Origin of the sequence: Janthinobacterium sp. PSRC1-1 (genome assembly GCF_049897525.1) — a bacterium.
Lineage (GTDB): Bacteria > Pseudomonadota > Gammaproteobacteria > Burkholderiales > Burkholderiaceae_D > Janthinobacterium > Janthinobacterium tructae.
In genome coordinates this window covers 629,399-804,220 of sequence record NZ_JAFCWK010000001.1, presented here as the reverse complement: position 1 = coordinate 804,220, position 174,822 = coordinate 629,399, and the positions used below count along the sequence as shown (strand labels likewise).

At 62.3% G+C, this 174,822-nt stretch carries 151 protein-coding genes, 2 tRNA genes and 2 pseudogenes (1 of these 155 running past the window's edge); 81 read left to right on the top strand and 74 right to left on the bottom strand.

Translation table 11 applies throughout. The annotated features are described in order from the left end of the window. Window positions 1–296: IS110 family transposase (locus ACP7DW_RS03625; protein WP_426053369.1), on the bottom strand; the 296-nt coding region annotated here is incomplete at its 3' end. Window positions 297–700: 404 nt separating this feature from the next. Then, window positions 701–1,120 (bottom strand): hypothetical protein, encoded by a 420-nt coding sequence (locus tag ACP7DW_RS03620; protein ID WP_282406657.1) that lies wholly within the window; start codon window positions 1,118–1,120, stop codon window positions 701–703. Between the two features lie 333 nt (window positions 1,121–1,453). On the opposite strand from ACP7DW_RS03620, the gene ACP7DW_RS03615 reads away from it, so the two are divergent. After that, window positions 1,454–2,524: a hypothetical protein gene (locus tag ACP7DW_RS03615; RefSeq protein ID WP_426053370.1), complete on the top strand. Its 1,071-nt coding sequence runs from the start codon at window positions 1,454–1,456 to the stop codon at window positions 2,522–2,524. Here the strand turns inward: ACP7DW_RS03615 and ACP7DW_RS03610 are convergent. Next, on the bottom strand, window positions 2,517–3,476 hold the full coding sequence (locus ACP7DW_RS03610) for a LysR family transcriptional regulator (RefSeq protein ID WP_426053371.1): 960 nt from the start codon (window positions 3,474–3,476) through the stop codon (window positions 2,517–2,519). The two genes, ACP7DW_RS03615 and ACP7DW_RS03610, sit on opposite strands and share 8 nt — an antisense overlap. 110 nt (window positions 3,477–3,586) lie before the next feature. Between ACP7DW_RS03610 and ACP7DW_RS03605 the strand changes: the two genes are divergently transcribed. The 13 genes from ACP7DW_RS03605 to ACP7DW_RS03545 all read left to right on the top strand — a co-directional run bounded on the left by ACP7DW_RS03605 (window position 3,587) and on the right by ACP7DW_RS03545 (window position 21,001). Beyond that, a complete protein-coding gene (locus ACP7DW_RS03605; RefSeq protein ID WP_426053372.1) occupies window positions 3,587–4,426 on the top strand; it encodes a phytanoyl-CoA dioxygenase family protein in 840 nt (279 codons plus the stop codon). Further along, complete coding sequence (locus ACP7DW_RS03600) at window positions 4,426–5,244, top strand: sugar phosphate isomerase/epimerase family protein (RefSeq protein ID WP_426053373.1); 819 nt, start codon at window positions 4,426–4,428, stop codon at window positions 5,242–5,244. The genes ACP7DW_RS03605 and ACP7DW_RS03600 overlap by 1 nt, the downstream gene beginning before the upstream one ends. A gap of 78 nt (window positions 5,245–5,322) precedes the next feature. Continuing rightward, on the top strand, window positions 5,323–5,784 hold the full coding sequence (locus ACP7DW_RS03595; RefSeq protein WP_426053374.1) for a MarR family winged helix-turn-helix transcriptional regulator: 462 nt from the start codon (window positions 5,323–5,325) through the stop codon (window positions 5,782–5,784). Window positions 5,785–5,949: 165 nt separating this feature from the next. After that, window positions 5,950–8,319, top strand: coding sequence for a M1 family metallopeptidase (locus tag ACP7DW_RS03590; RefSeq protein WP_426053375.1), 2,370 nt, complete (start codon window positions 5,950–5,952; stop codon window positions 8,317–8,319). Further along, window positions 8,316–8,822, top strand: a complete 507-nt coding sequence (locus ACP7DW_RS03585) for a DUF6702 family protein (RefSeq protein ID WP_426053376.1) — start codon at window positions 8,316–8,318, stop codon at window positions 8,820–8,822. The genes ACP7DW_RS03590 and ACP7DW_RS03585 overlap by 4 nt, the downstream gene beginning before the upstream one ends. Continuing rightward, window positions 8,819–10,843: a TonB-dependent receptor gene (locus tag ACP7DW_RS03580; RefSeq protein WP_426053377.1), complete on the top strand. Its 2,025-nt coding sequence runs from the start codon at window positions 8,819–8,821 to the stop codon at window positions 10,841–10,843. The genes ACP7DW_RS03585 and ACP7DW_RS03580 overlap by 4 nt, the downstream gene beginning before the upstream one ends. A 105-nt stretch (window positions 10,844–10,948) precedes the next feature. Continuing rightward, window positions 10,949–11,683: a 2OG-Fe dioxygenase family protein gene (locus tag ACP7DW_RS03575; RefSeq protein WP_426053378.1), complete on the top strand. Its 735-nt coding sequence runs from the start codon at window positions 10,949–10,951 to the stop codon at window positions 11,681–11,683. A 142-nt stretch (window positions 11,684–11,825) separates the two neighbouring features. Next, window positions 11,826–13,187, top strand: coding sequence for a hybrid sensor histidine kinase/response regulator (locus ACP7DW_RS03570; protein WP_426053379.1), 1,362 nt, complete (start codon window positions 11,826–11,828; stop codon window positions 13,185–13,187). A 261-nt stretch (window positions 13,188–13,448) separates the two neighbouring features. Beyond that, window positions 13,449–14,177, top strand: a complete 729-nt coding sequence (locus ACP7DW_RS03565) for a CerR family C-terminal domain-containing protein (protein WP_426053380.1) — start codon at window positions 13,449–13,451, stop codon at window positions 14,175–14,177. After that, window positions 14,174–15,589 (top strand): efflux transporter outer membrane subunit, encoded by a 1,416-nt coding sequence (locus ACP7DW_RS03560; protein ID WP_426053381.1) that lies wholly within the window; start codon window positions 14,174–14,176, stop codon window positions 15,587–15,589. Before ACP7DW_RS03565 ends, ACP7DW_RS03560 begins: the two co-directional genes overlap by 4 nt. Before the next feature lie 13 nt (window positions 15,590–15,602). Further along, complete coding sequence (locus ACP7DW_RS03555) at window positions 15,603–16,766, top strand: efflux RND transporter periplasmic adaptor subunit (RefSeq protein WP_426053382.1); 1,164 nt, start codon at window positions 15,603–15,605, stop codon at window positions 16,764–16,766. A 9-nt stretch (window positions 16,767–16,775) separates the two neighbouring features. Further along, complete coding sequence (locus ACP7DW_RS03550) at window positions 16,776–19,892, top strand: efflux RND transporter permease subunit (RefSeq protein ID WP_426053383.1); 3,117 nt, start codon at window positions 16,776–16,778, stop codon at window positions 19,890–19,892. A gap of 131 nt (window positions 19,893–20,023) precedes the next feature. Then, the gene (locus ACP7DW_RS03545) at window positions 20,024–21,001 is read left to right on the top strand and encodes a hypothetical protein (protein ID WP_426053384.1); all 978 of its coding nucleotides are present in this window, start codon (window positions 20,024–20,026) and stop codon (window positions 20,999–21,001) included. A 19-nt stretch (window positions 21,002–21,020) separates the two neighbouring features. On the opposite strand, the gene ACP7DW_RS03540 is transcribed toward ACP7DW_RS03545, so the two are convergent. From ACP7DW_RS03540 to ACP7DW_RS03515, 6 genes are all read right to left on the bottom strand, one after another. Next, the gene (locus ACP7DW_RS03540) at window positions 21,021–21,761 is read right to left on the bottom strand and encodes a tetratricopeptide repeat protein (protein ID WP_426053385.1); all 741 of its coding nucleotides are present in this window, start codon (window positions 21,759–21,761) and stop codon (window positions 21,021–21,023) included. A 91-nt stretch (window positions 21,762–21,852) separates the two neighbouring features. Then, a complete protein-coding gene (locus ACP7DW_RS03535) occupies window positions 21,853–23,250 on the bottom strand; it encodes an efflux transporter outer membrane subunit (RefSeq protein ID WP_426053386.1) in 1,398 nt (465 codons plus the stop codon). Further along, window positions 23,247–24,416, bottom strand: coding sequence for an HlyD family secretion protein (locus ACP7DW_RS03530; RefSeq protein ID WP_426053387.1), 1,170 nt, complete (start codon window positions 24,414–24,416; stop codon window positions 23,247–23,249). Before ACP7DW_RS03530 ends, ACP7DW_RS03535 begins: the two co-directional genes overlap by 4 nt. Then, window positions 24,403–26,097, bottom strand: coding sequence for an MFS transporter (locus ACP7DW_RS03525; RefSeq protein ID WP_426053388.1), 1,695 nt, complete (start codon window positions 26,095–26,097; stop codon window positions 24,403–24,405). Before ACP7DW_RS03525 ends, ACP7DW_RS03530 begins: the two co-directional genes overlap by 14 nt. A 204-nt stretch (window positions 26,098–26,301) precedes the next feature. Continuing rightward, on the bottom strand, window positions 26,302–28,713 hold the full coding sequence (locus ACP7DW_RS03520; RefSeq protein WP_426053389.1) for a catalase: 2,412 nt from the start codon (window positions 28,711–28,713) through the stop codon (window positions 26,302–26,304). 236 nt (window positions 28,714–28,949) lie between these two features. After that, on the bottom strand, window positions 28,950–29,303 hold the full coding sequence (locus ACP7DW_RS03515; RefSeq protein WP_426053390.1) for a DUF883 family protein: 354 nt from the start codon (window positions 29,301–29,303) through the stop codon (window positions 28,950–28,952). A gap of 329 nt (window positions 29,304–29,632) precedes the next feature. Between ACP7DW_RS03515 and ACP7DW_RS03510 the strand changes: the two genes are divergently transcribed. Beyond that, the gene (locus ACP7DW_RS03510; protein ID WP_426053391.1) at window positions 29,633–31,033 is read left to right on the top strand and encodes a PLP-dependent aminotransferase family protein; all 1,401 of its coding nucleotides are present in this window, start codon (window positions 29,633–29,635) and stop codon (window positions 31,031–31,033) included. A 98-nt stretch (window positions 31,034–31,131) separates the two neighbouring features. On the opposite strand, the gene ACP7DW_RS03505 is transcribed toward ACP7DW_RS03510, so the two are convergent. The 3 genes from ACP7DW_RS03505 to pepN form a co-directional block, all read right to left on the bottom strand. Beyond that, window positions 31,132–31,207, bottom strand: a tRNA-Thr gene (locus tag ACP7DW_RS03505). Between the two features lie 106 nt (window positions 31,208–31,313). Next, window positions 31,314–32,315 (bottom strand): class 1 fructose-bisphosphatase, encoded by a 1,002-nt coding sequence (locus ACP7DW_RS03500; protein WP_426053392.1) that lies wholly within the window; start codon window positions 32,313–32,315, stop codon window positions 31,314–31,316. A gap of 143 nt (window positions 32,316–32,458) precedes the next feature. After that, window positions 32,459–35,113 carry an aminopeptidase N gene (pepN, locus tag ACP7DW_RS03495; RefSeq protein ID WP_426053393.1) on the bottom strand — a complete coding sequence of 885 codons (2,655 nt, stop codon included), beginning with the start codon at window positions 35,111–35,113 and terminating at the stop codon, window positions 32,459–32,461. Between the two features lie 197 nt (window positions 35,114–35,310). On the opposite strand from pepN, the gene ACP7DW_RS03490 reads away from it, so the two are divergent. After that, the gene (locus tag ACP7DW_RS03490) at window positions 35,311–35,940 is read left to right on the top strand and encodes a DUF4136 domain-containing protein (protein ID WP_426053394.1); all 630 of its coding nucleotides are present in this window, start codon (window positions 35,311–35,313) and stop codon (window positions 35,938–35,940) included. Between the two features lie 189 nt (window positions 35,941–36,129). Here ACP7DW_RS03490 and ACP7DW_RS03485 read toward each other — a convergent pair whose 3' ends face one another. From ACP7DW_RS03485 to ACP7DW_RS03470, 4 genes are all read right to left on the bottom strand, one after another. Beyond that, on the bottom strand, window positions 36,130–37,119 hold the full coding sequence (locus ACP7DW_RS03485) for a quinone oxidoreductase family protein (RefSeq protein WP_426053395.1): 990 nt from the start codon (window positions 37,117–37,119) through the stop codon (window positions 36,130–36,132). Between the two features lie 23 nt (window positions 37,120–37,142). Then, entirely contained in the window at window positions 37,143–37,532 is a 390-nt protein-coding gene (locus tag ACP7DW_RS03480; protein WP_426053396.1) for a methylglyoxal synthase, read from the bottom strand. Between the two features lie 29 nt (window positions 37,533–37,561). Next, window positions 37,562–38,482 (bottom strand): DMT family transporter, encoded by a 921-nt coding sequence (locus ACP7DW_RS03475; protein ID WP_426053397.1) that lies wholly within the window; start codon window positions 38,480–38,482, stop codon window positions 37,562–37,564. A 72-nt stretch (window positions 38,483–38,554) separates the two neighbouring features. After that, complete coding sequence (locus ACP7DW_RS03470) at window positions 38,555–41,026, bottom strand: alkaline phosphatase D family protein (protein WP_426053398.1); 2,472 nt, start codon at window positions 41,024–41,026, stop codon at window positions 38,555–38,557. Between the two features lie 155 nt (window positions 41,027–41,181). Here ACP7DW_RS03470 and ACP7DW_RS03465 point away from each other — a divergent pair, with 155 nt between their 5' ends. From ACP7DW_RS03465 to ACP7DW_RS03415, 11 genes are all read left to right on the top strand, one after another. Then, entirely contained in the window at window positions 41,182–41,907 is a 726-nt protein-coding gene (locus tag ACP7DW_RS03465) for a YebC/PmpR family DNA-binding transcriptional regulator (protein WP_010401062.1), read from the top strand. Between the two features lie 73 nt (window positions 41,908–41,980). Further along, window positions 41,981–43,249 (top strand): phosphoribosylamine--glycine ligase, encoded by a 1,269-nt coding sequence (gene purD, locus ACP7DW_RS03460; protein ID WP_298406819.1) that lies wholly within the window; start codon window positions 41,981–41,983, stop codon window positions 43,247–43,249. A gap of 140 nt (window positions 43,250–43,389) precedes the next feature. Continuing rightward, complete coding sequence (locus tag ACP7DW_RS03455) at window positions 43,390–44,184, top strand: hypothetical protein (protein ID WP_426053399.1); 795 nt, start codon at window positions 43,390–43,392, stop codon at window positions 44,182–44,184. Between the two features lie 103 nt (window positions 44,185–44,287). Further along, on the top strand, window positions 44,288–45,202 hold the full coding sequence (gene hemF / locus ACP7DW_RS03450) for an oxygen-dependent coproporphyrinogen oxidase (protein ID WP_298406813.1): 915 nt from the start codon (window positions 44,288–44,290) through the stop codon (window positions 45,200–45,202). Further along, window positions 45,199–45,870: a nicotinate (nicotinamide) nucleotide adenylyltransferase gene (gene nadD / locus ACP7DW_RS03445; protein ID WP_277922121.1), complete on the top strand. Its 672-nt coding sequence runs from the start codon at window positions 45,199–45,201 to the stop codon at window positions 45,868–45,870. The genes hemF and nadD overlap by 4 nt, the downstream gene beginning before the upstream one ends. After that, the gene (rsfS, locus tag ACP7DW_RS03440; protein WP_141170571.1) at window positions 45,871–46,557 is read left to right on the top strand and encodes a ribosome silencing factor; all 687 of its coding nucleotides are present in this window, start codon (window positions 45,871–45,873) and stop codon (window positions 46,555–46,557) included. 6 nt (window positions 46,558–46,563) lie between these two features. Continuing rightward, on the top strand, window positions 46,564–47,034 hold the full coding sequence (gene rlmH / locus ACP7DW_RS03435; protein ID WP_034747108.1) for a 23S rRNA (pseudouridine(1915)-N(3))-methyltransferase RlmH: 471 nt from the start codon (window positions 46,564–46,566) through the stop codon (window positions 47,032–47,034). 9 nt (window positions 47,035–47,043) lie between these two features. Next, complete coding sequence (locus ACP7DW_RS03430; protein WP_426053401.1) at window positions 47,044–47,664, top strand: Maf family protein; 621 nt, start codon at window positions 47,044–47,046, stop codon at window positions 47,662–47,664. Window positions 47,665–47,705: 41 nt separating this feature from the next. Beyond that, on the top strand, window positions 47,706–49,169 hold the full coding sequence (gene rng / locus ACP7DW_RS03425) for a ribonuclease G (RefSeq protein WP_034747098.1): 1,464 nt from the start codon (window positions 47,706–47,708) through the stop codon (window positions 49,167–49,169). A 2-nt stretch (window positions 49,170–49,171) separates the two neighbouring features. Then, the gene (locus ACP7DW_RS03420) at window positions 49,172–49,951 is read left to right on the top strand and encodes an AraC family transcriptional regulator (protein WP_426053402.1); all 780 of its coding nucleotides are present in this window, start codon (window positions 49,172–49,174) and stop codon (window positions 49,949–49,951) included. Between the two features lie 82 nt (window positions 49,952–50,033). After that, complete coding sequence (locus ACP7DW_RS03415; RefSeq protein WP_426053403.1) at window positions 50,034–50,660, top strand: LysE family translocator; 627 nt, start codon at window positions 50,034–50,036, stop codon at window positions 50,658–50,660. On the opposite strand, the gene ACP7DW_RS03410 is transcribed toward ACP7DW_RS03415, so the two are convergent. Both ACP7DW_RS03410 and ACP7DW_RS03405 read right to left on the bottom strand, forming a co-directional pair. Further along, window positions 50,636–51,175, bottom strand: coding sequence for a hypothetical protein (locus ACP7DW_RS03410; protein WP_426053404.1), 540 nt, complete (start codon window positions 51,173–51,175; stop codon window positions 50,636–50,638). The two genes, ACP7DW_RS03415 and ACP7DW_RS03410, sit on opposite strands and share 25 nt — an antisense overlap. Before the next feature lie 508 nt (window positions 51,176–51,683). Then, the gene (locus tag ACP7DW_RS03405) at window positions 51,684–52,709 is read right to left on the bottom strand and encodes a LacI family DNA-binding transcriptional regulator (protein WP_426053405.1); all 1,026 of its coding nucleotides are present in this window, start codon (window positions 52,707–52,709) and stop codon (window positions 51,684–51,686) included. 206 nt (window positions 52,710–52,915) lie between these two features. Here ACP7DW_RS03405 and ACP7DW_RS03400 point away from each other — a divergent pair. The 4 genes and pseudogenes from ACP7DW_RS03400 to ACP7DW_RS03385 form a co-directional block, all read left to right on the top strand. Further along, window positions 52,916–54,154: pseudogene (locus tag ACP7DW_RS03400) on the top strand (malic enzyme-like NAD(P)-binding protein); the annotation flags it as partial. Window positions 54,155–54,405: 251 nt separating this feature from the next. Further along, window positions 54,406–55,617, top strand: a complete 1,212-nt coding sequence (locus ACP7DW_RS03395; protein WP_426053406.1) for an O-antigen ligase family protein — start codon at window positions 54,406–54,408, stop codon at window positions 55,615–55,617. A gap of 51 nt (window positions 55,618–55,668) precedes the next feature. Further along, a complete protein-coding gene (msbA, locus tag ACP7DW_RS03390) occupies window positions 55,669–57,402 on the top strand; it encodes a lipid A export permease/ATP-binding protein MsbA (protein WP_426053407.1) in 1,734 nt (577 codons plus the stop codon). A 35-nt stretch (window positions 57,403–57,437) separates the two neighbouring features. After that, complete coding sequence (locus ACP7DW_RS03385; RefSeq protein WP_426053408.1) at window positions 57,438–58,538, top strand: glycosyltransferase family 9 protein; 1,101 nt, start codon at window positions 57,438–57,440, stop codon at window positions 58,536–58,538. A gap of 15 nt (window positions 58,539–58,553) precedes the next feature. On the opposite strand, the gene ACP7DW_RS03380 is transcribed toward ACP7DW_RS03385, so the two are convergent. The 4 genes from ACP7DW_RS03380 to ACP7DW_RS03365 all read right to left on the bottom strand — a co-directional run bounded on the left by ACP7DW_RS03380 (window position 58,554) and on the right by ACP7DW_RS03365 (window position 62,931). Then, window positions 58,554–59,162 carry a response regulator transcription factor gene (locus tag ACP7DW_RS03380; RefSeq protein ID WP_426053409.1) on the bottom strand — a complete coding sequence of 203 codons (609 nt, stop codon included), beginning with the start codon at window positions 59,160–59,162 and terminating at the stop codon, window positions 58,554–58,556. Continuing rightward, entirely contained in the window at window positions 59,152–60,747 is a 1,596-nt protein-coding gene (locus tag ACP7DW_RS03375) for an ATP-binding protein (protein ID WP_426053410.1), read from the bottom strand. The genes ACP7DW_RS03380 and ACP7DW_RS03375 overlap by 11 nt, the downstream gene beginning before the upstream one ends. Before the next feature lie 112 nt (window positions 60,748–60,859). After that, window positions 60,860–62,248: a sensor histidine kinase gene (locus ACP7DW_RS03370; RefSeq protein ID WP_426053411.1), complete on the bottom strand. Its 1,389-nt coding sequence runs from the start codon at window positions 62,246–62,248 to the stop codon at window positions 60,860–60,862. Then, window positions 62,245–62,931 (bottom strand): response regulator, encoded by a 687-nt coding sequence (locus ACP7DW_RS03365; RefSeq protein ID WP_426053412.1) that lies wholly within the window; start codon window positions 62,929–62,931, stop codon window positions 62,245–62,247. Before ACP7DW_RS03365 ends, ACP7DW_RS03370 begins: the two co-directional genes overlap by 4 nt. A 157-nt stretch (window positions 62,932–63,088) precedes the next feature. Here ACP7DW_RS03365 and ACP7DW_RS03360 point away from each other — a divergent pair, with 157 nt between their 5' ends. The 4 genes from ACP7DW_RS03360 to ACP7DW_RS03345 all read left to right on the top strand — a co-directional run bounded on the left by ACP7DW_RS03360 (window position 63,089) and on the right by ACP7DW_RS03345 (window position 65,932). Then, complete coding sequence (locus ACP7DW_RS03360; protein ID WP_426053413.1) at window positions 63,089–63,910, top strand: MipA/OmpV family protein; 822 nt, start codon at window positions 63,089–63,091, stop codon at window positions 63,908–63,910. 60 nt (window positions 63,911–63,970) lie between these two features. After that, window positions 63,971–64,552, top strand: a complete 582-nt coding sequence (locus tag ACP7DW_RS03355; RefSeq protein ID WP_426053414.1) for a universal stress protein — start codon at window positions 63,971–63,973, stop codon at window positions 64,550–64,552. A 43-nt stretch (window positions 64,553–64,595) separates the two neighbouring features. Continuing rightward, a complete protein-coding gene (locus ACP7DW_RS03350; protein ID WP_426053415.1) occupies window positions 64,596–65,588 on the top strand; it encodes a VirK/YbjX family protein in 993 nt (330 codons plus the stop codon). 113 nt (window positions 65,589–65,701) lie between these two features. Continuing rightward, window positions 65,702–65,932: a DUF6139 family protein gene (locus ACP7DW_RS03345; RefSeq protein WP_426053416.1), complete on the top strand. Its 231-nt coding sequence runs from the start codon at window positions 65,702–65,704 to the stop codon at window positions 65,930–65,932. A 63-nt stretch (window positions 65,933–65,995) separates the two neighbouring features. Here ACP7DW_RS03345 and dnaE read toward each other — a convergent pair whose 3' ends face one another. Next, the gene (gene dnaE / locus ACP7DW_RS03340) at window positions 65,996–69,535 is read right to left on the bottom strand and encodes a DNA polymerase III subunit alpha (protein ID WP_426053417.1); all 3,540 of its coding nucleotides are present in this window, start codon (window positions 69,533–69,535) and stop codon (window positions 65,996–65,998) included. A gap of 137 nt (window positions 69,536–69,672) precedes the next feature. Here dnaE and ACP7DW_RS03335 point away from each other — a divergent pair, with 137 nt between their 5' ends. From ACP7DW_RS03335 to ACP7DW_RS03255, 17 genes are all read left to right on the top strand, one after another. Beyond that, on the top strand, window positions 69,673–70,572 hold the full coding sequence (locus ACP7DW_RS03335; protein WP_426053418.1) for a sulfurtransferase: 900 nt from the start codon (window positions 69,673–69,675) through the stop codon (window positions 70,570–70,572). Between the two features lie 969 nt (window positions 70,573–71,541). After that, window positions 71,542–72,312: a glucose-1-phosphate cytidylyltransferase gene (rfbF, locus tag ACP7DW_RS03330; RefSeq protein ID WP_426053419.1), complete on the top strand. Its 771-nt coding sequence runs from the start codon at window positions 71,542–71,544 to the stop codon at window positions 72,310–72,312. Beyond that, entirely contained in the window at window positions 72,312–73,379 is a 1,068-nt protein-coding gene (gene rfbG, locus ACP7DW_RS03325; protein ID WP_426053420.1) for a CDP-glucose 4,6-dehydratase, read from the top strand. The genes rfbF and rfbG overlap by 1 nt, the downstream gene beginning before the upstream one ends. An 18-nt stretch (window positions 73,380–73,397) precedes the next feature. Beyond that, window positions 73,398–74,723 (top strand): lipopolysaccharide biosynthesis protein RfbH, encoded by a 1,326-nt coding sequence (rfbH, locus tag ACP7DW_RS03320; RefSeq protein ID WP_426053421.1) that lies wholly within the window; start codon window positions 73,398–73,400, stop codon window positions 74,721–74,723. 8 nt (window positions 74,724–74,731) lie between these two features. Further along, window positions 74,732–75,265: a dTDP-4-dehydrorhamnose 3,5-epimerase family protein gene (locus tag ACP7DW_RS03315; protein ID WP_426053422.1), complete on the top strand. Its 534-nt coding sequence runs from the start codon at window positions 74,732–74,734 to the stop codon at window positions 75,263–75,265. A gap of 13 nt (window positions 75,266–75,278) precedes the next feature. Next, complete coding sequence (locus tag ACP7DW_RS03310) at window positions 75,279–76,196, top strand: NAD-dependent epimerase/dehydratase family protein (protein WP_426053423.1); 918 nt, start codon at window positions 75,279–75,281, stop codon at window positions 76,194–76,196. After that, window positions 76,193–77,569, top strand: coding sequence for an O-unit flippase-like protein (wzx, locus tag ACP7DW_RS03305; RefSeq protein ID WP_426053424.1), 1,377 nt, complete (start codon window positions 76,193–76,195; stop codon window positions 77,567–77,569). Before ACP7DW_RS03310 ends, wzx begins: the two co-directional genes overlap by 4 nt. A 3-nt stretch (window positions 77,570–77,572) precedes the next feature. Continuing rightward, entirely contained in the window at window positions 77,573–78,601 is a 1,029-nt protein-coding gene (locus ACP7DW_RS03300) for a glycosyltransferase family 2 protein (RefSeq protein ID WP_426053425.1), read from the top strand. Window positions 78,602–78,657: 56 nt separating this feature from the next. Next, the gene (locus ACP7DW_RS03295) at window positions 78,658–79,920 is read left to right on the top strand and encodes a glycosyltransferase family 4 protein (protein ID WP_426053426.1); all 1,263 of its coding nucleotides are present in this window, start codon (window positions 78,658–78,660) and stop codon (window positions 79,918–79,920) included. Beyond that, entirely contained in the window at window positions 79,913–80,605 is a 693-nt protein-coding gene (locus ACP7DW_RS03290) for an acyltransferase (protein WP_426053427.1), read from the top strand. Before ACP7DW_RS03295 ends, ACP7DW_RS03290 begins: the two co-directional genes overlap by 8 nt. Further along, entirely contained in the window at window positions 80,602–81,741 is a 1,140-nt protein-coding gene (locus tag ACP7DW_RS03285; RefSeq protein WP_426053428.1) for a glycosyltransferase family 4 protein, read from the top strand. The genes ACP7DW_RS03290 and ACP7DW_RS03285 overlap by 4 nt, the downstream gene beginning before the upstream one ends. 57 nt (window positions 81,742–81,798) lie before the next feature. Next, entirely contained in the window at window positions 81,799–83,010 is a 1,212-nt protein-coding gene (locus ACP7DW_RS03280) for an O-antigen ligase family protein (RefSeq protein WP_426053429.1), read from the top strand. A gap of 1 nt (window position 83,011) precedes the next feature. Then, window positions 83,012–84,085, top strand: a complete 1,074-nt coding sequence (locus ACP7DW_RS03275) for a DUF1972 domain-containing protein (protein WP_426053430.1) — start codon at window positions 83,012–83,014, stop codon at window positions 84,083–84,085. Beyond that, the gene (locus ACP7DW_RS03270; protein ID WP_426053431.1) at window positions 84,069–85,046 is read left to right on the top strand and encodes a UDP-glucose 4-epimerase family protein; all 978 of its coding nucleotides are present in this window, start codon (window positions 84,069–84,071) and stop codon (window positions 85,044–85,046) included. Before ACP7DW_RS03275 ends, ACP7DW_RS03270 begins: the two co-directional genes overlap by 17 nt. Before the next feature lie 10 nt (window positions 85,047–85,056). After that, entirely contained in the window at window positions 85,057–85,617 is a 561-nt protein-coding gene (locus ACP7DW_RS03265) for a sugar transferase (RefSeq protein ID WP_426053432.1), read from the top strand. Window positions 85,618–85,717: 100 nt separating this feature from the next. Further along, window positions 85,718–87,658 carry a polysaccharide biosynthesis protein gene (locus ACP7DW_RS03260; RefSeq protein ID WP_426053433.1) on the top strand — a complete coding sequence of 647 codons (1,941 nt, stop codon included), beginning with the start codon at window positions 85,718–85,720 and terminating at the stop codon, window positions 87,656–87,658. Between the two features lie 380 nt (window positions 87,659–88,038). Further along, window positions 88,039–89,277, top strand: a complete 1,239-nt coding sequence (locus ACP7DW_RS03255; protein WP_426053434.1) for a lipopolysaccharide biosynthesis protein — start codon at window positions 88,039–88,041, stop codon at window positions 89,275–89,277. A gap of 255 nt (window positions 89,278–89,532) precedes the next feature. On the opposite strand, the pseudogene ACP7DW_RS03250 reads toward ACP7DW_RS03255, so the two are convergent. Then, window positions 89,533–90,442 (bottom strand): annotated as a pseudogene (locus ACP7DW_RS03250) (IS110 family transposase). 154 nt (window positions 90,443–90,596) lie between these two features. Continuing rightward, window positions 90,597–92,147 (bottom strand): DEAD/DEAH box helicase, encoded by a 1,551-nt coding sequence (locus ACP7DW_RS03245; RefSeq protein ID WP_426053435.1) that lies wholly within the window; start codon window positions 92,145–92,147, stop codon window positions 90,597–90,599. A gap of 321 nt (window positions 92,148–92,468) precedes the next feature. Here ACP7DW_RS03245 and ACP7DW_RS03240 point away from each other — a divergent pair, with 321 nt between their 5' ends. The 5 genes from ACP7DW_RS03240 (at window position 92,469) to ACP7DW_RS03220 (ending at window position 95,890) form a co-directional block, all read left to right on the top strand. Further along, the gene (locus tag ACP7DW_RS03240; RefSeq protein WP_426053436.1) at window positions 92,469–92,717 is read left to right on the top strand and encodes an oxidoreductase-like domain-containing protein; all 249 of its coding nucleotides are present in this window, start codon (window positions 92,469–92,471) and stop codon (window positions 92,715–92,717) included. A 467-nt stretch (window positions 92,718–93,184) separates the two neighbouring features. Beyond that, the gene (locus ACP7DW_RS03235) at window positions 93,185–93,904 is read left to right on the top strand and encodes a Crp/Fnr family transcriptional regulator (RefSeq protein ID WP_426053909.1); all 720 of its coding nucleotides are present in this window, start codon (window positions 93,185–93,187) and stop codon (window positions 93,902–93,904) included. A gap of 614 nt (window positions 93,905–94,518) precedes the next feature. Beyond that, entirely contained in the window at window positions 94,519–95,010 is a 492-nt protein-coding gene (locus ACP7DW_RS03230) for a DUF4265 domain-containing protein (RefSeq protein WP_426053437.1), read from the top strand. Between the two features lie 120 nt (window positions 95,011–95,130). After that, the gene (locus ACP7DW_RS03225) at window positions 95,131–95,427 is read left to right on the top strand and encodes a BPSL0067 family protein (protein ID WP_426053438.1); all 297 of its coding nucleotides are present in this window, start codon (window positions 95,131–95,133) and stop codon (window positions 95,425–95,427) included. 61 nt (window positions 95,428–95,488) lie between these two features. Next, the gene (locus ACP7DW_RS03220; RefSeq protein WP_426053439.1) at window positions 95,489–95,890 is read left to right on the top strand and encodes an STY0301 family protein; all 402 of its coding nucleotides are present in this window, start codon (window positions 95,489–95,491) and stop codon (window positions 95,888–95,890) included. Between the two features lie 120 nt (window positions 95,891–96,010). Here the strand turns inward: ACP7DW_RS03220 and ACP7DW_RS03215 are convergent, their stop codons facing one another. Next, window positions 96,011–96,841, bottom strand: a complete 831-nt coding sequence (locus ACP7DW_RS03215; protein ID WP_426053440.1) for a pyridoxine 5'-phosphate synthase — start codon at window positions 96,839–96,841, stop codon at window positions 96,011–96,013. Between the two features lie 19 nt (window positions 96,842–96,860). Between ACP7DW_RS03215 and ACP7DW_RS03210 the strand changes: the two genes are divergently transcribed. Both ACP7DW_RS03210 and ACP7DW_RS03205 read left to right on the top strand, forming a co-directional pair. After that, window positions 96,861–97,574 (top strand): YjjG family noncanonical pyrimidine nucleotidase, encoded by a 714-nt coding sequence (locus tag ACP7DW_RS03210; RefSeq protein WP_426053441.1) that lies wholly within the window; start codon window positions 96,861–96,863, stop codon window positions 97,572–97,574. A 96-nt stretch (window positions 97,575–97,670) separates the two neighbouring features. Then, a complete protein-coding gene (locus ACP7DW_RS03205) occupies window positions 97,671–98,147 on the top strand; it encodes a DUF2726 domain-containing protein (protein WP_426053442.1) in 477 nt (158 codons plus the stop codon). A gap of 16 nt (window positions 98,148–98,163) precedes the next feature. On the opposite strand, the gene ACP7DW_RS03200 is transcribed toward ACP7DW_RS03205, so the two are convergent. Then, entirely contained in the window at window positions 98,164–98,499 is a 336-nt protein-coding gene (locus ACP7DW_RS03200) for an FKBP-type peptidyl-prolyl cis-trans isomerase (RefSeq protein ID WP_426053443.1), read from the bottom strand. 129 nt (window positions 98,500–98,628) lie between these two features. Between ACP7DW_RS03200 and ACP7DW_RS03195 the strand changes: the two genes are divergently transcribed. Beyond that, a complete protein-coding gene (locus ACP7DW_RS03195; RefSeq protein ID WP_426053444.1) occupies window positions 98,629–99,282 on the top strand; it encodes a DUF6680 family protein in 654 nt (217 codons plus the stop codon). A gap of 217 nt (window positions 99,283–99,499) precedes the next feature. Here the strand turns inward: ACP7DW_RS03195 and ACP7DW_RS03190 are convergent, their stop codons facing one another. The 9 genes from ACP7DW_RS03190 to ybiB form a co-directional block, all read right to left on the bottom strand. Beyond that, window positions 99,500–100,285, bottom strand: coding sequence for an HIRAN domain-containing protein (locus ACP7DW_RS03190; protein WP_426053445.1), 786 nt, complete (start codon window positions 100,283–100,285; stop codon window positions 99,500–99,502). A gap of 8 nt (window positions 100,286–100,293) precedes the next feature. Then, complete coding sequence (locus tag ACP7DW_RS03185; protein ID WP_426053446.1) at window positions 100,294–101,208, bottom strand: hypothetical protein; 915 nt, start codon at window positions 101,206–101,208, stop codon at window positions 100,294–100,296. Between the two features lie 116 nt (window positions 101,209–101,324). After that, window positions 101,325–101,403, bottom strand: a tRNA-Ile gene (locus ACP7DW_RS03180). 111 nt (window positions 101,404–101,514) lie between these two features. Beyond that, entirely contained in the window at window positions 101,515–103,755 is a 2,241-nt protein-coding gene (rpoD, locus tag ACP7DW_RS03175) for an RNA polymerase sigma factor RpoD (protein ID WP_426053447.1), read from the bottom strand. A 464-nt stretch (window positions 103,756–104,219) separates the two neighbouring features. Further along, window positions 104,220–106,016, bottom strand: a complete 1,797-nt coding sequence (gene dnaG, locus ACP7DW_RS03170; RefSeq protein WP_096237713.1) for a DNA primase — start codon at window positions 106,014–106,016, stop codon at window positions 104,220–104,222. Between the two features lie 130 nt (window positions 106,017–106,146). Beyond that, window positions 106,147–106,599, bottom strand: coding sequence for a GatB/YqeY domain-containing protein (locus ACP7DW_RS03165; RefSeq protein ID WP_058049818.1), 453 nt, complete (start codon window positions 106,597–106,599; stop codon window positions 106,147–106,149). A gap of 194 nt (window positions 106,600–106,793) precedes the next feature. Further along, window positions 106,794–107,006: a 30S ribosomal protein S21 gene (gene rpsU / locus ACP7DW_RS03160; protein ID WP_008451879.1), complete on the bottom strand. Its 213-nt coding sequence runs from the start codon at window positions 107,004–107,006 to the stop codon at window positions 106,794–106,796. A 183-nt stretch (window positions 107,007–107,189) separates the two neighbouring features. Beyond that, window positions 107,190–108,404 carry an NAD(P)/FAD-dependent oxidoreductase gene (locus ACP7DW_RS03155; RefSeq protein WP_426053448.1) on the bottom strand — a complete coding sequence of 405 codons (1,215 nt, stop codon included), beginning with the start codon at window positions 108,402–108,404 and terminating at the stop codon, window positions 107,190–107,192. Window positions 108,405–108,460: 56 nt separating this feature from the next. Beyond that, window positions 108,461–109,453, bottom strand: a complete 993-nt coding sequence (ybiB, locus tag ACP7DW_RS03150) for a DNA-binding protein YbiB (protein WP_426053449.1) — start codon at window positions 109,451–109,453, stop codon at window positions 108,461–108,463. Between the two features lie 197 nt (window positions 109,454–109,650). Here ybiB and ACP7DW_RS03145 point away from each other — a divergent pair, with 197 nt between their 5' ends. Beyond that, entirely contained in the window at window positions 109,651–110,712 is a 1,062-nt protein-coding gene (locus ACP7DW_RS03145) for a 3-deoxy-7-phosphoheptulonate synthase (protein WP_071075628.1), read from the top strand. 121 nt (window positions 110,713–110,833) lie between these two features. Here ACP7DW_RS03145 and ACP7DW_RS03140 read toward each other — a convergent pair whose 3' ends face one another. After that, window positions 110,834–111,241 carry a nitrite reductase (NAD(P)H) small subunit gene (locus ACP7DW_RS03140; protein ID WP_426053450.1) on the bottom strand — a complete coding sequence of 136 codons (408 nt, stop codon included), beginning with the start codon at window positions 111,239–111,241 and terminating at the stop codon, window positions 110,834–110,836. Window positions 111,242–111,450: 209 nt separating this feature from the next. Here ACP7DW_RS03140 and tsaD point away from each other — a divergent pair, with 209 nt between their 5' ends. Further along, a complete protein-coding gene (gene tsaD, locus ACP7DW_RS03135) occupies window positions 111,451–112,491 on the top strand; it encodes a tRNA (adenosine(37)-N6)-threonylcarbamoyltransferase complex transferase subunit TsaD (RefSeq protein ID WP_426053451.1) in 1,041 nt (346 codons plus the stop codon). Here the strand turns inward: tsaD and eutC are convergent, their stop codons facing one another. Further along, window positions 112,492–113,280: an ethanolamine ammonia-lyase subunit EutC gene (eutC, locus tag ACP7DW_RS03130; protein WP_426053452.1), complete on the bottom strand. Its 789-nt coding sequence runs from the start codon at window positions 113,278–113,280 to the stop codon at window positions 112,492–112,494. Window positions 113,281–113,363: 83 nt separating this feature from the next. Here eutC and ACP7DW_RS03125 point away from each other — a divergent pair, with 83 nt between their 5' ends. After that, window positions 113,364–114,299, top strand: coding sequence for a hypothetical protein (locus ACP7DW_RS03125; RefSeq protein WP_426053453.1), 936 nt, complete (start codon window positions 113,364–113,366; stop codon window positions 114,297–114,299). Here ACP7DW_RS03125 and ACP7DW_RS03120 read toward each other — a convergent pair whose 3' ends face one another. From ACP7DW_RS03120 to ybaK, 22 genes are all read right to left on the bottom strand, one after another. After that, the gene (locus ACP7DW_RS03120; protein ID WP_426053454.1) at window positions 114,300–115,532 is read right to left on the bottom strand and encodes an ATP-grasp domain-containing protein; all 1,233 of its coding nucleotides are present in this window, start codon (window positions 115,530–115,532) and stop codon (window positions 114,300–114,302) included. Between the two features lie 11 nt (window positions 115,533–115,543). Further along, window positions 115,544–116,986 (bottom strand): pyridoxal phosphate-dependent decarboxylase family protein, encoded by a 1,443-nt coding sequence (locus ACP7DW_RS03115; RefSeq protein WP_426053455.1) that lies wholly within the window; start codon window positions 116,984–116,986, stop codon window positions 115,544–115,546. A 62-nt stretch (window positions 116,987–117,048) separates the two neighbouring features. Then, window positions 117,049–118,443: an ethanolamine ammonia-lyase subunit EutB gene (locus ACP7DW_RS03110; protein ID WP_426053456.1), complete on the bottom strand. Its 1,395-nt coding sequence runs from the start codon at window positions 118,441–118,443 to the stop codon at window positions 117,049–117,051. Between the two features lie 34 nt (window positions 118,444–118,477). Next, window positions 118,478–119,938 (bottom strand): TIGR01777 family oxidoreductase, encoded by a 1,461-nt coding sequence (locus ACP7DW_RS03105; RefSeq protein WP_426053457.1) that lies wholly within the window; start codon window positions 119,936–119,938, stop codon window positions 118,478–118,480. Further along, on the bottom strand, window positions 119,935–120,579 hold the full coding sequence (locus tag ACP7DW_RS03100; RefSeq protein ID WP_426053458.1) for a DUF4166 domain-containing protein: 645 nt from the start codon (window positions 120,577–120,579) through the stop codon (window positions 119,935–119,937). Before ACP7DW_RS03100 ends, ACP7DW_RS03105 begins: the two co-directional genes overlap by 4 nt. Continuing rightward, window positions 120,576–121,142 carry a GbsR/MarR family transcriptional regulator gene (locus tag ACP7DW_RS03095; protein WP_426053459.1) on the bottom strand — a complete coding sequence of 189 codons (567 nt, stop codon included), beginning with the start codon at window positions 121,140–121,142 and terminating at the stop codon, window positions 120,576–120,578. The genes ACP7DW_RS03100 and ACP7DW_RS03095 overlap by 4 nt, the downstream gene beginning before the upstream one ends. Before the next feature lie 73 nt (window positions 121,143–121,215). Then, window positions 121,216–122,325, bottom strand: a complete 1,110-nt coding sequence (locus ACP7DW_RS03090; RefSeq protein ID WP_426053460.1) for a fatty acid desaturase family protein — start codon at window positions 122,323–122,325, stop codon at window positions 121,216–121,218. Continuing rightward, entirely contained in the window at window positions 122,322–123,437 is a 1,116-nt protein-coding gene (locus ACP7DW_RS03085; protein WP_426053461.1) for a sterol desaturase family protein, read from the bottom strand. The genes ACP7DW_RS03090 and ACP7DW_RS03085 overlap by 4 nt, the downstream gene beginning before the upstream one ends. Then, window positions 123,434–124,072 (bottom strand): phosphatase PAP2 family protein, encoded by a 639-nt coding sequence (locus ACP7DW_RS03080; protein ID WP_426053462.1) that lies wholly within the window; start codon window positions 124,070–124,072, stop codon window positions 123,434–123,436. Before ACP7DW_RS03080 ends, ACP7DW_RS03085 begins: the two co-directional genes overlap by 4 nt. Next, window positions 124,069–125,376, bottom strand: a complete 1,308-nt coding sequence (locus ACP7DW_RS03075; RefSeq protein WP_426053463.1) for a F390 synthetase-related protein — start codon at window positions 125,374–125,376, stop codon at window positions 124,069–124,071. Before ACP7DW_RS03075 ends, ACP7DW_RS03080 begins: the two co-directional genes overlap by 4 nt. Beyond that, on the bottom strand, window positions 125,373–126,203 hold the full coding sequence (locus ACP7DW_RS03070; protein ID WP_426053464.1) for an MBL fold metallo-hydrolase: 831 nt from the start codon (window positions 126,201–126,203) through the stop codon (window positions 125,373–125,375). Before ACP7DW_RS03070 ends, ACP7DW_RS03075 begins: the two co-directional genes overlap by 4 nt. After that, complete coding sequence (locus ACP7DW_RS03065) at window positions 126,196–127,233, bottom strand: NAD-dependent epimerase/dehydratase family protein (protein WP_426053465.1); 1,038 nt, start codon at window positions 127,231–127,233, stop codon at window positions 126,196–126,198. Before ACP7DW_RS03065 ends, ACP7DW_RS03070 begins: the two co-directional genes overlap by 8 nt. 10 nt (window positions 127,234–127,243) lie before the next feature. Then, window positions 127,244–128,224 carry a 3-oxoacyl-[acyl-carrier-protein] synthase III C-terminal domain-containing protein gene (locus tag ACP7DW_RS03060; protein WP_298412969.1) on the bottom strand — a complete coding sequence of 327 codons (981 nt, stop codon included), beginning with the start codon at window positions 128,222–128,224 and terminating at the stop codon, window positions 127,244–127,246. Between the two features lie 51 nt (window positions 128,225–128,275). Continuing rightward, on the bottom strand, window positions 128,276–129,184 hold the full coding sequence (locus ACP7DW_RS03055; RefSeq protein WP_426053466.1) for an ion transporter: 909 nt from the start codon (window positions 129,182–129,184) through the stop codon (window positions 128,276–128,278). An 81-nt stretch (window positions 129,185–129,265) separates the two neighbouring features. After that, entirely contained in the window at window positions 129,266–131,017 is a 1,752-nt protein-coding gene (locus ACP7DW_RS03050; protein ID WP_298412962.1) for a cation:proton antiporter, read from the bottom strand. A gap of 111 nt (window positions 131,018–131,128) precedes the next feature. Beyond that, the gene (locus ACP7DW_RS03045) at window positions 131,129–132,361 is read right to left on the bottom strand and encodes a metal-dependent hydrolase (RefSeq protein WP_426053467.1); all 1,233 of its coding nucleotides are present in this window, start codon (window positions 132,359–132,361) and stop codon (window positions 131,129–131,131) included. A gap of 53 nt (window positions 132,362–132,414) precedes the next feature. Then, complete coding sequence (locus ACP7DW_RS03040; RefSeq protein WP_426053468.1) at window positions 132,415–134,076, bottom strand: GDYXXLXY domain-containing protein; 1,662 nt, start codon at window positions 134,074–134,076, stop codon at window positions 132,415–132,417. After that, window positions 134,073–135,035 carry a DUF2157 domain-containing protein gene (locus ACP7DW_RS03035; protein WP_426053469.1) on the bottom strand — a complete coding sequence of 321 codons (963 nt, stop codon included), beginning with the start codon at window positions 135,033–135,035 and terminating at the stop codon, window positions 134,073–134,075. The genes ACP7DW_RS03040 and ACP7DW_RS03035 overlap by 4 nt, the downstream gene beginning before the upstream one ends. A 37-nt stretch (window positions 135,036–135,072) precedes the next feature. Further along, a complete protein-coding gene (locus ACP7DW_RS03030) occupies window positions 135,073–135,363 on the bottom strand; it encodes a DUF427 domain-containing protein (RefSeq protein WP_426053470.1) in 291 nt (96 codons plus the stop codon). Between the two features lie 70 nt (window positions 135,364–135,433). Beyond that, a complete protein-coding gene (locus ACP7DW_RS03025; RefSeq protein ID WP_426053471.1) occupies window positions 135,434–136,099 on the bottom strand; it encodes a DsbA family oxidoreductase in 666 nt (221 codons plus the stop codon). 90 nt (window positions 136,100–136,189) lie between these two features. Then, entirely contained in the window at window positions 136,190–136,834 is a 645-nt protein-coding gene (gene plsY, locus ACP7DW_RS03020; RefSeq protein ID WP_426053472.1) for a glycerol-3-phosphate 1-O-acyltransferase PlsY, read from the bottom strand. A 97-nt stretch (window positions 136,835–136,931) separates the two neighbouring features. After that, window positions 136,932–137,423 carry a Cys-tRNA(Pro) deacylase gene (gene ybaK, locus ACP7DW_RS03015; protein ID WP_426053473.1) on the bottom strand — a complete coding sequence of 164 codons (492 nt, stop codon included), beginning with the start codon at window positions 137,421–137,423 and terminating at the stop codon, window positions 136,932–136,934. 37 nt (window positions 137,424–137,460) lie between these two features. Between ybaK and ACP7DW_RS03010 the strand changes: the two genes are divergently transcribed. Then, on the top strand, window positions 137,461–138,423 hold the full coding sequence (locus ACP7DW_RS03010) for an endonuclease/exonuclease/phosphatase family protein (protein ID WP_426053474.1): 963 nt from the start codon (window positions 137,461–137,463) through the stop codon (window positions 138,421–138,423). 8 nt (window positions 138,424–138,431) lie between these two features. Here the strand turns inward: ACP7DW_RS03010 and ACP7DW_RS03005 are convergent, their stop codons facing one another. Beyond that, complete coding sequence (locus ACP7DW_RS03005) at window positions 138,432–140,960, bottom strand: sensor domain-containing protein (protein WP_426053475.1); 2,529 nt, start codon at window positions 140,958–140,960, stop codon at window positions 138,432–138,434. Between the two features lie 395 nt (window positions 140,961–141,355). Here ACP7DW_RS03005 and ACP7DW_RS03000 point away from each other — a divergent pair, with 395 nt between their 5' ends. From ACP7DW_RS03000 to ACP7DW_RS02985, 4 genes are all read left to right on the top strand, one after another. Next, window positions 141,356–142,597 carry an efflux RND transporter periplasmic adaptor subunit gene (locus ACP7DW_RS03000; RefSeq protein WP_426053476.1) on the top strand — a complete coding sequence of 414 codons (1,242 nt, stop codon included), beginning with the start codon at window positions 141,356–141,358 and terminating at the stop codon, window positions 142,595–142,597. Between the two features lie 3 nt (window positions 142,598–142,600). Next, a complete protein-coding gene (locus ACP7DW_RS02995) occupies window positions 142,601–145,714 on the top strand; it encodes an efflux RND transporter permease subunit (protein WP_426053477.1) in 3,114 nt (1,037 codons plus the stop codon). Between the two features lie 367 nt (window positions 145,715–146,081). Then, complete coding sequence (locus ACP7DW_RS02990) at window positions 146,082–146,801, top strand: MgtC/SapB family protein (RefSeq protein WP_207781108.1); 720 nt, start codon at window positions 146,082–146,084, stop codon at window positions 146,799–146,801. After that, window positions 146,801–147,112: a hypothetical protein gene (locus tag ACP7DW_RS02985; protein ID WP_426053478.1), complete on the top strand. Its 312-nt coding sequence runs from the start codon at window positions 146,801–146,803 to the stop codon at window positions 147,110–147,112. Before ACP7DW_RS02990 ends, ACP7DW_RS02985 begins: the two co-directional genes overlap by 1 nt. Here ACP7DW_RS02985 and ACP7DW_RS02980 read toward each other — a convergent pair. Then, a complete protein-coding gene (locus ACP7DW_RS02980) occupies window positions 147,104–148,501 on the bottom strand; it encodes a sensor histidine kinase (RefSeq protein ID WP_426053479.1) in 1,398 nt (465 codons plus the stop codon). The genes ACP7DW_RS02985 and ACP7DW_RS02980 overlap by 9 nt on opposite strands. After that, complete coding sequence (locus ACP7DW_RS02975; RefSeq protein WP_426053480.1) at window positions 148,494–149,174, bottom strand: response regulator transcription factor; 681 nt, start codon at window positions 149,172–149,174, stop codon at window positions 148,494–148,496. Before ACP7DW_RS02975 ends, ACP7DW_RS02980 begins: the two co-directional genes overlap by 8 nt. 228 nt (window positions 149,175–149,402) lie before the next feature. Between ACP7DW_RS02975 and ACP7DW_RS02970 the strand changes: the two genes are divergently transcribed. The 3 genes from ACP7DW_RS02970 to ACP7DW_RS02960 are packed head-to-tail and all read left to right on the top strand — an operon-like array spanning window position 149,403 to window position 154,888. After that, complete coding sequence (locus tag ACP7DW_RS02970; protein WP_426053481.1) at window positions 149,403–150,527, top strand: efflux RND transporter periplasmic adaptor subunit; 1,125 nt, start codon at window positions 149,403–149,405, stop codon at window positions 150,525–150,527. Next, on the top strand, window positions 150,520–153,624 hold the full coding sequence (locus ACP7DW_RS02965; RefSeq protein ID WP_426053482.1) for an efflux RND transporter permease subunit: 3,105 nt from the start codon (window positions 150,520–150,522) through the stop codon (window positions 153,622–153,624). The genes ACP7DW_RS02970 and ACP7DW_RS02965 overlap by 8 nt, the downstream gene beginning before the upstream one ends. Further along, window positions 153,611–154,888: a TolC family protein gene (locus ACP7DW_RS02960; RefSeq protein ID WP_426053483.1), complete on the top strand. Its 1,278-nt coding sequence runs from the start codon at window positions 153,611–153,613 to the stop codon at window positions 154,886–154,888. Before ACP7DW_RS02965 ends, ACP7DW_RS02960 begins: the two co-directional genes overlap by 14 nt. 69 nt (window positions 154,889–154,957) lie before the next feature. Here ACP7DW_RS02960 and ACP7DW_RS02955 read toward each other — a convergent pair whose 3' ends face one another. The 6 genes from ACP7DW_RS02955 to ACP7DW_RS02930 all read right to left on the bottom strand — a co-directional run bounded on the left by ACP7DW_RS02955 (window position 154,958) and on the right by ACP7DW_RS02930 (window position 160,054). After that, window positions 154,958–155,164 carry a hypothetical protein gene (locus ACP7DW_RS02955; RefSeq protein ID WP_289945869.1) on the bottom strand — a complete coding sequence of 69 codons (207 nt, stop codon included), beginning with the start codon at window positions 155,162–155,164 and terminating at the stop codon, window positions 154,958–154,960. 80 nt (window positions 155,165–155,244) lie between these two features. Next, complete coding sequence (gene xerD, locus ACP7DW_RS02950; protein WP_205704494.1) at window positions 155,245–156,162, bottom strand: site-specific tyrosine recombinase XerD; 918 nt, start codon at window positions 156,160–156,162, stop codon at window positions 155,245–155,247. Then, a complete protein-coding gene (locus ACP7DW_RS02945) occupies window positions 156,159–156,671 on the bottom strand; it encodes a methylated-DNA--[protein]-cysteine S-methyltransferase (protein ID WP_426053484.1) in 513 nt (170 codons plus the stop codon). Before ACP7DW_RS02945 ends, xerD begins: the two co-directional genes overlap by 4 nt. A 425-nt stretch (window positions 156,672–157,096) precedes the next feature. Continuing rightward, the gene (locus tag ACP7DW_RS02940) at window positions 157,097–158,377 is read right to left on the bottom strand and encodes a TRAP transporter large permease (protein ID WP_034746868.1); all 1,281 of its coding nucleotides are present in this window, start codon (window positions 158,375–158,377) and stop codon (window positions 157,097–157,099) included. Beyond that, window positions 158,374–158,946 carry a TRAP transporter small permease gene (locus tag ACP7DW_RS02935; RefSeq protein WP_116745491.1) on the bottom strand — a complete coding sequence of 191 codons (573 nt, stop codon included), beginning with the start codon at window positions 158,944–158,946 and terminating at the stop codon, window positions 158,374–158,376. The genes ACP7DW_RS02940 and ACP7DW_RS02935 overlap by 4 nt, the downstream gene beginning before the upstream one ends. 115 nt (window positions 158,947–159,061) lie before the next feature. Continuing rightward, entirely contained in the window at window positions 159,062–160,054 is a 993-nt protein-coding gene (locus ACP7DW_RS02930; RefSeq protein ID WP_426053910.1) for a TRAP transporter substrate-binding protein, read from the bottom strand. A gap of 137 nt (window positions 160,055–160,191) precedes the next feature. On the opposite strand from ACP7DW_RS02930, the gene ACP7DW_RS02925 reads away from it, so the two are divergent. Then, on the top strand, window positions 160,192–162,225 hold the full coding sequence (locus ACP7DW_RS02925) for a sensor histidine kinase (protein WP_426053485.1): 2,034 nt from the start codon (window positions 160,192–160,194) through the stop codon (window positions 162,223–162,225). 18 nt (window positions 162,226–162,243) lie between these two features. Continuing rightward, window positions 162,244–162,828 (top strand): response regulator transcription factor, encoded by a 585-nt coding sequence (locus tag ACP7DW_RS02920; RefSeq protein WP_298401216.1) that lies wholly within the window; start codon window positions 162,244–162,246, stop codon window positions 162,826–162,828. 208 nt (window positions 162,829–163,036) lie between these two features. Here the strand turns inward: ACP7DW_RS02920 and ACP7DW_RS02915 are convergent, their stop codons facing one another. Together ACP7DW_RS02915 and ACP7DW_RS02910 are read right to left on the bottom strand one after the other, a co-directional pair. After that, window positions 163,037–163,864, bottom strand: coding sequence for a siderophore-interacting protein (locus tag ACP7DW_RS02915; RefSeq protein WP_426053486.1), 828 nt, complete (start codon window positions 163,862–163,864; stop codon window positions 163,037–163,039). A gap of 22 nt (window positions 163,865–163,886) precedes the next feature. Beyond that, on the bottom strand, window positions 163,887–164,447 hold the full coding sequence (locus ACP7DW_RS02910) for a PadR family transcriptional regulator (RefSeq protein ID WP_426053487.1): 561 nt from the start codon (window positions 164,445–164,447) through the stop codon (window positions 163,887–163,889). Between the two features lie 224 nt (window positions 164,448–164,671). Between ACP7DW_RS02910 and ACP7DW_RS02905 the strand changes: the two genes are divergently transcribed. Then, a complete protein-coding gene (locus ACP7DW_RS02905; RefSeq protein WP_426053488.1) occupies window positions 164,672–165,049 on the top strand; it encodes a DUF3052 family protein in 378 nt (125 codons plus the stop codon). Between the two features lie 7 nt (window positions 165,050–165,056). Here the strand turns inward: ACP7DW_RS02905 and queG are convergent, their stop codons facing one another. Continuing rightward, the gene (gene queG, locus ACP7DW_RS02900; RefSeq protein ID WP_426053489.1) at window positions 165,057–166,148 is read right to left on the bottom strand and encodes a tRNA epoxyqueuosine(34) reductase QueG; all 1,092 of its coding nucleotides are present in this window, start codon (window positions 166,146–166,148) and stop codon (window positions 165,057–165,059) included. 78 nt (window positions 166,149–166,226) lie between these two features. Between queG and tsaE the strand changes: the two genes are divergently transcribed. Genes tsaE through ACP7DW_RS02885 form a run of 3 tightly spaced genes read left to right on the top strand, consistent with a single transcriptional unit; the run spans window position 166,227 to window position 168,926 of the window. Next, window positions 166,227–166,715: a tRNA (adenosine(37)-N6)-threonylcarbamoyltransferase complex ATPase subunit type 1 TsaE gene (gene tsaE / locus ACP7DW_RS02895; RefSeq protein ID WP_426053490.1), complete on the top strand. Its 489-nt coding sequence runs from the start codon at window positions 166,227–166,229 to the stop codon at window positions 166,713–166,715. Beyond that, window positions 166,679–168,076, top strand: coding sequence for an N-acetylmuramoyl-L-alanine amidase (locus ACP7DW_RS02890; RefSeq protein WP_426053491.1), 1,398 nt, complete (start codon window positions 166,679–166,681; stop codon window positions 168,074–168,076). The genes tsaE and ACP7DW_RS02890 overlap by 37 nt, the downstream gene beginning before the upstream one ends. 13 nt (window positions 168,077–168,089) lie before the next feature. After that, entirely contained in the window at window positions 168,090–168,926 is an 837-nt protein-coding gene (locus ACP7DW_RS02885; RefSeq protein ID WP_426053492.1) for a D-hexose-6-phosphate mutarotase, read from the top strand. Here the strand turns inward: ACP7DW_RS02885 and ACP7DW_RS02880 are convergent. Further along, window positions 168,923–169,834, bottom strand: coding sequence for a carbonic anhydrase (locus ACP7DW_RS02880; RefSeq protein WP_426053493.1), 912 nt, complete (start codon window positions 169,832–169,834; stop codon window positions 168,923–168,925). The genes ACP7DW_RS02885 and ACP7DW_RS02880 overlap by 4 nt on opposite strands. Between ACP7DW_RS02880 and ACP7DW_RS02875 the strand changes: the two genes are divergently transcribed. Continuing rightward, a complete protein-coding gene (locus tag ACP7DW_RS02875) occupies window positions 169,833–170,024 on the top strand; it encodes a hypothetical protein (RefSeq protein WP_426053494.1) in 192 nt (63 codons plus the stop codon). The two genes, ACP7DW_RS02880 and ACP7DW_RS02875, sit on opposite strands and share 2 nt — an antisense overlap. 97 nt (window positions 170,025–170,121) lie before the next feature. Here the strand turns inward: ACP7DW_RS02875 and ACP7DW_RS02870 are convergent, their stop codons facing one another. Next, window positions 170,122–170,772: a VTT domain-containing protein gene (locus tag ACP7DW_RS02870; protein ID WP_071075583.1), complete on the bottom strand. Its 651-nt coding sequence runs from the start codon at window positions 170,770–170,772 to the stop codon at window positions 170,122–170,124. 248 nt (window positions 170,773–171,020) lie between these two features. Here ACP7DW_RS02870 and ACP7DW_RS02865 point away from each other — a divergent pair, with 248 nt between their 5' ends. From ACP7DW_RS02865 to miaA, 3 genes are all read left to right on the top strand, one after another. Beyond that, window positions 171,021–171,959, top strand: coding sequence for a peptidylprolyl isomerase (locus tag ACP7DW_RS02865; RefSeq protein ID WP_426053495.1), 939 nt, complete (start codon window positions 171,021–171,023; stop codon window positions 171,957–171,959). 69 nt (window positions 171,960–172,028) lie between these two features. Beyond that, window positions 172,029–173,936 carry a DNA mismatch repair endonuclease MutL gene (mutL, locus tag ACP7DW_RS02860; RefSeq protein ID WP_426053496.1) on the top strand — a complete coding sequence of 636 codons (1,908 nt, stop codon included), beginning with the start codon at window positions 172,029–172,031 and terminating at the stop codon, window positions 173,934–173,936. A 98-nt stretch (window positions 173,937–174,034) separates the two neighbouring features. After that, on the top strand, window positions 174,035–174,822 hold the 5' portion of the coding sequence (gene miaA, locus ACP7DW_RS02855; RefSeq protein ID WP_426053497.1) for a tRNA (adenosine(37)-N6)-dimethylallyltransferase MiaA. Its footprint extends 172 nt past the window's final position; 788 of the gene's 960 nt are visible here — the first part of the coding sequence; its start codon is at window positions 174,035–174,037; the stop codon falls past the right edge of the window.

Genomic DNA, 174,822 nt, shown 5'->3' with positions numbered 1-174,822 from the left:
TTGTCCGTTTTGGTGCGCACCAGGCGCGAAGCGCCGAAGGCCTTGATCTGCGCCGGATTGATGACACTGACCAGCATGCCCCGTCCCGCCAGATATTCAGCCACTCTTTCCCAGTAGGTACCGGTCGCTTCCATACACACGCGCGGGCTGCCGGCATCCTGCTTGAGCAGCCATTCGCTGAGTGCAACGAATCCTTTGTCATTGTTTTCTACCACTTTGTTACGGTGTTTTCCATTCGGCAGGCGCAGCGCGCAGTCGAGCTTCGCCTTGGCAACGTCGATTCCTAAATTAAACATGCTGTGGTCCTCTTGCGATCTACCTTGTGAATGCGGGCTAACCGGCATGCCGGTGCCAAAGATACTGTCCGATCTTGACATGGAGGATGGGTAACTGGTGCGAGATCTACGAAACTGGCTCGGAGCCTAAGGGCGGATACGGCATCCAGTTACCCGGTCTTGATATGCCTACCAAGATTTTGACAGCGGTCGATACCGTCCGCAATATCGCGAACGGCATGAAGGGAATAATACAAGGTCGGATTAGCGGGGCAAAGCCGCGCGTAATCCGACAACATCGTTGGCTCCCGTATGCACACCAGGAGCTGCTGAGAAAATGCTCAGGGCCAAGCGCCGCCTCGAAGACAGTACGTCAGTACGGCGAGAGGCAGGCAACAACGCCATGGGCGTTTTATCAGCCGCTCTTACACCTTGACAGCGTCAATCTTGGCGATCACCGTGCGCGGAATGATATCGGTTGCCGGGCACGTCTCCATCGCGTCCGAATACGCGAGCCAGCGCTGCAAGCTTTCCATGCGGCGGATGGTGATGCCCTTGCCATTGATATAGCCGATCTGCTCGAAATTGACGGGGCTGGTGGTCAGCTTCGACACCGTGGGCGCATTCTCGACCAGGCGGTCGTAGGCCTTGCGCGCCTTGTGCTCCCACTTGGCCAGCACGGGATCGTCAAAGCGGTTGCTTTCAAAATACACGGTGATCGTGCGGTCGTGATTGGCAAAGCCGACGATCGCCGCCCCCTTGCGTATGGTCAGCAAGACATCTTCCTTGACGCCCGTGACGGGAACGAATACGGCAGCGCGCCCATCCGTATCTGGCCGCTCCATGGGAATATCTTGTCCGATTATGCTCATCACATCACACTCTTCATCATCGCCTGTTGGCTTGTTGTCCCTGCATCACTGAAAGCGTGTCACCGTGCGCATGCGCGGCTTTGCCGCTGCGCCGATGCGCTTCCAGGCTCGCTGCCATACCCATTCATACCCATTCATATACCATCTATCAAATAATACATTGCCATAAAGCACTACACAAGATAATCAGGGCGCGGCAGCCACAGGTCCTGCGCCGGATGGGGAATGGTGTGCCCTGCCGCAATCACCTCAAGCAGCAATCATCTTATAATGCTGCGATTCCTTCACGCCAGACACCTCCGCACCATGACGCTTCCCGAGAATGACACCAGCCGGCTCGACGCCATCAGCGCCGCCGCCACCGAAGTGGCCGCGCAAAACGTGGCCGACCTGCTGGCCATGGCCATCTGCCACCGCCCGGACGAACCGGCCCTGATCGTCTGCGACAAGCGCAGCTGGCTCAATGTCGTGCTGACGGAAGCGTATCGCCAGGCCTTGCCGGACGCGAGCTTCATCGATTTCGACGAGGTCACGCCCGACGCCGTGCTGGCCGCGTTTGCCGAACTGCCGGCCGGCAGCCTTGTCGTGCTGATCCAGTCGACCAGCTTCCGCCTGGAAGCGTTCCGCATCCGCATCGAGCTGTTCAAGCGGGGCCTGAAAGTGATCGAACACGTGCACCTGTCGCGCATGCCCGGCGTGCAGGGGCTGCACTACATCGCTTCGCTGGCCTACGACCCCGCCTACTACCGCGGCGTGGGCCATGCACTGAAAGCGCGCATCGACGGCGCCCGCCACGGCATGGTCGACAGCGGCGGCGAGCAGCTGGTGTTCGCCTCGCCGTTCGAATCGGCCAAACTCAATATCGGCGATTACGCGGGGATGAACAATATCGGCGGCCAGTTCCCCCTGGGCGAAGTGTTTACGGAAGCGCAGGACCTGGAAGCGGTGAACGGGCGCGTGCGCATCTTTGTTTTCGGCGACACGCAGTTCATGGTCAACCGCCCCGACACGCCGATCACCCTGATCATCGACAAGGGCAGAGTCACGGGCACGGAGCACGCTACGCCGGAATTTACCGCCATGCTGGAGATCATCCGCGCGCATGAGGGCGACGTGTGGGTGCGCGAACTGGGCTTCGGCATGAACCGCGCCTTTTCGCGCGAGCAGCTGGTCAACGACATCGGCACGTATGAACGCATGTGCGGCATCCATTTGTCGCTGGGCGCCAAGCACGGCGTCTACACCAAGCCGCAGTTCAAGCGCAAGGATGCGCGCTACCACGTCGATATCTTCGCCGTCACCGAAGCCGTTTACCTCGATGACGAGCGCGTGTACGCGGACGGAGCATGGACGCTGGAACCCGTCACCTTCAACTAAAAAATCCGGCCGCTGCCAGCTCGCGGTCCCACGGCGGCACGGGCTGGTATTCGGCCACCAGGAAATCGATCAGCGCGCGCACCTTCGGCGACATTTGCCGGCTGGCCGGATACAGCGCGCTCAAATGATTCAGCGGCAGCGCCCAGCCGGACAGCACGGGCAGCAGGCTGCCATCGAGCAGATTGCGCCAGGCGAGGAAGGTGGTGCTGTAGACGATGCCGAGCCCCCGCTGCGCCGCCTGCTGTAGCACCAGGCCATTATTCGCCGTAAAACCCGCCTGCACGCGCACGCCCACTTCCTCGCGCTGTTCCCCCTCTCCCCGCTGGAAATGCCAGTGTGTGCCATCGGTCAGGTGGCTGAAATGCAGGCACTGATGCTGCAACAAGTCTTGCGGCACCTGCGGCACGCCCCATTGCGCCAGATAGGCAGGGCTGGCGCACAGCACGGCGCGGCACGGCGCCAGCGGGCGCATGGCCAGCGCGCTGCTGTCCGGGATGCCGCCCACGCGGATGGTCAAATCAAAACCGTGGCGTATCGGGTCGAGCAGCGCATCGTCGACAAACAACTCGGCCCGCACCTGCGGGTGCAGCAGGCAGAAACGGGCGACGGCATCGGCCAGCCACGCGCTGCCGAAACTCGATGGCGCCTGGATGCGCAGCGGCCCGGCCAGCTCCGCCCCCGCTCCCGTCTGCGCCACGTGCGCCACCATGCGCGCCGCTTCCTGCGCCTGGCTGACGGTCGCCATGCACGGCGCCAGGTAGGCTCGACCGGCGTCCGTCAGGCTCACTTCGCGCGTGGAACGGTGCAGCAGGCGCGCATGCAGCCGTTCTTCCAGCTGCATGATGGTCTTGCTGACCATGGCGCGCGTCAGGCCCAGGCGCTGCCCGGCCACGGTGAAGCTGCGCTGGCGCGCCACTTCGACAAAGATTTCCATCGCTTTTAGTTGATCCATGTCAAAGATTGTCTGCGTTTTGGCGACAATCTGTCAACCGCTGGGCGATTGTTTGCCGCCCTCGCCCATCCTACAATGGCGTTTTCCATAGACCTTCCGGAGCCGCCGCCATGCTGACAATCTCACAACAAGAACAATACCAACGCGACGGCTACCTCATCCTGCCCGATTTCAAGGGAGCGGACGACATCGCCGCCTTGCGCGCGCGCGCCGAGCAGATTGTCAACGAATTCGACCCCAGCGTCAGCCAGTCCATCTTCACCACGCGCGATCAGGCGAAGAACACCAACGATTATTTTCTCGCCTCCGACAACACCATCCGCTGCTTCTTCGAGGAAGAGGCGTTCGGCCCGGACGGTCAATTAAAGCAGGCGAAGTCCCTGTCGATCAACAAGATCGGCCACGCCATGCATGACCTGGACCCCGTCTTCCGCGCCTTTTCGGCCGACCCGAAACTGGCCGAGGTGGCGCGCGACCTGGGCCTGGCGGACGCGCAGGTCTGGCAATCGATGTACATTTTTAAACAGCCCGGCATCGGCGGCGAAGTGCGCTGGCACCAGGACGCCACCTATTTCGAAACCACGCCGATCAGCGTGACCACGTTCTGGTTCGCGCTGGAAGACGCGACCCTGGACAACGGCTGCCTGTGGGCCGAACCGGGTGGCCACCGCGGCCCCCTGCGCGAACGCTTCATCCGCAACGGCGACGCCGTGCGCGTGGAAAAGCTCGATGCGACGCCGTGGCCCGACGACAGCACGGCCGTGCCGCTGGAAGTGAAGGCCGGCGCCCTCGTCTGCTTCCACGGCTTGCTGCCCCATTACAGCGCGCCGAACCGCTCGCCCGTCTCGCGCCACGCCTACACCCTGCACGCCACCGACGGCCAGACCGAGTACGCGGCGCACAACTGGATCCAGCGCGACGCGGCGTTCCCCGTGCGGGGCTTCGTCTGATGCGCATCGACGTCTTCGCCGCCCACTGGGGCAATAACGAGCTGGCGCCCGAGGTCTTCATCGACAAGGTTCTGGCGGCCGGCTTTGACGGCATCGAGATGTCGCTGCCGCTGGACACGGCCCTGCGCGAGGAATGGACGGACCGCATCACCAGGGCGGGACTGCAACTGATCGCCGCGCAGTGGGAAACCGTGTTCCACAGCGACTTCGGTCTGCACCGCGCCGCCCTGGCGGAACTGCTGGAAAACGCCTGCCTGGCGCGCCCCGTGCTGGTCAATACGCACACGGGCAAGGATTACTACAGCCAGGCGCAAAACGCGCAGTTGCTCGACCTGGCCGCCGCGATCTCGGAAAAGCACGGCGTGCCCATCGTGCACGAAATCCATCGCAGCCGCTTTTCCGGCCACCCGATGCTGCTGCTGCCGTATCTGCAGCAGTACACGGATTTGCCCTTGACGGCCGACCTGTCGCACTGGTGCTGCGCCTGCGAATCGCTGCTGGAAGACCAGCCACAGACCCTGGCGCAAGTGCTGCCGCTGGTGCGCCACGTGCACGCGCGCGTCGGTCATGCGCAAGGCCCGCAGGTGGCCGACTTCCGCGCGCCGGAAGCCAAGCCGGCGCTCGACGCCCACCTGGCGTGGTGGGACGCCATCGTCGCCCTGCGCCGCGCGGCCGGCGCCGAGCGCATGACGTTCACGCCGGAATTCGGCCCCGCGCCCTACACGCAAACGCTGCCATACACGCAGCAGCCCGTGAGCGACGCCTGGGACCAGAACGTCGCGATGCTGCAGTTGCTGCGCGCGCGCTACGCCGGATAAACATCCGCGTCCGGCGCCGGATCGCCAGGTCCGGCGCCGCGCATTGCAATTAAATAGCGCACTATATATACTGTGTCCATGGATACCACCCCCGCCCCCAAGCCCTTGCACCAGGTGCCGCGCCTGGACAGCCAGCTGTGCTTTGCGCTGTACTCGACCTCACTCGCCATGAACAAGCTGTACCGCAAGCTGCTGCGTAAACTCGGTCTCACCTATTCGCAATACCTGGTGATGATGGTGCTGTGGGAGCGCGACGGCTTGACGGTGTCGGAAGTGGGCGAGCGCCTGTTCCTCGACTCGGCCACCCTGACGCCCCTGCTCAAGCGCATGGAACAGTCGGGCCTGTTGACGCGCACGCGCGCCGCCAGCGACGAGCGCCAGGTCATCATTTCCCTGACCGCACAGGGCGACCAGTTGCGCCATGAAGCGGCCCTGCTGCCCGAAGCCATCCTGACGGCCAGCCACTGCAGCGTGGAGCAGGTTGTGGACATGAAACAACAACTGAACCAGTTGCGCGACAGCCTGATGAAAAGTGAATAAAAGCGCCGCTTTTCCGAGCAAAATCAGGCAAAGCATCGCCCTGACAGCGCCAGGCAAAAGCTGGCGCACAATCCGCCTTTCTTTATTACAAATCGATACATGGCTGGCCCCACCCTGCGTATAGAATAGTTGCCACTATTTCCTTACAACAACATCAGGGTGACCATGCGCATACCTTTCGGCTCCGTAGCCTCGTTGGCTTTGTGTTTTACCGTGTCAGCTTTCGCTGCCGAACCATTCGACGACAAGTTCCGCCAGCTTGAAGAAGTGCTGCCCACCCCGAACACCTACCGCACCGCCTCCGGCGCGCCAGGCCACGCCTACTGGCAGCAGCGCGCCGACTACACCATCCGCGCCACCCTGGACGAAGCCAAACGCGAAATCGCCGGCAGCGGCAGCATCACCTACCACAACCAGTCGCCCGACACCCTCGGCTACCTGTGGCTGCAGCTGGACCAGAATATCTACCAGCCCGATTCCGACGCGCGCCGCATGACCACGGCACCGTCGCGCCAGGCGTGGGCCAAAACGGCGGGCGACGATGCGATGAAATTCGAAGGCTTGCGCGGCATCCTCGCGCGCGGCGACTTCCAGGGCGGCTTCCATATCCGTGCCTTGAAGGGCGCCGATGGCCAGCCTTTGAAATATGTTGTGAACCGCACGATGATGCGCATCGACCTGCCGCAGCCCCTGAAACCGGGCCAGGATTTCGTCTTCCAGATCGACTGGGATTACCGCATCAATGAACAGAAGGTGCTGGGCGGGCGCGCCGGCTATGAAGTCTTCGACGACAAGAATGCCCTGTTCGAAGTGGCGCAGTGGTTCCCGCGCATGGCGGCCTATTACGACGCGGCCGGCTGGCAGCACAAGCAGTTCCTCGGCTCGGGCGAATTCACGCTGGAGTTCGGCGACTACGACGTGCAGCTGACGGTGCCCGCCGACCATATCGTCGCCGCCACGGGCGAACTGCAAAATCCGCAGGAGGTGCTGTCGTCCGCGCAGCGCGAGCGCCTGGAACAGGCCCGCGGCAGCGACAAGCCCGTCGTCATCGTCACGCAAAAAGAGGCGGAGGCGGCCGAAAAATCCATCAGCCGCGCGCAAAAGACCTGGCACTTCAAGGCGGCCAACGTGCGCGACTTCGCCTGGGCCTCGAGCCGCAAGTTCATCTGGGATGCGCAGGGCTACAAGAAGGGCGGCAGCGACGTGATGGCCATGTCCTACTACCCGAAAGAGGGCAATCCGCTGTGGGAAAAGTACAGCACGCAAGCCATCGTGCACACGATCGAACAGTACAACAAGTACAGCATCGACTACCCGTACCCGACGGCCATCTCCGTCAACGGCCCTGTGGGCGGCATGGAGTATCCGATGATCTCGTTCAACGGCCCCCGTCCCGTGAAAGACAAAAAGACGGGCGAGCTGACCTACTCCAAGCGCACCAAGTATGGCCTGATCGGCGTGATCATCCACGAGGTGGGCCACAACTACTACCCGATGATCATCAACTCGGACGAGCGCCAATGGACCTGGATGGACGAGGGCCTGAACACCTTCGTGCAGTACCTGGCGCAGCAGGCGTGGGAAGAGAACTACCCGGCCTCGCGCGGCGAGCCACGCGAAATCGTCGACTACATGCGTAGCCGCGACCAGGTGCCCATCATGACCAATTCAGAGTCCTTGCTGCAGTTCGGTAACAACGCCTACGCCAAGCCGGCGGCCGGCCTGAACATCCTGCGCGAAACCATCCTCGGACGCGAACTGTTCGACTACGCGTTCAAGGAATATGCGCAGCGCTGGAAGTTCAAGCGCCCCACGCCCGCCGACTTTTTCCGCACCATGGAAGACGCCTCCGGCACCGACCTGGACTGGTTCTGGCGCGGCTGGTTTTACACCACCGACCCGGTCGACATCAGCATCGACGGCATCAGCGAATACGGCGTGAGCTCCAAAAATCCGGAAACGGAAAAAGCCTGGAAAAAGGCGCAGAAGGACGCCCAGCCGGAATCGGTCACGAGCCGCGCCAACAAGGGCATGCCGCGCCGCGTCGACGCGCACCCGGAGCTGAAGGATTTCTACAACCAGCACGACGATTTCACGGTGACCAACAAGGACCGCAACGCCTACGCCGAAGCGCTGGCCGCTCTGGAACCGTGGGAAAAGGACTTGCTGAAACAGGGCAAGCACCTGTACCTGGTCGACCTGTCGAACTTGGGCGGCATGGTCATGCCGCTGATCCTCGAGATCGAACTGAAAAGCGGCAAAAAATACGTCGAGCGCGTGCCGGCCGAAGTGTGGCGCTACTCGCCGAAGAAAATCACCAAGGTCGTCATCACCGATGAACCAATGGTGGGCCTGGTGCAGGATCCGTACTGGGAAACGGCCGACATTGACACCAGCAACAATAGCTGGCCGAGAAAAATCACGCCATCGCGCCTGGAACTGTTCAAGAGCGAAAAATCCCCCAAGGATAACCTGATGCGCGACTTTCAGACGCCGTTGAAAGGCAGCGGCTCGGCCAAGGGCGACGAGGCGTGAAGCGCTGGCGCCTGCTCGCTTGCGCCATGCTGGCCTGCGCCAGCATGGCGGCCGGCGCCCACAATTTCCACATGGGCATCGCCGACATCAGCTATAACCCGGCCAGCGGCAGCACGGAAGTGGTACACACCTACACGGGCCATGACGTCGAGGCGCTGCTGACAAATCTGTACCAGCGCCGCTTCGACCTGGGCCAGGAAGACAGCGAGGCGGCGCTGCGCCGCTATGTCGACAAACAGTTTTATCTCGTGGCGCCGGACGGCAAGCGATTGCGCCTGAACTGGGTCGGCATGAAGGTCAATGCCGACAATGTGGTGATCTTCCAGGAGATCGAGCACACGCGCCTGGCCCCCGCCACGCGCATCCACAACCAGTTGCTGATCGATTTCCTGCCCAGCCAGCGCAATACCCTCAATGTGCAGGACAGCGGCAGCATCCAGACGCTGATGTTCGACCGCCAGAACACGGAACTGCCGATCCGCCAAGCCCCACTATACCCATGACGCCACGCTCTCTGCCCCTGCTCCTCGCCACCCTGTTTGCAACCACCGCCGCCCACGCCGACGACATCTTCCAGCGCGTGCTGGTCGACGGTTCGCGCCTGAACCAGCTCGGCGTGGCCGATTCGGCCAACGTGGGCAGCGTCACGCAACAGCAGCTCGACGCGCGCACCAGCTACCGGCCCGGCGAATTGCTCGAAGCCGTGCCGGGGCTGATCGTCAGCCAGCATAGCGGCGAAGGCAAGGCCAACCAGTTCTACCTGCGCGGCTTCAACCTCGATCACGGCACGGACTTGCGCACCAGCGTCGACGAGATGCCCGTCAACCAGCGCAGCCATGGCCACGGCCAGGGCTGGACGGATCTGAACTTCCTGATCCCCGAACTGGCCATGCGCCTCGATTACAAAAAGGGGCCGTATGCGGCGGCGCAAGGCGATTTTTCCTCGGCCGGCGCGGCGTCCATCGTCTACGCGAACCGCCTGACGCAGGGAATCGCCAGCGCGGGGATCGGGCAAAACGGCTTTCGCCGCGCCCTGCTGGCCGATTCGTTTGACGCGGGCGACGGCAGCCTGCTGTACGCGCTCGAAGCGCAGCATAACGATGGCCCGTTCACGCAGCCGGACCGCTACCGCAAATTCAATGGCGTGCTGCGCTACAGCGAAGGCTATGCCAACAACGGTGTCAACGTCACGGCCATGGCGTACGACGCCAGCTGGAACGCCACCGACCAGATTCCGCTGCGCGCCGTGCGGGACGGCACCTTGGGCCGCTTCGACGCCATCGATGCCAGCGACGGCGGCAAGGCGCAGCGCTACAGCCTGTCGGGCGCCTGGCGCCAGACCACGGACGACGTGTCGTCCAAGGTCAGCGCGTATGTGATCGCCAACCGCCTGGCCCTGTTCTCGAATTTTACGTATGCGATGGACGACCCGGTCAACGGCGACCAGTTCGCCCAGCCCGATCGGCGCGTGACGGCCGGCCTCGACGCCAGCCACACCTGGCACCGCCACACGGACCGGGGCAGCAGCGACACCACCATCGGCGTGCAGCTGCAGAACGACAATATCCACAATGGCCTGTACCACACGCGCCAGCGCCAGATCGTGTCGACCACGCGGCAAGACCATATCGTCGAATCGAGCATCGGCGTATATGGCGAAAACAGCACGCGCTGGTCGCGGTCGCTGCGCACCGTGGCCGGCCTGCGCGCCGACGCCTACCGTTTCGACGTGCGCAGCGACCGCGCCGCCAATTCGGGCACGGCCAGCGACCATTTGTTCAGCCCCAGCCTGAGCGTGATCGCCGGGCCGTGGCGCGAGACGGAAGCGTATGTCAACATCGGCAATGGCTTTCACAGCAACGACGCGCGCGGCACGACGATCACGCTCGACCCGAAGACGGGCGAAGCGGCCCCCCTGGTGCGCTCGCGCGCACTGGAACTGGGCTTGCGCAGCGCCGCCATCGCCGGCCTGCAAACCTCGCTGTCGCTGTACCGCCTGGACTTCGATTCCGAGCTGCTGTTCATCGGCGACGCCGGCGCCACCGAGGCGGGCCGCCCCAGCCGCCGCTATGGCATCGAGTTTTCCAGCTACTACAAGGCGGCCAGCTGGCTGTCGCTGGACCTGGACCTGGCGTATGCGCGGGCGCGCTCGCGCGGCAGCGCCCCGGCCGGCGACTTCATCCCCGGCGCCATCGAAGGCGTGGCCCAGCTGGCCATGACGCTGACGCCGGCGGGGCCGTGGTCGGGCTCCCTGCGCCTGCGCTACTTCGGTCCGCGCCCGCTGATCGAAGACAACAGCGTGCGCTCGGCGGCCAGCGTAGGCTTGAACGGGCGCCTCGCCTATCAGATCAACAAGACCTTGCGCGTGGAAGTCGAGGGCTACAACCTGGCCAACCGGCGCGACTCGGCCATCGATTACTACTATGCCTCGCGCCTGCCCGGCGAGGCGCAGCCGGTCGACGATATCCACTTCCATCCGGTGGAATCGCGCTCGCTGCGCCTGACCCTGGTAAAGAATTTTTAACGCAACAAGCATAATTCCTGGCGGACGTAACACAAGAGTCGCCGCGAAGTCGTAGAATGCCAGGCTGGATAAACTGAGACAGGCCGCGTTCCGGCCCGCACCGCCATGAGCACTTCCGCACCGATCTTTACCGACCCGTCCCACGTCAAGGACGCCTTGCGCGATGACGGCTATGCCGTCCTGCGCCCGCTGGACGTGGCCGCGCTGGCCGGCTGCCCGCTGGCCGCGCTGCGCGCGCTGGAAGGCAGCTGGAATACGCTGGCGCTGGACAATTACCTGAAGGATGGCGGCCGCTATCGCCGCCGGCGCCACTCGTGCTTCGTGCAGGATGGCGCGCGCCTGACGCAGACGGCGCACCGCCCGCACTGGCAACCGGTCGAATACAACGCCCTGCATGGCGGCATGCACCGCCTGTTCGAGCCGGTCGAGCCGGCCATCGTCGCGCAGCCAGCCTGGCAACAGCTGATCCGTGCGCTGGGCGACGCCTGCTCGCAGGTCAAGGGCAGCCAGCCGTGGTTCATCGAGGCGCACCAGTTCCGCATCGATACGACCGATGGCATCGGCCGCCCTACGCCGGAAGGCGCGCACCGCGACGGCGTCGATTTCGTCGCCGTGCTGCTGATCGGACGCGAACAGGTCAAGGGCGGCGAGACGCGCATCTTCGAAGCCCATGGTCCCAACGGCAAGCGCTTTACCCTGACCGAGCCTTGGTCGCTGCTGCTGCTCGACGATGCGGCGGTGATCCACGAATCGACACCGATCCAGCCCATCGGCGAGCATGGCCACCGCGATACGCTGGTGCTGACGTATCGCGCAGGCCAGTTCCAGGGCGAAAACTGACAGGCGGCCACAGCATTCCCTGTGGCCAAAATAGTTACCTGGAAGTTACTTTTGCAGACCTAAATCCGATATAGTCATACGATGTCGATATTGCGCGCTCACCGCGCCCAGCATCACCACACTGAAATTCTAGGAGAGGTCTGTGGACTCCAACAACCAAATCAAGCCTGACGAAATCGAGATCCTGATCGTCGAGGACAGCCCGACCCAGGCGGAGCGATTGCGCCGCCTGATCCAGTCGCTGCACTACAACGCGCGCGTGGCGTCGAATGGCCAGCTGGCCCTGGCCGCCATCCGCGAGCGCAAGCCGCACCTGGTGCTGTCCGATATCGTCATGCCTGAAATGAATGGCTACGACCTGTGCCGCGCCATCAAGTCAGATCCGACCCTGCGCGATATTCCCGTGATCCTCGTCACCTCGCTCAACGACCCGAAGGACATCATCCGCGGCATCGAATGCGGCGCCGACAATTTCATCCGCAAGCCGTATGCGGAAGACTACCTGCTCAACCGCATCAGCCACATGCTGATGAACCAGAAGCTGCGCAAGAACCAGAATGTGGAAATCGGCATCGCCCTGTACCTGGGCGACCAGAAGCACTTCATCAATGCGGAGCGCCAGCAAATCCTCGATTTGCTCATTTCCACGTATGAACAGGCGGTGCAGGTCAACGGCGAACTGCAGGCGCGTGAACGCCAGGTGATTGAATTGAACATGCGCCTGGCGCACCATGCGGCCGAACTGGAAACCATCAACCGCGAAATCGCCCTGAAGAACCTGGAACTGGCCGAGGCGAGCCGCATGAAGTCCGCCTTCATCGCCAATATGTCGCATGAACTGCGCACGCCGCTGAACGCCATCATCGGGTTTACCGGCGCATTGCTGATGAAACTGCCCGGCCCCCTGACGTCCGACCAGGACAAACAACTCAATACCATCCGCGCCAGCGCGCGCCATCTGCTCTCCCTGATCAACGACATCCTCGACGTGGCCAAGATCGAAGCGGGCAAGCTGACCCTGTCGATCGAGCCCGTGCACTGCCAGGAGCTGATGGCCGAAGTGGCCGACACCTTGCGCCCCCTGGCCCAGCAAAAGGGCCTGGCGCTGGAAATGGCACTGGGCGAAGCGGGCCAGCCGCCCGTCATCATCGACACGGACCGCCGCGCGCTGACACAAATCCTCATCAACCTGCTCAACAACGCCATCAAGTTCACGGAACAGGGCACGGTGCGCATCAGCCTGTCCCAGCGCGAAGAAGACGGCGGGCTGGTGACGGAAATGAGCATCGCCGACAGTGGCGCCGGCATCAAGGAAGAAGACCAGGCCAAGCTGTTCCAGGCCTTCTCGCAGCTCGATTCCACCTCCACGCGCCACGTGGAAGGCGCGGGACTGGGCCTGTACCTGTGCCAGAACCTGGCCAACGCCATCGGCGGGGCCCTGTTCTTCAATAGCGACTACGGCTCCGGCAGCACGTTTACGCTGGCCCTGCGCAGCAAGCCCTGATTCGGGTGCGCCGCAGCATAAATCTGGATTTCTTGCCATCTGAAGCAGATCGATACAGTAGTTCTACGGTATTGCACCGCACCATTTTCAGCGCTATAGTGGAACTGTCTCCTCCAATTCGTTCCCTGAACATTGGATTGCGCCCGCGCTAGTACGCGGGCTTTTTTTTGCCTGCGTTTTCCACGCCTCTTCATCTTTCCTTAACTAAATCAAACGATTTAGTTATATCAATCGTTTGAGATATGTGATTAAATCTCCGGCATGATTGAAAAAAACGCCATCCCCACTCCCCACGCCGACGACGGACGCAAGCCGCGTTCCGATGGAGAACAGTCGCGCGAGCGGCTGCTGCATAGCGCCATCCGCCTGTTTGCCGAGCAAGGCTACGCCAAGACGTCCACGCGCGAACTGGCGCAGGCGGCCGGCACCAACGCGGCGGCCATCCGCTACTATTTTGGCGACAAGGCGGGCCTGTACCGCGCCGCCTTCTCCCATCAACTATCGAATCCACAAGACAATATCGCCCTGTACGAGCAACCGCATTTCACCCTGCGCCAAAGTCTGGAAGGCTTTTATGCGCAATTGCTCGCTCCCATGCAGCAGGGCGAGATCGCACGCGACTGCATGCGCCTGTGGTGCCGCGAGATGCTCGAACCGACGGGCCTGTGGGCGCGCGAGGTTGACCAGAACATCCGTGCCGAGCACGAGGCGCTGACGCGCGTACTGGCGCGCCACCTGGGCGCGCCCGACAACAGCGACGACATGCACCGCCTGGCGTTTTCCATCGCCTCGCTGGCCCTGCAGCACATGGTCGGCGCCGAGGTGCTGCAAACCTTGCGTCCGCAATTGCTGGAAACACCGCACGCCATCGATACCTGGCTGGCGCGCATGACCGACTACGCGCTGGCCATGGCCGACGTGGAGCGCCGGCGCCTGGCCACGCCTCCCTCTCCCCCCACCACTCAACGACAAGCAGAAGGACCAGCATGACGACTATTCGATGCACCGTTCAACGCGCCCTGGCCGCCAGCATCGTGCTGGCGCTGGGCGGCTGCGCCCTGCAGGGGCCGCCCGCGGCGGTGGCCGCCAGCGCGCCCGCGCAATGGCAGGCGCCGCTGCCGCATAACGGCAAGCTGACGGACCTGGCCAGCTGGTGGCAGGGCCAGGGCGATCGCCTGCTGGTGGAATTGATCACCGATGCGCAGCAGGTCAGCCCCACCGTCGCCGCCGCCGGCACGCGCATCGTGCAGGCGCGCGCGGACAGCATCGCCAGCGGCGCCGCGCTGGCGCCCAGGCTCGATGCGACCGGCAGCGTGGTGCGCACCAGCCAGCAATCGGCGCAGCCCGGCGGCACCACCTCGCAGGCCGCCTTGCAAGCGTCGTGGGAGATCGACGTCTTCGGCGCCAACCGCGCCACGCGCGATGCGGCACAGGAGCGCTACGACAGCGCCCGGGCGGGTTGGCATGAGGCCCGCGTCTCGGTCGCCGCCGAAGTGGCGAACCAGTACTACGCCTTGCGCACCTGCCAGCAACTGCAGGCCGTGGCCGAGCAGGACGCCATCTCACGCCGCGACTCGGCACGCCTGACGGAACTGAGCGCCGGCGCCGGCTTCCAGCCGCCCGCCAACGCCGCCCTGGCCCGCGCCAGCGCCGCCGAAGGCGCCAGCCGCGCCATCGAACAACGCGCCGCCTGCGATGTGAATGTCAAGGCGCTGGTGGCCCTGTCGGCGGTGCCGGAAGAGACGCTGCGCCAGAAGCTGGCGGCCAGCCCGGCGGTCCTGCCCTCGCCCGTGGCGATTGCGCAACTGCCGGCGCAAACCCTGGGCCAGCGTCCCGACATCTACAGCGCCGAACGCGAAGTGGCGGCCGCCAGCTTCGAAGTGCGCGGCGCCCAGGCGCAGCGCTACCCGCGGCTGAGCCTGGCCGGCTCCATCGGCAAAGGCAATATCCGCGCTGGCGGCAGCAGCATCACGGCCAGCACCTGGAGCATCGGGCCGCTGGCCGTCAGCCTGCCCATCTTCGATGGCGGCACCCGCCGTGCCCAGGTCGATGCGGCAACGGCGCGCTACGACGAAGCGGTAGTGAAATACCGCGCCGGCGTGCGCCAGGCCGTGCGCGAAGTGGAAGAAGCGCTGGTCAACCTGGCCAGCACGGACGAACGCAGCGGCCATGCGAAAACGGCCATGGAAGGCTATCGCGTGTCGTTCGTCGCCACCGAAGACCGTTACAAGAATGGCCTGGCCAGCCTGATCGAACTGGAAGACGCGCGCCGCACGCGCCTGGCCGCCGAAAACACCGTGGTCAACCTGGCGCGCGAACGCAGCGCCGCCTGGGTAGCGCTGTACCGCGCCGCCGGCGGCGGCTGGAACAGCAGCAACGCCATCGCCAACAATGCCCCCTGACGGATACGACAACATGAAAAAAATGACCTTGAAACCGATGGCGCTCGCCCTTGCCGCCCTTTGCGTGATGCTGGGCGCCGGCGTGGCCCTGTACTCCCCATCCTCCACGGCGGCCGACGATGCCAAAGACAAGAACGCGGCGCAAAAGCCTGCGCTGACCGTCACCACGGCCAAGCCGCAAACGGCCAGCCTGCCCATCAAGCTGAAGGCCAACGGCAACGTGGCCGCCTGGCAGGAAGCCGTCATCGGCAGCGAATCGAACGGCTTGCGCCTCACCGACGTGCGCGTGAATGTCGGCGACGTGGTGCGCGCCGGCCAGGTGCTGGCCGTGTTCTCGAACGACACGGTGAACGCCGACGTGGCGCAGGCCAAGGCCGCCGTGCTGGAAGCGGAAGCGAATGCGGCCGAGGCCGCAGCCAACGCCCAGCGCGCCCGCTCGCTGCAAAGCACGGGCGCCATCAGCGCGCAGCAGATCAGCCAGTACCTGACGGCCGAACAGACGGCCAACGCGCGCATTGCATCTGCCAAGGCGCAGCTGGCGTCGCAGCAGCTGCGCCTGAAATACACGCAGGTGGTGGCGCCCGACAGCGGCATCATCTCCTCGCGCTCGGCCACCGTCGGGTCGGTGGTGGGCACCGGCACGGAGCTGTTCCGCATGATCCGCCAGGGCCGCCTCGAATGGCGCGCCGAAGTGACGGCCACCGAGCTGCTGAACCTGAAACCGGGCACGCTGGCGCAAGTCAAGGCGGCCAATGGCAGCGTCTTGACGGGCAAGGTGCGCATGATCGCCCCTACCGTCGATCCGCAGACGCGTTCCGCCCTCGTCTACGTGGACCTGCCGGCCAGCACGGGCAACAATGCGCCGTTCAAGGCCGGCATGTACGCCAGCGGCGAATTTGAACTGGGGACCTCGGGCGCGCTGACGGTGCCGCAGCAGGCCATTGCCGTGCGCGATGGCTTCAGCTATGTCTTCCGCCTGAATCCCGACCAGCGCGTCAGCCAGATCAAGGTGCAGGCCGGACGGCGCCTGAGCGACCGCATCGAGATTGTAAGCGGCATCACGGCCGACACGACGATCGTCGTCAGCGGCGCCGGCTTCCTCAATGACGGAGATTTGGTCCGTAATGTGAAAACCCCGGCTCAGACGCCGGTAGCTGCACCGGCAGCGAAAAAGTAAGGAGAGGCCATGAACTTTTCCTCCCTATCGATCAAGAATCCGATCCCGGCCATCATGCTGTTCGCACTGCTGACCCTGGCCGGTCTGCTGGCCTACAAGGCCAATCCGGTGCAGGATTTCCCGGACATCGAACTGCCCATCGTCACCGTCAGCGCGGTGTTGCCTGGCGCCGCGCCGGCCCAGCTGGAAACGGAAGTGGCGCGCAAGATCGAAGACTCCGTCGCCACCTTGCAAGGCGTGAAGAACATCTACACCAAGGTGCTCGATGGCGTCGTCACGGTGACCGTCGAATTCATCCTGGAAAAGCAGATCGCCGAAGCCGTCAACGATGTGCGCGACGCCGTCGCCCGCGTGAAGGCGGACATGCCGGCCGAGCTGCGCGACCCCACCGTCACCAAGGCGTCCACCGCCGGGCGCGTGGTGCTGACCTTTATCGCCACGGCGAAACCCGGTGTCGACAATCCGCTCGACTCTCCCGACCTGTCCTGGTTCGTCGACAACACGGTGGCCAAGCGCCTCTTGACGGTGCCCGGCGTGGGCGCCGTCACCCGCGTGGGCGGCGTCTACCGCGAGATCCAGGTGGAACTCGACGAGGCGCGCATGGCCGCATTGAAAGTGTCGGCCCTCGACGTCTCGCGCCAGCTGCGCCTGGTGCAGCGCGAAGCTCCTGGCGGGCGGGGCGACGTCAGCGGCGCCGAGCAGTCGGTGCGCACCATCGCCACCGTGAAGACGGCCGATGAACTGTCGCGCGTGGAAGTGCCGCTGCCGGACGGCCGCCATGTGCGCCTGGACCAGGTGGCCACGGTGCGCGACACCATCGCCGAACCGCGCGCGCTGGCCGAGCAGGATGGCAAGACGGTCGTCGCTTTCGAGGTGTTCCGCACCAAGGGCGCCAGCGAAGTGGCCGTCGCCAAGGGCGCACGCGACGCCATCGCCGACCTGCAGAAGGAAAACCCCAACGTGGTGCTGCAGCAGTCGATCGACAATGCCTTCCCCGTCGAGGAAAACTTCGAAGGCTCGATGGAGCTGCTGTACGAAGGCGCGCTGCTGGCCGTGCTGGTGGTGTGGTGGTTCCTGCGCGACTGGCGCGCTACCCTGGTGGCCGCGGCCGCCCTGCCCCTGTCCGTGATGCCGGCGTTCCTCGGCATCTACTGGTTCGGCTACACGCTCAATACCGTCACCCTGCTGTCGCTGGCCCTGGTCGTCGGCGTGCTGGTAGACGACGCCATCGTGGAAATCGAAAACATCGAGCGCCATCTGCGCATGGGCAAGTCGCCCATGCAAGCGGCCATGGAAGCGGCCGACGAAATCGGCATGGCGGTGATCGCCACCACTTTCGCGCTGGTGGCCGTATTCCTGCCGACGGCATTCATGAGCGGCATTCCCGGCCTGTTCTTCAAGCAGTTCGGCTGGACGGCCGTGCTGGCCGTGCTGGCCTCGCTGGTGGTGGCGCGCCTGCTCACGCCGATGATGGCGGCCTACATATTGAAACCGCTGCCGCACAAGGAAGAACAGGATGGCTGGCTGATGACGCGCTACCTGCACGTGATGCGCTGGTGCCTGAACCACCGCGGCGTCACGGCCATCGCCGCGGCCCTGTTCTTTGTCGGCGCGATCCTGCTGGTGCCGCTGCTGCCGACGGGCTTCGTGCCGGCCGCCGACCGCGCGCAGACGCAGATCAACCTGGAACTGCCGCCCGGCTCCACCCTGGCCGAAACGCAGGCCGTGGCAGCCATGGCGCGCGACGCGGCCATGCAGACGCCTGGCATCAAGGGCGTCTTCAGTTCGATAGGCGGCGGCTCCAGCGGCGATGCCTTCGCCCCCGGCGCGGCGGCCGAGGCGCGCCGCGCCGTGCTGACCCTGACCACCGTGCACCGCACCGAGCGCAAGGAATCGATGGCGGGCCTGGAAACGCAGCTGCGCCACAAGCTCGATACGATCCCCGGCGCCCGCTTCACGGTGGGGCCGCCCGACACTGGCGTCAAGATGCAGCTGGTGCTGCGTTCGGAAGACCCGGTGGCGTTGATGGCGGCGGCGCAAAAGGTCGAGCGCGAGCTGCGCGGCCTGAAAGGCATCGGCAACGTCAATTCCAGCGCCTCGCTGGTGCGCCCGGAAATCATCGTGCGTCCCGATTTTGCCAAGGCGGCTGACCTGGGCGTGACGGCGGCAGCCATCGGCGAGACGGTGCGCGTGGCCACGGCCGGCGACTACGATACGGACCTGACGAAAATGAACCTGCCCGAACGGCAGGTGCCGATCCGCGTCAAGCTGCCCAACAGCGTGCGCGCCGACCTGGCCGCCATCGAGCGCCTGAGCGTACCCGGCAAGAATGGTCCCGTGCGCCTGGCGAACGTGGCCAGCGTGACGATGGAAAGCGGCCCGGCACAGATCGACCGTTTGAACCGCAGCCGCAACGTGACGCTCGACGTGGAACTCGGTTCGCGCACCCTCGGCGAATTGAATGAAGAAGCGCGCGCACTGCCGTCGATGAAGAATTTGCCGCCGTCCGTGAAGATCGCCGAACTGGGCGACGCGCAGGAAATGGCTTCGCTGTTTGCCAGCTTCGGCCTGGCCATGCTGATCGGCGTGCTGTGCATCTACTGCGTGCTGGTGCTGCTGTTCAAGGACTTCATGCAGCCGGTGACCATCCTGGCGGCGCTGCCCTTGTCGATCGGCGGCGCCTTCGTGGCGCTGCTGATCACGGGCAGCGCCCTGTCGATGCCGTCGATGATCGGCCTGATCATGCTGATGGGGATCGTCACGAAAAACTCGATCCTGTTGGTCGACTATGCGATCCTGGCGCGCCAGGCCGGCATGAACCGCTTCGACGCGCTGGTCGACGCCTGCCACAAGCGCAGCCGGCCCATCCTGATGACGACGATTGCCATGGGCGCCGGCATGATGCCGCTGGCGCTGGGCTGGGGCGCCGATCCGAGCTTCCGTTCGCCGATGGCGATCACCGTCATCGGCGGCCTGATCACCTCGACTTTATTGAGCCTGCTGGTGGTGCCGGCCGTGTTCACCTATATCGACGACCTCGAGCACCTGCTCAAGCGCGGCATGGCGAAACTGCGCCGCCAGAAGGCACCGCTGCGGCGCGATGACAGGGCGGCGCTGGAAAAATAAGCGCCGCCATTGTTTGCAAAATCGCCCCCTGCGGGCAAGGAAGCGAAGGACCGGCCGCCAGGCCGCGCTCCCTCGCTTCCATCTATCTGGCATACTGCGCCCATTCTCCATGAACGCAATCTGCCCTGCCTATGAATTACCGCACCCCGCTCGTCCTGCTAATGGTATCCGCACTGCTCGGCGCCTGTTCGGACAAGACCACCGCCGCCAGCACCGACGCGGCAGCTGACGTGGTAGCTGCTGTCCCCGCCGCCGCTGACGCAGCCGACACCGCATCGGCCGAACATGTGCCGCCGCCGGCCGCCACCGCGCCCAAGACGGAAGAGATGAACACGCCGCAGGCGCGCGAGCGCGAGGCGGGCATGATGCGCGCCGTCTTTGGCAAGGACTACCGCGGCGACAGCGACGATGCGCTGGCCGACCTGCCCGATCCGGACAACCATGTCGACAAACTCAGTTATGTCGTCAGTGCCGTCAGCCACAGGCTGCTGCCCGATGGCCGCGCCATCCTGGTGGCGAATGCGGAAACGGCCAACACGGAAGGCACGGCGGAATCGGCGCACGCCTCGCCGGGACTGTTGAACGTGTTTTTCCTGGCACCCAAGGGCCAGCCGGAAGACGGCCAGTGGCAAGTCGTGAAACGCCTGGAAAACATCGCCGCCCTGGGTTCGTCGGGACAACTCGGTGAGGTCCACTGGATCATGCTGGGTGCGAACAAGCCGGGACTGGCGATCCGCCACGGCTATACGGGCCAGGGTTACACCATCACGCAACTGGCCCTGTTTGAAATCGGCGACGGCAAAGTGACCGCGCTCGATGGCGGCATGGACCTGTACTCGGACAATATGGGCGCCTGCACGCCGGACATGGATGAATGCTGGATGGTCGACGGCAAGTGGCGCTTCGCTCCCGCGCGCAACGGCGGCGCCTACGACGACTTGCTGATCGATTTCAAGGGAGCGTCCGAAAAGATCAAGCCCGGCGTCACGGTCAAACCGGACCAGGACCCGCCGCGCATCGCCACGCCCTTGAATGGCCACGCGCGTTATGGCTTCGATGGCAAGGGATATAAACTGATTGAGGGCAAAAATACGGTGCCTGGCGTCTGAGCCAGGCACCGGCAACAAATCAGCGGCGTGCCGCCTCCAGGCGCGCCAGCAGCGGCGCATACATGGTCCGCGTATGGCTGCTCCAGCGGTCCATGGCGCTGTCGATGTCGAGCAGCAGGCGTTCCGACAACACCTTGTCGCCCTGCTGCAGCGCCCAGATCGCGTATTCGGCGCGGCACTCGAAGCTGTTGTAGCGCGTCAGCGCGTCGTCGAATTCCGCCTTCGCTTCCACCTGGCGCCCGCTTTGCGCCAGCGCGCGCGCCGTCAGCAGCGACACCATCTCGGGACGGAAATGGATGTCGCTGCGGCGGATGATTTCCAGGTGTGTCAAGGCCTCGGCGCCGCGCGCGCATTCCAGGTAGGCGCGCGCCGCGCCCAGGCGAATTTCCAGGTCCGATGAAAATGCTCCCTGCAGGCAGGCTTCATACGTCGATGCCGCTTCCTGCGCATCGCCCGCTTCGAGCAGCGCGCTGGCCAGGCGCATCTGGTTTTGCGCCGTCGGCGTGTACTCGAAGGCGGCCCTCGCCTCGCGCAGTTCCCGATTCGGATCGAGCACCTGCACGGCCACCGAAGCGACCTTGCGCGCGCCTTGCGGCAGGCGCGAATTGGGCAGGTAGATGGCGAAGAAATACACCACGCTGCCCAGCAGCGGGAACATGAATAAAATGAGCAGCCAGTACAGCTGCTGCCCGTTGCGCACCACGTGAATCGCAAAAAATACTGCGATCAGGATGTGGATGCCTATGCCAAAAATCGTCATATTACAACCTCGTTCGTGACGGGAGCCGCTGGCACCATGCCGCAGCTTTCCCTGGTCAGAATATTACACTGGCAGCGCCGTGCACACGCGCCTATTGCGTCTTGGCCGACCAGCCGCCGCCCATGGCCCGGTACAGGTCCACCGAGGCGACGAGGATGCGCGTCTTCAGCTGCAGCAAGCCCACTTCGGCGCTGTACAGGGTGCGCTGGGCATCGAGTTCTTCCAGGTAGGAGGCGTAGCCATTGCGGTAGCGGTTGTGCGCGATGCGCAAGGTGTCCGCCGCTGTGGCGCGGCGCGCGTCGTTTTCCACGGCTTGCTGCTGCAGCCGATAGATGGCGCCCAGGCTGTTCTCCGTTTCGGCGAAGGCGTTGCGCACCACGTTTTCATACGTGTACACGAGTTGGTCGCGCTGTGCGCCGGCCGCATCGGTCTGCGCCTGCACGCGCCCGCCATCGAACAGGGGGCCGGCCGCCAGGGCCGTCAGGCGCCACAGGGCCGTCGGCGCATGCAGGAAATCGGTGAGCGTCGTGGCTTGCCCGCCGCCCGCCACCGTCAGCTTGAACGAGGGCAGCAGCTGGTCGCGCGTGGCGGCCAGGCTGGCGTTGGCGGCCGCCAGGTTGTGTTCCGCGCGCGCGATGTCGGGCCGCCTGCGCAACAGTTCGGACGGCAGACCGGCAGGCACGCCCGGCGGCGCCAGCTCGGCCAGCGGCAAGCCGCGCGCAATGGCGCCAGGATTGCCGCCGACGAGGATGGCCAGCGCGTTTTCCTGCTCAAAAATCTGCCGCTGCAGCTGCGGCACCTGCTCGGCCGCCGCATGGTATTCCGATTGCGCCTGCAGCCATTCCAGGCGCGAACTGTAGCCCACCTCGAACTGCTTGCGCGCCAGCTCGCGCGACTGTTCGCGCAGCTGCAAGGTCGATTGCGTCAGCGCCAGCTGCGCGTCGAGTCCACGCAGATTCAGGTAACTCGTCGCCACGCTGGCGGCGATCGACAGGGCCGCCGCATCGAGGCTGGCCTGCTCGGCGCGGTAGCTTTCGCCGGCCGCGTCGCTCAGATTGCCCAGCCGGCCCCACACGTCGATTTCATAGCTGGCCTGCAGTTCGGCCTGGAAGACATTCGTCACATACGGCTTGCCGCTCGACGCCAGGGTGCGCGCGCGCGTGGGCGAACCGTCAAAGGCCAGGTTCGGCGCGCGGTTCGCGTCGGCCTGCGCCAGGCGCGCGCGGTATTCCTGCACGCGGGCGCGCGCCACGCGCAAGTCGCCATTGCGCGCCAGCGCCTCGCCCACCAGATCACTTAGCACGGGATCGCCGAAGGCCTGCCACCACAGCTGTTCCACCTGCGTGCCATGCGCGGACACTGCGCCGCCCTCGGCTGGCGCGCGCCAGCCGGACGGCAATTGCAGGGCCGATGCGGGTTGCGGTGGCGCGTTGGCGGCGCAGCCGGCCAGCGCCAGCACGCCGGCCATCAGCCATGCGCGGCGCTTCATGGCTTGGCTTTCTTTGGCGCAGGCGGAGGCGCCGGATTGTCCGCCGAGTCATTCAGCACGGCGGACGTGTCGACGCTGACCACCACCGACATGCCCGGCACGAGCCGGCGCGCATTCGCCTGCCCTGGATCGATGCGGATGCGCACGGGAATGCGCTGGGCAATTTTGAGGTAGTTGCCCGTCGCGTTATCGGCCGGCAGCACGGAAAATTCGGAACCGGTGGCCGGCGAGATGCGCTCCACCTGGCCCGTCAGCACGGCGCCATCGAGCGCGTCGACGTGGAAGGTGGCGCTCTGCCCCTCCTGCACGCCGTTCATCTGCGTTTCCTTGAAATTGGCGATCACCCACATCTGGCGCGGCACCAGCGCCATCAGCTGCGCGCCGGAGTTCACGTACGCGCCCTGGCGCACCGTCACCTGGCCCAATTGTCCATCGGATGGCGCCACGATGCGCGTGTTATCGAGGTCGATCTTCGCCGCCTTGACGGCCGCCTGCGCGTTCGCCACAGCCGCTTCCAGGGCCTGCTTGTTGACCAGCACCGATTGCACGCTTTGCTGGGCGATATCGAGATTGGCGCGCGCCTGCGCCAGCGCGGCCGCCATCTGCGCCTGCGTGGCGCGCGACTGGTCGTGTTCGCGCTGCGACAGCGAACCGTCAGCCACCAGCTGCTCCACGCGATTCAGATCGGCGCTGGCCTTGCGCGCCTGCGCTTCCGCGTTGGCCAACGCCGCCTCGCTGACGGAAATGCCCGCCTGCGCGCTGGCCTTCTGCTGCGTCCAGTTCGACAGCGCCGCCTGCTGCGCCGCCAGTTGCGCCTGCGCCTGCTCGTAGCGCTGCTGGTAGATGCGGTCGTCGATGCGCACCAGCAGCTGCCCTTCCTTCACATCCATGAAATCCTGCACCGTCACTTCCACCACATAGCCGGACAGCTGCGTGCCGATGATGGTCACCTGCCCGCGCACGGTGGCGTTTTCCGTCGTCACGATGGGGCTGGTGAACGGCGGTAAACGCCACGCGTACAGCACGATCAGCACGCCCACCAGGGCCACGGCGGCAAAGGCCAGCGCGGACAGCCACTGGTGGCGCCGGTCCGGCTGCGCCATGGAAGGGGCGGCGGGTGCGGGTGCGGTGGGAGCTGCTGGCGGCGTGCTGTTATTTTCTGTCATTGCTCGGTTCCGAATTGGTAATGGGGACGATGGCCATGGCCGTCTGCGCATCGCGCACGGGGCCGACCAGGCGGCGCGCGCCGGTAGTGATGCGGCTCCAGGACTGGCTGACCAGCATCCACAGCAAGGTGGTGATGGCGACGCCGGCGATCATCAGAAAGACGTCATTGTAGGCGAGGACATTGGCTTCGCGCGTGGCGACGGCGCCCAGGCGCGCCACGCCCTGGGCGCTGCGCAATGCCGGATCAGCCAAGACGCCGCCGTAGCTGGCGGCGCCCGACTGCACGCGCGCGGCCACCTGCGGGTCAAGCATGGTCAGGTGCTCGACCAGATAGCTGGAATGGTATTTTTCGCGCGCCGTCTGGATGGTGCCGACGATGGCCGAACCAAGCAAGCCACCGAGGTTCTGCGTCATGGTAAACATCACGGAAAAACTCACCAGGTTGCGCGGTTCGGCAATCACGGCGCCCATGCCGGCCACCATGGTGGGGCCGAGGAAATACGTGCCGCCAAACGCCAGCAGGAACTGGCTGACATACATATTGACGGGGCGCGTCTGGCTGGTGGCGTGCGCGTCGATCAGGGCGCCGGCGGCGATCAGCAGCAGCGCGAACATCAGCGAGCGGTGCAGCGTCTTCGGATTGATCGTCAGCGCGCTGACCACCAGCCCCGCCACGCTGCCCAGCAGGACCACGATGAACAGGTGCTGCATCTGGTCCGTGTTCAGGCCCAGCGCCTGCAGGAAGCCCACCGCCCCCGTCGATTCGGACAGCACGATGCGAAACAGCAGCACCGATAAAAACAGCTTGGCGATCTTGCCCGTGGTGAGCCAGCGCGTATTGAGCAGCGGGCGCGCGCGATTATGCTCGATGGCCAGCGAGGCGGCGATCAGCACGATGGAGCACGCCAGGCACACGCCCACCCACTCGGACTCCATCCACCACGCAGTGCGCCCCTGCGCCAGCACGGCGCACAACAGGGCCACGCCGGGCGCGAACAGGATGAAGGTGAGGAAGTCGAGCGGCTCGAACGTCTGCACGCGGTCGCCGGGCGGCAGTTTCAGGGCCAGCACGCAGCCCAGCGCCAGCAGGGCCAGTCCCAGTTCGAACAGGTACAGGCCATGCCATTCGCCGATCTGCAGCAGTTCGGAAGTGAAGATGCGCGCCAGGGGCAGCGCCAGCTGGGCAAAGCCCAGGCCCAGCACCACGCCTTTCAGGCGGTGCCGCGCGGGAAACGCCTGCAAGGTGTAGTACAGGCCCAGCACGCCCAGCGCGCCGCCCACCATGCCATGCGCGGCGCGCACGGCGATCGCCGACGGCAAGGTATTCGCATACAGGTGGGCGAAGGTGACGAGCGCGTACAGCACCAGGAACGCTTCCGTAAACAGGCGCAGACCGAACTGCTGGCGGAATTTCACCAGCAGCAGGTTCATGGAAACGATGGTCATCACGTAGGCGGCCGGCAGCCATTGCATCTGGTAGGCATAGGCGGCCAGCGAACCTTGCAGGTTCAGCAGATTGGCCGTCACCAGGCCGTTGCCCAGCCCTCCCGTCAGCGCGACGATCAGGCCGACGATGAAATACGCGACACGCTTGGGCGTCGAATGTTCGGGCATCGATGGCGACCCGGGCAAGGTCGGGCGTTCGCCCGGCCCCCAGGTGCGAGGTGTGTACTTGTCCATGCGGTAATCGCGATCCGGTTTGCTGAAGCCGTTCCTTGCTGCTATCGAAATAGTTGCAAATGAACAGTTCTAGTCAGCAGCATATCACCGCAGGACGTTTTTATTGTTTACATTGTTGCATGGCGTTGCGCATGCGGCGATAACAGGGTAGGCAACGGGACCGGCAGGGGCCGGCCGATCCCGCCCCTGCGCTGGTGCAGTCACCTACACCCTCGGCGGGTCCGTTTCGCGCGCGAACGCCCGGTGCGCCGCCAGCGCCTTTTTAAAAGCCGCCACGGCTTTCACCACGTCGCCGGACGCTGCGACGATGACGGCGGGATCCGGCTTTCCATCGGGCAGCGCCGCCGGCACGCCAGCCTTGTCCAGCAAGCCCTTGCCCGCGCCGATGGCCAGCAGCGGCTTGCAGTGGCGGTATTGCAGGCGCAGGAAGTCGAGCGCGTTGGCGTCGTCACCCAGTTGCTGCACGGCGCCCTGGCCGTCGGGCACGACGACGGCGTCGAACAGCACGGACGGTCCCGCTTCGAGCGAGATTTCCACGTCGAGCGGCGCACCGCCGCTGGTATCGACCCGGCCAAGCTGGCTGCCCACCAAGCGCGGCACGGCGCCATCGGACAGCAACGCGGCATAGATATTGCGCACCTGCGCGCCGTCGCTGCCCGGCCCCACCAGGATGGCCACGCGCAGGGTATGGATGCCAGTCTTGCCGGGGCGGAAAAAGAGCGACAGCGCTGGCGACGGCGCATACGCGGGCAGCGGCTGCAGGGAGGCGCGCGGCATGGCCGGCGGCAGCGCCAGGCCCAAGGCATCGGCCAGCTCCTGCGCCAGGGTTTCGTCGACATTGCGCAGCATGGCGACGATGCGCTGGCGGATCACCACCGTCTGCACCTTGCTCAGTTCAAAGCGGAACGCGTGCACAATGTGGTCTTGTTCGATAGGCGTCTGGCTGATCCAGAACAAACGCGCCTGACCATAATGCTCGGCGAATTTCTCGGGCTTGCCGCGCACCTTGTCGCCTTCGGCGGGCGCGGGAAAACTGTTGAAACCCTTGGCGCCCGCCTGAAACGGGCAGCCGCCCGCCAGCGAATTGGGCTCGTACGCGACCCGGCCACGGTTGATGGCCTGGCGGTGGATGCCGTCGCGCTGGTTGTTGTGCAGGGGCGCCAGCGGGGAGTTGATGGGGATTTCATGGAAGTTGGCGCCGCCCAGGCGCGTGATCTGCGTGTCCACATACGAGTGGATGCGGCCCTGCAGCAGCGGGTCGTTGGAAAAATCGATGCCGGGTACGATGTGCGCCGTGCAAAAGGCCACCTGCTCCGTCTCGGCGAAAAAATTGTCGGGATTGCGGTTCAAGACCATCTTGCCGACGGGGACCAGCGGCACCAGTTCTTCGGGAATCAGCTTGGTGGGATCGAGCACGTCGAACGGAAACGCTTCGGCCTGCGCTTCCGTGAACACCTGCAAGGCCAGTTCGTATTCGGGATACTCGCCGCACTCGATGGCTTCCCACAGGTCGCGCCGGTGGAAATCGGAATCGGCGCCGCTGATCTTGACGGCTTCGTCCCACACGAGGGAATGCGTGCCGGCCATCGGCGACCAGTGGAATTTGCAGAACACGGACTGGCCCTTGGCATTGACCAGACGGAAGGTATGCACGCCGAAGCCCTGCATCATCCGATAACTGCGCGGGATGGCGCGGTCGGACATGGCCCACATCAGCATGTGCGTGATTTCCGGCGACAGCGAGGCGAAATCCCAGAAGGTGTCGTGCGCGCTGGCCGCCTGCGGCATGCCATTGTGCGGCTCGGGCTTGACGGCGTGGATCAGGTCGGGGAATTTCATCGCATCCTGGATGAAGAAGACGGGGATGTTGTTGCCCACCAGATCCCAGTTGCCTTCATCCGTATAAAACTTCACGGCGAAGCCGCGCACGTCGCGCGCCGTGTCGGTGGAACCGCGTTCGCCGGCCACGGTGGAAAAGCGTACGAAGACGGGCGTGCGCTTGCCCGCCTTGGCGAACAGCGCCGCGCGCGTCAGCTTGCCTTGCTCCTTGTAGCATTCGAAGTAGCCATGGGCGGCCGAACCGCGCGCATGCACGACGCGCTCGGGGATGCGCTCATGGTCGAAATGCGTGAGCTTTTCACGCAAAATAAAATCTTCCATCAGGGTGGGACCGCGCAAGCCCGCTTTCAGGGAATTCTGGTTGTCGCCCACGGGCACGCCCTGGTTGGTCGTCAGCACGCAGCCGCTGTCGTCGGACCTGGCGCGGTCCAGCGAGGCATTCGCGGCACTCTCACCCAGCGCGGGCTGGCCAGCGCCCGTCTTCGCAGAAGCTATCGTTTCGCCCGCGGTGCTGGCCGTGGCCAGCGCTTCGCCGGTTGCCACATGCACACCCTGGAGCGGCGTGCGCGCGGCCTCGCCGTACTGGCCGTCCTCCTTGGGATTGACGGCCATGGCGGCAGCCAGCTGCTGGCTGGCTGCCGTTTTTTGCAGCAGCGCGCGGGTCACGTCATTGTCCGCGCCCACGCTGTGCGGCGCATTGCTGTCGGATGGGCCGGACATGCTGCTCAAGACGGAACCCGCACCGTCCGTGGACGGCGTTTTCTTGGTGGTAGCCATTACATCTCCTGTGAGTAGTTTGCCCCGGGAGAACGCTACAACTCCCTCATTCAGCGCACGAACAGGGCAATCAAAATAATGATGGGAATAGGTATGCCGATCAACCACAACAAAATGGAGCGCATCATCACTCTCCTTTACTGCTTGCTACTGTGCGCGTGGGCACTGGCCCGCCCCGCCATGACGGCGAAGGGAACAGCGCCCACGACAAACTACCTGGCCGGACTGCGTAAAACTTATTTACGCGAACCCAACAGTTTCGACAGGCCATAACCGGCCGCCGCCGCAATCAGCAGCGACATGGCCGGGCGCTCGCGTACATAGCCGCGCCCCGTTTCGCCGGCGCGCTGGCAGGCGGCGCTCAATTGCTTGCCGCGCGCCATCAGGGTTTCGGAGGCCTTGCTGACGCTGTCGCTGACCTGGTCGATACGGTCGCCCACCTGGTCCACGCCTTCGTGGGCGCGCGTGGCGACCTTGTCGGCCAGGGGCTGGGCCTGGCTTGCCACCTTGTCGATGGTGCGGTGCAAGTCCTGGCGGGTATCCTGGGTGGTGCCGTTCATCTCGGCGCTGGTTTTTTCAATCGCATTCATGGTGGTTTCCTTTAACAGTGAATAATTTCAACCATGCTCGATGCCGTGACCGAATCATGATTCTCCTCGCTTCGGGGAAAAAGAAGCGGCTAAACGCTGCCGGGCTGAGCCATATCAAATACGGGATCAGCAGCAAGCTGTTGGCACTACCTTAACCGCGCCCGCCGTGCGCCACCGTGCGCTGCCACACCTTGAAGCCAGACTTAAATGCCTGATGGAAATAACAATCACCGCCAGCCTGGCGGGGCGAGCGGGCAAGCCAAATATGTATGGATTTTTAACCACGCTTTCCGCATAATTGCGAGAGGCAATATCCATACATATAGAAAATGTCCAAATCAAAAGCCATACAAGAAGATAGCCGGGCCAGTGCGTGGATCACGCCGTTCGTGCAGCACGGCGGTCCGCGCTACCTGCAGATCGCCGACATGCTCGAGCGCGCGCTGTCCGACGGCAGCCTGCGCCCCGGCGACCGCTTGCCGCCGCAGCGCCGCCTGGCCGCGCTGTTCCAGATCGACCTGACGACGGTGACGCGCGCCTATGACGAAGCCAAGCGCCGCAATCTGCTGGAGGGGCACGGCGCGCGCGGCACCTATGTGGCCGCGCCAAAAGTGGAATTGACGCAGATGATGGACCTGAGCATGAACATCCCGCCGCCGCCCGCAGGCGTGGATTTCGACGACCTGCTGAAACAGGGCGTGGCGCAGGTGCTGATGCGCACGGACAGCGATCTGTTGATGAGTTATCACCTGGGCGGCGGCGGCAAGGCCGACCGCGCGGCGGGCGCCGTCTGGCTCGCGCCCATGTTCGGCCACGTCGAGGCGGAGCAGGTGGTGGCCTGCCCCGGCGCGCAGGCGGCGCTGGCGGCACTGATACTGGCTTTGAGCCGGCCCGGCGACAGCATATTGACGGAGCCAGCCGTGTATCCGGGCTTGCGCTCGGCAGCGGGGCAGCTCAATCGCAAGACCGTCGTCGTGGAAACGGACGCCGACGGCATGCTGCCCGAGGCGCTGGAAAAAGCCGGCCGCAAGCACCGTGCGCGCCTGGTCTACCTGAATCCCACGCTGCAAAACCCCACCGCACACACCATGCCGGCCGCGCGCCGCCTGGCCATCACGCAGGTGGCCATACGCTGCGGCATGCATATCATCGAGGACGACCCGTACTGGCTGCTGGCCTCCGACGCGCCGCCGCCGCTGGCCCATTACGCGCCGGGCAACGTGTCGTATATCGCCACACTGTCGAAATGCCTGGCGCCGGGCTTGCGCATGGCCTACGCGCTGGTGCCCGACGCGCAGCTGCGCGAACGCTTCGTGCAAGCCCTGCGCTCGTTTTCCCTGATGGCCACGCCGCTGACGACGGCGCTGGCGACGCAATGGATACACGACGGCTCCGCGCACGCACTGCTGGCCGGCGTGCGCAGCGAGGCCGATGCACGCCAGGATGTCATCCGCACGATTCTGACGGGCATCAGCCACCCGCGCAGCGAAGGCATCCATGTCTGGTTTTCACTACCCAGCTACTGGAGCTCGCGCGAACTGGCCGCCACCGCCCGCGCCCAGGGCGTGGCCGTGACGGCCTCGGACGCCTTCCACGCCAGCAAACCACCAAACGCCATCCGCATCTCCCTGGGCAGCATCCGCGACCGCGCGCGCCTGGCCAGCGCCTTGAAAAAACTGTCGCTGCTGCTGGCGCACAAGCCGGTGCTGCACCAGGAGTTCGTCATTTAGGCGGTAGATGCGCGCGTCGGCGCAGGCTGGCGGGGAACCAAGCTTCAGACGAAAAAAAACCACCGTTTGTGCGGTGGTTTTTTTCTACTGCGAATACTTGGTGCCGTTGGCCGGAATCGAACTGGCGACCTTCACATTACGAATGTGCTGCTCTACCAACTGAGCTACAACGGCGAAGACCCACATTCTACAAACAATGCACAAAATTTGCTAGTGTCAACGCGAACTTTTTTGCATTTTTTTCGCGGCCCGGCTGCGGGCCGCGGAAAATCGCGGCTTTTTACTCCGCGTGGTAGGCCGTGACGCGGGCCACTTCGTCTTTCGAGCCGAGGAACACGGGCACGCGCTGGTGCAGCTTGTGCGGGGCGATGTCCATGATGCGCTGCTGGCCGTCGGTGGCGGCGCCGCCGGCCTGTTCGACGATGAAGGCCATCGGGTTCGCTTCGTACATCAGGCGCAGCTTGCCCGGCATCGAGGTGTCGCGCAGGTCGGCCGGGTACATGAAGATGCCGCCGCGGTTCAGGATGCGGTGCACGTCGGCCACCATCGAAGCGATCCAGCGCATGTTGAAATTGGTGCCGCGCGGGCCCGTGTCGCCGGCCAGCAGTTCGTCGACATAGCGTTTCACGGGCGGATGCCAGTGGCGCGCGTTCGACATGTTGATGGCGAACTCCTTCGTCGTTGGCGGAATCTGCATATTGCTTTGCGTGAGGACCCATGACCCCATTTCCCGGTCCAGGGTAAAGCAGTTCACGCCGTTGCCGAAGGTCAGCACCAGCATGGTTTGCGGGCCATACACGGCGTAGCCGGCGGCGACCTGCTTGGTACCGGCCTGCATGAAGTCCTGCTCGGTCGGCTGCCCCATGCCTTCCGGCGCCTTGAGTACCGAGAAAATGGTACCGATCGAGACGTTGACGTCGATGTTCGACGAGCCATCGAGTGGGTCGAACAGCAGCATGTATTCGCCCTTCGGATAGCGGTTCGGGATCGGGTGGATCGACTCCATCTCTTCCGACGCCATGGCCGCCAGATGGCCGCCCCATTCGTTCGCTTCGAGCAGGATCTCGTTGGAGATGATGTCGAGCTTTTTCTGCACTTCGCCCTGCACGTTTTCCGTCTCGGCCGTGCCCAGCACTTCACCGAGGGCGCCCTTGCCGACGGCGTGGCTGATGGTCTTGCAGGCACGCGCGACGACTTCGATCAGCAGGCGCAGTTCGGCCGGGATGCTGTTGTTCGAGCGCTGCTCTTCAACCAGGTATTGCGTAAGACTGATGCGTTTCATGAATTCCCTTTGTTGGTTATGTCGTTATTTTAAGTGTCGCGTGCGGTGATTGTCGGCTTACGCGCCGTTGGCGCTAAGCCGACCTACGAAATCATGACGCCGCGTAGGTCGGATTAGCCCGCAGGGCGTAATCCGACCTGCCATCAATTCGCCAGCGCCTTGCTGACGACTTCCATCACGTCATTCGACAGGCTGGCCTGGCCGGCGACTTGTTCCAGCGCGTCGCGCATGTGGCTTTGCAGTGCGGGCACGTAACGGCGCCAGCGGTCCATCGAGCGCGCCAGACGGGCGGCCACCTGCGGGTTCAGGGCGTCGAGCGCGATGACTTGCTCGGCCCAGAAAGCGTAGCCGCTGCCATCCGCCGCATGAAACTGCGATGGATTGCCGTTGGTGAAATTGAAGATCAGGCTGCGCGCGCGGTTCGGATTTTTCAGGGTGAAGGCCGGGTGCGTCATCAACTGGCGCACGGCTTGCACGTCGGTCGTTGGCGCGGCAGCCTGCATGGCGAACCACTTGTCGACCACCAGCGCTTCGTTCTCGAAATCGGTATAGAAGCTGGTCAGCGCCGCCTGCGCATGCGGCTGCGAGCCGGAATGAATCAGCGCCGCCAGCGCCGCGGCGCGGTCGGTCATGTTGCCGGCATTGTCGAACTGCAGCCGCGCCAGGTCCAGCTCCGCCGCCCCGGGCGCGATCAACAGATACGACAGGGCCAGGTTTTTCAACGCACGCTTGCCGGCCGACAGGGCGTCAGGGCTGTACTCGCCCGGCGTCTGGTTGGCGTGGTATTGCGCCAGCAATTCGGGCTTCAAGGCTGCCGCGATGGTCGTGCGCATGAACTGGCGCGCCGCGTGGATCGCCTGCGGATCGACTTGCGCCATGCGCTCGGCGATGATGGTTTCCGACGGCAGGATCAGGGCCAGCTCGCGGAAGGCGGGATCGAGCGTGTCGTCGGCCAGCAAGGCGCGCTGCGCGGCGATGAAGGTCTCGTCCAGCGCCAGCGTGTCGCCGGCGGCGACGGCGCCCGTGAGTTTCAGCAGGCGTTCCATGGCCAGGCGCTGGCCCGCTTCCCAGCGGTTGACGGGATCGCTGTCGTGACGGAACAGGTGCAGCAGCTGCGCATCGGTATAGTCGTACTCCAGCACCACGGGCGCGGAGAAGTCGCGCAGCAGCGAAGGCACGGGTGCTTCCGTCACATTCGTGAAGCGGAAGGTTTGCGACGCCTCGGTCAATTCCAGCACGACGCTGGTGGCGCCATGCGATGCCACGCCGTCCACGTGCAGCGGCAGGTCGCGGCCATCGGCAGCCAGCAAGCCGACGGTGACGGGAATGTGGAATGGCAGTTTTTTCGGCTGGCCCGGCGTGGCGGGGCAGCTTTGCGCCAGCGTCAGTTCAAACGTCTGGCTGGCAGCGTCGTAGCGCGTGGATGCTTTCACGATGGGGGTACCGGCCTGGCTGTACCAGCGCTCGAACTGGGTGAAATCGCGGCCATTCGCGTCCGCCATGGCGGCGCGGAAGTCGTCGCACTGCACGGCCTGGCCATCGTGACGTTCAAAATACAGGTCCATGCCCTTGCGGAAACCGTCGCGGCCCACCAGGGTCTGATACATGCGCACCACTTCGGCGCCTTTTTCGTAGATGGTGACCGTATAAAAGTTATTGATCTCGACGAAGGAATCGGGACGCACGGGATGCGCCATCGGGCCCGCGTCTTCAGGGAACTGCGCCTGGCGCAGGGTGCGCACCTGGTCGATGCGCGTGACGGCGCGGCCCGTGTCGGTACCGATCATGTCAGCCGAGAATTCCTGGTCGCGAAATACCGTCAAGCCTTCCTTCAGCGACAGCTGGAACCAGTCGCGGCACGTCACGCGGTTGCCCGTCCAGTTATGGAAGTACTCGTGGCCCACCACCGCCTCGATGCCGGCGTAATCGACGTCGGTCGCCACGCGCGAATTGGCCAGCACATACTTGGTATTGAAGATGTTCAGGCCCTTGTTTTCCATGGCGCCCATGTTGAAATCGCCCACGGCGACGATCATGAAGCGGTCCAGGTCCAGCTCCAGGCCGAAGCGCTCCTCGTCCCAGCGGATCGAGTTTTTCAGCGACTGCATGGCGTAGTCGGTTTTATCGAGGTTGCCCTCTTCCACCCATACCTGCAGCAGCACTTCGCGGCCGGACTTCAAGGTGTAGCGCTCTTCCTGGCAGACCAGGCGCGCGGCGACCAGGGCGAACAGATAGGATGGCTTCTTGAACGGATCTTCCCACTTGGCGTAGTGGCGGCCATCACCGAGGTCGCCCTCTTCGATCAGGTTGCCGTTCGATAGCAGCACCGGATACTTGTCCTTGTCGGCGCGCAGCATGACCGTGTACCTGGCCATCACGTCCGGGCGGTCCGGGAAGAAGGTGATGCGGCGGAAACCCTCTGCTTCGCACTGCGTGAAGAAGTTATGGTTCGACACATACAGGCCGGACAGCGAGGTATTGTCCTGTGGCGCCAGCACGGTCTCGATCTCGAGCAGCACGTCATCCGGCGCCCTGGGAATGGTCAGCATGCCGGCCGTCAGCTTGTACTGCGACGGTTTCAGCACCTTGCCATTGAGGCGCACCAGCACCAGTTCGATGTGTTCGCCGTGCAATTCGATGCTGCGACTGGTACTGGCGGGGTTGTGGCGCATGTGGATCCGGCTCGCCACCACTGTGCGGGCGGGATCAAGATCGAAACCAAGTTCGACGCTGTCGACCAGGAAGCTGGGCGGCGTGTAATCTTTGCGGTAAATCGTCTGAGGGCTGTCTGTGCGCATAGGGAATGGGTGGGAGCGGAGGCAAAAGCCTATTTTACCAACACCAGCCCCCCGATAGTCGCGATTCAGCTCAGGAATGTTGGATTCCCTTACACGCCGACATGCCAGGTAACATTCTGTAATAATGCATGGAAACAAATAGAACTATTCTTATAATACCAAGTGATGAATTGCGTCTACTAACAGGAGATCATGCAATGAAACGATATCTCACCATCATGATGGCCGCATTGACCGTGTTGCTGACCGGATGCGCCACCACCATACGCAGCGATGTGACCGTCTTCCATGAGTGGCCTGCGCAATTGCAGGACAAATCGTATGTCTTTGAAGCGCCAGCGGCGGAAAACGATACGCTGGAATACCGCAGCTACCAGAACCTGGTGCGCGCGGAACTGGCCAAGCACGGCTTCGGCGAAGCTTCCGGCCCTGCCGCAGCCAATTTGCGCGTGGCGATGCAGTTTTCCACCGTCGACTATCCTGAGCGCGTGCTGCAAGCCACCGATCCATTCTGGTATGGCCCCGGCTACTGGCCTGGCCGCTACGGCTATCGCTACGGCGCATGGCCAGGCTATGGCCGCTTTGGCTACAACCCCTACTGGTATGGTCCGATGGATATCGAAGAAAGCGTGCGCCATAAATACGAGCGCGAATTGCGCGTGACGATCAATGACCGCAGCGGCAAGAAACTGTATGACGTGACCGTGCAATCGACCAGCACCAAGCGCGCCACGTCGCAAGTGATGCCGGCCATGGTAGCGAGCGCCTTTGCGGACTTCCCGGGACAAAGTGGAGTTCCCCGCAAGGTCGAAGTCAAAATAGAGTAATGGCGTGACTATGCAAAAAAACCGGCTGGTGCAGCAATGCGCCAGCCGGTTTTTTTATGTCTGCGTTTTATGCCTATGAGTAATACGCCTCGGCGGCAAAGGTGAGCGCGCCGATCAGCGCCACGGCCAACACCAGTACGATCAGCAGGCGGCCGAATTTCGGCGTGCCGTCGTTTCCGCTGCCGCCGCTCATGGCACGATGATGGTCGAGCCGGTGGTCTTGCGCCCTTCCAGGTCCGTGTGCGCCTGGGCGATATGGGCCAGATTGTAGCGCTGGTTGATCTCGATTTTGACTTCGCCGCTGCTGACGACGCCGAACAGCGAGGCAGCCATTTCTTCCAGGTTCGCGCGGTTCGAGGCATAGCTGAACAAGGCGGGGCGCGTGATGAAGAGCGAACCGCGCGAGGCCAGCTCGGACAGAGTGAACGCCGGCACGGGGCCGGAAGCGTTGCCGAAGCTGACCATCATGCCCAGCGGCGCCAGGCAGTCGAGCGAGCCCGTAAACGTATTCTTGCCGATGGAATCGTAGACCACGGAGACGCCCTTGCCTCCCGTGATCTCGCGCACGCGCTCGACGAAGTTTTCCGTGTTGTAGTTGATGACGTGGGCCGCGCCGTGCGCCTTGGCCAGCGCCGCCTTTTCATCGGAACCGGCGGTGCCGATCAGATTCACGCCCAGCACCTTGGCCCACTGGCAGGCGATCAGGCCGACGCCGCCCGCCGCCGCGTGAAACAGGATGGTATCGCCCGCCTTCAGCGCCACCGTGCGGTGGAACAGGTATTGCACCGTCAAGCCTTGCAGCATCATGGCGGCGGCCGTATCGAAGCCGATGCGCTCGGGCAGCGCCAGCAGCAGGGCGGCCGGCAAGTTGCGCTGCTGCGCATACGCGCCATTGATGCGCGCCGCATACGCCACCCTGTCGCCGATTTTCACTTCCGTGACGCCCTCGCCCACCGCCTCGACGATACCCGCGCCCTCGACACCGAGGCCATTGGGCAGCGGCTGCGGATACAGGCCCGTGCGGAAATACACGTCGATGAAATTGAGGCCGATGGCCTCGTGTTTCACGCGCGCTTCGCCGGGGCCGGGCGGCGGCAGTTCCACATCCACGTATTCCATCACTTCCGGGCCGCCCACGCGCTGTACGCGGATGGCCTTGGTGGTAATCGTTGCGCTCATGCTCATCTCCTTGTCTGGGTGAATCAGGCGGCAGCAACGGCCCGCGCCTGCAGCTGCGACAGTACCAGGTGCGCCGACGACAGATTCGTCGCGCATGCCACGTTGTGCACGTCGCAGGCGCGCACCAGGGCATTGATGTCGGGCTCGTGCGGCTGCGGCGTCATCGGGTCGCGCAGGAAGATCACGCAATCGATCATGCCTTCCACCAGCAGCGAGCCGATCTGCAAGTCGCCGCCGAACGGGCCGGAATGCTTGCGCTCCACTTGCAAGCCCAGCTCGTTGATCAGTCGGCCACCCGTGGTGCCCGTGGCCGACAGGTCGCAACCCTTCAAAAAGTCCAGGTATTCGCCCGCCAGGGTAATCATGTCATCTTTTTTCTTGTCGTGGGCAATCAGGGCGATGCGTGTTTTCATGGTGAGAGCATTTTCAGTGGGTGGGAGAATTATTTCTTTTTCGACAGCAAGTAAATACCGGCCAATACCAGGCTGGTGCCAGCCAGCTGCCAGTTGGTGATCGGTTCATCGAGGATCAAGGCGCCCAGGAACAGGGTCGACACGGGACCGATCATGCCCGCCTGCGAGGCGACGGGCGCGCCGATGCGTTCGACGGCGATCATCGTCATGAAGACGGGCATCACCGTGCAAAAGATGCCGTTCAGCAAAGACAGGCCATATACGGGCATGGGCTGGATCAGCAGCTCGACGGGGCGCAGGATGAAAAACTGGGCGATGCAGGCAAAGCTGGCCACGCACATCGCGTAGCTGACCAGGCGCATGGAGCCGATGCGTTTCACCAGCTCACCGGAACCGAGCAGATACACGGCATACGAACAGGCCGAGCCCAGCACCAGGGTCGAGCCCAGCGCCACATTGCTGGCGCCGCCCTGCAAGTCGTGCACGAACACCAGCACGATGCCGCAATACGAGGTCAATAGGGCCAGCCACTGCAGGCGGCTGATGCTCTGCTTGAAGTACACGGTGGTAATCAAGAGCACGAAGGTGGGCGTGAGAAACAGGATCAGCCGCTCCAGCCCCACGGAAATATATTGCAGGCCCAGGAAATCCAGATAGCTGGACAGATAGTAGCCGACGAGGCCCAGCCCGACCAGGCGCCAGCGGTCGCTGGTCGACAATGGCGGCGCCGTGCGCATCTTCCACCAGGCGATGACGGCGAACACGGGCAGAGAGAAAATCATCCTGAAGGCGATCAGGGTGACGGCGTCGATCTGGTAGCGGTACAGCAGCTTGGCGACGATGGCCTTGGTGGAAAACAGCACCGCCCCGCCCACGGCGATGGCCAGGCCACCGAGGTAGACGGAACGGGGAATATATGGAGGGCTTGCTTGCGGGGAACTGGAGCTCATGCCCAGATTGTAAGGCAAAAGCCAAAGGCGGCTGAGTACCGGGGTCAGACCCGACGGGTCTGACCCCAGCAGTTACGCCACCGCCACCGCCACCGTCCCAGCATTGACCGTCGCCGTCGTCACGCGCGCAATCACGTTCGACGGCGCCGCCGTGCCGATCAGCTTATTCACCTGCTTGAACTGCGCCACCAGCTTGCCAGGCGTCAAGGTGACCACCGTGTAACCCTGCGCATCCGTATTCAGATGCTTGATCCACGGATTGTTGCCCAGGCCGGACAATTGCTGCGCCAGGCCCAGCAGGGTCGTGCTGAAGTCAGTGTTTGCTTTCAAGCCCGCCTGCACGGCCGCCACCGTCGCGTCGAGCTGCGCTTCCGGCACGCCCTTGGCGGCCAGCGCGCCGCGCAGCTGCACGCGCAGTTGCTCCAGCAGACTGTCGACGGTCGGGGCCGCCTTGCCCATGGTGTAGTCGAGCAGGTTGACGTCGAGATTGACCGTGCCCAGGCCCGTGACGGGAATGGCCAGCGGATAGCTGACGAGGGTGCCGATATCGCCCATGGCGCCGGCGGCCGACTTCAGGTAGCTGAAGAAGGAATCGGAACTCACGCCGGCCGACACCAGGTCCACCATCACGGGCGTGCCGCCGCCAGCGGCGTCGAAATCATCGCTGACGGTGCCGGCAAAAAACGAGTGGATATCGCCGGTCAGCGCCACCACGTTGCCGATGGCATTATTTTTCAGGTGTGCCATCAGATTCTTGCGCTCGCTGTTGTAGCCATCCCACTGGTCGCAATTGAGCAGGAAGCGCGTGAAGAATGGCGCCAGCGCGGCCTGCTGGCCGGAAGCGGCGACAAAGCTGGACGCGGCGCCCTTGGCCTGCACGTCGGGCTTGATCCAGCCGAAGGCGATCACTTGCGCGGCGGCGGCCGGCGAAGCGCTGTTGTAGGCGGCCACCGTGATGCCGGCCTGGGCCGCGCTCAGGCCGGCGCCCACGGCGGCGGCGCCCTGCGCGCCGGCATTCGCGGTGGCAGCGGCAATCGCCATGGCGGCCGCCTGCGCCACAGTTGTCGATGCACCCGCCGTCGAAGCGGCCACGATGGCGCAGGCCAGCGGCACGCTGCCGCCCACCAGTGGCAGCGTGCTGGCGATGGCCTTGCCCACGTTCGCCATGGCGCCCAGCGCCAGCAAGGTGGCGATCGCATCGGTGCCGTTCAAGCCCATGCGCAGCAAGGACACTTCATTGCCCCACAGCTTCCAGGTCGACGTCGCCGCCTTCATCTTGCCCTTCCACCAGTCGCGCTGGGTCGTGCCCAGCATGCCGACGGCCGCCAGCGGATCGGCGCCGGCTTTCGTGGCGGCCGCCATCTTCTGCCCTTCCACGCTGTCGAACAGCGCTTGCGGCACCAGGTAGCGGCTGCCGATGCTGCCCAGCGGCTTGCCCGTGGCCGGGTTGATGGTCGATTCGGCGATCGCATGGTCGGCGCGGTACAGGCGCTCGTCCGTCATCACCAGCTGCATCAGTTTGCCGAACTGGAAATCGCGGTAAATCTGGATGTTCTGAAACGTCGTCGCGGCGGCGTCAAACGTGACGTCGGCCGGCATGTATTCGAACCAGGCCTGGTTGGCGCTGCGCCGGCGCGCCGGCTGGTGCAAATCGCTGCCGTCGGCGGCCACGAGGCCCTCGTAGGTGGACGCGTCCTGCCAGGCGTCGTCCGTGAATTCATGGTCGTCCCAGACGGCGATGAAGGCGAAGCGCTCGTGCACGGCCTGCAAGCGCGTATCGGTGCGGTATTTCTTGTAAAGGTAGCGGTAGTCGGCCACCGTGGTGGCGTATTTCGCGCCCGCGCTGCCGCTCTTGTACGTGCCATCGGGCAATTTCAGCTGGTCGTGGCGGCTTTCCACGGCGCCGCTCTGGAAGGCTTCGCCCACCGTTTCATAGATGTAATCGCCCAGGTGGACGATGAAGTCCAGGCTTTCGTTGGCGGCGATGTGCGACAGCGCGCCCCAGTGGTTGATGCTCCAGTCCTGGCACGTCAGGTAGGCGAACTGCAGCTGCGCTACGTCGCTAGTCGCGGCAGGCGCCGTCTTGAAGCGGCCCACGTTCGAGCGCACGTCGCCGGCGATGAACTGGTAAAAATACACCTGGCCCGGCTGCAAGCCCGTCACCTTGTGGCGCAGGGTATTGTCGAAATCGGCTTTCAGCGGCAGCTTGGCGTCGACGATGGGCGTGCCGGCCAGGGCCGTGTTGCCGCCCAGGGCGGCCGTATTGTCGCTGGCGCTGACGATCAGGCGCACGGCGACGTCGGACTTGCCGGCCACGGCGGACGCGACGGCGTCGAAACTGGCGGGCACGACGCGCGTCCACAGCATGGCGCTGTCGGCGCGCGGATCACCCGAGGCCACGCTTTGCGGGAATTTCCAGTCGCTGCCCGAGGCCAGCGGCACGCCAGGATCGCTGTAATCGGTGCTGCCGCAGGCGGCGAGGCCGACAGTGGCCACCGACACGGTAATGAAGCCGCCCAATTTCAGAAATTGCCGTCTGTCCATTTGACTTGCCATGATGTCGCGCCCTCGATATGGTGAAAGCGCGTCACTTTAGCAACAGATTGTGTCATCCTGATGACGGGGCCATGCCGCTTGGCCGGGGGCCGATATGCTAAAATGTCGGCCACAATTGAACCCCCGTCTAAGGAAGATTCGACATGGCAGGACATAGCAAATGGGCCAATATCAAGCATAAAAAGGCTGCCACCGATGCCAAGCGCGGCAAAATCTGGACGCGCCTGATCAAGGAAATCACGGTCGCGGCCCGCATGGGCGGCGCCGACGCCATCACCAATCCGCGCCTGCGCCTGGCGGTCGACAAGGCGGCTGACGCCAATATGCCGAAAGACAACGTCCAGCGCGCGATCAACCGCGGCAGCGGCGGCGTCGATGGCGCCAACTACGAAGAAGTGCGCTACGAAGGCTACGGCGTGGGCGGCGCGGCCGTCATCGTCGAATGCATGACCGACAACAAGGTGCGCACGGTGGCCGAAGTGCGTAACGCCTTCAACAAGAATGGCGGCAACATGGGCAACGAAGGCTCCGTCGCCTTCATGTTCCAGCATTGCGGCCAATTGCTGTTCGCGCCGGGCACCGATGAAGACAAGCTGATGGAAGCGGCCCTGGAAGCGGGCGCCGACGACGTCATCGCCGATGAAGAAGGCGGCTTCGAAGTGCTCACTCCCGTGCACGATTTCGCCACCGTCAAGGAAGCGCTGGAAGCGGCCGGCTTCAAGGCCGAAGTGGCCGAAGTCATCATGAAACCGGCGACGGAAACCGTGTACGCGGGCGACGACGCCATCAAGATGCAAAAGCTGATCGATGCGCTGGAGCTGCTGGACGATGTCCAGGAAGTCTTCACCAACGCGTTAATAGAGAATTAATCCAGACAATTAGTCACTCTGCACTCAAGGGCGGCACCGCCGCCCTGCAACCCACCTTGAACGAACGGTCCCTATGAAAATTCTGGTAGTCGGCTCTGGCGGCCGCGAACACGCCCTGGCCTGGAAACTGGCCCAGTCCGAACGCATACAGATGGTGTATGTCGCGCCGGGCAACGGCGGCACCGCGCGCGATGCGCGCCTGGTCAATCTCGACATCAGCGACCCGCAATTGCTGGCCGACTTCGTTCAGCAGGAACACATCAGCCTCACGGTCGTCGGCCCGGAAGTGCCGCTGGCGGCAGGCATCGTCAACCTGTTCCGCTCGCGCGGCCTGAAAATCTTCGGCCCGACGAAAGAAGCGGCGCAGCTGGAATCGTCGAAAGACTTCGCCAAGGCCTTCATGCAGCGCCATGGCATCCCGACGGCCGCCTACCAGACGTTCTCCGACGTCGCGCCCGCGCATGCCTACATCGACGCCATGGGCGCGCCCATCGTCATCAAGGCCGACGGCCTGGCCGCCGGCAAGGGCGTGGTCGTTGCCATGACCCTGGAAGAAGCGCACCAGGCGGTCGACATGATGCTGTCCGATAACCAGTTCGGCGACGCCGGCGCGCGCATCGTCATCGAGGAATTCCTCGCCGGCGAAGAAGCGAGCTTCATCGTCATGTGCGACGGCAAGAACATCCTGCCGCTGGCCACCAGCCAGGATCATAAACGCCTGAAGGACCACGACCAGGGCCCGAACACGGGCGGCATGGGTGCGTACTCGCCGGCGCCGATCGTCACGCCGGCCATGCATGCGCGCGTCATGCGCGAGATCATCGTACCGACCATCCAGGGCATGGCCAAGGATGGCATCACGTTTACGGGCTTCCTGTACGCGGGCCTGATGATCGACGACAAGGGCACGCCGAAGACGCTGGAATTCAACTGCCGCATGGGCGACCCGGAAACGCAGCCGATCATGGCGCGCCTGAAGACCGACCTGGTCGCCGTCATGGAACACGCCGTCAACGGCACCCTCGACGCGGTGGAACTGGAATGGGACCGCCGCACGGCTGTCGGCGTCGTCATGGCCGCCGCCGGCTACCCGGACGATCCCGTCAAGGGTACGCCGATTGGCGACATCCCGGCCGAAACCGTCGACTCCGTCACCTTCCATGCGGGCACCCGCATCGAGGGCGAACGCCTGGTCACCAACGGCGGGCGCGTGCTGTGCGTGGTCGGTCTGGGCGACAGCATCAAGATGGCGCAGAAGCAGGCGTATGAAACCGTGGAAAAAATCCATTTCGACGGCGCGCAGTACCGCCGCGACATCGGCTGGCGCGGCCTGAAGCACTAAGCACCAGGCACTAAGCCCGCCCCTTGGCGGCAAACGGCGGGGCCGGCGCGGGATGCATCCGCCCCGGCCCCGTTTGCATGGGCGCGCCAGGAAAACGGGCCTTGCGCCAAGATGTCACCTTCCTGACAAGATTGCAACCCATGACCAGCCACCCCCATCCTGCACTCGCCGAACTGCGCCAACTCCTCCTGATCACGGACAATGAACTCGACGACGCCATCGCCGAACTGGCAATCCTCGCCCTGGACGAGGACGAGGACGTCGACATGCCACGGCTGGCTACCGGCGCGCGTGCCGCCGAAGCGCTGGCGTGGCTGCTGCGCACCGACCTGCTGCCGCAGGACGACTTCCTGCGGCGCGTGCAGGAGCTGCCGCGCCGGCATGATGGCGCGGCCCTGCTCGAGCGCCAGCAACTGGCCGCCGATGCGCTCAAGCTGCTCAACGGCCAGGCCATCGACACACTGTACGAGGAAGATCTGATCAGCCAGTGGCAGCGCGATGCCGCCCACGCCAGCCTGCCCGGGGACCGTCTGCTTGCCTCGCCCATCGCCGCCCTGCGCGACATGCTGCGGCAAGGCACCTTGACGGCGCAGCAATTCGAGTTACTGCGCACGCGCCAGCACGGCTCGGAACTGGGCCGCATCATCGTCGACGGCGCCGCGCGCCAGGCCCGCCGCGAGCGCCCCGCCTATGCGCGCCCGGCAACCTGGGTGATGGCCGCGCTGCTGGTGCTGGCAATGGCCTTTGCGGTGTGCGCCATCGTGGCCAGGCCAGCGCCCTCCCCCGCCGCCATCCCTGCCACTGGACAGGGCGTCGAACGGCCTGACCTGCGGCAGCGCGCCGCGCAGGCAGTCGAGAGTGCGCGCGTGCCCGGCGCCGGGACGGACCTGTCCATCACGGTAGTGCAGGACGGCGCCACGCCGCCGGCGCGCTGAACCACAACACAAACGCACAGGGCCAGCGCCGCGCTATCACAAAAACGCGTAACAGGGTACAATCCGTCCTTACTTTTTTATTTCGGCCTCGTCGGCCCACGCGATGTCGTCAACTCCCTCTCCTTCGGCCGTCAAAGCCTATTTGCTCGATTTGCAAAGCCGTATCGTGCAGGCGCTCGAAGCGCAGGACGGCAAGCCGTTCCTGACCGATGCCTGGCAGCGCCCCGAGGGCGGCGGCGGCATTTCGCGGCTGATCGAGGAAGGCAATGTGTTCGAGCGTGGCGGCGTGAATTTTTCGCACGTCACCGGCGCCGCACTGCCGCCATCGGCGGCGGCCGCGCGCCCTGAACTCGGTGGCAAGGCGTGGGAAGCGATGGGCGTGTCGCTGGTGCTCCATCCGCGCAATCCCTACGCGCCGACGGTGCACATGAACGTGCGTTTTTTCAGCACCGTGAATGCCGATGGCGCCCCCGTATGGTGGTTCGGCGGCGGCATGGACCTGACGCCGTATTATGGCGACGCGGGCGACGTGAAGCACTTCCACCAGGTGTGCCATGATGCGCTGGCGCCGTTTGGCGAGGAACTGCATCCGAAGTTCAAGCAGTGGTGCGATGATTATTTCTACCTGAAGCACCGGCGCGAAGCGCGCGGCGCCGGCGGCATCTTCTTCGACGACTTCAATGCCCTGGGCTTTGAAGACAGTTTCGCGATGATGCGCAGCGCCGGCGACGCCTTCATCGACGCCTACGTGCCGATCCTGGCGCGCCGCAAGGACACGCCCTACGGCGAACGCGAACGCGATTTCCAGTGCTACCGGCGCGGGCGCTATGTCGAGTTCAACCTGGTGTTTGACCGCGGCACCCTGTTCGGCCTGCAGTCGGGCGGACGCACCGAGGCGATCCTGATGTCGATGCCGCCCGTGGTCAAGTGGCGCTACGACTGGCACCCGGAAGCTGGCAGTCCCGAAGCGGCGTTGTATACTGACTTCCTCGTGCATCGCGACTGGCTGCAGGCGTGACCGAAGGTAGTACGGCATGCGTGACGCTGTTAGGCGGCAGCTACGATCCGGTGCACATGGGCCATGTCGCGCTGGGCACGCATTTTTCCAGCCTGCTGCACGCCGATGAGCTGCGCGTGATTCCGGCGGGCGCGCCCTGGCAAAAGAGCAAGCTGGGCGCCACCGGCCAGCAGCGCGCCGAGATGGCCGGCCTGGCGTTTGCCGGCCTGCCCCTGCCCGTGGTGATCGACCGCCAGGAAATCGAGCGCAGCGAACATGGCCAGGCCAGCTACACCATCGATACCTTGCGCCAGGTACGCGCCGAGCTGGGAGCGCGCGCTTCCATCGTTTTCCTGATGGGCGCCGACCAGCTGCAGCGGCTCGCGACATGGCGCGAATGGCAGCAATTATTTGAATACGCGCATATCTGCGTCGCGGCCCGCCCCGGCTTCGCGCTGAATGACACAGCAGTACCGCAAGTGGTCGCCGACGAGTTTTCGCGCCGCCTGGGGTCGCTTGACAGCATCCGCAACACGCCGCACGGTCTGACTTATCTGGCACAGGACTTCGCGGTGGATATCTCCGCCACCGAAATACGTGCGGCATTACAACGGGGGAATCGGGCAAACTCGCTTGTTTCCCCGCTAGTGCTAGACTATATTGAACAACATAATTTATACAAAAGCTAAATGGACATCAAAAAACTGCAAACCCTCGTCGTTGACGCCCTTGAAGACGTCAAAGGCCAAGACATCGCCGTCTTCGAAACGAGTCACCTGACCAGCCTGTTCGACCGCATCGCGATCGTCTCCGGTACCTCGAACCGTCAAACCAAGGCGCTGGCCGCCTCGGTGCGCGACAAGGTCAAGGACGCCGGCGGCCAAATCATCGGCATGGAAGGCGAGGAAACGGGTGAATGGGTGCTGGTCGATCTGGGCGACATGATCGTCCACATCATGCAAGCGCCTATCCGCGCCTACTACCGCCTGGAAGAAATCTGGGGCGACACCCCGATCAAGCTCGGTGCCGCCAAGCGCGCGCCGAAAAAAGCCGGCGACGACGAGCCGAAGAAAATCAGCGGCCATCTGGCAGCGAGCAAGGCCAAGGTCGAAGTTTCGCCCGTGATCGAAAAGAAAGCACCAGCGAAGAAAGCCACGGCAGCCACCGCCGCCAAGAAAGCCCCGGCGAAAAAAGCCGCCTCGAAAGCTGTCGGCAAGACCGTGAAAATCGCACCGACCAAGACCGAAGCGGCTGCCGTGAAAGCCTTGAAAGCGCTGCCAGAGAAAAAAGTGCGCACCCCGCGCGCGGCCAAACCGGCAGCCGATGCTGCACCGGCAAAAACCGTGATCAAGCGTATCAAAAAAGTCGAAGCGTAAGCCTCGATGCAGCTCATCATCGCTGCGGTCGGCCATAAAATGCCGGCCTGGATAGAGACGGGCTTCGCGGAATACGCGAAGCGCATGCCGCCGGAACTGCGCATCGTGCTGAAAGAAATCAAGCCGGTGGAGCGTTCCGGCAGCAAAACCGCCGCTACGGCGATGGCGCTGGAACGCGAACGTATCGAAGCCGTCCTGCCCAAGGGCGTGCGCATCATCGCCCTCGACGAACGCGGCAAGGACCTGACCAGCGTCGGCCTGTCGCAGCAGTTGATGGCGTGGCAGCAGGATGGCCGCGACACCGCGTTTTTGATCGGCGGTGCCGATGGCCTCGATCCGCAGCTCAAGGCGCGTGCCGAAGGCATGCTGCGCATTTCCAGCATGACCCTGCCGCACGGCGTGGTGCGCGTGATCCTCGCCGAGCAGCTGTATCGTGCCTGGTCGATCACGCAAAACCACCCCTATCACCGCGTCTGAACTCCCCCCATGAAAACGGCTGATCACAAGATCTACCTCGCTTCCAAAAGTCCGCGCCGGCGCGAACTGCTGCGCCAGATCGGCATCGATTTCGAATTGCTGCTGCTGCGCAGCGACGGCCCGCGCGGCGCCGACGTCACCGAGGAAGTCCTTCCCGGCGAGTCGGCGCTCGACTATGTGGCGCGCGTGGCGAATGAAAAAGCCGCCTTCGCCTGGGACCTGGTGCGCCGCCGCCACCTGACAGCGCGCCCCGTGCTGGCGGCCGACACCACCGTCACCATCGACGGCGTCATCCTCGGCAAGCCGGCCGACCGCGCCGAAGCGGTTGCCATGCTGCAGCAGCTGTCGGGCCGCACGCATCAGGTACTCACCTCGATCGCCGTGCACTACAAGGACTTCGCCGAGCAGCGCACGCAGGTGTCGCAAGTGCGCTTCGGCGTGCTCTCGCCCGCGTCCATCGCCGCGTATTGCGCCACGCCGGAACCGTACGACAAGGCCGGCGGCTACGGCATCCAGGGCAGCGCCGCGCTGTTCGTCGAGCATATCGAAGGCAGCCATTCCGGCATCATGGGCCTGCCCCTGTACGAAACTGCACAGTTGCTAAGACTGGCAGGTTTGCCCCTGCCCTGATCGGGTATGATGTCATTCGTTGCCTCCACTTCCCCGCCTCCATGAACGAAGACATCCTGATCAATATCACGCCGCAAGAAACCCGCGTCGCCCTCATCCTGCAGGGCGCCGTGCAGGAATTGCACATCGAGCGCACGCTCACGCGCGGCCTGGCCGGCAATGTGTATTCCGGCAAAGTGGTGCGGGTGTTGCCGGGCATGCAATCGGCCTTCATCGACATCGGCCTGGAGCGCGCCGCGTTTTTGCACGTGGCCGACATCTGGGAAGCGCGCGGCCACGACGGCCAGAACGCCACGCCCGCTCCCATTGAAAAAATCCTCTTTGACGGCCAGGTGCTGACGGTGCAGGTGATCAAGGACCCGATCGGCACCAAGGGTGCGCGCCTGTCGACGCAGATTTCCATCGCCGGGCGCATGCTGGTGTACCTGCCGCAAGACAAGCACATCGGCATCTCGCAGAAAATCGAGAAGGAAGCGGAACGCGAGCAATTGCGCGTGCGCCTGCAAAGCCTGCTGCCGCCCGATGAAAAGGGCGGCTACATCGTGCGCACCATGGCCGAGGACGCGTCCGACGCGGACCTGAAGGCGGACGTCGACTACCTGCGCAAGACCTGGAGCACCATCACGCACGGCGCGCGCACGCGTCCCGCCACCAGCCTGCTGCACCAGGACTTGAGCCTGGCGCAGCGCGTGCTGCGCGACTTCGTCGGCGATGAAACGGCCACCATCCAGGTCGACTCGCGTGAAAATTATGTGAAATTGCGCGAATTCGCGGAAATCTACACGCCCAGCGAGCTGACGCGCCTGCAGCACTACACGGGCGAGCGCCCGCTGTTCGATTTATATGGCGTGGAAGAAGAAATTTTGCGCGCGCTGGGGCGCCGCGTCGACCTGAAATCGGGCGGCTACCTGATCGTCGACCAGACGGAAGCGATGACCACCATCGACGTCAACACGGGCGGTTTTGTGGGCGGGCGCAATTTCGCCGATACGATTTTCAAGACCAACCTGGAAGCGGCGCACGCCATCGCGCGCCAGCTGCGCCTGCGTAACCTGGGCGGCATCATCATCCTCGACTTCATCGACATGGACAATGCCGAGCACCGCAACGCAGTGCTGGCCGAGCTGAAACGCACCCTGTCGCGCGACCGCACCAAGGTGTCGGTGAGCAATTTCTCGCCGCTGGGCCTGGTGGAAATGACGCGCAAGCGCACGCGCGAATCGCTCGCCCACATCCTGTGCGAACCGTGCCCCGCCTGTGCCGGCAAAGGGCAAGTCAAGACCTCGCGCACCATCTGCTATGAAATCCTGCGCGAACTGCTGCGCGAAGCGAAACAATTCAACCCGCGCGAGTTCCGCATCCTCGCCTCGCAGGAAGTCGTGGATTTGTTTTTAGAGGAAGAATCGCAGCACCTGGCCATGCTCGGTGATTTCATCGGCAAGAAAATCTCGCTGCAGGTGGAAAATGCCTACCACCAGGAGCAGTACGACGTCATTCTGATGTAGCCATGCGTGGCACCGCCTCCTTCTGGCGCGACCCGGCGCTGCCCCACGTGGAGAGCCGTCGTGCCTGCCACAGCCGGGCGTGCTACAAGCCGCACAGCCATCCCACGTTTTCGATTGGCGCCGTCGACGCTGGCGGCAGCATGTTTACGGGCAGCGGCGACGCGGCAGTCAGGCTGGCGCCGGGCAGTCTGGTGCTGGTGCCTGCCGGTTGCGTCCATGCCTGCAATCCCCTGCCTGACGCCTTCTGGAGCTACCAGATGCTGCATCTCGATGCGCGGTGGGTACAAACGCAGGCGCCGGCGCTCGATGGCGAGACGGCGCGGGTGCTGAATTGCCCGGAGCTGTATGCGCAGTTCTGCGCGATGCATGCGCTGCTGTTCTCAAAGGCCGGCGCAGCAGAGAAGGGTGCGGCGCTGCTGGCGTTTCTCGATGCTTGCGCCAGTGCCACTACAGATATCCTCCCTTCGGTGCGCAAGCAGATACCTCTGCAGCTGGCGCCCGTGCTCGATGCGCTGCAAGCACAGCCGCTCGCTTCCCTGCAGCAACTGGCACAATCAGCAGGCATGAGCCGTTATCAACTGATCCGCGCCTTTCGCGCCGCCACCGGCATGACACCGCATGCGTATCAGCTCAATGCCAATATCAACCGCGCGCGCAGCAGTCTGCAGGCAGGGACGGCGCTGGCGCAGGTGGCGCATGAGCTGGGCTTTGCCGATCAAAGCCATTTCCAGCGCGTGTTCAAGGCCCATGCGGGGATTACGCCGGGACGCTACCGCAGCTAGGCGCACTGCGCAATTTTTTTCAATACGCGCCGCTGGCGCATCCGCATACTCGCCTCCTTACCATTGATGGAGCCGCGTAGTCATGCAGGATTTTCTATGGATCGCCGGCGCCCATTTCCTGGCGCTGCTGTCGCCGGGGCCCGATTTCTTTCTTGTTGCGCGCAGTTCGCTGGCGCATGGCTGGCGCGGCGCCACCGGCGCGTGCATCGGCATTGCGCTGGCCAATGGCGTGTTTATCGCGGCGGCGTTTGGCGGACTATCGGTGCTCAAGGCGGGCAGTACGCCATTCATGCTGGTGCGGCTGGCGGGCTGCGCCTATCTGTTCTACCTGGGCTGGCTGTTCCTGCGCCATGCGGGCAAGAGCAGCCTGGATGCAAAGCCTGCCAGCGGCACGGCGCACTGGCGCGACGGCTTGCTGATGGGCTTTATGTCGGCCATCCTGAACCCGAAAAATGCGCTGTTCTATGTCAGCCTGGCGGCCGTGCTGGCCAGCCGGCACACCAGCGCAGGGGCGATGGTGGCGTATGGCGCGTGGATGGTGTTGGCCGTACTGGCGTGGGATATGGCGGTGGCGCTGGCGATCGGCAGCGCTACCCTGCGCCAGCGCTTTGCGCAGGCGCTGCCGCTGCTGGAGCGGCTGTCGGGCGTGATGCTGATCGTGCTGGCGGTGGTGCTGTTGGCGGATCAGGCCGGCAACGGATCCAGGTAAAACACGGCGTACACTTTCAGTGGCGACGTTTCCGTGGCTTTTTCCGAACGCACGACGGAGCAGTCGTCGGCGGCCAGGCTGCGCCAGTTCTGGATGCCCGCCTTGGCGAACATCGCGTGCGCAGGGGCGTTGGCGGCCAGGTCCAGCACCAGGCAGGCGTTGCGCGGGCCGGCGCCGTAGTTGACGGCGCGGATCTCGATGCCGAAGGTCGTCATCCACGGTTCCCACAGGCCTTTTTCCTTGCCGGCGGCCATGCGCTCCAGCATTTCGCCAAACGTCAGGCCTTTCTTGACGGTATCGCGCAGGGCTTGCAACGACGGCGCCAGGCGGGGATCGGGCTGCTTGTTGCCGGCGCGAATTTCGGCGATCGCCTTCAATTCCTTGATGATGGCCGCATCGCGCTCCGTGTAATCGCGCATGCGTGCGTAAAACTCGGCGTCGAGGAAGGGATTGACGGTCAGCTTGGCGACGCCCTCTTCGCGGCGTTTCGGGGAAGGCGTGGTGGTTTTGGTCATGGCGATGGAGGGCAAGGGAAACAATGAGGGCCGCCAGTTTAACACCATGCGGCAGCAGCGGCATACCTTGCGGCCGCTTTCATGGCATGCCGGGCGGGAGCCGGACGGTGCGACGCCTTTGTTGCGCGTGCCAGGCGACAGGAGAAAGCGGCATGCTCCGACGCCCGCATACAGCCGCGCCAGCGGAAAGCGTACTGGATTCAGTACTGGCTGGCGCCGATGGCTCAGTTTCTAAAGATCGGCCAAGTGCAGCCTGACAGCATCAGCAAGTTGGCGACGCTGAACACGAGGAGCGCCATGCGAATCTTACGGGGAGAAGGTGTTTTCAATGTATTTCCTTGGTCAAGTGAGATTGAGCACGGATGACCATCGTTGAACCGGCCAATACGAGCGGCAATGCCAGCCCAACGATAGCGTCTGGCATTTCACTATAGCAGATGGGGCGGGACGATCCCGCATGTCAGCATGTGTTCGCCAGTGGAATGGCAAACCGGGGAACAGATGAAGTTCAAGCGCGCGGCGGCGCCGTCGATTCGCGCACCACCAGTTCCGGTTTCAGGCGCACGTCGAGCACCGCGGAATCGGGCGAGGCGATGGTTTGCAGGATCAGCCGCGCCGCTTCCGTGCCGATGCCGTGGTGGCGGATGCGGATGGTGGTGAGCGGCGGACGGATCATGTCCATGTACGGCATGTCGTTGTGGCCCACCACGGAAATATCGTCCGGGCAGCTCAAGCCCAGTTCGCGGATGGCGTCGTAGCAGCCGAGGGCCACCAGGTCGCTGCCCGTCACCACGGCAGTCGTCCGCGGCGACTGGCGCAACAGCGCCAGCAGGGCCGCCTTGCCGCATTCGCGCGAATAGCCGCTGCTTTCAAACACGAACGCGTGCGAGGGATCGAGTTCGCTGGCCTGGATGGCGGCCAGGAAGCCGAGGCGGCGCACATGCCCCGTGGACAGGTTTTCCGGGCCGGCAATGTGCGCAATATGGCGGTGGCCCAGCGCCAGCAAGTGCTCGACGGCGAGGCGCATGCCGACCACGTCGTCGCTGACGACGCAGGACGCGACACCCGTCTCGTCGCTGCGGTTGACGGTGACGACAGGTACATTCTGGTCGATGCACATCTTGATGACGGGATCGTGGCGCCGTGCGGTAGCCAAAATCAGGCCGTCGACCTGCTGCCCCAGCAGACGGTTGATGACGAACAGCTGCTCTTGCTCATCGGCACCCACGTTGGCGACGATGGCCAGGTAGCCATGCTTGCGCAAGCCTTCCTCGATGCCCAGCAGAATCGGCGGGAACACAGCGTTGGTTATGTCGGGCAAGACCACGCCGATGATGCGCGACTTGCGCGTGACCAGGGTGGAGGCGGCGCGGTTGGGCCGATAACCGAGCCGGCCCGCTTCGGCCAGCACGCGCGTGGCCACCTCGGCGCTGACCATTTGCCGCGTTGCCGGGTTCATCACGCGCGAGACGGTGGAAAAGTGCACGCCGCTGGCCCGCGCGACGTCGCTTAAGGTGGGGTTCTTGTTTGTCATGGGCTTCCCGGATCGCAATACGCTGATTTTATCGCAAAAAATGCCCCTGCCGTCAAAAACCGAGCAAACGCTTGCATTGAAATAATGCCGTTACCCAAAGCGGTTTTGAGACTCTTAAGTACAATCCAGCCTTGACAGCGTGCAAACGCTTGCATAACATGGCCCGGATTGACCACTCGGGCCTGGTTGCCCTTCCCAGAATTCTTATGTCTACTTCCCACAGCAAGCACGCCGAACAGAACGGCGAAACCTTCAACCTGAAAGAAGCCGCCCTCGCCTATCATGCGCAACCCCGCGCAGGCAAGATTTCCGTGACGCCAACCAAACCGCTGGGCGACGCCCGCGCCCTGACCCTGGCGTACTCGCCAGGCGTGGCCTTCGCCTGCGAAGCCATCGTGGAAGATCCGCGCACGGCCGGCATCTACACTTCGCGCAGCAACCTGGTGGCCGTGATCACGAATGGCACGGCGGTGCTGGGCCTGGGCGATATCGGCCCGCTGGCCAGCAAACCAGTCATGGAAGGCAAGGCTTGCCTGTTCAAGCAATTTGCCGACGTCGATGTGTTCGACATCGAACTGGCCGAGAACGATCCCGACCTGTTCATCGACACCGTGGTGCGCATGGAGCCGACCTTCGGCGGCATCAACCTGGAAGACATCAAGGCGCCCGATTGCTTCTATATCGAGCAGCAATTGCGCAAGCGCATGAACATTCCCGTCTTCCACGACGACCAGCATGGCACGGCCATCATCGTCGCGGCCGGCATCCTGAACGGCCTGGAACTGGTGGGCAAGGATATCGGCAATGTGAAAGTGGCCGTCTCGGGCGCGGGCGCGGCCTCGATCGCCTGCCTCGACCTGCTCGTCTCGCTGGGCCTGAACAAGTCGCTGCTGAAAGTGTGCGACAGCCAGGGCGTGATCTACCCGGGCCGCGATGCCAATATGGAAGAGAACAAGGCGCGCTACGCGAACGACACGAGCGACCGCGACCTGGCCGATGCCATGCTCGGCGCCGACATCTTCATCGGCGTCTCGAAGGGCGGGGTGGTGAGCGCACAGATGGTCGAATCGATGGCCGCCAAGCCGTTGATCTTCGCCCTGGCCAATCCGCATCCGGAAATCGCCCCGGAAAAGGTGCATGCCGTGCGCGACGACGCCATCGTGGCCACGGGCCGCTCGGATTACCCGAACCAGATCAACAACGTGCTGTGCTTCCCGTACATCTTCCGCGGTGCGCTCGACGTGGGCGCCACCACCATCAATGAAGAGATGAAGCTGGCCTGCGTGCGCGCCATCGCCGCGCTGGCCAAAGAACCGTTGCCGGGCCACGAAACCAGCGCCTTGAGCCCGCTGCAACTGATACCGTCGCCGTTCGACGAGCGCCTGCGCAGCTGGGTCGCGCCTGCCGTGTCGCAAGCGGCCATCGCCACCGGCGTGGCCACGCGCGTGCCGGCCAGCGCCTGAAACGCATGACCGGCCTGCCGGGCTTGGCAAAATAACAGCAAGTTACCATTGCTTACAAAAAAACCATGGCTGAAAACCATGGTTTTTTCATTTTCCCCTGGAGACCACCCAGATAGTTGTCGAAGAGTAAATTCCCGCTGAGCGTTTTTGCTGCCACCTTCGATTACAATGACGTCTACTTTATGTTGCTACAGTTGCCAGAATGGCGATGATGTGCGTTACCAAGGATATTCATGCTCGGCCTGACCTCTGTTTGTGTTTTTCTCTTTTCGGCATTGGCGCTGGCTGTCACCAGCGGATATTCCCTTGGTGCACTGGCGCTGCTGCTGGCCAGCAGCTGGCTGCTGTGGAAACGTCCCCGCCTGCATCTGCAGCGCCGCGATTATCTGATGCTCGGTACGCTGTTGCTTTACTTCTTCATTTTTACGGCCAACATGCTGTATCACGCCGATCCGGCGCGCGAACTCGACATACCACTGAGGGCGCTGCTGGCCGCGCCAGTGCTGCTGCTGCTGCTTGCTTATCCGCCGCGGCCGGAAGCCTGGTGGAGCGGTTTGGCAATCGGCGCTATCGCGGGCGCCGCCTTAGCGGCCTCACAATATATTCCAAGTAGCCACTTCCGGCCAAAGGCTGCCACCAGCAATGCTATTCATTATGGCAATGTCAGCATGCTGTTTGGCATGTTATCGTTATGTGGGCTCGAATGGGCCATCAAACAGCGCCACCGAATCGCCTGGAGCGTATTACTGCTAGCCGGCGGCCTCATCGGAATTTTCGGCTCCGTTATCAGCGGCAGCCGCAGCGGCTGGCTGGCGCTGCCCGTCTGCGGATGCATATTTGTCGTCTATTGTGCGGGAACACGCGGCAAGCACTACATGACTGGCCTGCTGATGGCGCTATTGGCCGTGGCGGTACTCTCCTACGCACTACCTAATTCACCTGTACGTGAACGCGTGACAGATGCCGTAAAAGATTTGAAAAAATTTGAAGACAGCGACAACGTCAGCACGTCCGTCGGCCAAAGGCTGGAAATGTGGCGCACAGCCTTAACTCTATCAGATGACCATATATGGCTCGGCATGGGACGCAACGGCTATTTAGATGCAAAGAAAGAGCTGTCGGCAGAAGGAAAAATGAGCGAAATCGTGTTGCATTACACCAATGCGCATAACGATTACATCGACTCCCTGGTCAAGCGCGGCATCTTCGGCTTTCTGGCCCTACTGCTGCTATTTCTGCTGCCGTTGACCCTGTTTGCACAAGCCCTGCTGCGCAGCACCGCTGCAGCGCACCCATTTGCGCTGGCGGGTGTGATGCTGTGCACGTGCTACATGATTTTTGGCCTGACAACGAGCTCGCTCACCCTGAATATCGGCATCATCATGCTGGTTTTCCCGATGGTGATATTGTGGTCCCTGCTGCGCCAGCAAGAACGCACTTCCTGAGCTCGTTTTCCGCCTGACCGTTTTTGCTGTCCCCTGCAAGGAACCATACCGATGCTCACGCCCGACCTGAAGCGCCTCACCGCGCTGCACGCGCCCTATAAGAAACATCTGGCCCTGGCCTTGCTGGCGATGGTCGTCACGGCGGCCACGGAACCGCTGTTGCCGTATGCGCTCAAGTTACTGCTCGACAATGGCTTTGGCGGCAAGGTCAATTTTTCCTTCTGGCTGGTGCCGCTGATCGTCATCGGTATCTTTGCCATGCGCGGCGCATCGACGTTTGCCAGCAGCTATCTGATGAGCTATGTTTCCACGCGCATTCTCAACGAGTTGCGGCGCAGGATGTTTGCCAGCATGCTGAACTTGCCCATCGACTTCTACAACACGCACACGGTGGGCAAAGTCATCAACTCCATCATGTTTGAAGTGCAGCAGATCATCGAAATGGTGACCAAGGTGTTTACGTCGATCGTGCGCTCCTCGCTGACCGTGCTGGGCCTGCTGGCGTGGCTGCTGTACCTGAACTGGGTGCTGACCCTGGTCACCCTGGTGCTGCTGCCTCTGCTGACCATCGTCGTGCGCACCACGGGCAAGCGCCTGAAAAAACTCAACCGCGACTCGCTGGCCGTCAATGCCGAGCTGACCCAGGTCATCGAGGAAACCACGCGCGCCCAGCAAGTGATCAAGATCTTCGGCGGCCAGGATTACGAAAAGTCGCGCTTCGAAGAACGTGCCGAACAATTGCGCCGCTACAGCATGCGCATGACGACGACCTTTTCCGCCACCGTGCCCATCACGCAGGTGATCACGGCCGCCGCCGTGGCCCTGGTCATCGTGATGGCCCTGTCCCAGTCGGAACAGGGGCAAATCACGGTCGGCGGCTTCGTCTCCTTCATCACGGCCATGCTGATGCTGCTGACACCCTTGAAGCAACTGGCAGAAGTCAACGGCCCCCTGCAGCGCGGCATGGCCGCCGCCGAGGAAGTGTTCCAGCTGATCGACAAGACGCCGGAACGCACGGGCGGCAAGCCGCTCACTGGCCGCAGCAGCGGCCGCATCGAGTTCAAGGACGTGAGCTTTGCCTACCCCGGACATCAGGAGCCGGCCCTGCGGCACATCGATCTGAGCATCGCGCCGGGACAAACGATCGCCTTTGTCGGCATGTCCGGCGGCGGCAAATCGACCCTGGTCAGCCTGCTGCCGGGCTTTTACTCGGCCAGCAGTGGCGAGATCTTGCTCGATGGACAGAATATCGATACCATCGCCCTGACCAGCCTGCGCAGCCAGATCGCCATGGTGAGCCAGCAGGTGGTGCTGTTCGACGACACCCTGGCCGCGAATATCGCGTATGGCGATGCGGCGCCTGACCGGCAGCGCGTCGAAGCGGCGGCGGCCGCCGCCTTCCTGTCGGACGTCATCGACGGCTTGCCCGATGGCCTGGAAACGCGCTTGGGCGACAACGGCTCGCGCCTGTCCGGCGGCCAGCGCCAGCGCGTGGCCATCGCCCGCGCCATTTACAAGGATGCACCCATCCTGATTCTCGATGAAGCCACCTCGGCACTGGATACGGAGGCGGAACGGGCCGTGCAAGCGGCGCTGGAGCACCTGATGCAAGGCAAAACCACCTTAGTTATTGCTCATCGGCTATCAACAATTGAACGGGCGGACCGTATCGTGGTATTGTCACATGGGAAAATAATGGAAACCGGCAATCATCAGCAATTATTGGATGCCAACGGCGCGTATGCCAATCTGCATCGCCTGCAATTTTCCCAGCAAGTGGTTTGATACCATCGACCCAATACCTGAAATCGTACTGATACATGACGCCTTTGATTCCCGCCGAACTTATACAAAAGTCGGACAAAATTCTGTTCATCGCCCATCTGGCGCTGGGAGACTTTACCTACCTGCAAAACGGCTTCCGTGCCTTCGCCGCGGCCTACCCGCATATTCAGATTCACCTGTGGGTCGACGAAGTCCGCCGCACATCCGACGCCAGGCAATGGGAAGGCTTGCGCACCTATTCGCTGTATGACTGGGTAGAACAGTCGGGCCTGTTCTCCAAGGTGTACCGCAAGACCTACAGCCCCGCGCTCTACGAAGAATCCTTGCGCGAAGCACAAGCGGAGCACTATCCTGTCGTCGTGTCGCTGGCCCACGTACGGCCGCAGCAGTACGCGGATCTTGCGCGCGCGATCAGCCCGCGTGGGCTGGTGATCGGCACGCGCAAACCGTTCAGCCCGCTACGCCCCTGGCATTACCTGGCCTACCGCAAGATCGATGCCGTGCTGGCCTCGTATGCGGGCCAGGATGCTGGCGAGCACCATATCAGCAGCGTGTATGCGGACTGGTTCCATCAATTGACGGGACTCGACATTCCCGTGGCAGAACGCTATCCCTTCGTGCACATTCCCGAACGCGCGTTGCAACAGGCGCAGGAACAGTTGAACGCCTGGGGCTTCGCCCCGCGCCAGGGTCCGCTCGTACTCCTGAACCCGTTTGCCAAGTCGCACAAGCGCGGCTGGCCGCTGGAGCGCATTGCCGAGCTGATCGCGCGCATGCAGGCGATGCCGAAGTGGGCAAATGCCTGCTTCCTGATCAATGCCATGCCGCAGGAACTGGCCAAGGTGAATGCCGTGGTGCAAGCGCATGGCTTGCCGCGCACGCAAGCCTTCAGCGCCGTCGACAACTTTTTCCAGCTGCCGGCCATGCTGGCGCAATGCGACCTGATTATTTCGGTGGAAACGTCGATCATGCATCTGGCGAACGCCGTGCATGTGCCCGTGGTGGCGCTGATGCGCAAGAAGAATCCCGAATGGGCCCCGTTCGACAGCGCCAACAGCACCGTCATCACGGTGGCGCGACGCAGCGACTGGGTCAAGGCGATCTCGGTCGATCAGGTATTGCAGACCATCGCCTAGCCAACGCCGCAGCGGCTAGCCGGTGCCCAGCATGCTGATGCGCACCAGATCGGCCACATTATCGACACCGAGCTTGTCCATCAGGCGCGCCTTGTGCACTTCCACCGTACGCACGGAAATGCCGAGCGCCGGGGCGATATCGCGGTTGTGCTGACCCGTCACCACCAACTGCATCACCTCGCGCTCGCGCGGCGTCAAGGCGCGCAGCAAGGCTTGCCCCTCCACCTGACGCTGCAACTGGCCGCGTGTGTGCGCCTCGCGCGAAAACGCCTCGTCGATGGCGGCCAGCAGCTTGTCGTGGTCAAATGGTTTTTCCAGGAAATCGCTGGCCTGCGCCTTGAATGCCTGACGTGCCAGCGCCACGTCGCCGTGCCCCGTGATGATAATGATGGGCAACATGCAGTGGAGCTCCAGCAGGCGGCGCTGCAGACTCAGGCCATCCATACCCGACATGCGGATATCGATCAGCAGGCAACCGGCCCACTCGGGCCGCCAGCTGTGCAGGAAATCCTCGCCACAGGAAAACAGGGCCGTGCGGTAGCCGCGTATACCCAACAGCAAACCCAGCGCATCGCGCACGGCGGGATCGTCGTCCACGATAAATACCGTCAAATTACTTGTCACCACACTCTCCCGTAGCGGCTGCACTGGCGTGCGCCAGGGGCAGGATAAAACGAAAAATCCCATGCTTGCCCACTTCGGCCCATAACTGGCCGCCATGCGCTTCGACGATGCTGCGGCTGAGCACCAGCCCCAGACCCAGACCGCTGGCCTTGGTCGAGACAAACGGTTCGAACAGGCGTGCGGCCAGGCTGTTGGAAATGCCGGGCCCGCTATCTTCCACGGACAGGCACAGCCGGCCGCCATCGAGCGGCTCGGCCGAGACCGTGATGCGGCGCTGGCCGCGCGGCTGGCCCATCACCGCATCCTGCGCATTGGCCAGCAAGTTACGCAGTACCAGCTCGATTTGCAGGCGGTCCGCATTGACGGCCAGCGGCGATGGCGGCGCCAGCAGCAGCTCGATGCCATGTTCATGGAACAGCGGCGTGAACTGGCGCGCCAAGCCTTCGATCAAGGCGCTTGCCTCCACCGCCTCGAGCTGCATCGCGCCGGTACGGAAAAAGTCGCGCAGGCGGCGCACCACGTCCGCGGCGCGTCCCGATTCAACGATCATGTGCCCGATGGCGCTCTGCAGCAAGGCGCCGTTCTCGCCCCGTTCCAGCAGGTATTCACACGCCTTGCCGTAAGTGGACAAGGCCGTCAACGGCTGGTTCAGCTCATGCGCGATCGCGGCTGCCATCTCGCCGGCAGCCGCCAGCCGCATCGTGTGTTTCAGTTCGTCAGCCACCTGGCGCATTTCATCGACGACGATGCCGATAAAAAATCCCACCAGGGCCAGCACAGCATCGAGCAGTTGCAATTCATAAAACTGAATATCGACCGCATGCGACCATTTCACCAGAGTGATGATGCATAGTTGCAATACAAACACGGCCAGCACGGCGCCATGCAGGCCCTGGCGCGAGGCGGCCCAGATCACGGGAAGAAACAGGAAATAGAAATGCTTGTATTCGGAACGCACGATGGAACCGAAGACACTCCACAGCACAAAGCTGGCCAGGGCCAGATACGCCAGGGTTTCCCAGCGCCAGACGGCGGCATGCAGGCGCTCCCGCCCGCGCTCACTGAACAGTACCCAGATCAGCGGCATCGACACCAGCATGCCGACCGTGTCGCCGATGCCGAAACGCCATACGGCCGTGCCCCACTCGCCGGCCGGTATGCGTCCCGTCAGCGACAGCAAGGAAATGTAGCCGAGCGCGTTGAGCACGGTGCCAAGCAACACGATGGCGACCCAGGCGCTCAGGCGGCGCCGGTTGTCAAAGATGTCGCCGCTGCTGAAACTGCGGCGCAGGACCGCGCCGATACCGCCATAGCCGAGCACCAGCCACGCCGAACAAAGCAAGGTCAGGGGCAGACCTGCCGGCATGCCGCGTACCAGCACCTCGCCAGCCAGCAAGGCGATAAACCACGGCAGCGCCGCCTTGCGGCCGTGAATCAGCCAAAACACCAGGCCCAGCGCGGGATCGGGATTCCAGGGGGTGATGTTCAGCCCGTACATCGGGTCGATATAGGTCGCCCAGTCAAACAGCAGATACAGACCGACAAAGGAGGGATATTGCAGGTAGCGGGACAGGAATGGACGCATAACGGTGTTTTTTGACTGTTCCCCATTATGCATCGCAGGCGCGCGCCACGCCATGCCATCTTGCGTTATAAGCTCACATCTTCATGCCATATCACAAAGCTCCCCAGCGCCCTCAGGCATCGGCCAAGGGCAACCTGACCTCCACCAGCAAGCCCATACCGCCATTACCGCTATGTAACTGAATCGTGCCGCCGTGCTGGCGCACGACAGAAGCGACGATGGACAAGCCCAGGCCGCTGCCCGGCTGCGCCTGCTGCGGCGCGCGGAAAAAGCGGTCGAACACGCGCGCATACAGCGCCGGCGCGATGCCCGGCCCCTGATCGGCCACATGCAACACAGCCTGGCCCCGCTCCGCATGCAGCGACACCGTCACGCTGCTGCCGCGCGGACTGTACTTGATGGCGTTTTCCACCAGATTGTCGATCAGCGAAACGAGGCTCTCGCGCTGTCCGGGCACGCTGAGCGAAACGCTGGCCTGCAACTCGAGCTCGATCTCCCCCGCCTGGGCCAGGCCGGACAGGGCCGCCAGCCGATCTTGCAGCAAGGTATCGAGCGCCTGCCGCCGCGGCAGCTCGCCGGCACCCGCCTGCACTTCGCTGCGCGTCAGCTGCAGCAGCTGCCCCACCAGGCGCGCGGCACGGTTACCACTGTTCAAGATGCCGTCCAGCAGCTCTTGCTGGCGGGCGTCATGTGCCTGGCCCTGCAAGGCCTCGACATTCACGCGCATGGCCGCCAGCGGCGTGCGCAGCTCATGCGTGGCGTCGGCGATGAAGCTGCGTTCACGCGCGGCACTGGCATCGACCCGTTGCAGCAGCGCGTTGATATTGTCGACCAATGCCGCCAGTTCGCCATGCGGTGGCTTGAAGGCCAGCGGGCGCAAATCCTGCGGCCCCCGCGCCGCCACCTCTTGCGCCACGCGGCGCCAGGGCCGCATGGCCAGGCGGATCGACAGCCAGGCCGGCAGCAACAGGAAAGGCAAACTGATCAGCAGCGGCAGCAGGTAATAGCCGTGTGAATTGATCGTGATGAAAAACTGCCATGGGCCGCCCAGCTCGAGCACCGTCACGCGCGTGCCCCCCTCAGTCAGGCTGCGGCTGCGCCAGGCCTGTCCCTTGATGTAGATCACTTCCATCTGATCAGGACCGGCGCTGCGAATACCGCTGGGCGCTGCGGGGGACTTGTAGAGCAGCTTGCCTTCGCGCCAGACCAGGATGCGCGGCGCCAGCTCAGGCACCTGGCCCATTTCAAACTCTTCGCGCAAGGCTTCGTCGATGGCGCGCAAGCTTTGCTCCTGTCGCTGCGGCTGCTCGGCCAGGTTATCGGCCACGCTGATAATGGCGTGCAAGACGCCACGGCCCACATTGCTTGCTTCGCCAGCTCCCTCGACCAGCACATACGCCACGGCAAGGCTCCACAGCACGGTCAGCATCAGCATTTGCGCCAGCATCAACCGGCGCAGCAGCGTAGGCCGGCGCAGCATGGCCCAGACACGCCCCATCATGCGCCGGCACCCGGCGGGGAGGATGTCTCGCCTTGCTGGTCGATGACATAGCCAACGCCGCGCACGGTACGGATATACCCTTCGCCTATCTTGCGGCGCAGGTTGCCCATATGCACGTCGAGGGTATTGCTGGCATTGGCCAGGCCGCCGGGCAGGATATGTTCCTCCAGCACGCGGCGCGTGATGACGCGGTTGGCGCGCATCAGCAAGGTCTTCAGCAGTGCATATTCACTGGCGGTGAGCTCCACGGGCCGGCCCTGCACGCTGACACGCCGCGTGGGCACTTGCAGCAGCAGGCCGCGCAATTCGATGGTGTCGCCATCGAAGCCATAGCTGCGGCGTGCGAGGGCGCGCACGCGCGACAGCAACTCGGCCAGCACGAACGGCTTGACCAGGTAATCGTCGGCGCCACCATCGAGGCCGCGCAAGCGCTGTTCCAGCGTATCGCGGGCGCTGAGGATCAGCACCGGCAGGCGCGCCGCGCGCAGCCGGGCCAGCAAATCGAGGCCATCGCCGTCCGGCAAGCCCAGGTCCAGCAGCACCAGTTCGCAGCTGTCGTGCTCGATGCTGCGCGCCGCGTCTTCCAGGCTGCGCACCCACACCACTTGCATGCCCTGGTCACGCAAGGCGATGCGCACGCCATTGCCCAGGTCCATGTCGTCTTCTATCAGCAGTATCTTCATGGGGAGTATTAAACCACCGCAAGCTGAAGAATGGGTAAAGAAGCATTCTTCATGCGATCTTAATAAAGGGCTCATTTTTCCTTCATGGCACAGGCCGATACTAGCCGCAGTCAATCGAGCCACTCCGGACTCGGTTCTCCACCTGACGGAAAACTCCATGCACGCACCCACAACCCTGTTGACCTCGCTGGCACTGGCCTGCGGTCTGAGCCTGAACCCCCTGGCCGCCGCGGCGGCCGAACCGGCCGCGGAAAATGTCTTCACCATCGGCGGCGGCGTCGCTGCCGTGTCCAGCTATTCCGGCGCCGACAAACTGTCGGCTTCGCCGCTGATCATCCTCGACTATGCCATGGCCAATGGCCTGTTCATCAGCACTTCGCGCGGCATCGGCTATGGCGGCCAGGCAGGGTCATTCAGTTATAGCGCCGCGCTGGGCTACCGCGGCAAGCGAGAAGACCACAAGCGCACGGGCGTCAACGGCTGGGGTGGCAGCGATTATCTGAAGGGCATGGGAGAGGTCAAGGGCAACGCCAGCGCCCTCCTCAGCGCAGGCTATTCGCCATTGCCGGGCCTGTCGCTGAGCGTGTCGAGCGACATTCCCCTGTCGAATCGCGAAAATGGGGCGAACGTGCATTTCGGCGCAACAGGCCAGGTCTACGGACGGACCGATGCCAAGGGTGTGCAGCAGGACAGCGTGACCATCGGTGGCCAGCTGGGCTGGGGCGAGCGCAAGTACGTGCAGACCATGTATGGCGTCACGGCCACCCAGGCCGCGAACACCTCGTTCAAGCAATACACGCCCAAGGGCGGTTTCTATGAAGCACAGGCCACCGTCAACTGGGAGCACCGCTTCGACGCGCGCTGGAGCCTCAATACCCTGGTCGGCGTCGAGCACCGCATGGGCGACGCGGCCAAGAGCCCCATCGTGCAGCGCAAGACCTCCCCGGTCGGCGCCGTATATGCCACCTACCGCTATTAAAACCGGGGCGACATAAGGGAAACCCGTACGCTGTTTCGCCAATTTACAGCAGGGGGTGGCATGGATAAGATGACATGCTTTTCCGACTATGGCCATCCATCCATGCATGCATCGCGCCTTGCCCCGCAACGTCACCGCGCCCCGGACAGCACCGCGGGCGCGGGCGGCAAGACGGGCCAGGATACCTTGCTGCTGCTCTTGCCCGTCAAGCGCGCCAGCGACATCATCTACGGCGCGCGCTACGCCAGGCGCTTGCAGGAATGGGGCATCCCGGTCAGCGTCAGCCTGCTGCACGTGACAGCGGCGCCACGGCACCAGGCCGATGGCATGCCCCGGCACAGCGCTGGCGCATGCCATGCGCTGGACCTGGCCACACAGCAGATGATGCACGAGGCGGGACTGTATCTGAGCCGTTCGCAGCTCGCCTTCAGCACGCATATTGTCGCCGGCGAGCTGCTGTTTACGATCCTCGATACGGCTGAATTGCTCGGTTGCCACGAAATCGTCCTGCCGGCCCTGCGGCACGGTCCCTGGCAACGCCGCTTTGCCGGCGCGCTGGCACGCAAGCTGGCGCGCGCCACGCGCAGCGCCACGGTCTTGATGGCCGATACCGACGGCATGAGCGGGCCGCCGCCTGCCTGAAGCGCAGCCGGCGCCCGCCATACACACACATGGAAACTCTTTGATGACACAAACTATTACCCTGCATGCCGGCCTGAGCAATATGAAGCCGGGCATGTCCCGCGTGCGCGAGCTGCTCAAGCTGCAATTGCGGGCACATTTGCAGCATAGGCAGACGCGCATCTGGCTGCAGCTGCTCAACTCCCATCCCGTGTTCCAGGACTTGCTGCAAGCCTATCCGCGCATGATGCACAAGGTGTACCGCCATTACCTGAGCACGAACCTGTCATGCCGCCAGCGCGTCGCCTTGCTGGTCGAACACTATCATTTCATCCTGCAACAAGGCTGGGGCAAGCTGATGACGCAGGCGGCGCGCGCCCCCGTGCGCCTGGGTACCGTACCGGGAAAATCGGGCGCGCCCTACCACCTGCAGCTGTGTTCGCTACAACCGATGGACCGCGAAGGCGAGATGGTGCTGCAACTGGCGCGTGGCGATGATGTGATCTACTCGGTCGCGTTTACCTTTTTCGGTTCCCGCGCGCGCGCCAGCATGGGCGTGGGCATCGGTTGCCTCCAGGGTCCGCGCGGCGCGGAAGGCTTGCGCCGGGTGCGCGAAGCCACGCGCGACCTGCATGGCATGCGCCCCAAGGCCCTGATGGTGCGCCTGGTGCGCCAGCTGGGACATGAACATGGCTGCCGCAATATGGTACTGGTAGGCAACGCCAACCGGGCCGTCCACCATTCCGCCAAAAAGGGCCGGCTGTTCGCCGACTACAATGCCCTTTGGCAAGAACTCGGCGCCCAGGTACGCAAGGATGGCGATTTTGAGCTGCCATGCGAAAACCTGCCCCTGCCTGCCCTGGAAGACATTCCGTCAAAAAAACGCTCGGAAGCACGCAAACGCCACGAACTGATGCTGGCCATGATCGGCAGCCTGCGTAGCGGCCTGGACGCCCATCGCAGCCCGCTGCAGGTCGCCACGGCAGGCACTGCGGCAGCCGCCAACGAGGCACGGCAAGCGGCCGACCTGGAAGACGAAGACTACGCTGCCGCCTGAGCCCCCCCTGCGGCACACGCTTCAACCCATGCGCGGCACAATCCTGTTACGCTAGCGCTATCGGTATGCACATGTGGTGCGCCGGTTCCCCCAACGCTTACTAGGAGGCATTCATGCGCGTAGACATCTACCGCCGGGCCGAGCACGACGGCATTTTTTCCTACCTCGCCGTGCCGGAAGGAAAGATCATTCCCGAAGAGGTGACCAATACCGACTGGCAACTCGAAGCGCGCGCCAGCGAAGTGGCCGACGATGCCGAGATCTTGCCCGACTACCATATCGAACAGCCGCACCAGCAGATCGCCGCCAAGGGTTACGCGATCACGGGCCTGAAAGACATGTAAACGAACAAAGCCAAACCAGCATGCCTGCGGTTTGGCTTTATTGTCTGCGCCGGGCGGTGCCGGTCAGTATTCGACCGCCACCTCTTGCGCGCCCAGCATCTGCTCGAGCGCCATCTGCAATTCATCCGATGGCGCCACTTTCCACTCATCCCCGAACTGCAGCACGCAACTGACACCTTGCGGGCTGACCCGCGCAGCGATCGGCAAGCCCGTCTCGGCCCGGTGCGGCAGGATCACGTCACGGATGCGCTTGGCGTCCAGCGTGGCCGGCAAGGTCAGGCCCAGCTGGCGGCCATACTGCACGCGCGCGGCGATGATGTCGAAGGCGCTCTCGGCCGTGATGCGCAAGCCGCCCGAGAAACGGTCTTCCGACACCTTGCCCACGACGGCGAGGAATTCATCTTCCTTGAAGATTTTCCGGTTGGCATCGAACAATTCGCCATACACGGTCACTTCCACCGTGCCGCTCTTGTCGTCCAGGGTGACGATGAGAATCTTGCCGCGCTGCGTCATCTGCGTGCGCAAGCCCGTGATGACGCCGGCCATCATGCGCGGTTCGCGCGACGGTGACAATTCAGACAGTTTCGTGCGCGCAAAACGGCGCGCCTCGGGCGCATACGAGTCGAACAGATGGCCGGACAGATAAAAGCCCAGGGCGATCTTTTCTTCGGTCAGGCGCTGCTTGTCGCTCCACACGGGCACTTTGACGTACTCGGGCGGCGCCACCATGTCGCTGTCGTCGCCGCCGAACAGGCTCACCTGATTCGCCGCCTTGGCGGCCTGATCGGCGCACTCCATGGCGAACGCCACGGATGCGAGCAGGATGGCGCGGTCGATCTTCAGGCAGTCGAAGGCGCCGCTGCGTATCAGGGACTCGATGGTGCGGCGGTTGATCTGCTTTTTATCCACGCGCTTGCAGAAATCGAACAGGCTGGTGAAGGGTCCGCCCGCCTCGCGCGCGGCGATGATGGCTTCGATGGCGTTCTGGCCGGAACCCTTCACGGCACCGAGGCCATAGCGGATCTGCGTGACTTTCTTGCCGCTCACCGACGGCGCGGCGCCGCTCGGCGTGAAGCGGTAGTCCGATTCGTTGATATCCGGCGGCAACAAGGTCAGCTTGCAGATTTCCAGCGAGTCTTCCACCAGGATCTTGATCTTGTCCGTGTCGTCCATGGCCAGCGACAAGTTGGCGGCCATGAAGGCGGCCGTGTGGTGCGCCTTCAAATACGCCGTGTGGTACGACAGCAAGGCGTAGGCGGCGGCGTGCGATTTGTTGAAACCATAGCCGGCGAACTTTTCCATCAAGTCGAAGATCTCGTCGGCCTTGGCGGCCGTCAAGCCATCCTTGGCCGCACCGGCTCGGAAGATCTCGCGGTGCTCGGCCATCTCTTCGGCCTTCTTCTTGCCCATGGCGCGGCGCAGCATGTCGGCGCCGCCCAGCGAGTAGCCGCCGACGATCTGCGCCATCTGCATCACCTGCTCCTGATACACCATGATGCCGTAGGTTTCGGACAGAATCGCTTCCGTGCGCGGATCGGGATAATCGAAGCGTTCGCCGTGCTTGCGCTTGCAAAAGTCGGGAATCAGGTCCATCGGACCCGGACGGTACAGCGCCACGAGCGCGATAATGTCTTCGAAACGGTCGGGACGCGCGTCTTTCAGCATGCCCTGCATGCCGCGCGACTCGAGCTGGAACACGGCCACGGTCTTGGCCTTGGTCAGCAAGTCATACGACGGCTTGTCGTTCAGCGGCAAGGTGGCCAGGTCGAAATCGGCTTGCGCGGGATCGAGCTGCTTGATGTAGCGTACGGCGCGGTCGAGGATGGTGAGCGTGGTCAGACCCAAAAAGTCGAACTTCACCAGGCCGACGGCCTCCACGTCATCCTTGTCGTACTGCGACACGACGCCCGAGTCGCCACCCTGCGTGTACAGCGGGCAGAAATCCGTCAGCTTGCCCGGGGCAATCAGCACGCCCCCCGCGTGCATGCCGATATTGCGCGTGATGCCTTCGACTTGCTGCGCCAGCTCCAGCAACTGCTTGACCTCTTCCTCGTTTTCCAGCCGCTCCTTGAGCAGCGGCTCTTCCTCGATGGCGTCGGCGATCGACACGGGTTTGCCCGGCTTGAACGGGATCAGCTTGGAGATGCCGTCGCAGAAGTTGTAACCGAAGTCCATCACGCGGCCCACGTCGCGGATCGCGCCCTTGGCGGCCATGGTACCGAAGGTGGCGATCTGCGAGACGGCCTCCTTGCCATACAAATCCTTGACGTGCTGGATGACGCGGTCGCGCCCTTCCTGGCAAAAGTCGATATCGAAGTCGGGCATCGAGACGCGTTCGGGATTGAGAAAACGCTCGAACAGCAGGTTGTACTGCAATGGGTCCAGGTCGGTAATGAGCAGCGAATACGCCACCAGCGAACCGGCACCCGAACCACGGCCCGGGCCGACGGGCACGCCGTTTTCCTTGGCCCACTGGATAAACTCGGCCACGATGAGGAAGTAGCCGGGGAATTTCATGTTGCAAATCGTGTCCGTCTCGAATTTCAAGCGCGACTCGTAGCGCGGACGCTCCTTTTCACGGCGCTCGGGATCGGGATACAGCTGGATCAGGCGCTTTTCCAGGCCCGCCTGTGATTCGGCAACGAGGAACTCGTCGATCGTCATGCCGGGCGGCGTGGGGAAGTTCGGCAGTTGCGGCTTGCCCAGGGTCAAGGTCAAATTGCAGCGCTTGGCGATTTCCACGGAATTGGCCAACGCGGCCGGCAAGTCGGCGAACAATTCCGCCATGTCGGCCTGCGACAGGAAGCGCTGGCTGTCGTTGAAGCGCTTCACGCGCTTGGCGTTGGCCAGCATTTCGCCTTCGGCGATACAGGTGCGGGCTTCGTGGGCAATAAATTCCTCTGGAGAAATAAATTGCACGGGATGCGTGGCGACCACGGGTAAACCGAGCTTGGCCGCCAGCGCCACCGCATGGCGCACCTGCGCTTCCTGGTTGGCCTGACCGCCGCGCTGGATTTCGACATAGAAGTGGCCGGGGAAAATCTCGGCCCAGCGCTGGGCGTTGCGTTCGGCCAGGGCCAGGTTGCCATTCTCGATAGCAATGCCAACATCGCCGAAATGCGCGCCGGACAGGGCGATCAAGCCATTCGCCGCGCTTTCGCCCGGGTACAGGTCGTAGGTATTCGTCGCCAGCGCCTGCAGCCACTCGATGCGCAGCTCGGCACGTCCCTTGTACTGGTTGGTCAGCCAGGCCATCGACAGCAGTTCGCACAGTTGCAGATAGCCCATGCGATTCTTCGCCAGCAACAGCAACCGCGACGGTTTTTCGCGGTTGTCGTCATTCGTGATCCACACGTCGACGCCGACGATGGGCTTGATGCCCTTGCCGCGCGCTTCCTTGTAGAACTTGACCATGCCAAACAGGTTCGACAGGTCGGTGACGGCCAGCGCCACCTGCTTGTCCTTCGCCGCCGCCTTGACCACGTCGTCGATGCGCACCAGGCCATCGACGATCGAGTACTCCGAGTGCACGCGCAAGTGGACGAAGGCGGGACCGGGCTGCACCGCTTGCTGTGAACCTGCCGGAGCGCCGGCCTCTTGCATTACCATTTCCATCCTGTGTACCGTTTCGTGCAAAATTCAATGGGGTCTATTCTACCGCGTCGCGCGTGCGGACCGGGTATCCGGCCTGGCCCGTCGGGCTTATAATATCGGCTGTTCAGTCTAAGCCGATCGCCATCATGCAAGCCATCACTCCAGCAACACCCGCCGTTTCCGCCGCCGTCAGCCCACCCGCCGTCACGTTTGTCAATATCGCCGCGTATAAATTCATTACGCTAGCCGATACGGAAGCCATGCGTCCCTTGTATCAGGAGCAATGCCTGGCGCTGGAACTGAAGGGCACGATCCTGCTGACACCGGAAGGCATCAATATGTTCCTCTCGGGTACGCGCGAGCATATCGACAGCTTCCTCGCCTGGGTGCGCAGCGACGCGCGTCTGGCCGATCTGGAATGGAAGGAAAGCTTGTCAATCGAGCAATCACACAAGCGCATGCTGGTCAAGCTGAAAAAAGAAATCATCACCATGCGCATGCCGCTGATCAAGCCGGAACTGGGCCGTGCCCCGTCCGTCGACGCGCACACGCTCAAGCGCTGGCTCGACGCCGGCGTCGACGATGCGGGCAAACCCGTGGTCATGATGGAAACGCGCAACGCCTTTGAAGTGGACGTGGGCACGTTCAACAACACGCTCGATTACCGTATCGACAAGTTTACGGAATTCCCGGCCGTTGCCGCCGCGCACAAGGAAGAACTGGAAGGCAAGACGGTCGTCACCTTCTGCACGGGCGGCATCCGCTGCGAAAAGGCCGCCATCCACATGAAGGAAATCGGCTACGACAGCGTGTACCAGCTCGACGGCGGCATCCTGAAGTATTTCGAGGAAGTGGGCGGCGAGCACTACACGGGCGACTGTTTCGTGTTCGATTACCGCACGGCCCTGAACCCGAAACTGGAACCGACGGAAACCGTGCAATGTTTCGTCTGCCGCGCCGTCGTCACGCCGCGCCAGCAGCTGGCGCCTGAATACGTGTATGAGGTGTCTTGTCCGCATTGCTACGGCAAGAAAATCACCCAATAACGTCGGACAAAAATGATGAGAAAGAATGTGTGGCTTGGTGGCCACACATGGCGGTACGCGTTTGCCCTGGCGCTCCAAGGCATTGTAGTGAGCGACCTGAAATGGCCACCACGCAATGACTAAATAGTGAATCTTTCAACATCGTTGGATATTCCACCAGGCACTCGTCCTGCTCCCTCTAAAACGCAAGCAAATGTAACAGCATTGGATTTATTTTTGACTTTAATAAACACTGCTTGTCTCCACAATAGTAATTGCCGTTTCGATATTTTTAATATCAGGCATTATTACGTGCTTTATTTCATATTCTTTCCAATCTGCCTGTCACCGGGCGGCGTCTGTTGAAGCGATGCATACATGGCAATTCCATGTATTCTGAATTATAATCGAGAGTTGATTGTATCTTTTCCCATAGGAAATTTTAGATGATTTTGGTAACAAGTGAGCCGGAGTTTATTATTTTGTAATTTCACTCATGCTGACTCGGCTTACACAGAACGATGAACCTGTAATTGATGTGATAAGCACGCTTGCGCGGAAAGTTTGCACAACAGACATTCAGTCAACCTGGCTATATGCCAACCGGTTTTCTATTCATGATGCTCCGAACTATTGAAATTTAAATAACAATAACAAAACTACTCAGGCAGGCTGTAGTTCGGAGAGCTAAATGGTACATAGCCGGGCACTGGAACAGCACTCAGGCAGGCGCAGACAAGCGCCTGCCATCGCGACACCCTCAGGGGCGCCACGCTTACACAAATTGCAGGATGATGGCAAGCACGGAGATATCAACTTGAGCGATGCGGAAAGACAGGGACAAGAGCGGACATAGTGGCATGTTGCCTGACATGCACACCGAATTTATACTTTGCCGCCAGGCACTGCACTGGCCGGTCAGTTGTTCGGGCACCAGCCTGCAAACCGATGAAACAGGCAAATTTACTTCGTTCAATAGGAATAATAAAAATGAAAGCAGTCATTCTTGCGGGTGGCCTCGGCACCCGGATCTCAGAAGAGACCCACACCAAACCCAAGCCGATGATTGAAATTGGTGGTAAGCCAATTTTGTGGCATATCATGAAAAGTTATTCAAGCCACGGCATCAACGATTTTGTGATTTGCTGCGGCTACAAAGGCTATGTCATCAAGGAATATTTCGCGAATTATTTCCTGCATACGTCGGACGTGACGTTCGACATGCAGAATAATCAGATGGAAGTGCACGCGCGTAATGCCGAACCGTGGAAAGTCACGCTGGTCGACACGGGCGACGAGACCATGACCGGCGGGCGCCTGAAGCGCGTCAAGCAGTACCTGGAAGGCGAAGAAGCGTTCTGTTTCACCTATGGCGATGGCGTCAGTGATGTCAATATCACTGAATCGATCGCCTTCCACAAAGCGCACGGCAAAATGGCTACCCTGACCGCGACCCAGCCTCCGGGCCGTTTCGGCGCACTGATCTTGGACGGCCAGAAAATCAATAGTTTCCAGGAAAAACCGCAAGGCGATGGCGCCTGGATCAACGGCGGCTATTTTGTATTGTCGCCAAAGGTCATCGATTACGTCGCGAACGACAGCACGACCTGGGAAAAGCAGCCGCTGGAACGCCTGGCCGCCGAAGGTCAGCTGGACGCTTTTTTTCACCGCGGTTTCTGGCAACCGATGGACACCCTGCGCGACAAGGTGCACCTGGAAGAGCTGTGGCAATCGGGTAAAGCTCCCTGGAAGGTGCGCTGATGGACGCAGCATTCTGGCAAGGCAAGCGTGTTTTCCTGACCGGTCATACCGGCTTCAAGGGCGGTTGGCTGAGCTTGTGGCTGCAGCAATTGGGCGCCGAAGTGACCGGTTATGCGCTGGAAGCGCCCACCACCCCTAGCCTGTTTGAAGTGGCGAGCGTGGCGCGCGGCATGGTTTCGATTATCGGCGACGTGCGCGATGGTGAAGCGCTGAAGCGCGCCATGGCACAAGCGCGGCCTGAAATCGTGATCCACATGGCTGCCCAGCCGCTGGTGCGTTATTCGTACGTCAATCCGGTGGAAACCTACGCGACCAATGTGATGGGCGTGGTCAACCTGCTCGAGGCCGTGCGCGCCACCCCGGGCGTGCGTTCGGTGGTTAATGTTACCAGCGACAAGTGTTATGAAAATCGCGAATGGCCATGGGGCTACCGCGAAAACGAAGCGATGGGCGGTTACGACCCCTATAGCAACAGCAAGGGCTGCGCCGAACTGGTGACGGCCGGCTACCGCAGTTCATTTTTTAATGCCGAGAAGTATGCGGAACATGGCACTGCACTAGGCAGCGGCCGCGCCGGCAATGTCATCGGCGGTGGCGACTGGGCGCTGGATCGCCTGATCCCCGACATGCTGCGCGCCATCGGCGCTGGGCAGCCGGTGATGATACGCAATCCCCATTCGATCCGGCCGTGGCAGCATGTGCTCGAACCGCTGAGCGGCTATCTGACCCTGGCGGAAAAACTGTACACGGAAGGTCCCGTGCATGCCGAGGGCTGGAACTTCGGTCCGCACGACACCGATGCCAAACCGGTCGAGTGGATTATCGAACGCATGACGCAGGAATGGGGCGCGGGCGCGTCCTGGTCGCTCGATGGTCAGGATCATCCACACGAAGCGACCTATCTGAAGCTCGATTGCTCCAAGGCCCGTGGCCAACTGGGCTGGCATCCGCGTTGGGACATCGGTCAGACGATCGCCAAAATTGTCGAATGGCATAAAGCCTGCGACCAGGGCGCAGACATGCGTGCAATGACGCTGGCGCAAATCACTACTTATCAAAATACCTAACAAATTGAAGGCTGTACCATGAACGAACAACTGACCCAACAACAAATCCGCGAACAGATCGCTGCCCTGGTGGCGCAATATGGCGCACTGGCCAGCGTACCGAAACCATTCGAACCGGGCGTGACGGTGATTCCACCTGCCGGTAAAGTCGTTGGTGCCCCTGAGATGGGCCTGATGGTCGAAGCCTCGCTGGACGCCTGGCTGACGACGGGTCGTTTCAATGACGAATTTGAAAAACGCCTGGCCAAGTTCATCGGTGTCGAATTCCTGATTACGGTCAACTCCGGTTCGTCGGCCAACCTGGTCGCCTTCTCGGCGCTGACCTCACCGAAATTGGGCGCACGCGCGATTCAGCCCGGTGACGAAGTCATCGGTGTGGCGGCGGGCTTCCCGACCACCGTCAATCCTATTTTGCAGTTTGGCGCCGTGCCCGTGTTCGTCGACGTGGAACTGGGCACCTACAATATCGATGCCTCCAAGATCGAGGCGGCCATTACCGACAAGACCAAGGCCATCATGCTGGCCCACACCTTGGGCAACCCGTTCAATCTGGAAGTCATCGTCGCACTGTGCAAAAAATACAATCTGTGGCTGGTGGAAGATTGCTGTGACGCCCTGGGCGCCACCTATAACGGCCAGATGTGCGGTACCTTCGGCGATATCGGCACCATGAGCTTTTATCCGGCGCACCACATCACCATGGGTGAGGGCGGCGCAGTGTTTACCAACAATCCGGAACTGAAAGCGATTGCCGAATCGTTCCGCGACTGGGGCCGCGACTGCTACTGCGCACCGGGCAAGGACAATACTTGCGGCCAGCGTTTCTGCTGCAAGCTGGGCACGCTGCCGGATGGCTATGACCACAAGTACACCTACAGCCACCTGGGCTACAACCTGAAGATCACCGACATGCAAGCGGCATGTGGCCTGGCGCAGATGGACCGCGCGGCCGGTTTCGTGCAGGCGCGCAAGGACAATTTCAACTACATGAAAAACGGCCTGCAAAGCTGTGCGGAGTTCCTGATCCTGCCGGAAGCGACGCCAAACTCGGACCCATCGTGGTTCGGCTTCCCGATCACGTTGCGCCCGGAAGCCAATGTGGACCGGGTCAACCTGCTGACGTTCCTCGATCAAAACAAGATTGGTACCCGCCTGCTGTTCGCCGGCAACCTGACACGCCAGCCGTACATGATCGGGCGTAACTACCGCGTCTCGGGCGAGCTGACGAATACTGACCGCATCATGCACGACACGCTGTGGATTGGCGTGTTCCCTGGTTTGACCAAGGAGATGATGGACTTCTCGATCAGCAAGATTGAAGAATTCTTTGGTGTGAATTTCTAAATTACATTATGAAACTACTAAAAGAACTCCTTCCCGCCTGTTTTTTGCTTGAGCCTAGCCGCTTTGAAGATGCGCGTGGCACCTTTGTTAAAACCTATCATGAAGGTATCTGTAAAAGCTTAGGTGCCAATCTGGATATCCAAGAGGAGTTCTATTCTATTTCACGCCAGGACGTCATTCGCGGCATGCACTTTCAGCTGCCACCGCACGATCATGACAAGTTGGTTTACTGTACCCGCGGCGCCGTCCGCGATGTGCTGCTAGACCTGCGAAAAGGACCAAGTTACGGCAAAGTAGCTTCCGTCGACCTGTCTGGAGAAAACGGCCTGATGGTCTTTATTCCCAAAGGAATCGCCCATGGTTTTGTGGCGCTCACAGAGGAAGCGTTGATGCTGTACAAGACCAGTACGGTGCACACCCCGTCTGCCGACTGCGGCATCCACTGGGACAGCTTCGGATTCGATTGGCAAGTGACGCGACCGCTCCTGTCGGCGCGCGATGAGCAGCACGGCGTCTTTGCCGATTTCATTTCTCCGTTTTAATAGGAAATGTTCCGTGAAAGTATTTCTTACTGGCGCTACCGGTTTTATAGGCAGTCAGCTGGTCAAACGTCTGCTTGGCGATAATCACGAGGTTGCAATCCTGGTACGTCAGCACTCTGATCTCAGCGTATTGCATGACGCTTTACCAAAGATTAGCGTGCATATCCATGATGGCAGCTATCTCTCCTTATATGCGGCACTGGCGCAAACTCAGCCAGACGTCGTGTGTCACGTTGCCTCCTTGTTCCTGGCACAGCATAAACCGGAAGATGTGAGCCGCCTGATCGAGTCAAATCTCGGCATGCCGACACAGTTGCTTGAGGCCATGCAACAGCTGGGCCTGCGTCGCCTGATTAATACCGGCACCTCCTGGCAGCACTTTGAGGACGCTGCATACAACCCCGTTAACCTGTATGCGGCGACCAAACAAGCATTTGAGGATTTGTTGGCTTATTATGTATCGGCGCATGGTTTTCAGGCCATCACATTGAAGCTGTTCGACACTTACGGCCCCGGCGATACCCGTGCAAAATTGTTCAGCCTGTTGCGCAAGACGGCCCGCAACGGCGTCAACCTGCGCATGTCGCCGGGAGAGCAACTGCTCGACCTCGTGTACATCGATGACGTCCTCGATGCCTACCTTTTGGCCATGCACCGCCTCCCCTCGATTGGCGCAGCGGAATGCTATGCCGTCAGCAACCCCGAACGTCTGACATTGAAAGATCTGGTGCAGGTGTACGGCGCCGTCGTAGGCAAAGACCTGCAGATCGAATGGGGTGGCCTTCCCTACCGTCCACGTGAAACCATGCAACCGTGTACACATCAGCCACGCCTGCCAGGTTGGCAGCCACATATTACGTTGCAGCAAGGGATCGCACGCATGGAAGCCGCCCCCCTCATCGACGGCTTGCTGATCGGGCCGAGTAAATGAAAAAAGACATGCTCTGGGGCTATCTGTCTCAGTTTTTGCAGTACGGAGCAGCTTTGCTGATTCTGCCATTATTACTGAGAAAACTGAGTAGTGCCGAGCTAGGCATCTGGTATGTCTTCATGACGATATCGGCTCTGGTGACGATGCTCGACCTCGGATTCACGCCCACGCTTGCGCGCAATGTCAGTTATGTCCTGGGCGGCGCGAAACGCCTGCTCAAAGATGGTTTCGAGGTGCTGAGCACACCTTCCCCTGTCGACTATAGCCTGTTCAACGCCATCATTCACGCAGCACGGCACATCTTCATGGTATTGGCCGGCTGCGCCTTCGTCTTGCTGGCCACCCTGGGTAGCTGGTACATCGTGCATGTATCGCAAGGGCAGATCGCCGCGCAAGAAGTATTGCTTGCCTGGGGTGTGTTTGTTGTCGCTACAGTAATCAATCTGTATTACAAATACTATACGCCCTTGCTGCAAGGACGCGGCCTGTATTCCGCCTTCTACAAATCGAGTGCTCTGTCCAATCTCGGCTTCGTGATTGTCACGGCCATACTTTTGCAATGCGGACTGACCTTACTGGCGGTGGCTTTGGGATACCTTGTTTCGGCGCTCATCGGACGCTGGCTCAGCTGGTATTATTTTCACGACCAGTCTTTCCAGGCAGCCCTGCATCAGGCACCGGCCTCCAGCATCTCCACGCGTGATCTTTTCGGCATTCTCTGGCATAACGCCTGGCGCATGGGCCTTGGGGTTATCGGCGCCTTCCTGATACTAAGAGCCAATACCCTGCTATCGTCAGCCTATCTGGGCTTGGCCACCACCGCCGCGTATGCATTGACGCTGCAGGTCTATTCCGTCTTGCAAAATATGTCGATGGTTTTGTTCAATATCCAGCAACCTAAACTTGCGCAATACCGTGTTGCCAATGAACCCGAGGGCCTGCGTCATACAATTCAGCTAGGCATCGGCTATGCACTCGGGATCTTTCTCTGTGGCGCGGTCATCCTGGTGTGTTTTGGCCCGGCCATGATTAAATGGATCGGCGGTCAAACCGGACTGTTAGCATTCCCGCTACTGATATGGGTTGGGATCATGGTCCTGCTGGAATTGAACCATTCATTGGCCGCCAGCGTCATTGTCACCGGTAACCGTGTGCCATTTGTCAAACCAGCACTCATTTCTGGGGTGGCTATTGTTACGCTCTCGTGGCTAGGCCTGCGTTTTGGAGGAATGGGTCTGACGTGGCTTATTGCGAGTCAATTTACAGTACAACTCATCTATAACAATTGGAAATGGCCATACATGGTCTGGCTCGAACTGTATCGCAATAAAGCGTCGCCTGCGCCCTCCTCGCACCATCAAATGAAAGTGTAACGTTTGAACATACTTGATATTGAAGACCAGTTTGCCATTTGTGCAGATCGTCCTTCGTCACTCATCATTGATGGTGGCAAGCACATCATGCCAACACTGTCCATCATGATCCCGACCTATCGCCGACCAGGCATGCTGGCACAGGCGATTCGTTCGGTACTGGCCCAGACAAGCGATATCGACTTCGAAATCGTCGTGGTGGACAACGATCACTCGATGAGCGAGCAAATCGACGAACTGGTTCGTCAATTTGGCGATGCTCGTCTACGCCTGTTCCGCAACAGTGAGAACCTGGGCATGTTTGGCAATTGGAACCGCTGTATTGAACTGGCGCGCGGTGAATGGATTTCCATCCTCAACGACGACGATTTATTACATACGAACTTTGTCGACGAAATGTTTTCAGTGCTGGAGAAAAAACCTGCAATTAGCATGCTCTATTGTCGTTCCATTTTCATGGATGATCGCGGAAACTTTGCCAGAAAGCTCAAAAGCACGGTAAAACAGGGGCTGAAAAATATCAAGAATACCTGGCTGATGCCACGCCTGAGCACGATCCCCATTTCACACGTGTATATGGATGCGCCATCAAGCGCTCTCGGCCTCATTTTCAAGCGCAGCAATGCTATGGAGATCGGTGGCTATAAAGCGTCGGCCTTTCCCAGTTCGGACTACGTATTTTTCACGATGTATTTCCTGCGCTTTGGCGCTAGCAGGCTAAACAAGACCCTGGCTTATTACCGCATTCATGAAAATGAAACCGCCAACCCGAGTACCGGAGAAGGTTTTATCGCAAAAAATCTGCAATTACGCAGGAGCCTTGAACAGCATGTCAAGGCGCCACCTTCGCTGTTGCGCATTTATGCACAACTCTATGCGTTGACCACGATAAAACAATATAAAAGCTTCTGGAATATCGAGCTTGACCGGGACCGCCTGCGCCGTGAACACGGCCTGACGGAATTGCCAATCTTTCCGTTTTACCATTTTAGCAGGCTGGCATTGCGTCTGTGGCTGCTCGTTTCCCGGTAACCGGATCGCAGCCACATTGAAGTACGTTCAGCAATACCTTTATAAAAAATAAAATCATGACTTCCAAAATTTCGCAGAAGAAAAAGATACTGATTGCTGCCTACGCTATTTCTCCTTATTCAGGCTCGGAATTCGGCGTGGGGTGGAATTTTGTTTCCAAGTTAAGCGAATTCTATGACATTACCGTCATGTACGGCACCTCGGGAGTCTGCATGGGCAATCGCGATGCCATGCTCGCCTATCTGCAATCCCAGCCTGCGGATGGTGTCAAGTATGTCTACGTCGAGCCGAATGCACTGGTGCGCCTCTTCGACTGGATGAACCGTTCGGTGACGCCGCTGTTTTTCTCCTTTTCTTACATGTTATGGCAACGCCAAGTACTGGCAACTGCAAAAAAGTTGAAGAAAAATGAAGACTACAGCCTGGTACATCAGTTGAACACCATAGGTTTCCGTCATCCGGGTTTTTTGTGGAAACTCGACCTGCCATATGTATGGGGCCCGGTGGGCGGGAGTTCGGATTTAAACGATATCTTTTTCCCCATCCTCAGCAAAGGAAATTACCTGCGAAATAAGCTGCGTAACTGGACAAACCGGTATTTTCTGCGGCATTCCGCACGCGTCAGGAATGCCGCAACAGCTGCCAAGGCGGTTTTTTGCGCCACCTCGGCGGACCGCGACAATTTCAGGCGGTTTCTCAATGTGGATTGCCAGGTCATCCGCGAAAATTCGGTGCTGAACATAAAGGAAGCGATCAAGCCTACAGGTGCCCAGGTGCAGTTCGTCTGGGCCGGCAGCATCGACGAGCGCAAGGCATTGAATCTGCTGCTCAGTGCCCTCGATCAATTGCCGTCCCGTTCAGACTGGTGCTTGCACGTGATCGGTGACGGACCGATCAAATCCATGCTGCAGGCCAGGGCCGTGGCATCCGAGCTGGACAAGCAGATAGTCTGGCATGGCCAGGTCCAGCGCGAGGACGTGCTGCGCATCATGCGCGAAGCAGATGTGCACATCATGCCCTCGATCATGGACAGCAATCCGACTGTCTTGCTGGAAGCGTTTGAAATGGGCTTGCCAAGTATTGCTCTGGACCAATTTGGCGCGCACGACCTGATAACGGCAGAAACAGGCTTCAAAGTGCGCGTCAATACGCTGGAAGAAATCGTCGAACAATTGGCACAACATATAACCTTCTGTCTCGATAACCACGCCACCGTCGACCTCATGAAGACCAATGTCCTGCTCCGCCAAAAGGAATTACATTGGGATATCAGCCTTCGCCAGGTGCGCGACCTCTACGAAAAGGTATCACATGAGTGATTTTTTCTCGGCACTGGCCTCACGGGCGAGGAAGGAAAAATTCGCCATCGATCCGGACGTGCCTCGCTCCTACCTGCTGCGTTTTTTCTCGGCTAAGGTCATTGACCTCCTGCGGGGCGTGCTCGTCTTCCGGCGAATGAATGCGCGTATTTTTATCGGCAAGCAAGCCGAGATTTTGTGTTCATCGAAAATCAGTACGGGTCGCTTCATTAAATTCGCTTCCGGATGCTATGTAGATGCCCTGTCGCGCGATGGCATCAGGCTGGGTAACAATTTCTCCCTGGGGCGGGGGGCCTCCATTGAATGTACGGGTTCGCTGGCCACCTTAGGCATAGGTTTTTCTGCGGGCAATAATGTCGGCATTGGTTCCTTCAGTTTCCTGGGTTGTGCGGGTGGCATCAGCATTGGCGATGATACGATACTGGGAAATTTTGTCAGCATGCATTCCGAAAACCATAATTTCGAACGCCTTGATATCCCTATACGCCTGCAAGGCGTTACCCAGCAAGGCATACACATCGGGAAAAACTGCTGGATCGGCGCCAAAGCCACCATACTTGACGGCGCACGTATCGGCGACCACACCGTGATCGCCGCTGGTGCGGTCGTCACGGCGGGAGAATATGAAGGCAATGCCGTATATGGCGGTATTCCTGCGCGTAAACTGAAATCACTCATCGCATGACACAAGCTATTCCCATCCCTGGCGCGGACCACGCCAAAGTCGACCTGATTTTTTGTCATTTGTTAAATGATGCGTCGGGCAGTCCACGCGTCCTGCGCGGAACGATCAAGGCATTGGTGGACGATCCTGCGCGCGCCATGCTGTTTGTCGGCTCCCAGGGCCGCGGCGTGCTGGAAAAGTGCGGTATTCCCATCCGCCGCTATTGGTACCACCGCTCACAGTTTCGTATCATTACCCTGTGCAATCTGATACTCAGCCAGCTATTTCTGCTGTTTTCCTTGCTATGCGAGCGACAGATTGCCAAGGATGCCGTTATCTATGTGAATACCCTGCTTCCATTCGGCGGCGCACTGTATGGCAAGCTCACCGGACGTAAGGTCATCTATCACGTGCATGAGATTTCGATAGAACCGAAGCCGTTGCGCGTATTTTTATGCACTATCGCGCACATCAGCTCTGCCTATAACATTTATGTTTCAAAGTCGCATGCGGAGGCCTTGCCCATCGCTGGCGTGCCGTCCGTACAAATCTACAATGCGCTTGATGACGACTTCACGGCAATCGCTGCACAAGCCGTCTATCAGGCGCGCCACGACGGCATATTTACGGTGCTGATGCTGGCTTCGCTGCGCGACTATAAGGGCGTACCAGAAATGGTGGCGCTTGCCGCTGCGCTTGCCGACCGTGCGGATGTGCAATTTGAACTGGTTGTCAATGATGACCAGGCAGCCATCGATCAATATTTCGCCAATAAACCCGTCACGGCTAACCTGCGAGTTTATCCTCGCACGGACAATCCGGCCATGTTTTACCAACGCGCCGGCGTCCTGTTCAATCTCTCGCGCATCGACAGCTGGATTGAAACATTCGGCCTCACGGTGCTGGAAGGAATGGCATTTGGCATACCGGTACTGGTACCGCCAGTGGGCGGACCTGCAGAACTGGTTCACGATATGCAAGAAGGTTTTCTAGTCGATTCACGTGACTTCGCCATGTTAAAGCAAAGAACGCTCACCCTGGCAGACGATACGGCCCTGTGCGAATCCATGTCGGAAGCCGCACGTCGCAGAGCGGACAATTTTTCAAAAGAAAAATTTTCGCAGGCGCTCAGAAGCGTCATGCAAAAATTACAATAAAGCGCAACGCACTGGCCCAATCATAAGACGTGCCCTTCCAATATAACGGGAAATAGTTTGTTAATCAGTAAAATAATCCATACGCCACGTCGGATCGGTGAGCCGCCGCAATTCCTATTCTGGGGACTCCTGCTGTCTGTGCTTGGTCTCTTTTTCAGTTCTAACTATCTCAAGCTGGGCAGCCTGTTCCTGATGGGACTCTATATTTTTCTGCCCGTAAAAAAGATCCGGCGCTATCGTGGGGAAAAGCTCGAATTTTATTTGCTTTTACCATGCGTCATTGGTATTCTTTTTGCGTGGAAAAACCATCTCGCCGATGCGGTGCGGGATATTTTATTCTTTCTCATTCCATACATTTATTTTTTGGCAGGTAAAAGGTTTTTCAAGCAAGGCGGAAATATTCGGGCGTTGATTTTTGGCTACTCAAAAATATACTGCGTTATTTTCCTATTGCTTCTATGTTTCTTCTGGTATGAAATGGGATTCATAGGAGTATTGGAGATACGTGATTTTGTCAGCCCTGGCAGCTTCTTGCTGGTTTACTGTATCGTGCTGCTGTATGAAAAACGAAAATCCTGGCGGAATCTCTTGCATAACCCCTGGTTTATTGCCGTACACGCCGTCTTCCTCGCACAATTTTCACGCACTTATGTAATTATTCTGGCGGCATTTTTTTTTCTATCCGGAAAGAAAATATTGGACACCAAAATAATGTGGCGCGCCATCGCCTTTTTTGTCATCGCCGCACTCATCGCGGGAGCTTTTGGCTTGTATGATTTAATTGGCGAGACTCTGCATAAAGCCATATCTGAATTGCATTTCAATGACGATTGGACTCAGGAAGACATGGGCACCAGTTATCGTGCCTACGAGATTTTTGCCGCATTTAATGAATTTAAAAATTATAATTTTATCAATAAAGTATTTGGTGGTGGGTTTGGCGCCTTGGTGCATTTGGATTTTTCAGTCGTGCTGGGTGGTGGAGAGTATTCGGAAATTCCCTGGATGCACAATGGTTATCTTTACATTTTGATCAAGAGTGGATTGATCGGCATGCTGTGTTATCTCACTTTCCTGGTAAAAATATTCAAGCGTGCCAAGCACTGTGTCGATCCCCGTGGCAGAGTCATGATACTTGGCAGCATCGCAGGACTATTACTGTCCAATATGGTCATCTGCGGTATTTTCAGCAATGAATCCGTATTCTGTTACATCGTGTTAGGCTATTTCTCAAGTTTTCTTGCAACAAAAAAAACAGGTTTACATTAATATGAAAAAAATCGCTATCGTAGGTTCCGTCGGATTGCCAGCAAAATATGGAGGATGGGAAACACTTGTCGACCACCTGACGTCGCGCTTGTCCTCCTCCTTCGATTTCACCGTGTATTGCTGCGCCGAAAAATACCCGGAGAAACTGGCAACCTATAATGGCGCCAAGCTGGTCTACATCAACCTCGATGCCAACGGCATGCAAAGCATCATCTATGACCTGTGGTCGATACTGAAAGCTATCCGTTATGCCGATACGATCGTGGTCTTGGGGGTGTCCGGCTGCGTCTTTATGCCTGTGCTGAAACTCATATCGCGCAAAAAATTTGTCATCAATATTGATGGCCTGGAGTGGCGCCGCGCCAAATGGAGCGGTTTTGCCAAATGGTTCCTGAAACTATCGGAATCGGCCGCCGTACGCTATGCCGACCAGGTCGTGACCGACAACAAAGCGATTCAAGATTATGTCAAAACGCAATATGGACGCGATAGTGCATTGATCGCCTACGGTGGTGACCATGCCGTACGTCCACAGCGGGATGATGCCATTTTGGCAGCGTACGGACTCGATCGCTTGAAATACGCATTTAAAGTATGCCGTATCGAACCTGAAAACAATATCGACATGATTATCGAGGCATTCGCCAGCGCGCCCACGATGGATCTTGTCATTGTGGGAAACTGGGACAATAGCGAATATGGCACGCAATTACGGCAAAAATATGCCGGCATTACTCATTTACATTTACTCGACCCAATCTACGATCACACTATCCTCAATCAGCTACGCGCTGCCTGCCAAGTGTATGTCCACGGCCACAGCGCCGGCGGCACCAATCCATCCTTGGTCGAAGCGATGAGCCTTGGCTTGCCAGTGCTTGCCTATGGTTGCATCTTCAACCGCGAAACAACCAATCAGCAGGCTTGCTTTTTTGATACGTCAGCAGAATTAACTGAACTGCTGAACAACCTGGATGAGGCCAAACTGATGCTCTTGGGGCAGCAGATGAAACAATTGGCGGATCAATTGTATACATGGGACAGAATTTCGAGCGGCTATGCAAACATCTTTTAATCCCCGCAGTTTTCTCGTGACGGGTGCATCGGGCTTTGTCGGCAGGGCACTGACACAACACCTTGGCGCACAGGCCGGAACGCGTGTGGTGTGTGCGGCACGCAGCCACATCCCATGCGCGACGCCAAACATGTTGTTCTTCCAGTGCGGCGACGCGCTTGAAACACAGGACTGGCGCGCGGCGCTCAGCGGTGTGGAGGTCGTCATTCATCTTGCTGCCAGAGTCCATGTCATGCAAGAAACGGCAGCGTCTCCTGCGGACGAATTTCGTCGTACTAACGTACAAGGCAGCATCAATGTGGCCCGCCAGGCGGCAGATGCCGGCATCCGCAGATTCATCTTCATCAGTTCGTTAAAGGTGAATGGCGAGCAGACACTTCCTGGACGCCCTTTCCGGGCCAGTGATACTGCGAATCCACAAGACCCCTACGGCACGTCAAAACACGAAGCCGAACAAGCCCTGCTGGCCATTGGGCGCGAAACAGGCATGGAAATCGTGATTCTGCGTCCACCGCTAATCTATGGGCCTGGCGTGCGCGCTAATTTCGAACGTTTGATGCGTTTGGTACAGCGCGGTGTACCATTACCGTTTGGCGCCGTACACAATGCCCGCAGTATGGTTGCACTGGAGAATTTTGTTGATTTGATTGCGCTCAGCACATGGCATGCACAGGCAGCGGGCAAAATATTCCTTGTGTCTGATGACCACGATGTCAGCATTGCACAGTTACTGCGCATGTTGGCAAGCGGCATGAAAAAACATATTTGGCTGATCCCCATTCCTCCCAGCCTGATTGCGGCACTGGCGCGCCTGGCAGGAAAATCGATGGATGCGAGTCGGTTGCTTGACTCCTTGCAGGTTGATGTGAGCGATACCAAACGCACGTTGAACTGGCAGCCACCCTATACGATGCAGGACGCCATCAATAATACGGTGACTTCTTTTACTTCAAAACAATAAAAATACGCCAATGAAAAGACTATTTGATTTCGCCCTTTCGGCCGTGTTGCTGCTGGCCTTTGCCGTCCCTATTCTCATCGTCGCCATGCTCGTCAAGCTGACCTCCCCGGGACAAGCCATTTACTGGTCGGACCGGGTTGGGGTGCGCAACAAGATCTTCCGCATGCCAAAGTTCCGTACGATGCGTATAGACACACCTGCCGTAGCAACGCACTTGCTAAGTAATCCCGGGCAATTCCTCACGCCGATAGGCTCCTTCCTGCGAAAGTCCAGCCTTGACGAGTTACCGCAATTGTGGAGCATTCTGCGCGGCGACATGAGCTTTGTCGGCCCCCGTCCCGCCCTGTTCAACCAACAGGATTTGATCGCGTTACGGACAGAATACGGCATCGACCGCATACTGCCCGGCCTGACCGGCTGGGCACAGATCAATGGCCGCGACGAATTGCCGATCCCAGAAAAGGTCAAACTAGATCTGGCCTATATGCAGCAGCAGTCCTTTTTATTCGACTTGAAAATTATCGTCCTGACGGCACTCAAGGTAGTACGCCGTGATGGCGTCACGCATTGATGAGTTTTGCGTTGAAAACAGTATTATTTTTACAACATTACAACGGTATGCAGCAAAACTACCGCGGCCCTTATTCTTTCTAAAGTAATTATTCGTCAAAATGAAATTAATTATTGATTTGTCACGCTTTAAAAAACAGCTGATTGCTGTTACAGCTGATTTGATATTCCTGCCACTGACCTTTTGTCTGGCAATTATTTTTCGCTACGATGTCGTTAACCTGAACTTGTTCCTCAGCTATTTCTGGATCATCGTTGCGGCACCCATCGTCGCCATCCCCATCTTTATCAAAACTGGCCTGTACCGCGCCGTCATACGCTTCATCGATCAGAAAATCGTGTATGTAGTCGTTTTTGGTGTCACGCTGTCGGTCGCCGTTTTACTGGCATTGGCTGGGCTATTGACGCATATGGCAGGCATCTCGCGCGGCGTATTTGGCATTTACTGGGTGAGTGCATTGACCTACGTCGTGGCCAGCCGCTTTCTTGCACGGGGTGTGCTGCTGCACCAAATGGGACGTCGCCATACTCGCGTGGCCATCTATGGCGCAGGCAAAGCGGGTGTGCAATTGGCCAGCGCCTTGCGTGCTGGCCGCGAGTATCTGCCAGTGGCGTTCATCGATGATATGAAAGAAATGCGGGATGCAACTATTTCTGGCATCAAAGTACATCCCTCCGATGCGCTTGCCGACGTGATCGAAAAATATGGTGTGAACGAGATACTGCTGGCCATGCCTGCCTTGAATAAAGGCGAGCAGAAAAAAATCCTCAATAGCCTTGAACACTTAAAAGTGAAGATCAAGGTCACCCCGCCCGTTGAAAGCTTGGTCAGCGGCGAGTTGCGTGTGCAAGATGTCCGCGACATCGAGATTGAAGATTTACTGGGCCGTGACCAAGTATCGCCCGATCTGTCGCTGATATCCAGTTGCATTATCGGAAAATCCATCATGGTAACGGGCGCAGGTGGCTCCATCGGCTCCGAACTGTGTCGCCAGATCATCCGATTGAAACCTGCGCGCCTCGTCTTGCTGGACATGTCCGAATTTGCTCTTTATTCCATCAAGCAGGAGTTAAAAAGCATCAATGAGGGATATGAGTTGGGTGTCGACATACTCCCCTTCCTCGGCAGCGTGCTCGATACCGAAAAATGTCAGCGCATCTTGCAGTCCTTCTCGGTGGAGACGCTGTATCATGCGGCGGCCTACAAACATGTGCCGTTGGTAGAACATAACCCCATTGAGGGAGTACGTAACAATGTTTTCGGCACGCTCAGTATTGCCAAGGCGGCGATGGCGGCTCATGTCAAATATTTTGTCCTGATTTCCACGGACAAAGCAGTACGCCCAACCAATGTGATGGGCACGACCAAGCGCCTCGCAGAACTCATTTTGCAGGCCTTTACACGCGAACAGAACTCCACGCGCTTTTGCATGGTGCGTTTTGGCAATGTCCTGGGCTCGTCGGGTTCCGTCGTTCCATTGTTCCGCCGGCAGATTGAGGCCGGTGGTCCCATCACGCTGACGCATCCGGAAATCACACGCTATTTCATGACCATTCCAGAGGCCGCCCAACTTGTCCTGCAGGCCGGCGCAATGGGCACCGGCGGCGATGTGTTCGTTCTTGACATGGGCGAACCGGTGAAGATCATGGATCTGGCTGAACGCATGATCCATTTGAGTGGCCTGGAAGTGAAGAGCAAGTCGGCCCCAGACGGCATCGAAATACAGCATGTAGGTCTGCGGCCCGGAGAAAAGCTCTATGAAGAGTTATTGATTGGGGGCAATGTAGAAGGCACTGAGCATCCCCTCATTATGCGGGCAGAAGAGTCCGAAGTACCTTGGCAAGATTTGAAAAAGATCTTGGAAGAAATGGATCTTGCATGTATTAACTTCAATTTCGAGGCGCTACGCAATCTGCTGCTGCTGGCTGTTCACGAATATGTACCGCAATGTGGTATCGAAGACCTGATCTGGACGAAACAGCAACAGGCTACGCCACAAGATAAGTCGCCATCGCTCAGCGATACCAATTTTTTATCATGAACCGAGCGACTAACTGAAGACTGGATTGAATAAAAAGGGAAAGGGGAATGTATAGGTAGCGGAACAAGGAAGCTAACAAATTGTAACAAATACCTATTTTCACGTTCCCCATTATTGCCTATAATATTTTGTGAAAAAATCTGCTCTTTGAGAAAACGAACCTCGAAACAGAAAAATCAACATCATTGATCACCCTTGAAACCAAATGTTTTCACTCAATAGCAATCAACTTGCTCGTCAAGAATAGCAGTACCGAATACATGTCGTTCAGGAGACGGAATTTTCAGGTAGATCAAGCGATATGACACGCTAGCCCTTTGAAACGTCCTTATCCTTTTTATCTTAAAAGTGGCAAGCTAGAAAATTAAAAAAGAGAAATTATGGAAAAACATGACGAATTGAATGAAGCAGAATTTTACGTTGAAGATGATGACTTCAATTTGACAAATTTTCTGACTACCTTATGGAAATCACGTGCGGTTATCATGCCGATAACTGCTTTGGTAACGGTGCTCGGCACTTCCAGTGCCTTATTTTTTGGAAGATATCAAAGTGAGGGTTTTTTACAATTTGGCGGCGCCATTCCTGAAAAAAAAATAGAGAAAGACGGCAAAGAAATAAAAGAACAAGCGACCGGCATCGCTTTGGCTGACTACAAGCGTTATTCCTCAGCATTAAATACCAGCGAACGTTTTGCCGAATTTTCCAGGCAAAACAATATCGAAAATGATCCCGCCGTTATCTCTTTGAGTCAGACATTTTCCTCGCGCGGGGGAATTTCCAAGGTAATCGAACCGATCTTTCCATTCACCAAGCTTGATGCAAAAGAATTAATGAGCAGCACCAAGGATACCGACAACAATGTCATCGCCGTTTCCATCAACTACGCGGCCAAGACACCGGAAAGCGCACAACAAGCGGTGAGTTTGCTCGGACGATATACAGTCGACACTATTGTCTACATGATTTATACGGATATTTTACGCTTTAAAAATTCCGAAATTTCCGCTGCCATTACCAAGTTGGATAATAAGATCATTGAAAACAAGGAAAAGATCGACTCGTATCAGCGCAAAGGCATCAAGCTGAAGCAGATCGTTACACGCTATCCAGACGCTGCGAACCAGGCTTCCCGCCAACTTGTTTCAATCACCGAAGATACGGCGCGCTACCTTTCGCCGCTTAGCCAACTGATGACTAGCGAAGTCGAGATTACTGAAGCGAATGAAGCCATCTACAAGGCAAAGCGGGAACAGAAGCAATATATGATTCTTGCAGAGTATTACGATCGCGCAAAAGCATTGGCTGAGAGCACAAAATCTGGCGAAGCCATTCTGCGAGGACTGGAACCAATCAAGAAAACCGTTTTTAGCAACAAGGATATGGAAGACGAAACGATCAAAGAAGTATATAACCAAATCAGTGTCGATAATAGTTCAGCAATTAGTCTCTATCTGGAAAAAACACGGTTTATTGCTGGCCCTAGTCTGCCCAAAAATCGGACAACACGTACGTCAGTAGCCCTGTTAGGTAGCCTACTGGCAGGCTTGGGTATCTCTATGTTTTTCGTGCTCGGACGTCGTTGGTGGCAGAATAACCGTCAACTGCTGCAAGGCTGATTACGATAGCACACCCGGCGCCGGCAACGACTGGTTTGACAAGTAGGCTTGCTTAAATCTATCCGGCGTCTGATTGGAGAAAGTTCTCCGCGCCACGATGGGAGTCGCGCCTGTCGGTCCTGACAACCCGCTCGGCTTTCACAGCCGATTTTTTAGCCAGGGTATCCGGCAGGCCGGTGTGCCGTTCACGTCATCCAATGTCAGCAGTCGCAAAACCAGGTCGGTGTGCTGTAAAACGGTGAGTCTGGGAGGCCCTCATGTTGTCATGGGGGCCTCTTTTATTTCAAATTCGGTATGCTGGGCCGCGATGGCCCATGCCATGCGCGCCAGTTTGTTGGCCAGGGCGCACGCCACCACATTCGAGTGGCGACGCGTGGGCATGGAGCGGACCCATTGCGCCAGCTGTCCGCGTTGGCGCTCCAGTCTCTGCATGTAGGCCCGCGCGCACTGCACCAGCAGGCGCCGCAGATTCTTGTCGCCGCGCTTGCTGATGCCCAGCAACTTGTTTTTACCGCCGGTACTGTACTGGCGTGTCACCCGCCCGACGGCGGCGGCGAAGTCACGCCCGCAGCGGTAGTGCTTGCCGTCACCGACTTCGACGGTCAGCACGCTGGCGGTGATCGGTCCGATCAGCACTTGTACCAGCCGTGCTGGCAGGCGCTGTTCTGCCAGCACGGAAGGCAAGCGTTTGATCGCCGCGTGGCCGACGGGCAAGCTGATACCGCACTCCAGCAGAAAGCCGTGGAATTTGGTTGCTCGCCCTGACACGCTCGCGTACCAGCGATTCGCGCACGCGGTGCAGCGCCGAAAGCGTCTGTTGAGCCTCGTTCCTGGGCGTGACAAAACGCATGGAAGGACGGCTGGCCGCCTCGCAGATGGCTTCGGCATCGAGGAAGTCGTTCTTATTGCTCTTGACGAAGGGGCGCACGAACTGCGGCGAGATCAGCTTGACCTCATGGCCAAAGCCAGCCAGTTGCCGGGCGATGAAGCGCGCTCCTGCGCAGGCCTCCATGACGATGGTGCAGGGATGAAAAGTGGCGAGAAACGCGATCAGTTGTGGGCGGCTGAACCTCTTGCGCAGCAGTGTCTTACCTTGGCGATCCTGTCCGTGGACATGAAAGCTGTGTTTGCCGAGATCGATGCCGATGAGCATGACGCTTTCCATGATGGTCTCCTTCAGAAATGAAAACACCCTATAAGTTTAGTAACTTATAGGGTGGAGGATGACCATCTCATTACCCAAAAATCCGCAGTGAACTTGTTGGATTTCATTAATAATCAGGGACTGCTGCTACCCCAGTCAATCGCGAAAAAAAGCATCAACTCTTCAGCAAGCCACCCAACAACGCCGCCACCTTCTGCTTCGGCTTGGCAGCGACTGGCGCCATGCTGGCAGCAGCGGGAGCGGCGGCCTTGGCTGGTTCATACGGCTTCAGGAACCAGGGATCGGCTTTTTCGCGGCGGGCGCCGGGGCCAAAGGCGGGACGCGCACCACGCTCGGCGGAGCGGCTGTCGCGGCTGCTGTCGCCAGCATGGCGGCTCTCGGGTGCGCGCACGGGACGCGCCTCGCCACCTTCGGTGCGGCGCGGTGGACGGCGTTCGCTGTCGCTGCTGCGGGCGGGAGCCGGATTGAAGCCCGTCAATTCGCCACGCTTGATGCTTTGCTTGATGAGTTTCTCGATATCGACCAGCAAGCGCTCGTCTTTATCCGAATAGATCGAAATGGCGTCGCCCGAGGCGCCGGCGCGGCCCGTACGGCCGATACGGTGCACATAGTCTTCCGCGTTGTACGGCAAGTCGAAATTGATTACGCAAGGCAAGTCGGAAATATCCAGGCCGCGCGCCGCCACGTCGGTGGCGACCAGCACGTCGATCTCGCCCTTCTTGAACGCTTCCAGCGCCGCCATGCGCTCTTGCTGGCTCTTGTCGCCATGAATCGCCGTGGCGCTCATGCCTTCCTGCTCCAGCACGCGGGCCAGGCGCGAGGCGCCGATCTTGGTGTTCGAGAAGACGATGACCTGTTTCAGGTCGCGCTGGCGCAGCAGATGGGCGACCAGGGCATGCTTCTGGTCTTCCGTCACCTTGTACACCACCTGCGTGACCTTGTCGGCCGTCTGATTGCTGCGCGCCACTTCGATCGTCAGCGGATCGTTGAGGAAGGTGGCGGCCAACTTCTTGATTTCTGGCGAGAACGTGGCCGAGAACATCAGGTTCTGGCGCTGCTTCGGCAGCAAGTTGATGATGCGCTGCAAGTCCGGCAGGAAGCCCATGTCCAGCATGCGGTCGGCTTCATCCATGACCAGCATCTGCACCTGGCTCAGACTGATATTCTTTTGCTCGATATGGTCGAGCAAACGGCCTGGCGTGGCGATGACAATTTCCACGCCGCCGCGCAAGATGACCGTTTGCGGCTTCATGTCCATGCCGCCGAAAACGACCGTCGAACGCAGCGGCGTGTGCTTGGCGTAGGCCTTGACGTTTTCCGCCACCTGCACCGCCAGCTCACGCGTCGGCGTGAGGATCAGCGCGCGCACCGGATGGCGCGCCGGCGACATGCTGCTGCTGGCATGCGCCATCAGCAACTGGATGATCGGCAAGGAAAAACCGGCGGTCTTGCCGGTGCCCGTCTGCGCGGCGCCCATCACATCGCGCCCTTGCAGCACCACGGGAATGGCTTGCTCCTGGATCGGTGTCGGACGGGTGTAGCCCTGATCGGTCAATGCGCGCTGGATTTCAGGCGCAAGGCCAAAGTCGGCGAAAGTCAGGGTGGGGGCAGCGGATACTGCAGGTGCAGGTGCAGGTGCAGCGGCGGGCGCCGCTTCAGGGGCAATCGCCGGGCTGGGCGTAGGAGTCGATTCGGTTTCAGACATAAATTTTCTGGTGTGCCTCCGCACTGCGGAAGCCATGCTTTCTCAATAAACAACATTTCTGGGCACAGGCAGCTCCGTCTTGCAAGCCATGGATCATCGTTCTTGCGGCACCTCCGTGCTCCGGGACATGCTGTATGGCGTATGCGGGAGCGTCGAAGAGATGTGCTGCGATGGCGGCGGAGATCGCGCCGGCGGAACATCGCGCGCAGAAGATACAATATCAGTGCTGTAAACGATACCCTAATTCACCGCAACTGTACACGGAAACCGTGATTTTTGAGCAAAAAGCGTTCCAGCAACGGCACGCCGGAATGCCGTATCATGCCAGCTCCTATGCCAGCGCCACCGTCGCCTGCCTTCATCATGCCCACCGCGCCTTTGCCCCACGATCCGCAACCGCAAGCGCCCAGCAAGCCGGGCAATGACGAGTGTTGCCACAGCGGTTGCACCTTTTGCGTGCTGGAAATGTACCAGGAAGACCTGGCCGCCTACGAAGAGGCCCTGAGGGCGTGGCAGCAGCGCCAGCAAGCCGCCGCCCCAGGCATCAAGAAGCCGCGCAAACGCGCTTAATTTCTTACTTAAAAGCTTTTCCACTCATCCGCTGGCGCCACGGCAGCAGGCGTCTTGACGCGCGCGCGGCTCCCCCCATGGCGGTGCTGGCAACGTCAAGCACGCGCGTTTCATTCAGCGCCATGTCGGCATCCTGCACGGCCGGCATGGGCGCCGGTTCCCGGCGGCGGAAATCGCCGGGTTGCTTCCACGAGGAAAAGTACAGGAGCAAGCGTAGGAGTTGGATGACACGAGGCAATGTTCCTAGCCTACATAAGCGCGTCGGCTCATCCGATGCCCGTCCGCGCCCCCTGGCCCTATAGTGGATACAAGATTCAGCACAACGCTAGCAAGCCAGAAAAGCAGCGCCATCCAACAAAATCAGAAGACGAGGCCCTACCATGTACAAAGCTTATAGCAACCTGACCCCAGCAACGCATACCCACGCCGCAGCCCAGCACAACTGGCAAGCCGCGCCGGCAACACCCATGATCAGCATCACGGGCGCACAACAGAACGAATTGCTGCGCGCCTTGTCGCGCGCCGATCTGGAGCGCCTGTTTTGCCAGTTGGAACTGGTCGCTCTGCCTGCCGGCAAGCATCTGTTCGATTGCGGCGGCAAGATTGAATACACGTATTTCCCCACCAACGCCATCGTTTCCCTGTTGTATGTGATGGAAGACGGCGCCACCACCGAGATCGCCGTCATCGGCCGTGAAGGCGTCGCCGGCGTGGTGCTGTACGAAGCCGAGCGCGCCACCTGCACCGCCATCGTGCAGACGGCTGGCTACGGCTACCGCCTGAAAACGGCCTTCCTGCGCGAAGTATTCAATGAAGGCGGCGCGCTGGCGCAATTACTGATGCGCTACACCAGCGCCATGTTTGCGCAAATGGCACAGAATGTGGTGGGCGGCCGTCATTGCAGCATCGAACAAAAACTGTGCCGCTGGCTGCTGGACCGCCTCGACCGTTCGTTGTCGAACGAGCTGAAGGTGACGCAAGACACCATGGCCAACATGCTCGGCGTGCGCCGTGAAAGCGTCACAGTCACGGCGCGCAAGCTGCAGGACGAAGGCTTGATCCGGTACCGCCGCGGCACGGTCGAAGTGCTCGACCGCGAAGGCCTGGAAGCGGCAGCAGGCAATTGCTACAAGGCAGCGCGCGCCGGTTTCGAACAATTCCGTAACGGCATCAGCGCACATAACTAAGAGCCTATCCCAGTAGGGAGCGTCTTCTGCTGGCAGCGGATCAGGAGCGCGGACAAGGCGTGAGGAGGACGCGTGGCGAGCCACGCAACGACGATCAACGCAGTCCCCGCTTCTGAGGGGCGCCAGCAGGGGATGTATTCATCTACTGGGAGAGGCTCTAAGTAATCAGCGGCAATTCTTCAGCGCGAGCACGCTTCGGCGTGCTTTTTTCATTCCGGGGCGTTAACTCTGCTGCAAACCAGATGCCCCTCATCAGCAGCGGCAGTGGCGACCAGCCACCAGTGCGGCGTGCGATCTTCAAACGAGTGGTATTCGGGCGCAAACGCGGCCTGGCCTGGATCATCAAAACTGCCCACCAGCAAGGCACCGTCGGCGCGCCCGTGTGCTGCTGGCAATTTCGGCAGGAACAGCTATGCGGATTGCTGCCCTCGCCTGTCACCTCAAAGCGCACGGCGCCACAGAAGCAAGCGCCTGCCCGCATCACACTCTCCATTACGTCTCTTCGTTTGTATCGTTGCGTACCCTGCCAGCTGGCACGATCCCGGTACAATATTGCCATCAACCCCTACCAGGCGCACCTCGCATCGCAGCGCGCCGGCACTCTGAAAGAATCAATGGAAGACATCAATTGCGAAGGCTTGCCGCACATCCGCGTACTGGCAGGCGAAAACACCGACGGCCCCGTGTATGAAACCCTGCCGGCGCGTCAAATCGACGAGCACGTCTACGAACTGCTGGCCTCGCCAGGCCTGACCCTGAACCTGGCGCGCGGCGACATCGTCAGCATCGCCAACCCGCTCGCCCCCGCCGAAGTCTTAAAGCGCGGCGGCAACTTCTGCATCCAGATCTACGCCGACGACGTGCCGCAAGCAGCAGTGGACCAGCTCGAACGCGACGTGCAAAGCCAGCTGGGCGGCACACTGGACGGCCAGTACAAGGGCAACCTCACCTTCAGCGTGCCGGGACACCACGGCATCTACAACGTCAACGGTCCCTTCGACGCCTTCCGCACGGCGACAGGCGTGGAATGGTACTTCTCCAATATCTACGTCAACCTCGATGACGACGATGATGAAACCTTGCTCAACTGGTGGGTAGATATGTAAGCATGCCCGTGCGCCAGGCAGGGCCATGACACATGTCAATGCGCCGCTCTGGCACATATCAAGCTGCTGGCCCACGCCTTGCGTACGCTCTCTCTATCGTCAACCACAGAGAGAAACGCTATGCCTTACATCGCGCGTGCCGATTATGCGAAGCAAAAAGAAATGGTGGGAAATGGCGAGTGCGTTACCCTGGTCAGACACCTCGCTGGCGCCCGCGCCTCATCGCTTTGGCGCGAAGGAGACAAAGTGCCGGACCTGCTGGAAAAAGGCGGCATTGCGAAAGGCACGGTGATTGCCACCTTCGTCAACGGCCGCTATCAGAATCTGCGACAGGGCAACCATGCGGCGCTGTTCATCCGCCAGGTGCCTGGCGGCATTGAAATTTTCGACCAGTGGCGTAACCACACGCCCGCGTGATTCACTTTGGCCGTTCGGCGGCCGGGGCATCGAATCGCCCAGAACTCTATTCGGTGGTGGAATGAAGCCGCTCGCACTGCTGGCATTGCTCATCGCTGCCGCGGCGATACGGCCAGCTGCCGCAGCCCCCGTTGCGTCCGTTTCTTGCCCGCAAGCAGCTCCATCGACCTGGAACCTGCCAGCCGCCAGGCTCGACAGCGTGCGCGTGCTGTCCTATCCGGCGGATCAGCCGCAGACAGACGGTGAAGCCTTGCCTATCCTGGCTCCAGTCAGGGAATGGACACGCGCCGGCACCTTGTATCAACGCTGGGATATCAATTTTGATGCGCCCCAATATCTGTTTCAGGTGGACTGCCTGTATGCCGGTACCGAGCGCTACCTGCGCATGGCTTTGCCAGGCGTCAAACAGTGCGTCGCAGCCATTACACAGCGAACGAAAACAGTCAGCTTCCAGTGCAAATAGTGCGCTCGGTATCACTCATCAAGCCACTCCCCGCAGTTGCGTCAAACAGGCAAAAATCCATTCAGAAATGACTGGCAAGCAAGATCAGCAAGCGGCAAGCGCGTTCGATGTGCGGCTGCCCTACGATTGACATATCTCAAGGTAGCGGCCCAGCACCTTGTCCATGCCCAGCTCAAGACATTCGACCACCAGCGCATGGCCGATCGACACTTCCAGGATGCCGGGAATGTCCAGGAAACGCGCCAGGTTGTGCAAATCGAGGTCATGCCCGGCATTCACGCCCAGGCCCAGCGCCTGCGCCCGCCGCGCCGCCTGCAGATACGTTTCAAACACTGCATCGGCCTGCGTGCCGCCATAGCTCTCGGCAAACCGCTCCGTGTATAGCTCGACCCGCGCCGCCCCCACTTCGCGCGCCCATTCCAGCGCCGGATAATCGGCATCGACAAACAGGCTGACGCGGATGCCCAGCTCATTCAATTGCGCAATGGCGGGACGCAGCAGCGCGGCGTGCTGTTCGATGTCCCAGCCGTGGTCGGACGTCAGCTGCCCCGGCATATCGGGCACCAAGGTGCATTGCGCGGGGCGGGCGCTTTTCACCACCTCCAAAAATTCCGCCGCCGGATAGCCCTCCACATTCAGCTCGCATCCGCGCTCCGCGCACAGGCGCTGCAACGGGGCAACATCATCGTAGCGCGCATGGCGCTGGTCCGGACGCGGATGCAAGGTGATGCCGGCGGCGCCCAGATCGAGAAAGCGCGCGGAAAACGCCAGCAGGTCCGGGAAGTTGCGGCCGCGCGAGTTGCGCAGCAAGGCGATTTTATTGACGTTGACGGAGAGCTGGGTCTTGGAAGGAATGGAGTGAAAGTGACGGTTCTGGCAGCGATTGTAGCGGATCGCCCGCGCAAGGCACAGCCAACCGAACTCGGCACTACGTGCTACGATGCAAGACAAGTTCCTTTCAATACATACCATGACCTACCAGCTATTCCTGTTTGACCTGGATGATACCCTGCTCGATTTCAGGGCGTCCGAAAAACGCTCGTTCCTGCACACCATGCACGAACTGGGCTTGCGCGACAGCATCGACGCGCTGTTCACCCAGTACCAGGCGATCAACGTCGACCTGTGGAAACGTTTCGAAATGGGCACCGTGAGCAAGGACTTCCTGAAGGTGGAGCGTTTCCGCAAGACATTTGCGCTGAACGGCATCGCCATCGAGCCGGAACTGGCCAGCCGTTTGTATCTGGAATCGCTGCCGGACACGGTCGTGCTCATCGATGGCGCCAGGCAAGTGTGTGAAACGCTGTCGCGCATCGGCGAAGTGGGCATCATCACCAACGGCGTCGAGTCCATCCAGAACCGCCGCATCGCCGCCTCCGGCCTGAGCGACTACATTTCCTTCGTCGCCACCTCCGAAGCATGCGGCCACGCCAAGCCGGACGTGCGCTTCTTCGAATACGCCGCCAACATGGCGCGCGCATTCCGCAAAGATACAAGCATCATCATCGGCGACCGCCTGGACGCCGACATCCTCGGCGCCAACCGCTACGGCATCGACAGTTGCTGGTTCAACCCGGACAACATGGCCAATACCTCGGCCGCCATCCCCACTTGTGAAGTGGCCAGCCTGCATGACATCGTGCCGGCGCTGGACCTGATGCAAGTCAAGCTGAAGCAGGCTTGATCTTCCACAAGCGCAGCGCCTGAAATACGCCGGCAGCGGCACGAAACACGCCGCTGTTCGCGTACCATCAGGACTCGTCCATCCTGATGCCAGCCCATGCCCTCCTACACCGTCCTGATCGCCATTGCGGCCTTGATCCTGTTCTTGGCCATGCTGGCCGTGCGCGTAAACGCGAAGTCCCGTGCACCGCTGCGACTGCACAGAAAACCCGTCATGACGGCGCGCGAGCGGCAAATGTACCACCTGCTGCAAACGGCCTTGCCGGAATGCACGGTGCTGGCGCAAGTGGCGTTTTCCGCACTGGTGACGGCGAAAGGATGGGCCAACAGAAACCGTTTCGACCGCAAGGTGGCCGATTTTGTGCTGTGCAGCCAGCAGCTGAATGTCCTCGCCGTCATCGAACTCGACGACAGCAGCCACGCCGGACGCGAACGCGAAGACAAGGAGCGCGACGACATGCTCAGGCTGGCAGGTTATGTCACCCTACGCTATGCAAACTTCCCCACCCAGCAGGCGCTGCGCGCCGATGTCGAGCAACTGCTGCTGAAAAAAGCCGGCGTCGTATCTGCCTGATGACACGATCCATACATCAATCGCGCGTCAGCACTTCCAGCAACTCAATCTCGAAGATCAAATTGGAATGCGGCGGTATCAAACCCACCTGCCGCTCGCCATACGCCAGATGCGCCGGCACCCACAGCTTGCGCGTGCCACCGACCTGCATGCCGTGCAAACCCAGAATCCAGCCCTGGATGACCTTGTTATTGCTCAACACACAGCGAAAAGGCTCGCTCCGCTTGTGGGACGAGTCGAATTCCGTGCCATCCTCCAGCCAGCCCCGGTAATGCGCCGTGATCAGCGCGCCACGCGCCGCCGCCTTGCCGTCACCCACCACGATATCGTCAATCTTCACTTCAGCCGTCATCTCGTTTCATCCTTCATCTGTCGCCAAGCGGCACATTACGTCAAGTTTTCAGGTTACAAGATACGTCAATAATATGTATTTCATGATAACGTTGGGTTTAAGGAATACATCAATAAAAGGGAAGCGAAGATGCCATATGAACTGAAAATTAAAATAACAACCCCGCTCATGACCGGAGTGCTTCTAACTGTAGCATTGGCAGCTGTGGCCGTTGGAGTCTATTACGACAAGGTAAAGATGACTGATTTTGCCATTCTCATGGCCACCTTGGTCGGTCCTATTATCGCCGTTCAGATTCAAGCTGGGCGCGAGGAGCAGCGTTCTAATCAACAACAAGGCGAGAAAAAAGAGAGTGAAGTGCGGGAGCGTCAGCTTCTGATTTTCCGCCACATGATAACATTTCGATCTACCCCTCTAAATCAGTATTTCATACAGGCGTGGAGTTTGGTTCCGCTTGATTTTCATGGTGTGTCGCCTGTAATTTCTGCGTGGAAGCACTATTTTTCCTGCGTAAACAAAACGCCCCCAGAGGTTGTATCGATTGAGGCCACCAGTGATGCTCGGGTTGAACTTCTACGTGTGATGGGAGAGCATCTCGGTTACCATTTTTCCGCTCAAGAATTAAAGTATGAAGCTTATCTAGCCCAGGCGCATGTCGACGAAATGACTCAGCGTGCTGAGATTTTTTCAGAAGTTCACAAAATTCTTACCGATAAAAAAGCGCTTCCAGTATTAAATATTTACCCAAATAATCACATTCCAAATTCCAATCTACCGCCATGAACATAATAACTACCCCGCACATCGATATGCGCCATTACTAAAACCTCGCCCGTATTGGCAATACATAGACCCGGTCCGGCCGACAAAGACCGTCGCCGAGCAGCACGACAAAATTATCGGCAAGTATGGACAGCGAGAGAATCTTAACGCGCGTGCTTAAACCTATGCCGTTTCAGACGCTAACATTTCGAGTATTGTCATACCCTAAGCATATTTACTAACTCAGGAGCACCTCATCGAGCGATGTTGTTAGCTGTACCCATTCCGCCGGGATGCCCTGTACAGGAAGAAAATCCCTCTCCTTACTCAGCGGAGTAAATACACTCGGAACATTTGCTGTCACAGTGCATAGTAAGCGCATGTTAGAAGGCGCATCGAGATTCACACATTTTACCTTTACCGTCAAATCACACTCGGGATTAGCGAGCAACGTGCCTAGGTCTTGAGCATAATATTTAGGGCAATACCCCAAGAATGAGGAGGGTGTAGCCGTTCGCATTGCAACAGCCCGAGGGTCAAAGTCGTTCTGCGGATCTAACATAAGATAGAGACGCTCGCCCTTCTGTAACTCTCCGATGCGATTAATTGCAGCCAGTGGGAGATGTGACAAACTCCTAGCAAAAAACTCAAACTTGTACTCACCCCGCTCACTTACTGCTGGTGGCTGAAAGAGCTCAATCGAGTCTGTTCCTCTGATTCCTCCGGTTAAGGCAAGAATCGCCATTGGATCATCGTCCATGTCCGACAATCCTAACCAGCGTAAATAATCTTTAAATTCAGGACGCGACTTACTGATTAACCTATTCGCGAACAAAGGAAAAAGACGAGGCGATTCGTAAACCACGTCTACCTTTTGCATACCGCTAAACTGACGAAATTCTTTTGCTCTAAAAATACCTTGAGTATATGAGAAAGAGTACGTGCCATCGCTAAACTCCAGTTTTGCGACAGGAATCCATTCTCTAGAATCTGGCTGTTGCCAGGCGACAAAAAGTGTGCTCATGATTAAACCTACCCAATTAATCTATCCATATTTGCTCTCAACAACTTTGCTGTGAACTCTCGTGCAACGTCGGACATCAGATGACCAAGCACTTCTTTTATAACAGCCGCTATCGCAGGGTCGCTTATGTCAGCTAGTCTTGATATCCATGCTCTCCCCGCTATAGGGTCTGCCTTATACGCCATCTGGAACAGATCATACGTTAGGTGAGCTTTCACTTTGGCATTTCCCGCTGCATGGGGGTAGAACGCAGATCTTGCTTTTGCAACATAGGCTGCCATCGAGGCACCCTTATCCTTAGTTGTCAAAATAGACTTTCGACGGATGTCCGTTTCGTTCCTACCAAGGCTCGAACCATGATCATAAGACGAAGACAAGTATAATCTCCCCGCGCTACTCACCACTCCCCAATTCTGAGAATGGCGGTCCTGATTTGCTATCCATGCGTCAAACAGCAAATAGCCGATGAATACGCCTAGAGCTGAGTGTACGCCCTCAATTGGCTCATAAGTTGGTGGAGGCAAAATAAGGTCAGCGTTCACCTCAAAAAACTGAAATGCTCGGCTAGCAATATGGCTTCGCTGTTCATAGTACCTTACTTTTTCATCATTGCTCGCGACGGTAACCTTGCTTTCAATCAATTCATTACCGTGAATCAAACGGTCCCCTTTGGCAACCAAAGAGGGCGAGATAACCCCTAGCATCCCCTTCCACTCAGCCAAGTCGTAATGTGCATGAGGGATACCAAGCAACCCAGCAAGTTCGGCAGCAAGCTTTTCGGCCCAATTCTCCCCAGTACCTGGACGACCCTCCTTAAAAAGCGTGCGTCGACGCTGGTCATCTAGGTACCAGAATTTGAATTTTGTGCCCATCTGCTCGGATAATTCAGCAGCGTCAGGAGGAACAATCACGATTGGAAACATCAGCCAGCCCCAACATAAGGAGGGAGGGAATCTTCACAAAATCTACATGGTACCTACATGAAGATTACGTATAAAGAAAAAGGACTCAGGCTATCAGCCTAAGTCCTTGTTTTTATTGGTGGGCCTCCCGTGAGTCGAACACGGCACCAACGGATTATGAGTCCGCTGCTCTAACCAAGCATGAGCTAGAGGCCCAAGGGGGACTGCGGCGTGGCGGCGTTATTGAAACCCGCCTCGCGCGGCCGTTTTGGAAACGGACACGCGAGGATAGGGGTATCAGGGGCGCACGTCAAGCCCTATTGGCTTCTAGTTGCCTTCCAAGAAGCTTTTCAGCTTGTCGGAGCGCGATGGGTGGCGCAGCTTGCGCAGCGCCTTGGCTTCGATCTGGCGGATGCGCTCGCGCGTCACGTCAAATTGCTTGCCTACTTCTTCCAAGGTGTGGTCGGTCGACATTTCGATGCCGAAACGCATGCGCAGCACTTTCGCTTCGCGTGGCGTCAGGGAATCGAGCACGTCCTTGACCACGCCGCGCATGGACGCGTGCAGGGCTGCGTCGGCCGGCGCCAGGGTGTTGTTGTCCTCGATGAAGTCGCCCAGGTGGGAATCGTCGTCGTCGCCGATCGGCGTTTCCATCGAGATCGGTTCCTTGGCGATTTTCATGATCTTGCGGATCTTGTCCTCGGGCATTTCCATCTTGATCGCCAGGGTGGCCGGATCGGGTTCCGCGCCCGTTTCCTGCAGGATCTGGCGCGAGATCCGGTTCATCTTGTTGATCGTCTCGATCATGTGCACGGGAATGCGGATCGTGCGCGCCTGGTCGGCGATCGAGCGCGTGATGGCCTGGCGTATCCACCAGGTCGCATAGGTCGAGAACTTGTAGCCGCGGCGGTACTCGAACTTGTCGACGGCCTTCATCAGGCCGATATTGCCTTCCTGGATCAGATCGAGGAATTGCAGGCCACGGTTCGTGTATTTCTTGGCGATCGAAATCACCAGGCGCAAGTTGGCCTCCGTCATTTCGCGCTTGGCCTTGCGCGCCTTCATTTCACCGGCCGCCATCTGGCGGTTGATGTTGCGCAAGTCCGGCAGCGGCAATACAACACGCGCCTGCAGGTCGATCAGGCGTTGCTGCAGTTCCTTGACGGTCGGAATGTTGCGGCCCAGGATGGCGCTGTACGCGTGTCCTGCGTTGACTTCGCCATCGACCCAGTCGAGGTTGGTTTCATTGCCGGGGAAGACCTTGATGAAGTGGGCGCGCGGCATGCCGCAGCGGTTCACGGCCACGTCGAGAATCTGTTTCTCGATATGGCGCACTTCGTCGACCTGGCCGCGCAGGGTGTCGCACAGCTTTTCCACCACCTTGGCCGTGAAGCGGATGCCCAGCAACTCTTGCGAAATGGCGTCCTGCGCCTTGGCGTAGGGCTTCGAGTTGTAGCCTTCTTTTTCAAAAGCGCGGCGCATCTTGTCGAACTGCTGCGAAATGACGGCAAATTTTTCCAGCGCCGTGCGTTTCAGCGTTTCCAGCTGCTCGGCCGAGAAGCCGGCCGCGCCGGAAGCGTTCGCCTCTTCCTCTTCTTCGACTTCCTCTTCTTCCGCTTCGCCTTCTTCCTCGTCTTCTTCGACGGGAGCGACCACGACAGGCGCGGCGGCGACCGGTTCGCTTTCATCGACGAGGCCGTCGACGATTTCGTCGATCTTGATCTCTTCGTTGGCGATGCGGTCGGCGGCGGCGATGATTTCGGCGATCGTCACGGGGCAGGCCGAAATGGCCTGGATCATGTCTTTCAAGCCATCTTCGATGCGCTTGGCAATCTCGATCTCGCCTTCGCGCGTCAGCAGCTCGACCGAGCCCATTTCGCGCATGTACATGCGCACGGGATCGGTGGTGCGGCCAAAGTCGGAGTCGACGGTCGACAATGCGGCCTCGGCCGCCGCTTCCGCCTCGTCGTCGCTGGTGACGACGGCAACGTTATCGGACAGCAACAAGGTTTCCGCATCGGGCGCGTGTTCGTAGACGGCGATGCCCATGTCATTGAAGGTACCGATGATGCCTTCGATGGCTTCCGGATCGACGATGTTTTCAGGCAAGTGATCGTTGATTTCCGCGTAGGTCAGGAAACCGCGTTCCTTGCCGAACTTGATCAGGGTCTTGAGTTTCTGGCGCCGGCGCTCGAGTTCTTCCTCGCTCGCTTCCGTGTCGGACGAGAAGGCGTCTTTCAGCAACGCGCGCTCCTTCGCCTTGCGGTCCTTGGCCTTGGCCTTGTCGACGGCCTTCAGTTCGGCCCGCTCGACGGCGTTCAGGGCGGCGACTTCATCATTTTCTGGCTGGAATTCTTTTGGCTTGCGACCGCGGCGGCCTGGTACTTTTACCGACGGCAAGACATACCCGGACGTATCGATGGCCGCCAGGGTGGCGGCGTCGGTGGTCTGGCTGACCACGGGCGCGCTGGTCACGCGCGCTTCTGGCCGGTCGAGCGCCTTTTCGGCTTTCGTGGTAACTTTGGTGGGCTTTGCAGCCGCTTTGGATTCGGGTTTCTTGATTGGCACAGGCGCTTTCGATTACACAACGACTTGCTTTACGGTGGATTAGGATAAAGTTTGCTGCCAGTTCCCTGTCTACCTGCGGGAACCACCATCTTCGAACCTGCCGACTACGCAAATCCGACACTGTTACGTTACTTACACCTCATCGGCCACGATCCGCGGGAAGCGCAGCAATTCCTGTCCACCGGCTGTTGCCAGCCGTCTCGGCAAAAATTCCTGCATCGACCGCGTTGGGAGCGAGAGCCTGGCGCGGCTTGCCAGCGTCTGCGAGCCTTGCCCGCAACGCTGAAAACGCCAGTTGGCCCTGGCTGCCGACACGATCCACCGCGCCGATCAAGAGCCTAACTTACTGAAAACAAATACTATTTACGAAACAGAACTAGCTTGCCAAAGCACACAATACTTAGCATTTAATTATAGCACGCGAAAAATGTTTTTCCAGTGCGCGCCATACCCCCAGAGCAAGATTAGCGATTCACCAACTCGGCATCGCGTTCGCGCTCCAACTCGCCTTGCTCCTGCGTGATTTCGCGGTAGCGTACACCAATTTTCTCCGATGGCAAACCCGACGCAAACAATTGCTGCAATTCCGCCTTCAAGGCATTCAATTTGATCTCGCGGATGGTGCTCACCAGCCATGACAATTCACTGTCGTAATCGGATTCCGTGCCGGCCGCAATCTCGCCGATGATCTCGTCGTATTCGCTGCCCAGCTCCTTCAATTGCTGCGCCAGCGCGGCAAAACTGCCATGCTCGCCCAGCGCCTGGCCCACGGCCACCAGCTGCCCCAGGCTGTGGGCCGCATCCGGCCCCAGGTGCTGGAAAGCGGTGAGGGCCGCCTCGTCGATGCGCAGGCTCAGGGGCGGATGCGCCACCAGCATGCGCATGATCTTCAATTCCAGCCCCACGGGCACGGGACGGCCCGATTTCGGCGGCGCACGGCGCGCCACGGCAACCGGTTTCGCCAGCTCGAACAGGGCTTCGATCTCGGCCGGCGTGGACTGCGTCAGCTGCGCCAGGCCGCGCACGATCTGCAGGCGCAGGGACGACGGCGCCATCAGCTGCAGCAGGGGCTTGGCGTCGAACTGCACGCGGGCGCGCCCTTCCGGTTCCGACAGATCATGCTCGCCCGACACTTCTTTCAGCAAGAATTGCGACAGCGGCATGGCTTCATGCACTTGCTGCTCAAAACCTTCGGTGCCGAATTCGCGGATATAGCTGTCCGGATCGTGTTCCGACGGCAAGAACAGGAATTTGATGGTCTTATTGTCCGACACGTGGGCCAGGCTCGCTTCCAGCGCGCGGCGGGCGGCGCGGCGGCCGGCCTTGTCGCCGTCGAAGCTGAAAATCACGTTATCGGTCTGGCGCAGCAGTTTTTGCACGTGGGTGGGCGTGCACGCCGTGCCCAGGGTCGCCACCGCCTGCGGGAACCCCATCTGCGCCAGCGCCACCACGTCCATATAACCTTCCGTCACCAGCACATAGCCGGCGTCGCGGATGGCCTGGCGCGCCTCGAACAAGCCATATAGTTCGAAACCCTTGGAAAACAAGGGGGTTTCCGGCGAGTTCAGGTATTTCGGCTCACCATGGTCGAGCACGCGGCCACCGAAGGCGATGACCTGGCCCTTGGTATTGCGGATCGGAAACATGATGCGCTCGCGGAAACGGTCATAGCGCTTGCGGTTATTGCCCTCTTCATCGACCTTGTCGATCACAAGACCGGCCTCGGCCAGGGCCGTCACGTCGTAATCGGGGAAGACGGAACGTAAATTGTCCCAGCCGCCGGGCGCAAAACCCATGCCGAAGCGAGCGGCCACTTCGCCTGTCAAGCCCCGGTTCTTCAGGTAGGCGATGGCTTCCGGCGCGTGGCGCAACTGGCCGCGGTAGTAATCGCAAGCCTGCGTCATGGCGTCGGACAGGGCCATGCTTTGCGCCTGGATCTGCGCGCGCTGGGCCGGCGGGATCTTGTCATCGGCTTCCGGCACGACCATGCCCACGTTCTGCGCCAGGTCCTTGACGGCGTCGACAAAGCCCATGCCCGAGTACTCGATCAGGAAGCCGATCGAGGTGCCATGCGCGCCACAGCCGAAGCAGTGGTAGAACTGCTTGGTGGGACTGACGGTAAAGCTGGGCGATTTTTCACTGTGGAACGGGCACAAGCCCATGAAATTGGCGCCACCTTTTTTCAGTTGCACATAGCGGCCCACCACATCGACGATATCGACGCGGTTGAGCAAATCGGAAATGAAGGATTGAGGTATCACTGGCTAGGGCGGGTCTTGTTATAGGTCAGACTATACTACCGCACGTGGCCTGAGGTTGAGCCAGGTCAACGTGTGGGCTGTTAACAGGCTGCCAGCGCGACGGCGGGCAGCCCTTGCTACTATTGCATGCTTACGCGGCCGGCGTCAGGGCTTTCTTGACCAGGGCGGACACCACCGTCATGTCGGCGCGACCAGCCAGCTTCGGCTTGACGATGGCCATGACCTTGCCCATGTCTTGCGGACCGGCGGCGCCAGAGGCGGCCACGGCGGCAGCCACTTCAGCCGCCACTTCTTCATCCGACAGGCCGGCAGGCATGTAGCCGGCCAGGTGCACCAGTTCGGCTTTTTCGATGTCGGCCAGGTCGGCACGGCCACCGGCTTCGAACTGGGTGATCGAATCCTTGCGCTGCTTGATCATTTTTTCCACGATGGCCGTCACGTGGGCATCCGTCAATTCGATGCGCTCGTCGACTTCCTTGCGCTTGATTTCCGCCAGCAACAGGCGAATCGTGCCCAGCTTGCCCGCTTCCTTGGCGCGCATGGCGTTTTTCATGTCTTCGGTAATTTGTTCTTTCAAGCTCATGGCAATCCTCGTGTTGGTAAGTGGGGTCGATACTCATGTGTACGCTCCAAGCAGGCAGCCACAAAAGCGAAAACCCGCTGCGGCGAACCGGAGCGGGTATGCGACTCATCTGAAGTATCACTCCAGGCGAATCAAAACAAAACCCGTGGCGAACAATGCGCCGAACTACCCGGGTTGGTTCTGACTGAACAGTCTTAGAATAATTTTTTCGGCAGTTGTTGGCTGCGGATGCGTTTGTAATGACGCTTTACAGCAGCTGCCAGCTTGCGCTTGCGCTCAGCTGTTGGCTTTTCGTAGAATTCGCGTGCGCGCAATTCGGTCAGCAGACCCGTTTTTTCGATGGTGCGTTTGAAGCGACGCATTGCGACTTCGAACGGCTCGTTTTCTTTAAGGCGAATAGTGGTCATGTAAAATTCAAACCGTTGAGGTGGTGTATAGGAAGAGATAGATAGTAGCAGCTTTTATTCGGAAAGGGAAGCCCCTCCCCCACTTGCGTGCGGCATGCAGCCTGCGATCGCTGCCGGAATGTGGCGTAAACCACGCACCGGGGCCGGCGCACCGGGCGCCAGAACCCCATCCTACAGACTTGCTTACTGCAAGGCAATACCTGCCGCCACGCCCGAGGCCCAGGCCCACTGGAAGTTGTAGCCGCCCAGCCAGCCCGTCACGTCGACCGCTTCGCCGATGAAATACAGGCCCGGCACCTTGTTGGCCATCATGGTCTGCTGCGACAGTTCGCGCGTGTCGATGCCGCCCCGTGTCACTTCGGCCTTGCGGTAGCCTTCGGAACCGTTCGGCACGATGGACCAGGCATTGATGGCCTGCCCCAGCTTGCGCAGCTGGGCGTCGGGCATGTCGGCGATGCGCGCATCGGGCGCCAGGCCGTTGACGGCCAGCAAGCAGTCAGCCAGGCGCTGCGGCAGCCATTGCGCCACGATATTGCCCAACTGCTTCTTCAGGGTACCCTTGCCTTCGATCAAGGTCTGCGCCACGTCCACTTCCGGCAGCAGGTTGATGACGATGGGCTCGCCCGGCAGCCAGTAGCTGGAAATTTGCAGAATCGCCGGACCGGACAGGCCGCGATGGGTAAACAGCAAATCTTCGCGGAAACGCGCACCCGTCGCCTTGCGGCCTTTCAGGCTGCCCGTTTCCACATCCACTTCCAGCGCGATGCCGGACAGTTCCGCGAATGGCGCCCAGCTGTCCGCATCGAACGTCAGCGGCACCAGGGCCGGACGCGGCTCGACCATCATCAGATCGAATTGTTTGGCGATGCGGTAGGCAAAATCCGTGGCGCCGATCTTCGGGATCGACAGCCCGCCCGTGGCGATGACGATGCTGGCCGTCTCGATGTCGCCGCCATCGGTCTGCAGCACGAAGCCGCCATCCGCTTGCTGGGCAACATTGTCGATCTTGCACGGCATGCGCCAGTGCACGCCGCCAGCGGCGCACTCGTCCTTGAGCATGTCGATGATCTGCTCGGCCGATTCATTGCAGAATTGCTGGCCCTTGTGCTTCTCGTGGTAGCCGATCCGATATTTTTTCACCAGCGCGAGGAAATCCTGCGGCGTGTAGCGCGACAGCGCGCTTTTGCAGAAATGCGGATTTTCCGAGAGGAAATTTTGCGGGGTGGCGTTAATATTAGTGAAATTACACCGCCCGCCACCCGAGATGCGGATCTTTTCGGCCAGCTTGGCCGCGTGATCGATCAACACCACGCGCTTGCCTTGCTGGGCGGCAACAGCCGCACACATCATGCCGGCCGCGCCCGCGCCGATCACTGCCACATCAAATTGTTTTGCCATAAGAATTCCGCTCACCGCTGATTACAAAGACACCATTGTAAACTGCGGCGACGCGGCTAGCGCGGCCGTGCAGCAATCTGCCGCGACGCCATCAGGCATTGCTCCACCTGCCCGGCGATCGACGGCGGCACGGGCACCTCGCCGCGCAGCACGGCGGCGATCCACTCCGCCGTGGTGGCCGCATCGCGCTCGGCGGGCAAATGCGGCAACTCCTCGACCAGCAACTGCTTTTCCACCAGCACCGTGCGTTCGCTCCCGTGAAACCAGTCGATCTGCTGCGCCTTGTTGGCGTTGGCCACCGTCTCGCCTTCCGTACCGCGCATCAGGAAAGCATCGCCGCGCGCGGGATCAGAGGCAGTCAGGAAATAGTCACCGAGCATTTCCAGGTATTCCGGGTGCGTGTACGACACCAGGCGCAGGGCCGGCCCGACGAACGGCTGCATGATCTTCACCAGGGTATGCGTGGAATTGCGCACGCCCAGCACGCGCCGCAGCGACAGCATGTGTGCCAGGCGCGGCGCCAGTGAGGCTATGGGCAGGAAGGCGACTTCCCCGCGCGCCATGGCGGCCTCGGCTTGCGCATGGTCCGCCGAGGCCGGCACGCCCAGCGCGGCCAGTACTTCGGCCGTGGTGATGCGGCCCGGGTCGCTCGTCACGCCATGCACAAGCACGGGGGCGCCCGCACGCGCCAGCAGCAGCGCCAGCAAGGCCGTCAGATTGGCCATCTTGCGCGCGCCGTTGTAGCTGGGAATGATGATGGGGGAAAACTCACCGGCCGGCGCGGCCAGCGGGACGAACGAGGCTTCGGCCGCATCGAGGAAGCCGGCGATCTCATCGACCGACTCGCCCTTGATGCGCATCGACAACAAAATGCCGCCCAGTTCCAGGTCCGACACACGGCCCTCGAGCATGGCGCGGTACAGGGCGCGGGCGTCATCGCGCGTCATGCTGCGCGCGCCGTTCTTGCCGCGCCCTATTTCTTTGATGAAACGTGCAGCGGGGAATGGCTCACCGGCCACATCGGTATGGGGGATGGAAACAGTCGTCATGGCGCCAGCTTACACGGATTGGCGCCGATGCAACAGCCGGGCAAGCGGAAGCGGGAGTGTGGCGGGCGAGGACGCGGCCAGCCGGCCACAATAACAACTCATCCGCTGCCATTTGGCGGCCAGCCACGCCGCCAGGCCGCATTTCCGCTACACTATTGCCTCTTAAAGAACGCAATAGCGAAAGCCGAGCCAGAATCATGAATACGCCAGACATCGAAAATATCAACGTCACTTCCTTCGCGCCCATGCCGACACCGGCCGAACTGCACGCCAAACTGCCGCTGTCGGAGAGCGCCTTCGACACCGTCAGCCGCGGCCGCGAAGCGCTGCGCAACATCATCGACCGCAAGGACCAGCGCCTGTTCGTTGTCGTCGGTCCGTGCTCGATCCACGACCCCGTCGCCGGCCTCGATTACGCGCGCCGCCTGAAAGCGCTGCAAGAGGAAGTCAAGGACACGATGCTGCTGGTGATGCGCGTGTATTTCGAAAAACCGCGTACCACCACGGGCTGGAAAGGCTATATCAACGACCCGTACATGGACGATTCGTTCAAGGTCAACGAAGGCATGGAAAAGGCGCGCCAGTTCCTGCTCGACGTGTGCGAACTGGGCATGCCTACCGCCACCGAAGCGCTGGACCCGATCTCGCCGCAATACCTGGGTGACCTGATCGCCTGGACCGCCATCGGCGCGCGCACCACGGAATCGCAGACGCACCGCGAAATGTCGTCGGGCCTGTCGACGCCAGTCGGCTTCAAGAACGGCACCGATGGCGACATCAGCATCGCCGTCAACGCGATCCTGTCGTCGGCGCACCCGCACTCCTTCCTGGGCATCAACGCCGAAGGCAATGTGGCCATCGTGCGCACGCGCGGCAACGCGTACGGCCACGTGGTGCTGCGCGGCGGCGACGGCCGCCCGAACTACGATTCGGTGTCGATCGCCATCGCCGAACAGGCGCTGGCCAAGGCCAAGCTGCCGGCCAACCTGGTGGTCGACTGCTCGCATGCGAACAGCTACAAGAAGCCGGAACTGCAGCCGCTGGTGATGGCCGACGTGGTCAACCAGATCCGCCAGGGCAACCACTCGCTGGTGGGCGTGATGATCGAATCGAACATCGTTGGCGGCAACCAGAAGATCCCGCAAGACCTGTCGCAACTGACCTACGGCTGCTCCGTCACCGACGGCTGCATCGACTGGGACACGACGGCGACCATGCTGCGCGATGCGCATGCACATTTGCTCAATCGCCCGGCGTAAATATCGCAGATGACGGCCAACGATATTGTCGGATTACGGCCCTGTGGGCCTAATCCGACCTACCCGGCCGGCCGTAGGTCGGCTTAGCGCGCAGCGCGTAAGCCGACTACCACCAGGCATATCACGCCATCTGCACATGCGGCAGCACGGCGAACGATCCCGCCAGCGCCTGTTCGGCCTTGCTGGCCGGGATATTGAGTTCATTGACGTCCAGGTAGATACGCCCGTCCAGGATGCGCACGGCATACATGCGCGCCATGCCCTGCACGGGCGCCACCAGGCGGCCCGAATCGAGCTCGATGATCCAGCTGTTCTTCGGCCCCATCAGGTTTTTCTCCATCAGCACCCCATGCGCCAGCGGGCCGCCCAGGCAAGGCACCGTGTCGAGCAGCGCGTACACCGTGTCGTCCACCGCGCGAAACAGCGCCACGCCCGGCAAATCCTGCCACGCCAGGCCCCGCTGCACCATGCGCGCGCCCGCCTGCGGCATGTCCTTCAGGCGGCAAATCATTTTCCATTGTTCCGGCATCGCTAGCTCCTTGAAAAAGGCACACACTTGCCTAAGCAAGAGCGGTGCCAGTGCCAAGACAGGCAAAGAAAGGGGGAAATCGGGAGCAAAACACCACCGCGGCGCACTGCGCAAGTGCACACTGCCGCCGAAATGGTGCGCCGGCCGCACGGTGGACTGCCCGGCTTTCCTTTACAATGACGGATTACTCCTCCCTATTTAGCACCTTCATGATTGTTCTTGGCGTCGAATCCTCCTGTGACGAAACCGGCCTGGCCTTGTACGACACGCAACGCGGCCTGCTGTCGCACGCCCTCTATTCGCAAGTCGCCATGCACGAGCAATATGGCGGCGTGGTGCCCGAACTGGCCTCGCGCGACCATGTCCGCCGCGCCATCCCGCTGCTGGAAGAGACCCTGACGAAGGCCGGCATCACCCTGCCCGAGATCGACGCCATCGCCTACACGCAGGGTCCTGGCCTGGCCGGCGCGCTGCTGGTGGGTTCCTCCGTCGCCTGCAGCCTGGGCCTGGCCATCAACAAGCCGGTGCTGGGCATCCACCACCTGGAAGGCCATCTGCTGTCGCCATTGCTGGCGTCCGAGCCGCCGGAATTCCCCTTCATCGCGCTGCTGGTGTCGGGCGGCCACACGCAGCTGATGCGCGTCGATGGCGTGGGCCAGTACACCATGCTGGGCGAAACGCTCGATGATGCGGCCGGCGAAGCGTTCGACAAGTCGGCCAAGCTGCTGGGCCTCGGTTATCCGGGCGGCCCCGCCATTTCGCGCCTGGCCGAATTCGGCGACCCGCTGGCGTACAAGCTGCCGCGCCCGATGCTGCACTCGAAGGATTTCAATTTCAGCTTTTCCGGCCTGAAGACGGCCGTGCTGACGGTGGTGAAGAACCATGAAGAAAAAGTCATCGCCAATATCTGCGAACAGGACAAGGCGAATATCGCGCGCGGCTTCGTCGACGCCATCGTCGACGTGCTGACGGCCAAATGCGTGGCGGCCCTCAAGCACACGGGCTTGAAACGCCTGGTGATCGCCGGTGGCGTGGGCGCCAACGCGCAGCTGCGCGCTTCGCTCAACGCGGCGGCCGCCAAGAAGCGTTTTAAAGTGTATTACCCGGAGCTGGAATTCTGCACCGACAACGGCGCCATGATCGCCTTTGCCGGCGCCATGCGCCTGCAGATCAACCCGAACGCCGCCAAGTACGATTACTCGTTCAACGTGCGCCCGCGCTGGCCGCTGGACGACATCCGCGAAGTCTGATCACTCCAGCAGGAAGTTGCGCGCACCCGCCAGGGCCGCGCCCTCTTCCACCGTTTCATCCTTCAATGCCACGCCCGACAACTGCCGGCTGAACGCCTGCGACAGCAGGTAGTGCAGCCGGTACGCGGCCTGCGCATACGCCAGGCCCTCGGGACGCACGTTCGAGATGCAGTTGCGCCGCTCGTCCAGCAGCCCCACTGTTGGCGCCCACGTCAGGTACAGGCCCAGGCTGTCCGGGGAACTCAGGCCCGGCCGCTCGCCGATCAGCACCAGCACAGCCTTCGCCTGCAGCAATTGCCCCACCTCGTCGCCGATGGCCACCCGCCCCTGCGCCACAATGTGTAGCGGCGAGAGCGTCCACGCTTCTGCCGCCAGCCGTGCGCGCAAGGCGGCCAAGAACGGCGCCGCGTGGCGTTGTATCGCCAGCGCCGACAGGCCATCGGCCGCCACCAGCGCCAGGTCGACTCGCGCAGCACCGGCCAGCAGCCGCGCGCGTGAAACGTCGTCGAGCCGGCGTCCCAGGTCGGGGCGCTGCAGATACTCGGCGCGCGTGGCGGCGGCGCTATGCAGCTGCACGCAGTCTTGCCCTTGTGCGGCCAGGGCGCGTGCCAGCGCCTCGCCATCGAGCGCCAGGTGCACGGCGTCGCGCGCCTGCGCGTGGGCCAGCTGGAACGCCAGCTGCGCGCTGGTCGGCACGCTCACGCCGTGGCGCCCGAGCGCAATGCGCGCCGCCGTATGCCGGCGCAGGGCTTGCCAGGAACTGTCGCCAAAGGTGTGCTTGTTAACCATGTCATCCTCCCCGCGCATGCGTATCCTTGCTACACTGCGCCGCTAAACATGTTATCACCGTCCCTATCCATTCGAGGAGTGCCATGATTGTTGCAGCCGACGCCGCGCTGTGGGACCAGCAATACGACTTGCCCCTGCTTGAGCGTCTCGGTCCCGCCCAGGACGAAATCATCGCCCATGTGGCGCAAGTCAATGCGTCCATCGGCCTGGCCGCGAAGCCTGCCTCGACAGAAGTGCACGCCGACTTTCACGCCGACGTGCGCGCGGCAATGGCCGGCATGCCAGCTTGCGTGCTGGCCCTGCTCGACGGCGTGCTGCTGGGCGTGCGTTTTGCGCGGCAACTGGGTTCCTCGGCCATCAGCGATATCGTCACCAGCGCCGAAGGGGTGATCCTGGGCGTGGTGGTGGCGCTCGATGTGGATGCGTTCGAGGCGCGCACGGCGAATGCCTGGGCGAGCTGGAAAGAAAACACGCCGTTCACGACGATGCACGGCTACCGCCTGGAAGCGCAGATCGCCGCGCCGCAGGACGATCACCGCCAAGGCGCGCTGCAATACCTGCTGCTGCATGAATTCGGCCATGTGCTGGCGGCCGGCAGGGGCTTGCTGCCCGAATGGTGGAACGATGCGCAGGCCATGCGCGAGACGGACGACTACCTTTACCTGCCCCTGGCCTGGCGCATCACGCCAGAGAAGCAGGTCGTGCCCCTGCCCGAAAACGACTTCCCGCTGCGTGGCGATATCGCGTACTACCAGGCGCCTCGCCTGGCCGCCAGCCAGATGCCGGACGCCTACGCGCAGCTGCGCGGCGCGAACTTCGCCACCCTGTATGCGGCCACCAGCATGCATGAAGACTTTGCCGAGTCATTCGCCAGCTACGTGCACGCCATCATGCTGGGAAAACCGCAGTGCATCCGCATTCACCGCGATGGCAAACTGCTACTGCAGTTCGACAACTACTGGGAGGCCGGGCGCAGCGCGGCCAAGCGCCGGCTGCTGGAGCAGCTGCTCGGCAGCTGATCAGTTACCGGCCGCCGCCCGCGCCAGCATGGCGCGAAAAGCAGTGAATACCTTGTGCATGGCCGGACGCTTGTACGGATACATCTCTTCGGCATCCATGGCATGCACAATCATGGCGTTGTCGGCCTCAAAGACCAGCAACTCGCCGTCGCGGGTTTCGGCGCAGTCGATACCCAGGTAGGGCATGCCCATGCGCGCATCGATGGCGCGCAGTGCGGCAGCGTGGCGCAGCGCGAACGCATGTTCGAAGTGCAGCATGCACTGCGCTTCCTCGGCGCGCTTGGCCGCGCTTTCATCCATGCCCGCGTTCAGGTAGTGAATCATCCAGTGCGACGAGACGGCGAAGTGGCAGATGTATGGCAAGCCGTCGATCAGCACGATGCGGTACTTGCGGAACTGCCCATCCTCGCTGCGATAGTCGACAAAGCGGGAAATATAAAAACGTTCGGCGTCGACGCTTTGCAGATACGCGAGCAAGTCACTCGCCTGCGTCATCTTTTCAAGGTCATGGCCGGCATGCGAACCGAGAGGACGCACAATCAGGGGAAAGGCGTCGCCGGGAAGCACCGCGTCGAGCGGCATTTGTCCGGACGCAAGCGCTGCCAGCTGTTCGCGGCTGATACGCGCCGTGCGCGGCATGGCCACGCCGGCCAGGCCCTGCAATTTGTCGCACAGGCCATCACGCGAAGTATGCGCGATATGCTGCGGCAGGTTGACGACGGGGCGCGGCCAGTCCCGCACGAATTGCGCCAGGCGCGCCAGCAAGGGATGGTTCGCATCCGATTCGGCCACACCGACCAGCAGCACGTCATGCTGCGGCACTTCGTCCGGCCAGGTCCCCTCTGCCGTGACATACAGCAGTTCGAGCGTCACGTCAGACTGCTCGACGAGAAATTCAATGGGCGTATTTGACATCAGGTCTCCCGGCCCCGTCAGCATCAGCACCTTGATGCCCGGCCCGGATGCCGGGGCTTGCGCGGGCAGTACATACAACTGCTGCAGTTCGATCGCCTGCGCCTGTACGGCCAGCGCCATCTCACGCTGGCCTTTCAGCTGCAGCACGATGGAAAAATCCATATAGGCATGCGCGTCCTCGGGATGCGCCTGCGCGCGCGCCAGCAGCGCTTCCCCCAGCGGCGCCAGATCGTGCCGCAGAAAGGCGTGGCGCATCAACGGCGCCAGCCCGATCAACGGTGCATACGGCGTGGCCGCGTGTTGCATCAAATCGTACATGGACATTCCCTTCAAGACAGGCGCGCCGCGCCGAAGCGCAGCACGCCCGCAAGCAGCGCGTCGATATCTTCGGCACGCGTGCGGTGATTGACGATGGCGGCGCGTATGGCCAGCTTGCCGCCGATGGTGGTGGTCGATGGCGCAGCGATACCCGACTCGTGCAGGTCGGCGACGATCTCGCCATTGAAGGCGTCGCCATCGCCGTTGGCCACGCCGCGATGGCGGAAGCAGACGATATTTAACGTCACGGGCGCCAGCAGTTCCAGTTCCGGCGTGGCTTGCACGCGTTCTGCCAGGTAGCGCGCCAGCGCGCAGGTATGGGCGATCGCCGCGCCCATGCGCTCGGCGCCGTGCACCTTGAAGGTGAACCAGGTTTTCAGGGCGCGGAAACCGCGCGACAGATCGGGGCCGAAGTCGCAGGGCCAGGGCGAACCGCCAGCCAGTCCTCGCGCCTCGCGCCGCAGGTACGCGGCCGGCGCGGCAAAGGCGGCCATGTGCCGCGCGCCGTCGCGCACCAGGAAAAAGCCCGCGTCATACGGCACCTGGCCCCACTTGTGAAAATCGAAGGCCAGCGAATCGGCCAGTTCGATCCCGGCCAGCAGGGGGGCTATCTGGGGCGAGAGCATGCCCAGAGCGCCATACGCGCCATCTACGTGGAACCATAGCTGTTCGCGCGCGGCCAGCGCGGCCAGCGCCGATAAATCGTCAATCGCGCCCGTGTCGACGGTGCCGGCCGTGCCGGCGATGAAGAAGGGACGCAAGCCCGCCGCGCGATCCGTGGCGATGGCATGGGCCAAGGCAGCGACGTCGATCTGCTGGTGCGCATTGACGGCGACGCGGCGCAGGGCGGCCGTGCCCAGGCCCGACAGGTCCATGGCCTGCGCGATGCAGCCATGCGCGGCGGCCGAGGTATACGCCACCAGCGGCGCGCCTTGCAAGCCTTGCTGGCGCGCGGCCACGCCCAGCGTCTGCGTGCGCGCCACCAGCACGCCCATCAGGTTGGCCATCGAGGTGCCCGTCACGAAAATGCCGCTGGCCGTCTCTGGAAAGCCGAACAGTTCGGCCATCCAGCGCGAAATCTGACGCTCCACCTCGACCGGCATCTGGTTGCGCCCGCCCACATTCGCATTCAGGCCCGCCGCCAGCATCTCGGCCAGCATGCCCACAGGCGTGCCGCCGCCGTGCACCCAGCCCATGAAGCCGGGATGCACGTTGCCAACGGCATAGGGCAGCACGTCCTGCAGGAAGCTGGCGTGGGCGTCGGCCAGTGCGCCCGGCGCGCGTGGCAGCGGCTGCGCGAAGCGGGCACGCGCGCTGTCGGGCGCCGGCTGCCAAACGGGCCGCTGGCGGATCTGCTGCTGATAGTCGAGCATATCGTCGAGCATCTGGTGGCTTTGCGCGCGAAAGGCGTCCCAGTCCTGCGGGTCGAGGGAATCGGGGTCGGGTGGCAGCATGATGGCGTCGGATAGGGAGATGCAGCGATTATCGCACCAGCGCAGCGGCGCAGGGCGTCAATTTACCCTTGCGTCCCCAAGCGATGCAGGGCCGCCTGGAAGGCCGGTGCCAGCGCCGTGCGCAAAAGGCCCTGTGCATCGGTGATCTGCATGCGCGCAAGCCAGGCCGCGAATTCGGGCGCCGGACGCAGGCCCAGTACGCGCCGCGCATACAGCGCGTCGTGGAACGAAGTGCTCTGGTAGCCCAGCATGATATCGTCCGCGCCCGGCACGCCCATGATGAAATTGCAGCCGGCCACGCCCAGCATGGTCAGCAAGGCGTCCATGTCGTCCTGATCCGCTTGCGCGTGGTTGGTGTAGCACACGTCGCAGCCCATGGGCAGTCCCAGCAACTTGGCGCAGAAATGGTCTTCCAGCCCCGCGCGCATGATCTGCTTGCCGTCGTACAGGTACTCGGGGCCGATGAAACCCACCACCGAATTGACCAGCAGCGGCTGATACGCGCGCGCCACCGCATACGCGCGCGCCTCGCACGTCTGCTGATCCATGCCGTGGTGGGCGCCGGCGGACAGGGCGCTGCCCTGCCCCGTCTCGAAATACATGACGTTGCTGCCCACGGTACCGCGTCCCAGCGACAGGGCCGCCGCCTGCCCCTCGGCCAGCAGCGCCAAATCGATGCCGAAGCTGCGGTTGGCCGCCTGCGTGCCCGCCACCGACTGGAACACCAGGTCGACGGGCGCGCCGCGGCGTATCGCTTCGAGGGTGTTGGTGATGTGCGTCAGCACGCAGGACTGGGTGGGAATCTGATACTGGTCGATGACGGCATCGAGCAGGTGCAGCAGCGCGACCACCTGCGCCACATTGTCGGTGGCCGGATTGATGCCGATCACGGCGTCGCCGCTGCCCAGCAGCAGACCGTCGAGGATCGACGCCGCGATGCCCGTGGCGTCGTCCGTCGGGTGGTTCGGTTGCAAGCGCGTGGACAAACCGCCCGCCAGGCCCAGGGTATTGCGAAAAGCCGTGACGACCCGGCACTTGCGGGCCACCAGCACCAGGTCCTGCAGGCGCATCATTTTTGATACGGCGGCCGCCATCTCGGGCGTGATGCCGGCGGCGACGCGCGCCAGCATGGCCGTATCCGTCGCGTCGTCCAGCAGCCAGTCACGAAAGTCGCCCACGCACAGGTGGGAAATCGGCGCAAAGGCGGCGCGCTCGTGGGAGTCAACAATCAGGCGCGTGACTTCATCGTCTTCGTACGGCACCAGCGCCTCATTGAGGAACAGCGCCAGCGGCACCTCGGCCAGCGCCAGCTGCGCCGCCACCCGCTCGCGCGCGCTGGCGGCCGCCACCCCGGCCAGCACGTCGCCCGAACGGGGCGGCGTGGCCTTGGCCAGCAGCTCCTTCAGGCTGGCGAAGGCATAGGTATGGCTGTCTATCGTGTGGCTAAAGCGGGGCATGGTTCGGTTCCTCCAATCCCCATCTTACGCCAACTTATAAACTGCGCAGCGCCCCTTCCAGTTGCCGGTAGCGGAAGACAAAACCGTCGGCCAGCAAGCGGCGCGGGGCGACCCTCTGGCCTTCCACCAGCAAGTCGGCCTGCTCGCCCAGCAAGGCGCGCATGACGAAGGCCGGCGTGGGCATGATGCTGGGGCGGTGCAGCACGGTGCCCGCTACCTGGGCGAAGCGGCGCTGCTCGATGGCTTCCGGCGCACAGAAGTTAAACGCGCCGTTCACCGCACCCTGTTCGCTGCGGCGCGCCAAATGGGCGATGCCGCGGATCACGTCGCGCACATGCACCCACGAGACCCACTGCCTGCCGCTACCGAGCGGGCCGCCCACGCCGAAGCGGATAGGCAAGAGCATCTGCGGCAGCGAACCCTGGTGGCCGAAGACAAGGCCGAAGCGCATGCAGCCCACCTGCACGCCAAATTTCTCCGCCTGGCGCGCGGCCGCCTCCCATTCCTGGCACAGCTGCGACATGAAGATGGCTTGCGGCGCGTCGTCTTCAGCCAGTTCCGTCGCGTCGCCCTGCGGCTGCACGCCGTAATAGCCAATGGCCGACGCCGACAGCAGCACGCGCGGCTTGTGCTGCGCGCGGGCGATCCACGCCACCAGTGCCTGCGTCAGCGCCACGCGGCTGCGGCGCAAGGCCGCCTTGCGCGCTGGCGTCCAGCGACGCCCGACGATGCGCGCGCCGGCCAGGTTGACCACCATGTCGATGCGCTGCGCATCCGATAATTCATCCAGCGACCGGATGCAGCGCACCTGGCCATCGAAGGTCCACGCGGCCTGCTTCGGCTGGCGCGTCAGCACCGTCACCGCATGGCCATCGGCCAGCAAAGCGCTGACCAGTTGCTGGCCGATGAAACCGGTGGCGCCCGTCACCAGCACGGACTGCGGTGTACTGGCAAACGGCAAATCCTCCGTCTCTTTTTCCGCCACCTCTTTGCGCCGTCCCAGCTGCCACACGGCATACGCGTCGCGCAGGCCGGACAAACCCACGCCCACGCCGCACAGGGCGAGGAAGACGCTGAGCCAGCCATACGGCTGCCACACGAGGGCCGTCGGCAAGTTCGCCCACTCGCTGCTGTTCAGGGCCAGCAGCGCGATGAAGGCACCCGCGTTAATCGCCAGCACCGTGTGCGTGACCCGCTCCGTGGCGGGCAAGAGGCGGGTCTGGTCTTCGACCACGAAGTCCCACAGGGTCAGCACGATTTCCACGCCAAACACGATGACCAGCACCCAGGCCCAGGCGCCATGCCATTCCCAGGCCGCCAGGCCGACGAACAGCAGGCTGTAGATCAGGGCACGCGTGGCGTGGATAGTCAATTCCAGGCGCGCCGAGGCCTTTTGCGGCAGCGCTTCCGTGATTTCATGGTGGTAGATGGTGTCAAAGGCGCCCAGGCAGCCTTGCGCCGCCATCAGTTGCAGGGCCAGCAGATGCGTATTCATGGTGTCTCCTTGTGTAGGGCGGACGCGGCGCTTTCGCGGAACACGCCGACCTGGGTAAACGTGGTGCCGAACAGCGCGTGGCGGATCTCGATGCGGATGTTGAACTGCTGCGGCGTGTCGTTGCGGTGGCACAGATAGGTCTTGCCAGGCGTGAGCACGCCGGGCAGCGGCAGGCGCCAGCCGAAAAGATCCCAAAAATAGCCGTCGCTGGTGAAATGCAGGTTGCCATCCTCGACGTGCAACAGCAGCTTCATGCCCAGCCCCATGCCCACATATTCGAGCACTTCACCTTTTGCGCTTTCGGCCATGTAGGACGTGAAGCGGATCGGCGCGCGGCCATGCAGGCGGTAAGTGCGCTGCTTGAAGATGAAGGGGCAAGCGGGACGCGAATAGACTTCGATATCCACGGGGAAGTCGTGATCGTCATACGGGATCAGCGCGCCGTCGATGAAGGGGCGCGTCAGCCAGCCCAGCACCTTGCCCAGGCGCGAACTGGTCAGTTCACTGAGCTCGCCCCGGTAGTACAGGGGCTGGCCCGGCGCGGGATTTTTCTCGAAGCGGCGGCGGATGTCCGGGTGCAGCGTCAGCCACTGCTCGCCCATCACCTTCCTGAACAGCTCTCCTTCGGACGGGCCGTTCATGGTTTTTTACCTGGCTTGCCCGGCTTGCCAGGCTTGTCGTCCGGGCTGAGGAACTTGGCCACCTTGCCGCCCATGGACAGCATGCGCTGCAGGGTCGCCGGCGGCAGGTTTTTATAGTCGCTGTAGGTGCTGCTGAGCATTTCCAGAAAAGCCAGCACTTCGCCCATGCGCGCCAGCGTTTCCGGCGCTATCGCCGCATCCTGCTCGCCCTCGATCGCGCATTCGCGCAGCACCGTCAGGGTGGGGTCGATCTCGCGCCGCTTGCGCTCTTCCATGATGACGCGGAAGATTTCCCACACATCCTGCAGGGCGACAAAATGGTCGCGCCGGTCCCCCATCACGTGCGTGATGCGCGCCAGGCCCCAGCTTTGCAATTCCTTCAGGCTGTTGCTGACATTCGAGCGGGCCACGTTCAGGCTGGCCGCGATGTCTTCCGCCGTCAACGGTGCGTTGGCCAGGAACAGCAGCGCATGGATTTGCGCCACCGTGCGGTTGACGCCCCAGCGCGTGCCCATTTCACCCCAGTGCAGAATATACTTCTGCGTGGTCGGACTCAGTTCCATGATTTTCTCTTATTTCTGTCGTTACAGAAATGTAAGACGAAACAGAAATCGAGTCAAGCGCGATTCGTCACGACTATGCGGGCGGCTGGCCCATGGCGCGCAGGAAGGCTTGCTGCGAAGCGTGCAGCTGGCCATAACCGAGTTCGCGGTAAACAAGGCCGTGGCGTGGCGCCAGTTCGGCGATGATGCGCGCCAGCGCCGGGTAGTGGCGGTGGCTCCAGGTGGGGAACAGATGATGCGTCAGGTGCAGATTCAGCCCGCCGAGCCAGTAACCGAGCCAGCGCAAACGGCGCGGTCGCGGCGTCCAGTCGCAGGCCGTGTAAAAGGTGTGCTGGTACCAGTCGTGCGGCAGGGTGCCGTCCGCGCCCGGCTGGAAAAACGCCACCTCGGCCCAGTGCGTGCCGAGGATCAGCGCCACCAGCGCGCACGAGGCGAGCATCTGGCCCACGAAATACGCGCCCAGCACCACGCCCCAGCCGATACCCTGCTGCTGCAGTACCCACATGGGCAGCGCCAGCACCAGCGCCACGTGACCCAGCTTCCAGCCCAGGAACGACAGCCAGCCGCGCCAGCCCTGCAGGCGGCTGTGCGCGGCCACGGGCGTCTTGCCAAAGCGATCGAGCCAGTCGCCATACCAGTTCAGATACGGCAGCGACAGGGCCGCCACCACGGGCCAGTACAGGTATTGATAGCGGTACTGGGGCGACCAGCGTTGGTACGGCGTCTGGCGCAGGAAGGGATTCGGTTCCGTGTCGAGGTCATAGCCTTCCACGTTCGCATACGTGTGATGGAAGTGCACGTGGCGGATGGTCCAGAAATCCGTGTCCACGCCGACGGGCAAGCCCACCAGGCGAATCAGGATGCGGTTCAGGCGTCCCTGGCGGAAGACGGCGCTGTGGGCCGCGTCGTGCAGGGTATTCATGGCCAGCGTCATGGCCGCGACCAGGCAGGCGACATAGCTGGCGACAAACGGCCAGGTGCTGTCGGCGTTCAAGGCCAGCGCATACAGCCCCGCCGTCAGCGCGGCCAGGAACACGGTTTTTAAGTGCAGGCTCCTGTCGCCGAAGCGGTGTTTTCCTTCGCTGGCGAGATAGGCGTCGGCGCGCGCGCGCAATTCGCGGCGGAAGGCGGAATCGCGCGCGGGCTGGAAGCGCAGCGGCGGCAAGGAAGGCACAGGCGTCACGCGCGCGTCCCCGCCACGGCCAGCCACCACAGGCGGCGCGCGCCGTCGAGGCCATGCACCAGCAGCGCGGCCAAAAACACCATGCCCCATGCATCGCGCGCGCCATACCAGCCCAGATACAGGACCGGCATGGCCAGCGCGATGGCCACCCAGGCGATGGCGCCCCAGCGGCGCGCATCGGACAGGCCGCCCAGCGCCAGCGTACCGCCAAAGATCAGCGCGAACAGGATGGCCTGCTGCGCGCCGGCCAGTGCCGCTTCGTGATTGACGTAATAAATCACCAGGCCAAACAGAATCACGCCGCCGATGCCGATGAACAGCTCGGGCACCTCGAAGGTGCCGCGCGACTGCCAGTGCGGAAAGCGCGCGCGCAGCCATGTAAATAATTTGCCGTTGCTGGCCAACAGAGGGTTGTGCGTGGGTGTCATGCCCTTCACGCCATAGCGCATTTCCACGCCCTCGAGTTCGGGCTGGAAGCTGCCGAACAGCCTGTCCCACAGCAGCAGGGTGCCGCCGAAATTGCGGTTGATGTAGCGCTTGTCGGTGCCGTGGTGCACGCGGTGGTGCGAGGGGGTCACCATGAAACGATCGAGGATGCCGGACTTGTTCACCAGCGCATTGTGGTTGTAGAACTGCACCGTGTAATGCAGCGACGAGACGACGAGGAAGATTTCCAGCGGCACGCCCAGCACGGCCAGGATGGCGATGAAGGGAAAATTCGTCAGCGACGAATACCAGGAGTTGCGCACGCCCAGCGACAGGTTGAAATGCTCGCCCTGGTGGTGCACCACGTGCACGGCCCACAGCAAAGGAATTTTGTGGTGCAGCCGGTGCATCCAGTAAAAGCACAGGTCCCAGGCAAAAAAAGCGAAGACCCATTGCGCCACCACGGGCCACTGGTCGACGATATGCAGGTTCACATGGCGCAGCAGCAAGGCAAACGCGGCCACTTCCACGCCACGGAACACCCACATCAGGATATGGCCGGAATTGAGATTGAAAATGACGTCTTTCCACGGCACGGGCGTCTTGCGCACCCATTTCAGGATCAGCAGTTCGGCCAGCACGAAGGCCAGCATGATCAAAAACGACAGGGCAAAGGGATTCATCATGATGCGGTTTCAGTGGAAATGGCACGGCGGGTAAGCCAGAATACCTGCATTTTCGCCAACATGCCGCCCGCCACGCCCACGGCCAGGCCGGCGGCCAGGTCGATGCTGACATGCCGGCGCAGCGCGATGATGGCGTAGCAGATGGCCACGCCCAGCACCAGGGCCAGCGCGGAGCGCAGCAGGTGGCGTTTGTCGCACAAGGCCCACACGCATAACAATGTCAGGGCGCCATGCAGCGACGGCAGGCAGTTTTGCGCGGAGTCCGCCGCCTGCAGCATGCGCAGCGCCTGCGTGCTCCAGGCATTCCCGTCACCCACGGGCGGATACGCGAGGGTGGTCGGGTACAGCAGGAAGACCACGCCGCACGCCAGCGCGGAGAGCGCCATGGCGCGCGCCAGCCAGCGCACGCGCGCCGCATCGGCCGCCAGGTAGGCGTAGGGGATCAGGAGGAAGAAGGACAGGTACAGCCAGATGGCGGCGTCCGTGTAGGGAATGGTGCGATCCAGCGCCGTTTCCGGCAGCAGCACGCCCTGCCCTTGCAGCACATCGCTGGAAAAATACACGAGGCCGACGCTGCCCCAGCCAGCCAGCAGATGCAGCAGGCGGCAGCGTACGGTCATGGAAGAAGGGTTCATGCTGTTGCAAGGCGCCGGATGCGGCGCCGTTTCATGGTGGGGTCAAAGGGAGGCAGTTCGCCGCTCACCGTCCAGGCCAGGCCATCGACGGCCACGCCCAGGCCGCGCAGCACCGCTGCCAGATGCGCGCGCAGGGCCGCCAGGCCGGCGTCGTCCAGCGCCGCATGCAGCTGCAAGGCCGCTTCGCCCTGCTGCACCAGGCGGTAGTCTGCGTCCGGAGGCAAGGCTTGCGCGAAGGCGCGCGTCAGCACGTCGGCAAATACGGCGACGGGGGCGCCGCCGCGCGCCGATGGCAGCAGCAACATGTCGTCGCAGCGCCCTTCGATGCCGTCGATGGCGCGCGTGGCGCGGCCGCACGGGCATGGCGTGGCGCGCGCGAGCAAAATATCGTCCAGGCGGTAGCGCACGATGGGCTGCGTGATGCGCGTGAAGTCCGTAATCACGGGCACGAAGCGACGTTGCTGTTCGCCTGCCTCAGCATCGAGCCACTGCGGCTCGATGTGCACGTATTCCTCGTTCAGGTGCAGCACGCCGTGCTCGCAGCTGCTGGCAAGGAAACCCTCGGTGGCCTGGTAGATTTCATGCACGGCGCCAAACGCCTGCACGATCAGCGCGCGGTCCTGCGCTTCGAGCACTTCGGCCACCGAGATGACTTTTTCCGGCGCCAGCGCCAGGCTGCCATCGATGACGCGCAAGGCCAGCTGGCGCAGCACCTGGGCCGGCGCGACGATGACGGACGGTTGATAGCGCGCCAGCTGCGCGCACAGGCTGTCGAACGGTTCGAACAGGTCGTAGAAGGCAAACGTGAGCCACGGCGAGCGCACGGCCGTGTACAGATTGCTGTTCGCGCGCAGGAACAGCGCGACTCGTTCGCCGGAAAACAGGCCGTCGGGCAGCGCCTTGGCCAGCATCACACCCGCCCATTGGGCCTTTTCGCGGGGGCTGACGGTAAACACGGCGCGCCGCGACGAGGTGCCGGACGACAGGCCCACCGTGATGTCGCCCACGGCGGGCGTGAAGTCGCGGCTATGCTCGGCCGCCATGGCCGCGTCCATCGCCTGCGCCAAAGTCACCCCCTCGGTGTTCATGGCATCGAAGTGTTCGAGCATCAGCGCCTTGTTCATGGTGGGCCACTGCGCCAGGGGCAGATCGCGGTACGGCGCGAAATAGCGGCTGCGCGCGCACAGCACATCGATGAAACGCGCCAGCTGCTTGCGCTGGTAGGCGTCCAGCTGCGCGCGGCTTGTGAAACGCAGGCGGCGCGTGCGCCAGTACGACAGCAATAACCAGAAAATACGCTTCACGGGCGGCCCGCCACAGGCAAATAGTCGGGCGTATCTTCATGCGTGATGCGGATCTGCGCATTGCCCGACTGGTGCAACTGGTGCAAGCGGTTCAGGGTGGCGTAATACGGCGCGCGCTTGTGCTGGATGAGGAAGGACAATTCGGACGGCCCGCGCAGCTGCTGAAAACTTTCCGGCACCCAGGCCGCGTCCGACGCCAGCAGGGTCCAGCCACCGTCCTGCAGCACGAAGGCGCCCAGATGGCCGATGGCGTGGCCGGGCAAGTCGACGATGTAAATCTCGCCCGTGCCGCTGACGTCGCGCCCGTGCGTGAATGGCAGCAGGGCCGCCGGCAAGGCCGTCTCGGGCACGCTGTCGACAAAAGCCAGGCGATCAGAAATATCGTTTGGCAGCAGCTCGGGCACGAAGGCCTGGCGCACGGCGGCCACGCCGGACAGGCCGCGCACGGCGTCCCAGCCGGTTTGCGAGGCCATCAGCCGCGCGCCGGGAAAGTCGCGCAGGCCGGCGATATGGTCGGCGTGGAAGTGCGACAGCAGCAAGGTGTGGATGTCGCCGGGCGATACGCCCTGCGCGCGCAACTGGCCCCGCAGCGACTCATTGTCGTCAAACGAAATCGGCGTCACCCACGCATACAGGCGGTACACGCCTTTCGATGTGGCGGCGCGGAAGTGCTCGGCGTAACCGGTGTCCCACAGGTACAGGCCCGCGCGCGTCTCGATCAGGTAGGCGCGCGAGGGGAAGCAGCGGCTGGCCAGCCCGCTGCCTTTCAAGACCATGCACGAGGGATGCGTGCAGTGGCCGACGCGAAATGCGGTGATGCTAGCCATTGCGCTCCTTGCCCACCTTGTGCGCCGCCGCTTCCTGGCGCATCCACTGCGCCGTGCGGGCGATGCCTTCCTGCAGGCTGACGATGGGACGGTAGCCGAGTACTTTGCGCGCCTTGGCGTTATCGAGCGTCATGTCGAAACTGAGCGCACCGATGCTGTAGGGCGTGAGCGATGGCTCGCGCCCCGTAAAACGCGAAGCGAACTGCATCAGGCGCGCCGCCAGCGCCAGCACGCGATAGGGCACGCTGACGATCTGGAACGGCTGCTGCAGGTGCTCGCAAAACAGCGTGCGCAAGATGTCACACAGGCGCGCCGGTTCGCCATTCGTGATGTTGAAGGCAGCGCCCGAAGCGATGGTCTTGTGCACGGTGGCCAGCCACATCGCGTGCACGACGTTGTCGACATAGGTGACGTCGATGCTGACCGCGCCGCCATTGGGCAGCGGCAGCTTGCCGCCGCGCTCCTGCAGCACGCGCGCCAGGCGCGGGATCAGCACCTGGTCGTACGGGCCGAAGATGGCGCGCGGGCGCAGGATCACGCACGTCATGCCGCGATGGCGGTCGACCGACTCCTGCACCAGCTTTTCCGCCATCGCCTTGGAGCGCGCATAGGCGTTGACGAACGCATCGGGGCGGAAGGTTTCCGGCACCTCGTAGCGGTTGCGGTAATCGAAATATATGGCCGGCGTGGAGATGTGCACGAAGCGCGCCACGTGCAAGCTGGCGGCCGCGCGCAGCAGCTGGCCCGTGGCCGTGACGTTGGCGGCGATGAAATCGCGCTCGGCGCCCCATGGCGAGGACAGCGCGGCGCAGTGCCAGACGGTGTCCATGCCGCGCACCAGCTCATCGACCTGGCGCGGCGAGGCTTGCGCCAGATCGAGCGGCACGAATTGCGCGCCCATGCGCTCGAGTTCACGGCCCACGGCGGCGTTGCGGCCCGTGGCGCGCACTTCCACACCCTGCGCCAGCAGGGTGCGCACGGCATTGCGCCCCAAGCCGCCCGTCGCTCCCGTGACCAGTATCCGCCTCATCGCACCGCCTTCACAGATCAAGAATCATGCCGCCGATGGTCAGGCCCGCAGCCGTGCCCATCATCAGCAAACGCTGGCCCGCCACGGCCCGCCCCGTCATCACCGCCTCGTGCAGGGCGGTGGGCAAGGACGCGGCCACCTGGTTGCCGTGCGTTTCAAAGATCTTGATGATTTTAGCATCGGGAACGTCGAGGATGCGCGCCGCATGCGCGAGACCCAGCGGGCTGGCCTGGTGCGGCACGACCACATCGATTTTCTCCAGGCCGGCGCCCGATTCCTGCATGAGTTCCGCGAGGAAATCTGGCATCACCTTGACGGCCAGGCGGAATACGGCCTTGCCATCCATGCGGAACAGATAGTCGCCCGCCTCGCAGCCGTTGCGCGGATTGCGCTCGGTGCCGCCGCCGCGAATTTCGCAGTAGCGCCGCCCTTCCGGATACGTCCCCATCTTGTAGGCGCGGATGCCGGCGCTGCCGTCACCGCGCTCGACGATGACGGCGGCGGCGCCGTCGCCAAAGATCATCGACGCTTCCGGCTCGCTCCAGTCGACGCCGCGCGAGGCGAGGTCGGACGAGACGATGGCGATGCGCCGGTAGGCGCCACCGGCCAGCATCGAGGCGGCCACGCGGAAAGCGGCCATGAAACTGAGGCAACTGGCGTTGACATCGAAGCTTTGCGTACCTGGCGGCAAGCCCGCATGTTCGGCCACGAAGCAGGCCGTGTTCGGCAAGGCTTGCTCGGGCACGCCGCAGGCGCAGATCAGCAGATCGATGTCGGACGGACGCAGGCTGGCGTTCTTCAGCGCGTCGAGCAGGGCGGCGGCGCCCAGCTGGCTTTGCGATTCATCGGGCGCGGCGACAAAGCGCGACAGCACGCCGCTCTTGCGCAGGGTGTAACCGGCCGGATGGCCCAATTTCAGGTCCAGGCTGGCGGAGGTGACGCTGTGCGAGGGCACGGCTTTGCCCGTCGCGATCAGGCGAACTGGAATCATGTTTGCCTTTATGTAAGTTAAATGCGAAAAAATACGGTGAATGGAGGGCGCTCAATCGAGTACCAGCGGCGGCAGCTTGACGCCGCAACTCTTGCAGAAACTGGCATCGTCATCGAGCCCTTCTTTCAGGCACGTGGGACAGGTACGCGTGGTGACCAGCTTGGAACTGCGCTGTACCGTCATCTCGGCGCTGATAATGCCGGTAGGCACTGCCAGGATGCCCCAGCCGAGCAGCATCATCAGCGAAGCGATGGTGCGCCCGATGTCGGTCTTCGGCGTGATATCGCCAAAACCCACCGTGGTCATGGTGCTGATGGCCCAGTATATCGACGTGGGAATACTGCTGAAACCGTTATCCGGTCCTTCCACGACATACATCACAGTACCCAACAGAAAGACCACCATCATGACAAAAGACAAGAAAATGAGGATCTTGCGCCGGCTGGCCAGCAGGGCCCGCCCCAGCACCGTGTATTCATGCACATAGGACGTGAGCTTGAGGATACGGAACATGCGCAGCAGGCGCAAAATACGCACGTCGATCAGCACATGCGCGCCCGGCAACAGCAAGCCGATGTAGGTCGGCACGATAGCCAGCAAGTCGATGATGCCAAAAAAACTCTTGGCGTAGCGCACCGGATGCTGCAGGCACGACAGGCGGGCACAATATTCGATGGTAAATAAAATGGTGAAAAACCATTCCAGCGCCGTCAGCCAGGTGCCATAGCGCTCGGCCACGGAGGCGACGCTGCTGAGCACGACCACCGTCACGCTGATCAGGATGGCGGCGATCAGCAGCAGATCGAAAGCGCGGCCCGTGCGCGTTTCCGCCTCGAAAATGACGGTGTACACCTGCTCGCGCCAGCCCCGCTCGGGCTTGCCAAATTTTTGCTGCGTTTCCTGCGCCGCCAATTGCTGCGGCGTCAAGGGTGCCGCTGCGCTCTTCGTCGCGGCTTTCATGTGGGTAGTGTGCTCATATACTATTATTGTATAGATAATTGACAAAGCACGGCGACACGCACGATTGCAATAAGGTTTGCGCTACACCAACTTCTTGGCCAGCAACACGGCATTACGCCGGTCGCGTTCGGCCTGCACGATGTCCGCCGTGCGCGCTTCCGACAGGCCCACCGTGTGCAGCACGGTGGCCGTCAGCTGCAGCGCCGACTCCAGCGCCTCGGGCACGACCAGGGTGGCGCCCGCCTGTATCAGGGCCACCGCATGCGCCTCGTCGCGGGCGCGCGCATACACGGGCAGCTGCGGATACTCGCGGCGGATCGATTTCACGGCATGCAACACGGAGGCCGCATGATCCATGGTCAGCACCACGGCGGCAGCCCGATCGGCATTGACCTTTTGCAACAATTCCGCGCGCGACGCATCGCCGAAATACACGGGGAAACCGCGTGGATGCAGGGTCGTCACCAGGCGCGCATCATTTTCAATCGCCACATAGGCGATATCCTGTTCCGTCAGCACCTTGGCCAGCAACTGCCCCACCCGGCCGAAACCGGCGATGATGACGGTGCTGCCCTGCGGCGGCGGCGCGCCGTGCGCCAGGTCGGCCAGCTGATGGTGGTGGCGCCGTTCCCACCAGTTGCCGAACGCGCGCGCCGCCTTGGCCAGCGCCGGCGTGGCAAACAGGCTCAGGCCCACCACCAGCATGACGAACTGCGCCACCTGCGGGCCGATCAATTTCGTGCCCAGCGCATACGCGACGACGATGAAGGCGAACTCGCCGCCCTGCCCCAGCAGCACGCCCGTTTCCACGGCGCGCCCCCAGTGAAAGCCGCCGATGCGGAAAATCACGCTGATGACCAGGGTTTTCACGGCAAACAGACTCAGCACGGCCAAGGGAATCAGAATCGGCGACTTGAGGATTTCGCGCACGTCGATCTGCATGCCCACGGACATGAAGAACAAGCCCATCAGCAAGCCCTTGAAGGGCTCGATCGTCACTTCCACTTCATGCCGAAATTCCGTCTCCGCCAGCAGCAGGCCGGCCAGCAGGGCGCCCAGCGCCATCGACAGGCCCGCCAGATACGTCAGGCCCGCGATGCCCAGGGTGCTGAGCAGGGTCAGGGCCATGAACACGTCCGGCTGGCGTTTCTTGACGAAAAACTGGAACAGGGGGCGAATCACGCGGCGGCCCAGCAGATAGATCAGCAGGATGGCGCCCGCCGATTTCACGGCCGCAAAGCTGAGCAGATACGCCAGGTCGTCGCTGCGTCCGCTGGCGAACACGTCGATCAGGATGAAGAGCGGCACCACCATCAGATCCTGGAACATCAAAATGGAAAAGCCCGCCTGTCCGCTTGGGGTCTGCAGCGAGCGCTGGTCGGTCAGCAGCTGCATCACAACGGCCGTGGACGACAGCGACAGCACCAGGCCCAGCACGATGGACGCTTCCAGCGACAGGCCGAAGTAATACGCCACGCCGCCGATCAGGCAGGCGCTGACGGCCACCTGCCCCACGCCCGCGCCGAATACCCAGCGCCGCAGCGCCCACAGCCGTTCCGTCGACAGTTCCAGGCCGATCATGAACATCAAAAACATCACGCCCAGCTCGGCCAGGCCGCTGACTTGCTCGGCACGCACAAACGAAAAATACGTCAGCCACGTGAAATCGCCGGCCCACAAGCCGAAGCCGAACGGGCCGAACAGGGCACCGACGGCCAGGAAGCCGAGCACCTGGTTGACTTTCAGGCGTTGCAATAGCGGAATAAAAATCCCGGCCAGGGCGAGAAACAGCAGGGTTTCCCGCAGATACGGTAAGGCGTGTTGCTCTTCCAAAATAGTCCTAACTAAATATCATTCTTGCTGAATTGGTAGTGTCGCATGCTAGGCCACGGCGAAGCAGACCCACACGCGATATTTTTTTCCTAAAAGCAACACATCCGTTCTCTATTTCGGCGGCGCCAGCATGTCGGCACGGGGGCGGTCCCAGCCCGGCACATAGGCGGGACACGGGCGGCTGCGGAACTGTTGCAGTTCGACCGTGGTGAAATTGGGAAGCATGTCGGGATTGAAACGCACGTCCGTCAGCTTGTCCGCATGCAAGCGGGGCATACGGGCAAAGCGGAACCACGCGTCGGCATAGCAATTGTCTTCCTGCAAGGTGCGCAAGGCGGCCAGGCTGCCCGCCGCCTGCGCGGAGACGGCGATGCCGGGCGCCAGTTGCCGCCCTTGCTTGCTGGTTTCGACCAGCCCGGCCGGGCAGGCGGCGGGCGCCAGCGACTCGGGCAGCAGGCTCAACGTGCCGCGCCGCAGCGTGTACACGTCGGTCTTGCTGTCGAGCGAAACGTAAATCCAGCACAGCGGGTTGCTGGGAAACGCCGTCATCGCCACGTCCCACACGCGCGTGCCGGGGTCCAGGCGCTGTACGGCCGCCTCGATGCGCGTACGGCCGATGGCCGACGCCACGCCCTGCGTGCCGATGAAGGTGGCGGCCAGCGCGAAGGCCAGCAGCAGCGCTCCCCGTCCCCGCTCGCCGGCCCGGCCTTGCAGCACGGCCAGCACCACGCCCAGCCCCAGCAAGACAGCCAGCGAGGCAGGCGCCAGGTAGGATTGATAGGTGAAGAAACACAGGGCCGCCGCCAGGGCGGCCAGCAGCACGCTTTTGACGATGCCGTAGCGCAAGGACATGATCACAGGCACGCCCAGCAGCACCCAGAACATGGGTTCGACAATGAAGACCATGTCGCCATACAGCCAGCGGCTGTCGAACGGATAAAACGGGTGCAAGCCATAGGAATTGAGGAAATCCATGCCCATGTGCAAGCAGAATCCCAGCAGCAGACAGGCCGCCAGGCCGATACGGGCAGGTACGCTGTCCTTCAGCAGGCGGCGCGCGCCGGGCCAGAGCAGCCACAGCAGTGCCAGCAACAGCAGCGCCTGCGGCAAGGCCAGCAGCAAGGTGTGCGTATGGCCACGGTGGTGCAGCATATAGCCGAACGGGCGCGGCAGCAGCTTGGTCAGCACCAGGTCCAGGTCGGGCGCGTTGCTGGCAAACCAGGCCGTAAACAGAAACAGCGCACGCCGGGTGCGCTGGGCGGGGGGGTGCGGCTCGGGCGGCAGGCTGCGGTGTAGCAGTTCACCGACCCCGAGGCCGATGACCGAATGCGTAATATTATCCATCGGGCAATTTTACAGGATGCCCGCCCCGGCGCGCTTTTGCGTTGCTACTTGCGCTACAGCTTTTCCAGCTGCGGGCCGCGCATGCCCACCAGCAAGGCGCGGCCATCGGGCAGCACGCGGAACTCGCCATAGCGGGCCTTTTCCCAGCGCGCCGCTTCGCCTTCCTTGAAGAACCAGGCATCGCTGACCAGCACCCAGTTACCATCCTTCGGCGTCAGTTCGAGCAGGAATTCGCCGGGCGCCAGCGCCTCTTTGGTGTACGGACGCAGCAGTTCTGCCACGCCGCGCGCATCGCGCCTGGCCACCACGAGGGGCCGGCCTGGCGCCCTGTCCACGCTGGCCAGGGTGCTCAGCACGCCGAGGTTGACGAAATTGAGGCGCATGTAATCGCCCTGCATCAGCGAACGGGGATCGACGGGTTCCAGCGCCACGAAGATGGCTTGCCCCTTGGCGATCAGCTGCTCTTTCTGCCAGATGCCGCCATTGGCGACCAGCAGCACCAGCAGCAAGCCCCCCAGCACGCCCAGGCGCACGGCGCGATGTTCGGCCGCCACGCCCGATGGTTTGCTTTCCACCAGATGCAGCACCGCGCCGCGCGTAGCCAGCCACGACAGGGCGCACAGCACGGCGCCGGCCACGGCCAGCAGCGCCGCCTTGCTGGCCAGCGGCCAGGCCAGCTGGTAATAAAAGCTGCCGATGATCCACGCCGCCGCCAGCGCGGCCGCCACGGCTACGCGCGTGCGCCCGCTCGTCACGCAATACGCGAGGATCAGCAGCACGGGACCGAGCGCTGGCATGAACCACGCCAGCACGACCAGCACCAGCGCCACGCCGATGGCGGGCAACTGGCGCAAGGCCGGCCAGCGCCATCCCGTCCAGACGGCCGCCGCCGTAGCCAGCACGAGCGACACCCCATTTAACGCCTGCGCATACCAGGCGACGGTCTGGTGCCGGGTCACTTCGCGCGCCACGTCGCCGGCAACACCACCGCCCAGCGCACCACCCAGCATGAAGGTCATGCCGGACCAGAAGACCAGTCCCAGCAAGATGGCCAGGACCCACCCCGTCGACAGCGATTCCAGGAAGGCGGCGACGGGCGCGCCGCGCCCATCGTTGAAGGCCTGCTTCTGCAGCCAGTGCGCGCCCAGCCAGAGTGCCAGGGCCAACATCCAGGCCAGATACAGTTGCGTTGGGTCGTTCTCGAAAATCCAGTCGCGCGTGCTATCGATGATGCCCAGTCCCAGCAAACCGCAGGCGACCAGTCCCAGCAGCACGCGCAGCCAGTCGCGCGGCAAGGCGGCGGCCACCATCAGGCAGGCCAGGCACAGCAGCAGCGATGCCGTCTGCGTGGAACAATCGCGGTACAGGGCATAACCGAGCAAGCTGCCGCCCACCAGCAGGCAGGGCACGGCCAGCTGCTCGACAAACAGCGGCACGCCGCGCATGCGGATCAGCAGCACAGACACCAGCAGCACGATGGCGGCCACGATATACGCGCCGGGACCGTGGCGCACGATACTTTCCAGGCCCGCGCCCAGCGCCAGGACCAGGGGGATGGCGGCCAGCCAGGCGCCGAAGGCCGTCATCAGCACCAACGGCCACGGCCGGACATCCTGCACGGGACGGCTGGTACCCGACGGCAACAAACCGGCGCGCGTGGCGTCGTCGATCAGGGTGGCGAGCGCATCGGCTCGCTGACTGTTGATATTGCTCATGCCGCCTCCTGGCGCGTGCGCCACAAAATGCCTTGCACGGTGAGCGCCAGCAGCACGGCAGCGACCAATCCCAGCATGATCAGCTTGCCCACATCACTGCCGCCGCCACCGTTGAACAGCAGGTACATCAATCCTCCCACCAGCAGGGTATTGAGGCCCAGCGCGACGGCGCTCAGGCCGAACACGTCAAAGAACTGACTCGTGGCCAGCAACGTACCGGCAACGGCCAGCAAGCCCAGCCCGGCCCAGTACGGCGACCCGACCTCGCTGCCGAACAGGGCGCTGACGGCCGTGCCCGTGATGAGGATGGTGGCAAGTACCAGGCCCAGGCGCAAGGCCCAGCTGCCCGCACCCGTCCAGCGCGCCAGCAGGGGCGAGACGAACGCACAGGCCAGCAGCACGGCCAGCCAGCCGCTGACGAAAATGGACAAGTCGGCCGAGTCGATGCGCCAGCTGTGGTGCGCATGCGCCTGCATCCACAAGGCGGCGGCCGTCGAAAAAATCAGCATCCACGGCGTCCACAGCACGTCGCTGCGCGCCACCAGGCACAGGGGCAAGGCCAGCGCGGCCCACAGGGCGAACAGCTGCCACGGATCGGCGCCCGTCTGGTACGTCTGGCCGAAATACGCGAACAGGCCGCCGATGGCCAGCAAGGCCAGCAGCAACAAAGGGACTCTCGCCTTGGGCACGGCGAAGGCGCCCACGCAGGCGGCGGCCAACACGCCTTGCAGCAGGGCAAAGCGGCCCATGCGGCCCAGCTCTTCCCAGTTGGCGGCGACCCAGCAGATCAAGCCCATGCCCAGCAGCGCGGCGCCCAGCACGGCCACGCCGCGCGGCAGCCAGTAGGCCAGGCGCGCCGGTTCGCGCTGGAAGCCGGCCACTTCCTGCAACTGCCGGGTTTGTTGGGCATCGAGCGCATGGGCCGAGGCGAGTTGATACACGGCGAGGCGTAAATCCATCGTCTGCTTTCTTGGTCAGGAAATAGGGGGAGTCAGGTCAGCGCTCGACGCTCACGCCGCGCCAGAAGGCGACGTGGCCGGCAATTTGCCTGGCGGCATCCTTGGGCTGGGGGTAAACCCAGGCGGCGTTGGCATTGACGGCGCCATCGACGACGAGGTCGTAATAGCTGGCCGTGCCCTTCCACGGGCAGATGCTGGTGTGGCTGCTGGGACGCAGGTACTCCTGCATCACCGCCGTTAAAGGAAAATACACATTGTTTTCAACGACTTGCACCTGATCGTCGGTGGCTTGCGCGATGACGGCGCCATTCCAGCTGGCTGTTGGCATTTGACTATCCTCCTTCTGCGCCGAGTGTAGCGCAAAAAGTCCGCCATGGCGCGCGCCATTGGCGCCCGGATCAAGCGCCAGCGATGATCTGGCGCAAGGCTTGCTCAAACACGTCGGGCGGCTGGCCGCCGGAAATCAGGTGGCGCTCGTTGATGATGACGGCAGGCACCGAGTTGATGCCGTTCTGCTGGTAGAACTGCTCCTGCGCGCGCACCTCGTCCGCATAGGCGTTCGATGCCAGCACCTCGGCCGCTTTCACGGTGTCCAGCCCCACCTTGCCGGCCACGGCCAGCAGCACCTCGTGCGAGGACGGATTCTGGCCCTGCGTGAAATACGCATCGAACAGCGCCATCTTGAGTGCCTTCTGGCGCCCTTCGAGCCCGGCCCAATGCAGCAGCCGGTGCGCATCAAACGTGTTGTAGATGCGGCCGCGCTTGTCCATGGCGAAGGTAAAGCCCAGCTGCTCGCCGCGCGCGCGGATCGCTTCGCGCGACTGCGCCATCTGTTCCGGGGTGGAACCGTATTTGCGGGCGATGTGTTCGCCGATATCCTCGCCTTCGGCCGGCATATTGGCGTTCAGCTCGAAGGGCTGGAAGTGGATCTCGGCCTGGACGGTGCCGTCCAGCTTGGCCAAGGCTTGCTCCAGCGCTTTCAGGCCGATCACGCACCAGGGGCAGGAAACGTCGGAAACGAAGTCGATACGGATGGGAACGGGTGTGGCGGGAGTGGAACTCATGGTGGGCAGCCTTTGCGCGAGTCGGTGGCGGCCGCACCGCGCGGCGCCGCAAGCACAGCATATGCGTGCGGGCCGCGGGAAATCAAGCGCTTACTTCTTCTTGCCGGCCGCCTTGGCCGCGTCCTTCTTGCCGCCGATCTTGCTTTCCTTGCCAGAGAGCAGGTTCGCGATGTTCTGGCTGTGGCGGTAGGCCAGCAGCACGCTCATGACGATGACAGCCAGCAAGATGGGATCGACGCCGAACAGCAAGCCATAGTAAAACGGCGCGAACAGGGCCGCCACCAGCGCCGCCAGCGAGGAATAGCGAAACGCATAGGCGATGATCAGCCAGGTCGCCAGGGTCGCCAGGCCCAGCCAGGGATTGATCCCCAGCAGCACACCGAGGGCCGTGGCCACGCCCTTGCCGCCGACGAAGCGGAAGAACACGGGCCACAGATGGCCGAGGAAGACGGCGATGGCCACCAGCGCCACGGCCGTGTCACCCACGCCCAGGGCGCTGGCAAAATGGTCGGCCAGGAACACGGCCAGCCAGCCCTTGGCGCCATCGCCCAGCAGGGTCATGACGGCCGCGCCTTTGTTGCCGCTGCGCAGCACGTTGGTGGCGCCCGGATTTTTCGAGCCATAGGTGCGCGGATCGGCAATGCCGTAGACCTTGCTCATCACCACGGCAAACGATATCGAGCCGAGCAAGTAAGCGGCCACTGTCATTGCCACGGTTGTGATTACTGGATTCATTTCTTCCCTTTATTATGTTTATTACACCAGCGTCGAGGCTGGCGCAGCAGAATATACACCATGCTCCATGCCCCGCAACAGGCTTTGGACGATTTCCTTAATCCTGCAGCGCGCACTGCACCGGCTTGGCATTGAGCAAATCCATGAGTACCTGCGGCGCCAGCGAGACGAGAAAACCGCGCCGCCCGCCATTGATATAGATGCGTTCGAGCGCCAGGATGGATTGCTCCACGTACACGGGCATCGCTTTTTTGGTGCCGAACGGCGAAGTGCCGCCGATCATGTAGCCGGAATGGCGCTGCGCCACCTCGGGCTTGCACGGCTCGACGGACTTGCAGCCGATGGCGCGCGCCAGGTTCTTGGTCGACACCTTGCAATCGCCATGCATGAGCACGATCAGCGGCTTGGCCGCCTCGTCCTGCATCACCAGGGTCTTGATCACCGCATGCTCGGGCACGCCCAGCTCGCGCGCCGAGACGCTGGTGCCGCCGTGCTCCTCGTATGGATACGGGTGTTCATCGAAGGCAACGTGATGCTTGCGCAGCAGCTGCGTCGCCTGGGTTTCGGAAATATGCTCTTTTTTAGCCATGCGTGATACGCTGATCGTTCAGTGAGGAGTGCTAATTATGCAGCAAGAAATCCGCTTTGCCACATTCAATGTCTGCAACCTTGCCCCCGCCGGGGCGAAATTGTATGACAACCTGGAACCGTTGAGCCCGGCGCAATACGACGCCAAGGCGGAATGGACGGCGCGGCAAATCGACTTGCTCGACGCCGACGTGATCGGTTTCCAGGAAATTTTCTCGCAAGCGGCCCTGCGCGACGTGCTGTCGCGCACGCGCCATTACCGCGCAGCCACCCTGGCCGGCCACGATGCGATGGACGCCGCCGGACGCATGCTGCCCACGGTGGCGCTGGTGTCGCGCCTGCCGCTGGCCGGCGCCGGTGTTGCATGGACGAATTTCCCGGCCGGCGTGAGCGTGTCCGCAGACGACACTACCTGCCGCTTCGCCCGCGCTCCCCTGCACGTGCAGGTCATCTTGCCTGGCGGACAACTCACGGATGTGGTCGTGGTGCACTTGAAATCGCGCCGGCCCGACTACCGCCATGGCGACGGCTACGATGCGGCCAGCTACGCACTGGCCAACCTGCGCTCGCTGCAGCGGCGCGGCGCGGAAGCCGTCGCCCTGCGCGTGCTGGCAAGCGAACTGGGCCACAGCAGCCGTCCGCGCATCGTGCTTGGCGACTTCAACGACATCGCCAATGCCGTCACCACGGCCATCGTCATGGGGGCGGGCGCACCGTGCGAACCCGGCATGGAAATGCGAGAACGCCTGTACGACGCCAACGCCATCGCCCTGCGCCAGGATGCGGCGCGCCACGCGGGCTACACGAATATCCACGACAGCGCCTACATGACGATCGACCACATCCTCGTATCCGAGCATTTTCATCCCGCCTCGCCGCGCGCCATCGGGGTGCTGCAGGAAGTGACTTATCTCAACGACCATTTGCTGCTGGGCCTGCCGCACGCCTCCGACCATGGCCAGGTGCTGGCGCGCATCAAGCTGCTGGGAAACATTGACTAGCTCAATAACTAATGTAGCAACTTCGCCAGCGCACTGCCCTCGACTTGCGCGCTGGCATAGCGTCCCTGGTATTGCTGGCAACCCTGCCCCCGCAGATAGGCCAGCTGCTGCGCCGTTTCCACGCCTTCGGCAATCACCGTCAAATGCAGCTCGCGCGCCATGGCGATGATGGTGGCGGCGACCGTCGTGTCGGCGAGGCCGCCATCCGGCGCCCCCGGCAGGAACGATGGGTCGATCTTGAGTTTGTCCACGGGGTAATGGCGCAGATTGGCCAGGCACGAATAGCCGGTGCCGAAATCGTCGATGGCCAGCCTGGCGCCCAGCGCGCGCAGCTGCGCCAGCACGCCGGCCAGGCGCGCGCCGCCCTTCATCAGCAAGGACTCCGTCACTTCCAGTTCCAGGCAGGCGGCAGGCAGACCCGACGCGGCCAGCGCCTCTTGCACGCTGAGCAATAAATTATTGTGCAGGCATTGCGCCGGCGACAGGTTCACGGCCACGCGCCAGGCCTGGCCCGCATCATGCCAGGCGCGCGCGCGCCGGCACGCTTGCTGCAGCACCCAGTTGCCAATCGACACCATCAAGCCGCACTCCTCGGCCACGGCGATGAAGCGCTCGGGCGGCAGCACGCCCAGTTGCGGGTGGCGCCAGCGCAACAGCGCCTCGGCACCGATTATCTGCCCGCTGGCCACATCGAGCGCGGGCTGGAATTCCAGCACGAATTCATCGCGGCCCAGTGCGGCGCGCAAGCCCTGCTCCAGGCTGGCCCGCTCGACGATTTGCGCATTCATCTCGGCATTGAAAAACTGAAAATTGTTGCGCCCGCTTTCCTTCGCATGGTACATGGCGATATCGGCGTTGTGCACGAGCGTGTCGATGCTGTCGCCATCGCTGGGAAAGATGGCCACGCCGATCGAGGTCGACACCTGCAGCTCATATTCGCCCAGCTGATAAGGCTGCGTGACGGCGTGCAGCAGGCTGGACGCGACATGCGCCACCTGGTCGATGCCGCCCACCTCGGCCAGGATGATGACGAACTCGTCGCCGCCATGCCGGCTGACGGTATCGACGCCGCGCACGCAGCGCACCAGGCGCCGCGCCACTTCCTTGAGCAGCAAATCGCCCACGTGGTGGCCCATGCTGTCATTGATGTGCTTGAAGTGGTCGAGGTCCAGGTACAGGATGGCCAGCATGCTCAGCTTGCGCCGCGCGGCCGCCAGCGCCAGCGACAGCCGGTCCAGCAGCAGCACCCGGTTCGGCAAGTCGGTCAGGAAATCGTGCTCGGCCAGGTGGCGCGTGTGCTCCTCGTTTTTCTTGCGCTCGCTGATATCGCTGAGGATGGCCAGGTAATTGCTCAATTGCCCCTGGCTGTCGCGGATAGCCGTCAGCGACAGCCAGGCCGGGTAGCGTCCGCCCGCCTTGCGCTGGCCCGCGATATCGCCTTGCCAATAGCCGTTGGCCTCGACTTCGTCCCACACGTGCTCGAAAAACGCCAGCGCATCCGGCTCCACGCCGTGCTGAACGAAAGGCTTGCCCAGCATGTCGTCCAGGCTGTAGCCGCTGATGTCGCTGTACGCGGGATTCATGCTGACGACGCGCTGCTGCGGGTCCAGCACGACGATGGCTACACTTGCATGCTCGATGACCTGCATCGACAGGTACAGGTCGCGCTCGGCCAGTTTGCGCGAGGAAATATCGCGGATCACGGCGTAAAACAGATAGGTGTGGTCGAGCGTGACGGACGTGAGCAGCACTTCGCCCCAGAACAGCTGGCCCGCGCACGTCTGATAGCGCCAGTCGTAGCGGCAGTTGCCGTCGGCGTGCGCCTGCGCCGCCAGCTGCGTGCCGCGCAACGACGACAATACGCCATCGGGCTGGCGCAGCGGCGAAAAGTCGCTGAGGCGCCGCCCCAGCAGCCGTGGCCGGTCTTCACATTGAAACAGGGCAATAGCGGCGGGATTGGCTTCGGCGATGTACTCGTCGCGCAGCAATACGATGGCGTCGGCGGACTTGTCGTACAGCTGGCGAAAATTGTCGCCCATCAGCAGCAAGGCACCCTGCGCGGCGCCATCCTGGCCGCTGGCCGTGATGTCGACATCGAGGCACACCACTTGCCGCACACGCCCGGACTCGATGACGGGAAACACGGTGGAACAGATGCAGCGCGGCGCGGCCCCGTCGGCGTCCAGCTTCCACAGGCGCATGCCGCGCGCCTTGCCGCTCTCCCACACGGCCGCCAGTTCGCCGCAGACATCCTCGGCCAGGCTGGCGGCATCCGGCAGCGAAGCGGCCACCCTGGCCCACGGCTGGCCCAGCGCCAGCTCGGCCGCCACGCCATACAGGCGCGCCGCCCCCAAGCTCCAGTAGCGCACGATGCCATCGCGGTCGATGCCACGCACGGCCAGACCAGGCGCCTGTTCGACGGCGGCGACGATGATGGACAGCAAGTCCAATGCCTTGGCGGCCGGCCCCGCCTGCGGTTCGGCAGCGGCCAGCAAACGGCCCGGCGACGGGGCGGCTCCGGCAATCCGATCAGACATCCAGCCCCCCGTGGCGCGGCCGCGCGGCAACCGGCGGGCGAATGGCCTGTCCGGTGGCGCAACCATCCCGACCATTCTTGCGCGCCGGCGAATCGGCTTCTTGAGGATGCGCAAGCATCGTGACGTGCGCGGCAGGCATGCTGGCAGTGTCTTCGGTCGCCGTTTTTTGCATTCCAGCCCCGATTTTGTGCAATCTGTCGCACGGCGCTGGCGGCAGCACTTGAATCTTCCTAAAGTGGCAACATGCGCATCGCCGTGAACGGCCGCAGCGGCAGGCGTGCTGCCTGCGGCCGCCACGGCGATGCGCTACCCGAATTCCCCCCGGCCAGCGACAGGCCGGGTCCGCACCGAGACCTGGCGCCGAACCCCTGCGCCGCTCCTGACCAAAAAAACCTATGAAAAACGAGACCCTGCCCCCCGCCTCTCCCCTTGCCGCCACGCGCCGCCGGCGCTGGCGCACCCCCGTGCTGATCCTCGTGGTCCTGGGTCTGGCCGGCGGCGGATGGACCGTCATGCAATCGAAACAACAGGCAGCCAAGGCTGCCGAACTGCAGGCGAGCAAGAAGAAGCAGCAGGCAAAATCCCCCGTGCATGAACTGGCGCAGGGCGACGTGGCCGCCATCGCTGCGCGCGCGCTGGCCATCAGCCTGCCCCTGTCCGGTTCGCTCGCGCCCGTGACCCAGGCCACTATCAAGGCCAAGGTCTCCGGCGTCATCCAGGAAACGACCTTGCAGGAAGGCCAGCAAGTGGCCAACGGGCAAATCCTCGTGCGCCTCGATGCGGCCGACCTGCGCGCCCGCCTGACGCAGCAGCAAGCCATGCTCGACGAAGCGCAGGCGCGCCTGTCGATGGCGGCCAAGAATGAAGCGAACAGCCAGGCCCTGCTCAAGCAAAAATACATTTCGCAGACGGCCTACGACACCACGCAAAACACGGTCGACCTGGCGCGCGCCAACGTCAAGTCCGCCGCCGCCATGCTCGATATCGCCCGCATCGCGCTGGCCGACACGGTGATCCGCGCACCGATGGCCGGCATCGTCAGCAAGCGCCACCTGCAGGCCGGCGAAAAAGCCTCGCCCGACATGCCCGTCTACACCATCGTCAACCTGGCCCAGCTGACCCTGGAAGCGCCCGTGCCCAGCGCGGACATCCCGCGCATCAAGCTGGGCCAGGACGTGCATTTCAAGGTCGACGGCTTCGGCGCGCGCGACTTCGCCGGCAAGGTCACGCGCATCAACCCCACCACCGAGAGCGGCTCGCGCGCCATGCTGGTCTACATCGCCGTCGACAATGGCGATGGCGCCCTGCGCGGCGGCATGTTCGCCAAGGGCAGCATCGTCACCGAGCGCTCGCCGGTGGCGCCGCTGGTGCCGTTGACGGCCGTGCGCAATGAAAAGCAGGGCCCCGTCGTGTATGCGCTGGTGAACAACAAGGTGGTCGCCCAGCCCGTCACACTGGGACTGCGCAACGAAGATGAAGGCTATGCGGAAGTGACGTCCGGCCTGGTGCCGGGCGCCAAAGTCATCATCGCCAAGCTCGATGGCGTGAAACCTGGCCACAGCGTGACCTTCGCCGCGCCAGCCACCTCCCCCACCACGCCCGCCACACCGGCGGCCGTGCTGGCACGGAAGGATTAAGCCATGTGGATGACCAAAGTCAGTATACAAAACCCCGTCTTCGCCACCATGGTCATGGTGGCGCTGGTGGTGCTGGGCATCTTCTCCTACCGGGGCCTGGGCGTGGAGAGCATGCCCAGCGTGCAGTTTCCGTTCGCCGCCATTGAAGTGAACTACCCGGGCGCCTCGCCGGAAGCCGTGGAAAACGACATCACGCGCCCCATCGAGGACGCCGTCAACACCGTCAGCGGCATCAAGACCATCCGCGCCAACTCGTGGGAAGGACGCGCCGGCGTGTACCTGGAATTCGAGCTGTCGACGAATATGGACAAGGCCATGCAGGACTTGCGCGACAAGGTGGCCCTGGTGCGCCCGCGCTTTCCGAAGGAAGCCAAGGACCCGTTCATCGCCCGCGCCGAAGGCGACAACGAGCGCCCCATCGCCACCATCGTGCTCACCTCCACCGGGCATGACCTGCGTTCGCTGTCGACCATGACGGAGCAGATCATCAGCAAGCGCTTCCAGGGCGTGGCCGGCGTGGGACAAGTCAAGCTGCGCGGCCTGCGCGCGCGCCAGATCCTCATCAGCATGAAGCCGATCGAACTCAATGCCCAGGGCATCGGCGTCGATGAAGTCATCCGCGCCATTCAGGCGACGAATACCAATTTGCCAGCCGGCTCGATCAGCCATGGCGCGGCAGAGCAGCTGGTGCGCGTGGAAGGCAAGATCAAGGATGCGCGCGAATTCGGCAAGATCATCGTCGCGCGCCGCGCCGTCGGCCCTGTCTACCTGGACCAGGTGGCCACCGTGGTCGACGGCGAACAGGAAGAGCTGTCGATCTCGCGCATGAACGGCCAGCAGGCCGTGACCATGGAAATCACCAAGGTGCAGGACGCCAACGTGGTCGAAGTAGGCACCGGCATCCTGAAAGTGGCAGCCGACCTGCAAAAGACCTTGCCGCCCGATATCACCCTGCGCGTGCTGGACGATGAATCGGAACGCGTGCAAAGCCAGCTCAATAACGTCAAGCGCACCATCATCGAAGGCGCCGTGCTGACCATGGTGATCGTCTTCCTGTTCCTGCACTCGTGGCGCTCGACCATCATCACGGGCCTGACCCTGCCGATCTCCGTGCTGGCCAGCTTCATCGCCATGAAGGCCTTCGGCTTCACCCTGAACTTCCTCACCTTGATGGCGCTGTCCCTGTGCATCGGCCTGTTGATCGATGACGCCATCGTGGTGCGCGAAAACATCGTGCGCCACCTGGGCATGGGCAAGAACCACTACCAGGCGGCCAACGACGGCACCAATGAAATCGGCCTGGCCGTGATGGCCACCACGTTCGCCATCGTCGCCGTGTTCGTGCCCGTCGCCTTCATGGACGGCATCATCGGCCGCTTCTTCCTGCAGTTCGGCATCACCGTGGCCGTCGCCGTCCTCGTCTCGCTGTTCGTCAGCTTCACGCTCGACCCCATGCTGTCATCCGTCTGGCGCGACCCCGTCAAGGACCGCTTCAAGTATGCGCCGTGGCTGGGCCGCTTCATGGCCTGGATCGAGACGGGCATCGACCGCCTGCACGTCTGGTATGGCAAGGTACTGGGTATTGCCCTGCGCTGGCGCAAGACCACCCTGGCCACCGCCTTCGCCCTGTTCGCGGGCAGCCTGATGCTCGTGCCCATGATCGGCGGCGAGATGTTCCCGGAAACGGACCAGGGCTGGGTCAACCTGCGCTTCAAGACGCCCGTCGGCTCCAGCCTCGAATACACGGATTCCAAGGTGCGCCAGATCGAAACGGCGCTGAAGGAATTTCCCGAAATCGACAGCCTGGTGGCCAATATCGGCACGCCCGACGGACGCAACGCGGCCGAAGTGAACCTGAAGCTGACGGACATCAAGACGCACAAGCGCCGCTCGCAGCAGGAACTGGAAAAGCTGATCCGCGAACGCCTGGCGCCGATTGCCGGCATCACCCTGTCGGTCGGCAACCGCCCCATCTTCATCGCCATCCTCGGCACCGACGAAGGCAAGCTCGATGCGGTGGCGCACCGCCTGATGGACAAGATGCGCACCATCAAGGGCCTGGCCGACATGGAATACAGCCAGGAAGGCGCCAATCCGTCGACCACCGTGAAGATCAACAACGAACTGGCCAGCGACCTGGGATTGTCGGTGCAGCAGATCGGCAATGCGCTGCGGCCGTTCGTGGCTGGCGACACGGTCAGCCACTGGCTGGCGTCCGACGGGCAAAACTATGACGTCAACGTGCAGCTGCCCAAATCGGGCCGCCAGAAAGTGGCCGACCTGGCCGACCTGTCGCTGGCGTCCAGCAAACTCGATGCGAACGGCAAGCCGGTCATGATTCCGCTGCGCCAGGTGGTCGAATTCGTGCCGTCTTCCAGCCCGCAAGTGCTGAAACGCCAGGCCTTGCAGCGCCGCGTCGCCATCTATGCGGGCGTGCAGGGCCGCCCTGCCGGCGACGTCGACGCCGACGTGCAGAAGGCCATCAAGTCCATCGACCTGCCGCCGGGCGTGCGCTTCGACGTGGCCGGCAATGCGCAGCAGATGGCCGAGACCATGGGCGGCGCGATGATGGCGCTGGGGATCGCCGTGATCTTCATCTACCTGGTGCTGGCATCGCAGTTCGGCAGCTTCCTGCAGCCGATCGCCATCATGGTGTCGCTGCCGCTCTCCTTGATCGGCGTACTGCTGGCCCTACTCATGACGGGCAGCACCCTGAACATCTTCTCCGTGATCGGCTTCATCATGCTGATGGGCCTGGTCACCAAGAATGCGATCTTGCTGGTCGACTTCACCAACCAGCGCCAGCGCGAGGGCCTGGGACAGTTCGAGGCGCTGATGGAAGCGGGGCAAGTGCGGCTGCGCCCCATCCTGATGACGACCCTGGCGATGGTCTTCGGCATGCTGCCGATGGCCATCGGCATGGGCGACGGCGGCGAATCGCAGGCGCCGATGGGCCGCGCCGTCATCGGCGGCGTCATCACCTCGACCCTGTTGACCTTGGTGGTGGTGCCCGTCGCCTACACCTATCTGGATAGCCTGGGCAAGCGCGCCGCGCGCTTTTTCGGTGGCGGCGAGCATGCCCATGCCGACGCTGACCAGGCACCCGCAGCCCATTAAGTTTCTACCGGTCGCCTTCACCGTCCCCGCATTGGCGGGGACGACGCGGCGGCTTCCTGAAGAGAGCTTCAGTTGACCAAAGCGGCCCCACTGGCTAGACTGTCCCCCGTTATCAATGATATGGAGTGACTCGTGGGTGCTTGTTCCAGTGACAGTAGTCGATTGACCATCGGCGATCGGCCTTAGGCAAGACGCGCGCATTCCGCCCGCCCTGCCCTCGGCAAGGTGCGGTTTTACCAGCGGCGATGTCCATTCGCCGCCACTTCCCCTCCTCATCGTTCCACCGTGATCGTCTGCTGCCCCCTTTCGGGGCGAATTGTCTTCGCCTTGCACTCGCCTGTTCCTCCCCAGCCGGGAGAAACTGATGGTGGTATTTGATTTTGCGCTGCGCGTTGCCGCGGCATTGACCCTGGGCGCCATGATCGGCGCCGAACGCCAGCTGCGCCAGCGCATGGCGGGCCTGCGCACGAACGCGCTGGTCTCCGTCGGCGCCTCGCTGTTCGTGATGGTCTCCGTGCTCGAAGGCGATCCCGACGGCCACCTGCGCATCGCCGCGCAGGTGGTGTCGGGCATCGGCTTTCTGGGCGCCGGCGTCATCATGCGCGAAGGCATGACGGTGCGCGGCCTGAACACGGCCGCCACCCTGTGGTGCTCGGCCGCCATCGGCGTGCTGTGCGGCCTCGGTTTTGCGCTGGAAGCGGCCATCGGCACGGGCTTCGTACTGGTCGCCAACCTGGTGCTGCGCCACTTGGCGCAACGCATCAACGCGCACGGCAGCGAAGCGGGCATCGAGACGGAAAGCATCTACCGCGTCACGGCCGTGTGCGAGGCGGAGCAGGAAGTGCAGGTGCGCAAGCTGATGCTGCGCCTGATCAGCGGCATGCCGGCGCTGATGCTGCAATCCTTGCACAGCGAGGACGCGGCGCAGGCCGGGCGCATCGAAGTGCGCGCCGACCTGCTCACGCCCTTGTCCAGCCTGGGATTGCTGGAGCAGATCGTCAGCCAGGTCAGCCTGGAAGGCAGCGTCTCGGCCGTGCGCTGGGCGCTGGTCAACAACGCGGAATTTGTCGCCGAGCGGGGAGTGTGATGATGAAAAAATGGATGCTGTGGTTCGTACCACGGGGGCCGGCCGTCGCCACCTACCGCCTGACCGTCACCTGTCCGGCCGCGCAGGCCGACCACGTGGTGCGCCTGCTGCTGGCCGAACTGAAAGGCGCGGGCCTGGCGCCGTCGCAGATGCTGCGCAGCTGGGACGCGGCCCGGCAGGTGGTGCAGCTGATCGCCACGGTGCTGTGCCAGGCCGTGCAGCGCGCCGTGCTGGTGCGCTTCGTCAACCGCGCGGGCGCCTGGCCACAAGTGCGGCAAGTGCGCTGGGAAGGCGTGGCGCCTTCAGCTTGAAGCGGGCAGGCGCAGGAGGAACAGCGCGCCGCCTTGCGGACGGTTCTGCGCCTCGATACTGCCGCCGTATGCGTGCACGATCGCTTGCGACAGGGCCAGGCCCAGGCCGAAGCCGGGCGCCTCGCCCGCGCGCGCCCGGGCGCCACGGTAAAAGCGTTCGAACAGATGCGGCAAGTCTTCCACGCCGATGCCCGGTCCCGCGTCGCTCACACCCACCAGCGCATGCTCGCCCTCGCGCGCCACATGCACGCTGATGCTGCTGCCGGGCGGCGAAAACTTCACGGCGTTATCGAGCAGATTGGCCAGCACCAGGTCCACCGGGCCGGCCGCCACCCGCGCGTGCACGACCACGCCGGCATCGAAGACGATGCGGATGCCGCGCTGCGCCGCCGCCTTTTCCAGGCGCTGCGCGGCCGCCTGCACGAGCGGATTGAGTGCGATGGTTTCCACGACATTGCGCTCCTGGCCCACGTCCAGGCGCGTGAGCATCAGCAATTCTTCCACCAGGGTCGTCAGGCGCTGCACTTCATCGAGGCAGGACGCCAGCGCGTCGACATATTCAGCTGCCTCGCGCGGGCGGCGCAAGGTGATTTCGATTTCCGTGCGCAGGCGCGACAGGGGCGAGCGCAATTCATGCGAGGCGTCGGCCGTGAAGCGCCGCTGCGCATCGTAGCCGTGCTCCAGGCGCTCCAGCATGGCGTTCAGGGTATCGACCAGGCGTCCGATCTCGTCCTGCGTGCCGGGATGGGGCAGGCGCTGGTGCAGGCTGGCTTCGCCGATCGAATGCGCCTGATCCACCACGTCGTCGATGGCGCCCAGCACGCGACGCGTGAGCATTTCGCCAGCCAGCCCGACGGCGGCCAGCAAGGCCAGCGCCATGGCGCCAAACAGCACGGTGGCCGCGGCCAGCACGTGGTTGACGTCATCGAGCGAACCGGCCACCTGCACCGCCAGGTGCAAGCCGGACGATGGGACGGGAATCGAGACCATGCGCAGCGGCTCGTCGCCGAACTTCGGCAGGGTCTCAAAAATGGTCTCGCCGGCCGCCAGGCGCGCCAGCAGGATGGGTGACGCCGGCAGCTGCGCCGCCTCCAGGTTGCGGCTGCGCGCCAGCACGCGGCCTTCGCCGTCGATGATCTGCACCAGGCGGTCGAGCCGCGTCAACGACGGCGGCGCCAGGCCCGGCGCCACCTCGTGCACCTGCACGGGCTGGCGCGGCGCGGCCGGCAGCATGGCCATTTCCGTCTCGGCCAGCGCCAGCAGGGCCGCATCGAGCTGGCCATGCACGGCGCGCGACAGGCCCCAGTAGCCGGCCAGCGCCGTGCAGGCGACGATGACCAGGATGACCGCCAGATGCACCCGCAGCAGGCGTTTGCGAAAGCTAGCCACCGTCGTTGTCCGCCAGGCGAAAGCCACGTCCGCGCACCGTGTGGATCAAGGCCGGCAAGCCCGGCACATCGACTTTTCCCCGCAGGTTGCGCACGTGGACATCGATCAGGTTGTCGATGCCGATCAGGTCAGCCTGCCAGATCTGCTCGGCCAGGCGCGCGCGGCTGACCACCTCGCCCGCCTGGCGCAACAGAATCAACAGAATCGCATATTCCTTGGGAGTGAGCACCAGCGGCGCACCGGCCCGCGTCGCCTGGTGGCTGACGGGATCGAGCGTCAGGTCGGCCAGCGCCAGCACCAGCGGGCGGCTGATGTCGGAGCGGCGCAGCAGGGCGCGGATGCGCGCCAGCAGTTCCTCGAACTCGAACGGTTTGGTCAGGTAATCGTCGGCGCCCATGTTCAGGCCCGCCACGCGGTCGGCCGTGGCGTCGCGCGCGGTCAGCATCAGCACGGGCGTCTGGATAGCGCGCGCGCGCAAATCGCGGCAAAAGTCGATGCCCTGTTTGCCCGGCAACATCCAGTCGAGCACGATCAAGTCGTAAGCGACAGCGTAGCTTGCGTCCTCGCCCTCTTCCGCGCTGTGCGCCACGTCGACGACGAAGCCCTCTTCCTGCAAGCCGCGCGCCAGCAGGCGCGCCGCCTTGCGGTCATCTTCCACCAGGAGGATTCTCATGCCTGCCTTTCCCGTTGCGCCCTGTTTTCCATGCTGGCATTTTACCGCGCCGTCGCCTGCGCGCACCGAACCTGAAGAATGATTCAGGCGTTCTTGGGCGCTTCTTCAGGAGCACATTGCTATGCTTTTCCGGCGCTGTCATATCGCTGCCCGCGCTCCCCTCTGACCGCCCGCCTGGGCACGGCATCCACGCATGCCCCATCACCATCAATAACAAGGAAACACGGGATGAACACGACCACCCGCAACGCCCTGGGCGCCAGCTGCGCCCTCGCTCTCGCCTGCTCGGCCCTGGCCGGCTGCGCCAAACCGACGCCAGCGGCCACGCCGCCCGCCCAAGCGACGCAGCAGGACGACGGCACCATCACGGTGCCGAAAACGTCGCCACTGCGCCAGCGCCTGCAGATCGCGCCCGTGCAGGAACAGGATATCGCCACGCAGACCGAGGCGCCGGGCAGCATCGAAGCCATGCCGGAAAAGCTGGTGAAAATCACGCCGCCCCTGTCGGGCCGCATCACGCGCCTGCAGCGCGCGCTGGGCGACAGCGTCAAGGCCGGCGATGCCCTGTTCACCCTCGATTCGGCGGAGCTGAGCGCCGCGCACGCGGACAATAGCAAGGCGAAATCCGCCCTGCTGCAGGCGCGCCAGGAACTGCAGCGCCAGACAACCCTGTTCGAGGCGGAAATCGCCGCGCGCAAGGAGTACGAGGCAGCCCAGGCGGCCTTCGAGCAAGCCAATAGCGATGCGCAGGCCAGCGCCGACAAGTTGGCCCAGTACGGCGCCAGCGCCGGCGGCTCGCGCCGCGACTACGTCCTGCGCTCGCCGATCGCCGGTACCGTGATCGCCATGGACGGCGCCCAGGGCGGCTACTGGAACGATATCAACGCGCCCGTCATGACGGTGGCAGACCTGTCCACCGTGTGGCTGTCGGCCAGCGTGGCCGAAAGGGACCTGGCGCAGGTGGCCGTCGGCCAGACGGCCCGCATCACGCTCGACGCCTGGCCCGGCAAAGATTTTGAGGGCAAGGTCGCCTATGTGGGCGCCGTGCTCGATCCCGAGACGCGCACCGTCAAGGTGCGCGTGGCCGTCGACAACCGCAGCGGCATTTTCAAGCCGGGCATGTTCGCCCACGCCGGTTTCGCCGGCGCCACGCGGCGCGGCCTGATGGTGCCGGCGGCGGCGCTGCTGCAAAGCGGACTGGTGACGCGCGTGATGGTCGAACGCGGCCCGCTGCGTTTTGAGGCGCGCGTGGTGCAGGTGGGCGCCAGCCATGGAGACCAGGTGGAAATCCTCGCCGGCGTGAAAGCGGGCGAACGCATCGTCGTCAAGGAAGGAGTGCTGCTCAATGATTGACCGTTTCATCGCCACCTGCTGCCAGCGGCGCGGCATCGTCTGGCTGGTGCTGCTGTTCGTCGCCGTCTACGGCGTCTACTGCTGGAAGCAGCTGCCCATCGAGGCCTATCCCGACATCGCCGACGTCACTTCGCAGATCGTCACGCAGGTGCCGGGCCTGGGCGCCGAGGAAATCGAGCAGCAGATCACCATTCCGCTGGAACGCGCCCTGCTGGGCACACCCGGCATGCATGTGCTGCGCACGCGCAGCCTGTTCGCGCTGTCGCTGATCACCGTGGTGTTCGAAGATGGCAGCGACGGCTATTTCACGCGCGAGCGGCTGCAGGAACGCCTGGCCAGCGTGAACCTGCCGTACGACGCCAAGCCGGGCCTCGATCCCTACACTTCGCCGACGGGCGAGATCTACCGCTACACGCTGGAATCGAAATCACGCAGCTTGCGCGAACTGTCCGAGCTGCAGTTCTGGACCGTGATACCGCGCCTGCAGCAGGTGCGCGGCGTGGCCGACGTCAGCAATTTCGGCGGTCTGACGACGCAATTCATGCTGGAACTCGATCCCGCAAAACTGGACAGCTACGGCCTCTCGCTGGCGCAGGTGAAGGACGCCATCAACGCCAACAACATCAGCGGCGGCGGCAGCGTGATCGACCGCGGCCAGCAATCGTACGTGGTGCGCGGCGTGGGCTTGCTGCATTCGCTGGACGACCTGGGCAACGTCGTCGTCAGCAGCAAGAACGGCGTGCCCGTGCTGGTGAAGGACCTGGGCAAGCTCGCCTACGGCAACGTGGAGCGGCGCGGCATCCTCGGCAAGGATGACAACCCCGACACCATCGAAGGCATCACCCTGCTGCTGAAGGATTTCAATCCGTCCGAAGCGCTGGCCGGCATCCATGCGGCCGTGGACGAGCTGAATAACAATCTGCTGCCGAAAGACGTCAAGGTGGTCGCCTACCTGGATCGCAGCGCGCTGATCGACGCTACCTTGCACACGGTCGGCTACACCTTGGGTGAAGGCATGCTGCTGGTCGCCCTGGTGCTGCTGCTGTTCCTGGGCAGCCCGCGCGCGGCCGCCATCGTCGCGCTGACGATTCCGCTGGCGCTGCTGATCGCCTTCATCTTCATGCACCATTTTAAAATTCCCGCCAACCTGCTGTCGCTGGGCGCGATCGACTTCGGCATCCTCGTCGACGGTTCCGTGGTGGTGCTGGAAAACATGCTGCGCCGCCGTGAGCGCGAGCAGGAGCGGCCCCTCACCCTGCAGGACGCGATCGAGGCAACCCTGCAGGTGGCGCGCCCCATCATGTTCGGCATGGCCGTCATCATCGCCGCTTATTTACCCCTGTTCGCCTTCCAGCGCATCGAATACAAGCTGTTCTCGCCGATGGCGTATGCGGTGGGCGCGGCGCTCGTGGGCGCGCTGGTGGTGGCGCTGGTGCTGATTCCGGGCCTGGCCTGGCTGGCCTTGCGCAAGCCGCGCCGCACCTTCCACAACCGCGCGCTGGAACGGCTGGCGGCCGCGTACGGACGCTTCCTCGAGCGCATGGTCGGCAGGAAGCGCTGGGTGGCGATGGTGTGCGCGGGATCGCTCGCAGCGCTTGCCATCCTGGGTGGCAGCATCGGGCGCGACTTTTTACCGTACCTCGATGAGGGTTCCTTGTGGCTGCAAGTGCAGATGCCGCCCGGGATCACCCTGGACAAGGCGTCGGAGATGGCCAGCGAACTGCGCCGCGCCGTGCTGGAGTTCCCGGAAGTGTCGACCATCGTCACGCAGACGGGGCGCAACGACGACGGCACCGATTACTGGACGCCGTCGCACGTCGAGGCCAGCGTGGGCCTGCATCCCTATACAAGCTGGCAGTCGGGCATGAGCAAGCAGCAGCTGATCGCCAAAATGAGCGAGCGCTTCGCCCGCATGCCCGGCGTCACGGTGGCCTTCATGCAACCGATGATCGACGGCGTGCAGGATAAATTGTCGGGCGCGCACAGCGACCTGACGGTGAAGATATTCGGCGACGACCTCGACGAAGTGCGCGCCATCGCCGGCAGGGTGGCCAATGTCCTGAAGACTGTCCCTGGCGCCTCCGACGTGGCGGTGGACGTGGAGCCGCCGCTGCCCAACCTGAAGGTGGAGCTGGACAGGGCCAAGGCGGCCCGCTACGGCATCAACGCGGCCGACGTGGCCGACCTGATTGCCACCGGCATCGGCGGCGCGCCCATCGGCCAGGTGTACGTGGGCGAGAAGAGCTACGACATCGCCGTGCGCTTCCCCGCCGAGGTACGTTCCAGTCCGGACGCCATCGCCAGCCTGATGCTGACGGCCGCCAATGGCGCCAAGGTGCCGCTGGCGCAGGTGGCGCAGATCAGCACCACTTCGGGCGAAAGCGTGATCGTGCGCGAGATGGGACGGCGCCATATCATCGTGCGCCTGAACGCCCGCGGACGCGACCTGGCCGGCTTCCTGGCCGAAGCGCGCCCGCTGGTGGCCAGGACCGTCGCCGACGAGCACCAGCGCATCGGCGTCGAATGGGGAGGCCAGTTTGAAAACCTGCAGCGCGCGCAAAGCCGCCTGGCCATCATCTTGCCGATGACCCTGGGCGCCATGTTTTTGCTGCTGTTCGGCCAGTTCCGCAACCTGCGCCAGCCGGCCCTGGTCTTGCTGGCCGTGCCGCTGGCCATGCTCGGCGGCCTGGCCGCGCTGCACCTGCGCGGCATGACCTTGAATGTCTCGAGCGCCGTCGGCTTCATCGCCCTGTTCGGCGTGGCCGTGTTGAACGCCGTGCTGATGCTGGCGCAGATCAACCGCCTGCGCGCCGACGAAGGCCGCAGTTTGCGCGATGCCGTGCTCGAAGGCGCGCGTGACCGCATGCGCCCCGTGCTGATGACGGCCACCGTGGCCGCGCTGGGCCTGACGCCCGCCATGCTGGCCACTGGCCTGGGCAGCGACGTGCAGCGCCCGCTGGCCACCGTGGTGGTGGGCGGCCTGGTGACGGCGACGGCGCTGACCCTGCTGCTGTTGCCGGCCCTGTATTACCTGATCGAAGCGCACCTGCAAAAACGCCAGACCGATACCGAAGGAGAAACCCATGACACGTTTTAATCAAATGCTGGCGGCCTGGCTGATCGCCCCCTGCGCCTTCGCCGCGCCCCTGAGCTTCGACACCTACCTGAGCGCCGTGGAAACGCACAGCCTGGAACTGCAGGCGCAGCAGGAAGACATCACCTCGGCCAAGGCCGGCATCGGCATCGCCGGCCTGCGTCCCGATCCGGAATTGACCCTGGGCGCCGCGCGCGAGACGGTGCGCAGCGTCGGGCACCGCCCCATCACGTGGAATCCGGCCATCAGCATGGCCATCGAGACGGGCGGCAAGCGCGCCGCACGCTTAAAGGCGGCGCGCAGCAATGTCACCGTCGCCGAGGAAACGGTGGCCGGCTTCAGGAGCGAACTGTACGCCACTGCGGCGGCAGCCTACACGGAAGCGTGCCGCACGCGCGAGGTACTGGCGCGCAAGGAGCACACCATGGCGGCCCTGTCGAAAGTGGTCGAGGCGAACGTGGTGCGGCGCAAGGCGGGCGACGTGGGCGGCATCGAACTGCTGCAGTCGCGCGTGGAACGCGACCAGTTCCAGGCCGAGCTGGCGCAGGCACGCAGCGAGGCCGACAGCGCCATGCTGGAACTGTCGCCGCCGCTGGGGCGCCAGTTCGATGCGCTGTTTCCCGACGCGCAGCTGGCCTGCGACTTCAGCGCCTTTGCGGGCGGCGACACCGGCACCCTCGTGCCGCAGGCGCTCGAAGCGCGCAGCGACGTGCGCATCGCCCGCGCCACCTTGGACAATCTGCGCGATGGCGCGGCGCTGGTGCGCGCCAACCGCGCCGTCGATCCCACCGTGACGGTGGGGCTGTCCGCCGCGCGCGGCTATGCGGATGGCATCGATGGCAGCGGCAATCCCGTCGACGGCGCGCCCCGTTCGCGCGCGCTGTCCATCTCGCTGGCCATCCCCATCCCGCTGTCGCGGCGCGACAAGGGCGACGTGGTGCAGGCCGAGGCCGGCGTCACGCAAGCGATGCTGGCCTTGCGCCAGGCCGAGTTGAAAGCGGAAACGGACGTGCGCGCGGCGCAGCTGCATCTGCGCGCGGCGCAGAACAGGCTGGCGCGCTACCGCGACGGCGTGCTGGTCGATGCGCAAAAGGTGGTCGACGGCATGCGCCTGTCCTACGTCAAAGGCAGTGCTTCGCTGCTGGAATGGCTGGCCGCGCAGCGTTCGGCCGATGAGGCCTGGCAGAGCTATCTGCAGGCGCGCGCCGATGTGGCCATCGCCAGCACGCAGCTGCAACTGGCGATCGGTCAGCGGCCGCGTTTATAGCGGGAGGGGAAAGGTAGAACGAAGAGATGCCGGCGCGGCGGTGCCGCACCGGTCATCAGGAACGGGCAATTACTGAGGCTGGGCAGGTGCGTCGCCTTCGGCGGCCGGATCAGCGTCAACGTCGGCGTCGTCCGCTTCCGGCTCATCGCCCTCGCTGCCATCGGCCGCCTTGGGATTGTTTTTCGCTTCCAGCTTGCGCCTGGCTTTTTCCTCGGCTTTCTTCTTCTTTTCCAGCTCTTTTTGCCGTTTTTCGTATTGGAAATTTGTCTTGGCCATTTACTACCTCTTTAGTTTTTAGATGTTACAGATAAGCACATAAGGCACATTATGACGTAATTGGACCAAACACCAAATGTTTAGCCTCGCGGATGATGCTGCGCATGCAGCAGTTTCAGCCGTTCACGGGCCACATGCGTGTAAATCTGCGTGGTGGAGATATCGGAGTGTCCCAGTAACAATTGCACAACACGCAAGTCCGCGCCATGGTTGAGCAAATGCGTGGCGAACGCGTGGCGCAGGGTGTGCGGCGACAGCGGCGCCGTGAGGCCGGCGTTCAGCGCATGTTTCTTGATGATGACCCAGAACATTTGCCGCGTCATGGCGCCCCCGCGCCGCGTGACGAACAGCGCATCGTCCATCTGGCCATCGAGGATGACGCCGCGCGCCTCCTTCAGGTAGCGCTCGATCCACAGCCGCGCCTGCTCACCGAAGGGCACCAGACGCGTCTTGCTGCCCTTGCCCGTGATGCGCAGCACGCCATCGTTCAGGCTCAGTTCCACCGATTTCAAGTCCACCAGTTCCGACACGCGCAAGCCGCTCGCGTACATGAGTTCGAGCATGGTGCGCTCGCGCAGGCCCAGCGGTGTGCTCACGTCGGGCGCCGCCAGCAGCGCTTCCACCTGCGCTTCGCTCAGCGTGTGCACGAAGCGCGCGGGCTGCCTGGCCGAGACCATCTTCAGGCACGGGTCGGCGGCGATATGCTTGTGCCGCAAGGCCAGCTGGTAAAAACGCTTGAGCACGGACAGGCGCCGGTTCGACGAGGTCGCCTTGCTCTCGTCGTGGCGGGCGGCGAAATACGCTTCGATGTCGGCAGTGGACACCTCGTACAGGCCCTCGCGTCCGGGCCGCGCCACTTCCAGCCAGCGCGCAAACAGGCGCATGTCGCGCCGGTAGGCGTCCAGCGAGTTTTTCGACAGGCCGTCTTCCAGCCACAGGCTGTCGCAGAATTCATCGATCAGGGTGGCGTTATCGGGCGCCAGCAGGCTGTTCATCATCGTGTTGACCACCCCATACCTTCGACGCCTTCATGCGCCAGCAGCCAGCGCTTCACGCCCAGATGAAAACCGCTGGCATCGTCGTGATGGGCAAAGCCGCCCAGGCCACCAGCGGCCGTGACCCGGTGGCAGGGTATGACCACGGGATACCAGTTGGCGCCGCAGGCCTGGCCCACGGCGCGCGGCGCCGAGCCGATGAACCGCGCCACGTCGCCATACGTGCGCACCCGGCCGCGCGCAATGCCGGCAATCGCCGCCCATACGCGTTGCTGGTAGGCGCTGCCCAGTTCGGCCAGCGGCAAGTCGAACGGCGCATCGGGGTCGCGGAAATAGCGCGCCAGCTGCACGCACGCGCGCTCGGAGACGGCATCCTGCGCGTCTTTTTCGGCGAAGTGCGGCGGCAGGTAGACCAGTTCACGCAACTGGCCGTCCCGCGCACGCACGCCCATGGCACCGAACGACGCGGCCACGATAGCGCTGAACAGTTCACTGTCCTGTTGTTTTTTCATCTGCTGATCATTATTCAAGTGTGGCAAATATACAACCTGCCGGCGCCGCAAACAGCGCCACGGGAATTATGCACCGACTTTGAGCGTGTCGGCGGACGTTTCCCGCGCACGAAAAAAAAGCGCACCAGTCGGTGCGCTTCAAATATTGCTTCACGTTCCCGGTCGTTTGGGTCCGCCGGTGCCGGCTTGTGGCGGCAGACAGCGATGACTCAACAACTTCTGTGAAACGTGTGTCTCCTCAATATATCCCCGGTATCAATACCGTTCTTATAGACTACTCCCCCACCAACCTTGTTGCCAATTCTGTCTTTCAGCCTTGCTACCAGGGCGTATAAGCATATACGTGTTTCCCCTTAAGGCTGCCCATCATAGCGCATTTATTCTGCCGGATCGACTTTTTTTGCACCATGACGGGGACAACTGTTTTAGTTGTAAATTAAATTTGGCAGCCACAGCGAGATTTGTGGTACGTAGGTGATCAAGCCCAGGAAGGCCAGCATCGTCAGCAGCCATGGCATCACGGCCACGGTCAATTCGGAAATGCCCATCTTCGTGATGCCGGACGCCACATACAGGTTCAGGCCCACGGGCGGATGGCACATGCCCACCTCCATGTTGACCACGATCAAGATGCCGAAGTGCACAGGGTCGATGCCCAGCTTCATGGCGACGGGGAACAAAATCGGCGCCATGATCAGCACGATGGACGACGGTTCCATGACGTTACCCGCCAACAACAACAGCACGTTGACCACCAGCAAGAAGCTGATCACGCCCAGGCCCTTGCCCGTGATCCACTCGGCCATCGCTTGCGGAATGTTTTCGCTGGTCATCAGGAACGAGAACAGCACGGCATTCGTGATGATGTACAACAGCATCGCCGACATGGCGGCCGAATCGAGCAAGACCTTGCCCACTTGCTTGATCTTCAAGTCCTTGTAGACGAAGACGGCGATGATGAAGGCGTACACGGCAGCCATGGCGGCCGCTTCCGTGGGCGTAAACGCGCCCGAGTAGATGCCGCCCATGACGATGACGATCAAGAGCAGGCCCCAGGCGCTTTTCTTGAAGGTGACGAAGCGTTCGCCCCAGCTGGCCTTCTTCATGCGCGGATAGTTGTGCTTGCGCGCCAAAAACCAGGTGGTCAGGCCCAGCAGCATGGCCAGCATCATGCCGGGAATCACCCCCGCCATAAACAGCTTGCCCACCGAGGTGTTGGTGCTGACCGAATACATCACCATCACGATCGACGGTGGAATCAGGATGCCCAGCGCGCCCGAGGTGGTGATGACGCCGGCGCCGAAGCCGCGTGGATAGCCCTGCTTGACCATGGCCGGCAGGATGATGGAGCCGATGGCCACCACGGTGGCGGGGCTGGAGCCGGAGACGGCGGCAAACAGCGCGCACGCCATCACGCCGGCCAGCGCCAGGCCGCCATGCCAGTGGCCCACCATGGAGCTGGCGAAATTGATCATGCGCCGCGCCACCCCGCCATGCGTGAGGAAGTTACCCGCCAAAATGAAGAACGGAATGGCCATGATCTCGAACTTCTCGATGCCCGTAAAAATCTTCAGGGCTACCGATTCGATAGGTACGCTGGTCATGGTAAACAGGAACGTGAGCACCGTCAGGCCCAGCGAAATGGAAATCGGCATGCCGGTCAGCATCAGCGCCAGCAGCAACACAAAAATAATCAGCGCGTTCATGCCTTGGCTCCTTTTTCTTCCGCCGTCAATTCCTCTTCCAGCCCCTCGACGTGCGAGTGATCGTGTTTGGGCAAGGCGCCCGTCTTGATGAAATGCACCATGACCTGCAGGAAGCGGAAGCACATCAGGTAGGAACCGAGCGGCACGGCCAGGTAGACCAGCCACATCGGCACTTCCATGTCGGCTGAAGTCTGGTCCGTGTGGCCGATCGACCACACGAAGCTGGCGCCCAGGGTACCGACGATGCCCGTAAACAGGGCGCCGGCACCGAGGCCGAAGACGACGAAACGGTCGCGCCAGCGCGGGTTCATGCGGTTGATCAAGACGTCAACGCCCACGTGGATGCCCGTGCGCACGCCATACGCGGCGCCGAACTTGGCCATCCAGACGAACATGTAGATGCACAGTTCCTGGGCCCAGCTGGTATTGATTTGAATCAGGAAGTCTTGCACGACCGGTATCGGCAAGCCTGCCAGGTAGCGGTGCACGACCGCGACGAAGATGATGAAGGTGGCGGCGCCCATCAGGGACGCGATCAGCCACTCTTCCAGATGATCCAGAAATTTCATGGTGGACTTTCAAAGAATGCGGGTACGCTGGCACCCGCGCAGGACGCGCAGGTGCCGTTGCTACAGAAAGACAGGATGTCCCTGGCGGTCGCGCCGGGTGGCGCGGCCAGCGCGATTACTTCGCGCTTTCCTTGTTGATGGCCGAGATCAGATCCTTGCCGATGCGCCCTTCCATGGCCTTCTGCACGGGCGCCAGGGCACGGCGCCACTCGGCCTGTTCCTGCACCGTCAAGGTATAGATCTGTGTCTTGCCCGATTTCTTGATGGCCTCGAGGGCCTGGTCGTTGTCACGCTGGGCGATGGCTTTTTCAAACGTGGTCGCTTCGCGCATGGCTTTTTCCAGCTGGCCGCGGATATCGGGCGGCAAGCCATCCCAGAATTTCTTGTTGACGATGACGGCATAGCCCAGGTAACCGTGATTCGACACGGTCACGTGCTTTTGCACTTCATGCATCTTTTGCGTGTACATATTCGATGGCGGATTTTCCGTGCCGTCGACCACGCCCGTCTGCAGCGCCTGATACACTTCCGAGAAGGCCAGCACCTGCGGATTGGCGCCCAGCGCGCGCATTTGCGCGTCGAGCACCTTGGACGACTGGATGCGCAACTTCAGGCCCTTGAAGTCGGCCGGGTTGTGCAGCGGCTTGTTGGCCGACATCACCTTGAAGCCATTGTCCCAGTAGGCCAGGCCCGTGATACCCTTGGGTTCCAGCTTCTTCAGCAGGCTCTTGCCGATTTCGCCTTCGGTGACGTTGTACAGCGCCGTCTTGGTAGGGAAGATGTAAGGCAGGTCGAACGCTTCGAATTCCTTCACGCCCAGCGGGCCGAACTTGGCCAGCGATGGCGCCAGCATCTGCACGGCGCCCAGTTGCAGCGCTTCGAGTTCTTCCTTGTCCTTGTAGAGCTGGCTGTTCGGGTACAGTTCGACCTTGACCTTGCCGTTCGTGGCTTTTTCGGCCAGCTGCTTGAAGCGCTCGGCGGCCTGGCCTTTCGGCGTGTCGGTCGCCACGACGTGGCTGAACTTGATGACGATGGGGGCTTGCGCGTAAGCGTGGACGCCGGCGGTGGCGCCGATGGCCGCGCACAGCGCGACGAACATGGTTTTCATCTGCATTCTTGTCTCCTGGATGGTTTTTGAAAAAAACTTTATTATTTGTCTACTTCAATATTGTGCCAAAGAAACTGTCCCGGCTATTGTGGTTAACCACAATAGCCAGCTCCCGATAAGCCGCTACCCTGCCAGCCATGCCGACTCCCCCCACCCTTGCACGCCGCTTCAAGCTATCGAGCCCGATGCGCTGGCTGCTGCCCGTCATCCTGCTGCTGCTGTTCCTGTCCATCCTGTTCTGGCTGCCCTGGCAGGCGCGCCAGATGGAAAGCAACGAGCGCCAGGAGCAGTTGATCGCCGACACCCTGTGGGTGGAGCAAACCATCCGCTTCCAGCTGGCGCGCAACGAGGAAAGCCTGTTCAACCTGGGCGTGGACATCGCCAGCAGCTCCCTGTCGGCGGAAAAGGTGCACGAACGGCTGCAGCAGATGCTGCGCAATGGCCGCGAATTGCAGCGCGTGCTGTGGCTCGACACCAGCGGCAAGGTGCTGGCCAGCAGCGACAGCAATCTGCCGCATGCGCTGGTGTTTTCGCCCGCCTCGCTGACGGCGGCCGACAATGCGCGCCGCCTGCACCGGGGCCAATACGCCCAGCCTTCGCAGCAAAGCGGTTTTCCCGACGCGCCGCCGGGCGCCATGCTGATGGATTACCACCAGCCCCTGTTCGATGGCCAGCGTTACGTGGGCAGCCTGGTGGCCACCTACCAGATCAGCAGCCTGCTCGATGAAATGGTGCCGTGGTGGTTTGCCCAGGATAACCAGATTTCGCTAATCGACCGCGACGACAAGGTGTTGGCGCGGCGCGCCGCCGCCGGTCCCGGCCACGGCGTGTACACGCACAAGCGCGCGCTTGACGTGCCCGGCGCCAGCATCACCCTGTTTACCGACAGCGTGAAAAGCCAGCCCAAGCTGCTGCCCAATCTGCTGGTCGGCTCCGTCATCGCCCTGTCGCTGGGTTTGCTGTGGAGCTTGCTGGCCCTGTGGCGGCATATATCGCGCCGCCTGGTGGCCGAAGGCGCGCTGCGCCAGCAGATGCTGTTTCGCACGGCGATGGAAAACTCGCTGGTGACGGGCATGCGCGCGCGCGACCTGGAAGGAAGAGTCACCTACGTCAATCCCGCGTTCTGCCAGATCGTCGGCTATCCGGCCGAGGAAATCCTGGGCCGTTTGCCACCGATGCCCTACTGGGTGCCGGAAGCGCTGGAGGAATACCAGCAGCGCTTCGTCAAGGCGCTGGCCGGCAATCCCACGCCGCAGTTCGAAACCTATTTCCAGCGCCCCGACGGCACGCGCGTGGCCGTACTGATCTTCGAAGCGCCGCTGGTGGACAAGCACGGCAAGCAGACAGGCTGGATGGGCTCCGTGCTCGATATCTCGGACCGCAAGCGGGTCGAGGAACTGAATCGCCAGCAGCAGGAAAAGCTGCAAACCAGTTCGCGCCTGGCCACCATGGGCGAACTGGCCTCGATGCTGGCGCATGAACTGAACCAGCCGCTGGCGGCCATTTCCAGCTACACGACAGGGGCCTTGAATTTGATCCGCCGCGCCATCGAGCATGGCGCGCCCGTCGATCCGAACACCCTGAGGCCGGCGCTGGAGCAGGCCGGCGCGCAGGCGCAGCGGGCCGGCCAGATCATCCGCAGCGTGCATGATTTCGTGCGCAAGAGCGAACCGCAGCGCCAGGATATCGCCATCCGCACCGTGATCGACGGCATCCGCGCGCTGATCGACCTGCAGGCACGCAAATACTATGTCACCATCCAGGAAGAGCTGCCGCCGGACCTGCCGCTGCTGCGCGCCGACCCCGTGATGATCGAACAAGTACTGCTGAACCTGACGCGCAACGCCATCGAGGCGATGCAGGATGCGGCGCCGGGACGGCGTATCATGCGCCTGCGGGCCAGCCACGACGCGCAGCAGGGCATGGTGACGGTGGACGTGATCGATCATGGCCACGGCATTGCGCAAGACGTGGCCGAGCGGCTGTTTTCACCGTTTTTCTCGACCAAGTCCGAAGGCATGGGCATGGGCCTGAACATCTGCCGCACCGCCATTGAATTTCACGGCGGCGCGCTGACCTTCGGCGCCAACCCCGCTGGCGGTACGATCTTTACCTTCAGCGTGCCGGCCGCGCCGCGCACTCAGCACCAAGCACTCACCAATAACCAATAACGACGAGCCGGAGACACCATGCTACACATCATCGACGACGAAGAGGTCGTACGCGACTCGCTGTCCTGGCTGGCCGCCTCGCGCAGCATCGACGCGCGCAACTACGCCAGCGCCCAGCAATTCCTCGATAGCCTCGACGGCAGCTTCGACGCCGCCGGCGACTGCGTGCTGCTCGACGTGCGCATGCCCGACATGAACGGCATCGCCCTGTTCGACCAGCTGGTCAAGCGCGACCTGACGGCGCGCCTGCCGGTGATTTTCCTCACCGGCCACGGCGACGTGCCGATGGCCGTCGACAGCCTGAAACGGGGCGCCTTCGATTTCTTTGAAAAGCCGTTCAACGACAACGACCTGATGGACCGCGTGCAGCAGGGCCTGGCCAACTCGCGCCAGGCGGGCGAACTGGCCGCCGTGCACGCGCGCCTGGCGACCCTGTCGACGCGCGAACGCGAAGTGCTGGACCTGATTTTGGCGGGCAAGATGAACAAGGTGGTGGCCGACAAGCTGGGCATCAGCATGCGCACCGTGGAAGTCCACCGCGCGCATATCTTCGACAAAATGCAGGTCAAGACGGCGGTGGAGCTGGCGGGGTTGTTGAAGTAGGCTGAAATCTGGGGTCAGCCCCCCAATGCCGCTGGCGTCAAGCTCGGTGCCAGCACATCCGGGGGTCTGACCCCGGCCTTAATCACTCATCATGGTGTTCGTGATGCTCCGCCGCCCCATGCTTCCAGTAACTGGCCACATGCAGCAGCGTAGGTCGGGTTAGCGCAGCGCGCGTAACCCGACACCACCCCCACCACCACCACCACCATCACTCATCATGGTGTTCGTGATGCTCCGCCGCCCCATGCTTCCAGTAACTGGCCACATGCAGGTGCTGCTTCGGCACGCCGGCATCGATGAAATGCCTGCGCAAGCCCTGCACCTGCGCATGCTCGCACGCCACCCACACGTAACCGTCGCCATCCTGCGGCAGGGCGACTTGCGCCAACGCGTCCAATAGCAGCGGCCCCTTGCGGCCATGGCGCGCCACCCAGCGCACGTCCAGCTGCGCGGCGGACTCCAAGGCAATCTGTTCGCCGTCTTCGACGATCTCGATCACGGCCATCGCCCGCGCCGTGGCCGGCAGCTGCTCCAGGCGGCGGGCAATCGCCGGCAAGGCCGTCTGGTCGCCCACCAGCACATACCAGTCGAAGTCAAACGGCACCAGCATCGAGCCGCGCGGTCCGCCCACGCCCAGGGTCTGGCCGGGCGCCGCTTGCGCCGCCCAGCTGGCCGCAGGGCCGTCGCCATGCAGTACGAAGTCGATTTCCAGCTCGCGCCGTTCGGCGTCGTAGCGGCGCGGCGTGTAGTTGCGGGCGATGGGACGCGCGCCTGGCGCGTACTGGATCGGATTGGCGCCATTGCCCAGCACGGGGAACACGGGCTTGTCTTCGCCGGGAGCGGGGAAGAACAGTTTCACGTGGTCGTCATGCGCCGGCGAGACAAAGCCGTCAAGGTCGTCGCCCGCCAGGGTGATGCGGCGCATGTGCGGCGTCAGCTGCTCGGTGCGCACGACGGTGAGCACGCGCAGTGTCAAGTCATGGCGCACGCGCTCGATGGCGTGCGGACGTGGTGTGGCAGGTGAGGCAGTAGTCATCGCTTGTCCTTGTAAAGTGGGCTCAGTGGCCGTCGACGATGGCGTTCGCCGCCTGTTCCAGCACGGCGGAGACGCGCTCGGCTTCCGCGTCGCTCCAGTTGGTCTTGTTCAGCAACAGCGCATGCTTGAGGGTGTGCATGGCCTGGCGCACGCGCTCGGGCAAGGCGTTTTTCGCCTGGACGCGGGCAAACATGTCGAGGCGGGCCAGGATGCCGTCCACCTGGGCGCGGTTCTCGTCGAGATACGCGCGCCCCAGGTCCGTGATCGTGTAGAGCTTCTTGCCGCTGGCGCTTTCGGAGGACGTGACGTGGTCCTGCTCTTCCAGCAGGGTCAAGGTCGGATACACGGCGCCCGGGCTGGGCGCGTAGGCGCCGCCGCAACGCTCTTCGATGGCCTTGATGATTTCATAGCCGTGGCGCGGACTGATCTCGATCAGCGCCAGCACGATCAAGGGCAGGTCGCCGCGGCCGAAGACGCGCTCGGCCCGTTCGCCGCGCCCGCCGCGCCCGCCGCGCCCGCCAGGACCGCCATGGCCCATGCCGTCGCCGCGCTCGTCGAAGCCGCGCGGACCGCGGCCATGCATGACGTATTCGTGGCGGTGTTCGCCGTGATGGTGGTGGTGATGCTGGCCGCAATGGCCGTGATGATGGTGGTGGCCGCCGTGGCCGTGTTCTGTGTGGTGTGAGTTTCTCATGTTTTCTCTTTAAAGATATATCGTTAGTAGGTGTCGTTATTTTATAACGATATATCGATAAGTCAAGGAGAAATTTGTTATGCTCTTCTTTTCCCACTCCACACGCCGATGCCATGCCTGACAAAACCGCCTTTGAGAAGATGGTTGTGAAAAATGCCAAGGCCCTGGCCGTGCTCAATGACGGCGGCGAGCATGGGGAATTGCTGGCGCAGTTGCCGGCCGAGCGGCGGGTGAGTGAGGGAGAGCGCGCCGACTGGATACTGCTGTTCGCGCGCAGCCGCGCGGAACTGGAGCGCTTCCTGCCGATGGCGCAGGCGCGCCTGGCGCCCGGCGGCGCGGTCTGGGTGGCGTACCGCAAGGGCGGCGCGAAGGCGGGCAGCGACATCCACCGCGACGATATCCGCAGTTTTGCGCAAACCGTGGGGTTGGACAGCGTGGCGATGGTCTCCATCGATGGCGAGTGGTCGGCGCTGCGCCTGAAACAAGGCTAAACGCAGGTCAGGCGACGCCGTGCAAGGCCAGCGCCCATTCGACGTGTTCGCGCACGATGGCCGACGGGTGCTCGCGGCGCGACAGCAGGGCCGCGACGATGTCGGCCTGGCCACGGGCCTTGGCGGCCGCGTTGCCCATGCCGACGGCCAGGTTGCGCAGCCAGCGTTCGTGGCCGATGCGGCGGATCGCGCTGCCTTCCATGCGGCGGTTGAATTCCTCTTCCGTCCAGGCGAACAGCTGCACCATGCCGGCGCTGCCCAGGCTGTGGCGCTCGTCGAAGTCGGGCACGACGGCGCGCTGGGCGAACTTGTTCCACGGGCAGACGGTCTGGCAATCGTCGCAGCCGTACACCTTGTTGCCGATCAGGGGGCGCATCTCGACGGGAATGGCGCCCTTCAATTCGATGGTCAGGTAGGAAATGCAGCGGCGCGCGTCGAGCTGGTACGGCCCCAGGATGGCCTGCGTCGGGCACACCGTGATGCACGCCGAGCACTGGCCGCAGCGTGGCGTTTCCGGCGGGTCGACGGGCAGCGGCACGTCGATGAGGATCTCGCCGAGGAAGAAGAAGGAGCCACCCTGGCGGTTGATCAGCAAGGTGTGCTTGCCGCGCCAGCCCAAGCCCCCTTTTTGCGCCAGCTCGACTTCCATCACGGGCGCCGAATCGCTGAAGACGCGGTAGCCGAATTCGCCGATCTCGCTCTTGATGCGCTCGGCCAGCTGCTGCAGGCGCGAACGCATCACCTTGTGGTAGTCGCGGCCCCGCGCATACACGGAAATGACGGCGGCCGACGGATCGGCGTCGCGCGCCGCCTCGTGCATGCGCCAGTCGGGCCCCAGCGCCAGCGGCAGGTAGTTCATGCGCGCGCTGATGGCGCGCACCGTGCCCGGCACCAGTTCGGCCGGGCGCGCGCGCTTCATGCCATGGCTGGCCATGTACTCCATTTCGCCGTGGTACCCTGCATCGAGCCAGGCTTGCAAGGGCGCTTCCATGTGCGACAGGTCGACGTCGGCGATGCGCACCTCGGCAAAACCGAGCTCGCGCCCCCATTCCTTGATGGTGCGCGCCAGGACGGCGAGATCGGTGACGGTGGCGGACATAGGGGACTTTACGGAAAACGGCAGGCGCGCGGGCGGTTACAATGACAGCAGCCTCCATTTTATGCGATACCGAAGATAATGACCGAACACTTCAAAGCCCACCTACACGATGAAGCCGGCACCGCCGCGCTGGGCGCCGCGCTGGCGCGCGCGCTGGCGCCCGGCCTGGCGATCTACCTGCACGGCGACCTGGGTGCCGGCAAGACGGCCCTCACGCGCGCCCTGCTGCACGCGGCCGGCCATGCGGGCCACGTGAAAAGCCCCACTTATACGCTGTCCGAACCATATACGGTGCAGCTCGATGGCCGGAGCGTCAACGTCATCCACTTCGACCTGTACCGCATGGGCAGCGCCGAGGAATTTCTCGATGCCGGTTTTCGCGAAGACTTCGACGGCCGCAATATCTGCATCGTCGAATGGCCCGAGAAAGCCGAACCGGTGCTGCCGCCGGCCGACCTGAATATTTATTTGAACGTTGCGGGGTCAGGACGTGATGTAGAATTGCAAGCGTCTTCTGAATTGGGTCTGTCATGCCTTCACCGTCTCAAATTCGCCCCGAACCTTTGATCTCCTCGCCCATCACCCGGCGCACGGTACTCAAGGCCGGCGGCACCCTGCTGCTGTCCGTGTTCGCGCCCATGTCGGCGATGGCGGCGCAAATTCTCGCCGTGCGCGTCTGGCCGGCCGAGGACTACACGCGCGTCACCCTGGAAAACGACAGCATCCTGAAGGCGACCCACTTCATCGTCAAGGACCCGGAACGGCTGGTGGTCGACATCGAAGGACTGGAGCTCAATCCCACCTTGAAAGGCCTGGTGGCGAAGATCCAGTCGAACGACCCGTACATCAAGCAGGTGCGCGTGGGCCAGAACCGGCCCAACGTGGTGCGCCTGGTGTTCGACCTGAAGGAAGAAGTCACGCCGCAGCTGTTTACCCTGCCGCCGGCCGGCTCCTACAACCACCGTTTGATCTTCGATCTGTATCCCGTGCACGAGCCGGACCTGATCGCGCAGATGATCGAAAAGGGCGACTGGTCGAGCGACCCGGCCAAGCCCTTGATGTCCGACACGCATACGCCGCCGCCCGCGCTGCCCCTGCCCGAGAGCGGCAAGCCGCCCGTGGCCATCGCGCCGCCGGTGGCGAGCATCGTGCCGCCCGCACCCGATATCCGCCCGGAACAGCGCCCCGAAGCGCGCCCGCTGCCGGGCCAGAAAGTGGTGCGCATGATTACCATCGCGCTCGATCCCGGCCACGGCGGCGAAGACCCGGGCGCCATGGGCAGCCGCGGCAGCCGCGAAAAAGACGTGGTGCTGGCCATCGCCAAGCGCCTGAAAACCAAGCTGGAACTGCAGCCGAACATGCGCGTCATGCTCACGCGCGACGCCGATTTCTTCGTCCCGCTGGGCATGCGCGTGGAAAAGGCGCGCAAGGTGCAGGCCGACCTGTTCGTCTCGATCCATGCCGATGCGTTCATCCAGCCGACGGCGCGCGGCTCGTCCGTCTTCGTGCTGTCCGAAAAGGGCGCCACCTCGACGGCCGCGCGCTGGCTGGCCAACAAGGAAAACCAGGCCGACCTGATCGGCGGCGTGAACGTAAAGAACCACGACAAGCAGCTGGCCAGCGTGCTGCTCGACCTGTCGACGACGGCGCAGATCAATGACAGCATGAAGCTGGGCAAGGCCGTGCTGCGCGAAATCGGCGGCATCAACCGCCTGCACAAGGGCTCCGTCGAGCAGGCCGGCTTCGCCGTGCTCAAAGCGCCGGACATCCCCTCCATCCTGATCGAGACGGCCTTCATCTCGAATCCGGAAGAAGAAGCCAAGCTGACCGACAACGGCTACCAGGACCAGATGGCCGACGCCATCGTCACGGGCATCAAGAATTACTTTGCCAAGAATCCGCCGCTGGCGAAAAGCCGATTGACCTGACATGGACACCCGCATGAACAAGAGTACTTTTGGCCAATTGCCTGCCGTGACCATCCGCGCCGCCGATGGCGCGCAGGCGACCGTCACCCTGTATGGCGGCCACCTGGTCGCGTGGCAGACCAGCGATGGCCAGGAGCGCCTGTTCTGCAGCCGCGATTCAGCCCTCGACGGCAGCCGCGCCATCCGTGGCGGCGTGCCAGTGATCTTCCCTCAGTTCGGCGCGCGCGGCACGGGCATGCGCCACGGCTTTGCGCGCGTGGCGACGTGGCAGCTGGAATCGACCGGCGACACCGATGGCGCCGCATGGGCGCAATTTGCCCTGACCCAGGTTGACTTGCCGGAAGCGATCGCCGCCAGTTGGCCCTGGGCCTTCACCCTGCGCCTGCGCGTGGCGGTGCAAGGCCAGTCGCTGGAACTGCAGCTGTCCGTGCACAACACGGGCGAGCAGGCGTTTCCGTTCTCGGCCGCCCTGCACAGCTATTTTTCGATCGATCAATTGAGCGAGGCGCGCATAGGCGGCCTGCAGCGCGTGCGCTATTCGGACGAAACGCCGCAAGATGCCTTGCAGGCGGAAGAGCTGTTGCAATTTGCGGACAAGCTCGATCGCATCTACTACCAGCTGCCGGGCGCCTTGACCCTGCAGTCTGGCAGCCACACCCTGCGCCTGGAGCAGCAGGGCTTTACCGATGCCGTCGTATGGAACCCGGGCGCGCAAGACGCGGCCGCCCTGCCCGACCTGGCCGACGACGAATACCAGCGCTTCATCTGCATCGAGCCGGCGCTGATCCAGCCCGATACGCTCGCGGCTGGGGCGCAATGGACCGGCCGCCAGCGTCTTGAGTTTATTTAATTCGATTCCTTGATGATGCGGCCATTCGTAGGCTGAATCGGACGCGCATTCAACGGATACAAACGGCTGAACAGCGCCATCTGCGCCGGCGACGCCTGCACCGGCTGCTTCATCACCAGCCACAACACGCCCTCGCTGCACGGCGGCGAAGTCATCGATCCCATGTAGGTGTAGTAATCGCGCCGCGCCGGCAGCATCTCGGCCGGATCGAGCAGGATGGTCGGCTGCATGGTCTCGAATTTTTCCAGCGGCAGGTTATTCCACACCGTCTGGATGGTCGCTTGCGGCGCACCGCGTTCCAGCAGCAGGGCCAGCACGGCCAGCCGGCCTTCCGCATCGCGGTGCACCAGGTGCACCACCATCTCGAACGCCTTGCCATTGATGCGCTCTTCGGACGGGCGGTGGAAATGGAATTGCTGCAGCTCGAACATGCGGTTCTGCACCGTGATGTAATTGCCGCCACTCACGCCCACCTGCACCGTGTGGCCATTGTCGACCACGTTGAACGATGACGGGTGGTAGTCAAAGCTGATCTGCTCGAGTTCCACTTTCATGCCATCGCGGATATCGATCGGCGACTGGCGGCTGCCATTGCCGCACTTGGCCCAGTCGACATTGATCTTGCTCCAGTTGGCCGGGCCGCTGTCGCCCTCGTACGACCAGTGTGTGCCGCGCGCCACGGGAGGTGGCGGCGGCGGCGCCGCTTTCACCACGGCGGCGCGCTTGGCGCGGGCGGCGGCGCGGGCCGCCTGGGTGGCGCGCATTTCCGCCAGGCGCGCCGCGATACGTTCGGACAGGTCGACTTCGGCCGCTTCTTCCTTCTCGCGCGCCGTGGGCGCGACGACGACAGGCGCCTTGACCTCCTTCTTGCCCTCCTTGCCCTTCACCGATTCGGTCAGGGTTTTCATGGCGGCCGCGCGCGCCGACGCCGACATCGGCGCGGATGTGCTGGCGCTCGCCGCGGCGGGGGCATCTTTGGCGCTTGCCATGACCGCCATCGCGGCAAGGCTGCAAGCTAACAGGGCGCTCAAATGTCGCATGGAAATCCAGAAAGTGAGAACACCCTCTGGTTTACGGCTGGAAAGCAACAAAACTTGAATCAGCGCGGGAGTAAAACAGAAATGCGGAGAAGAAAGCTAATCCAGGGCCAGCTGCGGACGGCGCCGCAGCGTGCTTGCCCTGGATCGACGCAGCGTCAAGCCGACTTGCCCACCATGCGCTTGTAGAGTTTCCACATGCCGCCCAGTACCACCGGCACCACGGCGGCGCCGACACCGATCAGCACGATCAAGGTCAGGTGGTCGCGGATCCACGGGATATTGCCGAAGAAGTAGCCCGCCGTCACCAGACCGACCACCCACAACAGGGCACCCGTCACGTTGTACATCTGGAAGCGCGCATGCGTCATGTCGGAAATGCCGGCCACGAACGGCGCGAAGGTGCGCACCACCGGCACGAAACGGGCCAGGATAATGGTCTTGCCGCCGTGCTTTTCAAAGAATTCATGCGTGCGGCGCATGGCATCCTTGTTGATCCAGCGGTAATCGTGGGTAAACACCCTTTGCCCGATGGCCTCGCCTATCCAGTAATTGAGCGTGTTGCCCGTGACGGCGGCCGTCACCAGCAAGGCGATCAGCAAGCCCAGGTGCATCTGTCCCGTCGCGCAAAACGCGCCGGCGATAAATAGCAAGGTATCCCCAGGGAAGAAGAACAGCACCACGAGGCCTGTCTCGCAAAAAATAATGGCAAACAGCACTGCATACACGAGGGTACCGTACTGCTCGATCAAGAGACCCAGCGTCTTGTCGACATGCACGATCATGTCGAGGAATTGCACAAAATCCATATATTTTTCCCTAAAGGTAGCGGCGGAATCATACACCACCCGGCCAGCGCAACGGCAGTCCCCCGGCCGATATTTCGTGATTAATTCGGCAGCGCCCTTGGCGGCGTGGCATTTTAAGTAAAGGTTAAGGAAACGCCGCCTCGGCAGGCCACTATCAGTATTGCTATCCGCAATGTTTTTCCAACGAAATATTGCCATTCCGGTATACACTTTCTGACCGGTGCAATCCGCGCCGACCAGGAGAGAATATGTATCTGCATTCACTGAGCGGCCTGAGCATGGCCAGCGTGCTGGGCCTTGCCCAGTTGTCCGCCCACGCGGCGCCCGTCCAGATCAAGGCGCCCGCCGAATTGCCGGCCAAGGCGACCTTGGCCGACGTGATCAAGGCTACGCAACCGTCCGACTGGCGTGCGCTGGACCCGGACAACACCCTGTACATGGACATTCCCGCCGGCCGCGTGGTGATCGAACTGGCGCCCGACTTCGCGCCGAAGCACGTGGCCAATATCAAGGCCCTGGTCGCCGAACAGTATTACGACGGCCTGGCCATCACGCGCGCGCAGGACAACTGGGTGGCGCAGTGGGGCGATCCGAACGAGAAAAATCCCAAGCCGATCCAGCATGCCCGGCGCACCCTGCCCGGCGAATTTACGGTCCCTTTGACAAACATCAAGAGCTTCACGCGCCTGCCGGACGTTGACGGCTATGCGCCGCAAGTGGGCCATTCGAACGGTTTCCCGTCCGCGCGCGATCCGAAGTCCGGTACGGCCTGGCTCACGCATTGCTACGCCACCGTGGGCGTGGGCCGCGACAACGCCAGCGACAGCGGCGGCGGCACCGAGCTGTACGCCGTCATCGGCCAGTCGCCGCGTCACCTGGACCGCGACATCACCGTCGTCGGCCGGGTCGTCGCCGGCATGCCATTGCTGTCGACCCTGCCGCGCGGCACGGCGCCCATGGGTTTTTATGACAGCCCCGAGAAAAACGTGCCGATCCAGGCCATCCGCCTGGCCGCCAGCGTACCTTTGGCCCAGCGCAGCAACCTGGAAGTGATGCGCACCGACAGCGCCGCCTACCAGGCCGTGCTGGAAGCCCAGCGCCGCCGCGGCGGCCCGTGGAGCAAGGTCACGGCCGGCCACGTCGACGTGTGCAATGCGCCGATACCGGTGCGGGAGGTGGGGAAGTAGGTCAACTTTTAGCCCAAGAACAAGGGCTGGGGTCAGACCCGACGGGTCTGACCCCGGTATAATGACCGCATGAACGCTCCCATCACGCCGCACCGCCCGATCCAGGCCCTGCCTGACCAGTTGATTTCGCAAATCGCCGCCGGCGAGGTGGTCGAGCGGCCATCGGCCGTGGTCAAGGAATTGCTGGAAAACGCGCTCGATTCGGGCGCCACGCAGATCACGGTGCGCCTGGAAGAAGGGGGCGTGAAACGCATCGCGATTACCGACAATGGCCGCGGCATCGATAAAGATCAGTTGCCGCTGGCCCTGGCGCGCCACGCCACCTCGAAGATCGCCTCGCTGCACGACCTGGAAAACGTCGGCACCCTGGGCTTCCGCGGCGAGGCGCTGGCCTCGATCGCCTCGGTGGCCGCCGTCACCGTGACCTCGCGCACGGCCGACGCGGCCCATGCATGGGAAATCGTCGGCTCGCACAACGGCAGCGTCTCGCCGTCGTCGGGCGCGCACGGCACCACGGTCGACGTGCAAGACCTGTATTTCAACACGCCCGCGCGGCGCAAGTTCCTGAAATCCGAGCAGACCGAATACGGCCACTGCGCCGAAGTCGTGCGCCGTATTGCCCTGGCGCGCCCCGACGTGGCGTTCTCGCTGTCGCACAATGGGCGCACCATCGACCAGTGGAATATCAGCGAACTGGCCAAGCGCAGCGCCCACATCCTGGGCAATGACTTCGCCGAAGCGCGCCTGGCGCTGGACGAGTCGGCCGGCACCCTGCGCATTCACGGCTTTGCCGGCTTGCCGACGGCCTCGAAGGCGCGCGCCGACGGCCAGTTCTTTTATGTCAACGGGCGCTTCGTGCGCGACAAGCTGCTGGTGCATGCCGTGCGCATGGCCTACCAGGACGTGCTGCATGGCGACCGTTTTCCCTCGTACGTGCTGGCGCTCGACCTCGACCCGGCGCTGGTCGACGTCAACGTGCACCCGTCGAAGATCGAAGTGCGCTTCCGCGACAGCCGCTCGGTACACCAGTTCGTCTTCCACGCCGTGCAGCGCGCGCTGGCGCAGACCTCGGCCACGGCGTTTGGCAGCGTGCCGGCGCCCCTGCCGGCCGCCTCCAGCCTGGGCGGTGGCGACGCTGGCGCCGCCTCCGGTGGTCCCGGCATCTGGCGCCGCGAGCAGACGCAGACATCGTTCGGCACACAATTCACGAATACCTTCGCGCCAGCGGCACCCGGCGCGGCCCGCCCCTTCTTTGCCGACGCGCCAGGCGTGGGGCAAGACACGGCGGCCTACGGCGCCCTGTTCGGCAGCAACGGTGCATCCTCGCCGATCACGCAGGTGGAGCCCTACATCGCCTCGCCCGAAGCGATGGCGCGCGAAGAATATCCGCTGGGCTTTGCCCTGGCCCAGCTGCACGGCATCTACATCCTGGCGCAGAATACCAAGGGCCTGGTGCTGGTCGACATGCACGCCGCACACGAACGCATCCTGTACGAACAGCTGAAGAACGCGCTGCAGGCGCAGGTGTCGGGCCAGGACATGCAGGTGCAATCCTTGCTGATACCCGTGACGTTCTACGCGGACGCCATCGAAGTATCGACGGCAAATGAAAACCAGGACACCTTGAAAGCGCTGGGCTTCGACATCGCCGCCCTGTCGCCCACCACGCTGGCCGTGCGCTGCGTGCCGACCCTGCTGAAAAACGCCGACGCGCAAACGCTGGCGCGCGACGTGCTGCGCGACGTGCGCGAATATGGCGGCTCGCGCGTGCTGATCGAGCGCCAGAACGAATTGCTGGGCACCCTGGCATGCCACACGGCCGTGCGCGCCAACCGCATTCTGTCGGTGCAGGAAATGAACGCCCTGCTGCGCCAGATGGAGAGCACGGAGCGCGCCGACCAGTGCAACCATGGCCGGCCCACGTGGGTGCAGGTCGAGATCAACGCGCTCGATAAATTATTCCTGCGCGGCCAGTAGGTCGGATTAGCGCAGCGTAATCCGACACTGCAGCGGCGGCATCACGTCGGCTTACGCTTGCGCTAAGCCGACCTACGCACCACCTTACAAGAGTCAACATGCAAAACACCCCACACCTCCCCCTGGCCGTCGCCATCATGGGCCCCACGGCCAGCGGCAAGACGGCCAGCGCGCTGGCCATCGCGCAAGCCATCCCGTCCGAGATCATTTCCGTCGATTCCGCCCTCGTCTACCGGGGCATGGATATCGGCACGGCCAAGCCGTCGCAAGAAGAACTGGCCCAGGTACCGCATCACCTGATCGACATCATCGACCCGCTCGACGCGTATTCCGTGGCGCAGTTCCGCAACGATACGCTGCGCCTGGTGAGCGAGATCACGGCACGCGGCAAGCTGGCACTGCTGGTCGGCGGCACCATGCTGTACTTCAAGGGCCTGGCCGATGGCCTCGACGACTTGCCCGGCGCCGATCCTGCCTTGCGCGCCCAGCTGGAAGAGGATGCGGCCGCCATCGGCTGGCCCGCCATGCATGCGCGCCTGGCGCAGCAAGACCCCGTCACGGCCGCGCGCCTGGCGCCGCAGGACGCGCAGCGCATCGGCCGCGCGCTGGAAATCATCGCCCTGTCCGGCCAGCCCATGTCGGCCCTGCTGGCCCGGCGCGAAAAGACCGTGCTGCCATTTCAATTGCAATCGTTCGCGCTGGAACCGTCGGACCGCGCCGTGCTGCACGCGCGCATCGCCACGCGCTTCGACCTCATGCTGAAAAACGACGCCCTGCTCGACGAAGTGGAGCAGCTGCGCCGGCGCGGCGACCTGCATCCGGGCCTGCCCTCGATGCGCTGCGTGGGCTACCGCCAGGCGTGGGAATATCTCGACGGGCGCATCGA

Coding starts and splice junctions, on each gene's coding strand:
- ACP7DW_RS03040 (WP_426053468.1), bottom strand. CDS start 134,076: ATGAGCAATATCAACAGTCAGCGAGCCGATGCGCTCGCCACCCTGATC.
- ACP7DW_RS03190 (WP_426053445.1), bottom strand. CDS start 100,285: ATGAGCACACTTTTTGTCGCCTGGCAACAGCCAGATTCTAGAGAATGG.
- ACP7DW_RS03095 (WP_426053459.1), bottom strand. CDS start 121,142: ATGGAACTGAGTCCGACCACGCAGAAGTATATTCTGCACTGGGGTGAA.
- tsaD (WP_426053451.1), top strand. CDS start 111,451: ATGATTGTTCTTGGCGTCGAATCCTCCTGTGACGAAACCGGCCTGGCC.
- ACP7DW_RS03155 (WP_426053448.1), bottom strand. CDS start 108,404: ATGGCAAAACAATTTGATGTGGCAGTGATCGGCGCGGGCGCGGCCGGC.
- ACP7DW_RS03235 (WP_426053909.1), top strand. CDS start 93,185: ATGATCAGCATCACGGGCGCACAACAGAACGAATTGCTGCGCGCCTTG.
- ACP7DW_RS02960 (WP_426053483.1), top strand. CDS start 153,611: ATGACACGTTTTAATCAAATGCTGGCGGCCTGGCTGATCGCCCCCTGC.
- ACP7DW_RS03230 (WP_426053437.1), top strand. CDS start 94,519: ATGGAAGACATCAATTGCGAAGGCTTGCCGCACATCCGCGTACTGGCA.
- ACP7DW_RS03045 (WP_426053467.1), bottom strand. CDS start 132,361: ATGGATAATATTACGCATTCGGTCATCGGCCTCGGGGTCGGTGAACTG.
- ACP7DW_RS03555 (WP_426053382.1), top strand. CDS start 15,603: ATGAAAAAAATGACCTTGAAACCGATGGCGCTCGCCCTTGCCGCCCTT.
- ybaK (WP_426053473.1), bottom strand. CDS start 137,423: ATGGCTAAAAAAGAGCATATTTCCGAAACCCAGGCGACGCAGCTGCTG.
- ACP7DW_RS03185 (WP_426053446.1), bottom strand. CDS start 101,208: ATGTTTCCAATCGTGATTGTTCCTCCTGACGCTGCTGAATTATCCGAG.
- ACP7DW_RS03070 (WP_426053464.1), bottom strand. CDS start 126,203: ATGGCTAGCATCACCGCATTTCGCGTCGGCCACTGCACGCATCCCTCG.
- ACP7DW_RS02930 (WP_426053910.1), bottom strand. CDS start 160,054: ATGAAAACCATGTTCGTCGCGCTGTGCGCGGCCATCGGCGCCACCGCC.
- ACP7DW_RS02945 (WP_426053484.1), bottom strand. CDS start 156,671: ATGAAAAAACAACAGGACAGTGAACTGTTCAGCGCTATCGTGGCCGCG.
- ACP7DW_RS03365 (WP_426053412.1), bottom strand. CDS start 62,931: ATGAAGATACTGCTGATAGAAGACGACATGGACCTGGGCAATGGCGTG.
- ACP7DW_RS03620 (WP_282406657.1), bottom strand. CDS start 1,120: ATGGAGCGGCCAGATACGGATGGGCGCGCTGCCGTATTCGTTCCCGTC.
- queG (WP_426053489.1), bottom strand. CDS start 166,148: ATGTCCGCCACCGTCACCGATCTCGCCGTCCTGGCGCGCACCATCAAG.
- ACP7DW_RS03125 (WP_426053453.1), top strand. CDS start 113,364: ATGATTGTTGCAGCCGACGCCGCGCTGTGGGACCAGCAATACGACTTG.
- ACP7DW_RS03245 (WP_426053435.1), bottom strand. CDS start 92,147: ATGTCTGAAACCGAATCGACTCCTACGCCCAGCCCGGCGATTGCCCCT.
- plsY (WP_426053472.1), bottom strand. CDS start 136,834: ATGAATCCAGTAATCACAACCGTGGCAATGACAGTGGCCGCTTACTTG.
- ACP7DW_RS03100 (WP_426053458.1), bottom strand. CDS start 120,579: ATGAACGGCCCGTCCGAAGGAGAGCTGTTCAGGAAGGTGATGGGCGAG.
- ACP7DW_RS03545 (WP_426053384.1), top strand. CDS start 20,024: ATGAATTACCGCACCCCGCTCGTCCTGCTAATGGTATCCGCACTGCTC.
- ACP7DW_RS02880 (WP_426053493.1), bottom strand. CDS start 169,834: ATGAAAACCCTGACCGAATCGGTGAAGGGCAAGGAGGGCAAGAAGGAG.
- ACP7DW_RS03370 (WP_426053411.1), bottom strand. CDS start 62,248: ATGATGGGGCGTGTCTGGGCCATGCTGCGCCGGCCTACGCTGCTGCGC.
- ACP7DW_RS03385 (WP_426053408.1), top strand. CDS start 57,438: ATGACGCCTTTGATTCCCGCCGAACTTATACAAAAGTCGGACAAAATT.
- ACP7DW_RS03580 (WP_426053377.1), top strand. CDS start 8,819: ATGACGCCACGCTCTCTGCCCCTGCTCCTCGCCACCCTGTTTGCAACC.
- ACP7DW_RS03350 (WP_426053415.1), top strand. CDS start 64,596: ATGACACAAACTATTACCCTGCATGCCGGCCTGAGCAATATGAAGCCG.
- ACP7DW_RS02915 (WP_426053486.1), bottom strand. CDS start 163,864: ATGACTACTGCCTCACCTGCCACACCACGTCCGCACGCCATCGAGCGC.
- ACP7DW_RS03345 (WP_426053416.1), top strand. CDS start 65,702: ATGCGCGTAGACATCTACCGCCGGGCCGAGCACGACGGCATTTTTTCC.
- ACP7DW_RS03055 (WP_426053466.1), bottom strand. CDS start 129,184: ATGAAAGCCGCGACGAAGAGCGCAGCGGCACCCTTGACGCCGCAGCAA.
- ACP7DW_RS03420 (WP_426053402.1), top strand. CDS start 49,172: ATGCGTGGCACCGCCTCCTTCTGGCGCGACCCGGCGCTGCCCCACGTG.
- ybiB (WP_426053449.1), bottom strand. CDS start 109,453: ATGACGACTGTTTCCATCCCCCATACCGATGTGGCCGGTGAGCCATTC.
- ACP7DW_RS03520 (WP_426053389.1), bottom strand. CDS start 28,713: ATGGCTACCACCAAGAAAACGCCGTCCACGGACGGTGCGGGTTCCGTC.
- ACP7DW_RS03360 (WP_426053413.1), top strand. CDS start 63,089: ATGCACGCACCCACAACCCTGTTGACCTCGCTGGCACTGGCCTGCGGT.
- ACP7DW_RS03120 (WP_426053454.1), bottom strand. CDS start 115,532: ATGTACGATTTGATGCAACACGCGGCCACGCCGTATGCACCGTTGATC.
- ACP7DW_RS03290 (WP_426053427.1), top strand. CDS start 79,913: ATGAGTGATTTTTTCTCGGCACTGGCCTCACGGGCGAGGAAGGAAAAA.
- ACP7DW_RS03470 (WP_426053398.1), bottom strand. CDS start 41,026: ATGGACAGACGGCAATTTCTGAAATTGGGCGGCTTCATTACCGTGTCG.
- ACP7DW_RS03480 (WP_426053396.1), bottom strand. CDS start 37,532: ATGAAAACACGCATCGCCCTGATTGCCCACGACAAGAAAAAAGATGAC.
- ACP7DW_RS03550 (WP_426053383.1), top strand. CDS start 16,776: ATGAACTTTTCCTCCCTATCGATCAAGAATCCGATCCCGGCCATCATG.
- ACP7DW_RS03355 (WP_426053414.1), top strand. CDS start 63,971: ATGGATAAGATGACATGCTTTTCCGACTATGGCCATCCATCCATGCAT.
- xerD (WP_205704494.1), bottom strand. CDS start 156,162: ATGATGAACAGCCTGCTGGCGCCCGATAACGCCACCCTGATCGATGAA.
- ACP7DW_RS03530 (WP_426053387.1), bottom strand. CDS start 24,416: ATGACAGAAAATAACAGCACGCCGCCAGCAGCTCCCACCGCACCCGCA.
- ACP7DW_RS02970 (WP_426053481.1), top strand. CDS start 149,403: ATGAACACGACCACCCGCAACGCCCTGGGCGCCAGCTGCGCCCTCGCT.
- ACP7DW_RS03270 (WP_426053431.1), top strand. CDS start 84,069: ATGCAAACATCTTTTAATCCCCGCAGTTTTCTCGTGACGGGTGCATCG.
- wzx (WP_426053424.1), top strand. CDS start 76,193: ATGAAAAAAGACATGCTCTGGGGCTATCTGTCTCAGTTTTTGCAGTAC.
- ACP7DW_RS03315 (WP_426053422.1), top strand. CDS start 74,732: ATGAAACTACTAAAAGAACTCCTTCCCGCCTGTTTTTTGCTTGAGCCT.
- ACP7DW_RS03485 (WP_426053395.1), bottom strand. CDS start 37,119: ATGAGCGCAACGATTACCACCAAGGCCATCCGCGTACAGCGCGTGGGC.
- hemF (WP_298406813.1), top strand. CDS start 44,288: ATGTCGTCAACTCCCTCTCCTTCGGCCGTCAAAGCCTATTTGCTCGAT.
- ACP7DW_RS03220 (WP_426053439.1), top strand. CDS start 95,489: ATGAAGCCGCTCGCACTGCTGGCATTGCTCATCGCTGCCGCGGCGATA.
- ACP7DW_RS03605 (WP_426053372.1), top strand. CDS start 3,587: ATGCTGACAATCTCACAACAAGAACAATACCAACGCGACGGCTACCTC.
- ACP7DW_RS03210 (WP_426053441.1), top strand. CDS start 96,861: ATGACCTACCAGCTATTCCTGTTTGACCTGGATGATACCCTGCTCGAT.
- ACP7DW_RS02925 (WP_426053485.1), top strand. CDS start 160,192: ATGCCGACTCCCCCCACCCTTGCACGCCGCTTCAAGCTATCGAGCCCG.
- ACP7DW_RS02955 (WP_289945869.1), bottom strand. CDS start 155,164: ATGGCCAAGACAAATTTCCAATACGAAAAACGGCAAAAAGAGCTGGAA.
- ACP7DW_RS02910 (WP_426053487.1), bottom strand. CDS start 164,447: ATGCATGGCCGCGGTCCGCGCGGCTTCGACGAGCGCGGCGACGGCATG.
- ACP7DW_RS03000 (WP_426053476.1), top strand. CDS start 141,356: ATGAAAAACGAGACCCTGCCCCCCGCCTCTCCCCTTGCCGCCACGCGC.
- ACP7DW_RS02920 (WP_298401216.1), top strand. CDS start 162,244: ATGCTACACATCATCGACGACGAAGAGGTCGTACGCGACTCGCTGTCC.
- ACP7DW_RS02875 (WP_426053494.1), top strand. CDS start 169,833: ATGGCGGCCGCGCGCGCCGACGCCGACATCGGCGCGGATGTGCTGGCG.
- rng (WP_034747098.1), top strand. CDS start 47,706: ATGAACGAAGACATCCTGATCAATATCACGCCGCAAGAAACCCGCGTC.
- ACP7DW_RS03590 (WP_426053375.1), top strand. CDS start 5,950: ATGCGCATACCTTTCGGCTCCGTAGCCTCGTTGGCTTTGTGTTTTACC.
- pepN (WP_426053393.1), bottom strand. CDS start 35,113: ATGCGCACAGACAGCCCTCAGACGATTTACCGCAAAGATTACACGCCG.
- ACP7DW_RS03140 (WP_426053450.1), bottom strand. CDS start 111,241: ATGCCGGAACAATGGAAAATGATTTGCCGCCTGAAGGACATGCCGCAG.
- tsaE (WP_426053490.1), top strand. CDS start 166,227: ATGACCGAACACTTCAAAGCCCACCTACACGATGAAGCCGGCACCGCC.
- ACP7DW_RS03265 (WP_426053432.1), top strand. CDS start 85,057: ATGAAAAGACTATTTGATTTCGCCCTTTCGGCCGTGTTGCTGCTGGCC.
- ACP7DW_RS03525 (WP_426053388.1), bottom strand. CDS start 26,097: ATGGACAAGTACACACCTCGCACCTGGGGGCCGGGCGAACGCCCGACC.
- ACP7DW_RS03600 (WP_426053373.1), top strand. CDS start 4,426: ATGCGCATCGACGTCTTCGCCGCCCACTGGGGCAATAACGAGCTGGCG.
- ACP7DW_RS03240 (WP_426053436.1), top strand. CDS start 92,469: ATGCCAGCTCCTATGCCAGCGCCACCGTCGCCTGCCTTCATCATGCCC.
- ACP7DW_RS02940 (WP_034746868.1), bottom strand. CDS start 158,377: ATGAACGCGCTGATTATTTTTGTGTTGCTGCTGGCGCTGATGCTGACC.
- ACP7DW_RS03615 (WP_426053370.1), top strand. CDS start 1,454: ATGACGCTTCCCGAGAATGACACCAGCCGGCTCGACGCCATCAGCGCC.
- ACP7DW_RS02995 (WP_426053477.1), top strand. CDS start 142,601: ATGTGGATGACCAAAGTCAGTATACAAAACCCCGTCTTCGCCACCATG.
- ACP7DW_RS03565 (WP_426053380.1), top strand. CDS start 13,449: ATGATTGAAAAAAACGCCATCCCCACTCCCCACGCCGACGACGGACGC.
- ACP7DW_RS03475 (WP_426053397.1), bottom strand. CDS start 38,482: ATGAGCTCCAGTTCCCCGCAAGCAAGCCCTCCATATATTCCCCGTTCC.
- ACP7DW_RS03500 (WP_426053392.1), bottom strand. CDS start 32,315: ATGAAACGCATCAGTCTTACGCAATACCTGGTTGAAGAGCAGCGCTCG.
- ACP7DW_RS03225 (WP_426053438.1), top strand. CDS start 95,131: ATGCCTTACATCGCGCGTGCCGATTATGCGAAGCAAAAAGAAATGGTG.
- ACP7DW_RS03535 (WP_426053386.1), bottom strand. CDS start 23,250: ATGAAGCGCCGCGCATGGCTGATGGCCGGCGTGCTGGCGCTGGCCGGC.
- ACP7DW_RS03260 (WP_426053433.1), top strand. CDS start 85,718: ATGAAATTAATTATTGATTTGTCACGCTTTAAAAAACAGCTGATTGCT.
- ACP7DW_RS03295 (WP_426053426.1), top strand. CDS start 78,658: ATGACTTCCAAAATTTCGCAGAAGAAAAAGATACTGATTGCTGCCTAC.
- ACP7DW_RS03430 (WP_426053401.1), top strand. CDS start 47,044: ATGAAAACGGCTGATCACAAGATCTACCTCGCTTCCAAAAGTCCGCGC.
- purD (WP_298406819.1), top strand. CDS start 41,981: ATGAAAATTCTGGTAGTCGGCTCTGGCGGCCGCGAACACGCCCTGGCC.
- dnaE (WP_426053417.1), bottom strand. CDS start 69,535: ATGCAAGAGGCCGGCGCTCCGGCAGGTTCACAGCAAGCGGTGCAGCCC.
- ACP7DW_RS03515 (WP_426053390.1), bottom strand. CDS start 29,303: ATGAATGCGATTGAAAAAACCAGCGCCGAGATGAACGGCACCACCCAG.
- ACP7DW_RS03035 (WP_426053469.1), bottom strand. CDS start 135,035: ATGGATTTACGCCTCGCCGTGTATCAACTCGCCTCGGCCCATGCGCTC.
- ACP7DW_RS03560 (WP_426053381.1), top strand. CDS start 14,174: ATGACGACTATTCGATGCACCGTTCAACGCGCCCTGGCCGCCAGCATC.
- ACP7DW_RS02885 (WP_426053492.1), top strand. CDS start 168,090: ATGAACAAGAGTACTTTTGGCCAATTGCCTGCCGTGACCATCCGCGCC.
- ACP7DW_RS03415 (WP_426053403.1), top strand. CDS start 50,034: ATGCAGGATTTTCTATGGATCGCCGGCGCCCATTTCCTGGCGCTGCTG.
- ACP7DW_RS03335 (WP_426053418.1), top strand. CDS start 69,673: ATGCAAGCCATCACTCCAGCAACACCCGCCGTTTCCGCCGCCGTCAGC.
- ACP7DW_RS02870 (WP_071075583.1), bottom strand. CDS start 170,772: ATGGATTTTGTGCAATTCCTCGACATGATCGTGCATGTCGACAAGACG.
- ACP7DW_RS03455 (WP_426053399.1), top strand. CDS start 43,390: ATGACCAGCCACCCCCATCCTGCACTCGCCGAACTGCGCCAACTCCTC.
- ACP7DW_RS02965 (WP_426053482.1), top strand. CDS start 150,520: ATGATTGACCGTTTCATCGCCACCTGCTGCCAGCGGCGCGGCATCGTC.
- ACP7DW_RS02865 (WP_426053495.1), top strand. CDS start 171,021: ATGTATCTGCATTCACTGAGCGGCCTGAGCATGGCCAGCGTGCTGGGC.
- ACP7DW_RS02975 (WP_426053480.1), bottom strand. CDS start 149,174: ATGAGAATCCTCCTGGTGGAAGATGACCGCAAGGCGGCGCGCCTGCTG.
- ACP7DW_RS02985 (WP_426053478.1), top strand. CDS start 146,801: ATGATGAAAAAATGGATGCTGTGGTTCGTACCACGGGGGCCGGCCGTC.
- ACP7DW_RS03110 (WP_426053456.1), bottom strand. CDS start 118,443: ATGCCCCGCTTTAGCCACACGATAGACAGCCATACCTATGCCTTCGCC.
- ACP7DW_RS03105 (WP_426053457.1), bottom strand. CDS start 119,938: ATGAATACGCATCTGCTGGCCCTGCAACTGATGGCGGCGCAAGGCTGC.
- ACP7DW_RS03405 (WP_426053405.1), bottom strand. CDS start 52,709: ATGACAAACAAGAACCCCACCTTAAGCGACGTCGCGCGGGCCAGCGGC.
- ACP7DW_RS03025 (WP_426053471.1), bottom strand. CDS start 136,099: ATGAGTTCCACTCCCGCCACACCCGTTCCCATCCGTATCGACTTCGTT.
- ACP7DW_RS02890 (WP_426053491.1), top strand. CDS start 166,679: ATGCCTTCACCGTCTCAAATTCGCCCCGAACCTTTGATCTCCTCGCCC.
- ACP7DW_RS03285 (WP_426053428.1), top strand. CDS start 80,602: ATGACACAAGCTATTCCCATCCCTGGCGCGGACCACGCCAAAGTCGAC.
- rpsU (WP_008451879.1), bottom strand. CDS start 107,006: ATGACCACTATTCGCCTTAAAGAAAACGAGCCGTTCGAAGTCGCAATG.
- rfbG (WP_426053420.1), top strand. CDS start 72,312: ATGGACGCAGCATTCTGGCAAGGCAAGCGTGTTTTCCTGACCGGTCAT.
- ACP7DW_RS03540 (WP_426053385.1), bottom strand. CDS start 21,761: ATGACGATTTTTGGCATAGGCATCCACATCCTGATCGCAGTATTTTTT.
- ACP7DW_RS03395 (WP_426053406.1), top strand. CDS start 54,406: ATGCTCGGCCTGACCTCTGTTTGTGTTTTTCTCTTTTCGGCATTGGCG.
- rsfS (WP_141170571.1), top strand. CDS start 45,871: ATGGACATCAAAAAACTGCAAACCCTCGTCGTTGACGCCCTTGAAGAC.
- ACP7DW_RS02905 (WP_426053488.1), top strand. CDS start 164,672: ATGCCTGACAAAACCGCCTTTGAGAAGATGGTTGTGAAAAATGCCAAG.
- ACP7DW_RS03165 (WP_058049818.1), bottom strand. CDS start 106,599: ATGAGCTTGAAAGAACAAATTACCGAAGACATGAAAAACGCCATGCGC.
- ACP7DW_RS03205 (WP_426053442.1), top strand. CDS start 97,671: ATGCCCTCCTACACCGTCCTGATCGCCATTGCGGCCTTGATCCTGTTC.
- ACP7DW_RS03510 (WP_426053391.1), top strand. CDS start 29,633: ATGTCCAAATCAAAAGCCATACAAGAAGATAGCCGGGCCAGTGCGTGG.
- ACP7DW_RS03065 (WP_426053465.1), bottom strand. CDS start 127,233: ATGAGGCGGATACTGGTCACGGGAGCGACGGGCGGCTTGGGGCGCAAT.
- ACP7DW_RS03465 (WP_010401062.1), top strand. CDS start 41,182: ATGGCAGGACATAGCAAATGGGCCAATATCAAGCATAAAAAGGCTGCC.
- mutL (WP_426053496.1), top strand. CDS start 172,029: ATGAACGCTCCCATCACGCCGCACCGCCCGATCCAGGCCCTGCCTGAC.
- ACP7DW_RS03275 (WP_426053430.1), top strand. CDS start 83,012: ATGAAAAAAATCGCTATCGTAGGTTCCGTCGGATTGCCAGCAAAATAT.
- rfbH (WP_426053421.1), top strand. CDS start 73,398: ATGAACGAACAACTGACCCAACAACAAATCCGCGAACAGATCGCTGCC.
- ACP7DW_RS03115 (WP_426053455.1), bottom strand. CDS start 116,986: ATGCTGCCACCCGACCCCGATTCCCTCGACCCGCAGGACTGGGACGCC.
- ACP7DW_RS03010 (WP_426053474.1), top strand. CDS start 137,461: ATGCAGCAAGAAATCCGCTTTGCCACATTCAATGTCTGCAACCTTGCC.
- ACP7DW_RS03145 (WP_071075628.1), top strand. CDS start 109,651: ATGAATACGCCAGACATCGAAAATATCAACGTCACTTCCTTCGCGCCC.
- ACP7DW_RS03375 (WP_426053410.1), bottom strand. CDS start 60,747: ATGCGTCCATTCCTGTCCCGCTACCTGCAATATCCCTCCTTTGTCGGT.
- ACP7DW_RS03085 (WP_426053461.1), bottom strand. CDS start 123,437: ATGATGAATCCCTTTGCCCTGTCGTTTTTGATCATGCTGGCCTTCGTG.
- msbA (WP_426053407.1), top strand. CDS start 55,669: ATGCTCACGCCCGACCTGAAGCGCCTCACCGCGCTGCACGCGCCCTAT.
- ACP7DW_RS03005 (WP_426053475.1), bottom strand. CDS start 140,960: ATGTCTGATCGGATTGCCGGAGCCGCCCCGTCGCCGGGCCGTTTGCTG.
- ACP7DW_RS03195 (WP_426053444.1), top strand. CDS start 98,629: ATGCCATATGAACTGAAAATTAAAATAACAACCCCGCTCATGACCGGA.
- ACP7DW_RS03575 (WP_426053378.1), top strand. CDS start 10,949: ATGAGCACTTCCGCACCGATCTTTACCGACCCGTCCCACGTCAAGGAC.
- ACP7DW_RS03410 (WP_426053404.1), bottom strand. CDS start 51,175: ATGACCAAAACCACCACGCCTTCCCCGAAACGCCGCGAAGAGGGCGTC.
- ACP7DW_RS03080 (WP_426053462.1), bottom strand. CDS start 124,072: ATGAACCCTTCTTCCATGACCGTACGCTGCCGCCTGCTGCATCTGCTG.
- ACP7DW_RS02935 (WP_116745491.1), bottom strand. CDS start 158,946: ATGAAATTTCTGGATCATCTGGAAGAGTGGCTGATCGCGTCCCTGATG.
- rfbF (WP_426053419.1), top strand. CDS start 71,542: ATGAAAGCAGTCATTCTTGCGGGTGGCCTCGGCACCCGGATCTCAGAA.
- eutC (WP_426053452.1), bottom strand. CDS start 113,280: ATGGTTAACAAGCACACCTTTGGCGACAGTTCCTGGCAAGCCCTGCGC.
- ACP7DW_RS03595 (WP_426053374.1), top strand. CDS start 5,323: ATGGATACCACCCCCGCCCCCAAGCCCTTGCACCAGGTGCCGCGCCTG.
- ACP7DW_RS03060 (WP_298412969.1), bottom strand. CDS start 128,224: ATGATTCCAGTTCGCCTGATCGCGACGGGCAAAGCCGTGCCCTCGCAC.
- ACP7DW_RS03490 (WP_426053394.1), top strand. CDS start 35,311: ATGAAACGATATCTCACCATCATGATGGCCGCATTGACCGTGTTGCTG.
- rlmH (WP_034747108.1), top strand. CDS start 46,564: ATGCAGCTCATCATCGCTGCGGTCGGCCATAAAATGCCGGCCTGGATA.
- ACP7DW_RS03255 (WP_426053434.1), top strand. CDS start 88,039: ATGGAAAAACATGACGAATTGAATGAAGCAGAATTTTACGTTGAAGAT.
- ACP7DW_RS03610 (WP_426053371.1), bottom strand. CDS start 3,476: ATGGATCAACTAAAAGCGATGGAAATCTTTGTCGAAGTGGCGCGCCAG.
- ACP7DW_RS03200 (WP_426053443.1), bottom strand. CDS start 98,499: ATGACGGCTGAAGTGAAGATTGACGATATCGTGGTGGGTGACGGCAAG.
- ACP7DW_RS03030 (WP_426053470.1), bottom strand. CDS start 135,363: ATGCCAACAGCCAGCTGGAATGGCGCCGTCATCGCGCAAGCCACCGAC.